Genomic DNA, 183,149 nt, shown 5'->3' with positions numbered 1-183,149 from the left:
CTCAATTGAAATTCATCCATTTTAATTCTCATTCGATTAAAGAACCGAAGTTCTTCAATCTTGTATCTCACTCGTTGTTCAGTTTTCAAAGATCAATTTCTCATTTAGTTAACCACTTCGCCATCGACTCAGTTAGCATTCGGTGTCTCAGCAGCAACTCTTATATATTATCATGTTACCAAGCATTTAAGCAAGTCATAATTTTTACCAGTTTATCTTTTCTTACGAAATTAAACTGTATGAACTACTCTCATGCTCCCGCCAAATTACTTACCAAGCAATCGGCCGGAATAATAATATATCATGGAACCCAAGTGAATTGCAAGTGTTATTTCAAAAAAGAATTTTTCTAAATAAATCCAACCTTTAAATCCCCGGCAATTAAGAACATCATATCCGCCAGACTCCTCATCAATATAACCCGGGCATAATTCCATATGCCCGGGCTGAAAGCTTTTACGATCCTAATGCTGTGTTAATTGCCTTAGCGTAGTCTGCGGGTGAGCCATAGTTCGGATATTTAAGCATATCGTCATAAAGCCACATGAATCCTCCAGTAATTCCGGCGGATGACTTCCAATTCGTCATTCTGCTTTGGACCTGGCTCGGAGTGTTCCCATAGGTCGGGGTCTTACTGTCTAAACCGGGCATTACGGGCATACCTAAGTTTTTACTCCAAGTCGCCGGATCATTCCAAGATCCGCCTGAGTATACCTGAAGGTATACGCGGTCCACCTTACTTCCCAATTGTGTTTTGATACTTTTCCAATAAGTCACATTGGAGTAAGGACACAGGGTAATTTTGTAGCCTAGGCCAGAAAGCATATTTCCAAGTGATACACTTGTGTTAACATCATATAAGTCCTCATCATCGAAGCTGGCTGCATCTGCGCCCAGAGCCGTCTTAAGAGCACTAAAGTTCTTGTACAAGATACTGCTTGTCCCAGTCCCTTGAGATGCGATTAGACTCTTAATGTTGTGAAAGTCATTAACATCTGCTGAACCGATGCTGATTTCAATCCGTTTAACAGATGTCGGGGCCTGTTTCAAGGAGGCAAGCTCGCTCGGCCATGCAGCTCTGCCCACATACTTGCCTTGGGAAACAACCAATTGGTCGTTGTAGACCAGGTCCCCATTGCTGTTCACATGGATGGTCCACAGCATCACTGTTGTGTATCCTGACGATCTCAGACTGTTCATGGTGGCTGTGCCTCCAGAATAGAAAGGTCCCCCGCCGTAGATCACCGATTCACCTGACCCCGCAGCCGATGCCCCTACCGGGAGAACTCCGAGCAGCAGCCCGAAAATCGCCAGCAAACCTAAAAGCCTTTTTTTCATCAATTCAGCCTCCTCTTAAGCTTTTTTTATTTTAATCCACTGCTTCAGACAATTTGTTAGCTCCGCTCTCCGCCTGCAGTTCAAATCACGGAGTCAAAGACTGGGCAGTAGAATAAAACCACCGTTCCTTGTTCAAACATCACCCTCCCGGAATTGAATATAGCGCTTTCATTTTGATGCAGCCCTGCTGTGTGATTAAGATAACATATCCTAAATTTTCAAAAAAGTGGATAAATGCTAGATTTGCATCTAGAAATTAAAGATTGAACCTGATTCTTGGCGGTCTCTTCCTCCCCACTCATCAAAATGTTATGTGGACTTTATTCTTTTCAGTGACTGCCCCTCACATAACCCTCTTCCCCTTGAATATATATGGAGAATAGATCATTAAGCCTTATTACGAGGGAGGTGCCTGGCTATGCCGTCATCCGATAATTCTCTTTTTATCGTGTCCAAGGAAGATTGGTCTTTGCACCGTAAAGGATACCAGGACCAGCAGCGCCATGAGAAGAAAGTGAAGGAGATCATTAAACAGAATCTGCCGGATTTCATAACGGAAGAAAATATCATCATGTCAGACGGAAAACAGATCATTAAGGTGCCTCTGCGCAATCTGGAGGAATACCGGTTCGTGCATAACTACCAGAAGCAGAAGCACGTCGGTCAAGGGGACGGGGACTCCCAGGTGGGCGATGTGCTCGGCCGGGATAACTCCAAACAACCCGGTGCAGGTGAAGGGGCGGGCGATCAGCCCGGGATTGATTTTATGGAAGCCGAGATCAGTATTGAGGACTTGGAGGATATGCTCTTCAGTGAGCTTGAGCTTCCGTTTATGGAAGATAAAGATAATGACCAGATCGAAATTGCCGATATCCGCTTCAACGACATCCGCAAGAAGGGGATCATGTCCAACATTGACAAGAAGCGGACCATTCTCGAGAACCTCCGCCGCAATTCCACAGGCGGCAAGCCTGGCATTCACGGCATATCCCCGGATGATCTCCGCTATAAGACCTGGGAAGAAATCGTAATTCCCCGTTCCAATGCCGTCATTATCGCCATGATGGATACCTCCGGTTCAATGGGCACCTTCGAGAAGTACTGCGCCAGAAGCTTTTTTTTCTGGATGACCCGGTTCCTCCGACGGCAATATGAAAAAGTGGAAATTGTCTTCATTGCCCATCACACCGAAGCCCGGGAGGTCAGTGAAGAGGACTTCTTCACACGAGGGGAAAGCGGCGGAACCATCTGCTCCTCAGCCTACTTAAAGGCGCTTGAAGTGATTGACAAGAGATATCCGCCTTCAAGCTATAATATTTACCCGTTTCATTTCTCCGACGGGGATAATCTTACATCCGACAATGAGCGATGTGTGAAGTTAATCGGCGAGCTGCTGGATAAGAGCAATATGTTCGGATATGGGGAAGTGAACCAATACAACCGGGGAAGCACATTAATGTCCGCCTACAAGCATATTAAGAAGGAACGGTTCCTTCACTATATTATTAAGGAAAAGGGAGCTGTCTATCACGCCCTGAAGAGCTTCTTTCATAAGCAGGAAGGGAGGTTCGCGTAAGTGAGCAGTGAAATGGAGCAACTTGAGAAGGCCATTGCGGAAATCATGGAGATCGCTGACAGCTTCGGTCTGGATTATTATCCGATGAGATATGAAATATGCCCGGCGGATATCATCTATACTTTTGGAGCCTACGGCATGCCTACCCGCTTTTCACACTGGAGCTTCGGCAAAACTTTTAATAAAATGAAGCTCCAATACGATTTTGGCCTCAGTAAAATTTATGAGCTCGTCATTAACTCCAACCCATGTTATGCCTTCCTGCTTGACGGCAATAGTCTGATTCAGAATAAGCTGATCGTAGCTCACGTGCTGGCTCACTGTGATTTCTTCAAAAATAACGCCAGATTCTCGGCCACCAACCGGAATATGGTCGAGAGCATGGCCGCCACCGCAGAAAGAATCAGCCAGTATGAACTAATTCATGGGACAGATACAGTGGAAAAATTCGTGGACGCGGTGCTTTCTATACAGGAGCATGTGGACCCCCAGCTCATCAAGCCAAGGCGTCTGGATAAGAAACGTTATACCGAAGCCAAGATTCGCGAGCTCAAAGAAAGAGTCAACCCTATCAAACCTGTCACCCCATATGATGATCTCTGGTCAATAGACGACAAGCCTGCGGCAGGTCCTGTGGAGCATCCCGTTTTCCCTCCGGAACCGGAGAAAGACATCGTATGGTTCATCCAGGAATATTCCGAAACTCTGGAAGACTGGCAGAGGGATATCATGAGCATGCTTCGGGAAGAAATGCTGTATTTCTGGCCGCAGATGGAGACCAAAATCATGAATGAAGGCTGGGCCTCCTACTGGCATCAGCGCATTATCCGGGAACTGGATCTGACCAGCGAGGAGACGATTGAATTCGCCAAGCTCAACTCCTCTGTAGTGCAGCCTTCAACCCAGAGCTTGAACCCCTACTATCTCGGTCTGAAAATATTTGAGGATATCGAGCGCCGCTGGGATAAGCCAACTCCCGAGGAGCAGGAGCGCTTCGGCAGGAAGCCGGGCAAGGGACGCGAGAAGATCTTCGAGGTTCGTGAGCTGGATTCGGATATCTCATTCATTCGGAGCTATTTGACTAAGAGCCTGGTACAGGATCTGGATCTGTATGTATTTGAGAAGCAAGGGCCCGAGTGGACCATTACCGACAAGTCTTGGGAAAATGTCCGGGACCAGTTGGCCCTGTCCCGGGTCAACGGGGGTGCGCCCTACATCGTTGTCCAGGATGGGGACTATCAGCGGAGCGGTGAGCTTGTGCTCAGACATAAATATGAGGGAATCGAACTCGATCTTAAGTATCTCGAACGTACTCTTCCCCATGTATATCAACTGTGGGGGAAAACCGTTCATTTGGAGACGGTCATTGAGGAGAAAAAGGCCGTGTTTAGCTTTGACGGGCAGAAGCACTACCGGAAGTTTGTAAGCTGATGTTTTACCAGAGAGGTTAAACATAAGGAGGAGTTCTTTACGGGCTCCTCCTCTTCTGCGTTTAATTTCGCGCTGTGGTCATCTTGCCATCTGGTTATCAGAAAGATTAAGTCTCCGCAAAATATCGCAGCTCTCTTGTCCCTAGACTTCGATATCTGATCGCCTGCTAAATAAGGCTGGGGAGAAGCATTTGCATGCAGCAACTTAATATATAGAACCGATATAGAACCGGACAAGCTGTCTTCAGAGCAGAAGGCATAAGACCATCACAAATGGGGATTCTAGGATAGACCCTTTAAGCTAAACTCTACAACACAAAGGAGCAGTGAAACATGGCTATTCTAGGCGGCAACCCTAAGGACGAACCGCTGCATTACGGGGAAATTTTTGGGGTATGGCAATGTTCTACCAAAGGTAAGGGTTCTTTATCCTCCTTCCAGGCTTATCTGAACCATGCTGGGGACAAAGATCTGAAGGACATACTTAAGGACCTGATCGACCAGACTACACGGGAAATAAAAGAAGCCGATGAAATTCTGCTGGCGAACGGAATTCCGCCAGTCCCAGCTTTTCCGGAGAGACCGCCTGCGGATCTTGAAGAAATTCCGGTTGGCGCCCGCTTCTCCGATCCGGAGATCGGTGCGGCTGTAGCAACGGCTGTCTCCATGGGTATTGTGGAAGCAAGCCAGGTTATCGCTATTTCGATCCGGGAAGATATAGGGGCTTTGTTCCTTAAAAACCACGGATTAAAAGCGGCTCTCGGCGCCCGAATTCTCCGCCTATTGAAAGATAAAGGTTGGCTTGTCCCTCCTCCTCTTCAAATCAAAAGACCGGACGGCGAATAAGTCCGCTCCCTAGACAACACAAAACAAAACCTCCTATCCCCACGAATCTGTGGAACTGGAGGTTTTGTCATATTAATCCCCTACCTTAACGATTCAGCAGGCTTCCCACATAACGGAGAAGCTCATTCGCGCAGACAGGGCAGTAGCCGTGATTATCCATTAACCGCCGGCTGACCTCATTAATCCGCTTAAGCTGATTCTCGTCCGGCGTTTTCGTGGAGGTGGTGATTTTGACAATATCTTTGAGATCCACAAACAGCTTCTTCTCAATAGCTTCCCGCAGCCGTTCATGGTCGTTGTATTCGAATTTACGCCCCTTCCGTGAATAAGAGGAAATGCGGATTAGAATCTCTTCGCGGAATGCTTTCTTGGCATTTTCGGAAATCCCAATCTGTTCTTCAATTGAACGCATGAGACGTTCATCCGGATCAAGCTCCTCATCAGTCAGCGGGTCACGGATTTTGGTCCAGTTGCAAAAGGCCTCAATGTTATCGAGGTAGTTCTCAAACAAGGTCCGCGCAGACTCTTCAAATGAGTAGACGAAAGCCTTCTGGACTTCTTTCTTGGCAAGTTCATCGTACTCCTTACGCGCAATCGCGATGAAGTTCAAATACCGCTCGCGTTCCTCTCTCGTAATGGAGGCATGCTGATCCAGCCCATCTTTGATGGCCCGTAAAATATCCAGCGCATTAATGCAGTGAAGATCCTGCTTAATCAGGGCACTGGAGATCCGGTTAATCACGTAGCGGGGGTCAACTCCTGACATCCCTTCATCCAGGAACTCATTTTGGAGTTCCTTCAGATCAGCCGTCTTGTAGCCCTCCACCTCTTCACCGTCATAAAGCCGCATCTTCTTAAGAAGATCAACCCCCTGTTTCTTGGAGTCCTTGAGCCGCGTAAGAATCGTGAAGATCGACGCCGCCCGGAGCGCGTGAGGCGCAATGTGAATATGGCTCATATCACTTTGACCGATCAGCTTCGCGTAGATCTTCTCTTCCTGGGAGACCTTGAGGTTATAAGGAATCGGCATGACAATCATCCGGGATTGGAGAGCCTCATTCTTCTTGTTCGCAATAAACGATTTGTATTCGGATTCATTCGTGTGGGCCACAATGAGTTCATCAGCGCTAATCAGAGCGAATCGGCCCGCCTTGAAATTCCCCTCTTGGGTCAGCGACAGCAAATTCCACAGGAACTTCTCATCACACTTCAGCATCTCCTGGAATTCCATCAGACCACGGTTAGCCTTGTTCAGTTCCCCATCGAACCGGTAAGCCCGGGGGTCCGACTCCGAACCGTACTCTGTAATCGTGGAGAAGTCTATGCTTCCCGTCAAATCCGCAATGTCCTGGGATTTCGGGTCCGAAGGGCTGAAAGTACCGATTCCAACCCGTGCATCCTCGGAAATTTCCAGCCGTGTTACTCTTACATTCTCAATGTTATTGTCATATTCCGTCTTAAGTTTCATCTGGCAGACCGGGCATAGATTCCCTTCAATCCGGATGCCAAGCTCCTTCTCAACATCCGCACGCAGCTCCAGCGGGATCAAATGCAGCGGGTCCTCATGCATGGGGCAGCCCTCAATAGCATACAGTGCACCCTGATCCGTCCGGGAGAACTTCTCCAGCCCCCGCTTAAGCAAGGTGACCAAGGTGGACTTCCCCCCGCTGACGGGTCCCATCAGCAGTAGAATCCTCTTGCGCACATCCAGCCTACGGGCAGCCGAATGGAAGTATTCCTCCACCAGCTTCTCGATGGCACGGTCCAGACCAAAGATCTCCTGCTCAAAAAACTTGTAGCTCTTATGTCCGTTCACTTCTTCAACGCCATAAGAGGTGATCATGTCATACACACGGGCATGAGCCGTCTTGGCCGGAGACGGGTCTTTCTTAAGCAGCTCGATATATTCTTTAAAAGTACCGCTCCATGCCAACCGTTCGCTTTCTGCCCGGTATGCCGCAACGCGTTCAAAAATATCCATGCTTGGTACCTCCTGTGCTTCCGAGTTGAACTACGCATCTATTTCTGTCTTTAGAGCAGTAAGTCACGAGCTAACAACGGTAAATAGAAAAAAAGGATACTACATACTTATGCGAGCTTATACGATTAATTGACGATTTTATCTTAATAACATTTTTCCCATTGGTTAAATAAGAATTGAGATGACTCCTTGCCTCCAACCGCTTGTGGTATACTTCAGTTCAAAGGAATATAGGCATCAGCCAAGGAAGGAGCCGTTCAAATGGCGGTTCAACACGAGACCGAACTGTATAAGCCGCTGAAGCTTTTTTTTGAGGCGCAGGGCTATGAGGTGAAAAGCGAGGTCCGCCACTGCGATCTGGTCGGATTCCGTCCAGGTGAGGAGTTCCCTTTGATTGTGGAGATGAAAAAAACCTTCAATCTGGCTCTGCTCCTGCAAGGCATGCAGCGCCAGAAGCTAAGCAAGGAAGTATATCTGGCGGTGGAGAAGAACCGTCAAAAAAAGGGAGCTCATAACCAGCGCTGGGGTGAGATTACCCAGCTATGCCGCAGGCTTGGACTGGGACTGATCACGGTGACGCACTATAAAACCAAAAAGCCGTTCGTTGAGGTGCTCTGCACTCCGGAAGGCTCGGCAGTCTACGGCCAGAAGCCGATGAAAGCACGATTAAACCGGCTCGCAAATGAATTCCGCGAACGGAGCGGAGATTATAACGTAGGCGGCAGCCGCGGCCAGAAGCTGGTCACGGCTTACCGCGAGAAGGCCCTGCGGGTGGCCGAAGTTATGGCCAGCTGCAGCGAACCTATGTCACCGCGCGAAATCCGTGACCAGAGCGGAGTGGGCCGGGCGGCCGACATCCTCCAGCGCAATTATTACGGCTGGTTCGTCCGGATTGCCCGCGGCCGCTACTCCCTCACGCCTGAAGGCGCCGCAGCGCTGAGGACTTATGAGCAGGTGACGAACAGCCACCGGATGTTCGCGGCAGCCGAAGAGCCGTCTGAGGAGACGATCAAGGAAGAGGCCGCCGCGGCAGCAGCTGGGCTGGTGGATCTGATGGAGCGGATGTAATGTAGTGTCACCGGCTTCGGCCATATCTCTTTATGAGTTCGGCATTCCATAGCGAGCAGCTGTTGATGGATTGGATCTCGCGCTGACATGAGCAGAGCAGAATCTTGACTCCCGTGGCATTGATCTAAAATAGTATCGGTCTTGATGGGCTTGACATTGGGGTTCCTATCAACATGCAAGAAGCAAGTGGATTTCCCAGATGGTCTTTCATGGCTGTCCCCAAGGTAAGAGGGAACGGCCGAATCAGTTGGAGGATTCCGTCAGCGACCCGAAGCGGTGCGGGCTTTTCACAAAAAGGCTCGCGTTCAGCCCTCCCAGCGGGCAGTGAACTCCGCCGCCGCATCCGCAAGGCGCGCAAGCCCCAGCCGCATCCGCTGCCGGCTCTGCGCCGCCAGCGACAGCCGCAGCGTACGCGGGCTGCCCGCTCCCGCGTAACACCACGGCGCGCCCGGCAGGAACGCCGCGCCATGAAGCCGCGCCGCCCGCAGAAGCGCGCCGCTATCCAGCCCTGCCGGCAGCTCGCCCCACAGGAAGCGGCCGCTGCCGGCAGGCTGCTGGAAGGCAGCCCGGAGGATAGGGCTGCCTTCCAGCAGCGCAAGAGCTTCCGCTCGCCGGGAGGCGTACTCGCGGTTCAAGGCGGCGGCATGCTGCGGCCAGCTGAAGCCCGGCCGAACCAGCAGCGCCGCCGGTGCTCCCGGGAGGCCGCTGTGCCCGGCCTGCTCCGGGAGCTTCAGCCTCGCCTCCTGCAAGCGCTGAACCAGCGCACGGTCGGCTCTAACCCAGGCTGCATGGATGCCGTGCCCATCCATGGAATCCAGCTCGGCCGTCCTTGCCCCGGCTCCCCGCTCCAAGGCTTGGGCGTATATAGAGCCTTTAAGGTAGCTTTCCTCCCCTGGAACAGGTGCGCGGCCGCCGCTTCGGTCGGCCACGGTCCAAACCTCATTTTCCAGCGCCACCTCAAGCACCTCAGCCCTTCGCCGGGAACTCCAAGAGATCCCACAAGTATCCGATTCATCCGGCGTGAAGTAAATGAGCCTCGGCTTATGCTTCCGAATCAAAGTTCGGCATTCCCCAGGAAGCATCCCATCCGGATCACAGGGCACCCCGATAATTTCTACTCCATTCCTATGGAATATTCCCCTGGCAGCAGGCGATACCGGTGTCTCCACCAGCACCTTCTCTCCCGGCTTCAACAGCACGTTCGCAAGCAGTACGAGAGCCCTTCCCCTACCAGCCGTGACAAATAGACCCTGCTCATCTTCCAGAGCCGGACTATCTCCGTGTCGGAACCACCCGCTTATTGCCCGGGTTACCTCCGCCTGAAGAACTCCCTCCCCAACCAGACTCAGGAGTTCTTCTTGAACCTCTCCCTTCCAGGCTTCATGTGCGGCTTCCCGCCAGCCGTCCGGGAGGAGTCCTGTCTCGAGACCCTCCTCCGCCAAGGAGATAAGCCCATCTCCAGGTGGTCTCTTCTCTTCATGGCCTAATTTTCTATTCGCCATCCCCCGCTCACCTCCAAATCTCCGCTTGTTTCCTATACCTATGGAAGTCCAAGGTGCCTAATACCCGCGATTCTGACTTTTTCTCCAACAAATCTCTTTGAAAACATTTACATTTTTTGCGGTCAACAGGGCGAAATGATAGAATGATAGAATGTTAAAAAGGTAAAATTTAATAGAAAATGCTTTGAGGTGATTTACATGTCTTTCTCTACGGAGCCTGTTTCCACGCCTCCCGCAACGCGCAGCCAGAGAAGCCGGGGAACGTCCGTAAAAGTATTTCTGGTAATCTGGCTCGTGCTTATTGGGGCGGGGATTGCCGCAACCTACTGGTACAGCAACCATCTTCAGCAGGCCATGCTGAAGAGCCTGGATGCCAAGTGGCAAACCCAGACGAATGCCATTAAGGCGGATTACAACGCCAAGCTGACCTCCCTGTCCAAGGAAGTGGGCGAACTAAGCAGCAAAGTGCAGTCTTTTAATGAGCTGTTGACTTTTACGAAGGACAATGCAAGCAATAAGACCGACAACAGCAACAAGCTGTACACCCAGTTAAATGAAGTCAAAAAACAACTTAATGCTCTTCAGAGCAAGATGGACCTGCTGAAATGAACATTCAGGTCAAACAAGTTAACCGGTTCTTTATGCTTGCAACAGCCCCTTTCTTCGGTCTGTTCATCGCTTTGCTGCTCGGAAGCGTTCACCTGAACTGGGAAGGACAGCAGGTGGACCTGTCTGAGCCGAAGGAGCTTCATCAGCATGTAACCACATTGTCAGAGGGACTGACTAATGCTGAAGAGACAGCTAAATATACGATTTCCACCATTCGCAAAACCTCGCTGCTGTATCAGAAGACGACTAGTGCAATGTCGCAAATTGTCTCATCGGCAAGCTCGGCTTCCCGGCGCCCGGAAATGATCTATGATCACCGGATCACAGCCAAGTTCGGAACAACTCCCTTTGAGACCGTGCAAAGCGACAAGATCCGGATTGAGCTGTATAAGATTAATCCGGGGAATTATAAAGGGTACGCCATGAAAATCAAACTCAAAACCCCTTCAGCCATGAAAATGGCTGTGGCCGGCGACAAGCTCGGCGCCGCAGAGACGACCATGCAGGCAGTCAAGCACAGCGGTGCTGTTGCCGGGATCAATGCCGGCGGATTCGCGGATTCAGGCGGCAAGCGCTACCCGCTCAGCACCACGATCCTGAACGGCAAATATTTGACCGGCTTTGAGCCGAGCTATAAGGATCTATCCTTTGTCGGCCTGAATCAGTCCGGCAAGCTGATCGGAGGAAAATTCTCCAGTCAGGACCAGCTGGACCGGTTGAAGCCTGCCTTCGGGGCCACCTTCGTTCCGGTGCTTCTGCAGAACGGGTCCAAGACCCCCATCCCGGCCAAGTGGATAACCTCCCCTTACCGGGCGCCCCGCACAGTAATTGGCAGCTACCGGGATGATCAGCTCCTTGTACTCGTTGTTGATGGTTATGACGAGAAAGGCGGTTCCGGCGCGTCCCTTCCAGAGCTGCAGGACAAGCTGTACAATTTGGGGGTGCAGAGCGCCTACAACCTGGACGGCGGTGGATCGACCTCGCTCATCCTAAACGGCAGAGTGATTAATAAACCTTCAGACGGATCGCTGCGTCCGGTCCCTACTCATTTTTTATTTTTCAAATAATAGAGCTTTTAATTTTATATCCGGGATGGTTATAATAGGGGAAGAGAGTAATTGCCTGGAGGTGGCCTTGTGTCCTTTTCACTAACGTTCTGGATTATTACCTTGGTATTTGCCCTGTTTGTGGGCGGAATTCTAACTGCAGCTTATAACGATGATAAAACTAAAGGCTTGTAATGAAGAAGAAGCACTTCCACCTGGAAGTGCTTCTTTTCGTCCCTTGTCCGGGCATATAAAAAGCGCCGCTGCTTAGCGGCGCCCCAACCAAGACAAAAGCTTACGCATGTCTTGGTAAGTGGTTCATTTCAACCAGGCATTGTCCACAGATGGACCGTTCTTTGAACTCGCTCACATCTTCCATATTTCCACAGAACACACACTTCGGACGATAACGCTCAAGGATAATATGATCCCCTTGTACGAGAATTTCGACAGGGTCCCCTTCATTCATTTGATATCTCTTCCGAAGCGATTTGGGTAAGACGATTCTCCCCAGTTGATCCACTTTACGGACCACACCAGCAGGTTTCATAACAAGCACACCTCTCCCGAAAAATATAAACAGACCGTGCATGAATAGGGCTCTTCACTGAAGATATAATAAAGCTTCCCCCTTCTTATATCGGCAGAAAAGCAAAAGATGGAAGGTCTTTAAATAAATTTATTTCGGCATTTTTTTCCTGAATCCTGCTTAACGATCTAATTTTTGTGATAATTCACGAAAAAATCGCAACTTCAGACATATTTACACATAAAATCCTTACCTCATACCAGGAAAATCCAACTGCCTCAGCGCTTCATACACAATAATTGCAGCAGAATTGGACAGATTCAGCGAGCGTACCTTGTCGGTCATTGGCATCCGGATTAAGCTGTCTGGATGAGCCTCAAGGATTTCCGGCGATAATCCTTTGGTTTCCTTGCCGAAAACAAAGAAGTCCCCATCCTGATATTGATAGTCACTGTATCTTTTGTCCCCTTTGGTGGTGGCGAAGAAGAATCTGCTGCCTTTATACATCTCCTCAACCTCTGCGAAGGAGTCATGGTATTCGATATGAACAGCGTACCAATAATCAAGGCCGGCGCGTTTCAGCGTGGCGTCATCGGTACGGAAGCCGAGCGGGCGGACAAGATGCAGATGGATTCCCGTAGCCGCGCACGTACGGGCGATGTTCCCGGTATTCGCCGGAATTTCAGGTTCAACGAGTACAATATGTAAAGCCATGATGAGTGAAGCCCCTCTCTTGTGCGAAAGATTACATCCAAATTCATCCTTGTATTATATCACGTTCTTCCCCTATTCAAACAGCCTGCCTTATTCTCTTCGGCGTATCCATACATCCTTATACCGTACTTTGCCCCATGCATTCAGGCTCATCCCTCCAAATGCCCCGTCATAGTTCGCGGTCTGCACACTGTGGTACAGAGGGATGGGATATTACAGCTTCTACGAATAGTTCCGCAGCTTCAAGCAGCTTACTTTACTACTAACAGGCAGCCGGAATAAACCGGCCGCCTATCGTCATCCATCATTACTAACAATTCAGAAGAGCATACACTGTTCTGTTTTATTGATTGTTTTGCTTGGCGTTAATCGTTTCAATAGCCTTCTCCAAATATACATCTCGCCCTTCGCGGACTTCCTTAATCGTTCGCTCCACCGGCACGGTAGGCTGAATGCCGATGAGATGGTGCTGGCTGCCGTCTTGTTTCAAGGTTACTAGACCTGTCCATCCCACGATACAGCCACCCGGCAGTTGAATAAGGTTCACATCTCCGTTCGCCCCCGCAGTCGGTTGTCCGATAATATCCGCCAATCGGTAATGTTCGACGATACCCATAATTGTTTCGGAATAGCTAACTGCGCCTCCATAAGTCAGAAACGCCACTTTGCCCTTTAATTTCGATTGCTCCGGTTCATGTGTATCTTGTATAAGATTAAACTTCACGTTTTCATGATCCGGAAATACAAACAGAGGCATATGGAATTGCGGCGTCTGGAATGGAGAATCCGTTAGATATTTCAATATATTTATCCCAATTGTACCCGGATACGGATAACCTCTTAAATCGAAGATTACGCCTTTTGCATGTTCCAGCTTTGAGAGGTTCTGTTGGAACATGTCTTCGGTCAACCTTGTCGGATTAACGTAATAAATACCGTCCTTTACCTGTTCAACAACGCCTGGCGTGATGAATTCATCTACTGCTCGTTCGCCATAAGGAATGGTAAGGTAAAGCTTGTTCTTGCCTCGCAGCACCGCCAGCTTGAGATGGCCACCTTTTTACCTGTATAAAATTCAAATACACGTCGTATATCGTCGGAGCTTCTGAAGGGTTTCACATGCTGTTTACGTATCATTCCCGGCTGCTCACTCTCGTATAAAACGGCAAAAGGTGATTTCAAGGTTTTAAAACTCAAGCTGAAGGAGACAAAATTGAGTTTTTATGTATTTTCATCATAAGCTGTTTTATCAGGATTATAACCGTTTGGCAAGATCACCTTATTTAAAACCCATGGGTTATAACCAATCCCACTGGTTTAAAACAGGCAGAACGAAAAAAGTCGCTCCCGGAATCCAGGAGCGCCTATATTATACTCAGTTATAGATAATTAGAGCGTTCGTCCGCGATGTTCTCATATTCCCTCAATATTTTGTAAAAAGTATTCTTCTTCAGTTCTCATAATCAAGACTCCTGCTAGTTTATAAAGGTGATATTATCATTGCAAACGTTTATAAAAACAAAATAATACCTTTATAGCGAATATAGCGAAAAAACTTCAGTTTTCCAAGCCTCCCTAAAGGTATATCTCTAGGGAAGCTACAGTTAATCAGATTAGTAGACAAACAGACTGTAATTTTTTTTAATTTTTACACAACTTATCCAATTTTATCGTTGTTATTATATAAAGAAAGAAAATAATCTTAACTATTAGGAGGTAAGTTTAATGAAAAAGAGATTCAAATTAGGTACTTGTTTATCTGCCCTTCTACTTTCTTTAGTCTTAGTTGTGCCAGCAAGTGCATCAAGTAAATCAGGTGACATTTTAAACGCAAATGAAAGTAGTAAGTTGTGTACTGAACAAGGACTGCAAGAATTTGCTAGTCAACAAGGGGTTGAGCTTAAAAGAGAAGTAAGCTCAACAAACACAGATGTAACTAATCTTGTAATTGATGATGCGGAGGCAGCAACTCTATTAATTGAGAAACTTGGTATTCAAGCTCCTGATGGAAAAAAGGCAGTTAAATTCATTTCCCCTGTGCTTAATTCTGACAGCCCTCTTAATCTTAATAATGAAGTAAGTCCAACTGAAATTGGAGGTAACGAGTATTACTTAAAAAATGTTCAAAATGCAGGCTATGCCTGTGGGAGTGAAGCATTAGGAAGATCGGAAGCTCGTGCAGATGGCATTAACCATAATTTAGGACTAAATATTACTAAATCTGTGGCCGCTACTTTTTCTGCAAACGTTGGTATAAGTGCAGAAATAGTCTCAGCAGGCGTAGGTTACAGTGTAACTGATACTTTTTCTGTAAGCGCATCTGACTCTGTTCAGACCAATGGAAAAGCAACTGTTCTTGCTGGTTACGCAAAGTATGAAGTAAAGACTTTCGATATTTGGGAAGATGATCCTATTTGGGATGATTATGTTGGATCAGGTAGAGCATTAAAACCGTGGTCTGTGTGTTTCGCTGTTTTCCAATAAACAGTTCAAAAATTACAATGAGAACCATCCTAAAAGATGGTTCTCATTTAATAATTATGTATATAATAAGTAATGAAAGTAGGTGAAATTATGAGAATTAGAAAGCCTATCCCTAGGTTGTTAGTCCTCATTATCTTGGCCATATTTATTATTGCGGGTTGTGGCCGCAACGATAATTCTGGGTTAAACAATGTTGTTCAAAATGAAAACCAAAATATAGAGAGTTTTTTAGAAGCACATAAAAAATATGTACGAATTCAACCGAATGGTTCAAACCCAGAGCTTAAGGATATTGTGATTGATGATCCTATAATAGCCCAGAAATTTGCTGACACATTTGGCATGAATGAAGGAAGAAAAGTCACCAGGATTATGTTGCCAATGGAATAATAAACTATTTTTATAAGCAAAATTTAAAACCCCCTTGACAAACACCTCTCCCTGCTTCAGAACATGCTTCTGAAGTAGGATTTCGCCATATGCAGAGATCCCATATCCACCCTCGATTGATCCAGGCATAGTGGTTGCGTAAATCCAAGCAATTAGACGATCGGCCTGAACTTCACAGATATCATAAGAAAAGAGGTGGCCCCCTGTATCGGGGATCACCTCTTCTACCTATTTCCTCCGGCGTATCCATACATCCTTATACCGCACTTTGCCCCATGCATTCAGGCTCATCCCTCCAAATGTCCCGTCATAGTTCGCGGTCTGCACACTGTGGTACAAAAATAGAACATTATAGCTGCTTCGAATCAGTTCCTCAGCCTTAATCAGTTCCTTGATTCTTAACTGGGCGTCGCTTTCCGCGGTACATCGCCGGATACAGGCATCCACTTTCACTGCCACATCGCTGCCCAAATGTCCACGAACAAACGAGGTGGCCGAGGTATACAGATTGATTAAGGTTAAGTCCGGCTGCTCACCCAGTACCTCTCCGCCAAGAATCAAATCCGCTTCCTTGATTCTTTCCGGCTCGGACAGCTCTCTTATCGGAAAAGCACGCCATGCCAGCTGTATGCCCAAGCTTCTGCAGCACGCCTGGATCCATGCTGCGTTCTCCTCATTGCTGGGCATAGCATACGTGTACAGCCACAGAGTCTCGCCTTGGTAGCTGGATTCGGACAGCAAACGGCGGGATTCCTCAAGTAGGGCTGGCTGGATGCAGCCGCTGTCTCCCGGGTAAGGGAAAAATCCGGCCGAGGATCGGGCTCTGATTCCGCCCAATTCCCGAACCATTTTGCCGCGGTCTATAGCGCTATGAACGGCCTGGCGGAATTTGGTGTCCTGTAGAACTCCCGGCTTTTTCATATTAAAGGTCAAATAAGTGCTGCCCTGCTCAAGCTGCTGCAGATGGGGCTTGGCTCCACTCAAGATCTGGGCTTCAAAATAAAGGAGCTGAGCCTTCGGGTCCTGGGGCTGCAATGTATGAATCCCCTGATAATTGGGCCATACCCACATCTCGATGCGGTCCAAATGCGGGCGGGTGCCAAAATACTGCTCATGGGCCTGCACAACCAGCATGGACGCGTCATTATGAGTTAACTTGAAAGGTCCTGTTCCAATAGGATTCCGGGCGAAGCTGGCTTCATGCAGATCAGCCGGCACGATACAATACCGCTCTGAAGCCATCACATTCATAAACAATCCCATCGGGCGGTCAAATTGAACTTCAAGCTCATATTTGCCGTGGGTCTGAATCCGCTGTATGGCGGACAGCATCCAGTCTTCCGGCTGGAAGCGGCGCACACGCTCCAAGGTAAACTTCACGTCCTCTGCGGTCATACGTCTGCCGTGATGGAACAGGATTCCCTTCCGCAGGTGAATGCGCCATATCTGGCCGTTGTCCTCACTTTCCCATGCATGTGCCAGTCCAGGAACCAGCCTGCCCTCTTCGGCAGAATATGTGCATAAGGGATCAAATATCTGCTCGATCCAGTGAGCCTCAGTCCTGCGGATTACCCCTGCCGGGTCCAGATCAGGGACCTCCCTGTAGAAAGGAAACCTGAGGATGTCGATGGACTCGCCCCCTGGAACAACGCCGAACTGGGAGGATAACCATGCTGCAAAGATTTCGGCCAAATGCCCGTCCTGGAGTGAATCCACAAGCTCTAATGCCTCATTAAGCCGCCCCTCTTGAACCTTATGGCGAGCCAATTGCAGAACAAGATCTTGATGTGAGGCTAGGAACGTCAACCTGGAGAGGTGTCCGCGCCCACGGCCGGGCTCCCAGACCAGCAATTCCATCTGGCTCATGCGCAGGAGCAGGAGCTGGGCGTTCCTGCGCGTACATCCAAGGGCATCGGTTAGCTCATCCATCTTGACTGGAAAAGCCTGATCCTCCCCTTGCAGGGAGTATCGCTGTCTAAGCCGGAAATAATATTTTTCAATTTCCATCTGGGTCCACTCCGTTTAAAAGGCGAAATGCTTGGATGAAAGCTTCGCTTTTTCTTCCTCTTTTCAACCAGTATACTGATCCCACAATAACACGTAAAGAAAGGTGATCAGATGACTTTATGGTTAAACAAGCAATTTCTGATCCTGCTGATCAGCGGAGGGATTCTGGCCATCGGGAATAAAATCTATGAGCTGGCTCTGCCGCTGATTCTGTATGATCTTACTCATTCCTCTGTTGCTATGTCGGTCATGCGGGGGATTGATTTCCTGCCAAACTTATTACTTGCCGCCTTCATTGGTGTGTGGGTCGACCGTGCACGAAAAAAGCTTTGGTCCATCTTTAGTGTGTTGGTCCAGCTGATTCTGTTGACTATTTTATATTTCTGGACCGCCTACGGAAGCCCCTCCATCTATGTGTTCTATACCACCGGCTTCCTGTTGATGACTCTGGGTTATGCTTATTCTAATGCCCGTGTGGCACTGGTCAAGCTTGTTCTTCCCGGGCAGCATCTTACTCCCGCCAATGCGGCTTTCAGCTTCCTCGGCACAGCTATCGCCATCATGGGCCCGGCATTGACCGGCCTTATTCTGATGTTATCCGACCTTAATGTCGGTCTGCTGCTTACCGCCATAGCTTTTGTACCAGCCTGCCTGCTGATACTCCTGCTCCCTGCAGACCCGGAGCCTTCAACTGTACCTCGCGGCAATTTCCGTCAAGAGCTCAAGGAGGGCTGGAATGAACTGCTGCGCAACCGGATTCTGAGGCAGATTACGGTGCTGGTGATCTTTCTCAATTCCACAACCGGTATGGTGGATGCGACAATTGTGTTCGCAGCCAAGGATGGATTAAGGTTGGACAATGCTGCGCTTGGACTTGTACTGTCTGCAGGAGGCATCGGCGGACTGGCTGGAAGCCTGCTCATCAGCCCGCTCAGACGCCGCTTCAGCATCGGTCATATCCTAGGCGTAACCACACTGCTTAGCGGGCTTGCATATGCTGTCCTATACTTTGCCCACAGCGGTCTTATCCTGGCTACAGGCCTTTTCTTTGACGGGATGTTCGGCACGATCAGCTCCATATGCATTTGGACTTATCGCCAAGAATCTACTCCACAGCATCTGATTGGGCGTGTTAGCGGCATCACCGGCTCGGCTTTTAAGCTGGGCATGCCCTCTGCCATCCTCGCAGCAGGGTGGATATCCCAGCATTACTCTCCCGCTCTGGTCTTTGGAACAGCGGCTCTGCTGAACATCGTAATGTTCATCGCCTGCCGCATGAGCTCTCTATGGAGCCCGCGCTTAACAGAAGAATTACGGATTAGCGTCCATTAAAGCATCTTCCTAGCAAAAAAAAGAGGTGACCCCCTTGCACCGGGGGTCCCTCGCCAACATTTTACATTTAATTAGCCGTTCTTCTTCTGAAATTCACCCATAAAGTCAACAAGCGCTTTGATATGGTCATAGGATACGGCATTATAGATGGAAGCACGCAGGCCGCCGACGCTCCGGTGTCCTTTAAGACCGACAAAGCCTTCCTGCTCGGAAGCTTTGACGAACTGTTTCTCCAACTCTTCCGACTGCAGCCGGAAGGTAACGTTCATAATGGAACGGCTGTCCGGATTGGCAAATCCACGGTAGAATCCGCCGCTATTGTCAATCGTATGATACAGCAGCTTGGCTTTCTCCCGGTTCTTCGCTTCGATGCCTTCCAGTGAGCCCTGCTCTTCGATCCATTTGAGCACCTGGTTCACCATATATATCGAGAAGGATGGAGGAGTATTGTACAGAGAGTTGTTCTTGGTGTGTGTGTCATAACGAAGCACGGTCGGAATGTGCTTAGGTGAGTTCTGAATCAACTCTTCCCGGGCTATCACTACGGTTACTCCTGAAGGCCCCAGATTCTTCTGGGCGCCGGCATAGATCAGCCCGAAGTCTTTAAGGTTGAAGGAACGTGACAAGATGTCACTGGACATATCTACAACTAGAGGAACACTCCCAGTGTCCGCGAAGCTGCTGAACTGCGTGCCCTCGATAGTTTCGTTGGATGTCACATGCAAATAAGCCGTCTTCTCAGGAAGCTGAAGATTCGACAGATCCGGAACCGATTTGTACTGGTCCTCTTCAGAGGAAGCCGCCACAAAGGTGTCTCCAATCAGCTTGGCTTCAGCGATAGCTTTATTCGCCCAGCTGCCGGTCTTGACATAACCAGCAGATTTGCCTTCGGAAAGAAGGTTCATCGGAAGCATAGCAAATTGTGTGGAAGCCCCTCCCTGAAGGAATAACACTTTATATCCTTCTGGATTACCAAACAGACCTAGCAGCCGGCTCTGAGCCTCGTTATGAACCTCCTCATACACCGCTCCGCGGTGGGACATCTCCATAATCGACATTCCCGTACCATGATAATCGACAAATTCAGCCTGGGCGCGCTCCAGCACTTCCAGGGGGACCGCTGCAGGACCCGCATTAAAATTGTAGGCTCTCTTACTCATTGGACTCCCATCCTCTCTTTTCTTAAAGTAAGTTGAAACACGGTGTTTAGTTACGGTTTACTATAACAACAATCGATCCGGGCATCAAGAACATATTGAGGCTGCGTGGACAAGTTTGCAGAATTGACACATTACCGCTTTATCTTGTCAAAGAATAGTTATTTCTGACATGTTCATCTGGTAAGGACAAACCTGATCCTGTCAAAAAAAGAAGCCGTCTTCCCGGGCCGGAACGACCAGGTGGGACGGCTTCTTGGCTACGATATCTTCATGGATAAGTTCGATTACAGATCGAAATACAGTCCGATCTCATGCGGATGAACGCGCATATTAACCGCTTTGGATTCCTTGCGCTTCAGTTCAACAAAGTTATCGATGAATTCTTGGGTGAACACGCCGCCCTCAGTCAAGAACTCGCTGTCTGCCAGAAGAGCATCCAGTGCTTCATCAAGGGAACCTGGAACGCTGCGGATTTCCGCTTTCTCTGCATCTGACAATTCGTAAATGTTCTTGTCGAAAGGCCCGTATCCTTGCTCTTGCGGGTTGATCTTACGTTTGATTCCGTCAAGACCGGCAAGCAGCATCGCGGAGAACGCCAGATATGGATTTGCGGTGGAGTCCGGGGTACGGAACTCGATACGGCAGCCCTTAGGAGTTACGGCAGCTACAGGAATGCGTACTGCTGCAGAACGGTTACCTTTGGAATATACCAGGTTCACTGGGGCTTCATAACCTGGAACAAGGCGTTTGAACGAATTCGTGCTTGGGTTCGTGAAGGCAATAAGCGCAGGCGCATGATGTAGAATCCCACCGATATAGTGGAGCGCCATTTCACTTAGATTAGCATAACCGCCTTTTTCATAGAAAAGAGGGGTGTCGCCGTCAAAGATAGACTGGTGAACGTGCATCCCGCTACCGTTATCGCCAAACAGCGGTTTCGGCATAAAGGTTGCCGTCTTGCCAAATTGCTGTGCGGTATTATGAACGATATATTTGTAAACCATCAGGTTATCAGCGGTTTTGAGAAGTGTGTCAAAACGGAAGTTGATCTCAGCCTGCCCTGCTGTAGCCACCTCATGGTGATGACGCTCAACACGAAGGCCTGCCTCTTCCAGCAAACGGCACATTTCGCTGCGGATGTCCTGCTGTTTATCAGTAGGTGCTACTGGCACGTATCCACCTTTAACAGGAATTTTGAAACCTAGGTTGCCGCCCTCTTCGCTGCGGCTTGTGTTCCAGCTTGCTTCTTCCGAATTCACTTCGTAGTAGGAACGGTTCATACTGCTCTCATAACGGACATCGTCAAAGATGAAGAACTCCGACTCTGGCGCGAAGAATGCTGCTGTCCCCACTCCACTCTTCTTCAGGTACTCTTCGGCACGAACAGCGATGCTGCGCGGATCGCGCTCATAACGGTTGCCGTCCGGTGTAAAGATATCACACAGAATGTTCAAGGTAGGATGTGCGGTGAAAGGATCAACAAAACATGAGCTAGGATCCGGCATCATTACCATGTCAGACTCTTCAATACCACGGAAGCCCGGGATTGAGGAACCGTCAAACGCTACACCATTTACAAAAGTCTCCTCATCCACCTCTTTGGCTGGCAGGCTGATATGGTGTGCACGACCGGACAGGTCTACAAAACGGAAATCCACCCACTCAATTTGTTTCTCCTGAATAGTGTTCAAAACCTGCTGTACAGACATCTTAATCCTCCCAATCACGAACATTAAAGCACTAGATAACACTCAACGTTCATACTTAATATTTAATGTCGTCATTATAATCCTAACAAAAACAATGCGTCAATACTTATGTAAGGTATTTTTGTTTTTCATGTCAGGTATTATAACATTTTATCACTTTACATAAAAAACCTGGCCCCTTGCTAAGGACCAGGCGTTCAATCGTTTATGGTATTTCCCGGGAAAATATTACACACTCACAGTGTTTAAGGCAGATTTCGGGGTATTAAATTGTCTTCCGACAATTGGGGCCAGCTTCTCCAAGTCCTGTAGAAGCGCTGCGAATTGGTCAGGGAACAAGGATTGCACTCCATCTCCGGTCATGGAATTGTCGGGATCTGTGTGCATCTCGATAATCAGACCATCTGCACCAGCCGCAACGGACGCTTTGGCCATCGGCTCTACAAGCTCACGCCGTCCCGTGCCATGGCTTGGGTCTGAGATCACCGGCAGATGGCTGAGCTGCTGCAGGACTGGAATTGCGGACAGATCGAGCGTGTTGCGGGTATAAGTCTCAAACGTGCGGATTCCCCGCTCACAGAGCATCACGTTCGGGTTCCCGCCGGCAAGGATATACTCAGCCGCGTTGAGAAGCTCGTCATAGGTTGCACTGAAGCCCCGTTTAAGCAGGATCGGGCGTCCACAGCTGCCCAGCTTGCGAAGCAGATCAAAATTCTGCATATTTCGGGTACCAATCTGAAGAATATCCGCATATTCCGCACATACGTCAACATATTCCGGTGTCATAACCTCGGTAATTGTAAGCAAACCATGCTTCTTACCTGCTTCAGCCATCATGATCAGACCTTCCACACCGACTCCCTGGAAGCTGTACGGGCCTGTGCGGGGCTTAAATGCGCCGCCGCGCAGCACTTGCCCTCCTGCTGCCTTCACTAAGCGGGCAATCTCATCGATCTGCTCCGGCGTCTCCACCGCACATGGTCCACCCATGACTACTAGCTCGCCGCCTCCGATGGTGACATCACCAAGGGAAATCACGGTATTCTCAGGGTGGAAATCCCTGCTCGCAAGCTTGTAGGATTTCGAGATCTTGATGACGTTCTCTACATCCTTCATTTGACGCAGATGCTCTGCAAGCTTCGGTTCGATCTGACCAATCAGGCCGATCACGGTGCGGTCGCTTCCACGGGATACGTGAGCTTGGAGCCCTTCTTTCTCGATGACAGCAATAATTTCCTGAATGCGCTCTTCAGGAGTCTGATTAGAAGTAATTACGATCATGTTATGACATCCTCTCCGGGGAAAATTTACAGTTGTCTCATTCTATATAAAATCAACTTATGAAAGTTACCCTATTCGGGCGCTGCGATGCCGAGTGTTCTTACGACCGCTGTTGTCTACGAAATGCTTGAACTAGATATTAATGGGCATTTCGGAGACAAAGGCGGATGCTCCGCTTCTTCAGAATCACTCGGGATCGAAGCTGAGATCGGTTCATTCTAAAGTTCATTTTATATTGTTTAAAGTTGAAGTTAATGCAGAAATTCACTTCCGCACTTAAACGCTTGTTCGCTTTTAAGCTTTTAATCGTTAAAGTAACTATACAAGAGTATCTCCCTACCGTCAACCCTTGGTCCCTCTCCGGGTACGGAAATTGATCCTTGGAAAACGCTATAAAGTCGCTCCAGCCAAGGGATATAGAGGCAACAGTATTTTCCCAATAGGCTCACAATACGAGCAGCAGTCCCTGGGAGTCTTCCCACCATAACAGGTTTCCGAAAAATATCCAGGTAGCGGGACAGAGAAATTGCTGAGAACAGCATTAATCGTAAGAAATGAAATTCAAAAAAAGACGCCTGAATTCAGGCGTCTTGGCGTCTTCTGCTTAAGATGCTGGGGTTCCCGACTTCTCGCGAACCGGGGGAAGCAGCTTTTTCATATTGACTGTGCGTACAATCTCCCAAGTCTCTGGGCGTTCAGGATCATACTGTTCAAGGTAAGCTATCACTTCCTTGGTGATCGGAGTCGGCGTAGACGCCCCGGAAGTAACTCCTACTTTATTCACACCTTCGAGCCACTCCCGCTTAAGCTCAGTCACATCCGCAATACGGTAGGCCGTAACACCAGCAATCTCCTCGGAGACCTGGGCAAGACGATTCGAGTTGTTGCTGCGGGGATCGCCGACCACAATGACCAAGTCGGTCTGACCCGCCTGTTCGGCCACGGCTTCCTGTCTGACCTGGGTAGCCAGGCAGATTTCGTTATGCACTTCAGCCCCCGGAAACTTCTCAACCAGCTTCTTCATAATGTGCTTGATGTCCCACTGGCTCATGGTAGTCTGGTTCGTAATAATAATCCGGTCTGAGTTCAGCTCCAGCGTATCAATCTCTTCTTCACGCTCAATCAAGTGCACATGCTCCGGTGCAATACCGATAGCTCCCTCGGGTTCAGGGTGCCCTTTCTTCCCGATATAGATAATCTCATACCCCTCAGCAACCTTCTCTTCAATCAGCACATGAGTCTTCGTCACATCCGGACAGGTTGCATCAACCGTAGTCAGGCCCTTCTCCCGGGCTATCTTCCTGACTTCCGGAGATACTCCGTGAGCCGTGAAGATTACGGTGCCGGATTCCACTTGACTTAAGATATCCAGACGATTCGGACCGTCCAGCGTAATAATCCCCTCATCTTCGAAGGAGGTGGTAACATGACTATTATGAACAATCATGCCCAGTATATATATCGGACGCGGCAGATCGAGATTCTTGGCCGCCTGACGGGCCAAAACCATCGCGTCGACCACACCGTAACAGTAACCACGCGGCGAAATTTTGACGACTTCCATGGAATAATACCCCGCTTTCTTGGTTCTGTCAGCTGGACTCTATAAGCACCAGCTGCGAACCTTACACTCTACTTGTGACAAACACCTTTATTATACCTTATTGAAGCGGGGTCGGGAAGGCGGGCAGCCAGATCACAAACGCTGTCCCTTCCCCCTTGCGGGAGATGACTTCCACCGACCCCCGGTGCTCGTCAATAATCCATTTGGCGATGGACAGCCCAAGCCCTGTCCCTTGAGTGACCCCTCTCGATGGGTCGGCGCGGTAGAACCGCTCGAAGATGTGGGGAATATCCTTCTGATCCATGCCGATGCCAGTATCAGCGATCCGGATTCCAATCTGGCCGCCGACCCGCACGGCATCGATCACGACCTTACCATAAGGCGTATATTTGAACGCATTCTCAATGAAAATGAACAGCATCTGCTGCAAATAGTCACGGTTGCCTTCCACATAGATGCCGTTAATCGCGGACAGGTCGCCCTGTATCCATGCGGCTGAACGCTTAAGGAACTGCGAACGCCGGATGACATCCTGCACAATCGGGGAGATGAGTAGCGGCTCCTTCGTAATAGTCTGCCCCGTATCCGCACGGGCCAGTGACAGCATGTCATTCACGAGCCGGCTCATCCGCTTGGCCTCATCCGCGATATCGCTAATCGCTTCCATGGACATGCTGCGCAGGGTCAGCTCATCCATCTTAAGCCGCCCTTCGGCTTCCTGATCCCAAGCCTTCTTAAGCAAATCCACATTGCCACGTATTGTGGTAAGCGGCGTCCGCAGCTCATGCGAGGCATCCGAAACGAACCGCCGCTGAGTTGCATAAGCCTCCTCCAATTCCTTATAGAATCGGTCAGTCCGTTCAAGCATCTGATTGACCGTACCAATCAACTGGCCGATCTCATCGTTCGGACCGTCATAGTCAATGCGGACACTGAGGTCATTCCCGGTCTGAATCTGGTTGGCGGCCTCAATTACTTTGCCAATCGGCATCATCGATTTCCGGGCTAGAAACAGACCCAACGTTGAAGCACAGACAACGGTAATGAAGAAACCGAAGATCAGAACCGTCTTCATCTGATCCAGCAACCGGTCTTCTGACATGGTGTTTACCGCCAGCGACAGTACTCCGATCGGCTGACTCGCAGTCTGAATCGGCACCTCAAATAAAATGAACGAATACCCGCCCTTATTAAAGACTGAAAATTTACCTCCGTCTACCAAAGTAGACTGTTTCGGAATCGGCAGGGTTAAATTGCGTTCTTGAAGATCCGGCGAAATACTTGTGATTCCGGTGCCATAATAACTGTAAATTTGCCAGTAAATATTATTATCCTTAAGCTTGGTAAGCTGGGGCAGCTCCAAACTTAGATTAAAGCTATCCAAATCCAAAATCCCATTCACATTCCGGATTTGATTGGCCTGCTCAACAATCTTCCTCTTAACCTCGGAATAAATGTTATAACGCACAAGTCCATAAATCGAAGCTCCGAACAGCACCAGAGTTACGGCCAGTATGCAGGTATACCATGCGGTCAGCCGCCATCTTATGGACATACTCAAGAATCTCCTCTCAGAATGTAACCGGCTCCGCGGATCGTCTGAATGACCCGCTTACCGCCCTGCTCCTCCGTCTTTTGTCTAAGCATGGCAATGTAGACCTCCAGCACATTTGATTCCCCGCTGTAGTCATACCCCCAGATTTTGTCCATAATCAAGTCGCGGGTCAAAAGACGCTTCGGATTCTGCATGAACAGATGCAGAAGCTCGAACTCTTTGGCTGTAAGCTCAAGCCTGCGTCCAGCTCTAATCACTTCTCTGGAATCGTAGTCCAGCACGATATCTTCAAAAACAAGGCGCTGGCTGTCGCCTTCCGCAGCACTTTCCTTACGGCGGAGCAGCGCCCTTACCCGGGCAAGCAGCTCCTCAAGTGCAAAAGGCTTCACCAAGTAATCATCCGCTCCAAGATCAAGCCCCTTAACCCGGTTCTCGACCTCATCCTTGGCCGTCAGCATCAGGATGGGCACACTGCTCCCGCCCTCGCGAATCCGCCGGCAGACCTCAAAGCCGTCCACCTGCGGCATCATGACATCCAGCACCACAAGATCAGGATCGGCCGAGAGCATCATTTGGAGCCCCTCGGCGCCATTACTGGCGGAATAGACATCATACCCTTCAAAAGCCAAGCCGCGCCGCAGCATGGAAATAATTTTCTCATCATCATCAATAATCAATATCCCTGATCTCATGGTACATCTCCTTTTTACAATTCGCCGCAACCTGCGGATCGATCCTGACTGTACATGTATTCACTATTTGTATTGTACCAAATTGAATGCCTGTATTTACAACAAGAAGCGGTAGGGATTCCCCTGCCGCTTCTGTATTCCTGCCTGATACATATCCCAGGCCCGTTACTCAAGATTCTGGAAGCTGTTCTTATCCCCAATCGTTACCGTTACATCCATCTTGCTGTCGTTACGGACAACACTCAGCTTCACCTTATCCCCAACCTTACGGGTCTGAATATAGGCGATCAGATCTTCCTTCGTGGCATAATTCTTGCCGTCCGCCCCTGTAATGATGTCATAAGGACGAAGATCTGCGCTGTATGCCGGCGACTTGTACACGATCTCAGACACTACAGAGCCTTCTTTGACATTGGTACCCATCTGTTTGGCCACTTCCTCTGTCAAAGTCATCAGAGATGCCCCGATGAACGGAACCGGCTTCTTAGGGATGGCCTGATTGTTCTTCAGCTTATCCAATACTTCGTTAATGGTGCTTGTTGGAATCGCAAATCCGATACCCTGTGAGTTCTCGCTTACCGCCACATTAATTCCGATAACCTCACCTTTCAGGTTAAGCAGGGGTCCACCGGAGTTCCCCGGATTGATCGAGGCATCGGTCTGGAGCAAGTTCTCATACTTGCGGTCCTTCTCCCCATTCTCGCCGGCAATCGTGATTTGGCGTCCTTTGGAGCTGAGCACACCGGCTGTTACCGAGTGATCGAAGCCCTGCGGGTTACCGATGGCTACCAGCCATTCACCGACTTTGGTGTTGTTGGAGCTGCCCAGCGGGATCGAAGGAAAGTCGCTGCCTTCAATCTTGAGGACGGCAAGATCAAGGTCGTAGCTTGTGCCAAGAACTTTAGCTTCATAAGGCTTATTCGTACCTTGTACGGTGACCTGTACCACATCCGCATTATGAACCACGTGCTCATTCGTTAGAATATATCCGGTTTTGTCGAAGATAAAGCCGGAACCCAAGCCTGTTGGAACGAGCTGATTTCCGGAAGACCCAGAACCAGAACCTGAGCCAGAGCCCGAACCGCCGGAACCATAAGGATCATTGCCCTGGCCGCCGCCAAACAGGCTGTCATCTCCGCCGAAGAAAAATTGATTGAACGGGTCTGTACTGCTTCCACGGCTCTGTTTACTGGATTTCACCAGCGTTTCGATCTTAACCACTGCCGGTCCCGCATGATCCACCACATCACTGACATCTCCGGGGTTGGTCATTGGGAAGATGGCTTGAGTTGTTTTATTGGAAGATGTGCTGCTCTCCGATTGTTCCCCGTTAGAGCCGCTAGAATAAGAGACCGCAGGGGCAGCTGCCTGGTCTGAGGTGAACAGATTCTCCTTATCGGCAAATACCATCGCGCCGGTAAGGATCAGCATTCCGGCCAGGGCACCCGCAATGACGGATTTTATAGAAGACTTCGGCTTGCCGTTATACTGCCAGTTCCCCCCGCCGCCTTTACCACCTGCTCCGGATGCCCCACCGCCGCCTCCGTCATTCGAAGGCCGTATATCATAGGAGGTTAAGAGGGGTCTGACCGGCTGTGGAGGTGTGACTTCAACACGCTCCGGTTCCTGGGACAGCTCTCTTTCCGCCTCCCTCTGATTATCTTGACCGTAAGACTGAAAAGGACCATAGGAATAATATGATGAACCGGAATCTGATGGCTTCTGCTCCCGCTGATCTGCCGCGTCGTCTCCAAAGTTATTTCCGGGTTTATTTCTTTGTTCGTCCATTGTTGTTATCCTCCTTATCCCATGTCCACAAGGGATCTTGTTTACTTGTTCTTATTGTGTACTATAAACCTTAAACGTACCTTAAAAACAATTAAAAAGGAGATAAACCTTTATGGCTCTAAGAAACCCATCCCTGGCGGTGCGCGTAGATGGCAAGCTGTGTGCGGTCTTCCAGCTCACATTTCATTAATAGATTGCTGACATGGGTCTTAACCGTTTTGATGCTGATATGAAGCTCTTCCCCAATGTCCTTGTTTGTCTTTCCCTCCGCAATGAGAAGAAGCACCTCTTTCTCCCGCTCGGTCAAGCCGGATTCGTCATTTTGTACAGTACGCTGCCGCAGTCCCCTGGTCAGAGCCTGGGCCACATCCCCGGTCATCACCGGCATCCCCCGGTAGGCTCCCTGCAGGGCATAGATGAGCTCTTCCGCAGAAACGGTCTTCAGCACATAGCTGACCGCCCCGGCTTCAATCGCCTTGACGACCAGATCATCTTCAAGAAAGCTGGTTAAGATAACAATCTTCAAGTGTGGGAAACGCGCCAGCACAGCCTGGGTTGCCTCAGCTCCGTTCATCACCGGCATCATCAGGTCCATCAAAATAATATCCGGCATGCCATCATCGCCGGCATGGCTTAGGTAATCAACCGCCTGCTGCCCATCGCCCGCCTCCGCAATCACTTGAAACTTGGGCTCCAGCATCAGATACGTTTTCAGCCCCATGCGGACCATATCATGGTCATCCACAATCATGACTTTTATTGTCTCATTGCTCATGCTCATCGCTCTCTTCCCGTTCTTCAAATTTAGGAATATGTACACGTATTGTTGTTCCAGCCCCTGGCTTGCTGATGACTTCCACATGGCCTCCCAGCTTCTCTGCCCGCTCACGCATGGTAGTCAGCCCGTAAGAGCCCTGCTTCTGGTAAGTGGAACTGAAGCCCTGTCCATCGTCGCTGATGCTCAGCATCACCTGCCGCGGACCCTCGCGCAAGGACAAGCTGACCATATTGGCTCCGGCATGTTTGACGATATTGGCCATCGCTTCCTGGATGATCAGGAACAACTGGTGCTCCTTCGCTTCAGACAGCTGGCCCGGGATGTCGAGTTCCTTCATTCCCTTCAGGTTATTCTGCCTGCAATAATCCGGGAACCACTGATCCAGCGCTTCAGCCAAAGTCTTGCCGACCAGCTCCATAGGTCTAAGCTGGGCAATAAGCGCCCTCATCTGTTTCTGGGCGATGTTGGACATCTGGATTAGCTGGTCCATAACTATGGTAGCCTGGTCTTCATTAATTTTCAGAACCTTAGGCAGTGAAGATGCCGCCATATGAATCGCAAAAAGCTGCTGGCTGACCGTATCATGAAGATCCCTTGCCAGTCGCCGCCGCTCTTCGAGCACGGCCTTCTCCGAGGCCTGCTCCTTCTCGATGACCTCCTGCTCGCCAAGCTGCTGCAGCAGCTGCATCTTCTTTTCCACAGCCGCCATCATCGTATTGAACTCCATATACAGGCCAGCGAACGTCTGGTCCACCGTGCCTGGGAGCCTGACATGCAAATTTCCCTTGGCCACCTGGAGCATACCCAAATGCAGCGCATCAATCCGGCGCTGAATTCTCTGCCCCGCCAAATAGCCTATAATAACCGAAAACACCACAATCCCCACCACGTAGTAAATCCACATGCGGGGAGTCGTAATGACGATATATCCGGAAGACTTGCCGACATAGAGAGCTGCAGCTGACAGGCAGCCTGTCAGCAGGAAATAAAACAGCAGCTCCCATTTTGTGCTTCTTAGATTCCGCAGGATCATGATCACCCCACCATATTCACACGGACATCACCGACAAATACGCTGACCACCAGCTTCACCTTGCGGCTGGCCTCCATGTAGTGCGGGGAGCTGGACTGTACGTTGCTCATAAACCCGCCCTGCTTCTCATTAAGCACCTTCATATCGCCAATGCAAGAGCTGGAGCTTACCGTAATGGCCACATCCATTTCATCCGGCATAAATACCTTCACATCCCCGATAAACGCCGACACATTGATTTGAGTCTCGCCGTAAGGAATCTGGGCTTTCGTGAGGTCAATCACGGTATCCCCGATAAAATGCGAAATATTTGTCGGCTTCAGCTCGAAGTAATCCTGCCCGATATGCACGTCTCCGATAAAGCCGGATTTGTTGATTTTCTCCTTATCCCGGAAAGGATCACTATAGTCATAGTGACGAGGTCTTTCCTTATAACCCCACCCTTCCTTCTGTGGACCCGAATGCGAATCCGAACCCGATTGCGGACCCGGCTGCGGCCCGAATTTCTCCCCGAACGCTTCATCCAGGCTTGATTTCATTTCATGATGAAAGCTGCTGTCCATAGGGGGATATGGCGGCTGAGGAGGGAATGGAGGTTCCGGAGGATACGGTGGCTCCTGATATTTTCTTCGTCTGGAATGGTTTCTAGGTTTGAACAGAATATAAACACCTACAAGAATCAATGCCGCCGGAGCGAAGAACCGGAAGAATTCCCCCGGGGACATATCAATTAAATCCAAATTCCTGCCGAGGAAGAAGACTCCGACCACGGTCAGAATTAACCCGCCAAATGCGCTGGACCCATAACGCCTTCCATTAAAGACCTGTGTTAGTCCGCCCAATATCAAGAATACAGGCCAAAACGTTGAAAAGATGTACCCGATACTAATATCGGTATACCCCAGTTGGTTCAGCAGAAACAAACCACCGATCCCAATCAATATCAGCCCGCCGAGGTATCTGCCAAAAGATCCTTTACCCATAATTACGCCTCCAAATTCTGAACAATCTTTAGCTTGACTCCAGTTTACAACATCACAGGATTCGTGCAACAGAGACGCGGGGTTGAAGTTTGTCTCAGTCTCAAGACTGAGGAGGTTGGATTGATTTTCCATTTTGCACATCTATATATAAAAAAGCTGCCCCATCTTAATGATGGGACAGCTCTTCTGCTCTGCATCCACTAGCTGTTGCGGCGGCTGCGGCTTTGACGTGAGGAATTTACTGAGTTATTAGCAAGAGAACCGAGCTTGTTGCTCTCATTCTCCACCGCAAATTCAGCATTAAACTTCTCGTCAGGTGTTTGGAAATTTGTGTGGGTTTGACCTTCAGCGTGAGAAGCTCTAGCCTTCTGGGCTACTTGGTTCGGAGTGTCAGACTCCGCAAATTCCGCATTGTATTTCTCATTCGGCGTAAGGGAACGTCCTTGACCACCCATGTTACCTTGGTTATTTCTTGGCATTCGTGTCACCTCCCTGTGATGAGTGCGGGGTATTTTACTACCCAAAGGTAGTATGGATGTTCAGAAGGGACATTATGCACAATACAAAAAGGCCCCTGCCGGTTCCTCAGCCGGCAGAAGCCCCCATCTAGTTACACCGATTCTTCCCATACATCCGGCGGCACCTGCTTGCTCACCTGCATCGCCCGCCCGAGCTCCTTAAGCATCGCCTCGGTCAGCTTGCCGCGTCCATGCTTAATCACCTGGACCTCCACTTTCTTCTTGCCCCATTCCTTGTAGACCTGCTTGGTGGTGGAGAAGTACAGATCAATCTTCTTCCCTTTGATCGCCGAGCCCTTGTCCGCCACAACTCCATACCCATATCCCGGAATATAGAGGATGGTCCCTAGCGGGAACAATCTTAAATCAGCAGCAATGGTGGAGACTGTAGATTTGTCCCTGCGTACCTTAACACCAGAATACGTAATCCCATATTGCGGATGATTCTTCTTCTTCCCAGTCGATTCATAGCCAGCTGTATATCCCGTGGCCACGACTGACACAGTCCGGAGGACCTTGCCGTCACTCGGAGCCGCCAGAACTGCGGATGAAGGATTCACCCGCTCCTGGGCAGCAGACGATCCCCGGGCTTTGCTGCCTGGAATCTCTTTCTCTCTCATCCGTCCCGGTATTGACGGAAGAGCATCCCAATTCGTCCGCTTCGGCTGCAGCATCCGGTTAGCAGACTTGGTAACGGTTGTTTCCTTCTTGACGGAGCTTGATTTACGACCCTGTTCAGCATGATCCTGCTGTTCCGTATACTCAAGCACCTTGCTGATGAATCGTTCGAACAAAGATAGCGGCTTATTCTCTTGTGCATATATCGTGCTGTCAGGCAGTAATAGACTCCATGTAATCAAAGTAAGCATGAAGGTAAACCCGATCTTTTTCCAAATATAAATATGGCGCATATGAAAACCCTCCCCTTATTCGAGAGGTTCTCCACATGCGCCGTATTTTATACTTCAATTTATGAAATGGAATCTATTTAATTCGTTAGATCACGTGGTTGCGGATCTCTTCCTGCAGCAAAGCTACAGTCTCATCAATCGTCTTCGCTCCGATATCCCCTTCGCCGCGTTTGCGGACCGACACGGATGCGCTGTTCTTCTCATTCTCACCCACAATGAACATATATGGAACTTTCTCAAGCTGGGCTTCGCGAATCTTGTAGCCAAGCTTCTCGTTGCGCAGATCAGCTTCCACACGGATGCCGGCCGCCTGAAGCTTCTCAATAACTTCGCTGGCATAGTCGTCAAATGCACCAGATACCGGAATCACTTTAGCTTGGACTGGGGACAGCCACAGCGGGAGGGAGCCCGCAAAGTTCTCCAGCAGGAATGCGGTCATACGCTCCATGGTACTGATAATTCCGCGGTGGATAACGACCGGACGGTGTTTCTGACCGTCATCGCCCACATATTCAAGCTCGAAACGCTCTGGAAGCAGGAAGTCCAGCTGTACGGTGGACAAAGTCTCTTCCTTGCCAAGCGCCGTCTTGATCTGCACGTCCAGTTTAGGACCATAGAACGCAGCTTCGCCTTCTGCTTCGAAGAACGGAATGTCGAGAGACTCCACAACCTCACGCAGCATCCGCTGGGACATCTCCCACATCTCATCATTCTGAAAGTACTTCTCTGTATCCTGAGGATCACGATAAGACAGGCGGAAACGGTAGTCTCTAATGCCGAAGTCGTCATACACATGCTGGATCAGACGAATCACACGCGCGAACTCGTCTTTGATCTGATCAGGACGGCAGAAAATATGCGCATCATTTAGTGTCATCGCCCGAACCCGGTGCAGCCCCGTTAAAGCGCCCGACATTTCGTAGCGGTGCATCAGGCCAAGCTCAGCGATCCGAACCGGAAGATCGCGGTAGGAGCGCATATCACTCTTATACACCATCATATGGTGAGGACAGTTCATCGGACGAAGCACAAGTTCCTCATTATCCAGCACCATCTTAGGGAACATGTCCTCCTGATAATGCTCCCAGTGGCCGGAGGTTTTGTACAGCTCCACATTTCCCATAACAGGTGTATACACGTGCTGGTAGCCAAGCCGCTCTTCCAGGTCTACGATATACCGCTCAAGCGTACGGCGCAGCTTCGCACCGTTCGGCAGCCAAATCGGAAGGCCTTGTCCGACCAGATTGGAGAAGGTAAAGATCTTAAGCTCCTTACCGAGCTTGCGGTGATCCCGCTTCTTGGCTTCCTCCAGCATATGCAGGTGGTGGTCAAGCTCCGCTTTCTTCACAAATGCGGTACCGTAAATCCTCTGCAGCATCTTGTTCTTGCTGTTCCCGCGCCAATAAGCGCCTGCCACGCTAAGCAGCTTGAATACTTTGATTTTGCCGGTTGAAGGGACATGCGGTCCGCGGCAGAGGTCGAAGAATTCGCCTTGATCGTAAATCGTGATGATGCTGTCCTCTGGAAGATCACGGATCAGCTCCAGCTTGTACGGATCTTCAAGCTCCGTAAAAATATCCAGCGCTTCCTGGCGGCTGACCTCACGGCGGGTAATCGGCAGATTCTCGCCCACGATGCGCTCCATTTCCTTCTCAATCTTCTGCAAATCCTCTGGATTCAGGGGATGTTCCAGGTCCATGTCATAATAGAAGCCGTCTTCGATCACCGGCCCGATGCCCAGCTTCACTTCCTTATTGCCAAAGAGGCGTTTTACCGCCTGGGCCAGCAAGTGGGCTGAGCTGTGGCGCATCATTTCCAGCCCATCTGGGGAATCCAAGGTGATAATCTCGATTTGAGCACCTTCCTCAAGCTTGGTGTTCAAATCGACGACTTGGCCATTCAGCTTACCGCCTACCGCATTCTTGCGGAGACCGCTGCTGATGGAAGCCGCCACATCTTCAAAAGTGCTGCCTTCGGCATACTCCCGGACAGAACCGTCCGGTAATTTAATGGATACTGCCATGATCTTATTCCTCCTCAAATATAGTCCGTCTGTTCAGGAAGCGGACAACAAAAAACACCCGTCCCAACAAAGGGACGAGTGTGTATTTACCCGTGGTTCCACCCTAATTCGACTCATGCTGAATGTTCTGTTACAGCTTAAGTCCTTCATTAGCATTCGGTAACGGAAATGATCCGGCGGTTCTTACTTCTATCTTCACATACATCGGAAGGTTCGGAGCCGCAGCTACAAAGGGGTAGAATAAAGCCCGATCCGGAGGAAATTTCAGCCGAGGTTCCTCTCTCTGCACGTTCGTTCTGCTTCACTCCATGTCTTTGTCATGGCTGTTGTTAACCTAAATTCTTCAAATATTATAGCGTTTGGTATACTTTCGAGTCAAGCTGTTGTGATCGGTTTTAGGTGTTTCATTCACTTGTTCAGAGCAGACTTCCCCCGCTTCCGGCTCCCATCCACAAAAGCTTTGCAGCGCGGACAGTCTTCGCACAGCTGGGTCCGCTCACCAAAGATCTGCCGGATGGTGGAGATGATCTGGACTTCAGGATCACGTGTATGGATGATGATCCTTCCAGGTGACAGCGAAATCAGGGAGCTGACCATCACATCTTCGAGCTCGAGCTCGTGATCGGCGATTCTGGCTATAACCCCTTCCGCTGCCGCTGCTTTCAGAGGCAGCATCTGGCCGTCAAAGATCGCAAAGTCACTGCCGCCGGTATGCATCAGATTGACAACATCGATCTGTGATTCCTGGAAGTGCACAAAATATTTTAACAAGCCAATAAACTCTTCATACTGCTTATCCAGCAGATACTCATCCACTACATAATCCACGGTTTCCCGAAGCTGCTGGGTGTACTCCTGCATCCGGAAAGCTATCAGCCCGTCAATATGAAGCTCTTGGTGTTCTTCAAGGAATTTGCGGATATGCTGCGCAAGCTGACCGATCCGCCGCTCTCTGACCTCCTCTTCGTTAGGATTCAGTAAGCTTAATGCAGACTGCTCAATATGCCGGCGGTCCTCTTCCTCGGGAAAGTCATATTCCCGGATGATCAGCCGCTGCACGATTCCTGGCTCCCGTTCCGATACGATGTATTCCGCGATGGCTTGGGACAGCTTCTCCCGGATGGCAATCGAGCGCTTGGCAAAGCTGTAGGAGGTTGTGTCCCCTTCAAAGACGGCCTGCACCACACTGCCGTCCGTGACAAAACGCAGGCTGTACCCCGATTTATCTCTATGTAAAGCTGTAAATTTACGCCGGATATGACGGTAAAAGCGTTCCGCATCCTTTCTGCTGCCGGCTTCCGCCGAGACCACACAAAACTCCATGCGCTTACCCCCTTCCCTTTCTTCTCCAAAGTATATGGTGAGACCGAAACAGATATACGGGAGGAGCCTATGGAAAAGAATGCGAGGTATTCACGAATTAGGCTTGTACTCCAAAACTCCCATTTGAGGGGATTTTAGCCTTTGATGCTCTTGACCAAGCCACGGAAATCCTGGATTTTTGATCAGAAATTACTATTTTTATCTACTATGTAAATATCTACAATTAGGTTGTAGATATTTAAGTTGCACTATTCATTTACAAAGGCAGGCAGCCGTATGAAATGCTACTCTTGTCTGTTGGTAATTCATAGTTCAACTTATACAACTATTAATTTTCATTAGGAGTGATCGCATGAATTTAGTACGCGGAGCTGTTGGAAAGTGGAAAGTGAAAACTGCTGCCGGGCTCGTTGCCCTAAGTCTATCGCTCCCTTGGAATGCCACTCATACTTATGCAGCTAGTTCAGACGAGCCTTCCATAGCTTGGACGGTCCAGCAGACTACGGAGGGAACACCAAGAGAGGCTGTACATACACAAGATGGCGGTTATGCCATGCTGCAGGTGACTAAGACCGGATACAATCTCACCAAGACAAATGATCAGGGCACCATCCTCTGGTCACGCTCCATAACTCCAGAACTGCCTCCGGTTCAGAACTTTGAAAGGTATCTGTCCAGTGAGGCCTATCTTCAGGAAACACCGGATGGCAGACTTGTTATTTTTGGTGCCAATGACTGGTATAAAATAACGGAATTCTTCACCGTCACAACGAATTCAGACGGAAGCTCCCCAAGCACCAAGATCTTGTCCTCGAACCGGTACGGCAAACTGACAAGTGCAAAGGTTACACCTGACGGAGGTTATATTCTCACAGCAGATGTCGAGAGAAATATGAAACAAGTGATCGCCGTTAAGAAATTCAACTCATACGGCGAATTATTTTGGGAGAAATACATTTTCTATAATCAGCTAGGTAATATTCATCAATTGCAAGTAACGGATGACGGGTACCTGCTGAGTGGTTACAGTAAAGGAGATTTCAATGAGCTCCGCAATTGGACTCTCACCAAGCTGGGCCCAAGCGGGGAAGAACTATGGAACCGGAGCAATCCGGAGTTGTTTCCACCACACAGCCGGACCATTGAAGGTCCCGATCATAACTTGATTAATGTCCGTGTACAAGGTGACACCCTCCAAGCAGCCAAGATTTCTCCAGACCTTCAGGTGGTATGGACGAAGGACATTCTTGATGGAAAAGAAATTACAGTGGAGGATGTCCAGTTCTCTGCCAATGGGCAGCTGCTTATCGGAGGGAATATTCAAACAGATCTCAATGTGAGTGATGAATACGTTGCTCAGCTCGGTGGGGATGGAAGCTTGGGATGGTTCAAATATATTGGCGAAGCTTCCACGGAGGAAAAATTGAAACAGGTGCTGCCTCTGGAAAATGGGGACTTGTCCACGTATGGAGCAAAAAACCAATCTGGATATCTGGTGAAGCTGTCCAGGCAGGGGAATCCCGATCCACAAGATCAGCTTAGTCTCGACTCCAGCGAATACAGTCTGATCCCTGGAGATTCACTGGATGTAAGACTGGCACTATCAATTCCTGGGGGAAATTCAGAAGATGTTACATCAAAGAGCACTTACAAGGTGGAAGATCCTCGAATCGCCACTGTAGATGCTGCCGGCAATATCACCGGTGTTGCACCAGGAAAAACAAAGCTTACCGCCACCTATCAAGGCTTGACCGTAAGCTCTACGGTGGTTGTATATCGTACTGTCGTTCAAGACCTACAGCTGGATTCAAAGGAGTACAGCCTTTTGCCCGGGCAGACACTGGATGTTCATTTGACGGTGAAGGAAAGCGGAACAATCAAGGAGATTACCTCTAAGGGAACCTTCCGTACAGATAACACCAAGGTTGCCGTAGTGGACAGTGAAGGTAATCTTACGGCAGTTGGACACGGGGAGACTGTACTGACTGCGACCTATCAGGGAGCCAAGGTTCAAGCCAAAGTGACCGTATATTAATGATTGGAAAGGGGCCGTCCTGTGGGAACGGCCCCTGATTTGTATCCATATTAAGTGGATAAATAAGATTCACTTATTTATTTATATTAACTGAGGGTACGTAACTTTGAGCCGGCTCTAGCATGATCTCAATGGTCCCCGTATTCTGGTTCCATTTCATACTCCCACCCAGAGATTTGGCTAGTTCTTGAGCAGAGTTGTATCTGCGCCCGCGGAAAATAATCCCACCCTCATCTGCTGTGGTATAATCCACCCTCGAACCGTTGATTGTCAGTAGGGCTTTATTATTCTGGTCGATGTTCTTGTTATGAATCGTACTGAAAATATGGACGACAGTGCCAACCATTACAATGGCCAAGCATGTGCCGATCAACCCAAGCAGCCTTTGGATTAGCCGATTGTTCATGCACACCGTTCCTCCCGAAGCTAGTAATCTCACTTTAGCATTATACCAGTAACCCGATTGAGGATGGTAACAAAATGGAGACATCACCATTCTTCAGATTAAACGAATGACCATAAGGAGTTATTATCTCTTGGCCTTCTTAAAAGTAGCGTGTCTATTAATGGAAGCCCCGTCCGACACTTTGACCTGGTCAAGCGTTCCATTATAGGTTGTTAAGTCAAGCTGGATGTCTGTGAAACCCTCGTACTCTACATTCTTAGCAATTTCTTTAAGACGGTTATTGGTGAACCAATCGTCATAAATGATATAGTCCTTATTCTTGTCATAGCTGATGATCTTGAATTTGAAGCGAGCCATCATAAAGAAGTTCCCTTCTCCCATAGAAGCCGTGGATGGCTCGGCGGTCAATTTGCCTTCGATCCGGATATGATTTTTCTTGACCCAGCTTACATATTTCAGCAGATTCTTACGTACCATGATGTTTTGCTGATTCTGCACCGCGAGCACCTTGTCCGCCCATTTCTGATCAATAGTCCGATAATCCACGTTCAAAATCTGGTTTCCATACTGCTCCACCATATCTCCCCATTTACTCATCGTCTTGGTGGAATAATCGGATTCCTTGGCAAATTGGGCAGGGGTAAGGATTTCCCCGAACTTAAACTTATGCTTGCCTTCATACATGACATTAGGAATATGTTCAAGGATATATGGAAAATCCTTATAGTTCTTCGGAAGATTAGTTGTTCTTATTGCACGACCCCAGGGATCTTTAGAAGCATCATTCTTCTCTTGTTCGATAGCTGGTGTACTTGAAGCCGTGGCGATAAGTGAAGTAGTTTCTATGGATGCAGTTACAAATGACAAAACGGCAAGCGATGTTATAACAAATTTCTTCATCTTCTCTCCTCTTTCCATGCTTAGTTGTAAGGATACCGGGGTTGATAGTCCCATTTCCAGCACCTTAAATAACAGGACCTATTAACTATATTTAGGAAAATATTAGCATAGAAAATTCGAAAAAATTGTCGTAATTTGAGCTTTGAGGAACTTTTATAGATAAAATGTTATAAAGTGAATGAACATCATTTTGGGATCATTGAATGGTTGAATCATTCGTATTATCTTGTATTTACTTTCGCTTATGCTAAAAAACGCTAGTCCCCTAATCTCCAATGGTTTATAACCTTACTCTGACATCCGCATACTAAATATGCACCGCCCATTCCAGCCTCCAAAACATCCTCAGCCGACTGCTATCGGGAGAATATGCTTGGTTACTCGAAAGAGGAGTGCATAATTGTTGTAAACCCATATCTCATATCTATCTGGTATTTCAGAGAGTTACTCGGTGCTAGAGTCCCCCTGTTCCTGCATTCGTCTGAAAATAACATCATAACTATTATTCCCGTGATATAACGAACGTTTGACACGCGAGATGGTTGCCGAGCTTGCACTCGCCTCCTCCTCGATCTCGCAATACGTTTTATGGTTATACAGCATTTTTGCTACCTGGAAACGCTGCATTAATGTTTTGATCTCGTTGACCGTACATAGATCGTCAAAGAAAGCATAACATTCCTCAATTGACTCTAAGGTTAGAATCCCCTGGAAAAAGTCATCCAGCGCATTTCCTTTCAGTTCATTAATTAGCATAGTGATAGCCTCCCCCGATGGTGACTGTTCTTCGTACATTATAAATACAATATTGCTTACTTACTATGACATATTCTTATATAGATAACGATCTATATTTAAGAAAGGCCCGGCACACAAAGGCGGACACCGAAGGACTGCTTTTCCATGCCGGACAGAAAGGCTCAGCTTGGTTGATACACCTTGTGCGGCTTCAGAAATCCGTACAGGATATTGAGGACCGGAGCGGCAATGCAAAAGATTGCAAACGGTAAGTATTCGAGCGTCGAAACTCCCAAGGTTCCGGTGATGAATACTCCGCTGACTCCCCAAGGAATAAGAGCGTTGAAGGCAGCGCCCGCGTTGGCGACAATCCTCGACATATCCTTGCGCGGAAGATGAATCTTATCGAACTGAGGCTTAAACGCTTCTCCCGGTAAAATTATGGACAAATATTGCTCCCCGAGGAGAAGATTAATTCCCATGGAGCTTACGGCTGTCATCAATATGAGTTTACCTTCGGTACTGACAAAATCAGAAATACGGGCGATTAAAGTGCCGATAATTTTCAATTCAACAAGCAATCCGCCGAGTGCCAGTGCAAGCAGAATCAACGATACCGACCACATCATGCTTTGGATGCCGCCGCGGGAAAGCAGCTTGTCCACGCTGTTCACGCCAGTACCCGATACATAACCATCCTGCATCAGCTTGGATAATTCGAGGAAACTGGTGTGAGGATGATAGATAAATAGAACCCCTATAGTACAGGCGATACATAGCAGTAACGTGGGTATAGCGGGAACTTTCCGCCAAGCACAAAGAAATAACACCAGTACCGGAATGAGTGTAACAGGTGAAATGACAAAGGAAGATTTCAAAGTGTTCACCAGCTCATGAATCTGATCGCCTGTGGACAAGACATTTGAATGCCCGGCAACAATAAAGAACAGAAGCGAGATTAGAGCGGCTGGAGCAACAACCCGTAAAATATACCGGATATGCACAAATAAATCAACTTCGGCAATCGCCGATGCCAAGTTGGTGGTGTCGGACAGCGGGGAAATATTGTTCCCGAGAAATGCGCCGGAGATGATAGCACCTGTGGTAATCGCAGAATCATAACCCATGATCTGTCCCATGCCGAAAAAAGCAATGCCTACTGTAGATATCGTGGTAAAAGAACTGCCTACCGTAACCCCTACAAGCGCACAAATGACGAACACAGAAGGCAAGAAAAATTTGGCAGACAATATGCCGAATCCATATACCATAATGGTAGGAATCGTTCCGGCTGCAATCCACACGCTGACCAAAGCCCCAATAAGCATAAAGATCAGGATGGGGATGAGTCCAGGGGTAATCCCATTTTGGAGACCTTTGTGGATACGATCCCAGGAGAACCCTTTGATTTTGGCAAACACAATAATCACGCCAAGGGAAATAAGAATAGGGATTTGCGGGTCCATGCCCATAACAATAATGCAAACCCCGATAATCGCTAACAACACCACTAAGAGAAACAGACTTTCTTTAAGTGTTACCTCTTCTTTTTTCATAAGCCGAACTCCTTATCTGCAATGACACTGCGTCATTCCTAAATCACAATAGCGGGGTCAGATACATGCTGTTACGAGTTCAGTCGCTGCTCAGCCTTATTGTAGGCACCATGCCATACCGGCCCCACAAAAGAATTGAAAGCAAATCCATTCTTAATCCCTTCGGTTACGAATGCCTTCGCTTTGGCAACGGCGTCTATTACCGTCAAACCCTTGGCAAGACCGGCCGCAATAGCAGCGGCAAATGTGCACCCTGCTCCATGGTTATAACTTGTCTCCAGTTTGGTTTCCTTGAATAGAGTAAACTCGGAACCGTCGAACAACAGATCCAGGGCCTGGTCACCTTCAACAAACTTCCCGCCTTTGATCACGACATGCTTTGCGCCAAGCTCATAAATGACCCGGGCAGCTTCTTTCATTTCCTCCAACGTGCTGATGCTGCGCATTCCCGCCAACTGCCCCGCTTCAAATAAATTTGGGGTAACCACGGTTGCCCGGGGAACAAGAAGCTCGCGAATAGCTGCTCCATTCTCAGGCTGAAGGACTTCATTCTCCCCTTTGCACACCATCACGGGGTCGATCACAATGTTGCGAATTTGGTGCTTGTCGATCGTCTCACTCAGCAATTCTATAATTTCTATGGACCCCAGCATGCCAGTCTTCATGGCATCCAGGGAACTTCCGGAAAGTACGGTTTTCAGCTGCTGTTCGACCTGATAGGTATTTACCGGATAGACGGCATGATTCCAGCCCTGATCAGGGTCCATGGTGACAATAGAGGTAATTGCAGTTAAACCGAATGTCCCATATTCCTGAAAAGTCTTCAGATCTGCCTGCAGTCCTGCTCCTCCGCTCGAATCCGAACCCGCAACGGTCAAAACTCTTTTAATCGCTTTGTCTGCCATTTTCGGTGCTCCTTGTGAGTAATTGGAGTACGTAAGGCAGCAGCAACCTGCTGCCTTATGCACCCGCTAATGTTATGAGTTGATTATTCGTTCATCGCGTGAGTCAGATTTTCCTGAATAGCTTCCTCCAGTTCGGCTGCATAGTAATCGAACACCTCTGGATCATGAGCATATGGGGACAATGCACATGCGCGGAGGATCGTTACCTTCTCCACACGCTCCCATTCTTCCTTAGTGAATCCCAGGCTCTGTACGTACTCCAGCGGGCTGTTGCCATAATCCGGGACAGCAAAGTCAGTATGTGACGTAAAGAACTTGTTGCCGTACAGATCGCCCTTCACATAAGAGGAATAATCGAAGAAGTCATGGTTCAGCTTGTTCGTTACCTCAAGGTCTGTATTTCCTTCTACATTGAACACATAGTCAACCATGTTGAAATCCGGCTTGGCCAGTGGATAAGCAGTAATGGTTTTACCGTTCACATTGAACTTCTTGCCCTTCAGGAAGTTGTAGAAGCGGAATGCACCCTCGATGCTGGCCCCCATCAATTTGCCGTATCCGGTCACGTTTAGCGGCAATACTCTGTGAGCAGTCCACACCGCAGCTGCGGTAGCGCCTGCTTTGGAGCCTTCCATGATGTAAGCGCCGAGCAGTGCCGGAATGTCTGCACCCTTCTCGAATACGTAAGTGGCAAAGTAGGAAATCGCATCACGCATGCGGATATCTCTAATGACGATGGCGCCTGCGGCGTAAGGAATGTAACCCATTTTGTGCGGGTCAATCGTAATCGATTCCACTTGGCTCATGGCTTTGAAGGCGTTGTATACATCATCGGTAAGCCATTGTTCCTTCAGCTTCATATCTGTGAACACATGATTTCTTTCGTACACTTCGTCAATTTTGTCATAATCGATGAACTGATCATTTTCGTCCAGGAAAATGGACCGGGCATATCCGCCGTAAGCCGCATCGACGTGAATATAGAAGTAAATGCCTTCTCTTCTCAGCTTCTCGCGCAGAGCTACGATTTTGTGAATATGGTCGATCTGGCCTTCTTCCGTACTTCCGACGACACCCACGACTCCAAGTACCGGGATATGCTGAGCAGCCAGCTCGCGGATTCTAGCTTCCAGCTTGGCAATATCCATGCGATAGCTGCTGTCGACATCCACAGCTTCAACGGCATCCAGGCCTACACCGAGAACATCCCCTGCCTTCAGCCAGGAATAGTGTTTCGTTTGCGGAATGAGCCATTTGCCCAATTTCGGAAGATGATAACCGCCGCGAGCGGATCTCGATTTAATTTCGTCCAGCTTCTCAGGGAGCTGGTCCATGATATCCAGAATCTCTTCCGTTGACATGTTCAGGAGCTCCCACTCGGATTTTCCTTGCACATACTCAGGAGCAATCTCACGAATGGCCAGCGGCAGGGATTTCATGTTGCGGGCGTACCACAGTCCTTCAAAGTTGGCGATTGAACCGTCGGCACAAATATGTCCCCAGCTTTCGCCGGCTTTGTAGCTCATCATTTTGCACAATTGATGTCCGACTTCCTCTTCCATTTGTGAGGTGCCCGGGGACGATTCATAAGCTACGTTATTGCCGTTCCACAGCATTGCAGCCGAATAAGCGATAATCGCAGGCATCAGGGTCTCGGAATTCATATGACCCCAGAAGCGTCCAGCAGTATGCCATGGCATAGATTGTGAGCGCAGCTTGCAGGATAGTTCATTAAATACACTGCGCATATGATTCGAGGTATCCTGGAAGCTTTGCTTGCTTTTATCAAAAGGCGTGATGACCGGCATGTCCTTGGTTTGGTAATTTTGGCGCCAGCCCACGTGCTCGTCCACCATCTTAAGCAGCACTTCTTTGAAGAGATCCACGTTCTCCCCTTTATGTCCTAGGAACAAAGCTTTCAGGTCGATTTCTGGAATTTGATAACTCATGTCAAGTCCTCCTGTTGAACGTGTATGGTGTAAGTAAGATTGAAAGCATAAATCAACGAAACAAAAAACTTTGTGAAATTAGTCACTTTTCTTCCAGCTAGGTTTCTTCTTTTTATGAATAATGAGGGCAATGCCCACCATGACTACAGTAGCAACAATTTGATAGATGATATAACCTGTATATTGGCTTGGCTCCAGCACAGATGGCGGAATCAAGCTGACAACAATTGTGATCGCTACGCTGAGCAGGGACAGGATGGATACAAACCACATCAATCCGTTCCCTTTAAGTCCGAGTCTGAATGGTCTTTCAATGTCTGGCATTTTGTAGCGCAAGCGGATGGCCGAAATCGCAATCAGTGCGTACACGATACAATACAGAATCGTTGTGGTAATCGTAATAATCAGAAATGCGCTGTTCACATCCGGTACAACCAGGTACAGTACAGACACGAGCGAGATTACAATGGCTTGAATCATTACAAACGTAATCGGAATATTTTTGGACGTTCTCTTCTGGAAAAATGGCGGCAGGTTGCCTTCATCTGCTACCTTAATCATCGATTTGCTCGGCCCAAGAACCCATGCACTCAGTTGAACCAGTACCCCAATCAGGATCATTGCGGAAATGATATTAACTAATATGGACGGAATGCCCAAGTTCTCACAGAAGATCAAATAAGGCTGAGTGATATTCGCCAGCTCCATCTTGCCTGAAGGCACCGCGTTGGATACGGTCAAACCGGCAACAAGGTTGAAAATAACGAGCAGAATTACAGACGCAATGACCGCAATCGGATAGTTCCGCTTCGGATTCTCAATGTTGTTGGCGTGAACAGAAGAAATCTCCACACCGGCGAAGATAAAGATGATACCGGACAAGTACGCCAGACTTCCCAGGTCAGACAAGTTAGGAAGCAGATCGCTTGCCTTAAAGTGATCCAGATAGCTTCCTGGCTGAATTCCGTTTTTGACCATGTAAATCACACCAAGAACCACCAGAATAACAAATGGAATATATACACCGATAATAGCTCCCCAGTTACCGGCAATCTTAACCATGTCGAATTTCAGATTCAGCAGGGTTACGCCCCAATAAGAAATCAGAATAACCGCAAAGATAAACACGTTATTTGATGAAAGATCAGGTTTATCAATAACGTAACCGAAGAGCACTCCCACCGTGGAAGCAACCATTACCATCCCGAAAAACATCTGAACCCATAACAGCCAGGAGGTAACGAATCCCCACTTCTCACCTAACGCTTTCTTGACCCATACCTGCGGCCCGCCTTCTTCGGCAAAGCCTGTGGACATCTCGGCGGACATCAGGGCAATCGGCAGAGCGAACAAAATCGCCGCCACCAGCATGTAAAAGATCTGTGTCCACCCTGTCGCAGCCAGCGTCGGCACACTCCGTACCGTACCGAAGAACGCCATCGTGATACCAATCAAGCCAAACAGGGTCAGCTTTTTTGAATTGGCCATAAAATTCTATCCTTCTTTCTATCTCTAGTCATCATGTAGTGCATAAATACTCACCTAAATCATAGTTGACCGACCTTCTAATTCACCACCTTGGAACTCTTTGGAAATTCAATTTTTGTTAATCGATTAACTTGCACGGTCAGTATACGCCTGATCTTTTTGTTATGTCAATCACCTTCAAAACCTTGTCACACATGGGTTTTTAGCTTTTTGATAGAATCTAATTAATAAAGGCATTCATGCTTTTATCACACTATTGTTTCATCCATAAATCGTTTAATGCTTCTTTCAGTAAAAGCATTAAACAGTAAGAATATAGTATATTTATGCAAAAATAATGAATAATTATTTATGTATTTCCGTATATCAACCTACATTCCATTAAGCGTTATCTGTGAAAAACAGAACATAGATCGGCAGCTTCTTTCATGCTTAAAATGAATACTTACTCACATCAAGGTTTTCACTTCCACGTTCAACGATGCTCTGGGCCAATGAGACATTTCCATATTACGGAATCTCTTCATCTTCCTTACTGCCGAAGACACGCTAATACAGCAGCATAATTTAGATAAAAATGACAAAAAAAACCGGATTTCAGTCATGATTCATGACATAAAATCCGGTTTAAAAAAACGAAATATTAGGCCAAAACTGTGATTGTTGTCATATGAAAATCGACGGGCGTTTGATCTATATAAGTTGAACTATCGACCTGCACCCTTTCGTATTCCAGGGTACCAGGCAAGCATGATTTCAAATGCACGGTTTGCGACAAGATCATCCAGGTCATAAGAACCTAAATCCAGTTCATCACCAGACTTAGGAAGATTCAAGTACTGCTTCAGCAATTTTCCGTATCCGATCCATCTCCGTCCACCCGGCCGTTCATCGGCTTTTGACGCCTCACGTTCTTGTCGCGATTGCTGCATTTGCTGCAGCCCCCGTCTCATCGTGTCGATGGAATGGCATTTATCGCTTTTTCCATGGATAGAACTAACTTCGACGGTTACCCGGTTGTCAGCTTCGCGGTCCATCGCTTTACGCCACAAGGATAACCAGGTATCACACTTCAGATAATACCTTCCTTGAAAATAGCTCTTCAGCGTGGACAGCAGAATATGAATTCTTGCCTCCGACAGATCGCCATCCTGTCTGACCTCTAGCATCCGGAAATATCCAAGTGTCACTTGCTTTACACTTTTGTACTTCAGTAAGCGATTGAATGCTACCAGCGCTTGATCGAGCTCCGCCCCCAGTTGAACACTGGGAATCTGTTTAAGGACCAGGTCCAGATGGAGCCAGTTCACTTGCTGATCGCGGTTAATAGCCGAGATGATCCGATGATTGGCACAAGCGTATTGAAGCGTCCTTCTCCACGGTTCAGACACTTAACATTCGCCTCCAAGAGGAATGGGTGGGAATAGCCTAAGCGGCTATTCACCCTAATTTGACCAAGCTGTAGTTCTTTTTCCCTTTACGCACGATAATGAATTTACCTTCGAAAGAATTCTCCGCTGTGATCTGCATTTCCAGATCGGTCACCTTATCCCCGTTGATGGAAATGGCTCCGTTCGTTACATCCTCGCGAGCTTGGCGTTTGGAAGGCTCAATGCCCAGATCGACCAGCCAGTCTACAATATTCTTTGGCTCTGCCTGGGCATGGAATGTAGGCATATCCTTGAAGCCTTGCTCGATTTCATCAGCTGTTAAAGACTTAATATCCCCGCTGAACAATGCCGCCGTAATTTTCTTAGCTTGGATCAGTGCTTCTTCGCTGTGTACGAACTTGGTCATCTCTTCCGCCAGCTTAAGTTGGGCTTCCCGTTTGTGCGGCTCCGTCTGAACCTTTGTTTCCAACTCATCAATCTCTTCCTTGCTAAGGAAGGTAAAGAATTTCAAGTATCTGATTACATCACGGTCATCCGTATTGGCCCAGAACTGGTAGAATTCGAATGGGGTTGTCTTGTTCGGATCGAGCCAGATCGCCCCGCCTGCCGTTTTACCGAATTTGGTACCGTCCGCTTTAAGCATCAACGGAATAGTGAGACCGAAGGCTTTGGCTTCTGGACCTTCTTTCTTACGAATAAGATCAAGTCCGCTTGTAATGTTCCCCCATTGATCCGCGCCGCCGATCTGCAGCTGCACATCCATTTCTCTGAACAGATGATGGAAGTCCATGGATTGAAGGATCTGGTACGAGAATTCGGTGAATGAGATTCCCGAATCAAGACGGCTTGCAACAATATCCTTAGCGAGCATCGTGTTGACGCTGAAGTTCTTCCCGTAGTCACGGAGGAAGTCAAGAATCGTCAGGTTGTGTGTCCAGTCAAAGTTGTTCACCATACGAAGTCCAGTTTCGCCCTCGTTCAGGAACAGCTTCTTCATTTGCGCTGTAAGGGCATCAACATTCTTCTGAACCTGGTCCATCGTCTGAAGTGTCCGCTCTGATGTCCGGCCGCTTGGGTCCCCGATCGTCCCGGTAGCTCCGCCAATCAGAATTACTGGACGATGGCCGGCCATTTGGAATCTTTTCAGCATCATAAAAGGAATCAAGTGGCCGATGTGCATACTGTCTCCGGTCGGGTCAACCCCACAGTATAGCGATATCGATTTCTCCGAGGTCAGCTTGCGAAGTCCCTCTGCATCCGTTTGTTGGTTAATGGCTCCGCGCCATTCCAGTTCATCAATGATATTCAACATTGTGATCAGCTCCTTTGGCGTTTGTTATATTGTTAATTGGGAATGAATCGCTGAAAAACAAAAAATCGTCCCTAGTCTACGTATAGACTATAGGGACGATGTATTAACCGTGTTACCACCCAAATTGCATCAACGGCGCTGCAGCCACCGTTAATACCACTCTCGGCAATGATATCGATTGCCAGTCCGCTTAGCGTTACCTAAGTTACTCCGGAGTGTAATTCGCAATAGTTGTTTGTACCGGGTCGCATCAACCCCCGGCTTTCTGAGAACAGGGACAAAATCGCTACTTCGCTCTTTCATTGTGTTATCCAATATTAGATTAATGTCATATTAGACCTGCAGTTAGGGTTTGTCAACATTTTCTTTTTTATTCTAAGAAATCCCTGGTTCGAATCAAAGAACAGCGCTCATCTCTCCCATCCAAAAGCAGGATCAGGAACAGACAAACGCTGCTCTATATAAAAAAACTTTAAAAATTAACCTTTCTCAGCTTCGATCCCGAGTGATTCTGAAGAAGCGGAGCGTCCGCCTTTGTCACCGAAATGCCCCTACTTGGAGTTCTAGTTCAAGCATTTCGGAGACAACAGCGGCCTTAAAGAACACTCGGCATCGCAGCACCCCACAAGGGTAACCTTCATGAGTTCATTTTATATATAACAAAAATAGGATTGGAATTAGTTCTGCATCACAAAATCATTCTCCACATTCGCGTTCTCATCATTGAACACACGGAGAATATCATAGCGGGTATTGCGCTGTGCCGGGATTTTGCCGGTCTCACGGATCAGCTTCAGAATCGATCCAATGTTCACTTTATGAGTCGCTCCCGCGGAAGAGACCACGTTCTCCTCAATCATCGTGCTGCCGAAGTCATTACAGCCGTATTGAAGAGAGAGCTTGCCTACCTCAGGTCCCATTGTGACCCAGGAGGATTGGAAGTTCTTGATGTTATCCAGCGTGATCCGGCTGATCGCCACAGTCTTCAAGTACTCCTCAGGAGTCTGGCGGTCCAGCTTCAGATTCGTATTGTCCGGCTGGAATGTCCAAGGAATGAAGGCAAGGAAGCCTTCGGAATCATACCCATTACGGATGCACTCATCCTGAGCATCACGCACACGGTGAAGGTGCAGAGCGCGCTCCTCCATGGACTCGCCCAATCCAATAACCATGGTAGCCGTTGTGTTCATGCCCACCTTATGGGCCGTCTTCATCACGTCCATCCAATCTGTCCAGGAACCCTTCAACCGGCTGATCTTGCGGCGTGTCCGGTCATCGAGAATCTCAGCACCGCCGCCCGGCAGTGAGTCCAGTCCCGCTTCGTGAATCTGGCGTACAACCTCTTCCAGAGTCAGTCCATCCGAGACCACAACCATCTTCTGAATCTCTGCCGGAGAGAACGAATGCATCGTAATTTCCGGGAAGCGCTGCTTGATTCCGCGCAGCAGATCCGTATAATAACTGAACGGCAGATTCGGGTTCGTGCCGCCCTGCATCAGAATTTCGGTGCCGCCGACATCAATGGTCTCCTGAATTTTCTGGAAAATCACCTCGTCCGGAAGCACATAACCTTCATCCGAGCCTGGTCTGCGGTAGAAAGCGCAGAAACGGCAGTACACATCACATACGTTCGTATAATTCACATTACGACCGATCACAAAGGTGGTGATAGGGTCCGGGTGCATACGCTCCATCAGGATATTTGCCGTATGTCCCAATTTCTCCACCTCGTTAGATTCAAACAAGGCAATGGTGTCTTCAACTGTAAGGCGTTCGCCCTTTAGGGCTTTATCTAAAATTGCGTCTATCATACAGAACCTCCTAACAAGAGTCTGGTCATATTCATATCATCCATCGTACCATACCCGCCCAAGAAAAACAGCACCCGATAAGAACGGGTGCCTGGATTAAAACGTTAAATATGAACATTTGTTGAACATTAAACATCTTTATAATAAAGCACTTAAAACACTTCTTAGGACCATGATTGTTCCTGGTTTTATAACAACTAAACCAAACCGGGATGCCAATCCAGACACAAAGATGCCTCAAATTTTCTCCGGGAATTCCTAGTAAACAGCCTTTGTTGATTCTTTTTTTCTTAACCGCCTAGACAGGTTGAACTTAAGAATTTCGAATAAGTTGTGAAATCTGGAAGCAACAGCGACCTTAAAGAACACTTCACATGGTTGCCTTTCGTAATAGTGCAACTCATACGATCTTGAAATTTTACTTAGGACTGTTCTCGAGTGCCTGCTCCAGATCCTGGATCAGATCATCAATATCCTCAAGACCTACCGAGAAACGCAGCAGCCCGTCTGTAATTCCCCGCTCCGCACGGACTTCCGCAGGCATGGAGGCATGGGACATCATCGCCGGATACGATAAAATACTCTCCACCGCGCCGAGGCTCACCGCCACCAGCGGCAGCTTCACGCCGCTCAGCACCTGCTTGGCGCGCTCGCCCGAGCCCACGTCGAAGGAGACGACCGCGCCATAGCCGGTCGACTGCTTCTCCTGCACCTCCCGGCCCGGATGCTCCGGCAGGCCGGGATAATACACAGCGCCGATGTCATTCCGGCGGCTGAGCCAACCCGCGAGCTTGCGCGCGCTGATCTCGCTGTGCGCCATGCGCGCACCCAGCGTTTTCATGCCGCGCATCAGCAGCCACGACTCATGGGCACCCAGCACGGTGCCCATGCCATTTTGCAGATACTTGAGCTGCTTCGCAAGCTCTTCGCTGCCTGCAACGGCCAGGCCGGCAAGCACGTCGCTGTGCCCGCCCAGGAATTTGGTCGCACTGTGCAGCACGATATCAACGCCAAGCTCCAGCGGACGCTGGTAATACGGCGTCATGAACGTATTGTCCACAATGCTGATCAGACCCTGCGCCTTTGCCCATCCGGCTACGGCCGCAATATCCGTAATCTTCAGCGTTGGATTCGATGGCGTCTCGATATAGACCGCCTTGGTATTTGGCTGAAGTGCGGATTTCACCGCCTCGAGATCCGTCATGTCCACGAAGGTTGTCTCAATCTTCATCCGGCTGAGGATCGTCGTCAGCAGCCGGTATGTACCACCGTATACATCTTCCGTCACGATAATATGATCGCCCGCCGACAGCAGCATGAAAGTGGTCGAGATGGCGGACATGCCGGTGGAGAAGGCAAATCCGCGAACGCCGCCCTCCAGCACCGCAATATAATCCTCCAGCGCTTGTCGGGTTGGATTCCCCGAGCGGCTGTAATCATGGACAGGGGGATTAAAAATATCGTGATGATGGAACGTGGAAGCCTGGTAAATCGGCACACTGGAAGCCCCGGTCGTCTCATCAATCTCGGAGCCAAAATGAATCAACTTGGTCTCAAATTTCCGTTCTTGTCCGCTCATGACGCCTGTCCTCCTTCAATTTCAACCCGCGCAGCTTCAATAGCCCGGTCCAGATCGGCAATCAGATCGTCCACATGCTCAATCCCCACCGAGAAGCGGAGCAGCCGATCGTCAACCCCTACCGCATCCCGGATTTCAGCCGGAATATCCGCATGCGTCTGGATCGCCGGATAAGTCATCAGCGATTCTACCCCGCCGAGGCTCTCTGCAAAGGCAATCAGATCCAGATGCCGCAGGATCGGCTCAACAAGACGGGCATCCTTCACCTTGAAGGAGAAAATCCCCGTGTTGCCGCTGGCCTGCCGGCTCTGAATTTCATGCCCGGGATGCTCAGGCATACCCGGATGGAACACTTCGGCAATCTGCGGATGAGATTGCAGATGCCGGGCGATCGCCAGCGCGTTGCTTTCATGGCGCTCCATGCGAAGCGCCAGCGTCTTCATGCCGCGCATCAATTGGTAAGAATCCGTTGGACCCAGCACTGCGCCAATGGAATTATGAAGAAAGGCGATTTCTTCAGACAGCTCTTTTCCTTTTGTCACAATAAGGCCCGCCAGCACATCGTTATGACCGCCCAAATATTTGGAAGCACTGTGAATGACAATATCCGCTCCAAGCTCAATCGGACGCTGGAAGAACGGGGTCAGCAGCGTATTGTCCACCACGGTCAGGATTCCATGCCGCTTGGCCCATGTACACGCCGCCCCGATATCTGTAACCATCATTAGAGGATTCGTTGGAGTCTCCACAATTAGCGCTTTCGTATTCGGCCGGCGCACCTGTTCGAGCGCATCCAGATCATTTGTATCCACATACGAAGCCGTAATACCGTACTTGCCCAGAATCCGCTCGATCATCCGGTAGGTTCCCCCATATAGATCCAGGGATACAATCAGATGGTCCCCTTGCGCAAACAATGTAAAAATCGTCTGTAGCGCCGCCATTCCGGAGCTGCAGGCGAATCCTGCATCCCCGGATTCAAGCTTGGCGGCAGCAGCCTCCAGAACTGCGCGGGTTGGGCTTTTGGTCCGTGAATAATCAAATCCGGTGCTCTGTCCGAGGCGCGGGTGACGGAAGGCGGTTGCCTGGTAGATCGGATAATTAATCGCCCCGGTAACCGGCTCCTCGACGGAACCGATCTGCGCCAGTCTGCTCTCAATGTGAAGCTCTTTGTCTGCCATAACGTAGATTAACCCCCTAATTTAGATGTGGTATACATAGTCAGCTTGAGCTTCCATGTCATACGGTGTTTCCTGATACACATAGTAATTAAGCCAATTGGAAAATAATAAGTTCGCATGAGCCCGCCAAGTCGAAGGCGGTGTGCGGGTAGGATCATCCTTCGGGAAATAATTCACCGGAAGGGCAATTTCCATTCCTTTATTCACATCACGGTCATATTCCCACTTCAGGGATAAAGGATCATATTCCGAATGCCCAGTCACAAAAATCTGCTTGCCGTCCTTGGTCGCAACCAAATAAATTCCCGCGTCCTCGGACTCAGCCAGAATCTCAAGCTCTTCACTGCGCTCGATATCCTCTTTCCGCACCGTGGTATGGCGGGAATGAGGCACATAGAACACCTCATCAAAGCCGCGCAGCAGCTTCACATTCGGAATATTGACTGTATGCGGGAAAACACCAAAGCATTTGTCCTCCAGCGGCACCTTTGGCACGCCGAAGTGATGATACAGACCTGCCTGAGAAGCCCAACATATATGAAGAGTTGAAGTGACATGGGTCTTCGTCCATTCAAAAATCTCTTTCAGCTCATCCCAGTAGTTTACCTCTTCGAACTCCATTTGTTCCACCGGAGCTCCCGTAATAATCATTCCATCAAAGCGCTGTTTCTTAATCTCGTCAAATGTTTTATAGAACATTTCCAAGTGACGCGCCGACGTGTTCTTCGAGGTATGGGAACGCGGATGCAGCAGCACGATCTCCACTTGCAGCGGAGTATTCCCCAGCAGGCGCAGAATTTGCGACTCCGTAGTTTCTTTCGTAGGCATCAGGTTCAAGATAGCAATCCGCAGCGGGCGGATGTCCTGGTGATAAGCCCGGCTTTCATCCATCACGAAGATGTTCTCGTTAATAAGAACTTCTTTGGCGGGTAAGGTGTCAGGTACTTTGATTGGCATGTCTCGTTCACTCCTTCATGGGTTTGGGTGCGGTTTCCTATGTCAGAAGCGGGGGCATACAAAAAATGACCTTTCTCTATAGAGAAAGGTCATATCCTTGATATATATGCGCCTCTCTCATCTCTCAGAGACTCAGGGCCTTGCGGCTGCCTGAAGTTCTGCAAGAATTAGCACCGTGCGATTGCTCGCCGGTTGCCGGGTTTCATTGGGCTGGTCCCTCCACCTACTCTTGATAAGAATTCGCGTATGAAATTTTAAAATTCAGGGAAAGTGTAATTTAATTCCTTGCAAATACTTTATAGTATAATCGCACCTTCCGTCAAGAACCCAGATGAGATTTTTCTTGCAAATTTAGACGTCACCTCAAGGACAATTTTCCCATATCTTATCGCATGACAGGTGAGGACATTTTTCTTGAAAATTTTCATGCCCCGGCGTTATACTAGACGAGTGTTACAAGCTGAAATGCAAAGAGGTGAAATTCAGAAATGGAAGGCGACCCGAGTAGTCCGCAGACCTATGCCCCTGCAATACAACTGCATAGAAAACAGATCAGCAGGACAACTGCGGGAGGAAGGGGCTCTTTCGTTTCCCGGTGCCGTTACTGCCTCATGCGGTAATTAGCCGGCTGCTGATTTTTTTCTATGCTCTTTAATAAGAGCATACCCCTTGTGAACCATGGGGTGAAGGAGTGAGAAATCAGATGAAAATTCGCCATGTCAACGCGGGTATCTTTACTGTGGTGGAGGACCTGGAAACAACCCTGACGCCGCCGGCGGAAGGATTTTACTGGATCGATGCGGACGCCGAGGATCTGGCGCTGCTGCAGCCGGCTTTTGGGCTGCATGATCTGGCCGTGGAGGACTCCCTGACCGAAGAAGAACAGCGTCCGAAGATTGAAATTTATGACAACCATTATTTTATTGTTGTGAACAGCATCCGTTTTGATGACGAGGAAATTTTCCTGCGTGCGCTGAGCATGTTCCTGGGACGGCATTATATTATTACAGTAACAAAGCAGAAGATCAATGAACTCCGGGCCATCAAGCCCATTCTATGGGAACAGGAGGTTAACGAACCTGACCGTTTCCTGTACCTGCTCATTGACCTTGTTGTTGATAACTATTTCCTAGTCGGTGACCGGATCGAAGACAAGATTGAGAGGCTTGAGGAGGACATCCTGGTTCATACCAAGCGGTCGCACTTAAGTGAAATTATCGGTCTGAGAAGTGAGATCCTGTGGCTGAAGAAGATGCTCGGTCCGCAGAAGGAAGTTATTAATATCCTGAACAAGAAGGACCTTCGCCTAATCGATGACCAGCTGCAGAAATACTTCAGCGACATTTATGAAAATGCCGTGAAGATTTCCGAGAACTTTGATACCTTCCGGGAACTGATGGGCAACTTACGAGAAGCCTATCAGTCCAGTATCGCCAACCGCGCGAATGAGATCATGCGGGTGTTCACCGCGATCACCACGATCTTCATCCCGCTAACCCTAATTACCGGAATTTACGGAATGAACTTTACTAATATGCCGGAGCTGCACAGCCGTTATGGTTATTTCATTGTGCTCGGCATTATGGCCGCGCTGGGCCTGGGCATGTTCTATATTTTCCGCAAAAAAGACTGGATTTGAGCTGACCGCTCCATCCCACTAACGAACCTAATGCAGGACGAAGCACCCGCTGCCAACAGACGGCGGAGAGCTTCGTCCTTTTTTGATCACTATCCGGCTATCCGGCACTATCCGGCTATCCGGCACTATCCGGCTATCCGGCGCTCTGAACGCTTGAGCAGTGCCTTCTGAACCGGATCCGGATCAGCCTGAGCTGCTCATATTTCTTCTCCACATTGCTCTCCGGCGGCAGATCCGTTCCGTATACCCGCTGCAGCACCGGCTTCAGGAAAGTGTCGCCAAGCTCCTCATATGCCTGCCAGATCGCGGCTTGCTCCGCCTCCGGCAGCTCATGAAGCTCATTCATCAGGAGAGCGTCGAGATCATAGCCATCCTTCTCCAGCTCCTCGAGCAGCTCCACCGTCTCCCTCCGGTCAAGCCCGCTTCTGCGGCTCATCTCCTCAATGCCGTGACCTTCCGCCATCGACTCCAGCAGCACCCGGCGCAGACCGTACCTTTCCATCTCCACCCGGTACTTCACTTCCTTCTGCTTGTACAACCAGGAGCGGAACTCTTCTTCATCCAAAGTTCCTTCGACCCAGCCAAGCGGGAAGCTGTATAGCCGCTCTCCCTGCTGGGTCAGCTCCAGCAATTCCGGCCCATATTCCGCGGATTTGGCTTCGCCCATTCCAGGCAGCTGCATCAGCTCCTCACGCGTTCTTGGCTGGAATACACTGATCAATCGGAGCAGCCGATTGCTGGCGATCAAATACGGTGCTTTGCGCTCGGCCGCAGCCCGTCTGCGCCGCCATGCGCTGAGCTCCAGGAACAAGGCCTCGTTCGGATGAAGCTCGCTGTAGAAGACGAGCTTCTGGGCGAGTGCCGACTTGCCTTTGCCGTCCTCTTTCTCATGGAAAATCCCGTCAATCACCGGTCTGAAGCCTTCTCCAAGCTTCACGGACAGACGGTGACGGTAGACATGCAGCATCTCCGACCAGGATTCTCCTTCATACCAGAGTATCTCCCCAGCCTCATCGGAAGACAGCTCATTCCAGCCCATCCTCCATACCCCCTGCTCTTCTCCGATCCACACCTGAGCGCCCTGGATCAGTTCCCCGCCCTCTCGCTTCTCCATACTGTTCAGAAATACGATTTGCATCCGTTCCTGCACCTCCCTTAAATCAGCACACAAAAAAAGCACCCCTTCGGCCATCGGCCAAAGAGGTGCTTCCTCATTTTCGTATACTGTTAAATCTTACTATACCTTATTTTGGGAAAAAGTCAAATGAAAGCGTTGGCGCGCTTGCGATCTTTTTTCCTGTTATAATGGGGAACAGACACACCATTCTAGGAGGCATTACCGATATGACATTTTCTGAAAAAGACCTGGACTTTCTGTCCGATTCCACGGAGCAGACCTCAACCCGCTTCATTACTTTTATCGGCCATTCCATGAAGAGATTCGATCTGGCCATTACCACAACGAACCGGTTCTACGGGAAGAAACTGGTGACCGATCTTCAGGCTGGACGTACCGCTATTCTTGGATCGGATGACCTGGATGAGGAGGGTTATCTAGAGCGCGTGTACAGCCTGGATGAGGAAGAGGGCGAAGAGCTTCGCGGCTTCCTGTATCAAGTGCTTGGAGAGCCGCATTTCACGGATTAACAGCTTAAAAAAGAGACTGCATCTCCGTCATTTCTAATGACAAAAGGGGCAGTCTCTTTGCTTGAGGGGGTCAATGTTAGTCCTCTAGCCGGACAGTTTTCGGATAAAGACACCGGAAGACTGGAAGCCTGCAGTGTCCATATTAAGCGTCCGGAAGGCTAAAACCATACTTCGTAAATACATGCTGAGCCGTCTTGCTGGTCATGAAATTATAGAACGCCTTGGCTTCCTGAGGGTGCTGTGTCGCTTTTACTATACCCTCCGGGTACACAATTGCCCGGTGGCTGAGCGGATCGATTGTGAACATGACGCCCGCTTTCGTGGATGTCTGGGCATCACTCCGGTACACAAACCCCGCCTCCACATTACCGGTCTCCACATAAGTCAGGACCTGTCTGACATCCTTGGCAAAGACCAGCTTCGGCTTCAGCTTGTCCCAGAGCTTGTAATGCTCAAGCGCTTCCTTTGTATACTGCCCTGCGGGAACCGATTCCGGCTCTCCCACGGCTATGCGGGATACACCATCGTCACCCAGACTCTCCAGCGTAGCGGGCGACTTCGCGCCGGCAGCCGCAATCAAGACCAGATCATTCTTTAGCATCGGCGTGCTCTCCCCCGGATCGACCAGCTTCTTGTCAATCAGAGCGTCCATTTGTTTCTGACCTGCGGACAAGAACACATCGGCTGGCACTCCCTGCTCAATCTGCTTCTGCAGCGCGCCCGAAGCCCCGAAGTTAAACAACAGCCTAACATTCGGATGCTCCTTTTCGAAGGCTGGCTTCAGCTCATTCAGGCTGTCCTTTAGACTTGCCGCGGCGGAAATTACCAATTCAATCTGAGTCTGCTTCTCCTTGCTGCCAACCTGCTCATTCGTTCCTGATGCACCAAGGCTGCCGCAGCCCGCCAGCATCACCAGCAGGAGAATCAAACCAGCCGCTAGCCATCTTTTCATAGACAGCTTTCTATTCACTTTCGCTTCTCTCATCCCTTTACTTCCTCCTACTTATCACATACCATTAAAATAAAAACAACAAGTTAATTATAATATTACTAGTTATACCTATATATATCTAGTTATAATTAAACCTGACTGAACTGGAGGATTTCATGAGTGACATTTCTTACACAACCGAAGAAATAGCGAAGCTTCTGAAAGTATCCAAGCTGACTGTATACGACCTGATTAAAAAAGGGGAACTTCCGGCTTACAGAGTCGGCAAGCAAATGCGGGTGGATGCGGGCGATCTGGAAGCATATAAACGGTCCGCCAGAAGTGGACCGGCCTTGCGCAGTCCGTCCGCCTCTCAAGATGCTTCTGATGATGCTTCCGAAGCGCGGGCCGGGAACCAACAGGAGTCCGGCGAAGCCCGCTCCCTGGTAATCACCGGCCAAGACATCAGTCTGGATCTGCTCGCCAAGCATCTGGAGAGATCCGCCCCCTCCTACCGTCCTCTTCGTTCCCACGCCGGAAGTCTGGACAGCCTGATTTCCATGTATCAAGGGAAAAGCGACATTGTCAGCACCCATCTGCTTGATGCGGACAGCGGACAGTATAACCTTCCGTATATCAACCGGATTCTAACCGGTCATTCTTATATGGTCATCCATCTGCTTCAGCGGACCGCAGGGCTGTATGTTGCCAAGGGGAATCCGAAGAATCTTACCCGGTGGGAAGATCTTCAGAAGCCTGGGGTCCGGCTGATTAACCGGGAGAAAGGTGCCGGAGCCCGGGTACTTCTGGACGAGCAGCTGCGGATTCATGGACTGGACCGGAAATCGATTCAGGGCTACGACCATGAAGAGACCAGCCATATGGGTGTGGCTGGCAAGGTATCTGTAGGTGAGGCCGATGTGGGCGTGGGCACCGAGAAGACTGCTCAAATGATGGGCAGCATTGACTTTGTGCCGATGGTCAAAGAACACTACGATCTGGTTGTCCTGAAGAATTCCCACACCGAGCCCTGGATTCCACGTCTTCTGGAAGTGATGAATTCAGACGCGCTCAAGATAGAGCTTGGCTCTATCCAAGGTTATGATCTCTCCTTGACTGGACAAGTGAAATACGAGATTTAAAACCGTCCTATATTTAACAAGTAACGCCCCTGTTATCCGAGCCACACAAGGCCTAAATAACAGGGGCGCTATTTTATAATTTTCCTATTGATTCCACACACTCGGTCCGGGCTCAGAACCCCCGCACCACGCAAAGCTCCCAGCGCTCGGTGCGCATTGCATGACGGCTGTCAACCAAACCTCAGGCTGTCAACACTGTCACCAACTACACGGCAAGAATCAAAATCCCGCCAGGGGCCCTGAAGAGAGCAGCAGTTCTTCTGAATATATCCAGACCATACCCTCACTGGCAACCTTTAAGAAGGTAAGGCTTAGGTTTATCCACGCTTAAGGAATGTGCGTTTTATTCATTTCTGCCCAGCACAGGATAATAAATAACCCGCTCCGATGAAGCCTCCTCAAATGCCCGGCCCTGCCGAATCAGCTCAATCAAGTGAGCCAGCGTCTCCGACATGGCAAACCGCATCTGGTGAATACCCAGCTGATCTCCGAACAGATAGGTGCAGACCTCGAACGCTGATCTTGGGTTTTCCCTAAGGAACTCCTCAATCTGGTTCAGACGCTGTTCATGGTGAATCAGCAGATCCTCCAGCCGCTTCCTGAAATAATCGAAGGGATGCCTGTGTCCCGGATATGCCAGGTCCACTTCATACGCGGCCAGCTTCAGCATGGCATCGGTATACGACTGCAACGGCTGCGGATCACTTCCCGGCAGGAAGCTGATGTTGGGCGATATCTGGGGAAGAACAGCGTCCCCGCACAGCATCGTCCGGCTCTCCCGGTGATAGAAAGACATATGACCGGGGGCGTGGCCCCCTGTCTCAATTGGCAGCCAGAGCCGGTCCCCCATCTCCAGCATGACTCCTTCATCCAGATAGGAGACAATCGGCTCGGGCAGCACCTGCGGCAGGAAGCCCTCCAAATGGGCGGCCAGCTGGCTGGTCCACTCCGGCGGCATTCCATGACGACGGTACAGAGCCGGCAGCTCTTCATTGATATGACTGCCCGGCCCCCACATGAATTTAGTCTCCGCATGGGCCCGGCGGGACATCCACACACTTGCCCCCGTGTAAGCTTGGATATGACCAGCCAATCCATAATGGTCCGGGTGGTGGTGAGTCAGCACGACAGAAGTAATCTCGTCTTTGTTAAGCCCGAGTTCTCCCCATACCTTCGTCCACTCCGCAATACTGGTCTCTGATTTCGGACCGGGATCAATAATAGTGACTCCCCGGCTGCCACGGAGAATATAGCTGTTGACCCACCTTAGTGGGGGAGACATAGATATCTTCACCTGGATCATACCGTCTTCCCACAATTTCACTTCAGACATGCCTCTTCAACCTCAGCTTCCTGCACATAATCATACGAGGCATCTCATTCGTCTCGTACCGACCCGGTTTTTTTTAGATTCGTCTTGCTTTTCCGCCCCCCTATTGTACCTTCTTTCCAGAACAAACTCAAAGTCTATAGAAGTTGCTCTCATCCGTACAATCATTTGTTCAACTTTTATGAATAGCCAAGCTGAAATCTCACCCCCCGCATATCAAAATGGAAAAAAGGCCGGGTTACAAGAACCCGGCCTTTCATCATCCAACCTTATTATTTAGCTGCCGCCGATGTGTCTGTACCTGTCTTTGTGTTCAGGTTGTTGACAATCTTGGCTTTTGCTTTAGTCTCATCAAGCCAGCTCTGCTGCAGCTGGGCAACCTGTTGGGACTCCAGACCGTCGCGAATTTGGTCCTTGCGCTCCTCGAACGTTGCAGTATGCGCTTCTTTACGGTCCGTCACCTTCAGAATTTTAAAGCCTTCCTGGGTCTTGATCACTCCGCTGAGCTCGTCCTTCTTCAGCTTGAACGCAGCCTCTTCCACTGCGGCTTCCTGCTGTCCCTTGCTGATGAATCCAAGATCCCCACCGCTTGCTTTCGTTGCGGCATCTGTGGATTTCGCTTTGGCCAATGCTGCGAAATCCCCACCTTCCTTAAGCTCTTTAAGCACCTGATCCGCATCAGCCTGCGACGCAACAGTAATGGCTGATACACGAACCTGCTCCGGCGTATTGAAGGACTCTTTATTCTGATCGAAGTACTGCTTCACTTGTTCATCGGTTACTTTGATTTTGGAACCGAGCAGCTTCTTAAGCTCAAGCTGCTTAACCACCATTTTATTCAGATCATTACGGGCCATCCCGTTCTGCTGAAGAGCTTGATCCAGCGCTTCCTTAGAGCCGTACTGCTCTTCCAGATATCCGATTTCCTTATTAATATCAGCGTCTGTAATCTTGATCTTGGCCTTGTCGACTTCCTGCTTCATCAGCTCATCGTTGATCATGCTGTCAAGAGTCTGCTCACCGCCTGCTTTAACCAGCTCGTTATACAGCTTCTCCTTGCTGATCTCCACACCATTAACCGAAGCGACCGGCCCGTTGTCCAAAGCGCCTTTTCCTGTCAGCGGCTTCACCAGTACGATGACAAGCACCACGGCCAGAATCAGTGATACGATCATCCATATCATACTTTGGCGTTTGGCTGCGGTTACAGCTGGGTTGCCTCCCGCAGTCTGCTCGGACAAGAGTGATTTTGTCTCCGGAGAAGAATATACAGCTGGTCCTTCAGACGTTGGCTTGACCGCGGAGGTTCCTGTCTCTTCACCTGCCTGTCCCTCTTTCGGTTCTTGATTCATTTCTTGCTCCAAATCTTTCTGATCTTTACCATCCATTCTATTGTTTGACTCCCCTCTAATGCTTGTTTAATTTCACTTTACCAGAAACGTCTCCACATAACCTTAACATTTCATAAAAAAATGCCGGTTATTTTTAAGGAAGCGCTAATCTATATAAAATGAACTTATGAAGGTAACCTTTTGGTGCGCTGCGATGCCGAGTGTTCTTACGACCACTGTTGTCCCCGAAATGCTTGAACTAAATATCCAAGTAGGGGCATTTCGGAGACAACGGCGGACGCTCCGCTTCTTCAGAATCACTCGCCCTCTCCGCTGAGATTGGTTAATTTTTAAAGTTCATTTTATCTAGCCACAACTGCTTTAACCTAAAGCATTTTTGTTTTGGCCCAAAAAGAGTAAAATAGGGCTATACCATGTTTTAGGAGGATACGCATGACAATCGATTACAAAGCCTACTTCGAGAATTTAAGGGAGCAGCACCTCACTGAATTGAAGGACCTGCTCACCATTCCCAGTATCTCCGCTCTATCCGAACATAAGCCTGATGTGGCCAGAGCCGCCAATTGGATTGCGGACGCCTTGACCCGCGCGGGGCTTGAACATGTTGAGGTTCATGAAACCCAGGGCCATCCCATTATTTATGCCGATCATCTGCATGCTCCCGGTAAACCTACCGTTCTAATTTACGGCCACTATGACGTTCAGCCGGTTGATCCGCTCCACCTGTGGGAGACACCTCCATTCGAGCCTTCCATCCGGGACGGTAAGCTGTACGCCAGAGGCGCTACCGATGACAAAGGCCAGCTATTCCTTCATATTAAAGCGGTGGAAGCCCTGCTCAGTCAGGAATCCGCTCTTCCGGTCAATGTGAAATTCTGTATTGAAGGCGAAGAGGAAGTATCCAGTCCGAACCTTCCTTTGTTCCTGGAAGAGAACAAGGACAAGCTTGCCGCTGATGTGGTGCTGATCTCCGATACCTCGCTGATCGAGAAGGGCAAGCCTGCCATCAGCACAGGGCTCCGCGGGTTATGCTCGCTTGAAGTATCCGTACATACCGCGAATACCGATCTGCATTCAGGCTCATTCGGAGGCGGCGTACCTAACGCCCTGCATGCTATCGTCTCCCTGCTGGCCTCCCTGCACGATGATCAGGGCCGGGTGGCTGTAGAAGGCTTCTACCAAGGCGTCCCGGTTCTATCCGAGGAGATGAAAGCCGAATTCAAAAAGATGAACTTCAATGAAGAAGGCCTACGGCAAGACCTGGGTCTGGACACTCTATACGGAGAGGAAGGCTTCTCCTTCGTCGAAAGAACCGGCGCCCGTCCTACTCTGGAGCTTAACGGAGTGTACGGCGGCTTCCAGGGCGAAGGCTCCAAGACTGTTATTCCTAAGGAAGCTCATGCGAAAATCACCTGCCGGCTGGTTGGCGACCAGGACCCGCAGGATATTCTGGACAAGATCGAGCGCCACCTCAAGGCCCATACTCAGCCGGGCGCCAAGCTCACGGTGAAGCAGATGGAGAAGGCCTTCGCGTTCAACATCGATCCTTCCCACCCCATGCTGCAAAAAGCGGCCGATGCCTACGAGCGGGTCTATGGCACTCGCGCTCTGTTCACCAAGGACGGCGGCTCCATTCCGATCGTTGCCACCCTGTCCCGCGTCCTGTCCGCCCCGGCCGTCATGATGGGATTCGGCCTGCCAGATGAGAATCTGCATGCGCCGAACGAACACTTCAATCTGGAGAACTTTGATAAAGGACTCCTTACCATTGTGGAATACTTGAAGCTGATTTAACCGGATACTTACGGATATTCAGCCATGGCACACAAAAAAGCCTTACCCGAAGCGCTCATAGGAGCATGCCGGGTAAGGCTTTTTTTTCACAACATGGAATTCGGTCATTCAATCACTTCGGTCTTGAACACGTTATCCACTTTCGTACCAAGTCTTTTCTTCAAAGGAACCTTGATGTCTCTTCCCAATTCATTAAAAAATGCGGGTATTTCACATTTCACCTGATCCGCAATCAGCGTGATATACCCATTCGCGGCAATATCGCTGTTCGCCTCTGCCGGAACCGTAACCTGGATGTCGTATTTCTTCATCAAGGTACGGGAATACCTCGCAAATATCTCAAGCAGCTCCTCGTTGTTGAAATTCTCAATTGCAGCTTTACCTTTATTGGTAAAGTTCAAATTCACTTTCATCTGTGCTTCCCCCTTTTCTTTCAAACCATTCTGGTACTAGCCCGAGCCTGATGAACTTATGGTCGCAGTAGAAAAGGCAAGTGTGCATCTGTTGGAAAAACCTAATCTCTTTTAAGGCCTCTTATGTATCATACCTCTTTTTCTTCAAGAATTCATGCTTTCCCGGATATTCCCTCTCGGAAGTGCAGCCAACCTTCACGCGCTTCACAACAAAAAACCTTCCCGAGCCTTGCGGCTGAATCGGGAAGGTTCATGCTCGGGCCCGGTAAGGTGCCCTCAAATTTTTAATTCCCCAAGCTTAATTAGCTCGACAACTGCCTGTGCACGACCTTTGACGTTGAGTTTCTGCATGACATTAGAGATATGGTTTCGAACCGTTTTCTCACTGATAAACAGCTGTCCGGCAATATCACGCGTCGTTTTATCCTGCACGAGCAGTTCAAAAACCTCCCGCTCACGATGAGTTAGTAAAAATTTGCTGTTGCGATCGCTGCCCTTCAAAATGTGTCACCCCTCCTTGCTCGGGTTTGATGGTTTAACAAGTAAGGGATACAGTCAACACATCTTATGAACGGGATAGGGCAAAGGTGCGATACATAAGGAAAAATGGGCATTCTCTATTCAGATACAGTAAACGGCCCATTTCCACAGGGGAAATGGACCGTCCGGGACAGATCCTATTGCTCTAAAGCAGCTTCGGCACCGGCCTCGCCGCCGGGTTTCTTTTTGCCTGCATCCGTCAATTTGATCTTTTTCATAAACACAGCAACAACTACGCCCGCCAGTACGAAGAACAAACCATAAAGGAATACGCTGTGCAGCGATTCAACGAGCGCATTCTTCAATATAGGGTTTACCGTTTCCATCAGCTGGGCAGGGATGGCCTTCTGCATCTCCGGAGACTGTACCGCAGAATAGATCTGCTGAGGATTGTGCGCAATCATCTCATTGAATTTGTCCGCCAGCGGCTTCGCCTGCTCAGGCAGCTGATTAAGCAGCGGCGTCAAATCCTTGGACAGAATGCTGCCTGATCTGTTATTCATAATAGCTCCAAGCAGCGTCATACCGAACGTCCCCCCGATGGAACGGAAGAACTGGGACGAGGACGTTACAACGCCGAGCTGGGATTTCGGGAAGCTCTCCTGAAGCGCCAGAGTCAGGATCGGCATCACAAGCCCCATGCCAAGACCAATGACCACCATATAGGAGGTCGCTAACAACTGACTGGTATCGATGGACAGCGTGGTCAGCAGATAGAAGCCGGCAGACATGATCAGCATGCCTAGGATAATCTGCAGCTTCACACCAAGCGTGTATACAAGCCGGCCGCCAAATACACTGGTCAGAATCATGGCGACCATCATCGGAGTCATAATCGTTCCTGACTGAGTCGCACTGACCCCTACCACCCACTGCATAAAGAGCGGTACGAACATAATCGCACCGAACATTCCAATGGACATGAAGAAGCCGATTCCATTCAGCATGGTAAAGGTGCCATTCTTGAAGAGGGACACCGGCAGAATCGGGTCCTCCGTTCTGGATTCGATGATAACAAAAGCCGTAAGTGAGACCAAGGCCACCACAAACATCGTAATAATCTGCCAGGAGCCCCATTCATACTTCTCTCCACCGAAACTTAATGCAAGCAGAAGGGCAACCACACCGATGACCATGGTAAGTGTACCCGGGATATCGATTTTGACAGGTCCTTTATTGATATGCTTCGGCAGACCCTTGGCGATAAAGATGACTGCCAATATGCCAACGGGCAGATTGATATAGAACACCCAGGTCCAGTTCCAGGCATCGACAATCCAACCGCCAATCTGCGGCCCCAGCACGGATGACAGACCATACAAGGCTCCGAAGATCCCCTGCCACTTGGCACGCTCTTTACCTGTAAATAAATCCCCGATAATGATCATGGCCATCGGCATCATAATACCGCCGCCAAGACCCTGTATCGCACGGAAAATAATCAATTGTGTCATATTGCCAGACATTCCGCAAAGCGCGGACCCAGCCATGAAGATAATAAGTCCAGTCATGTATACTACACGACGGCCAAACAAATCCGCAAGCTTGCCTGCCAGCGGAACGACTGTGGTCGAGGTAAGCAGATATGCCGTGGTTAACCAGGTAATCAGGGACAAGCCGCCCAGATCCTTCACGATGGTTGGCATCGCCGTTCCCACTATAGTTCCATCCAATGCTGCGAACAGCATGGCAATAATTAACCCGGTAATCAGAAGCTTTCTCTTTCCCGCATCTTGATCCGGTGCATGAGCTAAATGTTCACTCACAGTAGTTTCCTCCTCAATAGATCAGACTTCCCTAAGTTGTTGTTTCCGGCTTGGCCGGCTTTTCGATAACCGCAAATTTCTCAAAGATTCCGACAAGAGTATCGAGCTCACGAGCGTCCAAATGCGAGAAATAATATTTGATAATTTCACGCGACTTCTTCTTCGCCTCCTTGAGCACCTCTCCGCCCTCCGGTGTCACCGAGACAAGCACCGCTCTCCGGTCATGCTCGTCATGCCGGCGCTCTACATATCCGCTCTGCACCAAGCGGTCGATCATGACCGTAATGGCACTAGGTTTCACCTCCAGCTTCTCAGCCAGGTAAGAGATATTGCAGGATTTCTCCTTGGAAATCAAGCCGAGCATATGAAACTGGGGCCCTGTCAACCCTAGCTCCCGATGCACCATAATCTCAGACTCCATTTTACGAATGGTGTTCTTCCAGGCCGCCTCAATTCTATCGATATACCGATCGTAATCCAGGGGATTTCACCTCACTTAATCAGATTCTCGCTAAGTATTTAAACAGTTTATTATTTAACTCATGAAAATATACTACCATCCCTGGATTATGTCAATACTTATGCTGGATTTCCTTGAATTTAAGGTGAAAATGGTATATCATCATATCGAAATAATTTTCATTATTTACTTTGTAATAATCAAAATAATTTTCGGCAGGTGAGGCTTATCCAATCTCCCATCCTTCATGCTTTGAAACAGAATTTAAATACACTGCCCCCTCAGGAAAGACGTCTTGGTGAGAAGATTCTGGAATCTCCCTCTTCTGTAATTCACCTGGGTATCACGGAGCTGGCCCGGATGTGCAGCATCAGCCCTTCAACCATCACAAGATTCTGCAAATCGTTTCATTTCAAGGGTTTCCCTGATTTTAAAATGAAGCTTGCGGGTGAGCTGGCACTGAAGCATGCCGATAACGCCTATCAGGACGTCATTGCAGGCAATGCGCTTCACAAAGTGGTCCAGGCGATTGAGGCTAATCATATTGCTTCCATTACAGACACAACCCGGCTGCTCGATATGGAGCTGATTGAACGTGCGGTCGTTGCCCTCTGCAGCGCGGGCCGAATCGACCTGTACGGGGCGGCTACCTCATCTATTGTGGCCCAGGACTTCTATCAGAAGCTGGTCCGTATCGGAAAGAACAGCACAGCATTTGCAGATTCTCATATGCAGATCACATCCGCTTCAAGCTTAGGCCCCGGGGATGTGGCTCTGGCTCTGTCCTACTCGGGAGAAACCTCCGAGACCATCAGCGCGCTGCGCTGCGCCAAGGACAGCGGGGCATTTACCATATCGCTCACCCAGTATGGCAGCAGCACGCTGGCTTCCCTGGCAGATATATCGTTGTTCTCGTCTTCACTTGAAAAAGGGATGCGGCGGGGCGACATGGCTTCACGGATTGCCCAGCTTCATATTGTCGATATTCTCTTCATGGGTATGGTGAGCAGAGAATTCGAGGATTACATTCCGAGGCTGGAAAGCTCCTATCAGAATGTACGGAAATACCGTACCAATTAATTTAAGGGGGATTTATATCTATGCTGAACATTATCAAAGTATCCAATGAGGAACAATTCAATGAGGTTGGAGCAGGTATTATCGCCGGACTCCTTCAAACCAATCCGCGCGCAATCCTTGGCTTAGCAACCGGGAGCACACCCGTAGGCGTATATGCCCACCTGATTGAACTGTACAAAAAAGGCTTGGTCAGCTTCGCTCAGGCGACAAGTTATAACCTGGACGAGTACATCGGCCTGGCTTCAGACCATCCGGAGAGCTATCGCCGCTTTATGAATGAGAAGCTGTTTAACCATGTGGATATCGATCTTCGCAATACTTATGTTCCAGACGGTACTGCCTCCAATCCGGAACAGGCTGCACAGGAATATACCCGTATGCTGGACGCAGCCGGACGTATTGACCTGCAATTTCTTGGGATCGGTCATAACGGTCATATCGGCTTCAACGAACCGGCTGACGAGCTGCATGCCACTACACATGTGGTTGCACTGAAAGAAGACACACGGCAGGCTAATGCCCGCTTCTTCAACTCTATTGACGAAGTCCCTACCCATGCGATGACCATGGGGATTGCCTCGATTCTGAAATCCAAACAAATCCTTCTCATGGCCAAGGGGGAGAGCAAAGCCGAGGTTCTTGCCCGGGCACTGACTGGCCCGCTGACAACCCAGTGTCCTGCTTCTCTGCTGCAGACCCATCCGAATGTTGTTATTGTTGTTGACCAAGCAGCGGGAGGCATGCTGAAATGAGCAGAACCTTTCAACTTATTCACGGTCAAGTCGTAACGCCGAGAGGAATCATCCAAGACGGTGCAGTAACCGTTATTGATGGAGTTATTACCTATGTCGGTTCAACCACGGGAATGCCCTCAGGGACATCAGCTGCTGGTGAAGTAATCGACGCCAAAGGCGCTTACGTTCTCCCTGGCTTTATTGATGTCCATGTGCATGGCGGGATGAAAGAAGACTTCACCGATGCGACCCAGGAGTCACTGGATACCATCACGAAGTTCCACTCCACCCAAGGAACCACCGCGATGCTGGCCACAACCATGACCACGCCGAAGGCTGTTCTTGACCGTGTCCTCGCAGAGGTGAACACTTACATCTCCAAGGACATGCCTTACGCTCAGCTTGAAGGTGTTCATCTGGAAGGACCGTTCATCAGTCCAAAATGGCCTGGCGCGCAGAATCCCGAGCATATTGTACCTCCGAACAAGGACTGGATCGAAGCTTGGGAGAATCAGTATCCAGGACTGATCAAGCAGGTTACTTTCGCACCGGAGCGTGAGGGCTCCCATGATCTGATCCGCTACCTGCGCAGCAAAGGCATTGTAGCGGCGGCAGGCCATACGGATGCGACCTATGATGAAATCATGTCCGCCGTAGAAGTGGGCCTGCACCACTCTGTGCATATGTTCAATGCCATGACTCCGCTTCATCACCGTAAACCGGGTACAGCCGGAGCAATCTTAAGCACGCCAAAAATGAGCGCAGAAATTATTGCCGACGGCATTCACGTGCACCCTGCGGCAATCTCAATTATTGCCCAGCTCAAGCAGGATGAGAATTTCATCCTTATTACCGATGCCATGTCGGCAGCGGGCCTCGGTAACGGGGAGTACATGCTGGGAGATCTTCCTGTGGTGGTTAAAGATAATGTATGTACACTTAAGGAAAGTGAAGGAACCCTGGCAGGCAGTACGCTTACCATGATTCGCGGCTTCCGCTATCTCGTACAGCAGGTCGGGCTCAGCATCGAGTATGTTTCTGCAATGGCCAGCGGCAATCCAGCCAAGCTGCTTCGGATTGAGCACCGCACAGGTACAATTGAGACCGGCAAGCAAGCGGATCTGCTGCTCGTTGAGCAGGATAACCTGGAGCTGCAGAAGGTTTGGATTAAAGGACGTCTAAACGTCTAAGCTTATTAATATAGAGGGACTGAAGCCAGAAGGATCATTTGATCCCGACGCTTCAGTCCCTTTTGTAATATTTATGGGAGTTTTGAGAAATGCTATGAGCCTAGCGGGTAACCCCACCGGAATAACCATTGCTTGTGTTAGTCCGGTTCATCGTTCCGGTTCCAGTTCCGTTGGTATTTCGCGGTGTTGGAGTATATCCGCTCGGCCCGGTCATGGTACCGGTACGTGCCGGGAAGATACGCTGAATCAGCGAGCTGAACTCACTCTCCACTCCGGTAAGAAGCTTTCCACCCTTGGATTGAGTGGCATAACTGCTTACGCGGGACACGAATTCCGGATGACCGGAAATGTGCACATTTTGGATGTGCGGAGCGGAAGCCTTCACCTTAGCGGTAATCTGATCCTTCAGAGATTGAGGGATATTGTCCAAGGCTCCGGTACCATTCGTTCCATAGCTCCCGGCAGTTCCATAAGTTCCGTTGGTTCCGTAGCCATTTGTGGCATTTGTGCTGTTAGTTCCATACGTCCCGTAACCATTCATGCCTGTTCCATATGGAGTATAGGGACCATAAGTACCGTAGCTTCCATATCCGCCGGACAATCCAAAGCTTCCATCTGTGCCCCGCAGGCTGTTGGTGCTGTAGATATGAGCACCGGTATATCCTGGATGGGTTGTGCTCATTCCCGTTCCGTTGCCTGTGCCGTTTGCAGCGCCTGTTCCAGTGCTGCTCATAATATTCCCGTTCATCCCTGTTCCAGCCGTACCGTAATTTCCAATACCTGTCCCGTGACCATAGCCAGTGCCTGCTGAAGATCTTGTTCCCGTACCGCCTCCATAAGAGTAATACGAGTTCCCTGAGATCCCGCCGTTCATACCGCCATAGTAGCCGGTGCCAAGGTTAGTTCCCGCTCCTCTGCCGTCAGCGCCGTAGGTGCCGTACGTGCGTGTCCCACCGGTTCCATTCGTTCCGTAAGTGCCACCACGCGCCGCATCCATTAGGCTTCCGGCCACACCGGATCTACCAATCCCATGTCCAAGACCGTCACCACCCGTACGGGTTCCTGCCGCTCCTGGAGCAACACTCTTCGCACGGTAGCCAGTACCTGAAGTGCCATGAGGTCCATGCAGGGTAACGGCCACGTAGGCATCACGGTCAGTCACTAGAACCTGTGCGGTTCTAATCTGGCTGAGATGGCTAACTTTATTACTCAGCTGCGGGCTGTATTTCAGCCCCATGACCCGGGTGTTCTGTCTTGCGTTTAGATCATATCTGTTCCCGTTATTGGCATTTTGGGTACGGAAATTGTTGGTGTTATTCTTGCCGCACCCTGTTATTCCAACCATACTTGCAAGCAGGGCAGCAGATAACGTTAAGCTGACGACCTTTGCTCCACGCATGAATTCATCCCCCATCATCGTAATAATAAAATGACTAACACGAATTAGAATGCGCCCTGCTGATTCCCTGTATTCAGTTAAGATTTAGCAGGCAGACGGCCCGCTTAAGCGTTATGTGCACCCACACCATCAATCATAGGCTTTCATACCATATTCTAAGATGGTGAATGGCATGTTCTAATGCAAGTTCGTTGTCAAGTTCAGTCAGCCACACCAAACCCAACTACCTCTCGTGGAAGGTGAGACCACCTTGAAAATTTTGTTCACATTTTATGTCCCGAGCGGCGGAGTAGAAACCTTAAATAGGCTGCGCTGCGAGACCCTGCGTAAACATGGTGTTGAAGGGCATATACTCTATACAAGCCCGGGCTCGGGGCTGCAAAATATTACGGATACCCCGACTTACGTCACCAATTATGATGAGGATATTTCTCAAATCCTCGCAGCCAACCAGTTTGACGCTGCTATTGTCACATCCGATTACTTAATGACGGAAAGGCTTCGGCGCCTGCAGTTTCAGGGCCCTGTCATTTTTGAAGCTCAAGGTTTTGGAACTATGGAACAAGCGCATACTTTGGTTCAGGATGCCGTCACTTATCTCAAATCTTATTGTCAGGCCGTTCTCCTTCCTCCCACATCCCACCTGATTGGATTATTCAACCACTTCTGTCCCTGGCTCCGTCAGTTCATCTTTATGAATATGGTTGATACTCAAATTTTCCGGCATCGGGAAGCTGAACTATCGTTGAATCCAATCCTGGGTTGGGTAGGCAGGCTGGAGAAGAATAAAAATTGGGTGGAGTTTCTTAATATTGCAAGCAAGCTAACCCAACTGATTCCCAACCTGCAAATCCGCATGCTGACGGACGAGACACTCGCAGCCCCTCAGGAGAGACAGGATTTCAAAGATCGGGTCAATACCTTGAATCTGGTCAGCCGGCTTCAGACGATCTCCAATGTGCCTCATTCTCAAATGCCATACCAATATTCCATGATTGCCGATTCAGGCGGCTTCCTTCTCTCCACCTCGCTTGTTGAAGGTTTTGGTTATGCGGTAGGGGAAGCCATCGCCTGCGGCTGCCCTGTTGTAAGCACAGATTCAGATGGCGTCAGAGCGTTCATTAAACATAATCAGACCGGCAAATTCTACAGCCAGGGGAATATTGAACAAGCTGTTCAAGAAAGTATGGATATTATGCTTAATTTTCCACTGCGTCAGCAAATCTGTCAGCAGGGAGTGCGTCTGATCCAGGAAGCTTTTTCACCATCGGCTTATGCAAGCTCCTTCATTCAGATGATGAACGCCCTGGATGTGAGTTAACATAGTCTTGAATTAGAGCCAAGGTGCAACTTGGAACAAAGAAAAACAGGGTACCTCTCAGGTATCCTGTTTGATTTAATCGGCTACTTTTTGTAGTTGAAATTCACTTAGCACTCCGATGACCAAGCCCTGCTCATTCTTCAAATAGAGACGGACAACACAATGACCTGGTATGAAACGGTTTGTAATAATTCTCAGCATTAGAGGATCGTGATAAATTCCGATATTCTGAATACATATGCTTCCGTCAGGCAAGTTTGCAGGACCAATGCGGTACAAAAACTTGAATTGTTCACTGTCCGTGCCCCTCCCGTCCACATAAACTTCGTATGGCTGGCCTCCCGAGTTGGCTATCACAATATCCATCAAGTGAATTTCTGCCTGCAGAAAATATCGGTTGATCGTTAACGTGTAGTAAGCCACAAACCCTCCCCCTTTATGACAGTATATGAGGGGAGCGACTCTCAGTTTGTACCCTAGCGGATGAGGGGCTTAAAGCTTAAAGGCATTGTGCCCTTTTTACACGTATTTCCGTACCTCGGTAGAGTCCGTACATAACATATACTATGATACCCATCAAGTGCGAGAGGAGGATTCACTGTGAAAATACTGCTCGTGACCTACTGGTGGCTGACAAGTGTGGGCGGCATCCGCACCTATATGAATCAACTCGCAGAGCGCCTTCGGACACACGGGCATGAAGTGGATTTGATGGGGACGGACCTTGCTACAAATACCGTCTATGTTGCGGGACAAGAGCGCAGGTTCGCCAAGGATACCGTCCTCCCCTTAATCCGGCGCAACCTGGCAGGGGCGCCACTCCCTGCGCTTCAGGCATGCCCGCAGGCCATGGCGATCGAAAGCGACCGGTATGCCTTCGAGATGGGGGCCGCTGTTCTTGGCGTCAACCAGTATGATCTCATCCATGCCCAAGACCCGATTGCCGCTCTCTGCATCCGGAGAATTCTACGGCGTAACATCCCGCTTATTGTGAGCTTCCACGGGTCATTGGCCAGAGAAGGCTATTACGATTCGCGTTCGGTTCACCCGAATCTCACTTGGGCTGAGTTCCGTTCCGGAACCTACGGAAAGCACTACAGCTCACTGGAATATCTGGGTGCAGAAGCAGCGGATCTTGTTCTGGTAAGCTCAGGCTGGATCAAGGGGATCATTATGGAATCGGGAATCCCGGAACACAAGATCCGCCAGGTTCCTTACGGAGTTGATGTGCAAGCATTTCTGTTGCAATCCGCCGTGGAATTCCCGAAGCCGAAGCCGCCGGGTAAGCGGTTAATCATGTATACCGGAAGGGTCGAATATGTCAAAGGGGTTCATATTCTAATTGAAGCACTCGGTCAGCTGCGTCAGGCGCGTTCGGACTGGATATGCTGGATTATTGGTGACGGAACCCTGCTGCCCCAGCTTCAGCATCGGAGCATGGAACTCGGTCTGAACCAGGATGTCGAATTCCTGGGGAGAATCGACAACATCCCCTCCGCACTAAAGAAAGCCGACATCTATGTCCAGCCGAGCCTGCAGGATACGCAGCCCTTCTCCCTTACGGAGGCCCAGCTTGCCGGTGTGGCCTGCATTGCTGCAAACGCGACTGGAATGCCGGAAATGATTCAGGAAGGAGTCACAGGACGGCTCTTTGCACCAGAGAATCCAGGGTCCTTGGCAGACGGTTTGAACCTTCTCCTGAACAGCAGCCATGAACGCCGGCATCTCGGACTTAAGGCCAAACGATGGGTGGCGGCACACCGGACATTGGATCAGATGTATCAAGGAACATGGAAGGTCTATCAAGAGTTGATATAAGGGGGATGGGAAATGGAACTCAAGGTGCCGAGCGACCTGTACAATGCCTGGTTTATATACCCAGGAGGATCCTCTGGAACGATGGTCGATTATTTTATATTAAATACAGTTGCGGAGAACCTGCCTGAAGGCTACTTAATTCCAGATGCCAAAGTTATGAGCTGGATCGAGGGGTAATCCCTATGAGGTGCTGCACCAGAACAGAATCAGGCATTCCAATAGAGAAAAGGCTATCCGACATCCCGGATAGCCTTTTTCCTGACTTCAACGATGGGCTGCCGCCGCTTTTAGCCCCATAACATTTCAAAGACTGCTTTCTCAAAAGCGGAGACACTTCGTTCCCATGTATATTTATAAGACACCCGTTCTCCTTCTGCGGCCAAAGACTGACGGAGAACCGGATCTTCAATTAAGCGGATTATATCTGAAGCCAGCCGATTCTCATACCGGTAAGACATCAGGCAGTTCCGTTCATGAACTCCATACTTCACATTTCCGCCTGAGTAAACAGTGACGAGCGCCGCCCCGCAGCGCATCGCTTCGAGCCCGGGCAGTGAACCGGCATCATAGGTGCCCGAGCTCACAAAAATATCAGTGTGATTATAATGATAGCGCAGCTCCACATCATTTGCCGGAGTAAGAATCCGGTATCTTCCGGTATCCCGCAGTCCCTGCAGATTAGGAGATTCGTGAAATTCCTTGGGCGGACAGATCAGATTCACAATAACCTCCGGATGTCTTTCCTGAACCAGATTAAGCTGGGAGATCAGATAATCCTGCTCCCGGTGCCAAGAGAACTCACTTTCAATCCTTCTCAGGATAGCTGATATATTCAGCGGCTCGGCAATCTCTTCACGGATGTTCAAGTTCTGAAAGTAAGGGCTGACACCGATCGGAACAACATGGCCTTTGATCCCATGCAGAAGCTGGATCAGGTCCTGCTGCCATTCCGAGAGCACCATCAGCTTGTCGGTCACATGATAGGTTGGAAACGATAAGTGGTTATCATAGAGAAAAGCGGGCTCATAACAGAGAGACAGGCGCATATGAACCCCTTTCCCCTGTCTGCTGGCGGCTTCAGCAGGGGCTACTGTGGTGTAGAAATTGGACACAATAACGTCGCCGTACGGGAAATCATCCCCATACAGATCCATATTAGGGGTCTGTATAATTCGTGAGTGGACCTCGTATTCCACAATCCCCTGACGGGGCATCAGAATGGTGACCTCGTGGCCCTTACCAACTAATCCGTTCGTAATCTCAGCCAGCATCCGCTGGGCCCCGCCATGGCACAGCGTTACAATCGGAAACGTGAATCTCATCGGATTCCCCTCTCCTTTGCAATCAAGGTTCGCAGAATATCCCCGTACTTGGCCTGAATCACCAGCATATCCTGCTGAATTTCATCCCAGTGGTTGAGCGTGCCCATCGTCCCATGCACACGGTACTCCAGAAGACACTCATTCAGATAATGAAACTCAAAAAACTGCAGCAGCCTCAGCCATAAATCATAATCATGTGTATACCGCCGGTTCTCATCAAACAGGCCGATGCGCTCAAATACGTACATATGAACCATGACACTGCAGCCATTAATAGGACAGCCGCTCAGCAGGGTCTCATAGAAATGGCTTTTGCCCGCGAATTCGACATGTACCTCTCCTGTCCGTCCGCCTCCCGCATCAATATAATAATAGGCGGTGTGGCTCGCAACGGAACCTGCCCGGTTCATGAAAGCCAGCTGCCGTTCAATTTTCTCCGGCACGTAGCGGTCATCCGCACTCAGCCAGGCGAAGTATTGCCCCGTGGCTTTGGTAATACCATAATTTAAAGCGCTGGCCGTACCCCCGTTAGGCTTATAGTAATAACGAATGGCATCTTTATAAGGCTCAAGCAGATGCTGGTACTCGGTTGATCCATCATCCACAACGATAATCTCTATATTGTCATAAGTTTGGGCTAGTGCGCTGGCAATGGCCTGATCTATATACTCACAGTTGTAAAACGGGATGACGATCGACACTTTAGGCTTATCAGTCATGTCATGCACCACTTCTTTCCGGCATTGATTTGCAGCTCACCCGGCACTGCGAATAAGCTTCCAGGCGAAGATTGCATCTACGGGCGGATGATCAGAGCCAAAGGCCTCGACAAATGAAGGATTCTCTGCATGGTGAAAGTTTTTGAACACCTTAACGTTATAACCAAGCCCCAGAAATTCCTCGCTCTCCCACCCGCTGTAATGGGTCTGATATTGCTCCCCGCTAAGTCCGTAATTATCCACACCCTGCTGGGGGAAGAACCCCCGCGGCGTGAATACGATAACCTGATCTCTCGCAATCGTCTCCGCGTCCTTCAGCAGCTGAAGCCCTTCCTCCTTAGTAAAATGCTCCAGAGAGTCAATCAGCGTTACAGCAGAAAGCGAGCGCGGGATAAACAGCTCCCTGGCACGTCTGGCATCGGCATGGATGGGGATGGCCCGCCTCGGAAGATGCACGAGGTGCTCCAAATACGGGCGGTGCACATCCATACCTATAATAATCTTGCTGTCGTACTGCTCCCAGAGGACCCCGATACCACAGCCGATATCCAGTACGCTGTCGGCAAACTTCAGCCGTTCCCGGAGAGCGGGTATAAAGCTCGATTCTTCAGTCTCTTCATACATAATCATTCCCCTCCAGCCTTGTTCGTCTCTAAGGAATGGTGATCCCTGAAGGCTAAGCAGGCATATGGGCGGCCAGGTTTCTGAGCGGTTCCGAATAACGCGAGCGCACGGCCTCTATCTCACCGGCGATCACTGAGCTGTGCCGGACCGTACCCATTGCCGAGTGCCATCTGTAGGCAGTCAGGTTCTCATTCAGATAAGAAAGGGTGTATCCCCTTAATACCGCCCTCATCCAGTACTCGTAATCATGGGTATACGGCAGGCCCTCATCGAACAGCCCAAGCTGGTCGAATACATCCCGGCGGATCATGACTGTGCATCCGTTAACAGGGTTGCTGTCCAGAAAGCTGCGGCACAAGGCAGCCGGGCTCAGAGGGTCTCCACCCGCCGCATGCCTAGTCACCACGCCGCTTTTGTTAATATAGTTAAAATTCGTATAGGAAATCGGAGCCCCAATCTGCTGCATGAACTGAACTTGATGCTTCACTTTATTCTTGTAAAACAAATCATCAGAGCTAAGCCAGGCCACATATTCCCCTGAAGCATGCCGGATGCCGTGATTTAGCGCTGTGGCTGTCCCGCCATTCGCCTTACCGAGATAATACACCTTCTTCTCATAAGGCTTAATCAACCTGGCATATTTCGTCGATCCGTCATCCACTACGATAATTTCGGTGTTGTCATAGGTTTGCTGAACGGCACTCTTAATGGCCTCTGCAATATAAGGACAGTTATAGAAGGGGATGATAATAGTTACTTTAGGATTCATGACCGGCTTAGCCCCTCTCTGCCCGAAAATATTCAAGTATATCTGCAAGCGACTGCTCCCAGGTATAAGCCGGCTGCCAACCCAGCTGACGGAGGTGCTCAGGCTGAATAACCCTGCCGCCCCCATTTGCCGGAGCATCTCCAACCTCAAGCTGGATATCCCCCTGGGTCAAAGCCATCAGACCCTTAGCTACATCCCCTAACCTGCGTTCCACTCCGGAACATACGGGGGTCACGCTCCCCGTCCTGCCTTTCAGAAGCAGCAGTTCATATGCGGCAACCGCGTCACGGACATCCAGGAAATCTCTCTGCTCTTCGGCTGAGGATAAGCGGAAAACCTCCTGACTCTCCCCTCTCTCCCCCCGGGCAATATATCTGGCTAGCAGCGCACATATGCCTGTTGACGGGCCGGGACCAATCAAGTTGCCCGGCTCAGCAGCAAGCACGTCCTGCCCAAACAGCTTCCCCCATGCCAAAGAGGCTATCTCCTGCACAGACTTGCTCAGGGCATAGGGATGTGTTGGCATCAATTCACCGTGCAGCTCAAACTTAAGCCGGGAGCTGGCGACAAGCACCCGGCTGCCATGGGCAAATTCGCGGAGTGCCTCCAGAAGATAGATGGTGCCCATAATGTTGCTCTCCATGTACAACAGCGGCTGGGCCCATGACTCCGGCACGGAATTCTTACCAGCCAGATGAAGCACATATTTCGGCACAGTCCGTTCGATCAGGGTGCGAATCTGACCTTTGTCGGTCAGATCACAGGTGGCATATTCCACTCCGGGCTCCTGCCTCATCTGAGGCCCCCGCGACACCGCAATGACCCGGTACCCCCTGTCTGCAAAATACCGGCAGGCATGACGGCCGGTGAACCCGGCCGCGCCCGTAATTAACACACTATTTGGACTCATAATGTTTCATCCATTCTGCTAGCTCCCGCAGCATGACCGGATAAGCGGGCAGCTTAAATTTAACGTCAGGGCGTGTGGATACCAGTGTACGATCAAGTACCGGCTCATCATAAGGGACAACCGTCACGTCCGATTTGCCCCAGGCCATCTTGAACATCTGAAGCAGTTCATACTTGCTGACGATATCCGGATGGGCGAGATGGATAAGACCGGAAAGCTCTGAATCTAAGGATTGGTCAATCACCTTGGCCAGTTCCAGGGTAGTGACCCCATTCCAGAAGACACGCTCATAACCCGATACCTCTCCTTCCTGACTGAGAAACCATTCCAGAAGGCCAATCCCGCCGGAGCGGATTTCGGGCCCGATAATGGAAGTCCGGATCGTCAGGTGACCGGCCTCACGGATCTCGCCGAGCGCCTTGGTGATCGCATACATGGAGGTTCCATCGGGCACATCCTCCTCCCGGTATCTTCCCCGGGTGCCAAGGAACACGCAATCCGTGCTGATATGGATCAGTCTGGCACCTATGCCATCTGCGGCGCGGCGAAGTCTGTGCGGCAGAAAGCCGTTAACATGATAAGCCCCGATTTTATCCTCTTCTGCTGACTGGTTTAGCACACCCACTGCATTAATTATGACATCGGGATGCACAATTTCCACTGCCTTCTCGAGGGTGGCAGGGTCATTTACATCAACAACCAGACTCTCCGGGTTACGTGGATCCCGGGTTGTATGGAACACCTGATGAACGCCCTGCTCTTTGAAGTAGCGAACCAGCAGGTGACCGGCCATCCCGTTTCCGCCAAATATGAGCAGTTTCATGACAGGAAGCCTCCCCGGATGAGGATGTCTTTAATCTCCTCTTTGGTCATAAGATTCTTCTCGGAGCTGAAGCTGGAGAAGGAGACAAGCGGGGCGTGCTGATAGAACTCCTTGAGATTCGGGATATTCAGCGTAGGCAGAATAACCAGGTATTCCTCATCATAGACAACCGTAGTCTTGCTTTCGAAATCACTCATCAGAATTTCATGAATTTTCTCACCAGGACGGGTTCCGGTCTCTATAATTTCGACATCCTCCCTGCCTGAAGCCTCAATCAGCACCTCGGCGAGATCCACAATCCGGCATGTTGGCATCGTCATGACAAAGATCTCCCCGCCAATGCTCTCAACCGAAGCTTTGAAGAGGAGCTTAATCGCATCCGGCAGAGTGAGGAAGAAGCGGGTCATGTTAAAGTCTGTAATCCGCACCTGCCCTTTCTGTTCAATCTGGTTCATGAACAAATGAACAACGCTTCCGTTCGTCCCCAGAACGTTGCCGCCCCGGACGCAGACGAACTTCGTGCGTGTTGGAAGAAGATTCGCATATACAATGAGCTTCTCCCCGATCGCCTTTGTCATCCCGTAAAAGTTGGACGGGTTGGCCGCCTTATCTGTTGAAATATAGATGACTTTCTTGACCTCGTTATCAATCGCCGCGTCAATCACATTCTGTGTTCCGATCACATTTGTCTTGAGTGCTTCATAAGGCTGATCCTCACATACTGGAACATGCTTCAGTGCAGCCAAATGAAATACGTAATCCACATTTTTGCAGGCAGCCGTCAGCGCTTCCTTGTCTCTAATGTCTCCGATCCGGAACGTCAGGCGGTCGTCTTCGAATGCGCGGCTCATGGCAACCTGGGTGGACTCGCTGCGGGAGTAAATGATGATCTCTTTGGGCTGCTGCGGGAGCAGCTGTCTGATCAGCTCATACCCCCAGGAGCCGGTGCCTCCGGTTACCAATATCACTTGATTATTGAACATTGCGTTTCCCTCCAAGCAAGAATTTAACTACCTTCTCCGAAACATGATCCGCCAGGTAGCCATCCGGGCATTCCCAACTGCGGTCCATCTCGGTCATCAGCCGGACAGATGCCTCAATACGCTCCGCGTCCAATCCCGAGATAATATTGCTTCCGCAGTCCACCGTCTCCGGCCGTTCCGTTGTCTTCCGCAGCGTGACCGTCGGAACATGCATGATGCAGCATTCCTCCTGTACGGTCCCGCTGTCCGTCAATGCGCAGAGCGTATGGCGCTCCAGATGAACAAAGTCGAAGAAGCCGAACGGCTCATGGAATTCTACAAGCGGGTTCATCTGCAGCGGGAAATCTTGGGCAATGCGGGATTTCGTGCGGGGATGCAGGCTGCAGATCAGCCGCCGGCCGTAAGCTTCGGCCACCCGGTTAAGTCCCTTCATAATTTCCAGCAGATGCTCCGGCCGGTCCACATTCTCAGCCCGGTGTGTCGTCACCAGGAAGTAGCTCTCCGGCTCCAGATCCAGTTTCTTCAATATATCGCTGGAGAGGATCTGCTCCTCGTAATGCTTCATGACTTCGTAAATCGGATTTCCGGTCAGCACAATCCGGTTGCTGGGTACACCCTCCTGGACAAGGTGCCGCTTGCTCTGCTCAGTATATGGCATGTTGATAGAGGAGATCGCATCAATCACCTTACGGTTCTTCTCCTCGGGAACATCCAGATCAAAGCACCGGTTGCCCGCCTCCATATGCACGACCGGAATACCCATGCGTTCCGCCAGGATAGCGCAGAGCGCACTGTTGGTGTCTCCGAGCAGCAGCACCTTATCGGGCTTCTCCTTCTCCAGGATCGCCTCCGCCTGAAGAAACATGGCGGAGAGCTGGCCTCCAAGGGAAGCCTGCCGTTCCTGCAGCACATAATCAGGAGGACGCAGACCGAGCTGGGTGAAGAAGATATCGCTTAGACCGTAAGTGAAGTTCTGACCCGTATGGACCAGTACATGCTTATCCGCATACCGGTCGAGCAGCGGAATAATCAGACTCAGCCTTATGATTTCAGGACGTGTTCCCAAAATCGTCATGATCCTCATGTGCTCAACTCCTTCTTTGTGTATTCTTTCGGGCCTGGCTTATTCAGCCAGGCCCATTGTCTTGCGATTCTCCCTCGGCTGGGGGCGAATTTACACCGCCCTCCTAAGCCTCCCTGTTGGAGCCTTAGCGTGCCTTAGCCCGGCGCCGACGCAGATTGGCCCGGCGGGCACGCCGAACACCAGCCGTCCGGCGGCGCTTTCCGCTTCTCCGCCCGGCCCCGACTCCCCCGCCTTTGCTGGCGCGTCTAAGGTGGCGCCCAAATTTGCGGCGCCGGCCTTTTCGTCTTTTGCCCCTAGCCACACTTTTCTTTAGGGGCTGGGCATCCGCGGACTGGGGGTGAGCTGGCGGGGCTTGGGCAAGTGATACAACAGGCAAGCAGATCAATCCCTCTTCCCCTTCCTGAAGGTGGACCCGCTCCGGCTGCACATTTGACCAGCGGATCAGCCACTGTCTAATCCTCTCCTCATAGGCTGCAGAGCCGAACACCTCATGGACCCGCTGAAGATTAAGCGCAGCTGTCTGAGCAAGCTCGCCGGGGTCATCCAGGAGCATACCAACCTTGGCCGCCAAGTCCGCGAAGTCCCCACATTCCGCCAGATAATGTCCAGAGCCTGCCATCTCCAGAATTTCGCGGAGTCCGCCCGAAGCGTAAGCCGCCACCGGCTTGCCGTACACCATAGCCTCAAGGGCCGTCAGGCCGAAGCCCTCAGGAACAAGACTAGGTACTACCACAATATCCATGGCACTATAAGCGGCCTCCACAGACTCCTCAAATGCGACAAAGGTGAACCGGGTACGGTACTCGGAAGCATTTACCTTGGAAAGACAGAGTGCGTAGTAATCTTTGTTGATGATTCTGCCGATCACCAGAAATCTTGCGTTGCGGTGGGTGGAGCAGATCATGAGTGCCATATCTATAAAATGGTCAAGCCCTTTTTCTTGAGTTAAAAATGAAGAGATGTATCCCACTAGCCGGTCATCCGGGTGAAGCCCCAATTCCATGCGCTTCTCCTCCCGGATCTGAGGCCAGCTATCTTGATGGACGGATTCCGGATTCCAGGAGGGAAACAACAGGCTGATCCTCTCCTCAGCCCCGGTGCCACGGAATGCAGAGATGGAAGCCTCCGAAATCCCGATAATCCACTGGCTGTATCTGCTGATCAATTCGACCGACAGCGGGGTGAACTCGTTAACCACCATCGCTTCCGTGATGCTCCAAATCACCGGGATTCCCAGCGACGAGGCCGCTAAAGCGGGCAGGATATTGACGCAGGTGTTCGTAAGAACGTAATCCGGCGACTCGGTCCGGATCATCTCGGCTAGAGTCTGGCAGGCCAGACTGCTGCGCAGCCGGTCTGCCTCCTTGTGAAGATGGGCTGCCGGCGTGTACATTTCATGCAAAAGCGGGTACGACCGTACAATCACCGCCAGCCCCTGGCTCCTTGCCTGCCTGGTCAATTGGCCCTCCTGCGGAGCGACCAGAGTACAATTGAAGTGCACTGACAACTTACGGCACAGGAACAGGAGCAGCTTCTCAGCTCCGGTAATACTCCGTGTATTGCTGACATGAGAGAACAGCAGCAGCTTTGCTTTACTCCCCATCTCTAGGTCCTCCTCCCAAGTTAATGAAGAGAACATTTCACCTCCGTAGTCCGGCTTGTTTATCCGAAGATTACGGTGAACATTTCATTAATCCGGTGGGCATACGTGTGCTCCGAATAAGTTCTCTCCAGCGCCCGGAGTGCAATGTCCCGCCGTTCCTTCTCATGGGTTAAATAAAAATCCACCTTCTCGAGCAATTCCTGAGGAGACTCATACGTCTCAATCTCAACTCCCGGTGTATAGAACCGGGCCAGATCAGCACGCTGGTCAATTAACTGAAGAGTACCGCTGGCCGCAATTTCGAATGTCCGGGGATTCGGTGAATCCGCATGAAGACGGATGGCATTGTTATTCACCGTATCGTCTTCATGAGAGCGGTGAAGGTTGATCACAATCTTAGAACCGCTGTACACCTCGGCTGTTTCACGCGGCCCCATCCATTTGCCAAGCTCTATACGGTCCGCATACTGCGCATATTCAGGCAGACGGTCCCACCAGATTCCGTTAATTCCAAGTCCACGCTCCATCAGACTTCCGATGATCGGACTCAAGAAATTGACCCGGTTCCAGTATGCCGACCCGATAAAACTGATTTCACGACGGATCGCAGACATGGTTCTTACCGGCTTGTAATGCTCGGTAAATGCGCCAAAAGGAAGATAATGTACGTTCGCGCAGCCAATTTGCTGATAGAACGAGATACAATTCAGCTCTAAAGTGAATACATAATCATAATGGGGTGCCAGATGGACGGTAATATCCGTGTAATAAGGGTCATCCGTCAGCCACACCGCCGTTCTGATTCCCATGGCCCGCACTGCAGCCACTTCCTCTGCCCTGAGCTCCATTCCGTCCAAGGCAAGCACCAGATCGGGACGGTGCTGGTCCGCCAGGGTGGCAACCGGCTGATGCGGATCTGTCAGAATCACTTCGGCGGTTAAAGTACGGAGAGTTGTGATGACCGCTTCATCAATGGGGGAGTAGGGATATCCCTTGCCAGAGGACACATACAGCACCCGGATGTTTCTTAAAGGAAAAGAGGCACGGTGCCGGTTGACGATGACATCCGCCCGACCGCGCAGATAACCTTCATCGTACCCGTCCTGCAGTCCGGCCGCTCTTCCACGGTTTCTTGCGTCCGCGCCAAGATCGGGCGGCACACGGAAAGCTGCGGTTTTTACCCGTTTTCTCAACATGTCTTCACTCCTAAGCTATTAATGTACGGCGGTCAGCCTCAGTTACATTGCCTTTAGGCCTTTGAAACCGCGGCAAGCAGCCTGCTGATCCGGTCTCTATAGGTGTGGTATTTGCGGGTGGTTAAGAGAGAACGCCAGGCCACGGCCACCCGCTCCTGTTCATTCTCCAGATAGTAGGCAATCTTCTCTTGAAGCTCCGCTGTACTCGAGAACGTTTCAATATCGTAGCCAGGCCGGTAATAGTCTGTAAGATCCTCCCGGACATCCGTAATCTGCAAGGTGCCACAGGCGCTGATCTCATAGGTTCGGGGATTGATGGAGCTGCCGGCCAGCCACCTGCTGTTGCGGTTGTCCTGTCCCGGCTCGGTGGGCCTGTGAAGATTGATTACAATTTTGGCGCCGTTGTAATAGCGCGCTGTCTCTTCAGGAGCTATCCACCCGCTGCGGATAAAAGACGAGAGCTTCTGGCCTTCGTGAAGCCGCTCCCAGAAGCCACCCGCAATAAACACCTTTTTGCCCTGTAGGAAGGAAGCCATCTCATCAAACAGAGCTGCGCGGTTCCAAAAGGCGTTGCCGATAAAGCAAATATCATACTGATACTGCTCTCCTACCTGCTGAGGAAGGTACAGTTCCGGCCCGGCGGCCAGCGGAAGATAGTGAACCCGCGTGCATCCAAGCTCCCTGTACAGTTGAACCCCGGTCAGCTCATGCGTAAATACCTCATCATAATGGGGAGCCAGGAGGGCGGTATCATCGGAGAAATACGGATCATCCACAAACCATACCGCCACCTTGATGCCCCTGGCCCGGATCTGGTCCACATGCTGCGTATGCTCCGGCGGAAAGACATGCAGCCCGTTCATGACCAACACCAGGTCCGGCTGCATAGACATGGCTTTCTCCAGCATCCCGCCGGGAAGGGACACCTCCAGCTCCGCTGCGGACTCTTTGAGTGCGGCAATAATGCTCTGATCAATCGCATCGAATCCTTGGGGCACGTACAGTACCCGAAGGTTGAATAGGTCTGGTGGCTGAACCGGAATACGTCCAAGTACAGCCTGACACCCCCCAAAGCGGTAACCTTCCCGGTAACCCGGGAGATAGCCGTCACGCTGCTCCGCTTGCAACAGAGTACTCACGGCATTCATCCTATCTGTCTTGGTTTAATGATCCCTATACATATATGCACCGGGGGTACGTGCATCATGGACGGTTATCCGTACAAGCGAAAATTTGGCGAATAACCAAAAAACTATATAAAATGAACTTATGAAGCTTAACCTTTTGAGGTGCTGCGATGCCGAGTGTTCTTACGACCGCTGTTGTCTCCGAAATCCTTGAAATTTATATCCAGTGGTGCATTTCGGAGACAAAGGCGGGCGCTCCGCTTCTTCAGAATCACTCGGCCTCTCCGCTGAGAGAGGTTAATTCTAAAGTTCCTTTTATATAGAAATAAAAAAAAGACCAAACCAGAGCCCGAGGCTCAAGTTCAGTCCTTATTTCACACCTTTAATAACCAACCAGCCTGTTACCACCCCTTACCGGCGGGGATCACTGTAGGCCAGCTTATGCCCGTCCTCGAATCCTTGGGCAAAGCCCGCATTAAATCCCTCCTGATAAGTCTCGCTGTACCCCTGCTGGTATTCCGCGGCAGGATTTGCGGGGACCGCTTCCTGAACCGGCTCGACCTGAGGAAGCGCGGCAAGCTTGCGCCCGAGCTGCTTCTTGCGCGAAGAGAGCCGGCGTCCAAGGGATTTACGCCGAAGCGGTCCGCGGCCGGTTCTCCGCCCGGCAGATCTCGCCGGACGGGCTAGAGCCCTCCGTCTGCCCAGCTTTCGTGTACGAACCCTGATCTTTCTGGAGACAAGCAGCCTTCTCCTGCGGCGGGCTGCAGGCCGTCTAATTTTGATTGCCATTCGTTCTCCTCCTGTTCTCCCCGGGCTGCAAATGCTGGAAGGTCTAAACTAGGGTTAATCCATGGCATTGTAGGAGTTCCATAATATTGGCGATTCAGCCTGATACCGGTCAGCATCCCGGCCATCGCACTTTGATAATTCGTAAGCACTCTTATATTCTCACACAGCTGTTTGGATGCAGTCTCGGATTGTTCGGTGACATCCGCGATGCTGTCCAGAATCCGGGCAATGGCTGCCTGGCTCTTGGCCAGAGATTGAACAAGCTGGAGCTTGATTTCATGCTCGGATGCGGCACCAATTATCATTTGCCCATCTCTCCGAGATCAAAGCCTCCACCCCCGCCGAACATGCTCCCCATGTCATTCGAACCGCCCGAGTCCCCTTCATCTGTGGTAAGAACAGCCTTTAGATTGCTGCTGAGTCCAGTCTGCAGCTTGGTCAGTCCCTCAAGCACCTCAACGATCTGCTCATGTACCGAAAGCGGATCAGATACCTGCTTCTCATGCTCGTCAAAACTGTGGCCATGCAAGTGGTTCAGCGTCCAATTGCGGATCTTCTCCGCTTCCACCGCTTTGGCCTCCAGCATCATAGCGACGTTCCACTGTATTTTGGACGATGCATCAAGCATATTCAAATAGGCCTGATTTCTACTCATCTTCTCAACCCCGCTTCAGTCATCCTATTCCTCATCCTGGCCATTCATCTCTTTCATCAGTATGCCAAGGCTCTCTGCCATAGCTTCCTGAAGATCGGCTATCGCATTTAAATAAGACACCACGTTCTTGTTTACCCGCCCCGCATTCTCCATCAGCCCATCTATTCCGTCAAAAGACGGCTCGGTATCCGGCAGATCATGGATGATTTGAGCCATCCGGACAGCCACCTGCCTCTCAGCATCTATAACCCGTGCCATCTGTTGATGGGAGTGAGACATATGAAGGATGAGTTCCGTGATTTTCTGCTCCACTCTGCTTCCTCCCTGTCCGGCTGCAGCCGAAGCCGCCCGGCGTCCTTTTCTTATTCCAGCATATGCGGGAGCGAAAAGGACGGTTCCTCCGGGCCCCGCCAGTTCATTTACAAATGTCCGGCAATCAGGCTGACCCGGGGCAGGATAGGAAGCCCTTCCGGCAGTGCAAGCACATGCTCTGGTACAAGGTGCGGAGTTCTGGCCTCAACTCCCCAGCTCTGGGCAGCATACGCAGTGATGAATTCCCTGCGGCTGCCCTGCTGAACCTGCATCCACCGCCCGTCCGCAAGGCGGTACACCGCCCCTTCCACGGCTTCCTCTCCCGAACTTGAACGTGTGCTGATCTCTTCCATTCTACGGCGGACCTCCGCTCCGGCAAGCGGCTCTGCCGTTCCGAGGAGACGAAGATCGACCATGGACAAGAGAACCGGCTCCGGGAGCGGCAGCAATTCAAGCTGAGCATCATCGTCCAGAATCAAGTGCTTCCGGCCTTGTTCCAGCCACCAGCAGCGTCCTCCCGAATCGCGTACCCGGATATGGGCCGGGAAATAATCAGCAGTTTTTAATGTAGAATTAAGCCGTCCCTCAGCCTTAAGCACTTGGAGCCGTTCGAACGAATTCCCCCACTTTTCCGCAAAAAACTGTCTGTTGCCTTCGTTCACTTCCCGGTAGCCTTCAGCGCCAAGCGTTCTCATCGTCATACTTCCCGTATGATGGATAAAGGTATCTCCGGCAATCAGAAGCGACCTCCCCAGATACCTGAGCCTAACCATAAGGTCATCATCTTCAAAGTTTCCAATCCGGTAGCCTTCATCAAAATACCCTGATCTCTCCCAGACTTCCCTCTTCATTAACAGGCAGAAGCCCGCAAGTCGGTCTGTGGTCTGCCAACGGCTCGGATTACTTTGGTTATACGCCGCAGCGAACGGCCACATCTCGGAAACCTCCCGATAAGGCACCTCAATCTGCTGCTCTCCGCCGATATAATTCGTAACCGGGCCAACCGCACCAATCTCCGGACTGCTCTCCAGACAGAGCAGCAGATTGCTCAGCCACCGCTCGGTTACCAGGGTATCATTGTTAAGCAGGACAATCGTCCGACCCTTGGACATCATTAGCCCGGTATTAACCGCCCTGGCGAAGCCTAAATTGGACTCGTGAAGTCCAATCCGGATGCTCCCCGCGCGGCTGCGCAGCGCCTTCACCGTCCCATCTGTAGAGCCATTGTCCACAACAATGATCTCAAAAGGATGTGTTGTATGAGCCTCGATGCTGTCAATACATTTCATCAGCAGCTCCCTGCCGTTATAGGTGGGGATGATGATACTGGTTCCTTCAAAAGCCTTGCCGAAATCCTCAATCCCAGCCTTCACTCCCTGAGTATATCCCGCCTTATACCCCCGGCTGTACCTTTCGCGTCCGTGCCGGCCTGAGGCAGGGCCCGGCAGCCTTGTGTCTGTTCTTCTTCTACGGCCCGTTTTAAACCGGGCCTTCTTCCTGACAACCGGCATAATTGCTACCTCCTTACGGCAGGCCCAGCTGGACCTCCCCGTTCTCAAGCTTATTGGCCAAATGCCCGAAGTCTACAGCTGCCACACCGAGCTCTTGAGCTATGATCGGGCAGAGGATCACCGCGGCAATTCCAGCGGCTACCAGAGCGATATCAAATGAACCCCGCAGCTCCCGGATTCGGTTCATAACGCGGTCGGTGTCCGCAACCCCAGTCACCTCGCCCACACAGCCGCTCACCTGAACCCCGTTTATCGCAAGGACCTGAGCCAGCCCGGCAGCCTTGTTTCCGACAATAAGCACGCGGCGGCCTTGAAGAACTCTCATCAGATATCCCTGCTCGTTCAGGGCGTAGTTGATGGTTGAGGAGGTAAGCCTGAGCGAACGGTAGTCAATCCCATAATGGCGCAGCACTGGAAACAGCAGGCCCTGGTAATTAGGATGACGGGATTCCGGAATCCCGATCAGGTCTGCGGCGTGAAGGGATGCGGCCATACGATCCCTCACCGGGTGATCGGGCAGCTGAACGCCCGCATAAGAGAGGAAGGGACCTCTGGCCCGTGCCTCCTCTACCGTCAGGACGGTATCATGGGCGAGTGTAAGCAGTTCGCCGTCTCCAAGCCGGACCAGAGAGAATGGACGCCGAAGGCTTAGGGCCTCCATAAGCAGCCCGCTAACCGCTGACGGGGACAGCAGCGGCATCAGGCTCAAGGCATGCTGCCGGAAGCCTGCCTCGATTAAATGGTCGGCGGTTAGCTCAGGCAGAACATAATAAGGAGGGATAAGCCGGCTCACCCGGCCCTCCCCACCTTCATACAGCCCCTGCCAATACCCTTCCGTGAAAGCTTCCTGCCGGATTAGCGTTTCCGCTTCCCCCGCCAGCGGATTTACCCAGGCAGGAGCCGGATTGGCATTGCCGGAGGAGGGAATCCGGGGTCCTGGGCTCGCCGGGATGGGGGGCATGCCTCCCATCTCGGCCGTGTGACCGGCCGATGGCGCCCCTCTTCTGCTTCCCGTTCCTGCTGGACCTTTATGCATCGGTGGCGAAGCTCCCCTGCGGATACGGGAGCCCCTCCGTTTCCGGAGTCGTGTCCTCCATCTCCGGGCCTTGCGGAGGCCCCATGCACGCCTAGCCTGCCTACGGGACCTTCCCGGAATTTTGAAGGAACGCGCACGCTTAAGACTTCTTCTTCCTCGTCTCAATTCAGCACCTCCGCTCCCGAAGGATACGTTCCTTCACATTATAAAGAGCTCCTGTACTCTCCGCTCTGAATCCTTCTCAGCCATTCATCCGCCTGAACATACCAGGCGACCGTGCTTCCAAGCCCCTCGGTTAAATGGATTTCCGGCTTCCAGCCGAGAGCCGCCCCGATCTTGGACGGATCAATGGCATACCGCTGGTCATGGCCCAGGCGGTCCGGGACAAATTCGAGCAGACTGTGAGGCTTGTCAAGCAGGTCGAGAATCCGGGCAGCCAGCTTCAGGTTGCTCAGCTCATTGTGGCCGCCAATATTATAGACTTCTCCCGCTTGCCCATGACGCAGCGCCAAATCCACCGCCCGGCAGTGGTCTGTCACATGAAGCCAGTCACGTACATTGCTGCCATCACCATATATTGGAATGGGCTGGTTCTGAAGCGCCCTCGAGATGATGGTGGGAATCAGCTTCTCCGGGAACTGCCGGGGACCATAGTTGTTCGAGCAGCGAGTAATCACAGCCGGGAATCCGTACGTATGGTAATAGGAGCGTACTAACAGATCGGAGCCGGCTTTGCTGGCCGCGTAGGGGCTGTTAGGAGCAAGGGGCGTATCTTCCGTGAAATATCCCTCTTCCCCCAGCGAGCCATATACCTCGTCCGTCGACACATGCACGAATTTCTTCACACCCCTGCGGCGTGATTCCTCCAGCAGGTTCAAGGTTCCGAGCACATTGGTCTGGGCGAAGAGCCCCGGGCTTTGAATGCTCCGGTCCACATGGGACTCTGCCGCAAAGTGAACCACCCCGTCAATTTCATCCTCAAAAGCCTTCCGGATTTCTTCGGGCGATCGTATGTCCCCTCTGACCCAGCGGTAGTGAGGGTGATCCCGGAAAGACAGGGTGTTATCCGGGTTACCGGCATAAGTTGCCGCATCGAGATTCACGATATGAAGAGAGGGGTACCTCTCAAGCATGTACTCAATAAAATGGCTTCCAATAAACCCGAGTCCTCCCGTAACCAGCAGGCGGATCATGGCAGTTCCCCCTTCATCTGCTGATGGGCCTCTTCCAGGGATTCAAACGTCCCGGCATCTCCCCACCACTTTTGCAGAACATTATATTCCAGCCTGCCTTGGGAGGCATATACATTGTTCACGTCCGTGATCTCCAGCTCTCCGCGGCTGGAAGGGGTTATTCCTCCAATAATGTCGAAGACCTCGTCATCATACATATAGATTCCTGTAACACAATATTCGGACTTCGGCTGTTCAGGCTTCTCTTCAATATAGGCGATCAGTGCGTTATTCTTCTCATCAAAAACGGGCACTCCATATCTTCTTGGATCATCTACAGGTTTGAGCAGCACCCTGGCGCTGCCGGAAGGCTGCTTCATGAACTCGCTCACATAAGGACCGAGATCATCAAGGAACAGATTATCGCCAAGCAGAACCACAAACCGTTCCCCGGGAGCAATATAATTCTTTGCCAATTCCAGCGCTTCGGCAATGCCGCCCGCATTTTCCTGTATTTTATAAGTCAGACTGACCCCCAGAGCTTCTCCGCCCCCAAGGTAGTCAGTATATAGGCCCGCCGACTGCTTCCCAATAACGATGAGAATATCGGTGATGCCTGCCTGGCGGAGGCGCTCAATAGCGTAGCTCACCATGGGTTGCTTCCCGACGGGGAGCAGATGCTTGTTGATGAGACGGGTTAATGGATGCAGTCTCGTCCCTGTCCCTCCCGCCAATATCACACCTTTCATGGACTCTCCTCCTTAACCGCTTATCAATTTATTTATAATGAAGCTTCAAAAATAAAATTAAAGAAACGCGTGAGGATCTACCCCCCATTTCTCTATGAATAACTGTCTTCCTCTGCTAACCATAGCGTCCCACCCGTTAGGATGACCAGCCTTAAAGCTGGCGCTGCCTTCATGGTGAATAAATGTATCTTTGCATATCAGCAGCCGGTACCCATAAGCGCGCGCTCTGTAGCAGTAGTCATCATCCTCGAAATGGCCTGGACTAAACCGCTCATCCAAGAACCCTACGTCCTGCAGGACTTTACGTTTAAAGAGGAGGCACAGACCAACAATTCGCCGGGTCTCCTCCCACTTTGACGGGTCTGGTTGATTCCAGGCAGCAGCAAAGCGCTCATATTCCTCACGGCTGCTGTAGCTGGTCTCCACCTGCTGTCTTCCGCTGGCATAATTTGTGACCGGGCCGACCATCCCCACATCCCCGCTGCTGTATAGCGCCGCAAGAAGATTTGTCAGCCATCCCCGGCTAGCGAGACAATCATTGTTAAGCAGCATCAGATGATCACCGTCGGCAATAGACAGCCCTTTGTTGCAGGCGGCCGGAAATCCGGCGTTTGACGGCATCGAGATCAAAATCAGCTTTTCCCGAATACAGTACTCGACTGTGCCGTCAACCGACCCATTGTCAACCACTATGATCTCATAAGGAACCGGGGTATGCTTCCGAATTGACTCCACACATGGAGCAAGCAAATGCAGTCCGTTATACGTAGGTATGATAATACTGGTCATTCCCGTCATCCTGAATTCCTCGCTTTAGCTAATTCGGCTCTCGGCTGGGAGGTTAACCCAAGCCTGACCCCGCTTCGTTTCATGGCCTCGCCCAGCGCTTCAATGTGATCGCCCAGAATAAGTTTGCCAACGGCGTTGCCTTCCCCGGTATTTCCTTTTCGGATGCGGTTGCTCTTGATGACATTTATCTTGGCGACAGTGGATATCTTAAGTCCGGACAGGACCGCCAGAGCCAACGCCTTTGGGGGAACGGCCAGAACAGCAGTTCCTAACCTGGTGATCGACCTCCTGGAGAGAGCATGGGGAATTGCGGTTAACGAATTGCTCTTCAGATCAGGCCTGCCAAGAACAAGATTGAGGAAGGCTTTGCTCCGGGTCACGCTATCCTGCCCTTGAAAAGCTGGCAGCCAAGGGGAAATATCGTTCAGTGCCACGTCTGTTCCCTTATCCACAGCGTAGAGGAAAGCCGCAAGCTGCTCTGCCGGTACAACCAAATCTCCATCCATGAACAGCAAAATGTCCCCTACTGCCGCTGCCGCGCCAATCGCCCGGCCCACATCATGCCCCAGCCGTTCGGGATAATGCAGGAGTATGGTGTTCTTGTGCTTGCGCGCCTCCGCAAAGCTTCCATCTGTACAGCCATTCAAGACAACAATAATCTCCCTGAAGGGGAGTTTCTCCAATTCTGCCAGAACGGCCGATACCGTCTTCTCCTCATCGCATACGGTCACTATCGCTGAAGCGCTTTTGTCCAGAGGAAGTGGAATGACAGAACCGGCTGTGCCGGGTACGGCGGAATAGCCTTTGCTATAGGCATTTGCGCTGGCCCATAATCTGGACAGGGACTGTCCTCCATGCCCAAATTGCCTATGCCAGTCCCGAAAGCTCGTGATCAGATGTTCCCTGGTCCGCTGATCCTGCTGAACCGCGGCAGCCTGTGCCATCCCCGCCTGATAAGCAGTGCGCTCTAGCAGGGAAATGGGGCTTCCGGCTGCAAGCCTCCTCCGTTTGCGTCTAATAGCAGATCTAGACTTGAAACGCATCGCTCTGTGACGGACTCTTCTGCCTCTTGCCTGCCGCAGCCTCCTGCGGCTTGTTCTCCTGGGCGCCCCCTTCATTCTCGTTCTTGTTCTCGTTCTCATGATCTTAACCTCCCGCGCTGCCGGGAAAGATCAGTATAACCGGCCCTCGGACCCAGCTTGTCAATCAGCCAGCGCACCGCCTCAAGATGATCTCCCGTGACCAGGGAGCTCAGAGGGTCCGAGCCGCGGACCTTGCCTCTCCGGGCATTCAGCTGACCAACAGGGACCGAATATACCGGCTTAACGACAAGCCCCAGACTTACCGCCATGGCATGGGCGAGCGGCGGAACCTCCAAAGCAGCGAAGCCGATGATCTCCAGCGCTCGCCTGCTCAGGGCATGGGGAACCGCAGTCATTGATGCCCCCCTCAGGTCCGGCCGTGCCAGAATTGCGTTCAATGTATATTTCGCCAGAACAACGGGATGAGGTTCCTTTCGTTCCACAGGCCCGCTGTAATCATTCAGAGCAATATCCGCCCCACCGGATGCGACCGCTTCGACAAAGGGCTTGAGATGGCGGCTTGCAATCACCATATCCGCATCTATGAACAGCAGTACCTTTCCCTTGGCGGCCTCCGCCCCAATCCGCCTTCCCACATCATGACCCAGAGGATATGGATAGGTGAGCACACGGGCACCCCGCTTCAGGGCGATTTCGGAGGTTCTGTCCACCGAACCATTCACCACCACGATCACTTCGCTGCTCGGATGCACCCGGCCTGCCTCACGCAGTACCCCCTCCATAGTCCGCTGTTCATTCATCGCCGGGATGATGACGGATACCAGGGGATCCGGATCATTGAACAGCTTCCATCTACCGGGGGCTTTGGATGAGGATGAGGCACGCGGCCTGCGGGAAATCCGGTGCCAGGCTCTCTTGCGCCTGATCTCCATGGTCATACACCTCCCTTGTGACCGAAATGTCCCATACAATAGCTTATGTCTCACCGGACACCTTGTAACGGCAAACGTACAATTGCCAAAGATGACATTACGCTGCTTCCCCGGCAGTAGTCTAGCCGGGCTTGTCCAGCTTATATAAGGAATTGCTAAAAAGACTGATTCACCGCGGCTTCCGTGAACGAATCAGCCTTTTGCTTGCACCTTATTAGATTTCCAAACTTTCACTTCGGGAACTTATCTGTTAGACACTCCATCTCTGAACAGTCGGCGGCTGCTCCATGCTCATCAGATTAGTCCAGCGCTCAGCGCAGCGCTGCCATCTGAACGTGCTGCGGGCCAGCTCTCTCCCGGCCAGACCAAGGCTTCTCTGAAGCTGACTGTCTTCCAAGATCCGGAGGACGGCTGCCTCCAGCATTTCGTTCCCGCTGCCTTTAGGAAGCAGCAGTCCTGTCTGCTCATGCCGGATAATTTCGGGAATCCCTCCCACAGCGGAAGCCACAACAGGCACAGCCGATGCCATAGCCTCCAGATTTACCAGTCCAAAAGCTTCGTCCTCCAGAGACGGAACCAGCACCACATCCGCCAAATTATATAAATCCGCCACCTGCGGGTAGGGCACAAACGGGAGAAAGGCCGTATGGTCCTTCATCTGCCCGGCGAGTTTTCTTAAACTTTTGACATAGGCAGTATCCCGGTTTACCCCATAGAAGGCACTCCCCACAATAACCGCCAAGGCATCCTTCTCCCGAGATACAATCCCGGGAAGGGCCTCCAGCAGCCGGTGAACCCCTTTGCCGTGTATGAGCCGGCCTACAAAAAGGATAATTTTCCGATTCCGCCAGCCATAATCGGCAAGTCTCGCCTGCCGGACCGCCTCCCCTGCCGGAGTCCAACGCGGAGTAAAATCCTCCAGGCTCACGCCAAGCGGATTCACGTAAATCGGTGTTCTCAGCTTGGGGAACCTGCGAAGCACATCGTCCCGCAAATAGGCGCTGTTCACAATCAGCCCATCCACACTGCTGAGCATAACCTCAGCTTTAGATTGAGGAAGACAGCAGGGGCTGATAAACGTTGTCGAATGAAGAGTCAGAAAGACCCGGATCTGTGGCAGGTGTCTCTTCAGTCCATAAGCCAGTGCCGGACGGTTATGCACATCCGCCGTGTCAGGCATCCAGTTCTTGAGATGACGGAGGATGCCAGACAAATACGCAGATCCCCCTGGTATGCGGTAGCATGGCACACTGCCAAGAAAATCCTTGGCCGGCAGATGGCCTGCCGATCTGCCAAACACGCGCACATCAAGCCCCTCGGGGACCAGGGACATTGTTTTTTCGATGACGCGTTCCACGGAACTGCTGCGTCCCGAGGGAATGACAAACACGCCCGGCGTAACCACAGCCACCTTTTGCTGAACTGACAATTTGAACTCCCTCCCTTAATCCGGTCTGCACACTCTTAATATATGGGAACTGCCTCAGGTGGTGACAACGTCCCAAAACAGGCCGCTGCCGGGGAACAGTCGTCCACTCCTTTTCTTCCAGCGTTCATAGACTAAACAATAGATGCGGAAGTCTAGGGGAGCCGAGAGGAGGAGAACCGGGGATGAGCTATAACTATGTCGGTATTCTGTTGAATGCTGCGATGTACCGCGGTATACCCAGACTTAAGACCAGAGAGGAGTCGCTTTCAAATTATCAAGTAGCCGCTGCAGAACTAGACTTGATCCCCTGTTTTATAAAGATTGGGGATGTGGATATCCGGACTGGAAGAACGGCTGCATTCATATACCGGAATCATCAATATGAACAGGTGTCCATGCCTATACCGAAGGTTATTCATAACCGGGCTATCTATAGTGAGGCGGGACCGCTGCATAGGATTGGGGGACTTCTCTCCCGTCAGGTCGCCGTGTTTAACATGAACAACCGCTACGGCAAGGATGAAATCCACAAGCTGCTCTGCGCCGATCCTTATTTGAGAAGCTGTCTTCCTGATACAGCTCTGTTCAGCCCAGCAAATTTAAAACAATTCATGGAAAACCACAGCGATCTTATTCTAAAGCCGTGTCGGGGGAGTGTTGGAAAAGGGGTTATGCGTCTGCACCAAGACGGGGCCGGCTGGTCCCTCACCTTTCCATCCCACTCCCGAAAGAATACATGGGTCTCCCAGAAGTTAAGAGGCCGGGAGCTTCCTGGCCCCCTGAAACAGCAGCTTAGAAGGTATCCCTACTTGATCCAGCAGCGTATCCCCCTGGCTGAGGTTCAGGGACGCCCTTTCGATCTGCGTGTCACCGTACAGCGGGGACTGACCGGAGAGTGGGGCATTACTGGCATGTTTGCCAAAAAATCCGCAGCCGGCGCCTTTATTTCCAATCTCGCCGGAGGAGGCAGTGCCTATCCCGTTCCTTCCGTGTTGGCTGAGATTATGTCACCGCATGAATCAGCCGTGGTCATTGCCCAAGTTGAGCATCTGGCTTTGACAACCGTCCGGTATTTGTCCCGCCACCTGCCGCTGCTCGCTGATCTGGGGCTCGACATTGGCGTTACAGCCGACGGAAGAGTTTACTTTATTGAATGCAACGGCAGGGATCAGCGTTACGGATTTAAGAAAGCCGGAATGATGGAAACCTGGAAAGCGTCTTACCGCGAGCCGATGGCCTTTGCCCGGTATCTGTATAATCACACAAGATAACGAGTAGAGTCGAAGCAGCCCTTGATCTTTCCAGTAGGAGAGTCTGTATAATTAGTAAACTGACCTGATTTGACGACACTTTGTATAAGATTGACGTTTGACAAATCACTTGCTAATATATTAGACATCTAACATATTAGTAGGTGATTTTTTGTCCTTATATGAACAGGTTAAGCGCATTAATGAAGCAGAATACACGATAAACCGTTTGATTTATAAACATTATAAGCAATATCTAAATAGCGGCATTACAACACAACAAGCCGTTGTATTAGATATTGTGTATTTAGCAGGTCGTATTACGGTGGGTGAAATTGCAATTGAAATGAATATTAGCTCTAGCGCAGTTAGCCAATTAATAGCTAAGTTGGAAAAGAATAAATATATCAAGCGGGAAATTAATCTACAAAATCGCCGTGAAGTATTTATAACGTTAGCTGAAAATGGATTAGAGTATTTTTCGAAGCAGGATTATGTTGAACAGCAGGTCGCAGATAAAATTTACAGCAAGCTTTCGTCTAACGAGTTAGACGAATTTATACGCATTATTGAAAAATTAAAGGAGATCGCAATGAAGGAATTATAAAATTTCTTCATATCCAATATATTAGATATCTAATTTATTTAGGAGGTTAACAAGTGGAGGGTTTGCTTAAACATATCTCGTTTAATGGTGCAGTTTATTATGAAAACCAAGGACAAATCAAGCAGTATTATCATGGTTATCAAGATATCTCAGAGCAGCATCTTATTACTGAAAGTTCACAATTTAACCTTGCGTCGTTAAGTAAAATGTATACAGCGGTAATGACATCTCAGCTAATTGAGAAGGGGCAGCTGCAATTAGAAGATAAAATTACAAAATGGTTTAACGCCCCTCATTTTGCAAATGTGACAGTTGCACACTTACTTACACACACGTCCGGGATTCCAGAGTATATTGCAGAAGACTTTATAATAAGTATGGAAACATTTCTCGAGACGACACTACCACAACATATACAGAATGAGCATTGGTCTTACAGCAATACGAATTATGTTCTACTTGCAGAAATTATTGAACAAGTCAGCGGCTCATCGTATGAAACATGTTTACAACAATATATTGCAAAACCATTAAATCTCACTAGTACAACAACACAGCCAGCAAAACAATACGAAGCGCAGGGTCATATGTATGATTATGAGGAGCAACGATACAAAAAGGTACATAATGACCCATATTTAAAAAACAAACAGGAGAAATATAACAATGTAGTTGGTGACGGTGGTATTTATGCAACAGTGGCAGAGGTAGCCATGTTTTTAAAAGCATTTTTTCAAGGTCGGTACTTTAGCAAAGAGATTGTGAAATTCATGTTAACACCAACAGAAGTCGCTGAGCATTATAGTTATGGTTTTATCATTCAAGATGATTGGGTTGGTCATACAGGTGGATGGTTCGGTTGTTCAGCGCAAGCTTTTATTAATACATCCACAGAGGATATTGTGGTTTTAGCTACGAATCAAGAAGTATTCCCCCAATATGAACAAGAAATTATGAATTACTTCTTGGGGATACAAGATTCCGTAGAAGCACCAAAACATATAGAAATTTTATCGTCCTCTAGTGAGGATGACATTACAGGTCAATATACGTTAGCAGATGAACTTAGCACAAGCTTTACGATCACAAAAGATAAACAATTTATGATTTCATTTGAACATCAGTTGTCTGTGCCACTTTATAAAATAGATGAATCGTATTATTGGGTCCGCAATACGATGAGTTATGTAGATACTCAGAATCAATTATTTATCGATGAAGGGGTGGAAGTACCTTATCAAAAAGTCAATTGATATAGTCCGAGAAAACAAGCAAAAAAAGTTTATGAAATGACACCAATCCGAATTAAAACGATAGAGCGGCAGGCCAAGGTGAACTCTCTTGGCCTGCCGCTCTGTTTGATTTTGATATGGAAGCTCGTTTAAGCCTATCCGTGGCCGCAGCCGACAAGCAAGCACTTCCTACCTCACCCCCTAAGGGGTGAGCTAAGGGACCAGACGTGCTGCAATCTCCCTGCTCACTCCCAGCGGAGGGCCGGATTCGGCTTTCAGAAGCGTCAGCGGTCGCCTTTGCCACCGGATTTCTACCGCTAACTAGCGGCTTCAATCCGGAAATCCGGGGGCAACAGCGATCAGAAAGCCGAACCGAGCCCGCAGCGAACAGCAAGCACTTCTACCTCACCCCCTAAGGGGTGAGCTAAGGGACCAGACGTGCTGCAATCTCCCTGCTCACTCCCAGCGGAGGGCCGGATTCGGCTTTCAGAAGCGTCAGCGGTCGCCTTTGCCCCCGGATTTCTACCGCTACTAGCGGCTTCAATCCGGAAATCCGGGGGCAACAGCGATCAGAAAGCCGAACCGAGCCCGCAGCGAACAGTGCATGCTCCATGCAGCTCACGCTCACCCTTACTTCAACCCCATTACCTCAAGCTCATAGATCCGCGCCGCCATATCGCCGCCTTGGGTAGGCTTCTCTACAACCAGACGCACATAACGCGCTTCAGTCAATGGGATCGCATGTTTGCTGATTCCCTTGGTGTTGTCCGTTACCTTAACCGCATCCGTCCAGTTCACATTATCGCTGCTCAGCTGGATTTTGAAGGCACGGGTATTGAATGCTGCCGGTTCACCGCCAGCTTCGGCATGCTTGATTACGAATTCGCTAAGCTTGTGGGCTCCCCCAAGATCTACGGTCAGAGTATGCGGTGCATCGCCTACAGCGCACCACTTCTTCTTGTCATCCCCGTCAATCGCAAACTTAGGCGCCTCGTTCTCATTGGTGAAACCCGAAGCAGTTGCCGTCTTGCCCAGAGCCAGATTGTTTACGCCCCCGGCGGCTTCCTTCGTTACCGTGATTAGCTGTTTCTTCACCACATTCTCGCCGACACTGTTCTTGGCGGTCAGGCTAACCTCGAACGTTCCCTCTTGATTATAAGTCACTTTCGGATTTCGCTCGGTGCTGCTTGACGGCTCCCCACCAGAGAAGCTCCATGCCCAGCCCTCAGTTACCTCAGAGGAAAGGTCCGTGAATTGAACCGTGTCTCCCGGTGCAATCAGGGTCTTATCCGCCTCGAAAGCGGCCACCGGCTTCGGATAAGCCGGCCATTCGAAGGTGACTCCTGCCGGTTTGCCCTGCTCATAATGCCGGTTGACCGGAATCACAACCAGCTTGGTCGTTTTCTCCTTATCAATCCGTCTCATCTCAGGCACATAGTAGACGGTGTTGCCTGTCATTCCAGCAAGCTCGTATTTCCCATCCGGCTTCACCCGGTAAACCTGATAATACAAGACATCGTCCGCCTTCTTCGGTGCAGTCCAGGAAAGGCGCGCATCGCCATAGATCCCGTCACGGAAGTCATTTTCGATGACCTTAAGTCCGGTAATCTCCTTGAGCTTATCCGCCTTCTCGCTCAGACGGGTCACTGCGAGTTCACCCACATTCACACGGAAGTCGGCAATCGGCTTCGCGGCTTCGAACTTCAGAGAGATTCCGGTTATCGTACGTCCTTTGTACTGATTCATCCGGATGCTTCCCTGCGTCCAATCCTTGTTCGCGCCCACATTATCCAGCTTCTTAGGCTCCAGGAATACGTACTGATCCGGAGCGTCGGAGAACGCCACGCCAACCTTCACTTGGGCATCCTTGGAATTCGCCTGATAGGTCACTGACAATTCTGTATCCGCTTCCACCTTCATGTTCGCTTTATACAGCTTAATGGTCGTGCCAGCCTTCGGCACAAGGGCACCGGACAGCTTCAGGGAACTTCCGCCATAGAACGCTTTGCCAAAATCAAAGCCTGGACTGAGCGGCTGCGCTCCGCCTTCCGCTTCCGTAATGAACCGCCATGTTGGCAGAATATCCTGCAGACTGCGGTTGCTCCAATTCTTCTCCCGCACCACCTGTCCGTTCACCGCAAACATATGGCCATTTCCGGTGTTGAAATGGGTTATCATTTCCGAACCGGTCAGAACCGTTTTGTCCACAATGTCATTAGCAATGCCTCTCCAGGCATAAGGGCTTGTGCCTGCCGGCTGCGAGGTGTTCTGTGGATTCTTGTTCGCTCCCACCCAGAAAATCTGATCCTTCTCCATGAACTCCTCTTGCGTTTTGGAGCTGTTAAAGGCCCAGTCTGGACGGTAGATTCCAAGCGAGGTCGTCGCAGCCTTGCCGTCCGGGAACAGGACAGGCCAGTTCAGTTCACTGTTATACCCGTTCGCTTCCACATCGATTCCAGCATACAGGTCATATGGGCTGCGTCCGAGCGACTTCATGACAGCCGGGGAGTTCAGATACGGAGTCACGTAATCGTACTTGCCGTTCTTCTCGTCCTTGTACTGCCAGCGGAAGTCCAGGAACATACCATCTGTCACACGCTGGGAGCCATCCTGGACAAACATCTTGTTGTTATCTGTTACCGCGCCCTGCCATTTGACAGGTCCATCCTTGATCATGGAATCATACCAGATGATCTCCATCTTAGGTGACTTGATCTTCTGCAAATACAGCAGGAACTGCTGCATCTTCTTGGCCTCTTCCGCCGTTGCACCCTGGGTCTCCTGGTTGATGAACCAGCCGTCAAAGCCGTAATACTTGGCGGCTTCCACAAGCTTGTCAGCAACCGGGAACGTTCCGTCAGCACGCTGCTTAAGAAGATCGCGCATCCATTCGATCTTGCCGCCGTGCTCGGTCTGCGGCAGGAATACCGTACCGAACACCGGCACGCCGTTCTTGTGCGCGGCATCGATCACATCCGCACTTGGCGGCACAATGAGACCTTCACCGGCAGAACCGCCCCACATAATCAGCTTATCGATGTACTGCCAGTAGCTGAAGGTATATGTGTTGAATTTCTCCGACCCCTGTGAAGGGGCGCCGCTTGTGCTCGGATACATAGAAGCCAGCGCCATCACTTTGGGCTCGGACTTGGCATTTGGATTCACCTTCTGCCCTTGAACACGATTCTCCTGAAGCTTCACCGTGCCACGGTTAAAGACAGCGTCTTTATCCGTGGACGGCGACCACTCCAGCAGGGTGTTCGGATACCAATATGAAGAATGAGGCTGGGCGGCTTCCGCACGCCCCGCAAAACCAATCAATGCTGCTGCCAGTACAGCGGTGCTCATCAGCACGGCCGCTTTGTATTTGCTTCGACTTTTTGCATAGTATGCTGGTCTGACTCTTTTCATATGGTGTCCTCCCTGGGAGCTTATTTTTGTTTCGCTTTCCAATCGTCAAACTGCTTTTGAAGCTCTGCCATCACTTTGTCAAGGCCTGCTTCTTTGTACTTCTGCATCGCTTTCGGCAGGTACTGATCCGGATCTACGGAACCTGTGAACAGTGCAGGCATGAATTCTTTACCTACGTTAGTCAGAGCCGCAACTTCCGTCTTAACCGGAGTTGTGTCAAAGTTGAACCCGAAAGTAGGTGCTACTTTAGCAGACTCATTGAACTTGGTGAAAGCATCCCACTTGTCTTTAGGCTCATCCTTGTGCAGATAAGTCAGCATCAGGTTGCCAAGTGCGAAACCAGGCATTGCATATCTCTCCTGCATTGCTGGCAGGTCTTCGATGTAAGTGTCATCGATTTTCTTGTAGTGCGTGCCTTCGATCCCGAATTGGATCAAGTTGCGCAGATATACATCAGTGTTAAGCAGGTTCAGGAACATCATAGAGCGTTCCGGATTTTTGGAATACGCAGAAATCGCCATCATAGAACCAGCAGCGGAGCCTGTGAAGATCACCGGATCCTGCATAGGTCGGGTTACGATATCATAACCGGCACTTCTGGACCATCCCAGATCCGCGTATGGTTGGGTAATTTCCTTGTCCACAAGCCATTTCCCGGTCTTCATGTTATCGATACCGTCAAGGGTTGCGATATCCTCACGCACGTATCCAGCTTTGTAGTACTTACGCATTGTTTGAAGTGCGGCTTTGAATTCAGGTGTTTCCAGCGTGTTTACATATTTGAAGTCTTTCGTGTCCAAATACATTCCGATTGGAATATCGGTGCCAAGCGCCCAGTCAATCGGCAGGAATGGTGTGAAGCCTTTAGGCACAGCCAGCGGCGTGATGTCAGCAGGCTCTTTCTCTTTGATCGTCTTGAGCAGCGGCTCCAGATCCTCAAGTGTGGTTACTTTGGAAATATCCAATTTGTACTTGTCGACGTACTTCTTGTTGAAGCGCCATACCATCTGTTGAGCAAGCTCTTTGTTGGCAGGGATTCCGTAGTTAACCCCGTTCACTTTCGTACCCTCAAGGAAGCGAGGATCAAGCTCTTCTTTAATGCCTTTACCGTACTTGTCAAGCAGGTCGTTCAAAGGCATGAATGCGCCTTTCGCGGCGTTAGGCAGATAGTCGAATGCCCATGAGCTGGTAAAAGCGATATCATAGTCTTCGCCAGAGCTGGTGATGACCTGCATCCGCTGGCTGTAATCGCCCCAGTCGATCATCGTGATATCAATCGTGGTGTTGATTTTCTTAGTCAAATATTTATTGATCTCATCCTGTACAAGACCAAGGTCTTTCTGGGAAGGCCCGATCAGGTACAGCTTCAGCTTAACCGGATCCAGCTTCGCCGTATCAACGGTTCCATCACTCTTCACGGCTTCCTGTTCCTTGGCTCCCGAACTGCTGCCCCCGCCGCATCCGGCAAGCATAGACAGCATCAGCACAAATACGAGAGTCAGTGCAAATCCTTTTTTCTTAAACATCCTCTTACCCCCTGGCTTCTGATTATATGGATCAGCCGATCCATACCTTTGCTTAGCTTAGATTTATTGAAACCGCCTTCATATCCTGGCAAACAAGAACCGGATCTCTCCGGTTATTGTACTTATGAGATCCATGGCGCGGTAGAAGCCCGGCACCTGCTTGCCTGCAGACATCAAAGCGGGAACAACCTGAATCCATCCGCGGATCAGCCTTTAACAGACCCTACGGTCAAACCTTGGACAAAATAACGCTGGAAGAACGGATAAGCCATTACAATCGGCAGGGTAGCCAGAACAACCATGGCCATCCGGACTGTCTCGGTCGGCAGCGCCCCAACCGCGTTGTAATCCCCTAAATGCTGGGACATCTGACGCAGGAACTCCATATTCTTCTCGATTCGCATCAGCATGAACTGAAGCGGAGGTGTGAGATCCGGCTTGTTGTAATACAGCAGGGCATTGAACCAGTCATTCCAATATCCAAGGGAACTGAACAGACCGATCGTAGCAATCCCCGGCAGAGAGACCGGCAGCACGATACGGGCAAAGGTGAGGAACTCACCTGCACCATCCATCTTGGCCGATTCAATAATCTCATCCGGTACGGTCGTCTGGAAGAACGTCCGCATGACAATGATCGAGAATGCGCTCATGGCCAGAGGCAGTACCAGAGCCCAAATCGTATTCTGCAAATGCAGGAATTGGGTCATCACGATATACCCCGGTACCATACCGCCCGAGAACAGCATGGTGAAGAACGCCAGGAAGCTGAAGAAACCCCGGAATTCAAAGCTCTTTCTGGATACGGCATACGCATAGGTGGTCACCAGGAACAAGGTGATGAAGGTTCCAAGCACCGTAACGAGCAGAGTCAGCCCGAAGGAGCTGAACAACTCGCTTCCTGTGCTGAAGATATAATGATAGGCGTCGGCGCTGAATTTGCTAGGCAAGATGCTGAATCCTTCCAGCGCAAGCGTCTTTTCATCTGTAAATGAGATGATGATGACATAGAGAAACGGGAATACACATGAGAACGAGAACAGGCCAATAATAATGTTAAAAACGATGTTCCAGCCCCGCGGCAGGCTATTGAAGTCTTTTGGCTTCTTCTTCCTTTTTCCACCTGCCTGGACAGGAGTCGTCTGGATGTTAGCTTGGGACAATTTAGGCACCTCCCCTTGATTAGAAGATCGCGTGATCTTTTTCGATTTTTCTGACAATATAGTTGGCTCCCAGAATCAGGACCAGTCCGACAATGGATTGATACAGTCCGGCTGCTGTGCTCATACCGATATCTCCCATATTAACGAGTCCCCGGTATACGAAGGTATCGATAACATTGGTTACCGGATAAAGGGCTCCCGCATCCTTAGGAAGCTGGTAGAAGAGTCCAAAGTCTGATCGGAAGATACCGCCAATAGCCAGAATCGTCAGGATAATCATCAATGGGCGGAGCAGCGGAATCGTAATGTAACGGATCTGCTTCCACTTCGTGGCTCCGTCGATGACCGCCGCCTCGTAATAGGAACGGTCAATACCCGTAATGGCCGCTAAGTAAATAACACTGTTGTATCCAACACTTTTCCAGATTCCGACAAACACGATAATAAACGGCCAATATTTCGGCTCCGAGTACCAGTTGATTGGGGTTCCGCCGAAGTACGTGATGATCTGGTTCAGCGTTCCCTTATCCATGCTCAGAAAGGTGAAGGCAAAATAACTGATGATAACCCAGGACAGGAAATGCGGCAGGAACATCCCGGTCTGGTATACTTTTGCCATTCTCTTGTTCACGAGCTCACTTAGGAGTATCGCAAATCCCACAGCCACGATAAGACCCAGAATGATCATGACCACGTTATAAAGAATGGTGTTTCGTGTGATGATGTAAGCATCATTGGTCGTGAACAAATACTCAAAGTTTTTAAAAGCGACCCACTTGCTGTTAAATACGCTTGCAAAAAATCCGTCCCGGCTGATTCTGAAATCCTTGAATGCGAGGATGGCGCCGAACATGGGCAGGTAAGCAAATATCAGGAACCAGATCGTTCCTGGCAGCACCATGAACAGAAGTGCCCTGTTCCTTACAACTTTCTTCAAAAATGCTGACACGGCTTCTCCTCCTTTGCCGAAAGTACTTCTCTCTTCTCTCTAACCCGGCTGTTACAGATCCCCTATGATCAGGCAACAAAATCCGGCAGCAGCTGAGCTTTTCTTCTCTCACCCGCTCTTTAAGTACCTTCATTTTCGCAAGAAAGCGCTGCCAGCAACAAGTTGAAAAATACTAGATCATGATGTAAAAATTAAAGACCCGTGAAAAAAACAGCGGCAGGCATAGACTGTTAAAAGCCCATGCCTGCCGCTTAAACGAACTTGTCTGCAGCTCTTATTTAACATACATGTTGCGAAGTTCTGTCGGGGATACACCTGCATACTTCTTAAACTGTCTGTAGAAATAGGACGTATCCAAATAACCCACATCAGCCGCAATATCCGCGGTTTTCTGATCCGTATGCAGCAGCAGCTGGGTCGCTTTCTCAATGCGGTAATGATTGACATAATCCGAGAAGCTCACTCCCACTTCCTGCTGAAACAATTGGCCCAGATAGTTCGGATGAAGGTCCAGCTTCTGGCTCAGCGTCTTAAGGGACAGGTCCTCCGCATAGCTCATCTCCACCTTCTTCATCAGGAATGCTACATGCGGACTGAACTCCTCGTGCACGGTTTCAGCCAAGGTCATATTCCGGATGACCACACTTTTCACATGCTCCCGCAGGGCTTTGAGCGTATTGATCCGGGGCAGCGGGGAAATCAGCTCGTGATAGTCTGTGTTCTTGTCCCGGGTCCGCGAAGCCAGCATCAGACGGATCGCCGTATTGACATACGGCTGGCGCGGCAGCAGTTCCTTGCCCCCGCGGTCTGCCATGACAGTCTCAATAAACTCCGCCACCGCCTCTCTGCTGCCTTCAATCCACAGTTTCGCGAACTGCTCATCCCCCCAGACGGGGAAGTCACTCTTCGCTTCCTCCAGCTGCCCGGCCCCGATATGCTCGGCAGCCCGCTCCCCGGAAATAATCAGCCTTCCATAGGCAGATTTGGCTGAATCATAACTGATCTGCACCCCGCTGAAATTGCTGCCCACCGTTCCTTCCGAGCTCCATACCCTCATCTGGGTCCGTTCGTGGATCAGCTTCGAGATTATCTCGGCCCCGGCCCGGATCATCTCCGGATCCAGTGGTTCTGCTGAAGCATAGAGAACCACAATGTCCTCATCCCCATCGGGGAATCCGATAACTTCCTGGCCCAAAGGCAGCGATTCTCTCGCCCTCCGCGCACATTCCTCTGCCAGGCCGTTCATCCGGTAGTACTCCGAGCGGGAGGGCTGTTCCGAGACAAGCCGGAAGATACAGGCCTGATAATACTTGTGATCCGCAGGAATGCCGAGCAGCCTTGCCCGCTGCTTGAACTCCAGCAGTTCGATCTCGCCTGCGGCCCAGCGCTGAAGGACGTTGTTCCTCAGAACAGTCCTGTCTTCCTCAAAATGAAATACCGCAAGCTCTTCCCGCGCCCAATCCGCCCGGATATGGCGGATCGTAGATTCCAACTCCTCGATGTTAATCGGCTTTAGAATGTAGTTCTCAATGCCAAGGGAGATCCCCTTCTTCACATAATCGAACTCTTCATGCCCACTGAGCACGATGAATTTGGTTTCAGGGCTGATCTCCTTCACTTTCTGAATCAGCTCCAGGCCGTTCATTCTAGGCATCATGATATCCGTGATCAACAGGTCCACAGGCTCCTGTCTCAGGATTTCCAAGGCCTGCACCCCGTCGCTTGCCGATCCTGCCAAATGAATTTCGAGTTCCTGCCAATCCGTTATCGACTTTAAACCTTGAGCAATTAGGGGCTCATCATCCACAAAAAATACTTTTCTCATCCCTATACCCCCTTCTTCATAACCGGGAGTTTGATAATAACTTCCGTTCCCCGGTTCTCCTGACTATCAATGGACACGCCATAGTCTTCTCCGTAATTGAGACGCAGGCGTTCATGCACATTCAGAATCCCGATATGCTGCTCGGAGCCCCCGCTGCCGGACTGCGGGGACGCGGCGGTCAACCTTTCCCGGATAGCACTGAGCTTATCCGCAGGAATTCCCCAACCATTATCCGACACCGTAATGGTAATGAAGTCCCCCGCCCCTGCCGCGACAACCGAAATGCGGTTATCCTCCTCATGGGCACGGAAGCCGTGCACAATGTAATTTTCCACAATGGGTTGAATCAGAAGCTTGATAATTTGGCAGCTGCTGATCTCAGGGTCCATGCTTACCTCCGTCTGAAGCCGCCCCTCATACCGGAAACGAAACAAATCCAGGTAGATAGAGATCATCTCCATCTCCTCCTCAATCGTCACAATAGTGCTCTTCTTGACCATATTCCGGAACATCACGGAAAGGCTGTAGATCATCTGACCGACATCACGGGCCCCTTTGTCATAAGCCTTCATGCGGATGGACTCCAGGGTATTGTACAGAAAATGCGGATTAATTTGGGATTGCAGCGCCACAAGCTCGGCATTCTTCTGTTTGATTTCGGACGTATATACCCTGTCGATATGCTGCTCAAGACTTTCACACATGGCATTAAACCTCTGTGAGATTTGCTTCAGCTCATCCTCCCCCGGCATTTGAATCCGGGTGGTCAGATCCCCGTCCCCAATCCGGCTCATGGAGCGGATAATACGCTGAATTTTTTTGGAGTATTTGCGGATAATCGATGTTGTGATCATGACACTGGCGACGATAAATATAAGAGTAACCAGAATAAGTCCTGTCCTTAAGCTGCCCGTGCTCTTCTCGATCGAGGACTTGGATACAATGCCGACCACGGACAAGCCCGCATTTCCGATATTGAGCACATTGATCTTGGACTCTTCCTCAAGCTGAGTCCACTCCCCGTTATTCTCAAGCTTGTCGCGGTAAGGGTAAATTTTGCCGAAATAAGTCTGCTCCGAGTCATAGATTACCCGGCCCTGAGCTGTGATCACAAGCACCCTGCCGTTGCCTACCGGTGCCCTGGAGTTCAGCCAGTTCGTAATCTGATAAGGATCAAATTCCACGGTCAGCATGCCGATCCGCTGCAGGGTCCAAGGATCTTGCAGCTCCCTGGCGTAAGAATACAAGGAAATATCGGGCCGGAGCAGACGGGGAACTTCCCGTTTCATCGGCAGCGTATCCCAGGGGTGCTGTCTTCTCTTGGCAATCCAGTCCTTAAGCGACGGCACGGAAGCGGTTTCATAATCAATCTGCTGATTGTCCCGGCTGATCGAGAGATAGAAATTCATCGGATAGCTGAAGATGGACAAACCCACGGCCCCTTTCTCCTGCTCCAGATAAGACTTGAACGTGGCACTGAAGGAGTTCATCCGCTGCTCTCCCGATTTCGAGAAGTTGTCCAGCCTATAGCTCAAATAGCTCTCATAATTGTGGGTAAGAAAATTCATCAGCTCATCGCTTAGCGATGCGTCCGCATAGACCGTCTGTATGGTGTTCTGCAGATTCTCATACTGCCTGCTTAAATACAGGCTCAGCACGTGGGCTGTCTTCAGATTGGCATCCGTCTCCTCACGGATGATTCTCTGTACCTGATATTGATACACCATCACTGCCGCAGTGGCGAACAGAATAATCATCACCGCCGAGTAGAGGAGAATGATCTTGTTGAACATTTTCCTTTTCAGATGATTCCGGTAAAATCTGCGAATTTTAGACATCCGTTGCTTTGGCCTGCCTTTCGGGTGCTTATTTGGGTTCAGTGTACCACCGCACTCCAGAATCCGGCAAACCTACTTTGTTACATTTTTCCTAAACTTCAGCTGTCGCTTAACCTGCCCATGGCTCGCCAATTAGCCGATTTCCTGATCCCGGAAAAAAAATTTGATTAAACCCTTCCCGCTGACTATAATGAATCATGATCCCCTAGATCACCGTAATTTAAGCTCTGCAGCACTGTGGCACCACAGGTGCCGTTACGCATATATTTCCTCTCACTGCCTGCTGTTCAACATGAAGGAGGCTTTTTTGCCATGTTCTTAACCCAGCACAAAATTGGCAACCGGCTCCACGAGCTGTCCGGTTACCGTTACCGTGATTCCCAATCGATCTCCAGCTTCAAATCTCTGGAAGACACCCGAAAAGAAATAAACCCTTCAGTTCCTGAAGTGAATGCAAATTGGAACACGTTTCCCGTAGGCGGAACCTGGACCGGGCGCGATCTATATCTGTGGCTGTCGGCCGTTGTCGAAGTTCCAGCCTCGTGGTCTGGACGCCGCATTCTCGGCCGCTTTGACTTCGGGGAGACAGGCGGGGGCAACAACTCCGGCTTTGAATCCTTGTTCTACCTGCACGGCAAGCCCTATCAAGGCGTGGATTCCAATCATATGGAAGTGTTCTTTAATGAGGAAATGGCAGGAACCTGCGTGGAACTGAAGTTCCGCTTGTGGTCAGGACTCGAAGGCGGAGGGCAGCCGAAAAACCAGACCCACGGCGTGAAGCTGGCAGAAATATGCTGGTTGGATGAGAAAGTTGACGATTACTACTACACTCTGCTTGCCGTATCCGAAACCGTAAAGGTACTGGATGAGAATATGGCCGAGCGGGCCAAGCTGCTCAAAGCGGCGGACGATTCCCTCCTGCGGATTGACTGGAGCGAACCCGGATCGGAAGAATTCTACGCCTCTGTATATGAGGCCTGCGACTTCCTGTCGGACGCCATTGACCATATGGAGAAAACCTCGCCGGTTCAAATCACCTGTATCGGCCATACCCACATCGACGTAGCTTGGCTGTGGAGACTCAAGCATACCCGGGAGAAATGTGCCCGCTCCTTCTCGACAGTGATGAGATTGATGGAGATGTACCCGGAATATGTGTTCCTGCAGACCCAGCCTCAGCTCTACGAATATGTGAAGGAAGATTACCCTGAGCTGTACGAGAAGATCAAAGAGCGCGTTGCCGAAGGACGGTGGGAGGCCGGCGGCGGCATGTGGCTGGAAGCCGACTGCAATCTGACCTCGGGTGAATCCCTGGTAAGGCAATTGCTGGTAGGCACCCGCTTCTTCAAGCAGGAATTTGATGCAGATTGCGATTACCTCTGGCTGCCGGACGTATTTGGATACAGCTGGTCGCTTCCGCAGATTCTGAAGAAATCCGGCATTCATACCTTCATGACCACCAAGATCAGCTGGAACCAGTACAACCGGATGCCTCACGACACCTTCAAGTGGCGCGGTATTGACGGCACCGAGATTCTCACCCACTTCATCACAACCACAGAACCATGGTCACAGCCAGGCTCATGGTTCTACACGTACAACGGCCAGATCATTCCGAAAACGGTCAAAGGAAGCTGGGATGCGTACCGGGATAAAGAGATGAACCAGGAGCTTCTCCTCTCCTACGGCTATGGCGATGGCGGCGGCGGGGTTAACCGGGAGATGCTGGAGATGCGCCGCAGACTGGATCGCATGCCAGGGCTGCCTAAGCTTGAGACTGGCCGTGCGGACGAATATTTCCGCAAGCTGAACAAGACTGTGGAAGACACCACCAGCTATGTTCATACCTGGGACGGGGAGCTGTATCTGGAGTACCACCGGGGCACCTATACAAGCCAGGCCCACAACAAGCGGATGAACCGCAAGCTGGAACTGCTCTACCGCCAGAGTGAATGGCTCGGCGTGGCACACAGTGTGATGAAGGGAGACTTTGGCTTGTACCGCGGCGGAGAACTGAATGAGGGCTGGAAGATCATCCTCCGCAATCAGTTCCATGATATCATTCCCGGCTCTTCCATTCGTGAAGTGTATGAGGACAGCAGAATTGAATATGAAGAAGCCGAGAGAATCGGATCGGAAGCCTGGAATCAGGCTGAACAGGCTCTGATCCATAACTCCCAGCCGAACGTGTATACCGTTTGGAATTCATCCCCTTGGGCAGAGACCCAGCTGGTACAGATTCCGATAGAAGGCACTTCGGAGAACCGTGTCTGGAGAGATTGTGACGGGCGTTCGCTGGCAGCTCAAGTAGAAGACGGACATTGGATGATCGAAGTAAGGGATGTGCCTGCGATGGGCTGGACTTCGATCCGTCTGGAGGAAGGCGAGGCTGCTGCCGCCGAGGCTGGATCTCCGTTCACGATCAAACCGGATGGGATTACGACCCCTTATTATGAATTGCAGTGGAACGAACAAGGGCAGCTGACCCGAATTTATGATATTGCCGAAGATCGTGAAGTCTTGGCTGCAGGGGCAAAGGGCAATGTATTCCAGCTGTTTGAAGACAAGCCTCTTGCGCACGAGGCATGGGATATCGATATTTTCTACCAGCAGAAATCCAAGGAATTGAACGGTCTTGTTGACTCCAAAGTGGTAGAAACTGGCCCGCTTCGGACTGTCATCCGCTTTGAGTGGAAATACAGCAAGTCCACGCTTAGCCAGAATATGATCGTGTATGCGAACTCCCGCCGGATTGACTTCGTAACCGAAGCCGACTGGCATGAGCGCCAGCAGCTTCTTAAAGTCGCATTCCCGGTCAATATCCGGGCGACTGAAGCTACTTATGACATCCAGTACGGCAACGTGAAGCGTCCAACACACTGGAACACAAGCTGGGATGCCGCAAGATTCGAGACGGTTGGCCATCAGTGGGCAGATCTGTCTGACAAAGGATATGGAGTCAGCCTGATGAATGACTGCAAATATGGATATGACATCAAGAATAATGTCCTGCGGCTATCACTCATTAAATGTGCGATCCACCCGGACACAGAAGCCGATCAAGGCTACCATACGTTCATCTATTCCCTGTTCCCGCATACTGGCGACTGGCTGCAAGGGGATACGGTGCGCAGTGCCTGGGCACTGAACAACCCGCTGCGAGTGGCCGAAGGCGTTCAGACTACTCCGTCCTTGTCCATGTTCAGACTGTCCCGCAGCACAGCCATGATCTCCGCTGTGAAGAAATCCGAAGACCGGAACAGAGTCATCGTTCGGGTTCACGATTTCTCCGGCACCCGCTCATCTCTAACTCTGGAGAGCGACCTTAAGATTGCCTCCTGGACCGAATGCAATCTGATGGAGCAGCCTGAAGGCGAGGTATCCACAGATCCACGTATTACCTTTGTGCTTGAGCCGTACGAGATCAAGACCTTTGAAATTGATTTGAAAATTTAGCTTGGAAGATAAGAATCACAGGATTCACGAATCAAAGAATCAAGAATTAAAAAATCAGGGATCAAAAGTCTAGAACAAACATCAAAAAATCAAAAACAGGCCAACCGGGACCATCCCCCCATTGGCCTGTTTTCTTTATTCATTCAATCTTCCTGAACGCCTGCTGTTCTCTGCAATGAGACGTTTTATTTGGGCGAGGGAATGTTGAATTTCAACGATATCGCACGTCTGTTATCCCGAACACGGCTAAACCCTCTCCCGCCCAATATGCCGCCGCAACCACCGTCCCGAAGAGAAGCACTGTATAAACATCATAACGGGTATATTTTGAAGGGTAATAATAAGTTCTCATCCGGTTCCGGTTAAATTTCTTCGACTCCATGGCTACCGCAACCCGGCTTGCGCGGCGGATGCTCTGGGCCAGCAAGGGTACCCCGTACAGCTTCACCTGCCCTACAACTCCCTTGAGTCCGCCTCTGACTCTGATCCCACGGATCTGAAGAGCCTGCCTGCGGATCTGGAACTCCTCCCAGACCATCGGCAGCAGCCGGATGGAAGCCATGAAGCTGTAGGCAAATTTGGCCGGCAGCTTGAACTTCTGCATCAGCGCATAGAAGAGGTCCACCGATGAAGTCGTCAACACGAACAGAAGCCCCTCCGCGGCAAAAGCAACCGACTTGAACCCGATATGGATTCCCCGGTGAAAGCTCTCTTCCGAAATCCGGACAAGCCCCCATGACCACCAGAGATGGTCGCCCTTCCCGAACAAAATCATAGTTGAAGAAGAGGAAATAAAGATCAGGATGAACGGTAGCACAATAAGGAATACCTTCCACGGCGGGTGCCCGCTTAAGGCAAACAGCATCATCGTAAACAACAGTGCCTGATACAGTATAAAATCCAGGCTATGGGTAAACAACGTGACGAGAAACATCGACATGACCAGTGCGATCTTCACCGCCGGGTTCGCTTTATGCAGCCAAGTGTGCCACCGGGAGTTAAGAAACTGATTCATTGCTTATCCTCCTTAGGCACATCCATGAAGCCGGAAGGCGTCCTAAGATCAGCTCGTTCCCTATTAGGACTGATGTTCCCGCTCTGCCGTCCATCCGGGCTAATGCCCATCAAATCGCCTCTTCTCGTAATCTCCTGACCCGTCAGCCTGCCAGCGCTGATTATCCACCGGCGGGTGGCTATTGCCTCGCTGATCCACTCCTCATGGGTAACCATCAGAATTGCTGTCCCTTGACGGCGCATAGACTCACACAACTCCAGAATCGCAAACGTATTTACCGCATCCTGCCCGAAGGTTGGCTCATCCAGCAGGAGCAGCGGCTTTCTCCACACCATGGCCGTGGCTACGCTCAGTCTGCGCTTCTGGCCCAGCGAGAGATGATAGGGATGCCGTCCCCCCAAGCCCTCGAGCCCAAACTGCCGAAGCACCAAGTCCGCGGAACTCGATTTCCCCTCGTCCTGTACCTGCATCCTTGCGGTTTCATACTTAAGTGAAGCCATAATCTCATCCGCTGCCGTGTCCGCAATAAATTGAAACTCCGGGTTCTGAAACACAAAACCGATACTGCCCGGCACCGACTTCCACCGATCCCTCCTCCGGCCGTTCCACCCCGTAGGCTGTCCAAGCAGGAGATAGGTTCCCGCCGAAGGGATCAAAGACATCAAGCTCAATAAAAGCGAGCTTTTGCCCGCCCCGTTAGGGCCCGTCACTGCAATGAAGTCTCCCGGATACACCGCAGCACCATCCACCTCAATCACAGGCTGGCGTCCCCGCAGTCCGGTAAATGCCCTTAACCGCAGCACTTCACTGTATGAGGGGAGTGAAACAGGGGGTGGGATGACAACCTCCTCATCCCTGCAAAGATCGGCATCCCTGATGGCGCTGGTACTACTGGTGCTACTGGTATTACTGGTATTACTGGTACTGCTGATTCCACGGGTTCTACTAGTACTTGCAGCACTTGCAGCATCCCCGGCATCACGGGCCTCCTCTACTCCACCTACAGGACCGAATACTTCCATTCCCCGTGTGGACGACAAGTAATCCTCCCAGATCCCCGGATACCATACCCCGTAATTCTGCAGCTCCTTGCGGTACTCCGCAAATACCTTCTCCGGCCTTCCTTCCCCCACAATGCTCCCGCCAGGACCGAACAGGATGACCCGGTCCACATAAGCGACAATCTCTTCAATCCGGTGTTCCACAATGACCACCGTTCTTCCCTCACCAGCAGCCCTAACCGAATCCCAGATCTGCTTTCGCCCCTCGGGGTCAAGCAGGGCAGACGGCTCGTCAAGGAAGAGAACATCCGGGCCGAGCAGCAGGACGGATGCCAAGGCCAGGCGCTGCTTCATCCCTTGGGACAATGAATCGATAGGAACATGAATCCCGGTCAGCTGGAGTCCTACCTCCTGAAGCGCTTCCTTGATACGGGGCTCCATCTCCTCCCGGGGAACGCCAAGATTCTCAAGCACAAAGGCAAGCTCTTCATCCACGTAAGGCATGCAGAACTGGGTATCCGGGTCTTGAAACACAAACCCCCAGGCCTCTGGCACAACCTGCTCCTTACATCTCATCGGCACCTCCACAATATCAGGAATGATGCCGCATAACACTTGCATCAAGGTCGATTTGCCGCACCCGCTCGGCCCCAGCAGGAGCACCTTTTCACCTTTATGTATCGTGATGGAGAGGTCTTTAAAAACGAACGGGTCCTCAGCAGAGAACTTCAATCTTAAGTCCGTAACAGCGGCGGCAGGGGCCTCGCCCGCTCCCACAGAAACACCTATTTCCCGGACCACGACGCTAGTCTTCCAAGGCCTGGTAATCTTTGTCCTGGAGCGGACGCAGCTGTCTGGTTACTCCCGTTGCCTCCACTGCCTTCACCAGGCCGTAAGCCAGGTAGCCGGCAATCACAGCGGAGCTGATAGCCCGCAGGACATACTTGAGGATCACCAGCCATGCCGGATAATCCGCGAGGTAGCCATAATAAATATCCGGAATAATGGAGCCCGCAGCGGCACCGATCCCGGCAAGCGCCGCAGCTCCCGGGGTGAATCTTCTATACCGGAATGCCGCAAAGACCAGCTCCGCACCAAGACCCTGTACAATGCTGTAGAACACCAGCTGGATTCCCCATTCACTTCCGAACAAAATTTCCACATGGGAAGCGGCCACCTCAGCGATCAGCGCGATCCCCGGCTTGCGGATCAATAGAAAACACAGTGTGGGGGCGATGAACCACATCCCGTATACAATCTCATTGGATTCTTTAAAAAATGGGGTGAACAGGCTGTAGACAGAACTCCAGAAATGATAGACAACCCCAAGCACCAGCGATACAAAGACGGTAACGAGCAAATCGCTCAGCTTCAGTCCTCTCCCTCTTCCCCGGTTAACAGCTTCTTGCATGTAACTCATCTCCTTCTTTTATACTATTGCATACAAAAAAGCCGTCTGAATAAAGCACAGACGGCGGACGGGTCCTCGGACGTTCGATTCTCTACGCTGGCATTATCCAGTTCAGATTAACGGTCAGCAGAGGAATATATCTGCAATCTCAGCCCATTTCCACGAGCACCCGTATCCTATGCAATTGATCCTAACATACACTATTTCCCATCCATTCATCAAGTTAAAATATGCAGTCCACCATGTTCATGGTTGATTTAAACCTTGTTCTATGTCAATATAAGCTTTGTCTTATCTGTTTTTAAGGAGGAGGCCCAATGGCAAAAAAAGTGATGAGGCTGATGACCGAACTTTCCTCCCGGAAATGGATCTCTAAAATCATGGGACACTTCTCCCATTCCGGATTGAGTCGTCACGTAATCCCCACATTTGCAAAAACTTATAATATTCCGCTGCATGAAGCGGAGAAAGATATTAGCGAATACCGCTCCCTGAATGAATTTTTCTCCCGACGTTTGAAGACCGGGATGCGGCCGATCCCGGAAGTTCCCGACGCCCTGATCAGTCCGGTGGACGGAATGATCACAGGCATGGGCCCCGTCAACGGGGGGCTGATCCCTCAAGTGAAAGGACAGGACTACTCGCTGGATGAACTGCTTGGTCATTCCCCGCACATGGAGACGTACAAGAACGGATACTTCTTCGTTCTGTACCTGAGCCCAACCAACTATCACCGTATCCATGCTCCGGTCACAGGCAGGAAAGTGGAGAGCGAGCACCTTCCAGGACGGGTATATCCAGTCAATGATTTTGGTCTTACCCACATGAAAAGAGTCCTCAGCCGGAACGAAAGGCTGATCACCTATATCTCCCACGAGCTTGGCGAGGTGGCTGTGGTTAAAGTCGGCGCCATGAATGTAAGCAGCATCAAGTATACGGATGCCTCTGTGGATTCCTGGAACCGCGGTGATGATATGGCTTATTTCGAGTTCGGCTCCACCGTCGTCCTTCTGACCGAGAACGGCACTTTCGAACCGCTGCCTGATCTGGCCGTAGGGTCGCCGGTGCAGCTCGGCACCCTGCTGGGACGCTTTTACCGGAAGGATTAGGGTACACTCCCGATTCAACTACCGTAAAGAAGCCGATTTCTGTACGTTCAGGAATCGGCTTTTTTGCAGCTTTTTCGAACAAGCAAATCTATCAATATAAAAGTTACCGTACCAATAACTCCAGTAACCTTTTCTTGAATAACTGATTGTCGATTTTTTTACAAACCGTTGCATTAGGAAGGTTGGCACCGAAACCATTGGAGATGGCTGATTTCCTTCCGTCATTTATGACCACCTGGCCATAAGTGGCTTCTTCTGTAGTACACACATAGCAGTAACATAACTTGTCTTCAAGAACGATATCCTCCCATAATACGACTCCCATAGCGACGGCATCAGGTAAATCCACAAAATACCCTCCACTTGCTTGCAGGTTATACTCTAGAAGAGAGCGATTACACCTGACAGCGAACACCGCTTCTTCCTTTTGGCTTGCCAGTAAAAGTTCCATATCGTCTCTATTCCAAGCGGCTTCACCTAAGCAAACATCAAATCCGATAATTCTAACAGGAATCCCTGAGTTCATCATAATTCTATAGGCTTCCGCATCAACATATACATTGAATTCGGCTACAGGGGTAGTGTTCCCAGGACCAAAACCGGCAGTGCCCATCGAATAAATACGCTTAACCTTCTTCATCGTTTCCGGCGCTTTTAATATGGCAAGAGCTATATTTGTAACTGGACCTATGGTGACAATTTCTATTTCTTCTGGATTTTTTTCTACTAAGTCCAAGATCAGATCTACGGCATGCCCATATTCAGGCTTAAGGGTAGGATGAATTAAATGATCATCTCCCATACCATCTTCACCATGCACATGAACTGCTGTTACGAGATCCCTCATTAGGGGTTTAGCTGCTCCTGCATAAACAGGTGGCTTCTGGGCATTCGTTACTTCTACAGTCATTAAAGCATTTTTAGTTGCAAGTTCCAAAGGCACATTCCCACAAACCGTTGTCACAGCCAGAACATCAACTTCCGTAGACTTCAGCGCCATGATTAACGCAACTGCATCATCACTTCCCGTATCGGTATCGATAATTAACTTTCTCATCCTGTGGCCTCCATTTCTTATTTGGCCTTATTATAAAATTCCTCCTATAATGAAAACAGGTCAAATGACCAAAACAAAAAGAAGGTGAAGAAATGGATTTTGAAAATATAGTGAATCATGCACCATTACATATTAAAAAGGAATTTATTTATAGAACCCATGTGAAAGGTAGTCTGATTCTCCATCCAGATGAACAAAATAATTTTCTTTACATCCTAACCACAGGTAAAGCCGAAGTATATAGACAGAGTTATGCAGGAACGATGTTCTCCTTATATATTTACCAATCCTATAGCTGCTTCGGTGAGATCGAAATTTTTAATGAAAATATTAAAACCCTTGGCGTTATTGCAAAACAAACCTGTGAAACAATCGCTATCCACAAAGATAAAGTCTATGAGTGGATGAAAATTGATTTTAACTTCAATTTTTATATCGTTAAACAACTCGCCTCGAAATTGATTTTAAGTTCGGATATTGCAGCAAAGCTATCCCTGCTAACCGTGAGCGATCGTGTATTACTGAGTATACATAATCATTATAAAATGGGGGATCTGCATAACCTTACAAAGCAAATGTTATCCAGTGAGGTCTGTGCCCCAATTAGAAGCTTAAATCGCTCGATAGCCCAGTGTATAAGCGAAGGGCTTATCGATTATAAAAATAAAAAATTCCACATAAATTCAGTTACAGAACTCGAAAAACATGTTGAAAGCTTTTCGTTAAGCTGAGCCTCGTTAGACTTAGAATAAAAATAATAAAAGGCTGCCCGATAGACGGACAGCCCTCCTGACAGCACTCCGGTGCTGAATATGTGAATAACATGAACTTACTTTAAGTATCAGAATTAATTAGAACCAGTACTCCTGACGTTCCGCCGCTGGCCGAATCCGGCGCAAACGATTCCGAAAAATGCTGCAGCCTTTGGAAAAGCTATCCCGGCTGCGCATCCGCCGTCTGCTCATATAGGCACCTCCTTCCTTACTTAAAAGTAACATAAATACCCATTACCCTGCCAGTCCACAGTTGAAACAGGCCCTCCCGAAAAATTTCTCAACGGATCTCCGAAGGGCTCTTGCCCGTGTACTGCTTGAATTGACGGCTGAAAAAGAAAATGTCCCTGTAGCCGAGGGCATCCGCCACCTCCGTCACATTCATCCCGGCATGCAGCAGCAGATGCTGTGCCCGGTCAATCCGGCACTTGATAATATAAGACTGAACCGACGCGCCGGTCAGCTCTTTGAATTTAATGGAGAAGTATCTCGCTGACAGCCCCGCTCTCGCCGCCAAATCCTCAACCCGGTGAGGCAAGCCCGGATGCTGCATCACATAGTTGGCCACTTCATGTATAACCTCCGTCAGCTGATTGCTGACCTTCTTCTCCACCGGCTTCTCCTTCTCCTCCCGCAGCAGATGAATCATCAGCTGCTTCAGAATGAGACGAGCCTCCTCCTCAGCCGCGTAGGCCCGAATTAGAAACAATCTTACATACCTGGACAGCATATATTCGAAATCCAGTGTATCCTCAAGTACCCGGTAGGCCCCAGGAACTTCCGACACCGGCTCATTAACATCAAAGTGAATATAGGTCAGCACTAAAGGCTTCTGCGGATTGTGCGTGGCGCTCGTATGGTCGCCTGGACGGAACAGGAAGCAGCTTCCCCGTCTTACTTCGATAGGACGGTCATTCAGCACGACCGTGCCCTCTCCGCTCCAAACGTAGAACAGATCATAATTCTCCAGCGGTTTCTCCCGCTTCTGCCATTTCCAGCCGGGTTCACATACGATCTTCGCAAAGGCAGGCTTCAGCACGAAAGAAGACGTTGAAGCATGAAGCATGATATTCCCTCCTGCTACTTAATTGAGCTATATAAAATGAGCTTATGAAGGTTACCCTTTAGAGCGCTGCGATGCCAAGTGTTCTTTAAGGCCGCTGTTGTCTCCGAAATGCTTGAACGAGATATCCTAAAGTTCATTTTATATAATAATGTTCCTGAGCATATCTGGACGATCATTTCCGTCCTGCCCGGTTCATCTCATTATACTATGTATTCCCCATGTCTTGCACAAGCCCCCATGCCTCAAGCAGACGCTGAATTCCCTTGTTAATCTCTTCCAATTGCAAATGGGAAAATGAAAAGCAGGCCGCGGGCTCCCCAGCGGTCAGCCGGTAATAGCCCGCATCGCGGAAATCAACTCCGGCCTCCACCGCCGCAGCGCGGAGCCTGCGGAACTCCTCCGGGGTTCTTCTCCACTCCGCATAGATATGAAGCCCTGCATCTGCAGGCAGCACACGGAAGAGCTGCGCCATCTCACCGGTGGACAGCTGGCCCCGCAGCGCATCATGCCGGCTGTGGTAAAGCCTGCGCATCCGCCGCAGATGGCGGTCATACTCGCCCCGCGCCATAAAGCGGGCCAGGGCCCGCTGCTCCAGCCTGCCGGGCGGCGTCGGTTCGAACAGCGCCTTGGCCCGGCGCACAGGCTGAATCAGCCCGGGCGGCAGCACGGCGTACCCGATCCGCAGCGAGGTGAACATCGTCTTCGTAAACGAGCCGATGTGAATCACCCGCTCCTCGCGGTCGAGCGCCTTGAGCGGCTCCAGCGGCCGCCCGCCCCAGCGGAATTCGCTGTCATAATCATCTTCGATGATGACAGCTTCATGCCGCCGGGCCCAGGCGAGCAGCTCCCGCCGCCGCGGCGAAGACAGCACAGCGCCGGTGGGGAACTGCCGGCCCGGCGTCACGAAGAGCAGCCGTGCCGGCCAATCCTGCGGCACAATACCGCTTCCGTCCAGCATCGCCGGAAGCGCCCTGCCGCCGCAGGCCTGCACCGCCCGGAAGATCCCGTGGTATCCGGGATCTTCCACTACGGCGGGCTCGCCCTCCCCCAGCAGCAGCTGGGTCAGCAGCGCAATGGCCTGCATCGAGCCGCTGAACAGGCAGATCTGCGCAGCGTCCGCCGCGATTCCCCGGCTTCTGCGCAGATAAGCTGCGACCGCGCTCCGCAGCCTCTCATCCCCGAACGGGTCCTCGGGGCTTAGGTTATCGTCCGCGGTCTCCTCCTTCGCGGCATAGGCCAGCGCGCTTTTCCACTCCGCCTGCGGGAAATGCCTCATGTCGGCCCCGCCCTCGCTGAACGAAATGAAGTCCGGTGAGCGAGGGGCTTCATTCCCGCCCTGCCGGGTTGACGCTGAGCTTCCGGCAGGGCGGCCCTGGATTTCGCTTACCCGCTTGCCCCAAGGGGATAGCGGCAGCTTGGCCTTAGCGGCCTGCTCCTTTTCGGGCTTGGCCACCCATGGTGCAACATAAGTTCCCCGCCCGACCTCTGGCAGAAGATAACCTTCTGCCAGGAGCATATCGTAAGCCTGGGCGACACTGCCCCTGGAAATTCCATATAATCCGGCCAGCTCCCGTGAGGAGGGAAGGCGGGTTCCTCCCGGCAACCTGCCCTCATGAATGGAGGTGCGGATGGCATGATAGAGTGCCAAATATTTATAACGATGCTGTCTTAAGCTTGCTTCCCAAGGCAAGGTCAGATCCATCCGGATTCATCCTTTCATATGTACATGCTCTAAGCAGCATAGGAATGTACCAGTCAATAGAGATTGGACTAATAAAATTAATCTAAATTGGTTCTTTTTATATGTCAATTCCCGTTTTATGCTGATAATCACAATTTGCTGTCAGCTTCTATATGCTTTCGGTGGTATATCACGAAGGGGGATTTCTAAGGATGAGACGGAAAGAGTTTGCAGTACATGAACAGCAGGAAATCGAACAATTCCTGCATGAACAAAGTTATGGCTTCCTGGGCACGGTGGGAGAGGATGGCTGGAGCCGGGTTACCCCGCTTAATTTTGTATATGGACATGAAGTGTTCTATTTCCACGGAAGCCTCGCCGGCGAGAAGATGAAACACATGAAATCAGACAACCGGGTCAGCTTCACCGTAGCGGAAGAGTATTCCTTGATTCCTTCTTATTTCTTTGATCCGGATCTGGCCTGCCCGGCTACCGCCTTCTTCAAAAGCGTAATGGTTAAAGGAAGAGCCGAGAAGGTCACAGATCTGACCGAAAAGGCGGCTGCCCTTAATCTATTTATGCAGAAGCTTCAGCCAGAAGGTGGCTACCTTACAATTGATGCCGCGAATCCCGAATACACGGGGAATCTTAAGGCTGTCTCCGTCGTCAAGATCATTCCTGAGCAGATGACGGCTAAATTCAAATTCGGCCAGAATATGAAAGGAGAGCGGCGCGCGGGTGTAATTTCCGGGCTGGAGGACCGCAACCAGGGCAAGGACTCAGAAACTATCCGGCTGATGTCACAGTATTGCCCTTTTCATACCGATTGAGAAGGTTTTTGACCGTGACGGTTCCCTGGGAGAATGTTATAATGTTAGGCAGTAAAAAACGGATACCAAGGGATCCTAAAAGACTGGAAGGATGAACGAGAGATGAACCCACTTGCCGAACAGTTAAATGAGAATATCAAAGCTGGAAATGCCAATGTGTACGAGGTGCTCTCCACGCTTGGAAGAGAGATCTACTTCCCTAAAGAGGGGATTCTGAGCCAATCGGCGGAAGCAACGGCCCACGCGAAGAAGTTCAATGCCACCATTGGAATTGCTACTGAGAATGGGGGACCAATGCACCTGTCCGTATTCCAGGACTCGCTGTCCGCTTTTAACCCGAAGGACTTGTACCCCTATGCTCCGCCTGCGGGCAAGCCTGAGCTCCGGTCAGCATGGCGTGCCAAGATGCTTCAGGAGAATCCGTCTCTTGAAGGGAAGAGCTATGGCAATCCGGTTGTCACTAACGCCCTAACTCATGGCCTTAGCGTTGTGGCAGATCTGTTCGTTAATGAAGGAGACGCGGTCATTTACCCGGATAAGAACTGGGAGAACTACGAACTTACCTTCGGTATCCGCCGTCACGGCAAGATCGTGAACTTCCCGCTCTTCACCGAACAGATGACCTTCAACAGCGCAGGGCTCCGGGAAGCGCTGCTTGCCCAGAAGGATAAAGGCAAAGCCGTGGTCATTCTAAATTTCCCGAACAACCCGACCGGTTACACGCCTGGGGAAGCTGAAGGCAAAGAAATTGTGGCTGCCCTATACGAAGCTGCGGAAGCTGGAATTAACGTTGTGGTTGTAACGGACGATGCCTATTTCGGTCTCTTCTTTGAGGATTCCATGCACGAATCACTGTTCGGTCAATTGGCAGGGCTTCATCCCCGTATCCTCCCTGTTAAAGTCGACGGGGCTACCAAGGAAGAGTATGTCTGGGGCTTCCGCGTGGGCTTTATTACTTTTGCCAGCGAGAATCAGGAGGTTCTGTCCGCTCTTGAGCAAAAGACGCTTGGAATTATTCGTGCCACGATCTCAAGCGGAGCCCATCCTTCCCAGACCTTTGTGCTGGAGGCGCTCAAATCTCCTGATTTCGGCAAGCAAAAGGAAGAAAAGTTTGTAATCATGAAGGGCCGGGCCAACAAAGTGAAATCGCTGCTCGACAGCGGCAAGTACGCGGACGCATGGGATTACTATCCTTTCAACTCCGGATATTTCATGTGTCTTAAGCTTAAAGATGTGCCGGCTGAGGCCCTGCGCCAGCATCTGATTCATCAATATGGCGTAGGAACCATCGCGCTCGGCGATCATGATCTGCGCGTGGCGTTCTCCTGCATCGCGGAAGAGAATCTGGAAGAATTGTACGACCTCATCTATCAGGGCGTTCAGGATTTGAGGGAACAATCTTAAGCGGTCTAGACCTTTACCCAAGCACCGCTCCTATCCCTGTCATACAATACCATGTACCTAATCACAGACGGGAAAGGGGAATATACACATGGGTGAAGTTAGTGACAACAGAGGAGGATACGGCGGCGGTATCGGAGGTGCATTTACAAGCACAGGTGCAATCCTTGTATTGTTCATCCTGCTTGTAATCGTCAGCCGTACCATCCTTTACTAATCTGTTGATTTAAGAAAAAGGCTACCTGAGCAGTCAGTTGCTCAGGTAGCCTTTTAAATTGTGTTCCGTGTTTGGGGCTTGCCCTCAATCAATCCTCGTCCTCATCCTCTTCTTTCTTCCACGTTCGCGCAAACCGGCTCCGAAGCAGGAATACAAGCACAATCCCCACAGCAAGGCTTGCCAGAACAATGGTAAGCTGGGCCATACCCAACACAAGCATCGGGAGCCACATCAGGATAGCCAGTGCCAATCCAATCCCGAACATTAAACGAAGAGCCGCCTCGATAGAGGCACCTGGTGGAATTGGATAGAAGGAAGCTGCCGGAGAATCCCTGTGCATCTTCCGGAGTGTACTGAGCTGCATACAGGACGCAAATAACAGGAACAAGTAAATCGCGGGTCCCCATAAGCTTCCTCCTGTCCACCACACAAGCAGCATGCCTAGCAGAGCCAGGCGAACCATAATCCCAAGCAGTTCACTTCGGACAAAAGATTTGATCAGCAAGTAACGAAAGGCGTCCTTTTGCCCCCAAGGCACACGGTTCCCGGTTCCCGATAGCCACCTGCGGGGGTATACCCGCTGTCCGTCTGCCGGAATATCCACAAACCAGCCCAGAACCAGGCTGACTCTTGAAGCTTGAGTCCTCTCTGTGGCAATCAGCGTCTCCCAAGGGACTTGATGTTTGATAGCCATACGAAGCGACAGCACGTAATTTATTCCCACCAACAAAGTGAATATCATACTTCTCAGCGGCGGCTGCCAGAGCCATGCCGCCAGCATCAGAATCACCAGGGACCAGCGCAAGAGACGGTATCCGCTCCTCGCTTTGACCGAAACCATCCGCAGTTCCTGCCATCCCCCGTAAGAACTGATGATTTTCAGCACGGCCAGCACAATGATCATCAGCCATAGAGGTTTAGGCTCCGGACTGCTGCGGACATAGAGCGGCCAAGCAGCCAACAGCAGAATGAACAAGCCGATCAGCTTGTACGTCACCCCACTCCGGAAGGCCGGAATGAAATACGGCTTCATTCGATATTCCTGCGGCAGCAGAAAGCTCACATCGGCAGGCTGCATATAGGTTCTGAAGCTTGCAGCTATCGTAAGTGGGCTCAGAATGAGAAGCATAATCCAGTGAATCGGAAGCTCTGGCGGGATATGCTTAAGGAACGACGTATACCAGGCCGAGAAAGCAATGAACAATATAAACAGCAGGACCGCAACCCCGCTCTGCATAATATAAGGAAAGTACGGTACGATCTTCCCCCAGAAGGAAGCTTTACGGCGGCTGCGCAGAGTTCCAAGTTCCATGGGATTATACGCCGCCTTTCACAAGCGCATAGAAAATATTTTCGAGCGATTCCCCCGGCAGCCCCGCCTGCTGTGCGATTTCATTCAGTGTCCCCTGGGCAATTACAACTCCGCGGTGAAGGACAATGAACCGGTCACAATAATTCTCAATAGTGGACAGAATGTGGGAGCTCAGCAGAATGGATGCTCCGCCCATTTTCATCTCCATCATGAAATCCAGAAGCGACCGGATTCCGAGAGGATCGAGCCCTAAGAATGGCTCATCAATAATATATAACGGCGGGCGGGCGACAAATGCGCTCATAATCATCACTTTCTGCTTCATTCCTTTGGAGAGATGCATGGACAGACTGTCCGCCCTCTCCTTCATATGGAACAGATCAAGCAGCCGTTCCGAACGTTCGCGGTAAGCCTCCGGTTCAACCCCGTAGGCACGGGCGGTGAACTCCAAATGCTCGCGAACGGTTAACTCCTCGTACAGAAGCGGGGATTCCGGCACAAAGGCAAGTGAGGACTGATAGCTGTGAGGTTCCTCATTCTTGGTCTTCCCGTTTACCACCACGGCCCCTTTATGAGGGGTCATCAGACCCAAGATATGCTTCATTGTTGTGCTTTTTCCGGCTCCGTTCAATCCGATCAGCCCAACCATTTCTCCGGCTCCGACCTCGAAGTTAATATCATGAAGCACCGGCTTGCCGAGGCTGTAGCCTCCGCTTAGCTCTTCAATCTGCAGTACGGGCACTGTTTGCTCCATAACCTTTTCCCCCTTTACCGATTAATGACGTGCTCGTGCTAAATATTAATACTCCCTTTAGGAACGGGGATTTTGTTTATCTTTGAGCCACTTTGGAGCCCCTTTGTTCTTGCGATCCCGGTGCCGGTCAGCCTTACGTTCACCCGATGGCGTCTCGCTGCTTCGGCCCCGTCCTGGACTCTGGCTCTGAGCGCTGCCTCCCCCCGCTCCAACAGCAGGCTTAGTGTTTCCTCTGCTTGGACGGGGAGACCCCTGAGCTGGTCTTCTTGAGCCTTCTCCTGTACGGGCAGGGGCAGAAGGGTCTACGAGCCGGCCTCCATAGAGCGCCTGCTGAAGGAACTTGATGCCAAGCTCTTTTGAGAATTTGCGGATAATAAATTCCTCGCGCGGCGTTATGATGGAGACTGCGGTTCCTCTGCGGCCCATCCGCCCGGTACGTCCTGAACGGTGAACATAATGCTCAGAGTCAATCGGAGGATCGTAATTGATGATTAAAGTTAAATCTTCAATATCGAGGCCCCGTGCGGCCACATCACTGGCGATGAGCAGCTGTATGCTGCCTTCCCGGAACCGGCGCAGCACCAAGCTGCGGGTTGTCTTATCCGCATCCCCATACAGGGCCTGGGCACTCAGGCCGACAAAGTTCATCTTCGCCTCAACCTCACCGATATCCTGGGTGTTATTTACAAAGACAATCACCTTCGGAGCATTGTACGTCCGGACAATCCGGCGCAGCACATCAATCTTGTCCCGCTCCTCCGTTACAAAATAAACATGCTCCAGCGTCTTGGAGGTACGCTGTTCCGGTTCAATCCCGACTTCCACCGGCTCTCTCATCTCCCGGTAGGCAAGCGTCTTAATTTCCGGGCTTACGGTTGCTGACAGAAACAGCAGCTGGCGGTCCCGCAGGGCGGCACGGATAATGTGCTCCACATCACCTGCTCCACCTAGCTGGAAGACCTGATCAACCTCATCGACGACCAAGGTTTTGACTTGGTGCATCTTCAGCTTCTTGATGGCCAGCAATTCCTTGATCCGTCCGGGCGTTCCTACGATAAGCTGAGGGTGGAGCTTTAGTCTCTCAATCTGGCGTCCGATGGCTGCTCCCCCGATTAAAGCCTGGGGGCTGATTCCAAGTGGTTCCCCATAACGCTGGCTCTCCCGCAAGATTTGCATAGCGAGCTCTTGGGTCGGAGCCAGAATTACAGCCTGGACCGACTTAGCGGCAGGGTCAATCCGCTGCAGAATAGGCAGCAGATATGCCAGCGTCTTGCCTGTTCCGGTCTGGGACTGGGCCAGCACATCCTTGCCTTCAAGAACCACAGGGATGGTCTGGGCTTGGACCGGTGAAGGCTCCGAAATCCCGAATTCGGCAAGAATGGATGTCAAAGCTTCCTCGATGCCGATAGAAGCAAATGTATTTATAGTCATGTAGTTTATCATCCTTTATCGTTGATGTCGTGCAAGCAGCCGCACTCACTGAAATGCGCGATATTTCCATTATATGCGAAACCCTTGATACCAACAAATGAAACCCCGCCATCACTCCAAGTATTTAGGCGGTCTCACATTGTTCACCACAATTACTGCGTCATACTGCTCCTTCAGGCGGATATAATAAGGACTTCTTCCCCAATCCAGATTGATGCAATAATTATAGATCCATTCATTCCCTTTATTTTTGATTTGATGTCTGCTGAGATCCAAGAAGGCACAGCGGTGCCCGAGGTTACCTACAATGGATTCTACACTCCCCTCGGGTGCCTCTGTTATTTCATATACCTCTCTTGTATTCGACGCCGCTGTTCCTCCCCGCATGTATTGCCCTATAGTGTACGTCTGCCCACGCAGACGTTCAGGAAGAAGGGATCCCATGGAGATGAAGCCGAACCAGCTCTTCATATTTTTGGAGATATGGCCATTGTGACCCCAAACGATGAATTTATGCTCCGGATATAAAACCTCAGCAAGCCACACCAGATTGTCAGCCATACAGCGGTCTCGTCTGCGTATATATTGCCGGGAGCTGCCCGAAAGCATTTTTATAAAATAAATCCGGTTATACATGCTCCTATGCACAAGATGGTACATTTCATTACCTGCATTCCGGATCAATATTTGTTCATGCGTCTCCAACAAGGCAAGCCCTTGCTGATAGATCTCAATAAACTCGGATTTACGGGCTTTAAAGTCCCGTTTTACAGCTTTGGAGTTAGCCCCACCCAAATGAAGCTGCCGCTGGATTTCACTATAACAGGTCAAGAGGTCTTTCTCCGTATGCTCAAAGCGCTCCACAAAACCCCTATCCAGCTCAGTGAGCACGGAAGAGACAACCTGAGGCAGCAGACCGTGCTCCGAGGAGGGCTGCGGGTCCATTCCGGCCAGAATCAAGGACTTCTGATCACCAGAATGGACAATTTGTTCGAACAGCGGGATTAATTCTTCGCTTCTCCATACTTTGAATATCGATTTCCTCATGATGTCGGCAGGGGAGCCCCCCGGCTCCATTCCTGCAAGTCCGCAATCCGCTAATCCGCTCTCAAACACTACTACATTAAAGCCCATTCTCTCGTGTAAATAGCGGATCAATCTGATCCGAATCTCGTTGTGCTCAGCAATCCCATGCCCATTCTCTCCAAGAAGCACAATCCGCTTATCGCCAACATAGTCCTCTAGAAAATCCAGATCCGTGTCACGATCAGAATGGAGCCCAATTGGCCTGACATTCTTGCTGGCCCATTCCAGCCAGGCAGGCTTTTCTTTTATTTCTAAAGTCTTCAGACTCACGTTATTCCTCCCGGTTTCTAAATAATAAACTCCTTATATGTATATACGGGTTAGGACTAAACATGGTTGTACGAACCGCATCCCTACATGGCTGTGTTTGCCGCTTCCAGTCTGTTTATTTCAAAGCGTTACGCCAGCAATAAAAAAATCTTCCGCCCCTTAATATAGAGAAACGAAAGACCTATTTGCAGCTTATATTTATTTCTTATTCAGCATTCTTGAGCTTAGCTTATCCGCAAGCCTCGGGAACAGCTGATAGAACCTGATTCCAATTCCCGCGGCCCAAGGAAGATCTATTTCAGCTTTCCTTCTCTCGATGACAGAGACAATTGCCGCGGCCACCTTCTCCGGCTTCATCATAAACCAACCGATATTCTTCACATACTCGCCGCCTGGATCAGCAAGCTGGAAGAACGGAGTGTCGATCGGACCGGGATTCACCGCAGACACCGTGATCCCGTACTCCTTCACTTCCGGCCTCAGGGCATTGGTGAACCCGAGCACGGCATGCTTTGTAGCTGTGTAGGCCGTAGACTTCGAGGTCCCGATCTTGCCCGCCATGGAAGCAACATTCACAATCTGACCTGATCCGGCCTTCATCATATGAGGCAGGACCGACTTCGTACAGCGCACGATACCCATGTAGTTCACATTCATCATGTCCGCGAATTCGCCAAGCGGCATATCCTTGCAGTACTCAAATTTGCCGTAACCCGCATTGTTAAGCAGGACATCGATCCGGCCATAGGTTCCGATAATACTGTCCATCACTCTGGTGACATCATCATCCTGGCTGACATCCATGGGGATTACCGCATGCGGCCCTTTCAGCGCTGAACCCACATTCTGAAGCTTGTCCACGGAACGGGCCGTCAGAATGACCACCGCCCCCCGCGCGGACAGCATTTGTGCGGTTAAAGCCCCTATGCCGCTGGAAGCCCCTGTGACTACAACTATCTTATCTTTGAGCAAATCACCCGCATCCTTTCCCCAGTCGGCGGTCTATAGCGCTCATGGAACCCCCTGTTCCATCCGCCGCCGTAGCTGGTTCTATTCTACGAGATCATTACCTGAATATCCAGTTCGCCCACTCCATTAATGGTAAGCGGTATAAATAGTGCCTTGGCTGCTGAGCTGTCTTCTCTATTCTGTGACTTGATCACCCTAGGCGGAGTAATGTCTACCGTAAAGCCTTGGTTAGACAGAATGGTACTAGCATTGCCGCTGATCATGTTACCGAGCTCCGAAATGGCACTTGTCCCCATTTCATCCATCTCAGTGATCACAAATCCGCCCATCATAAGAGAGACGATTCTTAAAGCGACATCCTCTTGCAATCCGAAGACTACATTGCCGCTAAGCTGTCCCGTCATGCCAACCTGAATCCAAATGTGATTATCAACATGAACAACATCCTTGATTCCCAGACTTCCTGCGGAAGGTGAAATTTGAATGACCTGTTCAATAACAAGCTTCGCGGATTCTAAAAAAGGATTGATCACTTCTGCCTTCACGTAAATGCGCCCCTTTGCTCTGGGAAGTCCTGCTTTATTATTATACTTTATTCCTAAAAATAAATCATTAAAAAATCACAATTCCAGGAACTCTGCTCCTTAAGTAACCCTGGTCTCTTACTGGATACCCAGCCTGTATGTGCATTGCCCTGATGAACCGAATCGCCTATAATGATAGGAAAAGTCTGCAATTCTCTGATACGGATAAGCAAGTGCAGTGAGCATTAAGGAGGAGTACGATGAACATAAGTCAATTGGAGACGCTCATCACCATCTCCAAAACAAAAAGTTTCCGGAAAGCGGGGGAACTGCTGAATCTGACCCAGCCGGCTGTATCCGCACAAATAAAAAGCCTTGAAGAAGAATTCAAAACCGTACTGGTCGACCGAAACCAGCCAGTAACCTTGACTGACCGGGGTCAGGTCTTTCTACAGCACTCGGAACGGATTATGGATATCGTGGAAGAGTTGAAGCAAAAGCTGTCCGATATGGAACATACTCCTCAGGGACATATTGTGCTGGGTACAACCACTTCGATTGCCATTCAGATTCTGCCGCGCATCCTCTCTTACTTTCAAGATCAGTTTCCATTGATCAAAACGACGATTCAATCCATGCCATCTTCTCAAATCTATCAGAATGTAGAGAACGGACTCGTGGATGTGGGGATTGGATATCTGATTGAACGCAATCCCCAAATCCATGCCTCTGCTCTGTACTACGATACATTTGAGCTGGTTGTATCCCCTCTTCATCCATTGGCAAAGGCAAGGAACCCTGTCCTTCAGGATCTGCAAGGCGTTCCCCTGATCCTTTTATCACCGGACACTGTCGGAAGAAAGTTTGTGGAAGATGTATTCAAGCAGCATCAGATTGAGCCCAACGTCGTCATGGAGCTTTCCAGCAGTGAAGAGGTGAAGCGTATGGTTGAAATCAATCTGGGCGCTGCCATCATTTCCAAACAATCCATTTCCCGAGAGCTCCGTCTGGGCACCTTGAAGATTGTTCCAATTATTGAGCTTGAGGTGACCCATCCAGTTGGCGTTATTTACAAATCCAGCCGATATATCAACTCGGCCATGCAGCAGTTCCTGAACGATTTGAAAGGAATGCCCGAGACCCATTTCATCAGCTCGGAATAGCCTACATTTCTGCGTACTGAAAGGAGCCTACACGCAATGAAATTCGATCTGCACACCCATCATTTTCGGTGCGGTCACGCTGACGGAAATATTCGGGATTACATTGAAGCCGGCCTCGCCGCAGGCCTTCAGGTCATTGGAATCAGTGACCATACACCTTATTTCGGAAGCCCGGAAGAGCAGCCCTTCCCCCGTATTGCTATGGCTAAGAAGGATTTCGCCGGTTATGTGGACGAAGTATTGCGCCTCAAGGATGAATATGCGGGGAAGATTGACGTTCTCCTGGGTATTGAATCCGACTTTTTTCCTGAACATGCCGAAGTATACCGGGAAGTACTTAATTCCTATCCGTTTGATTATATTATCGGTTCAGTGCACAGCACATTTAATAGCAGCATATTTAACAAGACCCGCTGGAAGGGTCTTACAGACCAACAGCGGATTGAACACAAGGAAGAGTACTACAGCTTGATCCGCCAGTCCGCCCGCAGCGGAATGTTTCAGATTCTCGGCCATATCGATGCCATGAAGGGGAATTATCCGGCTTTCTCCGATATCCCGGCAGAATCCGCAATTGAAGAGACACTCCGGACGATTGCCGAGTGCCGTGTCGCGATTGAGATCAATACCTCAGGGAAAACCAAACTCAGCGGTGGATGGTATCCATCCGACGCAATTCTTGAACGCGCCTTGTTCTATGGCGTTGAAGTCACATTTGGTTCGGACGCTCACAAGCCGTTCCGGGTAGGGGATGAGTGGGATGCCGTAGCCAAACGGCTCAAGGAGATTGGATTCACGGAGTGGGTATATTTTAAAAACAAACAAAAGATTTCTGTTCGGCTGTAACCTCAGCTACCAGAGATCAGTCTTTAGAGCCCTTCTCTTAATTCGAGAGGGGCTCTTCATTTATAAGGGCTATCGGCAGAAAATTCATAAAAGTCAATCCATGTGCAAAAAAAAGAGAACCCTTAGAGTTCCGACTCACCGGGTTCCAAAACCATTTAATATATTCAAAAGGGGGTCATGTTCTTATCTTAACCCGTTACTGTTAGGGTTTAATAACAGCAATATTTCAATTGTGTAACAAAGGATAAACGCTGTGTTAAAGATCAGCCTCAAGCACAAATGTGATCAGGCCCGGAAGCTGACGTGTGTACACCGATTCTGCTGAATCGTGGGGATCCCGGACCAATCCGCACTTAAGCATCACCTTCCGCGAGGCATGGTTGTCTTCCTCACATCTCCCCCGGATCTGTCTCAAACCCAGCTCGTTCAGTCCAAAATCAACCATCGCTTTGACGGCTTCTGTCGCGATGCCTGTATTCCAGCAGGATGGGGATACACAATAACCGATCATGGCCGTCCCCTTCTTCTCGTCCCATCTTTGAAGAGAACAGAGACCCATCACCGTGTCATCCCCTTGCCTGGTTATCACGAAATGCAGTGCGCTTAAAGTACGGTTCGCCTCTTCAAAATGACGGTACAATCTTGAAGGGAACAGCGCAGTCGAGGTATGAATACCTAAATGGGGATAGACAGCTGGGTCTGTAATTAAACTGTACAGGTCCATCTCGTCCTTGGGGAGTATGCCCCGAAGAATAAGGCGCTTGGTTTCAATTACTGGATAGCCCGAACGCAACTGATCTTTACTTAACATAGAGCCTCACTAAGACAGGCATTAAATTTCTTCAATCCCATCGTCATCTTCTTTTCCTCCATCATTTTCTACAGGGTCATGGGTAGGGCCCCCCAGCGGGCTGCCAAGCGGTTCCTCTTTAAAAATTTGCCGGAACACTCCGATCATCGAGAGCGCATAGGCCACGGTTACAAAGCTGAATAACACTTCCATCACCACAACGAGACGGGCTGTGTTATCGATCGGTCTGATATCCCCGTAACCCACCGTCGCAAAAGTGGCTACACTGAAATACAAGAAAGATATCAGCTGCGAGAGAAGGTCCTTACCAATATTATCGCCTAAAAACGAGCTTTCTCCAAATATTTTGAAGATAGAGGTGTACACTACTGTAAAAAATAAGATGCACGTAACCGTGGCCCCGAATATCCGGATGACCGTAGACTTAAGCTGCACTTCCTTGTTCACGGACTGCGCTATTTTAGTAAAGATAAACGTAATATAGAAGATCACCGAGAACAGAACAAACAGCAGGATAATAGCCCGCAGTGCAGCCCTGGATTCCAGGACACTGGTAAAATCGATAAGATCCAATAAATCCTCCAAAGACAGCGCAATATAGATAATCAGCGGGGCGAGCAGAATAACCCTTCCCGTAATCCGCTGATCCATCCGGTAAAATATATACGCCAAAAGCAAAAGCCCAACCACATCGAGCCACAGTATAACTGCTTGCATAAGAAAACCTCCGCATTCAGGATCTCAAACATGAGAATCATTACCCTGAAGCGGAGGTGATTGTATCACGCCCCCTAAACCTTCCAGCTTTTGATGACCAGCGCATTGCTGTCACGGTCATAAACAACCTGCATCCCGAGTACGGACCGCAGGTATTCCGCTTCGACATATACAGTCCCACTCTTGGAAAAGATGCCTGGCTTGCCCAGCCTGAGCTTGCAAGACCAGGTCCCCTTGGATACCGTGACTTCCTGCTCTGCCGGAGTCCACTTCACCCCAGCTCCCCATCCGGTGAAGAGCTGGCGCACCGGAACATAGACAGCAGTACTTGTAACGAACACGCTCGCTCCTCCATCCATTTGGAGATGAGCTCCGTCCATCCATACCTGAACATCAGGGCCGGGCGGTAGAAGATCGAGTTCATCCAGCAGGTCCATATCACTTTGCGCAGGCTGCAGATGAAGCGGATCTGCCTCCAACGCCTTGACCGAGTGGTTCAGTGAATCTGTGATATAGAGTGTCCCGGAGGAAAAGGCTATACCCGTCGGTTCGTTAAAGTTGGCTTCGGGTACAGGCCGGATCGAATCTCCGGGTGTGCCCTTTCCTGCGACTGTAATGACGTGGCCATCCGTTCTGACAGCCCGGATGCGGTGGTTTAAGCTGTCGGCAATGAACAATGTCCCCTTGGCATAAGCCAGCCCTCTTGGCCGGTTGAAGCCCGCCTGCTCCCTATTCCCGTCAGCATACCGGCCCGGCACATAACCGGTCTGGGGATCAATGGTACCTGGCTTCCCGGCATAAGTGGTTACTGTGCCAGAGTGGATGAAGCGGATCAGCTGGTTTCCGCTGTCTGCCACATACAATCCCCCGTTACCGTCAAAGGCGAGTCCCATAGGCTCATTGAAGCGCGCCTTGGAAGTGATCCCGTCGAGATAGCCGCCGGATTCATCATGGAGACCAGCATACGTGCTTACAGTGCCGCCTGGAGTAACCTTCCGGATAACATGATTCAGCGTATCGGCAACATACAGATTGTCTCCGCTGTCAACGGCAAGTCCGGCCGGCGCATTGAACGCTGCCTGCTCATCCTTGCCGTCTTTGTAACCAGCTGTTCCACTTCCGGCAAGGGTATACACCCTGCCCGCCTTGATTTTTCGGATAACATGGTTATCCGTATCACTGATATATACCGTACCTTTGCTGTCCACAGCGGTGTAGGTCGGGCGGTTGAATAGAGCCTTGTCTACGGGACCGTCGTAATAGCCGCTATCTATGTGATTCTCTGTTGATGCCGAAGCCGGAGCCGCATCTGAAGGTCCAGCCAGAACCGTCAGCTTACCTGCAGACCACAGAGTCAAACGGCCTCTGACGGAGTCAGTGATAACAAGGCTTCCATTACTTAATACAGATATTCCTGAAGGAAGAGCTATCCCGCTCATAACCAGTCTTACCGCGGGAACAGAGCCTGGCTTCGCATTTGCTTCTGATCCTGCCGATACGCTATTTGAGGCTTCAGCTGCGTGCACTGGACCAAGAACCAGCGCCGCGCACAATAAAGCGCCTGTTAGAACACTTACAAGTTTCTTTTTCATATCATCCTCCGACATAACAAACTCAGGGCTATGGTGTTGGTTTCTTAAATGTAACTTTAAGTTCATAGCTGCTCAGGCTTCCATCCTCATTCTTGAGTGGAATGGTTAGGAGAAATTGTTGTGCAGTTCTGTTATTAAGCATGGCAGTGAAAATCGCGCTGAATTTAAGGCTTATGAAATTGGGGTTCGTATTGATGATCGTATAATCGTAACCCGGTGACGGCGGCATGGATAAAGATCCATCCAAAGCTTCCAATTTTAGGTCACCCAAATTGAGGCCGTAGTTATACACATCCAGAGTAACCGTCTGATCCTGGGCACCAGCTGCTGGAATCAGAAGGGTATCCGTGTCCACATGCGGCTCCCTGGTAAATCTGACTTGGACCTGCTCATCCTGGTCCTGAATAGTATCCGCCTTGATATGCTTGATGCTGTTGGCTTTTATCATCAGGGTATTGACTTCGCCAAATCCCAATCTGCTGTTCAAATGAACCGTGACTTGATTCCCTGTTATACTTACGCCCTGAACATGCCCACTGAAATCTATGGCCTTAACCTGCTCTACAGGATCTGCCGAGATAAACGCCACCGGCTCAGTATAAGGGATAATAACGGTTTGTCTGTCTGGAATATACTTGTCTGGATTGCTATTGAACTCGGCCATATCCACCTTCGGAACCGGAGCCGCTTCGGCCTTTAGCGACACAGCCAGCACATGCCCATGGTCGAATTTAAGTGACAGATTTAGCGATTTTCCGGCTGACTTGAGATACTCTTTCTTAATTACAACCGTCATCGCTGCACTCGCATTTCCATTCACGTCTTTAATCTCATAGTCTTCACCGGACTTTAACTCTTCATTGCCGCCCGAGGTTCTAAGGATACCCAGCAGCTTGTTCCTCGCCAGATTCACCTTGATCTCGACATCTACAATTCGATCTGGATCCCAATCGTACTTCTTCGGTTGTTCAATAAGGGAAGGCGGCTGAGTAACTGGATCAGGAGGTATAGTACCTCCTCCGCCATTGCCTGGGTTAGGGTTCCCTCCGCTGCCACCGCCGTTATTCGGGTTTCCAGGCGGCTGGCCCGGAATAGATGGGCTGCCAGGATTTCCGGAAGAACCGCCGGACACCTCCCCACTTGAAGAGCCCGCCCCTTCAAAGATAGCCATTTTCTCAGCTTGTGCCGTTGGCTCACCCTTGGATTTGGACCGCGCAAGCTCGATTTGCTTATCTACCTGCTGTATCCATGCCAGGTCCACACTTGGCCCTGACTCCCCGGCTGACAATTCTCGCCTATACTTCTCAAGGGCGAAGAGCGGCAGCTCAGCAAGACTCAGCTTCTCTACCTGTCCCTTACCAGACTGATCGAGCTTTAGCTGTTCCTGCGGGCTTACATAATGAGAAACAATCCGGTCGCCGCCAGCTACCGACACTTTGCCTTCAAGCACGCCGATGTAAGTGTTCTGGTGTTCGTAGCCTACAATGAACTCCGTTCCCATCACACCCATGATTGCAGTCGGAGTCTGAACCTCGAAGCGGGAGTCGCCTTTCAGCTTTTTCTTAATCTTAATCATAATCTGCCCACCGCCCAGGCTAAGACTTGTCTTGCCCTCAGCAGCGTTGACACTTTGGACGAGCTGACTAATCTTCAGCGTTGTTCCGGGACCGATAACGACTTCTTTATCGCTGTCCAAATCCAAATCCACTTGCCCGTCTTTGCCGGTGAGGAGGACATCCCCTTGTGAGACAGCCATGCCCTTAAAGGCCCCAAATTTCTTCTCCCCACCGCTCTTCTTAATCTCTGCTTTACCGCTGACCGCCGTGATCTTCCCAGCTTTGACTGTATCTTTAGCAGATGCGCTGGCAGGCATAATCATAATAGCCACAAGCAGAACTGATAATAACACCTTCATTATTTTCAACGAAGACCCTCCAACTCATAAATCTGAAGTCTTTGCTCCTTGCCCTTCACCTTGATTTCACCGAGGCCAGCAGCGTGAACCCGATCCCGCACAGCTTGATAGGTAGTTTCACTGAGCAGAATTTGTCCCGGCTCTGCCGCTCCTTCAAGCCTGGCAGCTGTATTCACACTGTCCCCTATAGCGGTATAATCCATCCGGGTCTTGGACCCAATATTTCCAAACACCGCAGGCCCGGTATGAACCCCAATCCCGAACTGTATACTGAAACCATACTTGCTGATCAGCTTATCCCGGAGCCCCGCTGCCTTTTCCTTCATCATCCAGGCCGCGCGGACCGCTCTCATCGCATGATCCTCCTGTTCCAGAGGTGCATTAAAAATCGCCATTGCCGCATCACCAATGAACTTATCCAAAGTCCCATCCTGCTCAAAAATACAATTCGCCGTTAAATCAAGATACTCATTCAGCACTTCCACAATGTCTTCCGGCTCCGCCCGTTCGGACAGGGGAGTGAATCCCCGGATATCGACGAACAATACCGTGAGAATACGGCGGCTGCCGCCAAGCTTTAAGCCTTCTTCCCCATTCTGCAGAATCTGCTTCACAACCTGCGGCGCAACATAACGGCCAAAAATATGAGTAACCCGCTTACGCTCAAGCCTCTCCTGAATATATTTAAAGCCTACCGCACATATCAAACTGACAATAAGGTAGACCATCAGATATCCGACTGAGACAATCACCCCCTGGGCATACAGTAACTTGCCGGCATATAGGATAGCTGCCAAGGCAGCTGTCACAGCACCGAGCGAGATGGCCGGATGAGCTCTGCTGAACAAAATACAACTGCACACGGCAAAGATCAGAAGCAGGGCGGCGTCCCATTTCCAATCCAATTCAGTTTTTAGCTTCCCATCCAGAAGGGCCTGAATAATGTTAGCGTGTATCTCCACACCGTACATATGAAGCTTGGGGGCAAGCGGAGTTGCGTAATCATCCTTGAAACCTGCTGCATAAGGACCAATCAATACAATCCGGTCTTTGAAATAGTCAGGAGGAACCTCACCGTGAATTACTGAGGCATAAGGAATTACCTCATAATCACCCGGTCTTCCCGTGTACGGAATATGAAATCTTCCGAATGGATCCAGCGGCAGGATGCCCTCATCTGCTTGCTGTCCTTCATGCCGCATGTACATCCGGTAGATCTCCCACGCGAAACTGCTTTGAACTTTTCCCTGGTAGGTGAATTGATACAGCGACTTGCGGACCACCTGATCATTGTCATAAACCGCATTGATGTGCCCAAGTGCGGCCGCAGCCTGTCCAAGCGAGGGAAAAGGGGCTGACATATTCTGTGCCTCCGGTATGCCCCTCTTGGCAGATGAGGCGAACTGCCCAAACGTGGGCATAACCACGTTGCCAGATTTCCTCACAGATTTCACCAGCTGCTCATCCCCAGAGGGGTCCCTGGCATTCTCTGCAAAGGTCACGTCAAATGCAATAACCGCGGGCTTGCCTTGAGACAACGTATCAATGAGCTGGGCGTGAACACTGCGGTTCCACGGCCACTGCCCCAGCTCATGAAGGCTTTGGTCATCCATACCGATAATAACAATTCGGGTATCGGTGCTTCCACGCTGCTGCATGATCTTGTCCTGAACATAATTATCAACGGGAGCCAGAGCGCCCTGAGCCATCAACAGCAAAACCACCAAAGTCAAGGCGGTCAACAGATGGGCCAGCTTTAACCTCAAGGTATGATCCCCCTATCACAAGCATTTTCTCTCCTGGGAGTACGTATGTATTTCTTACTTCCACCTAAAGGCATACCTTTTATTTATATCGGAATTAACTGGAAAATCTTAAATACCCGGCATGCTGCCCGCACAATAGCAATCTGTCAGCCCTCATCACATAACTAAAGTGTCCGCATCTCCCTAATTGAGCACAAAAATAGCGGCACAGGAGCTTCCCCTGTACCGCTATAATTCTCTTATTCTTATACGCTGAGCCAGCGTTTGAACATGTGTTTGGTTGTCTGTTTGTTCATTTCCGCAATGGAAGTTGTAAGCGGAATGCCCTTCGGACAGGAACGCACACAGTTCTGCGAGTTCCCGCAGCCCTCAATGCCGCCATCCTCCATCAACGCTTCAAGACGCTCTTCCTTGTTCATCTCACCCGTTGGGTGAGCATTGAACAAACGAACCTGCGAGATCGCAGCCGGACCGATAAAGTTCGTCTTCTCATTTACGTTCGGGCAAGCTTCAAGACATACGCCGCAAGTCATACACTTGGACAGCTCGTATGCCCATTGCCGCTTCTTCTCAGGCATCCGCGGCCCTGGTCCGAGATCATAAGTTCCGTCAATCGGAATCCATGCCTTCACACGTTTTAAGGCATTGAACATCCGGCTGCGGTCAATAACCAGGTCGCGAACGACCGGGAAGGTCTTCATAGGTTCAACCCGGATCGGCTGTTCCAGCTTGTCAATCAGCGCCGCACAAGCTTGGCGCGGCTTGCCGTTGATCACCATGGAGCAGGCACCGCACACTTCTTCCAGACAGTTGGATTCCCAACATACCGGGGTCGTCTGCTTCCCGCTGTTGTTCACCGGGTTACGCTGAATTTCCATCAGCGCACTAATTACGTTCATGCCAGGACGGTACGGTAACTCGAACTCCTCGGTGTAGGAAGCCGAGTCCGGCTGATCTTGGCGTGTGATTATAAACTTCACTTTTTTTGCTGCTGTTGTCTGCGCCATCGCCTATTTCCCCTCCTATTAATCCTTAGAATAGTCTCGAACGCGCGGCGGGATTAAGGAGACATCCACGTCTTCATAAGAGATTTGCGGTCCTTCCGGCGTCCATGCAGCTTTCGTAGTCTTCAAGAATTCCTCGTCGTTACGATTAGGGAAATCCGGCTTGTAATGTGCACCGCGGCTCTCGTTGCGCAGGAGCGCTCCAAGTGTCATAGCCTCGGCCAGCTCAAGCATGTTCCACAGCTGACGGGTAAACGCCGCTCCGCTGTTGTTCCAGTTGGAAACATCATTGATGTTAATGTTCTTATAGCGTTCTTTCAGTTCCTTGATCTTATTGATTGTAGCTTCCAGCTTGCTGTTGTAGCGTACAACCGTCATATTATCGGTCATCCACTCGCCAAGCTCTTTATGAATGACATAAGCGTTCTCTGAACCGCTCATGCCAAGTATCTTCTTGTATTTGTCTTCCTGCTGCTTCTTGACGCCGTCGTATACCGAAGGACTTACATCCTCGGCGGACTTCTTCAGCCCGCGGATATATTCAACGGCCTTCGGTCCGGCCTGCATCCCGCCAAAGATCGCGGACACAAGTGAGTTCGCCCCCAGACGGTTGGCCCCGTGGTACTGATACTCACATTCACCAGCTGCGAACAGGCCTGGAATGTTTGTCATTTGGTTGTAATCGACCCACATGCCGCCCATGGAATAGTGGACCGCAGGGAAGATCTTCATCGGAATCTTACGCGGATCATCACCCATGAATTTCTCATAGATTTCAATGATACCGCCGAGCTTAACATCAAGCTCCTTCGGGTCTTTGTGGGAAAGGTCAAGATATACCATGTTCTCGCCGTTAATTCCAAGCTTCTCGTCCACACAGACGTGGAAGATCTCACGGGTCGCGATATCACGCGGAACCAGGTTTCCGTAAGCCGGATATTTTTCCTCAAGGAAATACCAAGGCTTCCCGTCTTTGTAAGTCCAGATACGTCCGCCCTCACCACGTGCGGATTCGGACATCAGGCGAAGCTTGTCATCCCCTGGAATCGCCGTCGGGTGAATCTGAATGAATTCACCGTTCGCATAATACACGCCCTGCTGGTATACAGCACTCGCTGCCGTACCCGTATTGATAACAGAGTTCGTGGTTTTACCAAAGATAATCCCGGGACCACCGGTTGCCAGAATCACCGCATCCGACATAAAGGTCTTAATCTCCATGGAGCGGAGATCCTGTGCGCAAATCCCCCGGCATACGCCTTCATCATCAATGACAGCCGAAAGGAACTCCCAGTTCTCATGCTTCGTTACGAGACCAGCGGCTTCATAACGGCGCACCTGCTCATCGAGGGCGTACAGCAGCTGCTGTCCGGTAGTAGCGCCCGCAAATGCTGTACGGTGGCGCTTCGTTCCCCCGAACCGGCGGAAATCAAGCAGACCTTCCGGTGTCCGGTTGAACATTACACCCATCCGGTCCATCAAGTGGATAATGCCAGGCGCGGCTTCGCACATCGCCTTAACCGGCGGCTGATTCGCCAGAAAGTCACCGCCATACACGGTGTCATCAAAGTGCTCCCAAGGCGAGTCACCCTCCCCTTTGGTATTTACCGCTCCGTTAATTCCACCTTGTGCGCAGACGGAGTGTGACCGTTTGACGGGTACAAGCGAGAACAGAGTTACATGAACGCCTGCTTCCGCCGCTTTAATGGTAGCCATCAAGCCGGCAAGACCGCCGCCGACAATGACAATACTTTGTTTAGCCATAATCTATCGTCACTCCTTATTTATCCGATGAATGTTCTCAGGGTCTGAAGCATAGCTTCGCCGCCCGCCTGGAATTCCGCATTACGGAATGCAAAGAGCGACCATACGAACATAATTGATACGATCACAAACAGACCCATGCAGATCTTGGAAGACACACGCTGGGCACGAGGTCCAACGGTTACCCCCCAGCTGACAAGGAAAGACCACAGGCCGTTGGCAAAGTGGAACGATGCAGACAAAACACCAATTACATACAAAATAAAGAATACCGGGTTAAGCACAATGTCGTGCATAACACTTCCGAGCTGTTCGTGAGTCACATTTCCGACCGCCACCTGAAAGCGGGTCTCGTAAAGATGCCAAATGACAAATACTAGAACAATGACACCCGTCACACGCTGAAGAAGATAACGCAGGTTCCGTTCGTTCCGGAATCTTCCGTTATTTGGCTTCGCTTGAAACGCAATGTAAAGCCCGTAGACCGCATGATACAATAGCGGCAGGAAAATACCAAAAATCTCAAGAATCAACACGAGTGGCAGCCCGTTCAGGAAAGCAACACTATCCTTGAACCCCTGCGCCCCGCCCTCTACAGCGGAGAAATTTGTAAGCATGTGTTCCAGAATGAAGAATCCTAACGGAATGACACCCAGCAGCGAGTGCAGTTTTCTGGAATAAAACCCTTTCATAATTGCGCGTACCCCTTTCCGGTATCCATCGTTGTCCGTTCATGGCGCATGTTCATCATGCCCTCTGGCCGGTTTGTAAATGATACATTCCACACTTGTAAGCGGCAGTACCTATGACTGACCGATTCCATGTGAACAACTTGTGTCAGTTTTTATGTTACTCCTTTTGAACTTATAATGGAATTGCAATATAATTATTAAATGTTATGCAAATAACGCATAAGGAGGAGTTTTGTTGTACGATGATCTGCTTGTCTATATCACTGTGGTGGAACAATCCAGCCTGAATAAAGCTTCAAAGCTGCTGAACCTGTCCCAGCCTGCCTTGTCCCGCAAAATATCCAAGCTGGAGGAAGAGCTTGGGGTCAAGCTCTTCAACCGCAACGGCAAGCGGCTGGAGCTCACCCGCACAGGGCAGCTGGTGTACACCTACGCGCTGGAGCAGCGTCAGAGGCACCTGCAGTTCCTGCAGTCCATCTCCAGATACAAGCAGGCCGAGCGGAGCGTGCTGACGCTGGGCGCCAGCCTGACCACCATTCAGACCACACTGCCGCCTCTTGTTAAAGCGCTCATGAACAAGTACCCGGATACGGAGCTTAAGCTCGTCACAGGCAAAACCCATGAGATTGTCTCCCATGTGCGCGACAAGAAGGTCGACTTCGGTGTCGTCGCCTCTTCTATTGATGAACCCGGTCTGCTGTGCATTCCCTTGTTCGAGGACCACCTGGAGCTTGTGGTTCCAAGCCAGCATGACCTGCTTCAGGTGAAGCGTATTACAATGGAGGATCTGAATCTGCAGCCGATGATTATTTTCTCCAAGGGCACTTGGTATCGGCGGGTTATTGATGATCTGTTCGCAAGATATAACGTCATTCCGGATATCCGGATGGAAATTGACTCGTTCGAAGCGATTGTCCGGCTGCTTCCCACCTGCAAAGCTGCGGCCCTGCTTCCTAAATCGTATCTCCGAACCCCCCTGCTTGACAAGAATGAAGTGGTTACCATTCCGATGAAGGAACTGGAGCAGACACGGAGAAGGACCTGTCTGATCTTTGGTCAGAAGACCGACCTGTCCAGCGAAACCCGGCAGTGGATCGATGAAATGAAAAAAGCTCTCTCCGGTGCGCTGTCCGTGTGACTCATACGAAATCTGCGCACCGGCAGAAGAACCTAGTCCTCGCTGTTAACCGACTGCTCGAATTCCTCAATGTTCTCATTGGAACCGATGATCACCATGATATCCCCCGTGTGGATCTGATCCATGGCTGTCGGCGCAATAATGCAGCCGCTCTCCCTCTGGATCGCCACGACACTGCAGCCGAATCTTGCCCTGGCATTCAGCTCGTTTAAGGTCTTCCCGTCCAGAGTACGGGGCACCTTCAACTCGACAATGCTGTAATCCTTGGACAGCTCAATATAGTCCACAAGATTCGGATTGACAAGCTGATGAGCGATCCGGACCCCCATGTCCCTCTCCGGATAGACCACCTTGTCCACTCCAAGCTTCTCAAGCGCCCGGCCATGCAGGGTGGAGATGGCTTTGGACACGACCGTCTTAATTCCCATTTCCTTCAGGAGAATGGTCGCTAGAATGCTCATCTGAATGTCATCGCCGATCGCAACGATACCACAGTCGAAATTGCGGATGCCTAAGGACCTTAACATCTCCTCATCCGTCGCATCCGCAACAACCGTGTGGGTCAGAACCTCACTCATGTTGTATACCACTTCTTCGTTCCGGTCCACCCCAAGCACCTCATATCCGAGGTCCACCAGTTCCCTTGCCAGGCTTGAGCCGAACCGGCCAAGTCCAATCACTACAAACTGTTGATTTTCCATATGTAGTTCTGCATCTCCTTACCCGATAATCATTTTCCCTTCAGGGTGGCGGTACAGCTCCTTCTCTTTCTTTGGCCCGAGCGCATAAGCCATAGTCAGCAGTCCAAGCCTGCCGGCAAACATCGTCAGAGAAATCAGCACCTTGCCCAGCACCGTCAGCTTACCCGTAATTCCCATGGAAAGTCCTACGGTTCCAAATGCCGAAGTCGTTTCGAACAGGATGCTTAGAAAGCTGGCATCCTCCGTAGCGGTCAGCACCATGGTGACCGCGATAATGAAGAAGAGCGCAAACATCGTCACCGTAATGGCCTTATGAATCCGCTCCTGGGCCAGACGGTAGCGGTACAGCACGACCTCTTCCCTTCCACGGATCATCGACAGCACCGCACCAACAAGAATCGTAAAGGTGGTCGTCTTGATTCCGCCTCCGGTGGAGCCCGGTGAAGCTCCGATAAACATTAATATAATAATAAAGAACTGTGTAGCCTGTCTTAATGAGCCAATATCCAGCGTATTGGCCCCTGCCGTTCTTGGTGTAACGGATTGGAACAGGGAACCCCAAATTTTGCCGCCCCACCCGAGGGGCTCAAGTGTCTTCGAATTCGTAAACTCGAAAATAAATATGACAATCGTTCCAAGCACAATAAGTGCGGCAGTCATGGAGAGAACAACCTTGGAATGAAGGGACAGCTTCCATTTCTTGCGGTTTTTGCGGAAGCCTGCTAAATCTGAAATTACAATGAAACCAATACCCCCGGATACGATAAGAAACATCGTAACCAGGTTAACCACCGGATCATCAACGAACATCGTTAGGCTCCGGTAACCCCCGAACAAGTCAAAACCCGCATTGTTGAACATGGATACCGCATGAAACAGGCCATAATAGACCGCACGGCCCAGCGGCATGTCAAACGCCCAGCGGATGCTGTAAATAACCGCGGCACACAACTCAATAACGATCGAGTAAGTCAGCACCTTGCGGATCAGCCGGACAATCCCCTCCATCGTATTCTGGTTCATCGCCTCTTGGAGCAGAAGGCGGTCTTTCAATGAAATTTTACGTTTGAATACCATGGAGAACAGGGTCGCCATGGTCATAAACCCGAGTCCGCCCACCTGAATAAGAACCATGATGACTACCTGGCCAAAGGTAGTGAAATCAAGCCCCGTGTCTCTTACGACCAGGCCAGTAACACAGGTCGCCGAAGTCGCCGTAAAGAGCGCATTGATAAATTCCAGTGATTTGCCACCCACATTTGAAATAGGCAGCATAAGCAGCAAGGTGCCAAGCATAATAATAGCAGCGAAGCCAAGCACTAGAATTTGGGGAGGGGAGAACTTAGGCAGCCTGTACCTCAATCTTTTCACCTCTTCATTAAGAATTGCAATTATGTTATCTTTACTTGAGTTCAGAATCTCAAAATTATATACATACTAATATAAACCAAAGGAGCATACTTATGAAAGCCGAAGGGCCAGCATTGAAGCTGCCAACCAATAATAAGGCACTATGGATTATGGCGGTGATAGGACTCGCCATCTTCTTGTACATTCAGGTGCTGCCGCTTACGAACTCTCAAAATGGCCAGCAGGAACCTGGCGGCCAGCTGATCAGCAAAGACCAAGCCGCCTTGGCGGCAGAGCAATTTGCTGCCGATGCACTGGGTCTGAGCGGCCTGCAGGAGGCGGGCAAACCTCTGGTCACCTATGAGTCGGACTCCGATTTATACGGGTACTTATCCAAATCAGGCCTGCTGACCAACTATAACACTAAATATGAAAAACAGTTTCCTTATGACGTCTACCGCGTTAGCTTCGAGAATCCAGCTTCCTTTATGAAGCTGCTCAATGTGGATGTTCATATGACGAGCGGTAAGGTTACGGGCTTTGAGGCTGTACAGCTGTATTCCCGGAAAGACCGCAGTGTGCTTCTTGAGCATAATGCCGCAACCGCCGCACAGACGCTTCGTCAGCTTGAAGGCAATCTGTCATTGGCGGACAAGCAGAAGCTGGCCATCCCTTTTCTGGAACAAATGGGCTACCGGGCGCGTGAGCTGGTTCTGATCAGCACTGAAACTGATCCGGGCTTAACCTACAAGATTAAGGATTACAAGATCGGTGAGGCTCAGGCCGAGCTTCGCTTCCAGTATGAATATGGTCAAGTCGCCTCCTTGGAGTCCGCTTTTAGCATACCTGAATCCCATGAAGCTTACGTTAGTGCCCAGAAGCGGCTGGCCAACTGGCTCTATTTTGGCGGTTATGCCCTGCTCTCTTTTGTGCTTGGTATTCTTGCCATCGTGTACAGTGCCCGCACCCGGCCCTTTGCTTCTTTTAAAAGAGGTGCGTTCCTTTCGGTTTTCTACTTTGCGGTTAATGTAATCTCCGTCATTAATCTAATGCCGGTCCTGCAGGCCCAGCACCTGTCCAAAACTGCACTTGCCGTGCTGCTGACCGTTCAATGCTTGTTCACGATCATGGTCTCCGCATCCGTGTACTTCTCACTAGTCGCAGGAGACGGGCTGTGGCGCAAGCTGGGTTATTCCATGTGGGTGCACCCCCGTGAGCCTAAGTACGGCAGCCACGTGCTCAACTCCATGATAGACGGCTACGCCTGGGCGTTCGTGATCCTGGGGGCCCAATCCGTCATCTTCGTGGCACTCGAAAGCAGTATTCATTCTTGGTCCACCACAGATGCCACACAGTCCACTTATAACATGCTGTACCCGTGGCTGTTTCCCCTGGTGGCTTGGACAGCAGGGATCGGTGAGGAAGCTGTGTACCGTCTGTTTGGAATTCCGATGCTGAAAAAGATATTCCGCAGCACCTGGATAGCCGCCTTAATCTCTTCACTGATCTGGGCTTTCGGGCATACCCTGTATCCAATTTACCCGGTTGTTTCCAGGCCCATTGAGCTGGCCTTTATCGGACTCCTATTCAGCTTCATCTTCCTGCGCCGCGGCTTCATCACGGTTATGTTCGCCCACATTATATTTGACAGCATTCTAATGGGGCTCAGCCTGATTATGATGGGGCAAGTCTCCAATATCGCGGTTGGAGTTCTATATATTATCCTGCCAGCTGTGGTCGGATACCTGATTTATGTATTTTACCAAAGACGCGGCGCACCGCGGTCCTTACATCTGTAATTCTTCCAATAATATTAGTGCTCCATCGAGAAAAAGGGGCTGTGCTCCGGTCATAAAGACCTGGCACAGCCCCTTTGGCATTTAACAAGGAATCCCCGTTTGGATGGTGTTCTGCCCCTCTCCGAGGAATGCAACGCAACACCACACCACGCGCTGGGAGCTTCGCGCTCCCCAACACTCGTACCCGGCACTGATGAACCTCTCTTAATCCGGTACATGAATATGACTACTGTTCTTCATCTAAATCCAAGACTAGGGAAGAAGCCGTGGCTCTTCCCTAGGGTGTCATGGTCTCTTCTTCATCCCGCAAAGCGGCAATAATCTGCCTTGCAAGCTTATCACCTATAGATAATGGCCGGAAATCTTCAACGGAAGCTTCCTTAATCTTCTTTAATGAGCCAAAATGCTTGAGCAGCGCCTTACGGCGCTTCTCACCGATTCCCGGAATGGAATCGAGACGGGAAGTCACCATCGACTTGCCCCTCTGCTCCCGGTGGAAGCTGATCGCGAACCGGTGGACCTCGTCTTGAATCCGCTGCAGCAAATAGAATTCCTGGCTGTCTCTTGGAAGCGCGATCGGTTCCGGCGGGTCTCCAATCATCAGCTGGGCAGTCTTATGCTTCGTATCTTTCACAAGGCCGCCTACAGGAATGAATAACCCCAGCTCATTCTCCAAAATATCCACCGCCGCGGAGATCTGCCCCTTACCGCCATCCACAATAACGAGATCCGGAAGCGGAAGATTCTCCTTCAGCACACGTTCGTATCTTCTGCGGATGACCTCGCGCATGGTCTCATAGTCGTCCGGGCCTTGTACCGTCCTAACCTTATACTTCCGGTACTCCTTCTTGTCCGGCTTCCCGTCGGTGAACACCACCATCGCGGATACCGGGTTAGCCCCCTGGATATTGGAGTTGTCAAACGCCTCAATCCGGCGCAGGGAAGATAGTCCGATCCAGCTGCCCAAGCTTTCGGAAGCTTTGGAAGTGCGCTCCTCGTTCCGTTCGATCAACCGGAACTTCTCATCCAGAGCAACCTTCGCATTCTGGATGCCCATATCGACCATCTGCTTCTTCAGGCCGCGCTGGGGAATATGCACCTTAATGCCGAGCCATTCCTGAAGCGAAGCCGCTCCGCTAACCGCGTCCGACATTCCTGAAGCCGCACGCTCAGCGTCTACAGGTTCAAGCTCATCCGCCTGAGTTGGGATAATCTTCTCCTGCTCGCCATTCACGGCACCGCCCGCTTCAGCCTCGGCCGCATCCTCCTGGGCCAGCTTATCGGCGAGCACCTCGGCTGAGATCCAGGTCCGCTGGCCTTCCTGAGGAGCCTCGCTGCTCTCTGCCCCACCGTCATCAGCCTGAGCGGCTTCTAAGCTGCTGCTATCTTCTGCCGAAGCAGTCTTTGTGTCTTCCGTCGAGCCATCAACGCTAGTCTTCTCCTCCTGCATACCCGGTAGCAGAATCTCCTGCGGCAGCGCTGGATTATCACTGTAGTACTGAGTCACGAAAGAGAGAAAATCACTGTACGGCTCCCCGTAGAACGGGAAGATAGACGCGTGCCGCTCGATCATTTTACCCTGACGCATATACAGGATCTGCACACACATCCAGCCCTTGTCTACCGCAAAACCGAACACATCGCGGTCTCTGGAATCGGCCATCGAAATCTTCTGCTTTTCCATCAAGGCGTCAATGTTCGTGATCTGGTCGCGCAGCTCTTTGGCCCGCTCAAAGTACAAATCCTCCGCAGCTTCTTCCATCTTGCGGCGGAGCTCCTTCTTGATCTCCTCATGACCACCGCTGAGAAAACGGGTAATTTCCTGGGTAATCTCATCATAGGAAGATTGCGGAACCTCCTGAACACAAGGCGCCAGACATTGGCCCATATGATAGTACAGGCATACTTCCTTAGGCATTACATTGCATTTGCGCAGCGGATACATCCGGTCCAGCAGCTTCTTGGTCTGCTGAGCCGCATACCCGTTTGGATAAGGACCGAAGTACTTGGCTTTATCCTTGAGAATCCGCCGGGTGACCTCCAGACGCGGATGGGTTTCGTTCGTTATTTTGATATATGGAAAGGTCTTATCGTCCTTGAGCAGGACATTATAACGCGGCATGTGCTTCTTAATCAGGTTGCACTCCAGAATCAGTGCCTCCATGTTGCTTGCCGTTACGATATATTCAAAATCACGTATCTCGGTCACAAGCCGCTGTGTCTTCCCATCATGACTCCCTCTGAAGTAAGAGCGGACACGGTTCTTGAGCACTTTGGCTTTGCCGACATAGATGATTGTACCTTCTTTATTCTTCATTAAATAACAGCCTGGAAGGTCAGGAAGCAGGGCAAGCTTATGATTGATCGCTTCCATCGCCTTCTCCTGCTCATTCCATTCCTGGATGTAGTCGTCCACGCATTTCACTCCTCTCCCGCGTGAATTCTAGTTAGTAGGAAGCAGTAAGTCCGCTATCCCAACGCAGAAAACGCCCCCGGGTGATACCGGAGGCGTCCTGGCTTACAAAAAGATCCGATTACTGGTGTTTTGCAAGCAAGTTTTTGAGTGATTCTTTGGAGTTCAATCCAACCACTTTATCGACCGGCTGGCCGTCTTTGAAGAAGATCAGCGTCGGAATGCTCATTACGCCAAAACGGGAAGCCGACTCAGGATTCTCGTCCACGTTTACTTTTGCAATCTTAACGTCTACTTCAGTTGCCAGCTCATCCAGAATCGGAGCAAGCATTTTGCAAGGACCGCACCAAGGCGCCCAGAAATCAACAAGGACAGTTCCCTGACCTTCCACTTCACTGCTGAAGGATTGATCAGAAACATTAACGATAGCCATGTATATCTCCTCCTTATGTTTACACATAATTATGTTTGAAATGATTGCGATTATATGGGAATTTCAGCCCCATATAGACGACAAATCAAGTATACCACATTTTTTTAGTAAATGGAAAACAGTAAGAGCCCTCTTGTCTTTACAAATGTTTTCGCGTTTGGTTATACTAATAATAACCCAAATCCGTTTTGTCTATGACTAATTTTATGGATTATTTTTGACGAGGAGGCCCCGGCGCCATGGAGACCCCAATTCGCGTGAACGACCCGCGGCAGCATATTAACGAAGAACCCCGCAATGACTTTGGCGATTTGATGTTCGGATTCACGGGTATGTTCGTGCTGATGTTTGTCATTTTCTTCGGCATGGTTATCTGGAAATTCATCGCCAGCTAAGCGGATTGAACCTTTAATTTTATCAACAACAAACACCTTCCATGATTTGTATCCGTTATCATGGAAGGTGTTTGTTGTTGTAGTGCTCAAAACTCCAGTTCCCGCTCATACCGGCTCAGCATTTGCTCCAACTCGGCAAACCTCACGAACCGGGAAGTCCGGGAGATTTCCCTTCCCTTATCCTTGGCCATTCATTTTGAGCATTCTCATGTTATACAGTTGTCCCCCTGGTATCTGTATCCTACATCACAGCCCAAGTTCTCCCGCCATCCTCCGTCTTAAGCAGCCGGGAATGCAAATTGTCAGCAGAGGCTGCCAATATCCAGCCATGCATACTGTCTGTGAACTGTATCGTTCTCAGCTCAGGCATGGAAGCCAGCGTATCTGTAAGTACGGAGTTGACCTTAAGATTCTGCCAACTCTTAGCACCATCCGCCGTGTGAAGCAGCTGCGTCCCATTCCAGAACCAGCCCATCTGTGCGGAGACAAAGACCGGGACTCCAGGTCTTTCCGTGCTTGGAATTCCAGGCTCAAAGGAAACATAGCTCCAGCTCTCTCCGCCATCGGTCGTGCGGAAGCCGCCGATATCTATCTTGTTATCCTTATTTACTTGAACCGGCATCCAGCCAACCTTCCGGTCCTTGCCGAAGAATGAAGGTGCGGACGTAATTTGCGGATTTCCGCCCTCCCAATCCGCGGCCTTGGACAAGTCTACAAGCTTCCAGGTTACGCCCCCGTCACGGGTGCGAGCCAAGTGCGGCACTCCTTCACGGGATTGGAGCGGAACCCAGCCATGCTTCCCATCCCGGAACGACACTCCGTACCCGGTGAAGCCATACTGAGGCAGAAGCCCGCGCTTGGCTTCCTCTTCAGCCCCCAGACTTGTGGAGGCATTGTCCATAACCTTAAGCCAGGTGGCTCCTCCGTCCGTTGTCTTGTAGAACACTTTGCCGGAATGTCCCATGGCGGCATCCGTCTCGGTCAACAGATATCCACGGGTTCCGGAGATAAAAGCCGTCTCACCAGCCATCATTTCCTTAAGATCCGGCCCCTTCTTCCATGTGTTTCCCCCGTCGCTTGAATACATTACTCCGCGGAATCCGTTCTTCTCAGAGGAAGGGAACAGCAGCAGATGCTGCTTATCCGCTGCGGCGAAGATATCTCTGTCATTTCCTTCTGCTGAAATGGAGGGAGAGGGGCTGATATCGGTCCAGTTCTTGCCGCCATCCTCTGACCGATAGATGCGGAGTGACCCCTTGGAGGCAGAACCCCAGGCGAAGAGTGTCTTATTGTCAATCAGCTTGAAACCGGCCAGTCGCGCCTGAATCTGAGCGCGGGTGGACTTGACATTTTTGGCACCGTCCGTTTTGGCTCCGTCCGTCTTTCCCGTATCCGCTGGTAACTGCGTCTCACCAGAAACCTGTCCTCCACCTGTCCCATTGTTCTGTGCCGACGTGCTGGAATTGGGTGCTGCCGTCTGCTGCGGCGCCTGCCCCTTGGAATCTGATGCGGATTGACCCGAGCACCCGGCAACCGAAACCGTTACAGCTAAAGTCAGCATAATACGAATCCAACTATTATTATTCATCATGTATATCCTCCGTAAGTTTAGAACTATACTATACCTTTAAATTACCCTTTAAGCGTACAAGGCATAGCGCCTTTAACCGCTTGATTGACCTCATTATATCGGGTGTCCTTCAAGGAATCGTGTCATTTCTGTAAAATAAGACACCAAAAAAGCCTGCCTCTTCCGGTGAGAAGAGATCAGGCTCCCTGTCAGCAGCCGCTAATACCGGCTACAAAAATATGACAATAATTAAATATAATCTTATTTGCGGCTGCCGCGCTTATTCGTCCCGTTAACCGGCACCACATCCACGAACGGGGCAATCCGGTCCATCAGCCGCTGGCCCTTATGCGCTTCTTCCCCATCCTTGCTGGTGAAGCTTAAATGCTTCTCCAGTGCCTTGAGATCATAATTGGACGTATAAAAGGTCGGCTTGCGGTTCATCCGGTAATTCAAAATCGCCCCCATGACATGGTCCCGTACCCATGGGTTCAAGTTCTCAGCCCCAATATCATCAAAGATCAGCAGATCGGCTTCCTTCATGATCTCCACCGTCTCCTTCAGCTTCTGGCTGTCCTGGAGCATGGATTTGAGATCTTCCACGAATTCCGGCATATATACGATGACCCCGGAATAGCCCGCCTTGGCCAGCTCATGAAGCATGTAAGTCATCAGGAAGGTCTTGCCGGTGCCAAAATGGCCTACCAAATAAAGGCCTTGCACACCAAGCCCGTTCTCCCGGGTCTCGTTAATATACCGGAACACCTGAGCAACAGCCGGTGACCGCATGCTGTCCTTGGACATGATCTCAACCATGTCATAACCATCCTGCAGCGCCCGCTCATCCACATAGAAGCTGCGGATTCGCTTCTTCACCTGAATTTCACGTTCCCGGGCAAGCTGCTTGGGACAAGGAACCTGGCGGTCATACAGCCGTGGACTTCCCGCAACGTTCTCTACGGTTAGGCGGGTGAAGTGACCCTGAAAGTCATTAGGGCACAGGTCAAGCCCCGGACAAGCCTCGCAGTGACGACTGTCCTTCACATATTGATACAGCTTGCTGACATTCAGCGTGAGCTGCCCGTCACTGATTTCAGGATGGCGGGAACGCAGCTCCTGGATAATCGGATCGTTCAACAAATCCTGCAGAATCTGTTCGGACCGCTGCCGAAACTGCGGACTTTTCATTTGCTGAAGCATTTCCCCCAAAGACTCCATGTTCTCACCTTCTTCATTCTATTCCGGGATTAATAACCATTCTTCTTGTTCGCCTGCATTATTTCAGCCATCTTAATCAGCTCGGCGAACTCTTCTTCCGTTACTGCCGCTTCCGCTTCAGGCAGGGTACTCTGAACAATAGGAATTTCCGGTTTCAGCTTGGCATTCCGGCTGTAAGATCTTGGGCGCACGCCTGACGCAGTGGACGCAGACTCGTTCTTCACCTTAACCTTTGCCTGCTCCCGGATATATTGAACTGCCTTCTCATATGTATCCACCTGCTTCATCAACATATTAGAGGCAATAGCATTGACAAAATTACGGTTGATCCGCTGCTCACCACCCGTGGTGAGAAGATTCATAAGATAGTGAATGAGCACATTAATGACTTCGCTTGGCAGTTTGTAATTCAAATCGATATTCTCGAAGATATCAAGCAGATTGTCAGGGACCGAACCCGGGAAGAACGTCTTAAGCAGCCGGGTATAAGGCTCATTTCTCAGCATCATATTGTATTGATGAATGTCACACTTGGCGAGGAACTGCGGAGGTACTTCAACGTAGTACTCCATCTGAACCGCATGTTCAAGCGGAGGCTCTGTCGCTGCGGCAGAATCATGCTGCCTAAGTGAGATCACTTTGCCGCCCTGAAGCTGACGCTCTTCCTTGCGCTTCTTCACCTGGCGGAAGGACAGGCTTGCCGCGTGCTCCAACTGCTCCTGCACGACAGTTCCATCCGGACCGAATACACCGTCTTCATCAAGAAGCCGGCACAGATCCTGAACAGAAAGTTCGTATTTATGGGCAATATAGTTAATGGTACCCAGCTGCTCGACATTATAGCGCAGGGCTTCTACATAAGCCCGGTTAGCTGAATCTCTAGGGAATCGGAGAATAATGTCCGCATAATTGAAGCTGTCTGTTTCGGCCAGCCGGATTCCAGGTTGTCTGGATATAGAGACCTCCGCAATAGCCTGCTCCAGCTCATAGTCAATCGAATGGGCATTTAACTCGAATATTTCATAAAAAGGCACCGAGATGTTCTCTTTGTTCATCGAACGTCCGGCAAGTTCATTGTTTTCGCGGCTCCACAGCTGTTCCTGAAGGGACAGCACGGCAAATTTGCCGATCTTGTCACGAAGCAGCAGGGTCAGATGCTGGGTCTTGAAGAACTCGGCAGGAGACAATGGGGCCTCCAGTTCATACTCATACAGATAGTCATCATTCTCAGGGAGATAAATCCGGCTCGTCTGCAGAAGTCCCACAGCTTCAAGCTTTGAAGCCATTTCGATCAGCAGCTTGCGCCCCTTCTCGCTGGGTTCGAGGCCCAGGGTAAGGAACAAGCGGCGCTGCTGCTCTACAGGGGAATAACCGACTTTCTCAAGCGGCACCTGTTGGCAGAGCAGCTGATAAAGAGAGACCGCCAGCGCGCCCACCATAGGCTGATAGACCTGGCTTAACATCACTCCGTCCACGGTGCCAAGACCGAAGTCGCGATATACGCAGTAGGAGTGATTCTCTGAGAAATGATGCAGGTTCGTAATGCGCACGTACTATCGCTCCTTTCATGGCAAAATGTAGACTTCATCTATTCTATCATAAATCCCTCCGGCCGGAATCGTTAAAAGATTACAAAATTCGCCGAAATTGGCTGCTTAATAAAGCGTGAGAAATTCTTCCTCACTCTATTGGCTTTTATTCGGACTTGTGGAATAAACGGTAGGTTTCCTCTATGAAATTCTTCGAATAATTAAGAGGGAAATTGCGTACCCGTTCATAAGCTCTGGCAGACAGCTTAGCAGCATCAGACATAAGGCCGCGCTTCGCAGAAAGCCGGGCCATGTAAGCATCAGCCGCATACAGGTTGGACCGATCCAGCGGGTGATAGGCTGTCTCAGGCATAACGACCCGGCCAAAGGCGTCCCAGGCTTCCTCATCATGACCGGTATTATAGTAGTAAATCCCAAGCTCCATCCAGTAATTGGCGCTTTTCTTCTGCTGAAGATCGGCAACCTTCTCGATAAGTTCCAAGGCCTGTGCATAACGGCCTTCCCGGTTATGAATCCTTGCTTCACTCATCTCAATGTAAGCTAGCGTTACCTTGTTATCTGTGGCCTCCGCGTAGAGCTTCGCTTTCCTTCTATATTCGTTCGATTTCTCCTTATCGCCGCTCTCATAGTAGTTATTGCCCAGCATTCGCAGGAAGTGCTCCGTCAAATAGTACACTTCCTGCTCTTTGGACAGGGTAAGAGCTGCCAGCATCACGTCCCTGCTCTCCTCGTTCATACCCAGTGCGGACAAAGAGACTGCTTCGGCGTAATACAGCTCAAGCTCGAACAGCGTATCCTTTCCAATCTTCTTCTGTTCATATTCGCGCCGCACTTCCCGGATCAAATCCAGAGAAGAACCATATTTACCGTGGGAGAACAGATGCGCATAGTTCATATATTTTACTTTGGCACTTTCAACAAACAGTCCAAAGCGTTCATAGATGTCCACGGCCTTCCTGATCGCCTCTTCCCCGCCACTATGAACCGTATGAAAACAGGCCTCTGCATAATACTCCATCATGCGGGCCACATCCAAAGTCATAGGCAGTTTGCCTTCAAGAAGGGGCTGCACCTTCCGGACAATCTCGGCGTACTCCTTATGTTTCATATCCGTCTCCAGCTCACGGACAAGCTCCGAGATCCCCTGCCCGTCATCTTCGCCGAGGAAATACCCCGCATCCTGGCCTAGCTGCTCGGCTAAATAGCGGAGCGTCCGCATGGACGGCATCGCCTTGCCGTTCTCAATTTGGCTCAGCATGCTCTTGGTCATATGCTCTCCCGCCAGTTCGGTCTGGGTCATGCCGAGCTGCTTGCGCAGGTGCTTGATACGTTCTCCAATTTTAGTCATGCCGTTCATCCTCATCCTGATTTATAAATCCAAGTATATCTTAACCGGACAGGAAGGAAAAGAGACGAACTCAAAATAAAAGTTAAACTGTACTTAACTCAGCTATTGCAAGCAGGAAATTTATTGCATATAATTAGTTTAATTTAATTTAACTTTCTAGATGAGGTGAATAGTTCATGGATCAGACTTCCAAAGTGCCGCGGGAGGATATTCGCAACATAACTCTCATGTTCTCAGGCAAGCTCTTCTCCCTGCTGGGCGCAAGCATGTACACGTTTATATGTGGATTGTATATTTTGAAGCTAACGGGTTCAGGCAGCCAATTCGCCGTTACCCTAATCTGCGGCATGCTGCCGCGTATTATTCTGGGGCCTGTCGCTGGAGTTCTGGCTGACCGACTTAACCGCCGCAAATTAATTATCGGCTCAGATCTGGCTAGTGTTGCCGTCATGCTGCTGGGATTCTTCGCCGTAGCGGTCAACGGCCCGTCTGTGCCCTGGATTTACGCAACGCTGATCCTGTTGTCCGTATGCTCAAGCTTCTACAGCATTACCATCTCCTCCTCGCTGCTTATGCTGGTGGAAGAACGAAGCATACAGAAGGCCGGCTCCATGAACCAGATGGCCACCTCCATCGGGAATATCCTGGGACCGGTTTGCGGAGGTTTCCTCTTCGCATTTGTCTCCTTGGATACCTTCATGCTGATGAATGCCGCGGGCTTATTCATTTCATCCTGCATGGGCTATGCGCTCAGGTTCCGCTCCGGCTCTCAAGCCAGCGAAGCCTCCGCACAACCAACAGATGACGCAAGACCTTCGGGTTCTCTGGCATCCCAATTGGTTGGAAGTCTGGCTGGAGGCTTCGGCTATGTCAGAAAGCATGGATTCCTATGGTCGCTTCTGCTCATCTGCTTCTGGGTCAACTTCTTTGCCAGTGCAATTGGTGTAACGCTTCCCTACATTATGGTGCATTCCCTCGGTATGGAATCCAGGGAATATGGCGTTGTCGATGCTTCATTTGCGGCAGGCATGCTGGTCATGGCAGCCATCCTGTCCGTCCGCAAGAATACGGTTAATCCACTGTCTCCTCTGCTAAGAGGACTGATCCTGCTGTCGGTGCTCATTGCCGCCATGTCACTGCCCTATCTGCCTTACTTCGGCAAGAGTCTGGCTTATTTCTATTACATTGGTCTCATGATGCTTATCGGTGTAGTCATTATTTATATCAACATCCCTCTTCAGGTGTTGTTCCAGACCACTATTGACCCGGAGTACCGGGGACGTGTATTTGGCATTATTGAGACGATGGCGGGCGCCATTGCTCCGCTCGGAACCATTTTATATGGCGTGCTGCTGGACTGGATTCCCGCATACTACCTTCCGGCAGTCTCAGGAATCTCACTGCTTGCCGTTACCTTGATCGGCAGCCGAAGCTTGCGGCTGGAATACAACACCTCCAAGGGAAAGCTTGTCACGGGTGCACTGAAGCCGGCTGCCGGATCATCCATACAGTCTGGAAGCTCTGTGTAGCAGGGAGCAGAAAAAGAACCTTCCATACTTATAAGCTATATAAGCTTATCGTATGGAAGGTTCTTCTCCTTTTTTATATAAAATGAACTTTAGAATGAACCGATCTCAGCGGAGAGGACGAATGATTCTGAAAAAGCGAAGCGTCCGCCTTTGTCTCCGAAATGCCCCACTGATATCTAGTTCAAGCATTTCGGAGACAACAGCGGCCTTAAAGAACACTCGGCATCGCAGCGACCGAATAGGGTAACTTTCATAAGTTCATTTTATATAGCTACCTTATATTTATTCTTATCTTCTCAGCCTGCCGTTTCATCCTCAAGAAGCTTCTCACTTCCTCTGCTGAAACCCCCGCTTCCTTCGCACTGCGTATTAATCTGACCCATTCCAAATCCATCGCTGTGAATCGAGTCTTCTCCACAATCACCTGGGCGGACTTGTCCAAAAAATCTCCTCCTAAGATTATTCGAGTGTCCCCAGGCAGTCCAGCCATCCTAGTATCCCTACCTTAGATCTGAGACTTTGTGCCCCTGCTTTTCAACAGGTTTACCCTTTACTGGAATTTACCTATACAAGTTTGAAAGGAAACTACAGATCATATACCCACTTCAGTTAAATCCATTATAGCGAACTGCATTTAAAAAAGATGTCGTACTGCGGACCAATTCACCCTATTTTACTAATGGCGGTCTGATTATTTTGTAAATCCCAAGCTGTTTTTGCGAATGTAAATAAATGGTACTGGTACCTAGGATGTGTAGAACCGTTCTTAATAAGAAAAAACAGAGCGGTTTTGACTAAATAGTTTTTAGGTCAATGTACTTGTTCCATTGTTAACCATCATACCATAGTTCCCGATATAGTAAATCTAATTTCGGGGGAGTTGCTTAAATTTTGTTCTTAATAAAGAATGAAATAGTGAGTATTCAGCCGATAAACTTAGAATATAGGACATTTAGCTTAGTTATTGTTCTTTATTGAGGAAATTTAACTCTATTAGCAATTTTCCTTTCTGATAGAGTTGCTGTAATATTCAAATCAGAAAATTGTTCTTAATAAAGAACAAAGAGTGAAAGGAGAATTCCTCTGAGAACCTCTAGATTAAGAGGCGGCAAGCGACGAAGGGTACGGCATGCCCCCAGACAAATTACACGTACCTTGCAGACGGCTGTTGTCATCTCCATTCTGGTCATCACAGCCTCACACCAGGTTGGAACAACTTTTGGTGAATTCCATACGGAACAGGACAATACAGCGGTAATCCAAGCCTGCGGGATTTTCCCTAGTGAAATCAGGCTGATGCTGGAGGACCTGACCGGACATTTAAATATAGCAGTACAGCTTAAGAACACGCTGTCGTCCGGACCATCAACGGATACCGGGGAGATATCCCCCCACTCCTTCACTGGAAGGACACTGGAAGAGCTCAGCTCGGATGAACAGCTTATCCTATCCAGAATATCAGTTCTTCAGGGAACTTCGGTTCAGCTCAGCAGCCGTTTGGCTGACAATGAAGCCGCTTGGCAGAGCATCCGCTCTGAAATCCAGCAATCAGCCGATAAGGTCAACGGGATCATCGGCGAAATCAACCAGCAGCCCTCTAACTGCCTTGTAATCAGAGATCAGGCGTCTCTCCTTCAGCTGTCCGGGCAGTTGACCTCAATACCGGGGCTGTCAGCGGAGTTATCGGGACGGATCAAGGCTGTAATGGACTATCTGAAGCAGCTGCAAACCCTGGATACTACCGATGCCGGGAATGACCAGACAAATCCAAGCGATTTCTCCTCCACTGTTACTGGCGTGCCGGACTACAGCCAGGAGCTTATTCATCCTGTGTCCATCGATACTGGCCAAGACTCCCTGATCAGTGAGGAATGGGCCCAAGAGTATCGGCAGCTTCAATCAGAGCTGCAGGCATCCCTGAACTCTTGTACCACAGAGCTGGGCAGTTTAAGTGCCCAACTGTCTGAAATACAGGCCGCGATTGCGGCAGAACGAAGCCGCTTGGAAGAGCTTGAGAAGGTTAAGCGGGCCGCAGAGATAGCCAAATCTGAGCAAGACAAGAAGGAAGCTCAGGAGAAGAAGGACGTGCAGGACAAGAAGCATGAGGGAACGGCACCAGGGGGAGACAAGGCAAGCTCTTCTGATCCTGCCAAGCAAGGGCCAGGACATTCTGGAGGACAAACCTCTGCCGATAATCAGCCCGGAAATGATCAGAAGTTCCCGCTTAAAGAAGCAGCCCACGATGACCCTAATCCCACTCTTTCCCATCAAGAAGATGTACAGACAGCTCCCACCCCAGGCAGCCCTTCGGACAAGGTTAAGCCGGGTGATGGCACCCTTCCTGATATCATCCCTGGCGATGTTCCTGGTTCTTCTCCAAGCACGGTTCCCGAAAGACCAGGTACATCAGCGGCATCCACGGGCGGGGCCTGATATTGACGGCAAGATACCTAATTAATTGTGAAAGACGGTGATTCCGATGCGTATTAAAAAACTAATCAGCCGGACCTTAACGACTCTGCTTATTCTTCTTTTCATCGTCATGGCCGCTTCCGTTGTGATCTCAAAAGCTGGGGGCGGAGAACCGAATTTCTTCGGTTATCAGATCAAAACTGTGCTCTCCGGCTCTATGGAGCCTTCCATTCAGACAGGCTCTATCGTAGCGCTTCAGCCTGGCGGGGACATGGGCCGGTTCAAGGTCGGAGATATCATTACCTATAGAGAATCAGCAGACAAGCTGGTCACCCACCGGATCATTGAAGTTCTGAAGAACCGTGAGACAGGTCATGTATCCTATCGAACCAAGGGGGACAACAATGATACTCCCGATCTGGAGCCTGTTCCAGCGTCCAATGTTACTGCCGAGTACACCGGTTTTACAATTCCCTATGCCGGTTACGCCATGAATTTCGCAAATTCCAGAGCGGGAAGTGTGGCTCTGCTTGTAATCCCCGGTTTGCTCTTGATTATCTATGCAGGAGCATCCTCCTGGAAAGCTTTGTCCAAAATCGACAAGAAGGAAGCGGATTCCACTTCGGTTGAAGCTCCATAACCACTGCGGTTGTTCTCCCTGCCAGCAGGGATACAATATATAAATTCTCGCGAAGAGATCAAATTTGAGGAGGAATTATTAAGATGGGTATCAAGAAAACGTTAGCTTTGGGAGTAGCTTCAGCAGCACTTGGATTGACTTTGATCGGAGGAGGTACTTTTGCGTACTTCAGCTCCACCTCCCAAGCCACAGGAACATTCGCGGCAGGTACACTGGAGCTGAACGCGAATCCGACCACCATTATCAATGTAAGCAACATCAAGCCGGGCGACAAAGCTGTACGCAACTTCAAGCTTGAGAACAACGGAACACTCGACATCAGCCGAGTGCTGCTCGGAACTTCATATACAGTAACCAATAAAGCTGGCGCACCCGCCAATACCGACGATTTCGGCAAGCATATCCGTGTTAACTTCCTGACCAACTCTGACAAAGGTGACCGCGTCATCTACTCTACCAACCTGTTCGATCTGCAGAAGCTCACTCCGGATGCTGTAGAGAACAAAGTATTTATTCCTTGGTTAGAGGAGCACGGCGGTCTGAAAGCGGGAACCAGCGACAAGCTGACTGTAGAATTTGAATTCGTGGACAACAATCAGGATCAAAATCAGTTCCAAGGTGACTCCCTTACGCTGACCTGGAAATTTGAAGCGAAGCAAGGCGCAGGCGTAGAAAAGTAAAAAAAGTAAGTCCCTATAGGTAAGAGGACCACAGCAGTTAGTGCTCATCGCGCTGCAGGTCCTCTTTTCGTTCTCCTTTTGTCAATTCATATATTCTGATATAATGGCTGTAAAATCGATAAGGTGGGCGACATCAACGTGGCAGATAACTTGGGGAAGCGCATTCAGCAGTACCGCTTGGAGAAAGGCTACTCCCTTTCCGAGCTTGCGGATAAGGCGGATGTCGCTAAATCGTACATAAGCAATGTAGAACGCAATATCCAATCCAATCCTTCCATCCAATTTATCGAGAAGATTGCCGATGCTCTTGGTATATCTATAAATAAGCTATTGTATGATTCGGACCCGGCCGAAGAGGAAGTCCTGGATCAGGAATGGTCAGAATTGGTTCAAGAAGCGATGTCTTCAGGAGTCAGCAAGCAGGAGTTCAAGGAATTCCTGGAATTTCAAAAATGGAAGCTCCAGCAAAAAGATTGACTTCAGGCTGAATCCTGCCAAGCCGATAAGAATACAAAGAAGGAGCCGTCCCAAAAGACGGCCCCTTCTTTTTGTTTGGAGTTCGATTTGTGTTCGAAACTCTTGTAGCATAGAGTTAGAACATTTTGTAACCGCCCAGACGAAGCTTCTGAATGGTCCAACCGCTTAATATAGCTCCAGCAAGCCCCGCTACAGCGGTCAAATAATCAACCAGATGGAATGACTGCAGATAAACGCCCAGACTCTGGGTATGATCCCATAGAGAATACACCACGATAGGCAAAATCACGATGATAAAGATGTAACTTGGAAACCAGGTTGTCTTCATCAGCATATTTAAAATAAATCCGATCCCGAACATCATCACAAAAAACAGAACCATCAGTATAAATACAACAATAAACCCAAGACCCATGACTCTATCTTTGCTCCCCTCTATCAACACTGCTTAATGCCAGTTTACTAAAAAAAGGCGGGGTAGGCAATGAAGTTTATGAACACTTCATGAAGCCATTTGCCCGCCCTGCTTCTCTAGGCTACAATGAACAATAGAGCTTAATTATAGGAGTGATAAAATGAACGAAGCAGCTTTAACATTAGAAGGATGGTATGCGCTTCATGATTTCCGTTCTATAGATTGGACAGCCTGGAAAGCGGCCGACGATGAAGAGCGCGCCGTAGCACTGGATGAGCTGAATGTATTTCTACAGGAGTGGAAAGGAACTGAGGAAGCCGGCACAGGAAGCACAGCCGCATATTCCATTGTTGGACAGAAAGCAGATTTCGTCATTATGTACCTTCGTGAAACGCTCGATGAGCTGGGTCAGATCGAAGCGGCTTTTAATAAGACGGCTTTTGCGGAGTATACCACCAAGGCCTATTCTTATGTCAGTGTGGTGGAGCTTAGCAACTACTTGGCATCCGGTGACGGTGATCCGAAGCAGAAACCGGAAATTATTGCACGGCTTCAACCGGCTCTGCCGAAGTCGAAACATATCTGCTTCTACCCGATGAACAAAAAGCGGGAGCTGTCCGACAACTGGTACATGCTCTCGATGGATGAGCGCCGGGCTATGATGCGCAGCCACGGTCTAATTGGCCGCAGCTACGCGGGCAAGGTTAAACAGATCATTACCGGCTCCGTAGGCTTCGATGACTGGGAATGGGGCGTAACCTTGTTCTCCGACGATCCGCTTCAGTTCAAGAAGCTGGTCTATGAAATGCGTTTTGATGAAGTCAGCGCACGATTCGGTGAATTCGGCAGCTTCTATGTCGGCAACCTTCTGACCGAAGAGCTGTTCGCCGAAATGCTCAAATTATAATTTTATATAAAATGAACTTATGCCAGTTACCCTTATGGGGCGCTGCGATGCCGAGTGTTCTTTAAGGCCGCTGTTGTCTCCGAAATCCTTGAACTCGATATCCAAGTAGAGGCATTCGGAGACAAAGGCGGACGCTCCGCTTCTTCAGACTCACTCGGGATCGAAGCCGAGAGGAGTTAATTTTTAAAGTTCGTTTTATATAGAGCCCAATTTAGAGATGGCGCTTATAGAGACAAGGGTGCCGCCCGGCAGTTACACAGCCGGGCGGCACCCTTGTTTATTTTATAAGAATGAACTGTCAATCCTCGTCTTCCTGCTGCAGCCGTTTGATCGATTCCAAGTACTCCGCTGTTGCCCGGTCACGGTCACGGCTCTTCTCCTTCAGCCGCTCGATTGCCGGAAGAATCAGAATATCAATTTCCTTCTGCACATGATAAGACAAATCATACCGCTGTTGGCTCTCCAGGAACGAGCCCGCTTCAATCAGCCCGTTATAGCGGTCAAGCTCATCCCGGGTAAGCAGCCCGCGTACCTGCACACTGCAGTGCCTCATCTTACAGGAACCGTCCTTTTCTCAGAACTAGCGGAATTCCTCCGATGATGAACAGATATCGCATATCCACCAGCTTTTTCAGCTGGGCTGCGGTCCATCCTTTATATTTCTTGGTGCCTACGGTTGCGATCGCCTCCCCTTTGCCGAGGGACGCCACTGTTCCTTTGTTGCTGAATACAAACTTCTTAGGCTGCTGGTTCCGAATGGAAGCCACAACATTATGGGCGCATACGACGCCCTGCTGCATGGCAATTTGAGCGGTAGGCGGATAGGGTCTACCCTCAGGATTGAACATCAGCGAGTTATCCCCAATGATGAACACATTCTCATGGCCCGGCGCCCGGAGATATTCGTCCACCTTCACCCGTCCGCGCATAGTCTCAAATCCCGCCGCATCGACAAGACGGTTTCCACGGATTCCTCCGGTCCATACCACGGTAGCCGCTTTAATCTCCTCATCCGTAGCTAAAGTGACTCCCTTTGCCGTGCATTCCTTGATAGCCACCCCGATCTTGAAGGTAACTCCCTTCTTCCGCAGGACCTCCATGGCATATTCCACCAGCTCCGGATCAAACCCCGGAAGCACCGTTGGTGCTGCTTCAACATTGTAGATATGCACGAGGGACGGGTCCACATCATACTCCTTGCACAGTCCAGGAATCCGGTCGGCAAGCTCAGCCACAAATTCAATTCCGCTGAAGCCCGCACCACCGACAACGAAGTTAAGCCGGTCTTTGCGGTTCTCATCCATCTTATAACGGGCGAACTGATACTCGATATGCTGGCGGATCAGCCGGACAGAGTTGATGCTGCGAATAGTCAAGGCGTGCTCCGCAAGTCCCGGAATACCGAACGATTCCGGCTCGCCGCCAAGCGCAATAATTAAGTAATCGTACGATAACGTCCCGTCTTCCAGTATGACTTTTTTATCATACAAACGGATTTCCTGTACATTAGACTTAACTAGATCTATCTTAAACTCATCAATCAGCTTGGAAATCTGCACACGGGTATGATCAATGGAATCCGTACCCGCTGCTGGCATGTGCAAATGCGTGGTGAAGTAATGATAATCATGGCGATTAACCAGGGTTACATCGGCCTCGTTGTAATTCAGTTCCTTCTGCAGTTTCTGAGCGGTGAGTATCCCGCCGTATCCAGCACCCAGAACAACAATTTTAGGTATGGAACTCATCTCTATGTTCTCCTTCCAGACTGCTTCGCTCTATATTTGTTCAAATCGCCAAAATTATTTGTGAAATTATACACTTAAATTTTTAGGGTATTGCCGCTCTATAATGAACATCTTAATAATGACCGTGTCAAATTAGGTTGTTCGTCTCAAAAAACCGGCCAAATTTCACCTGATTTTGTCCTGATTTCCTTGATTTAAAGCCTTTTTAAGCTTTTAGCTCTTTTGAATGATAAAGGCTTTAAACTAAAAGATCAAGTCTTAATTTCAAGGTCAAATGGACAAATCAAAGACACATTTCCAGTGTATTTTTCTGATTGATTTCAGAAAGATTTGCAAGAAATGAAAGCAGGCTTATAATTAAATAGGATTGATTTGTGTTTATCATTTTGGAGGTGTTTGTTTCATGTCAGGCCAAAATCAAGGCAGCGAATTCACGGATTTGCTTATTATCGGGGGCGGACCGGCCGGAATGTTTGCTGCTTTTTATGGCGGTATGCGCCAAGCTTCCGTGAAGTTAATTGAAAGTATGCCTCAGCTGGGCGGGCAGCTTGCCGCGCTCTATCCTGAGAAATATATTTATGACGTTGCGGGCTTTCCCAAGGTGACTGCCCAGGAGCTCGTTAACAATCTGAATGAACAAATCCGGCGCTTTAATCCGGATATCCGTCTGGAAGAAAAGGTGCTCGATGTCGAAAAGCAAGATGAGCGCCATTTCATCGTGACCACAGACAAAGGTGTGCATCACGCCCATTCCGTCATCATCACAGCCGGAGTTGGCGCATTTGAGCCCCGCCGTCTGGAGCTTGAGGAAGCCGCACGCTTCGAAGGTCAGAATCTGCACTATTTTGTAAGTGACCTGAGCAAATTTGCGGGCCGGAAAGTTCTGATCAGCGGGGGCGGGGACTCAGCCGTAGACTGGGCTCTTATGCTTGAGCCTATCGCTGAACGGGTGACCCTGATTCACCGCCGGGACAAATTCCGGGCTCATGAGCACAGCGTGGAGAACCTGATGGCTTCCAGCGTCCAGGTCATCACGCCTACAGAAATTACTTCCCTGCATGGTGACGAACAGATTGAACGTGTAGTTCTCACCCATGCTAAAACGGGCGAAACCCAAGAAATCGAAGTTGATGATGTGATCGTCAATTTTGGATTTATTTCTTCCCTGGGCCCGATCTCCGAATGGGGCATCGAGATCGACAACAATTCCATTGTCGTCGACTCCCGAATGGAAACGTCAGTACCAGGAATTTTTGCGGCCGGAGACATCACCACATATCCCGGCAAGCTCAAACTGATTGCGGTTGGCTTCGGCGAGGCTCCTACCGCCGTCAATAATGCCAAGGTATATGTAGACCCATCTGCTAAATTGTCACCGGGACACAGCAGCAACCTTAAGCTGTAAGTAAATACACATGATCTGACACAATGAAGGGTATCTTAACTTCTGGAGACAACTGTCCCTGAAGGAGAGATACCCTTTGTCGTATATATGCGCACTTTGTAACGGCCTGCTTCCCTTAAACCTTGCTTGTCCCGATTGTGGACAACAGCTTGAGGATGAAGGCAGGCTCCAGGATTATGCGGGGCCCTACAGCCCGTATGGCTCAATCGACCAGATCACCTCTGTACAAGATGCTGGCTTAACCTGTGAGCATATTGCAGGCTGTCCAGCCTGCAGAGAACACTTTATATATGAAGTAGAGCTGCAATACTCCTAATGAAGGACGAGCTGAATCTGTGGATTAAGTTCTCTCTTGTGGATCTCGGCCAACAGGAGTGCAATGAATTCCCTGTCCAAACGCAGCTCTTTGGCCATATGATAAGAATCCAGAAGCATTTCGTCTGTTAACGTCGCCATTTTCACCACTCCTTCCTATTTTTTCCTTATCCCTATCATAACAATAATAGATTTAAGGAACAAGCGTTCTGTTATCCACAATTATCTGTGGAAATCCTGTGAATAATTTGTTAGCAAACGCTGAATATGTTGTCATTCAGTTGAGGATATTGTGGATAAAAGTTATTCACAGGAGTTTATACGTTTTAATTTCCAGTAAAATTATTTTGCCGCCATTTCTTCAGAGCTTAAGACAACAGCTTTTCTAATACATTAACCTGACATAAGCAGGAAGAAACCTGTTTTTTACATTTTTAACCGCTTTATCTAGTTATTGAGGCCGGGTATTGACTTCAAAAATCCAAATCCGTCCCTCCCGGTCTATACCGTAATCAAAGCCAAGCTCTCCGATTCCAGGAAACCTGCGTTCCAATATGCTGATGCAGTTTTGAGTCAGACTCTGCATTCTCTTTTTTTGAGATTTCACTGACGATGCGGGCACCGACCTGACAAGGGCCTCTTTGGCTGATAGCTGTGTCCCGCCTTTGCAGAGATTGGTGACAAACAGACCCGGCCGAGCCAGTCTTCCAACCATTGCGCGGTACTCCCAGCCTCTCTCGGTCTTAGCCACCTTGACTCTGTAATCCACAGGCCTGCCGGCAATCCGGGCCAGGTGAATTCCCTGCTGAATCAGATAAGGGCGTTTCACCATGACTCTGGATAAGGCGCCAAACATAGCACTAAAGTTAGAGAATGAGCGCTCTTGTGCCAGGTTGGTGAACGAATACCTGCCTCTTCTGTACGTTACCTTGATTACCCCATACCCGCCGCCTCCGCGAACCGGTTTGATAACCACCATTCCATATCTATGAAGCATCTTCTTCAATTGAGGGGCACTAAACATTCTTGTCTGAGGAATATGCCCCTGAATCCGGGCATCCGAAAGAAGCGCTTCCGTCTTCAACCATTTATTCGCCAGCTGTCTTCCCGCCATTTGAGCCTCCCCTTTTCCTATAGAGATCAGCATGCTAAACATCCATAGACTGTCTTAAGATACATACTCAAGTGTCCATCTATATAGTTATTCATACTCAGGACAAGGCTGTTGTTCTTGGATGTATGTCCACCGCTTACGCCTGATTTAACAAAATTCGGCACATAACCAGAAACGGTCTGAATTTGTGCTTTAACTCTTTTCAAACGGGGGGTTCTGGTATATAGTAAACCCGTACCTATTGTTATATGGGAGGAAACTTCTATTGGAGCAGTTATTCGGACTTCTGTATTGGATTGCCATGATCGCTATGTCCCTTGTGCTTGTAGCAGTTACCATTGCTGTATTTGCTATAGGTATACGCTTTATTAAGGACTCCAGAAGAGGCCTGGGGAGCTCCTGCATCGCATTCTCCGTTCTAGCCGCAGGAATGATCTGCCTTATGCTGAACAAGCAATTCTTCTCCTAAGCCCGTTCATGTTAGTGAACTACCCTAGTAAAGGAGCAGGCAATGAATCATACATTAACCGCAGATATGGATTTCTTCGCAGCGGCCCTGTCCCAGAGAATCATCTCTGCCTGGCAGGAAGATGAGGCTGGGGTCTATTGTGAGCTGAGCCGCGGAATCATTGAGAAATATTCCCCGGATTATGTTCGTATCCGTAATATAGAGACCGGAAAGAAATCCCATTATGCACGTGATATAACGATGTTTAGCGCAGCTAATTAAGCACGAAGAACCCCCCTTCTGTTGGGAAGGGGGGTTCTTCGTATTCTTTATATAATCGGTGATACTACATATTTCGCATCCCATAATTACGCGGATAATGATGCTGATGTTTTTTGAGGTCAGTGTTAATTAAGCATACTGTATTCAATCCATTTATCTATTTCTGCTCTATTGAAATATTTTTGATTACCGATGTCGATGAATGGGATAAACCTATATGTATCGTAAGAATGAAGTTCCGCTCTTTCTCCAACTTGACTCTTAATAAGCAAATTAAAGTCGTTTAATGTAATTCCCATGTATTGTGCTGCCTCGGCAGAAGTCATTAGAGCTTTTGCCGTAGTAGTAGTATTTTGAGCTTGCACGAAATGTTCATTGTTTTTTAGCCCATTAGTTACTATCCAAGCTGATAAAATAAGGCATCCTCCAAGTACAATAATAGAAATTGGCAGCAAGATTTCTTTTTTCACTGTTTTCCCCCTCCGTTACTATATTGGTCTGTTTCTTCAGCAATATTTTTCTTATTCGCCATTGTGCTCTTATATTCCATGTTGTCTTCAAGCGGCTGTGATACCGTTTATGTTTTGGATATGGTTACGTAAATTGCCTCATCATACAACCGCTCTGCTCAGTTTCCTGCTCCTTAACAAAATCATCCGGACGGGAGCAAAAGCTGAGTGATCTTGCGGGATAGTCTGGCTTCTACATAAACCTTGCTAAACCGGGAAATAGAAACACTCCTAAAGATAACAACAAAAACAACACTGCTGTTTTGTAAGAACCTGTACTCATTTCATCACCCCAGACATATCACATTTTTCATGTAAGACTCGCCGGAGATCCAAGAATTCCTACTTATTGTTAATTCACATCCCTTGGAACATCACCACACGTAAACATAATCCCTTTTTTATTTCTCTTTCAATAAAACAAAAACGACCGCTATAACGCGTATTACGTCATAAAGGCCGTTTTGCAATATTATTCCGTCAGCACTGCTCCGGATTCGGCTGTCCCGCATCCTCGCGTGTGCGGAAGCTTGAGCCGCACCCGCAAGTCGCAATCGCGTTCGGATTGTGGATAGAGAACCCGCCGGACATACCGGAAGCTTCATAGTCAATTTCGAGACCATTCAAATACTTCAAGCTGTCCTTGTCTACGACTACCTTAATCCCGCTTACGTCCATGTAGACGTCGGCTTCGGATTCCTCATCGTCAAATCCCATGCCATAGGAGAACCCACTGCATCCTCCCGGCTGTACACCAAGACGAAGGAACATGTCAGGTGTCTCCTGTTGGGAAAGCATTTCTTTTATTTGAGCTGCTGCCGCATCCGTGATATTAATCATTGAGATTCCCTCCTTATCCTTACACTCCTAAGTATACTCCACATTAGAACTCCCCTCAAGAGACGGAAGAACCGCGCCAGGAATCGATTTATACTTATTGCCCGAATAGAATGGGAGGTTTATAATGATATGGGTGCATTGGTTTGTCACAATTCTGACAACTACGAACCAGGTCTTTTCACTGACCAACCTGTTCTAAATTTCACAATGATGGTTTCCCGCTGTGTCTCAGCAAAGCGTCTAAGAAGACGTTATTTCATATCCGATTGCCATAATGATAACTCGTATGACAGTTCGACTTCAGATTGGAGGAATTTCCATGTTACTTACTGCCCCTCATATTGATCAAAGAATGGCAGAAATCGTTGAAAAGGTTCGCCGCGGCGAGCGGCTAAATCTTGAAGATGGGGTATATTTATATCAAAGCGACGATCTGCTTACGATCGGCCAGCTGGCAAATGAAGTTAACCTCAAGAAGAATGGCAAGAAAGTTTATTTTATCGAAAATATGAGCCTATACTTCACGAACGTCTGTGAATCCTACTGCGCGTTCTGCAATTTCCGTAAGGATCAGGGGGAGGAAGGCTCTTACACCCTGTCAGGCCCTGAAATGGTGGAATATGTGGAACAGCACATTCACCCAGGTATCCGTGAATTTCATATTGTAGGCGGGCATAATAACCATGTGCCTTTTCAATATTATGTAGACTCCCTCAAAGCACTGAACGAGCGGTTTCCTGAAGTCACACTCAAAGCGTACACTGCTGCCGAGATTGACTTTTTCACACGCATCAGCGGCCTGAGCATTGCCGAGGTTCTGCAAGAGCTTCAGAAAGCCGGGCTCAAGTCCCTGACCGGAGGAGGAGCGGAGATTCTATCCGACCAATACCGGGAAAAGATGAAAGTCGACAAAGCGAACGTCGACCGCTACCTTGAAGTGCACCGCACAGCCCACCAGCTTGGCATCAGAACAGGAACAACCATGCTGTATGGCTCGATCGAGAGCCATGAGGACCGGATCCGTCACATGATGCAAATTCGTGATCTTCAGGACGAGACTGGCGGATTCATGGTTTTCATTCCCCTCTCCATGCAGCCGAAGAGCAAGAACGCGAGCATCATGCGCCGCAACTCCGCATATGAGGATCTTAAGACCATTGCCATCAGCCGTCTAATGCTGGACAACATTCAGCATATCAAAGCCTATTTTATTAATATTGGTACACAGCTGACCCAGGTATCCCTGAGCTTTGGAGCATCGGATGTTCACGGCACCATTCTTAAGGAGAAAATCAGCCACGCCGCCGGTGCCAACACACCGGAAGGCCTGACCCGCAAGGAGCTGGTCTGGCTGGTTAAGGGAGCTGGACGTATTCCGGTAGAACGGGACACCTTCTACAACGAAATCGAGGTTTATGAGTAGATCGCTAAATCGTATAACAAGCAGGACAGAAAGGAACCGATAAAACATGAAACATTTTGTTATTCTAGGTGGAGGTTACGGCGGAGTCACGATTGCCAATACGCTTCTCAAAGGAAATATGCCAAGCGATATTCGCCTGACGATGATCGACCGCATGCCTTACCAGACAATGAAGACGGAATATTACGCGCTGGCCGCAGGCACGGCCTCTGACGTGGAACTCCGCGTTCCCTTCCCCGTGCATCAGAACCTCAATATGAAGTACGGGGAGGTCACTTCCGTTGACCTTGAGAACAAAAAGGTAATCATGGAGAATGATGATCCGGTTTATTATGACCAGCTTGTTATCGCTTTAGGCTGTACGGACCGTTTCCATGGAATTCCCGGGGCCCAGGAATATGCTTGTACCATCCAAACGATGAGCGCCGTCCGGGAGACCTACCGCCTCCTGAATGATACCAAGCCTTATGGCCGGGTGAACATTGTCGGGGGAGGACTAAGTGGTGTGGAGATAGCTGCTGAGCTTCGGGAGAGCCGTCCAGATCTCAACATTGCTCTGATCGACCGCGGAGCAAGAGTCCTGTCTGCATTTCCTCCTAAGATGTCAGCCTACGTGGAGAAGTGGTTCCACGAGCATGACGTGGAGACGTTATCCCATATCACCATTACTTCTCTAGAGCAAGGCGTGATCCATACAACTGGCGATGACATTTTGTCTGATGCCACGGTATGGACGGCAGGCATACAACCGGTGGAAATCGTGCAAAAGCTTGATGTGCCCAAGGATCACCAAGGCCGTGTGCTGCTGAATGAATATTATCAGATTCCAGAGCACCCTGAGGTATTCGTGTGCGGGGACTGCGCCAGTCTTCCATTCGCCCCAAGCGGTCAAGCTGCTGAAGGACAAGGCGAACAGATCGGCCATATCGCGCTTGCCTTGTGGCGTGGCGAGACCCCACGGCTTAGCCCGATTAAGCTGAAGGGAACTCTCGGATCCCTAGGCAAGAAAGCCGGCTTTGGCCTTATGGGCAAACGCCAGGTTATGGGACGAGTTCCCCGGATTCTCAAGAGTGGTGTGCTGTGGATGTCCAAACATCATTTTGGCTAATTGCATATATCTTTAGATAATCAGGAACGGGAGAAATCCCGTTCTTTTTGATTGTGTATAACTTTTAATTCCCATTGAACTTGTAAATAAATGGTTGATAGATTTATAGATTTCTTATATGATTATCTTGGAATAAAATACCTTTAATGGAAGGTTGATGTTTAATGATGAAGAAGCACTTAGCCATCTTAGCTTTATGTTCCGTTACTATTGCAACCGCTTTATCCGTGAATGCAGGGACAACCGACGCCTCTGCATCATCGAAGCCAGCAGTTCAAGCCAAGGCGGGAACAACATCATTAAGCGCATCTCAGACCCAATGGGTTGCCATTGGCTCACCTATTCCCGAGGGCTGGGTGATAACAAGAACCTCAGGTAATATGAATGAGATTACAAATGTTAAGGGAAGCAGCTATGGGCGTGAAATTTGGGTCATGCTCGGCTCACCAATTCCTGAAGGATGGGTTATCACACGGTCCACAGGCACCATGAATTTAATTACCTACGTGAACGGTGCCAGCTACGGCCGTGAGGTTTGGATCATGCTCGGCTCTCCGATTCCTGAAGGATGGGTTATCACACGGTCCACAGGCACCATGAATTTAATTACCTATGTGAACGGCGCCAGCTACGGCCGTGAGATTTGGGTCATGCTCGGCTCTCCGATTCCAGCTGGATGGGTTGTGGTTAGATCAACAGGCACTATGAATTTACTCCGTTACGTAGGCTGATTAAGCTTAGCGAGCTGAGCAATTTAATTTTCTATACAAAAAGAGACCGCCCCTTTACTTCGGAGCGGTCTTCCTGTATATATTTACAGCAACCCTGCGGTTACCTCTTTTTGCCACTAGTCAAGATCCAACTCGGACCAGGCATCGATTTCTTTAATTTTGTCCATAATACGTTCGTACAGCTGCTCCGCGCTTTCTGCCTCGACGAACTCGCCGTTCACAAGGGCAAACGGGGTGAGATAGCATACGCCACAATGTGTCAGACAGCCGTATTCAAGCACATCGTAGTCTGGACAATCCTCCAGCTTTTTCATGACCTCATCGGTTCCAAAGTGCATATTATTCACGCAAAATTCTATAATCGGTCTCATGCAGTAATCCTCGCTTTGCTAATGCCATTTAAATTTAAATCCGTTTGTAATATAATATATAAGAAAGGAGTTGAGAAATATGAGCCAAAATGCACAAGATACTTTGTATGATGAAGTTCTGGAAGTGCTTGATAAACTTCGCCCTTTCCTGCAGCGCGACGGCGGTGACGTCGAACTCGTTGACGTGGAGGATGGCATCGTCAAACTGAAATTGGTGGGTGCTTGCGGCAGCTGCCCAAGTTCCACAATCACACTCAAAGCAGGGATTGAGCGCGCGCTGTTTGAAGAAGTCGAAGGCGTTCAAGAAGTTGTACAAGTATTTTAATTTATAAATTCAAGTACGATCTTCAAGCTGCCGGCCTTCGTGGCCGGCACTTTCTGTTTTAGAGCCATGAACCAGAACAGGCTGCTGCCGGATAGTCAGGCTATTTATTGCATTATTCTGTCCGGATGGATAGAACTTAGCCAAGGAACTTAGGGGGACGGCTTAATCCATGGACGGATTGGGTCAAGTCCTCCTGAAATATCCATAATATTGCCGGTGATAAAGTCAGACTCAGGCTGACACAAGAAGGCGATAACCCGCGAGATATCTTCCCCGCTGCCAGGCCTGCCCCTTGGTGTCTCCCCATCCTGCTCTCCGCTAACCTCGGCAATGGACTTCTCCTTATTCACACCCCGGATGTCTCCCGGGCAAATCATGTTCACGGTAATCCCATACGGGGCTTCTTCAACAGCAAGCGTCTTCGTAAAAGATACAAGTCCCGTCTTCGCAGCAGCATAAGCCGCCCGATGAGGCCATGCCCGGGATTCCGCAGCATGCCCGAATCCAAAATGGATGATCCTGCCCCATCCTCTGCTGCGCATCCCCTCAAGGACCATATGATCAAGCAGCATGGGGCCTACTAAATTCCCTTCAATTAAGGACAGCACCTCTGCCCTGCTGTACTCCGCAAAGAGCTTGCGTTCCCGGATGAACGGGCCCGCATTATTCACCAGAATATCGATCCCGCCCAGGGTGCGCTCTACCTCAGAGACCAACCGTGTGATATCTTCCACACTTGCGACATCCGCACGCACAGCAATACACCGGACACCTTTATCTTCAATCACAGCCTTCAGCTCCAGAGCCTCAGCTTCACTATGAACATAATTCAGAGCAATATGACAGCCTTCATCCGCTAACGTAAGCGCCGTCTTCTTCCCCAGCCCTTTGGCGCTGCCCGTAATCAATGCAATTTTACCTTTCACCTGCGGATTCCTCCCCACGGCAAGCCGTCAGCCTAATAAATACGTACTCCCTATCAAGTATAAAAGATTTGGCTTATCCCCACAACTTGCATGGAAAGGTCATGACGGCCTTACAAGCAAACATTGAAAAAACCTGAAGAAGCAGAACGGGACTGTCCTGAAAGACGGCTCCTGATTTTGATTAGGAGTTCGGTTTGTGTTCAAAAGGCTCCGAGAACGAACGCTGCTACCACCGCTGTTGGTTTTGGATTTCTTGAATTATTTTCAGAAGATGAAATCCAAAACCAAACAATTAAAAGTAAAGAAGCCGCTCCTTGGTAGAATGGAAGTGTCTAACAACCATGCCAAAGGAGGGCTTCTTCTTGTACATTCCTTGAAATTCGTTCAAGGTCTAATTATTGCGTTTCTTAGAACGCAGGAACAATTGAGCCTTGGCACAATTGTTTCTGTCACTTCCTCAGCAATAATTGAGCTCTGGCACAATTATTGCGTTTCTTAGAACGCAGGAACAATTGAGCCTTGATACTTGTCTTCGATAAATTTCTTAACATCGGCGGAAGTCAGCGCCTTAGCCAGTTTTTGAATCGCTTCGGAATCTTTGTTGTCCGGACGGGCTACGAGGATGTTGGTGTAAGGTGAATCCTTATCTTCGATAAAGAGAGCATCTTTGGTTGGAACCAGCTTCGCTTCAAGCGCATAGTTCGTATTGATCAGAGCCAGGTCCACTTCATCAAGAACACGCGGCAGCATAGCGGCTTCAAGTTCTTTAAATTCAAGGTTCTTCGGATTTGCAGTGATATCCTTCACCGTTGCGGAGATTCCAACTCCGTCTTTCAAGGTGATCAAACCGTTCTTGGCAAGCAGAAGAAGTGCACGCCCGCCATTGGTAGCATCATTCGGGATAGCTACTTTTGCGCCATTCGGAATTTCGTCTTTGGTTTTGTATTTCTTAGAGTAAGCACCGAAGGGTTCCACATGCACGCCCACCACGCTTACAAGGTTAAAGTTGTTCTTTTTGTTCTGATCATCAAGGTATGGCTGGTGCTGGAAGAAGTTGGCATCGAGCTGTTTCTCGAACACCTGCGTATTTGGCAGGACATAATCGGTGAACTCTTTAACTTCCAGATCCACGCCTTCTTCTTTCAGCTTTGGTTTGATGAAATTAAGAATTTCAGCATGGGGTATAGCTGTAGCACCTACAACCAATTTAACCGGTTCTGTTTTAGTTTCCGTAGTGGTTTGTGTTTTGCCAGTATCCGCAGATCCCTGTTGTGATTCCTGTGGTTTGCTACCGCAAGCGGCAAGCACCAAGATAAGTGTAAGTAGCAAAAAAGCTGTTGACCATTTTTTCATTTCCAAACCTCCAATTTGTTATTGAATAAGGATTATTATTACCGTTATATTTGTGTTTCCTTATTTCCTTGTAAAATGAGCAACCAAGCGGTCGCCAAGCATTTGCAGCAGCTGAACGAGAATGACCATAAACACTACGGCTACAATCATCACTTCCATCTCATACCGCTGATAACCGTAGCGGATAGCCAAATCTCCCAGTCCACCACCGCCTACCATACCGGCCATGGCCGTATAAGATACCAGCGTAACCACTGTAATCGTCATACCGGCAATAAGCCCTGGCATCGATTCTGGAAGAAGCACCTTCCGGATAATCTGCAGAGTAGATGCCCCCATAGAAGTTGCCGCTTCGATTACCCCGCGGTCGACCTCACGCAGCGCAGTCTCCACAAGTCTTGCAAAGAACGGCGCAGCGCCGATCACAAGCGGCGGAATCGTGCCTGGAACCCCGATCGATACTCCAAAAATGGACCGGGTAACTGGAATCAGTGCAACAATCAGGATGATGAACGGCACCGATCGCAGAATGTTGACAATGAGTGATAGAATCCGGTAAACAAACCGGAAGAAAGCTGAATTGGAACGCGCGGTTACGAATAAGAGAACACCAAGCGGAAGGCCGATAATAAAGGTTAACAGAGAGGAAGCACCCAGCATTTTCAAGGTGTCTATCGTAGCCTGGCCCATTTCCTCCCAATCCACTGATGAGAAGTCAAGTCCCCACATTAGTACATCACCTCCACATCAAGATTGCGTTCTCTGAGAAGTGTGATGGTCCGGTCAATACTGGCGGCATCCCCTTCGAAGGAGACAAGCAGCTGGCCGTACGGCACTTCCTTAATCGTGGAAATCGTCCCTTGAAGAATCGCAAAGTTCACACCCGTCTCACGCACAATCTGAGACAGCAGCGAGTCATAGGTCTGTGATCCAAGAAAAGTGATTTTGACCTGTCTGGACGATCCAGAGCTGAGCGAGGACAGCGCCAGCTTAAGCGCCTCGGCCCCAGTTGATTCGCGGTTAATAAACTCCCGGGTCACCTGATGCTTCGGCTTTAGGAACACCTCGGTTACCGGCCCCTCCTCCACTATGCCCCCGGCATGGATGACAGCCACCCGGTCACAAACACTTTGGATGACGTGCATCTCATGGGTGATAAGCATAATCGTAAGATTGAACTTGCGGTTAATGTCCAGCAGCAGCTTCAGGATTGAATCTGTTGTCTGGGGATCAAGCGCCGAAGTCGCTTCATCACACAGCAGCACGTCCGGATCATTCGCTAACGCCCGGGCAATGCCCACCCGCTGCTTCTGTCCACCGGACAGCTGGGACGGATACTTGTTCTTATGATCCTCCAGCCCGACAAGAGCCAGCAGTTCATTCACCTTTTTGTCTATGGCGGCTTTAGGCGTGTGAACCAGCGTCAGCGGGAAAGCGATATTGTCATATACGGTCGCAGAAGAGAGCAGATTGAAATGCTGAAAGATCATGCCAATCTTTCTCCGGTGCTGCTGAAGCTCCCCCTTCCCCATAGAGGTAAGGTTGGCACCATTCACCCAGACCTCTCCGGATGTTGGACGCTCCAGCAGGTTGATACACCGGATCAACGTGCTCTTGCCAGCCCCCGAATGACCGATGACACCGAAGATCTCCCCTTTATTTACCGTTAAGTTGAGCTTCGACAAGGCTGTCGTTGCTTTGTTCTTTTTGCCATAAGATTTAGTAAGTTGTTTAAGCTCTATCAAAACCGATCCTCCTCTATATCCAAACGCGAAAAGAGCCCCACGCAGAATTGTAGGGCTCTCAAAATTTGAGACTTTGCCTTCTCATCTGCCAGAAGCGCACCCCATGTACGCTCTGAAGGATTTAGCACCATGTCATTCAACGATGAAAGGTCTAAAGACCTAAACACATATTTGAATCGGTTGCCGGGCTTCATCGGGCCTGTCCCTCCGCCACTCTTGATAAGAAATATGAAATTTTCGAGTTGGTTCATGAAATCTTTTCTGAAACTGTCTCTCAGTATAGAGGCTTTTGCACCGTTTGTCAAAGGCAATTTATTCATTTTATCAAATTAATCCGATTAGAATACTTTTATATTTGAGAGCGTATATTTAAATGATACGTTCAGTGACTCCAGCACCATTTGATAACCGTCCATCAGATCAGTCAAATGCTGATCCATATCCTCAAGCTCAAGCTTTCCATGCGGCGCTTGATGCTTCTGCCAGAGATCATCCTGCATTTCTGAATTCATGTAGTGAATCTCCGTATTCCTCCGGCGGCGCAAGCGGGATAATGCATCCTTATGCTGTTCCTTGATCTCCGTCAGACGCTGCCCAAGCCTAGGATGAGCCCCAAGATAACTGAACTGTCGAAGAACCGTGAAATAAGAATAATGCGGCTTTACTCTAGCCGTGTTGAGTCCGTACAGCTCATTTAGGACCGTACCCAATTTATCCAGGATGGAGAATACGCGGATGAACCCGTCCTTATAGAAATATACATAACGAGCGTAATCCCCTTTTTCCTGAGGTCCCATATCCGCCATATACCTGGTATGAACCTTGTGCCGGAAAAACGCGGAGGCATGCGTACACTGCTCCAACTCATCAAGGGAGGCGGCAAGACCCTCCATCCAGATCTGAAGCTTGGAATAATCAAGCCTAGAACCGCTGCTTCTGTCCGGTCTGGCCTGGAAGTGCTGGATAACCTGCCTCATGGTTTTGAATGTGTCTGACAATAGCCCCTCATCCCTGCGGGGCGGCTCTCCAAGCAGGCTGCGCAGCATACACGGCCCCCTTTCGATTGCTGATTTATGTTAGGCAAAATAACTGGACCAGCGCTGATCCACCAGTTTCACGATATCCTCACGCGGGAACAGCTCATCCGGGTAACCCGGTTTCATTCGTGCATCAATTACGAGAGGTAGGTTATACGATAAATGATGCTGTTGTATCTCCGCATCCGCATAAATATCCGAAGCCGGGTTAAATCGTGTAAATACCGTCCATGTGAATGAGTTCGATGACTTGGCCACTTCCTCAGCATGATCAACCAGGACAACGAGCGGCCACTTCCACTCGGCTCCCTTCTCCTTCAGGCGGGCGAGCAGGCGGGCTGGCAGTTCTGGTTCCTGTTCATATGCGGCACCCGACACCACCAGGCACCCATCATGGAATACCGCGATCTCATGGATTTCGGCGATCTCGCCGCCCGTATATTCCCGGGGAAGTTCACGTACCGGGTCCCCTACGCCAATCAGGATCGCTTTACTGCCGTGGTTAAGCTTCAGCCCGGTATAATCCAGAGTATCATTCGACGTTTTATTAAAAATAAATAAGTCCGTTCGCGGGTTAAACCGCTCTAGTACAGTCTTGAGTGTAATCTTGATATCGGCAAGATCCACCGGCACATTCGTCAGCATCAAGAACTTCGTCAGAGACAGCTGGCCTTCGCCAAGAATCCGGAAGCCCGCAACCAACGCCTCTCTTGAATAGCTCTCACGGACGACAGCGGACGCGAGCGCATGGAATCCACTCTCAGAGTAAGTCCAGAGGGACCGTACACTTGGCATAACTACAGGGAAAGCTGGAGATAACAGCTTTTGAAGGAAATCGCCGATGTAATAGTCCTCCTGCCGGGGCTTGCCGACAATCGTTGCAGGATAAATGGCATCCTTGCGGTGCCACATATGGCTGACCTGAAGGACAGGGAATTCATGCTGAAGCGAATAATAACCAAAGTGATCGCCGAACGGTCCTTCAAGGCGGCGCTCATGAGGGGGTACGAATCCCTGAATGGCAAATTCCGCCTCAGCCGGAATCCGGTGCCCACCCATCGGGTTATCCGCCATCGGCAGCTTTTCCCCAAGAATGAAGGATGTGACCAGCAGTTCGGACAAATGCTCTGGCACCGGAGCGATGGCGCCGGCGATCAGGGCCGGTGGGCCACCAAGGAATACGGATACAGGCAGCGCTTCTCCACGTTTCTCGGCCTCATGGTAATGGAAGCCTCCGCCCTTCTGGATCTGCCAATGAACACCTGTAGTCTGATCGTCATAAATCTGGATGCGGTACATGCCCAAGTTGTTGTCTTTGGCTTGAACCGGATTCTCAGTGTAGACAAGCGGCAGGGTCACGAACGGCCCCCCATCCTCCTGCCAGCTGGTCACCTTCGGAAGGTCCGCGAGCGGACGATCCGTACGGCATACCTGAAGAATGGGAGCCTCCCCCTTAGGTACCGTCTTCATTCCTACCTTTAACACTTCCCGAATCAATCCCCGCTCATTCCAGAGCGCCTTGGGAGTTGGTGGGAGCAGGGTGTTCATCGCGCCGACAAGACGGTTAGCCAGCTGTTCGGGACGCGGTCCAAACGCCATTTCGACGCGCCGCGGCGTCCCGAATAAGTTCGTAACCACCGGGAACGGTGTGCCTTTCACATTCGTGAACAGCAGGGCTGGGCCCTCTTCAGCAATGACCCGCCGGTGAATTTCCGCAAGCTCCAAATAGGGATCAACAGGCGCATCGATCACCACCAGCTGCTTGTCCTTGCGCAGTGCTTCAATCCACTGCCTTAAATTTCTGTAACCCACAGATGATACCTCCTATTGATCTGACTCATCTCAAGTTTCTTACTCCTATGTAAAACTCCGCATTGCTGCGGAGCTTTAGTTCAACCTCGTATTCAATTGGCCCTGCTTAGCCTCCGCCCTGCTCAGCTGCCAGGTTCTCACACTCATATAGCTGAGCACACCGAACATGCAAGCCAGGACGAAGATATGCGACAAGGAGGCAAAAATATACATGTTGGAATTGGTCAGGTTCATAACCAGAAAAGCACCTGTGAAAATTTGAACGATAACAAGCACAGTTGCCGCTAACCCAAGCGACCGGATTTCCTTGTTCCCCTGATGCTTTCTGTAAGCAAAATGTCCGAGCACGGCAATCACAAAGAACAAAGTTATAGCTCCGATCCGGTGAATGAATGCAATGCCCACGCCTCCGGTAAGTTCAGGAATAACCTGTCCGTTACAGAGCGGCCAGCCGCTGCATCCTCCTGCAGAACTCGTATGGCTGACATAGGCTCCCAGGTAGACCACGATATAAGTGTAGAACGTGGCAAACCATACCAGATTCCGGAATCTCCGGGTAACTGGTCCGGTAGGAAGCTTCGGCATGTTGGCTTCTTCACGTTCCTGCTCTCTCATACCAAGAGCAAGCATCAATGAGCTTGCGAAGGCAATCAGCGAGAACCCGAAGTGCAGTGCCATCACAGCCGAGGATTGCGAGAACACCACCGCGAGAGCCCCCATAATCGCCTGCACCACAA

The 183,149-nt window shown here is 50.1% G+C and carries 165 protein-coding genes, 3 riboswitches and 1 other annotated feature (1 of these 169 only partly in view); of the genes, 48 read left to right on the top strand and 117 right to left on the bottom strand.

From position 1 onward, the window contains the following. Positions 1 to 456 precede the first annotated feature (456 nt). Positions 457 to 1,338: a hypothetical protein gene (locus KJS63_RS22305; RefSeq protein WP_213621118.1), complete on the bottom strand. Its 882-nt coding sequence runs from the start codon at positions 1,336 to 1,338 to the stop codon at positions 457 to 459. 418 nt (positions 1,339 to 1,756) lie between these two features. Between KJS63_RS22305 and yhbH the strand changes: the two genes are divergently transcribed. From yhbH to KJS63_RS22290, 3 genes are all read left to right on the top strand, one after another. Continuing rightward, positions 1,757 to 2,914: a sporulation protein YhbH gene (gene yhbH / locus KJS63_RS22300; protein WP_068619959.1), complete on the top strand. Its 1,158-nt coding sequence runs from the start codon at positions 1,757 to 1,759 to the stop codon at positions 2,912 to 2,914. Between the two features lie 12 nt (positions 2,915 to 2,926). Further along, the gene (locus tag KJS63_RS22295; protein WP_213621138.1) at positions 2,927 to 4,345 is read left to right on the top strand and encodes a SpoVR family protein; all 1,419 of its coding nucleotides are present in this window, start codon (positions 2,927 to 2,929) and stop codon (positions 4,343 to 4,345) included. Between the two features lie 332 nt (positions 4,346 to 4,677). Continuing rightward, positions 4,678 to 5,190 carry a DUF3231 family protein gene (locus KJS63_RS22290; protein WP_213621117.1) on the top strand — a complete coding sequence of 171 codons (513 nt, stop codon included), beginning with the start codon at positions 4,678 to 4,680 and terminating at the stop codon, positions 5,188 to 5,190. A gap of 85 nt (positions 5,191 to 5,275) precedes the next feature. Here the strand turns inward: KJS63_RS22290 and KJS63_RS22285 are convergent, their stop codons facing one another. Further along, a complete protein-coding gene (locus tag KJS63_RS22285; RefSeq protein WP_213621116.1) occupies positions 5,276 to 7,171 on the bottom strand; it encodes a PrkA family serine protein kinase in 1,896 nt (631 codons plus the stop codon). A 261-nt stretch (positions 7,172 to 7,432) separates the two neighbouring features. Between KJS63_RS22285 and KJS63_RS22280 the strand changes: the two genes are divergently transcribed. Continuing rightward, positions 7,433 to 8,239 (top strand): DUF2161 domain-containing phosphodiesterase, encoded by an 807-nt coding sequence (locus KJS63_RS22280; RefSeq protein ID WP_213621115.1) that lies wholly within the window; start codon positions 7,433 to 7,435, stop codon positions 8,237 to 8,239. 305 nt (positions 8,240 to 8,544) lie between these two features. On the opposite strand, the gene KJS63_RS22275 is transcribed toward KJS63_RS22280, so the two are convergent. After that, positions 8,545 to 9,741 (bottom strand): aminotransferase class I/II-fold pyridoxal phosphate-dependent enzyme, encoded by a 1,197-nt coding sequence (locus tag KJS63_RS22275; RefSeq protein ID WP_213621114.1) that lies wholly within the window; start codon positions 9,739 to 9,741, stop codon positions 8,545 to 8,547. Positions 9,742 to 9,939: 198 nt separating this feature from the next. Between KJS63_RS22275 and KJS63_RS22270 the strand changes: the two genes are divergently transcribed. Further along, positions 9,940 to 10,350 (top strand): hypothetical protein, encoded by a 411-nt coding sequence (locus KJS63_RS22270; protein ID WP_213621113.1) that lies wholly within the window; start codon positions 9,940 to 9,942, stop codon positions 10,348 to 10,350. Further along, positions 10,347 to 11,417: a phosphodiester glycosidase family protein gene (locus tag KJS63_RS22265; protein WP_213621112.1), complete on the top strand. Its 1,071-nt coding sequence runs from the start codon at positions 10,347 to 10,349 to the stop codon at positions 11,415 to 11,417. The genes KJS63_RS22270 and KJS63_RS22265 overlap by 4 nt, the downstream gene beginning before the upstream one ends. Before the next feature lie 274 nt (positions 11,418 to 11,691). Here the strand turns inward: KJS63_RS22265 and KJS63_RS22260 are convergent, their stop codons facing one another. From KJS63_RS22260 to KJS63_RS22250, 3 genes are all read right to left on the bottom strand, one after another. After that, a complete protein-coding gene (locus tag KJS63_RS22260; RefSeq protein WP_068622459.1) occupies positions 11,692 to 11,946 on the bottom strand; it encodes an AbrB/MazE/SpoVT family DNA-binding domain-containing protein in 255 nt (84 codons plus the stop codon). A gap of 228 nt (positions 11,947 to 12,174) precedes the next feature. After that, positions 12,175 to 12,639, bottom strand: coding sequence for a tRNA (uridine(34)/cytosine(34)/5-carboxymethylaminomethyluridine(34)-2'-O)-methyltransferase TrmL (gene trmL, locus KJS63_RS22255; protein WP_213621111.1), 465 nt, complete (start codon positions 12,637 to 12,639; stop codon positions 12,175 to 12,177). A 343-nt stretch (positions 12,640 to 12,982) separates the two neighbouring features. Next, the gene (locus tag KJS63_RS22250; RefSeq protein ID WP_213621110.1) at positions 12,983 to 13,675 is read right to left on the bottom strand and encodes a S41 family peptidase; all 693 of its coding nucleotides are present in this window, start codon (positions 13,673 to 13,675) and stop codon (positions 12,983 to 12,985) included. A 689-nt stretch (positions 13,676 to 14,364) separates the two neighbouring features. Between KJS63_RS22250 and KJS63_RS22245 the strand changes: the two genes are divergently transcribed. Both KJS63_RS22245 and KJS63_RS22240 read left to right on the top strand, forming a co-directional pair. After that, the gene (locus KJS63_RS22245) at positions 14,365 to 15,123 is read left to right on the top strand and encodes a hypothetical protein (RefSeq protein WP_213621109.1); all 759 of its coding nucleotides are present in this window, start codon (positions 14,365 to 14,367) and stop codon (positions 15,121 to 15,123) included. A gap of 90 nt (positions 15,124 to 15,213) precedes the next feature. Further along, a complete protein-coding gene (locus KJS63_RS22240; protein WP_213621108.1) occupies positions 15,214 to 15,513 on the top strand; it encodes a hypothetical protein in 300 nt (99 codons plus the stop codon). Positions 15,514 to 15,741: 228 nt separating this feature from the next. On the opposite strand, the gene KJS63_RS22235 is transcribed toward KJS63_RS22240, so the two are convergent. Further along, the gene (locus KJS63_RS22235; RefSeq protein ID WP_213621107.1) at positions 15,742 to 17,520 is read right to left on the bottom strand and encodes an ABC transporter substrate-binding protein; all 1,779 of its coding nucleotides are present in this window, start codon (positions 17,518 to 17,520) and stop codon (positions 15,742 to 15,744) included. Between the two features lie 111 nt (positions 17,521 to 17,631). Between KJS63_RS22235 and KJS63_RS22230 the strand changes: the two genes are divergently transcribed. After that, on the top strand, positions 17,632 to 18,852 hold the full coding sequence (locus KJS63_RS22230; protein WP_213621106.1) for an MFS transporter: 1,221 nt from the start codon (positions 17,632 to 17,634) through the stop codon (positions 18,850 to 18,852). 71 nt (positions 18,853 to 18,923) lie between these two features. Here the strand turns inward: KJS63_RS22230 and serC are convergent, their stop codons facing one another. The 3 genes from serC to aroF form a co-directional block, all read right to left on the bottom strand. Beyond that, a complete protein-coding gene (gene serC / locus KJS63_RS22225; protein ID WP_213621105.1) occupies positions 18,924 to 20,012 on the bottom strand; it encodes a 3-phosphoserine/phosphohydroxythreonine transaminase in 1,089 nt (362 codons plus the stop codon). Positions 20,013 to 20,296: 284 nt separating this feature from the next. Then, the gene (gene glnA, locus KJS63_RS22220) at positions 20,297 to 21,721 is read right to left on the bottom strand and encodes a type I glutamate--ammonia ligase (RefSeq protein ID WP_213621104.1); all 1,425 of its coding nucleotides are present in this window, start codon (positions 21,719 to 21,721) and stop codon (positions 20,297 to 20,299) included. A gap of 228 nt (positions 21,722 to 21,949) precedes the next feature. Further along, on the bottom strand, positions 21,950 to 23,002 hold the full coding sequence (aroF, locus tag KJS63_RS22215) for a 3-deoxy-7-phosphoheptulonate synthase (RefSeq protein WP_068619972.1): 1,053 nt from the start codon (positions 23,000 to 23,002) through the stop codon (positions 21,950 to 21,952). An 87-nt stretch (positions 23,003 to 23,089) separates the two neighbouring features. On the opposite strand from aroF, the gene KJS63_RS26480 reads away from it, so the two are divergent. Next, entirely contained in the window at positions 23,090 to 23,224 is a 135-nt protein-coding gene (locus KJS63_RS26480) for a hypothetical protein (protein ID WP_280520844.1), read from the top strand. A gap of 382 nt (positions 23,225 to 23,606) precedes the next feature. Here KJS63_RS26480 and KJS63_RS22210 read toward each other — a convergent pair whose 3' ends face one another. The 11 genes from KJS63_RS22210 to KJS63_RS22160 all read right to left on the bottom strand — a co-directional run bounded on the left by KJS63_RS22210 (position 23,607) and on the right by KJS63_RS22160 (position 36,170). After that, a complete protein-coding gene (locus tag KJS63_RS22210) occupies positions 23,607 to 24,566 on the bottom strand; it encodes a 4-hydroxy-3-methylbut-2-enyl diphosphate reductase (RefSeq protein ID WP_213621103.1) in 960 nt (319 codons plus the stop codon). 97 nt (positions 24,567 to 24,663) lie between these two features. After that, entirely contained in the window at positions 24,664 to 26,121 is a 1,458-nt protein-coding gene (locus KJS63_RS22205; RefSeq protein ID WP_068619974.1) for a sensor histidine kinase, read from the bottom strand. A gap of 2 nt (positions 26,122 to 26,123) precedes the next feature. Further along, positions 26,124 to 26,813: a response regulator transcription factor gene (locus KJS63_RS22200; protein ID WP_068619975.1), complete on the bottom strand. Its 690-nt coding sequence runs from the start codon at positions 26,811 to 26,813 to the stop codon at positions 26,124 to 26,126. Between the two features lie 165 nt (positions 26,814 to 26,978). Beyond that, positions 26,979 to 28,601: a S1C family serine protease gene (locus KJS63_RS22195; RefSeq protein ID WP_213621102.1), complete on the bottom strand. Its 1,623-nt coding sequence runs from the start codon at positions 28,599 to 28,601 to the stop codon at positions 26,979 to 26,981. Positions 28,602 to 28,719: 118 nt separating this feature from the next. Beyond that, on the bottom strand, positions 28,720 to 29,376 hold the full coding sequence (locus tag KJS63_RS22190; protein ID WP_213621101.1) for a response regulator: 657 nt from the start codon (positions 29,374 to 29,376) through the stop codon (positions 28,720 to 28,722). Next, positions 29,366 to 30,412: a HAMP domain-containing sensor histidine kinase gene (locus tag KJS63_RS22185; RefSeq protein ID WP_187386147.1), complete on the bottom strand. Its 1,047-nt coding sequence runs from the start codon at positions 30,410 to 30,412 to the stop codon at positions 29,366 to 29,368. Before KJS63_RS22185 ends, KJS63_RS22190 begins: the two co-directional genes overlap by 11 nt. A 2-nt stretch (positions 30,413 to 30,414) precedes the next feature. Then, positions 30,415 to 31,395: a cell wall-active antibiotics response protein LiaF gene (gene liaF / locus KJS63_RS22180; RefSeq protein ID WP_213621100.1), complete on the bottom strand. Its 981-nt coding sequence runs from the start codon at positions 31,393 to 31,395 to the stop codon at positions 30,415 to 30,417. Positions 31,396 to 31,595: 200 nt separating this feature from the next. Beyond that, positions 31,596 to 31,874: a hypothetical protein gene (locus KJS63_RS22175; protein WP_068619979.1), complete on the bottom strand. Its 279-nt coding sequence runs from the start codon at positions 31,872 to 31,874 to the stop codon at positions 31,596 to 31,598. A 131-nt stretch (positions 31,875 to 32,005) separates the two neighbouring features. Beyond that, complete coding sequence (locus KJS63_RS26615) at positions 32,006 to 32,824, bottom strand: 3D domain-containing protein (protein WP_374706306.1); 819 nt, start codon at positions 32,822 to 32,824, stop codon at positions 32,006 to 32,008. An 85-nt stretch (positions 32,825 to 32,909) separates the two neighbouring features. Further along, a complete protein-coding gene (gene thrS / locus KJS63_RS22165) occupies positions 32,910 to 34,847 on the bottom strand; it encodes a threonine--tRNA ligase (protein ID WP_213621099.1) in 1,938 nt (645 codons plus the stop codon). 408 nt (positions 34,848 to 35,255) lie between these two features. Then, positions 35,256 to 36,170: a putative sporulation protein YtxC gene (locus tag KJS63_RS22160; protein ID WP_213621098.1), complete on the bottom strand. Its 915-nt coding sequence runs from the start codon at positions 36,168 to 36,170 to the stop codon at positions 35,256 to 35,258. Between the two features lie 352 nt (positions 36,171 to 36,522). Here KJS63_RS22160 and KJS63_RS22155 point away from each other — a divergent pair, with 352 nt between their 5' ends. Further along, the gene (locus tag KJS63_RS22155) at positions 36,523 to 38,205 is read left to right on the top strand and encodes an Ig-like domain-containing protein (RefSeq protein ID WP_213621097.1); all 1,683 of its coding nucleotides are present in this window, start codon (positions 36,523 to 36,525) and stop codon (positions 38,203 to 38,205) included. 73 nt (positions 38,206 to 38,278) lie between these two features. Here the strand turns inward: KJS63_RS22155 and KJS63_RS22150 are convergent, their stop codons facing one another. The 13 genes from KJS63_RS22150 to metA all read right to left on the bottom strand — a co-directional run bounded on the left by KJS63_RS22150 (position 38,279) and on the right by metA (position 54,378). Further along, complete coding sequence (locus KJS63_RS22150) at positions 38,279 to 38,611, bottom strand: hypothetical protein (RefSeq protein WP_213621096.1); 333 nt, start codon at positions 38,609 to 38,611, stop codon at positions 38,279 to 38,281. A gap of 123 nt (positions 38,612 to 38,734) precedes the next feature. Continuing rightward, positions 38,735 to 39,511: a hypothetical protein gene (locus tag KJS63_RS22145; RefSeq protein WP_213621095.1), complete on the bottom strand. Its 777-nt coding sequence runs from the start codon at positions 39,509 to 39,511 to the stop codon at positions 38,735 to 38,737. A gap of 444 nt (positions 39,512 to 39,955) precedes the next feature. Continuing rightward, positions 39,956 to 40,267 (bottom strand): YerC/YecD family TrpR-related protein, encoded by a 312-nt coding sequence (locus KJS63_RS22140; protein WP_213621094.1) that lies wholly within the window; start codon positions 40,265 to 40,267, stop codon positions 39,956 to 39,958. 164 nt (positions 40,268 to 40,431) lie between these two features. After that, positions 40,432 to 41,805: a Na+/H+ antiporter NhaC gene (nhaC, locus tag KJS63_RS22135; protein ID WP_213621093.1), complete on the bottom strand. Its 1,374-nt coding sequence runs from the start codon at positions 41,803 to 41,805 to the stop codon at positions 40,432 to 40,434. 71 nt (positions 41,806 to 41,876) lie between these two features. Beyond that, on the bottom strand, positions 41,877 to 42,710 hold the full coding sequence (pdxK, locus tag KJS63_RS22130; protein WP_213621092.1) for a pyridoxine/pyridoxal/pyridoxamine kinase: 834 nt from the start codon (positions 42,708 to 42,710) through the stop codon (positions 41,877 to 41,879). 83 nt (positions 42,711 to 42,793) lie between these two features. Beyond that, positions 42,794 to 44,659, bottom strand: coding sequence for a tyrosine decarboxylase (gene tdc / locus KJS63_RS22125; RefSeq protein ID WP_213621091.1), 1,866 nt, complete (start codon positions 44,657 to 44,659; stop codon positions 42,794 to 42,796). A 78-nt stretch (positions 44,660 to 44,737) separates the two neighbouring features. Further along, entirely contained in the window at positions 44,738 to 46,147 is a 1,410-nt protein-coding gene (tyrP, locus tag KJS63_RS22120) for a tyrosine-tyramine antiporter (RefSeq protein ID WP_213621090.1), read from the bottom strand. Positions 46,148 to 46,854: 707 nt separating this feature from the next. Further along, complete coding sequence (locus tag KJS63_RS22115; protein ID WP_213621089.1) at positions 46,855 to 47,538, bottom strand: protein rep; 684 nt, start codon at positions 47,536 to 47,538, stop codon at positions 46,855 to 46,857. Between the two features lie 49 nt (positions 47,539 to 47,587). Beyond that, the gene (tyrS, locus tag KJS63_RS22110) at positions 47,588 to 48,847 is read right to left on the bottom strand and encodes a tyrosine--tRNA ligase (RefSeq protein WP_213621136.1); all 1,260 of its coding nucleotides are present in this window, start codon (positions 48,845 to 48,847) and stop codon (positions 47,588 to 47,590) included. A 91-nt stretch (positions 48,848 to 48,938) separates the two neighbouring features. Further along, positions 48,939 to 49,162: a binding site (T-box leader), on the bottom strand. Positions 49,163 to 49,527: 365 nt separating this feature from the next. Next, positions 49,528 to 50,661 (bottom strand): cyclic dehypoxanthinyl futalosine synthase, encoded by a 1,134-nt coding sequence (gene mqnC, locus KJS63_RS22105; RefSeq protein ID WP_213621088.1) that lies wholly within the window; start codon positions 50,659 to 50,661, stop codon positions 49,528 to 49,530. A 418-nt stretch (positions 50,662 to 51,079) separates the two neighbouring features. Further along, complete coding sequence (locus KJS63_RS22100) at positions 51,080 to 52,240, bottom strand: trans-sulfuration enzyme family protein (RefSeq protein ID WP_213621087.1); 1,161 nt, start codon at positions 52,238 to 52,240, stop codon at positions 51,080 to 51,082. Beyond that, entirely contained in the window at positions 52,237 to 53,421 is a 1,185-nt protein-coding gene (locus KJS63_RS22095; RefSeq protein WP_213621086.1) for an aminotransferase class I/II-fold pyridoxal phosphate-dependent enzyme, read from the bottom strand. The genes KJS63_RS22100 and KJS63_RS22095 overlap by 4 nt, the downstream gene beginning before the upstream one ends. Before the next feature lie 21 nt (positions 53,422 to 53,442). After that, on the bottom strand, positions 53,443 to 54,378 hold the full coding sequence (gene metA / locus KJS63_RS22090) for a homoserine O-acetyltransferase MetA (RefSeq protein WP_213621085.1): 936 nt from the start codon (positions 54,376 to 54,378) through the stop codon (positions 53,443 to 53,445). A gap of 114 nt (positions 54,379 to 54,492) precedes the next feature. Next, positions 54,493 to 54,617, bottom strand: a riboswitch (SAM riboswitch). 464 nt (positions 54,618 to 55,081) lie between these two features. On the opposite strand from metA, the gene corA reads away from it, so the two are divergent. Beyond that, on the top strand, positions 55,082 to 56,017 hold the full coding sequence (gene corA / locus KJS63_RS22085) for a magnesium/cobalt transporter CorA (RefSeq protein ID WP_068620018.1): 936 nt from the start codon (positions 55,082 to 55,084) through the stop codon (positions 56,015 to 56,017). A gap of 133 nt (positions 56,018 to 56,150) precedes the next feature. Here the strand turns inward: corA and KJS63_RS22080 are convergent, their stop codons facing one another. Continuing rightward, positions 56,151 to 57,155: an HRDC domain-containing protein gene (locus KJS63_RS22080; protein WP_213621084.1), complete on the bottom strand. Its 1,005-nt coding sequence runs from the start codon at positions 57,153 to 57,155 to the stop codon at positions 56,151 to 56,153. Positions 57,156 to 57,361: 206 nt separating this feature from the next. On the opposite strand from KJS63_RS22080, the gene KJS63_RS22075 reads away from it, so the two are divergent. Next, positions 57,362 to 57,664 carry a DUF3055 domain-containing protein gene (locus KJS63_RS22075; RefSeq protein ID WP_068620019.1) on the top strand — a complete coding sequence of 101 codons (303 nt, stop codon included), beginning with the start codon at positions 57,362 to 57,364 and terminating at the stop codon, positions 57,662 to 57,664. A 142-nt stretch (positions 57,665 to 57,806) separates the two neighbouring features. Here the strand turns inward: KJS63_RS22075 and modA are convergent, their stop codons facing one another. After that, a complete protein-coding gene (modA, locus tag KJS63_RS22070) occupies positions 57,807 to 58,649 on the bottom strand; it encodes a molybdate ABC transporter substrate-binding protein (RefSeq protein ID WP_244862727.1) in 843 nt (280 codons plus the stop codon). 122 nt (positions 58,650 to 58,771) lie between these two features. Between modA and KJS63_RS22065 the strand changes: the two genes are divergently transcribed. Continuing rightward, the gene (locus KJS63_RS22065; RefSeq protein WP_213621083.1) at positions 58,772 to 59,737 is read left to right on the top strand and encodes a substrate-binding domain-containing protein; all 966 of its coding nucleotides are present in this window, start codon (positions 58,772 to 58,774) and stop codon (positions 59,735 to 59,737) included. Positions 59,738 to 60,080: 343 nt separating this feature from the next. Here KJS63_RS22065 and KJS63_RS22060 read toward each other — a convergent pair whose 3' ends face one another. Next, entirely contained in the window at positions 60,081 to 61,070 is a 990-nt protein-coding gene (locus KJS63_RS22060) for an MBL fold metallo-hydrolase (protein WP_213621082.1), read from the bottom strand. 269 nt (positions 61,071 to 61,339) lie between these two features. Continuing rightward, complete coding sequence (locus KJS63_RS22055) at positions 61,340 to 62,455, bottom strand: foldase protein PrsA (protein ID WP_213621081.1); 1,116 nt, start codon at positions 62,453 to 62,455, stop codon at positions 61,340 to 61,342. A 402-nt stretch (positions 62,456 to 62,857) separates the two neighbouring features. Here KJS63_RS22055 and KJS63_RS22050 point away from each other — a divergent pair, with 402 nt between their 5' ends. Beyond that, a complete protein-coding gene (locus KJS63_RS22050) occupies positions 62,858 to 64,213 on the top strand; it encodes a dipeptidase (RefSeq protein WP_213621134.1) in 1,356 nt (451 codons plus the stop codon). A 104-nt stretch (positions 64,214 to 64,317) separates the two neighbouring features. On the opposite strand, the gene KJS63_RS22045 is transcribed toward KJS63_RS22050, so the two are convergent. From KJS63_RS22045 to KJS63_RS22030, 4 genes are all read right to left on the bottom strand, one after another. Further along, entirely contained in the window at positions 64,318 to 64,626 is a 309-nt protein-coding gene (locus KJS63_RS22045) for a hypothetical protein (RefSeq protein ID WP_068620024.1), read from the bottom strand. A gap of 276 nt (positions 64,627 to 64,902) precedes the next feature. Continuing rightward, positions 64,903 to 65,127, bottom strand: a complete 225-nt coding sequence (locus KJS63_RS22040) for a helix-turn-helix domain-containing protein (protein ID WP_068620025.1) — start codon at positions 65,125 to 65,127, stop codon at positions 64,903 to 64,905. Positions 65,128 to 65,303: 176 nt separating this feature from the next. Beyond that, on the bottom strand, positions 65,304 to 66,932 hold the full coding sequence (locus tag KJS63_RS22035) for an MDR family MFS transporter (RefSeq protein WP_280520842.1): 1,629 nt from the start codon (positions 66,930 to 66,932) through the stop codon (positions 65,304 to 65,306). A gap of 31 nt (positions 66,933 to 66,963) precedes the next feature. Then, complete coding sequence (locus KJS63_RS22030; protein WP_244862726.1) at positions 66,964 to 67,338, bottom strand: MarR family winged helix-turn-helix transcriptional regulator; 375 nt, start codon at positions 67,336 to 67,338, stop codon at positions 66,964 to 66,966. Between the two features lie 282 nt (positions 67,339 to 67,620). Here KJS63_RS22030 and KJS63_RS22025 point away from each other — a divergent pair, with 282 nt between their 5' ends. From KJS63_RS22025 to nagA, 3 genes are read left to right on the top strand one after another with little or no spacing between them, the layout of a single operon-like run. Then, positions 67,621 to 68,472 carry a MurR/RpiR family transcriptional regulator gene (locus KJS63_RS22025; RefSeq protein WP_244862731.1) on the top strand — a complete coding sequence of 284 codons (852 nt, stop codon included), beginning with the start codon at positions 67,621 to 67,623 and terminating at the stop codon, positions 68,470 to 68,472. Between the two features lie 20 nt (positions 68,473 to 68,492). Further along, positions 68,493 to 69,224: a glucosamine-6-phosphate deaminase gene (nagB, locus tag KJS63_RS22020; protein ID WP_213621078.1), complete on the top strand. Its 732-nt coding sequence runs from the start codon at positions 68,493 to 68,495 to the stop codon at positions 69,222 to 69,224. Further along, positions 69,221 to 70,396, top strand: coding sequence for an N-acetylglucosamine-6-phosphate deacetylase (gene nagA / locus KJS63_RS22015; RefSeq protein WP_213621077.1), 1,176 nt, complete (start codon positions 69,221 to 69,223; stop codon positions 70,394 to 70,396). The genes nagB and nagA overlap by 4 nt, the downstream gene beginning before the upstream one ends. A gap of 100 nt (positions 70,397 to 70,496) precedes the next feature. On the opposite strand, the gene KJS63_RS22010 is transcribed toward nagA, so the two are convergent. Next, positions 70,497 to 71,795: a YhcN/YlaJ family sporulation lipoprotein gene (locus KJS63_RS22010; protein WP_213621076.1), complete on the bottom strand. Its 1,299-nt coding sequence runs from the start codon at positions 71,793 to 71,795 to the stop codon at positions 70,497 to 70,499. 250 nt (positions 71,796 to 72,045) lie between these two features. Here KJS63_RS22010 and KJS63_RS22005 point away from each other — a divergent pair, with 250 nt between their 5' ends. After that, the gene (locus tag KJS63_RS22005; protein ID WP_213621075.1) at positions 72,046 to 73,116 is read left to right on the top strand and encodes a glycosyltransferase family 4 protein; all 1,071 of its coding nucleotides are present in this window, start codon (positions 72,046 to 72,048) and stop codon (positions 73,114 to 73,116) included. A 75-nt stretch (positions 73,117 to 73,191) separates the two neighbouring features. Here the strand turns inward: KJS63_RS22005 and KJS63_RS22000 are convergent, their stop codons facing one another. After that, positions 73,192 to 73,539 (bottom strand): hypothetical protein, encoded by a 348-nt coding sequence (locus KJS63_RS22000; protein WP_213621074.1) that lies wholly within the window; start codon positions 73,537 to 73,539, stop codon positions 73,192 to 73,194. Positions 73,540 to 73,716: 177 nt separating this feature from the next. Here KJS63_RS22000 and KJS63_RS21995 point away from each other — a divergent pair, with 177 nt between their 5' ends. Both KJS63_RS21995 and KJS63_RS21990 read left to right on the top strand, forming a co-directional pair. Continuing rightward, complete coding sequence (locus KJS63_RS21995; RefSeq protein WP_213621073.1) at positions 73,717 to 74,934, top strand: glycosyltransferase family 4 protein; 1,218 nt, start codon at positions 73,717 to 73,719, stop codon at positions 74,932 to 74,934. Between the two features lie 12 nt (positions 74,935 to 74,946). Beyond that, positions 74,947 to 75,111 (top strand): hypothetical protein, encoded by a 165-nt coding sequence (locus tag KJS63_RS21990; protein ID WP_157692489.1) that lies wholly within the window; start codon positions 74,947 to 74,949, stop codon positions 75,109 to 75,111. Positions 75,112 to 75,221: 110 nt separating this feature from the next. Here KJS63_RS21990 and KJS63_RS21985 read toward each other — a convergent pair whose 3' ends face one another. The 23 genes from KJS63_RS21985 to KJS63_RS21875 all read right to left on the bottom strand — a co-directional run bounded on the left by KJS63_RS21985 (position 75,222) and on the right by KJS63_RS21875 (position 96,511). After that, on the bottom strand, positions 75,222 to 76,256 hold the full coding sequence (locus KJS63_RS21985; RefSeq protein ID WP_213621072.1) for a glycosyltransferase family 4 protein: 1,035 nt from the start codon (positions 76,254 to 76,256) through the stop codon (positions 75,222 to 75,224). Then, positions 76,253 to 76,975 carry a glycosyltransferase gene (locus tag KJS63_RS21980; protein WP_213621071.1) on the bottom strand — a complete coding sequence of 241 codons (723 nt, stop codon included), beginning with the start codon at positions 76,973 to 76,975 and terminating at the stop codon, positions 76,253 to 76,255. Before KJS63_RS21980 ends, KJS63_RS21985 begins: the two co-directional genes overlap by 4 nt. 36 nt (positions 76,976 to 77,011) lie before the next feature. Continuing rightward, positions 77,012 to 77,599, bottom strand: a complete 588-nt coding sequence (locus KJS63_RS21975; RefSeq protein WP_213621070.1) for a class I SAM-dependent methyltransferase — start codon at positions 77,597 to 77,599, stop codon at positions 77,012 to 77,014. A gap of 52 nt (positions 77,600 to 77,651) precedes the next feature. Continuing rightward, positions 77,652 to 78,368, bottom strand: a complete 717-nt coding sequence (locus tag KJS63_RS21970) for a glycosyltransferase (protein WP_213621069.1) — start codon at positions 78,366 to 78,368, stop codon at positions 77,652 to 77,654. Between the two features lie 7 nt (positions 78,369 to 78,375). Further along, a complete protein-coding gene (locus KJS63_RS21965) occupies positions 78,376 to 79,278 on the bottom strand; it encodes an NAD-dependent epimerase/dehydratase family protein (protein WP_213621068.1) in 903 nt (300 codons plus the stop codon). Beyond that, positions 79,265 to 80,101, bottom strand: coding sequence for a dTDP-4-dehydrorhamnose reductase family protein (locus KJS63_RS21960; protein WP_068620037.1), 837 nt, complete (start codon positions 80,099 to 80,101; stop codon positions 79,265 to 79,267). Before KJS63_RS21960 ends, KJS63_RS21965 begins: the two co-directional genes overlap by 14 nt. Next, positions 80,098 to 81,084: a polysaccharide biosynthesis protein gene (locus KJS63_RS21955; protein ID WP_068620038.1), complete on the bottom strand. Its 987-nt coding sequence runs from the start codon at positions 81,082 to 81,084 to the stop codon at positions 80,098 to 80,100. The genes KJS63_RS21960 and KJS63_RS21955 overlap by 4 nt, the downstream gene beginning before the upstream one ends. Beyond that, complete coding sequence (gene wecB, locus KJS63_RS21950) at positions 81,074 to 82,168, bottom strand: non-hydrolyzing UDP-N-acetylglucosamine 2-epimerase (protein WP_068620039.1); 1,095 nt, start codon at positions 82,166 to 82,168, stop codon at positions 81,074 to 81,076. Before wecB ends, KJS63_RS21955 begins: the two co-directional genes overlap by 11 nt. Positions 82,169 to 82,292: 124 nt before the next feature. Then, positions 82,293 to 83,771, bottom strand: a complete 1,479-nt coding sequence (locus tag KJS63_RS21945; RefSeq protein WP_213621067.1) for a glycosyltransferase family 4 protein — start codon at positions 83,769 to 83,771, stop codon at positions 82,293 to 82,295. A gap of 59 nt (positions 83,772 to 83,830) precedes the next feature. Beyond that, positions 83,831 to 84,967: a CgeB family protein gene (locus KJS63_RS21940; RefSeq protein WP_213621066.1), complete on the bottom strand. Its 1,137-nt coding sequence runs from the start codon at positions 84,965 to 84,967 to the stop codon at positions 83,831 to 83,833. Between the two features lie 53 nt (positions 84,968 to 85,020). Then, positions 85,021 to 86,115: a CgeB family protein gene (locus tag KJS63_RS21935; protein ID WP_213621065.1), complete on the bottom strand. Its 1,095-nt coding sequence runs from the start codon at positions 86,113 to 86,115 to the stop codon at positions 85,021 to 85,023. 390 nt (positions 86,116 to 86,505) lie between these two features. Then, positions 86,506 to 86,883 carry a FliH/SctL family protein gene (locus KJS63_RS21930; protein WP_082926989.1) on the bottom strand — a complete coding sequence of 126 codons (378 nt, stop codon included), beginning with the start codon at positions 86,881 to 86,883 and terminating at the stop codon, positions 86,506 to 86,508. Then, entirely contained in the window at positions 86,778 to 87,188 is a 411-nt protein-coding gene (locus KJS63_RS21925) for a hypothetical protein (protein WP_213621064.1), read from the bottom strand. Before KJS63_RS21925 ends, KJS63_RS21930 begins: the two co-directional genes overlap by 106 nt. After that, positions 87,185 to 87,538 (bottom strand): alpha-helical endospore appendage domain-containing protein, encoded by a 354-nt coding sequence (locus KJS63_RS21920; protein ID WP_213621063.1) that lies wholly within the window; start codon positions 87,536 to 87,538, stop codon positions 87,185 to 87,187. Before KJS63_RS21920 ends, KJS63_RS21925 begins: the two co-directional genes overlap by 4 nt. Positions 87,539 to 87,562: 24 nt before the next feature. Beyond that, complete coding sequence (locus KJS63_RS21915; protein WP_089153569.1) at positions 87,563 to 87,850, bottom strand: nucleoside-diphosphate sugar epimerase; 288 nt, start codon at positions 87,848 to 87,850, stop codon at positions 87,563 to 87,565. Positions 87,851 to 87,957: 107 nt separating this feature from the next. After that, the gene (locus KJS63_RS21910; RefSeq protein ID WP_213621062.1) at positions 87,958 to 89,361 is read right to left on the bottom strand and encodes a glycosyltransferase family 2 protein; all 1,404 of its coding nucleotides are present in this window, start codon (positions 89,359 to 89,361) and stop codon (positions 87,958 to 87,960) included. A 13-nt stretch (positions 89,362 to 89,374) separates the two neighbouring features. After that, positions 89,375 to 90,397 carry a GT-D fold domain-containing protein gene (locus KJS63_RS21905; protein WP_244862724.1) on the bottom strand — a complete coding sequence of 341 codons (1,023 nt, stop codon included), beginning with the start codon at positions 90,395 to 90,397 and terminating at the stop codon, positions 89,375 to 89,377. Between the two features lie 203 nt (positions 90,398 to 90,600). Beyond that, positions 90,601 to 91,590: a dTDP-glucose 4,6-dehydratase gene (gene rfbB / locus KJS63_RS21900; protein WP_213621061.1), complete on the bottom strand. Its 990-nt coding sequence runs from the start codon at positions 91,588 to 91,590 to the stop codon at positions 90,601 to 90,603. After that, entirely contained in the window at positions 91,587 to 92,318 is a 732-nt protein-coding gene (locus KJS63_RS21895) for a sugar phosphate nucleotidyltransferase (protein ID WP_213621060.1), read from the bottom strand. Before KJS63_RS21895 ends, rfbB begins: the two co-directional genes overlap by 4 nt. 57 nt (positions 92,319 to 92,375) lie before the next feature. Further along, positions 92,376 to 93,116 (bottom strand): glycosyltransferase family 2 protein, encoded by a 741-nt coding sequence (locus tag KJS63_RS21890; RefSeq protein WP_213621059.1) that lies wholly within the window; start codon positions 93,114 to 93,116, stop codon positions 92,376 to 92,378. Then, positions 93,113 to 94,249, bottom strand: coding sequence for a glycosyltransferase family 2 protein (locus KJS63_RS21885; protein WP_244862723.1), 1,137 nt, complete (start codon positions 94,247 to 94,249; stop codon positions 93,113 to 93,115). Before KJS63_RS21885 ends, KJS63_RS21890 begins: the two co-directional genes overlap by 4 nt. Then, complete coding sequence (locus tag KJS63_RS21880; protein WP_213621058.1) at positions 94,246 to 95,082, bottom strand: glycosyltransferase family 2 protein; 837 nt, start codon at positions 95,080 to 95,082, stop codon at positions 94,246 to 94,248. The genes KJS63_RS21885 and KJS63_RS21880 overlap by 4 nt, the downstream gene beginning before the upstream one ends. A gap of 250 nt (positions 95,083 to 95,332) precedes the next feature. Next, positions 95,333 to 96,511: a glycosyltransferase family 4 protein gene (locus KJS63_RS21875; RefSeq protein ID WP_244862722.1), complete on the bottom strand. Its 1,179-nt coding sequence runs from the start codon at positions 96,509 to 96,511 to the stop codon at positions 95,333 to 95,335. Positions 96,512 to 96,693: 182 nt separating this feature from the next. Between KJS63_RS21875 and KJS63_RS21870 the strand changes: the two genes are divergently transcribed. From KJS63_RS21870 to KJS63_RS21860, 3 genes are all read left to right on the top strand, one after another. After that, positions 96,694 to 97,782 carry a YheC/YheD family endospore coat-associated protein gene (locus KJS63_RS21870; protein ID WP_213621057.1) on the top strand — a complete coding sequence of 363 codons (1,089 nt, stop codon included), beginning with the start codon at positions 96,694 to 96,696 and terminating at the stop codon, positions 97,780 to 97,782. 151 nt (positions 97,783 to 97,933) lie between these two features. Then, positions 97,934 to 98,368, top strand: coding sequence for a MarR family winged helix-turn-helix transcriptional regulator (locus tag KJS63_RS21865; RefSeq protein WP_213621056.1), 435 nt, complete (start codon positions 97,934 to 97,936; stop codon positions 98,366 to 98,368). Positions 98,369 to 98,421: 53 nt separating this feature from the next. Next, positions 98,422 to 99,621 (top strand): serine hydrolase domain-containing protein, encoded by a 1,200-nt coding sequence (locus KJS63_RS21860; RefSeq protein WP_213621055.1) that lies wholly within the window; start codon positions 98,422 to 98,424, stop codon positions 99,619 to 99,621. Positions 99,622 to 100,230: 609 nt separating this feature from the next. On the opposite strand, the gene KJS63_RS21855 is transcribed toward KJS63_RS21860, so the two are convergent. From KJS63_RS21855 to KJS63_RS21830, 6 genes are all read right to left on the bottom strand, one after another. After that, positions 100,231 to 103,011 carry an endo-beta-N-acetylglucosaminidase gene (locus KJS63_RS21855; RefSeq protein ID WP_213621054.1) on the bottom strand — a complete coding sequence of 927 codons (2,781 nt, stop codon included), beginning with the start codon at positions 103,009 to 103,011 and terminating at the stop codon, positions 100,231 to 100,233. Positions 103,012 to 103,031: 20 nt separating this feature from the next. Then, entirely contained in the window at positions 103,032 to 104,537 is a 1,506-nt protein-coding gene (locus KJS63_RS21850; RefSeq protein WP_213621053.1) for an ABC transporter substrate-binding protein, read from the bottom strand. Between the two features lie 206 nt (positions 104,538 to 104,743). Continuing rightward, a complete protein-coding gene (locus tag KJS63_RS21845; RefSeq protein ID WP_374706307.1) occupies positions 104,744 to 105,622 on the bottom strand; it encodes a carbohydrate ABC transporter permease in 879 nt (292 codons plus the stop codon). A gap of 97 nt (positions 105,623 to 105,719) precedes the next feature. Next, positions 105,720 to 106,649 (bottom strand): ABC transporter permease, encoded by a 930-nt coding sequence (locus KJS63_RS21840; protein WP_068620057.1) that lies wholly within the window; start codon positions 106,647 to 106,649, stop codon positions 105,720 to 105,722. 274 nt (positions 106,650 to 106,923) lie between these two features. Beyond that, positions 106,924 to 108,474, bottom strand: a complete 1,551-nt coding sequence (locus tag KJS63_RS21835) for a response regulator transcription factor (protein ID WP_213621052.1) — start codon at positions 108,472 to 108,474, stop codon at positions 106,924 to 106,926. Positions 108,475 to 108,476: 2 nt separating this feature from the next. After that, on the bottom strand, positions 108,477 to 110,312 hold the full coding sequence (locus tag KJS63_RS21830) for a sensor histidine kinase (protein ID WP_213621051.1): 1,836 nt from the start codon (positions 110,310 to 110,312) through the stop codon (positions 108,477 to 108,479). Between the two features lie 312 nt (positions 110,313 to 110,624). Between KJS63_RS21830 and KJS63_RS21825 the strand changes: the two genes are divergently transcribed. Then, complete coding sequence (locus tag KJS63_RS21825; RefSeq protein WP_213621050.1) at positions 110,625 to 113,768, top strand: alpha-mannosidase; 3,144 nt, start codon at positions 110,625 to 110,627, stop codon at positions 113,766 to 113,768. Positions 113,769 to 113,979: 211 nt separating this feature from the next. Here the strand turns inward: KJS63_RS21825 and KJS63_RS21820 are convergent, their stop codons facing one another. Genes KJS63_RS21820 through KJS63_RS21810 form a run of 3 tightly spaced genes read right to left on the bottom strand, consistent with a single transcriptional unit; the run spans position 113,980 to position 117,195 of the window. Next, entirely contained in the window at positions 113,980 to 114,783 is an 804-nt protein-coding gene (locus KJS63_RS21820; protein ID WP_213621049.1) for an energy-coupling factor transporter transmembrane component T family protein, read from the bottom strand. After that, a complete protein-coding gene (locus KJS63_RS21815) occupies positions 114,780 to 116,585 on the bottom strand; it encodes an ATP-binding cassette domain-containing protein (protein WP_213621048.1) in 1,806 nt (601 codons plus the stop codon). Before KJS63_RS21815 ends, KJS63_RS21820 begins: the two co-directional genes overlap by 4 nt. Before the next feature lie 4 nt (positions 116,586 to 116,589). Next, on the bottom strand, positions 116,590 to 117,195 hold the full coding sequence (locus tag KJS63_RS21810; RefSeq protein ID WP_068620063.1) for an ECF transporter S component: 606 nt from the start codon (positions 117,193 to 117,195) through the stop codon (positions 116,590 to 116,592). A gap of 317 nt (positions 117,196 to 117,512) precedes the next feature. Between KJS63_RS21810 and asd the strand changes: the two genes are divergently transcribed. After that, positions 117,513 to 118,304: an archaetidylserine decarboxylase gene (asd, locus tag KJS63_RS21805; protein WP_213621047.1), complete on the top strand. Its 792-nt coding sequence runs from the start codon at positions 117,513 to 117,515 to the stop codon at positions 118,302 to 118,304. Positions 118,305 to 118,407: 103 nt separating this feature from the next. Here asd and KJS63_RS21800 read toward each other — a convergent pair whose 3' ends face one another. After that, positions 118,408 to 119,361 carry a nucleoside hydrolase gene (locus tag KJS63_RS21800; protein ID WP_213621046.1) on the bottom strand — a complete coding sequence of 318 codons (954 nt, stop codon included), beginning with the start codon at positions 119,359 to 119,361 and terminating at the stop codon, positions 118,408 to 118,410. Between the two features lie 92 nt (positions 119,362 to 119,453). On the opposite strand from KJS63_RS21800, the gene KJS63_RS21795 reads away from it, so the two are divergent. Next, positions 119,454 to 120,092, top strand: a complete 639-nt coding sequence (locus tag KJS63_RS21795) for a Crp/Fnr family transcriptional regulator (RefSeq protein WP_213621045.1) — start codon at positions 119,454 to 119,456, stop codon at positions 120,090 to 120,092. A 322-nt stretch (positions 120,093 to 120,414) separates the two neighbouring features. Here the strand turns inward: KJS63_RS21795 and KJS63_RS21790 are convergent, their stop codons facing one another. Then, positions 120,415 to 121,200 carry a helix-turn-helix domain-containing protein gene (locus KJS63_RS21790; RefSeq protein WP_068620067.1) on the bottom strand — a complete coding sequence of 262 codons (786 nt, stop codon included), beginning with the start codon at positions 121,198 to 121,200 and terminating at the stop codon, positions 120,415 to 120,417. A gap of 205 nt (positions 121,201 to 121,405) precedes the next feature. Continuing rightward, complete coding sequence (pdxR, locus tag KJS63_RS21785; RefSeq protein WP_213621044.1) at positions 121,406 to 122,902, bottom strand: MocR-like pyridoxine biosynthesis transcription factor PdxR; 1,497 nt, start codon at positions 122,900 to 122,902, stop codon at positions 121,406 to 121,408. Positions 122,903 to 123,093: 191 nt separating this feature from the next. Between pdxR and KJS63_RS21780 the strand changes: the two genes are divergently transcribed. From KJS63_RS21780 to KJS63_RS21770, 3 genes are all read left to right on the top strand, one after another. Continuing rightward, positions 123,094 to 123,711 carry a pyridoxamine 5'-phosphate oxidase family protein gene (locus KJS63_RS21780; protein WP_213621043.1) on the top strand — a complete coding sequence of 206 codons (618 nt, stop codon included), beginning with the start codon at positions 123,094 to 123,096 and terminating at the stop codon, positions 123,709 to 123,711. Between the two features lie 102 nt (positions 123,712 to 123,813). Further along, the gene (locus KJS63_RS21775; protein ID WP_213621042.1) at positions 123,814 to 125,115 is read left to right on the top strand and encodes an aminotransferase class I/II-fold pyridoxal phosphate-dependent enzyme; all 1,302 of its coding nucleotides are present in this window, start codon (positions 123,814 to 123,816) and stop codon (positions 125,113 to 125,115) included. A gap of 88 nt (positions 125,116 to 125,203) precedes the next feature. Further along, positions 125,204 to 125,329 (top strand): YjcZ family sporulation protein, encoded by a 126-nt coding sequence (locus tag KJS63_RS21770; RefSeq protein WP_213621041.1) that lies wholly within the window; start codon positions 125,204 to 125,206, stop codon positions 125,327 to 125,329. An 88-nt stretch (positions 125,330 to 125,417) separates the two neighbouring features. Here KJS63_RS21770 and KJS63_RS21765 read toward each other — a convergent pair whose 3' ends face one another. From KJS63_RS21765 to KJS63_RS21740, 6 genes are all read right to left on the bottom strand, one after another. Continuing rightward, positions 125,418 to 126,641: an ABC transporter permease gene (locus tag KJS63_RS21765; RefSeq protein ID WP_213621040.1), complete on the bottom strand. Its 1,224-nt coding sequence runs from the start codon at positions 126,639 to 126,641 to the stop codon at positions 125,418 to 125,420. 4 nt (positions 126,642 to 126,645) lie between these two features. Beyond that, entirely contained in the window at positions 126,646 to 127,395 is a 750-nt protein-coding gene (locus KJS63_RS21760; protein WP_213621039.1) for an ABC transporter ATP-binding protein, read from the bottom strand. 57 nt (positions 127,396 to 127,452) lie between these two features. Continuing rightward, positions 127,453 to 128,826: a DEAD/DEAH box helicase gene (locus KJS63_RS21755; protein ID WP_213621038.1), complete on the bottom strand. Its 1,374-nt coding sequence runs from the start codon at positions 128,824 to 128,826 to the stop codon at positions 127,453 to 127,455. 111 nt (positions 128,827 to 128,937) lie between these two features. Beyond that, positions 128,938 to 130,182: an erythromycin esterase family protein gene (locus KJS63_RS21750; protein WP_213621037.1), complete on the bottom strand. Its 1,245-nt coding sequence runs from the start codon at positions 130,180 to 130,182 to the stop codon at positions 128,938 to 128,940. Between the two features lie 198 nt (positions 130,183 to 130,380). Further along, positions 130,381 to 131,154, bottom strand: a complete 774-nt coding sequence (locus tag KJS63_RS21745) for an SDR family NAD(P)-dependent oxidoreductase (RefSeq protein WP_213621036.1) — start codon at positions 131,152 to 131,154, stop codon at positions 130,381 to 130,383. An 83-nt stretch (positions 131,155 to 131,237) separates the two neighbouring features. Then, entirely contained in the window at positions 131,238 to 131,696 is a 459-nt protein-coding gene (locus tag KJS63_RS21740; RefSeq protein WP_068620076.1) for a chemotaxis protein CheX, read from the bottom strand. A 239-nt stretch (positions 131,697 to 131,935) separates the two neighbouring features. Here KJS63_RS21740 and KJS63_RS21735 point away from each other — a divergent pair, with 239 nt between their 5' ends. Both KJS63_RS21735 and KJS63_RS21730 read left to right on the top strand, forming a co-directional pair. Next, on the top strand, positions 131,936 to 132,838 hold the full coding sequence (locus KJS63_RS21735; RefSeq protein WP_068620077.1) for a LysR family transcriptional regulator: 903 nt from the start codon (positions 131,936 to 131,938) through the stop codon (positions 132,836 to 132,838). Between the two features lie 36 nt (positions 132,839 to 132,874). After that, positions 132,875 to 133,684 carry a histidinol-phosphatase gene (locus KJS63_RS21730; protein WP_213621035.1) on the top strand — a complete coding sequence of 270 codons (810 nt, stop codon included), beginning with the start codon at positions 132,875 to 132,877 and terminating at the stop codon, positions 133,682 to 133,684. 256 nt (positions 133,685 to 133,940) lie between these two features. On the opposite strand, the gene KJS63_RS21725 is transcribed toward KJS63_RS21730, so the two are convergent. The 8 genes from KJS63_RS21725 to KJS63_RS21690 all read right to left on the bottom strand — a co-directional run bounded on the left by KJS63_RS21725 (position 133,941) and on the right by KJS63_RS21690 (position 143,945). Continuing rightward, positions 133,941 to 134,495 carry a GNAT family N-acetyltransferase gene (locus KJS63_RS21725; RefSeq protein WP_213621034.1) on the bottom strand — a complete coding sequence of 185 codons (555 nt, stop codon included), beginning with the start codon at positions 134,493 to 134,495 and terminating at the stop codon, positions 133,941 to 133,943. Positions 134,496 to 134,516: 21 nt separating this feature from the next. Next, positions 134,517 to 135,212, bottom strand: coding sequence for a potassium channel family protein (locus KJS63_RS21720; RefSeq protein WP_213621033.1), 696 nt, complete (start codon positions 135,210 to 135,212; stop codon positions 134,517 to 134,519). A gap of 74 nt (positions 135,213 to 135,286) precedes the next feature. Further along, positions 135,287 to 136,804, bottom strand: coding sequence for a stalk domain-containing protein (locus KJS63_RS21715; protein ID WP_213621032.1), 1,518 nt, complete (start codon positions 136,802 to 136,804; stop codon positions 135,287 to 135,289). Between the two features lie 28 nt (positions 136,805 to 136,832). Continuing rightward, positions 136,833 to 138,719, bottom strand: a complete 1,887-nt coding sequence (locus KJS63_RS21710; RefSeq protein ID WP_244862729.1) for a FecR domain-containing protein — start codon at positions 138,717 to 138,719, stop codon at positions 136,833 to 136,835. Between the two features lie 5 nt (positions 138,720 to 138,724). Next, a complete protein-coding gene (locus KJS63_RS21705) occupies positions 138,725 to 140,485 on the bottom strand; it encodes a CHASE2 domain-containing protein (protein ID WP_213621030.1) in 1,761 nt (586 codons plus the stop codon). A gap of 245 nt (positions 140,486 to 140,730) precedes the next feature. Next, positions 140,731 to 141,492, bottom strand: a complete 762-nt coding sequence (gene sdhB, locus KJS63_RS21700; protein WP_068620084.1) for a succinate dehydrogenase iron-sulfur subunit — start codon at positions 141,490 to 141,492, stop codon at positions 140,731 to 140,733. 18 nt (positions 141,493 to 141,510) lie between these two features. Beyond that, the gene (sdhA, locus tag KJS63_RS21695; RefSeq protein ID WP_213621029.1) at positions 141,511 to 143,253 is read right to left on the bottom strand and encodes a succinate dehydrogenase flavoprotein subunit; all 1,743 of its coding nucleotides are present in this window, start codon (positions 143,251 to 143,253) and stop codon (positions 141,511 to 141,513) included. A gap of 20 nt (positions 143,254 to 143,273) precedes the next feature. Beyond that, positions 143,274 to 143,945 carry a succinate dehydrogenase cytochrome b558 subunit gene (locus tag KJS63_RS21690; RefSeq protein ID WP_068620086.1) on the bottom strand — a complete coding sequence of 224 codons (672 nt, stop codon included), beginning with the start codon at positions 143,943 to 143,945 and terminating at the stop codon, positions 143,274 to 143,276. Positions 143,946 to 144,180: 235 nt separating this feature from the next. On the opposite strand from KJS63_RS21690, the gene KJS63_RS21685 reads away from it, so the two are divergent. Beyond that, the gene (locus KJS63_RS21685; RefSeq protein WP_068620087.1) at positions 144,181 to 145,083 is read left to right on the top strand and encodes a LysR family transcriptional regulator; all 903 of its coding nucleotides are present in this window, start codon (positions 144,181 to 144,183) and stop codon (positions 145,081 to 145,083) included. A gap of 32 nt (positions 145,084 to 145,115) precedes the next feature. On the opposite strand, the gene KJS63_RS21680 is transcribed toward KJS63_RS21685, so the two are convergent. Continuing rightward, a complete protein-coding gene (locus KJS63_RS21680) occupies positions 145,116 to 145,784 on the bottom strand; it encodes a potassium channel family protein (RefSeq protein WP_213621028.1) in 669 nt (222 codons plus the stop codon). 18 nt (positions 145,785 to 145,802) lie between these two features. Then, the gene (locus KJS63_RS21675; RefSeq protein WP_244862720.1) at positions 145,803 to 147,146 is read right to left on the bottom strand and encodes a TrkH family potassium uptake protein; all 1,344 of its coding nucleotides are present in this window, start codon (positions 147,144 to 147,146) and stop codon (positions 145,803 to 145,805) included. Between the two features lie 101 nt (positions 147,147 to 147,247). On the opposite strand from KJS63_RS21675, the gene KJS63_RS21670 reads away from it, so the two are divergent. Further along, on the top strand, positions 147,248 to 148,933 hold the full coding sequence (locus KJS63_RS21670; RefSeq protein WP_213621027.1) for a CPBP family intramembrane glutamic endopeptidase: 1,686 nt from the start codon (positions 147,248 to 147,250) through the stop codon (positions 148,931 to 148,933). A gap of 277 nt (positions 148,934 to 149,210) precedes the next feature. On the opposite strand, the gene uvrC is transcribed toward KJS63_RS21670, so the two are convergent. After that, a complete protein-coding gene (uvrC, locus tag KJS63_RS21665) occupies positions 149,211 to 151,307 on the bottom strand; it encodes an excinuclease ABC subunit UvrC (protein ID WP_213621127.1) in 2,097 nt (698 codons plus the stop codon). A gap of 160 nt (positions 151,308 to 151,467) precedes the next feature. Continuing rightward, the gene (trxA, locus tag KJS63_RS21660) at positions 151,468 to 151,779 is read right to left on the bottom strand and encodes a thioredoxin (protein WP_068620092.1); all 312 of its coding nucleotides are present in this window, start codon (positions 151,777 to 151,779) and stop codon (positions 151,468 to 151,470) included. Between the two features lie 239 nt (positions 151,780 to 152,018). Between trxA and KJS63_RS21655 the strand changes: the two genes are divergently transcribed. After that, positions 152,019 to 152,174: a YqzM family protein gene (locus KJS63_RS21655; protein ID WP_089153570.1), complete on the top strand. Its 156-nt coding sequence runs from the start codon at positions 152,019 to 152,021 to the stop codon at positions 152,172 to 152,174. Between the two features lie 241 nt (positions 152,175 to 152,415). Here the strand turns inward: KJS63_RS21655 and KJS63_RS21650 are convergent, their stop codons facing one another. The 4 genes from KJS63_RS21650 to KJS63_RS21635 all read right to left on the bottom strand — a co-directional run bounded on the left by KJS63_RS21650 (position 152,416) and on the right by KJS63_RS21635 (position 157,860). Then, entirely contained in the window at positions 152,416 to 153,765 is a 1,350-nt protein-coding gene (locus tag KJS63_RS21650) for a WD40/YVTN/BNR-like repeat-containing protein (protein ID WP_213621026.1), read from the bottom strand. 240 nt (positions 153,766 to 154,005) lie between these two features. Continuing rightward, the gene (gene dnaI, locus KJS63_RS21645) at positions 154,006 to 154,962 is read right to left on the bottom strand and encodes a primosomal protein DnaI (RefSeq protein ID WP_213621025.1); all 957 of its coding nucleotides are present in this window, start codon (positions 154,960 to 154,962) and stop codon (positions 154,006 to 154,008) included. A 29-nt stretch (positions 154,963 to 154,991) separates the two neighbouring features. Further along, positions 154,992 to 156,512 carry a replication initiation and membrane attachment family protein gene (locus tag KJS63_RS21640; protein WP_213621024.1) on the bottom strand — a complete coding sequence of 507 codons (1,521 nt, stop codon included), beginning with the start codon at positions 156,510 to 156,512 and terminating at the stop codon, positions 154,992 to 154,994. Positions 156,513 to 156,657: 145 nt separating this feature from the next. After that, on the bottom strand, positions 156,658 to 157,860 hold the full coding sequence (locus KJS63_RS21635; protein WP_213621023.1) for a helix-turn-helix domain-containing protein: 1,203 nt from the start codon (positions 157,858 to 157,860) through the stop codon (positions 156,658 to 156,660). Between the two features lie 176 nt (positions 157,861 to 158,036). Here KJS63_RS21635 and KJS63_RS21630 point away from each other — a divergent pair, with 176 nt between their 5' ends. Continuing rightward, positions 158,037 to 159,389, top strand: a complete 1,353-nt coding sequence (locus KJS63_RS21630) for an MFS transporter (protein WP_213621022.1) — start codon at positions 158,037 to 158,039, stop codon at positions 159,387 to 159,389. Positions 159,390 to 159,660: 271 nt separating this feature from the next. Here KJS63_RS21630 and KJS63_RS21625 read toward each other — a convergent pair whose 3' ends face one another. Beyond that, entirely contained in the window at positions 159,661 to 159,831 is a 171-nt protein-coding gene (locus KJS63_RS21625; RefSeq protein ID WP_244862719.1) for an anti-repressor SinI family protein, read from the bottom strand. 31 nt (positions 159,832 to 159,862) lie between these two features. After that, a riboswitch (cyclic di-GMP riboswitch) is annotated at positions 159,863 to 159,947 on the bottom strand. 597 nt (positions 159,948 to 160,544) lie between these two features. On the opposite strand from KJS63_RS21625, the gene KJS63_RS21620 reads away from it, so the two are divergent. The 4 genes from KJS63_RS21620 to KJS63_RS21605 all read left to right on the top strand — a co-directional run bounded on the left by KJS63_RS21620 (position 160,545) and on the right by KJS63_RS21605 (position 163,598). Beyond that, positions 160,545 to 161,822, top strand: a complete 1,278-nt coding sequence (locus KJS63_RS21620) for a hypothetical protein (protein ID WP_213621020.1) — start codon at positions 160,545 to 160,547, stop codon at positions 161,820 to 161,822. 46 nt (positions 161,823 to 161,868) lie between these two features. Further along, positions 161,869 to 162,441, top strand: coding sequence for a signal peptidase I SipW (sipW, locus tag KJS63_RS21615; protein ID WP_213621019.1), 573 nt, complete (start codon positions 161,869 to 161,871; stop codon positions 162,439 to 162,441). Between the two features lie 83 nt (positions 162,442 to 162,524). Further along, on the top strand, positions 162,525 to 163,121 hold the full coding sequence (locus tag KJS63_RS21610; RefSeq protein ID WP_213621018.1) for a TasA family protein: 597 nt from the start codon (positions 162,525 to 162,527) through the stop codon (positions 163,119 to 163,121). A gap of 138 nt (positions 163,122 to 163,259) precedes the next feature. Then, on the top strand, positions 163,260 to 163,598 hold the full coding sequence (locus KJS63_RS21605) for a helix-turn-helix domain-containing protein (protein ID WP_213621017.1): 339 nt from the start codon (positions 163,260 to 163,262) through the stop codon (positions 163,596 to 163,598). A gap of 115 nt (positions 163,599 to 163,713) precedes the next feature. Here KJS63_RS21605 and KJS63_RS21600 read toward each other — a convergent pair whose 3' ends face one another. Beyond that, entirely contained in the window at positions 163,714 to 164,013 is a 300-nt protein-coding gene (locus tag KJS63_RS21600) for a YuiB family protein (protein WP_068620098.1), read from the bottom strand. 160 nt (positions 164,014 to 164,173) lie between these two features. On the opposite strand from KJS63_RS21600, the gene hemQ reads away from it, so the two are divergent. After that, positions 164,174 to 164,920, top strand: a complete 747-nt coding sequence (hemQ, locus tag KJS63_RS21595; protein WP_213621016.1) for a hydrogen peroxide-dependent heme synthase — start codon at positions 164,174 to 164,176, stop codon at positions 164,918 to 164,920. 298 nt (positions 164,921 to 165,218) lie between these two features. Here hemQ and KJS63_RS21590 read toward each other — a convergent pair whose 3' ends face one another. Next, positions 165,219 to 165,473, bottom strand: coding sequence for a hypothetical protein (locus tag KJS63_RS21590; RefSeq protein WP_213621015.1), 255 nt, complete (start codon positions 165,471 to 165,473; stop codon positions 165,219 to 165,221). Position 165,474: 1 nt separating this feature from the next. Then, positions 165,475 to 166,668, bottom strand: a complete 1,194-nt coding sequence (locus tag KJS63_RS21585) for an NAD(P)/FAD-dependent oxidoreductase (protein ID WP_213621014.1) — start codon at positions 166,666 to 166,668, stop codon at positions 165,475 to 165,477. A 403-nt stretch (positions 166,669 to 167,071) separates the two neighbouring features. On the opposite strand from KJS63_RS21585, the gene KJS63_RS21580 reads away from it, so the two are divergent. Further along, positions 167,072 to 168,073, top strand: coding sequence for an NAD(P)/FAD-dependent oxidoreductase (locus KJS63_RS21580; RefSeq protein ID WP_213621013.1), 1,002 nt, complete (start codon positions 167,072 to 167,074; stop codon positions 168,071 to 168,073). A gap of 312 nt (positions 168,074 to 168,385) precedes the next feature. Here KJS63_RS21580 and sda read toward each other — a convergent pair whose 3' ends face one another. Further along, entirely contained in the window at positions 168,386 to 168,529 is a 144-nt protein-coding gene (gene sda, locus KJS63_RS21575) for a sporulation histidine kinase inhibitor Sda (protein WP_213621012.1), read from the bottom strand. A 310-nt stretch (positions 168,530 to 168,839) separates the two neighbouring features. Continuing rightward, positions 168,840 to 169,502 (bottom strand): YheC/YheD family protein, encoded by a 663-nt coding sequence (locus tag KJS63_RS21570; protein ID WP_213621011.1) that lies wholly within the window; start codon positions 169,500 to 169,502, stop codon positions 168,840 to 168,842. A 265-nt stretch (positions 169,503 to 169,767) separates the two neighbouring features. On the opposite strand from KJS63_RS21570, the gene KJS63_RS21565 reads away from it, so the two are divergent. Next, complete coding sequence (locus KJS63_RS21565; protein ID WP_068620106.1) at positions 169,768 to 169,971, top strand: hypothetical protein; 204 nt, start codon at positions 169,768 to 169,770, stop codon at positions 169,969 to 169,971. Positions 169,972 to 170,013: 42 nt separating this feature from the next. Then, entirely contained in the window at positions 170,014 to 170,232 is a 219-nt protein-coding gene (locus tag KJS63_RS21560; RefSeq protein ID WP_213621010.1) for a hypothetical protein, read from the top strand. A 125-nt stretch (positions 170,233 to 170,357) separates the two neighbouring features. On the opposite strand, the gene KJS63_RS21555 is transcribed toward KJS63_RS21560, so the two are convergent. Together KJS63_RS21555 and KJS63_RS21550 are read right to left on the bottom strand one after the other, a co-directional pair. Then, on the bottom strand, positions 170,358 to 170,702 hold the full coding sequence (locus tag KJS63_RS21555; RefSeq protein ID WP_213621009.1) for a helix-turn-helix domain-containing protein: 345 nt from the start codon (positions 170,700 to 170,702) through the stop codon (positions 170,358 to 170,360). A 519-nt stretch (positions 170,703 to 171,221) separates the two neighbouring features. After that, the gene (locus tag KJS63_RS21550; RefSeq protein ID WP_068620109.1) at positions 171,222 to 171,581 is read right to left on the bottom strand and encodes a HesB/IscA family protein; all 360 of its coding nucleotides are present in this window, start codon (positions 171,579 to 171,581) and stop codon (positions 171,222 to 171,224) included. A 319-nt stretch (positions 171,582 to 171,900) separates the two neighbouring features. On the opposite strand from KJS63_RS21550, the gene mqnE reads away from it, so the two are divergent. The 3 genes from mqnE to KJS63_RS21535 all read left to right on the top strand — a co-directional run bounded on the left by mqnE (position 171,901) and on the right by KJS63_RS21535 (position 174,843). Next, positions 171,901 to 173,004 carry an aminofutalosine synthase MqnE gene (mqnE, locus tag KJS63_RS21545; RefSeq protein WP_374706305.1) on the top strand — a complete coding sequence of 368 codons (1,104 nt, stop codon included), beginning with the start codon at positions 171,901 to 171,903 and terminating at the stop codon, positions 173,002 to 173,004. A 46-nt stretch (positions 173,005 to 173,050) separates the two neighbouring features. After that, positions 173,051 to 174,112 (top strand): NAD(P)/FAD-dependent oxidoreductase, encoded by a 1,062-nt coding sequence (locus KJS63_RS21540; RefSeq protein WP_068620110.1) that lies wholly within the window; start codon positions 173,051 to 173,053, stop codon positions 174,110 to 174,112. Between the two features lie 164 nt (positions 174,113 to 174,276). Further along, positions 174,277 to 174,843, top strand: coding sequence for a hypothetical protein (locus KJS63_RS21535; protein WP_213621008.1), 567 nt, complete (start codon positions 174,277 to 174,279; stop codon positions 174,841 to 174,843). A gap of 116 nt (positions 174,844 to 174,959) precedes the next feature. Here the strand turns inward: KJS63_RS21535 and KJS63_RS21530 are convergent, their stop codons facing one another. After that, the gene (locus KJS63_RS21530; RefSeq protein WP_068620112.1) at positions 174,960 to 175,214 is read right to left on the bottom strand and encodes a YuzB family protein; all 255 of its coding nucleotides are present in this window, start codon (positions 175,212 to 175,214) and stop codon (positions 174,960 to 174,962) included. A 79-nt stretch (positions 175,215 to 175,293) separates the two neighbouring features. On the opposite strand from KJS63_RS21530, the gene KJS63_RS21525 reads away from it, so the two are divergent. Then, on the top strand, positions 175,294 to 175,539 hold the full coding sequence (locus KJS63_RS21525) for a NifU family protein (protein ID WP_068620113.1): 246 nt from the start codon (positions 175,294 to 175,296) through the stop codon (positions 175,537 to 175,539). Positions 175,540 to 175,688: 149 nt separating this feature from the next. Here the strand turns inward: KJS63_RS21525 and KJS63_RS21520 are convergent, their stop codons facing one another. The 7 genes from KJS63_RS21520 to KJS63_RS21490 form a co-directional block, all read right to left on the bottom strand. Continuing rightward, the gene (locus tag KJS63_RS21520) at positions 175,689 to 176,465 is read right to left on the bottom strand and encodes an SDR family oxidoreductase (RefSeq protein WP_068620114.1); all 777 of its coding nucleotides are present in this window, start codon (positions 176,463 to 176,465) and stop codon (positions 175,689 to 175,691) included. 495 nt (positions 176,466 to 176,960) lie between these two features. Then, positions 176,961 to 177,818, bottom strand: a complete 858-nt coding sequence (locus tag KJS63_RS21515; protein ID WP_213621007.1) for a MetQ/NlpA family ABC transporter substrate-binding protein — start codon at positions 177,816 to 177,818, stop codon at positions 176,961 to 176,963. 60 nt (positions 177,819 to 177,878) lie between these two features. Continuing rightward, the gene (locus tag KJS63_RS21510; RefSeq protein WP_213621006.1) at positions 177,879 to 178,547 is read right to left on the bottom strand and encodes a methionine ABC transporter permease; all 669 of its coding nucleotides are present in this window, start codon (positions 178,545 to 178,547) and stop codon (positions 177,879 to 177,881) included. Beyond that, positions 178,547 to 179,563 (bottom strand): methionine ABC transporter ATP-binding protein, encoded by a 1,017-nt coding sequence (locus tag KJS63_RS21505; RefSeq protein ID WP_213621005.1) that lies wholly within the window; start codon positions 179,561 to 179,563, stop codon positions 178,547 to 178,549. The genes KJS63_RS21510 and KJS63_RS21505 overlap by 1 nt, the downstream gene beginning before the upstream one ends. A gap of 78 nt (positions 179,564 to 179,641) precedes the next feature. Then, positions 179,642 to 179,789: riboswitch (SAM riboswitch) on the bottom strand. Positions 179,790 to 179,901: 112 nt separating this feature from the next. Then, entirely contained in the window at positions 179,902 to 180,609 is a 708-nt protein-coding gene (locus KJS63_RS21500; RefSeq protein ID WP_213621004.1) for a Cthe_2314 family HEPN domain-containing protein, read from the bottom strand. A 30-nt stretch (positions 180,610 to 180,639) separates the two neighbouring features. Further along, positions 180,640 to 182,412, bottom strand: a complete 1,773-nt coding sequence (locus KJS63_RS21495) for a UbiD family decarboxylase (protein ID WP_213621003.1) — start codon at positions 182,410 to 182,412, stop codon at positions 180,640 to 180,642. Between the two features lie 75 nt (positions 182,413 to 182,487). Continuing rightward, on the bottom strand, positions 182,488 to 183,149 hold the 3' portion of the coding sequence (locus KJS63_RS21490) for a COX15/CtaA family protein (RefSeq protein WP_213621002.1). It continues 298 nt past the right edge of the window; only the last 662 of its 960 coding nucleotides appear in the window; its start codon lies beyond the right edge, outside the window; the stop codon is at positions 182,488 to 182,490.

Origin of the sequence: Paenibacillus sp. J22TS3, from assembly GCF_018403205.1 — a bacterium.
GTDB classification, from domain to species: domain Bacteria; phylum Bacillota; class Bacilli; order Paenibacillales; family Paenibacillaceae; genus Fontibacillus; species Fontibacillus tuaregi.
Note: the sequence above shows the minus strand (reverse complement) of the source record. Positions and strands in the feature narration are given on the sequence as shown.

Coding starts and splice junctions, on each gene's coding strand:
- KJS63_RS21790 (WP_068620067.1), bottom strand. CDS start 121,200: ATGCTTCATGCTTCAACGTCTTCTTTCGTGCTGAAGCCTGCCTTTGCG.
- pdxK (WP_213621092.1), bottom strand. CDS start 42,710: ATGGCAGACAAAGCGATTAAAAGAGTTTTGACCGTTGCGGGTTCGGAT.
- KJS63_RS22190 (WP_213621101.1), bottom strand. CDS start 29,376: ATGAGCAATGAGACAATAAAAGTCATGATTGTGGATGACCATGATATG.
- modA (WP_244862727.1), bottom strand. CDS start 58,649: ATGAGAGAAGCGAAAGTGAATAGAAAGCTGTCTATGAAAAGATGGCTA.
- rfbB (WP_213621061.1), bottom strand. CDS start 91,590: ATGATCCGCCTGCTGGTTACGGGAGGACTCGGGTTTATTGGAAGCCAT.
- KJS63_RS21965 (WP_213621068.1), bottom strand. CDS start 79,278: ATGAGTCCAAATAGTGTGTTAATTACGGGCGCGGCCGGGTTCACCGGC.
- thrS (WP_213621099.1), bottom strand. CDS start 34,847: ATGGCAGTATCCATTAAATTACCGGACGGTTCTGTCCGGGAGTATGCC.
- KJS63_RS21570 (WP_213621011.1), bottom strand. CDS start 169,502: ATGGCGGGAAGACAGCTGGCGAATAAATGGTTGAAGACGGAAGCGCTT.
- KJS63_RS21780 (WP_213621043.1), top strand. CDS start 123,094: ATGAGACGGAAAGAGTTTGCAGTACATGAACAGCAGGAAATCGAACAA.
- KJS63_RS21670 (WP_213621027.1), top strand. CDS start 147,248: ATGAAAGCCGAAGGGCCAGCATTGAAGCTGCCAACCAATAATAAGGCA.
- KJS63_RS21730 (WP_213621035.1), top strand. CDS start 132,875: ATGAAATTCGATCTGCACACCCATCATTTTCGGTGCGGTCACGCTGAC.
- KJS63_RS21585 (WP_213621014.1), bottom strand. CDS start 166,668: ATGAGTTCCATACCTAAAATTGTTGTTCTGGGTGCTGGATACGGCGGG.
- KJS63_RS21930 (WP_082926989.1), bottom strand. CDS start 86,883: ATGGCAATCAAAATTAGACGGCCTGCAGCCCGCCGCAGGAGAAGGCTG.
- KJS63_RS22245 (WP_213621109.1), top strand. CDS start 14,365: ATGAAAAAGAGATTCAAATTAGGTACTTGTTTATCTGCCCTTCTACTT.
- KJS63_RS22100 (WP_213621087.1), bottom strand. CDS start 52,240: ATGAGCGGACAAGAACGGAAATTTGAGACCAAGTTGATTCATTTTGGC.
- KJS63_RS22065 (WP_213621083.1), top strand. CDS start 58,772: ATGAGTGACATTTCTTACACAACCGAAGAAATAGCGAAGCTTCTGAAA.
- KJS63_RS21855 (WP_213621054.1), bottom strand. CDS start 103,011: ATGAAAAGAGTCAGACCAGCATACTATGCAAAAAGTCGAAGCAAATAC.
- mqnC (WP_213621088.1), bottom strand. CDS start 50,661: ATGATAGACGCAATTTTAGATAAAGCCCTAAAGGGCGAACGCCTTACA.
- KJS63_RS21960 (WP_068620037.1), bottom strand. CDS start 80,101: ATGAAACTGCTCATATTTGGCGGAAACGGGATGGCCGGTCACCTGCTG.
- sdhB (WP_068620084.1), bottom strand. CDS start 141,492: ATGGCGCAGACAACAGCAGCAAAAAAAGTGAAGTTTATAATCACACGC.
- KJS63_RS21515 (WP_213621007.1), bottom strand. CDS start 177,818: ATGAAAAAATGGTCAACAGCTTTTTTGCTACTTACACTTATCTTGGTG.
- KJS63_RS22240 (WP_213621108.1), top strand. CDS start 15,214: ATGAGAATTAGAAAGCCTATCCCTAGGTTGTTAGTCCTCATTATCTTG.
- KJS63_RS21825 (WP_213621050.1), top strand. CDS start 110,625: ATGTTCTTAACCCAGCACAAAATTGGCAACCGGCTCCACGAGCTGTCC.
- trmL (WP_213621111.1), bottom strand. CDS start 12,639: ATGGCTTTACATATTGTACTCGTTGAACCTGAAATTCCGGCGAATACC.
- KJS63_RS21560 (WP_213621010.1), top strand. CDS start 170,014: ATGAATCATACATTAACCGCAGATATGGATTTCTTCGCAGCGGCCCTG.
- KJS63_RS22305 (WP_213621118.1), bottom strand. CDS start 1,338: ATGAAAAAAAGGCTTTTAGGTTTGCTGGCGATTTTCGGGCTGCTGCTC.
- KJS63_RS21650 (WP_213621026.1), bottom strand. CDS start 153,765: ATGATGAATAATAATAGTTGGATTCGTATTATGCTGACTTTAGCTGTA.
- uvrC (WP_213621127.1), bottom strand. CDS start 151,307: ATGGAAGCGATCAATCATAAGCTTGCCCTGCTTCCTGACCTTCCAGGC.
- nagB (WP_213621078.1), top strand. CDS start 68,493: ATGCTGAACATTATCAAAGTATCCAATGAGGAACAATTCAATGAGGTT.
- KJS63_RS21910 (WP_213621062.1), bottom strand. CDS start 89,361: ATGCCGGTTGTCAGGAAGAAGGCCCGGTTTAAAACGGGCCGTAGAAGA.
- KJS63_RS22285 (WP_213621116.1), bottom strand. CDS start 7,171: ATGGATATTTTTGAACGCGTTGCGGCATACCGGGCAGAAAGCGAACGG.
- KJS63_RS22080 (WP_213621084.1), bottom strand. CDS start 57,155: ATGCAAATCGTATTTCTGAACAGTATGGAGAAGCGAGAGGGCGGGGAA.
- KJS63_RS21735 (WP_068620077.1), top strand. CDS start 131,936: ATGAACATAAGTCAATTGGAGACGCTCATCACCATCTCCAAAACAAAA.
- KJS63_RS22055 (WP_213621081.1), bottom strand. CDS start 62,455: ATGGATGGTAAAGATCAGAAAGATTTGGAGCAAGAAATGAATCAAGAA.
- corA (WP_068620018.1), top strand. CDS start 55,082: ATGAAAATTCGCCATGTCAACGCGGGTATCTTTACTGTGGTGGAGGAC.
- KJS63_RS21890 (WP_213621059.1), bottom strand. CDS start 93,116: ATGACGGGAATGACCAGTATTATCATACCTACGTATAACGGACTGCAT.
- KJS63_RS22295 (WP_213621138.1), top strand. CDS start 2,927: ATGGAGCAACTTGAGAAGGCCATTGCGGAAATCATGGAGATCGCTGAC.
- KJS63_RS21500 (WP_213621004.1), bottom strand. CDS start 180,609: ATGCTGCGCAGCCTGCTTGGAGAGCCGCCCCGCAGGGATGAGGGGCTA.
- KJS63_RS22160 (WP_213621098.1), bottom strand. CDS start 36,170: ATGGAGTTTTGTGTGGTCTCGGCGGAAGCCGGCAGCAGAAAGGATGCG.
- KJS63_RS22140 (WP_213621094.1), bottom strand. CDS start 40,267: ATGCTAATTAATGAACTGAAAGGAAATGCGCTGGATGACTTTTTCCAG.
- KJS63_RS22270 (WP_213621113.1), top strand. CDS start 9,940: ATGTCTTTCTCTACGGAGCCTGTTTCCACGCCTCCCGCAACGCGCAGC.
- KJS63_RS22185 (WP_187386147.1), bottom strand. CDS start 30,412: ATGATCCTGCGGAATCTAAGAAGCACAAAATGGGAGCTGCTGTTTTAT.
- KJS63_RS22195 (WP_213621102.1), bottom strand. CDS start 28,601: ATGGACGAACAAAGAAATAAACCCGGAAATAACTTTGGAGACGACGCG.
- KJS63_RS21885 (WP_244862723.1), bottom strand. CDS start 94,249: ATGAGAACGAGAACAAGAACGAGAATGAAGGGGGCGCCCAGGAGAACA.
- KJS63_RS22275 (WP_213621114.1), bottom strand. CDS start 9,741: ATGGCGAATAGAAAATTAGGCCATGAAGAGAAGAGACCACCTGGAGAT.
- KJS63_RS21590 (WP_213621015.1), bottom strand. CDS start 165,473: ATGAGGCACTGCAGTGTGCAGGTACGCGGGCTGCTTACCCGGGATGAG.
- KJS63_RS21755 (WP_213621038.1), bottom strand. CDS start 128,826: ATGACTATAAATACATTTGCTTCTATCGGCATCGAGGAAGCTTTGACA.
- KJS63_RS26480 (WP_280520844.1), top strand. CDS start 23,090: ATGCCGAGTGTTCTTACGACCGCTGTTGTCTACGAAATGCTTGAACTA.
- KJS63_RS21920 (WP_213621063.1), bottom strand. CDS start 87,538: ATGAGTAGAAATCAGGCCTATTTGAATATGCTTGATGCATCGTCCAAA.
- KJS63_RS21955 (WP_068620038.1), bottom strand. CDS start 81,084: ATGTTCAATAATCAAGTGATATTGGTAACCGGAGGCACCGGCTCCTGG.
- aroF (WP_068619972.1), bottom strand. CDS start 23,002: ATGATCGTAATTACTTCTAATCAGACTCCTGAAGAGCGCATTCAGGAA.
- KJS63_RS21810 (WP_068620063.1), bottom strand. CDS start 117,195: ATGCAAGAAGCTGTTAACCGGGGAAGAGGGAGAGGACTGAAGCTGAGC.
- KJS63_RS22030 (WP_244862726.1), bottom strand. CDS start 67,338: ATGGTGCATCGGGAGCTAGGGTTGACAGGGCCCCAGTTTCATATGCTC.
- KJS63_RS21850 (WP_213621053.1), bottom strand. CDS start 104,537: ATGTTTAAGAAAAAAGGATTTGCACTGACTCTCGTATTTGTGCTGATG.
- KJS63_RS21535 (WP_213621008.1), top strand. CDS start 174,277: ATGATGAAGAAGCACTTAGCCATCTTAGCTTTATGTTCCGTTACTATT.
- KJS63_RS21775 (WP_213621042.1), top strand. CDS start 123,814: ATGAACCCACTTGCCGAACAGTTAAATGAGAATATCAAAGCTGGAAAT.
- KJS63_RS21715 (WP_213621032.1), bottom strand. CDS start 136,804: ATGAAAAAGAAACTTGTAAGTGTTCTAACAGGCGCTTTATTGTGCGCG.
- KJS63_RS21690 (WP_068620086.1), bottom strand. CDS start 143,945: ATGAAAGGGTTTTATTCCAGAAAACTGCACTCGCTGCTGGGTGTCATT.
- KJS63_RS22145 (WP_213621095.1), bottom strand. CDS start 39,511: ATGAAGAAATTTGTTATAACATCGCTTGCCGTTTTGTCATTTGTAACT.
- KJS63_RS21525 (WP_068620113.1), top strand. CDS start 175,294: ATGAGCCAAAATGCACAAGATACTTTGTATGATGAAGTTCTGGAAGTG.
- KJS63_RS22045 (WP_068620024.1), bottom strand. CDS start 64,626: ATGAAAGTGAATTTGAACTTTACCAATAAAGGTAAAGCTGCAATTGAG.
- KJS63_RS21940 (WP_213621066.1), bottom strand. CDS start 84,967: ATGTTGAGAAAACGGGTAAAAACCGCAGCTTTCCGTGTGCCGCCCGAT.
- glnA (WP_213621104.1), bottom strand. CDS start 21,721: ATGTCTGTACAGCAGGTTTTGAACACTATTCAGGAGAAACAAATTGAG.
- KJS63_RS21925 (WP_213621064.1), bottom strand. CDS start 87,188: ATGATAATTGGTGCCGCATCCGAGCATGAAATCAAGCTCCAGCTTGTT.
- wecB (WP_068620039.1), bottom strand. CDS start 82,168: ATGAGGATCATGACGATTTTGGGAACACGTCCTGAAATCATAAGGCTG.
- KJS63_RS21905 (WP_244862724.1), bottom strand. CDS start 90,397: ATGCATAAAGGTCCAGCAGGAACGGGAAGCAGAAGAGGGGCGCCATCG.
- trxA (WP_068620092.1), bottom strand. CDS start 151,779: ATGGCTATCGTTAATGTTTCTGATCAATCCTTCAGCAGTGAAGTGGAA.
- KJS63_RS21540 (WP_068620110.1), top strand. CDS start 173,051: ATGAAACATTTTGTTATTCTAGGTGGAGGTTACGGCGGAGTCACGATT.
- KJS63_RS26615 (WP_374706306.1), bottom strand. CDS start 32,824: ATGCGCCATATTTATATTTGGAAAAAGATCGGGTTTACCTTCATGCTT.
- KJS63_RS22010 (WP_213621076.1), bottom strand. CDS start 71,795: ATGCGTGGAGCAAAGGTCGTCAGCTTAACGTTATCTGCTGCCCTGCTT.
- nhaC (WP_213621093.1), bottom strand. CDS start 41,805: ATGAAAAAAGAAGAGGTAACACTTAAAGAAAGTCTGTTTCTCTTAGTG.
- KJS63_RS21880 (WP_213621058.1), bottom strand. CDS start 95,082: ATGGAGATCAGGCGCAAGAGAGCCTGGCACCGGATTTCCCGCAGGCCG.
- KJS63_RS21990 (WP_157692489.1), top strand. CDS start 74,947: ATGGAACTCAAGGTGCCGAGCGACCTGTACAATGCCTGGTTTATATAC.
- mqnE (WP_374706305.1), top strand. CDS start 171,901: ATGTTACTTACTGCCCCTCATATTGATCAAAGAATGGCAGAAATCGTT.
- KJS63_RS22210 (WP_213621103.1), bottom strand. CDS start 24,566: ATGGAAGTCGTCAAAATTTCGCCGCGTGGTTACTGTTACGGTGTGGTC.
- KJS63_RS22175 (WP_068619979.1), bottom strand. CDS start 31,874: ATGCCAAGAAATAACCAAGGTAACATGGGTGGTCAAGGACGTTCCCTT.
- KJS63_RS21895 (WP_213621060.1), bottom strand. CDS start 92,318: ATGAAAGGTGTGATATTGGCGGGAGGGACAGGGACGAGACTGCATCCA.
- KJS63_RS21580 (WP_213621013.1), top strand. CDS start 167,072: ATGTCAGGCCAAAATCAAGGCAGCGAATTCACGGATTTGCTTATTATC.
- KJS63_RS21975 (WP_213621070.1), bottom strand. CDS start 77,599: ATGTATGAAGAGACTGAAGAATCGAGCTTTATACCCGCTCTCCGGGAA.
- sdhA (WP_213621029.1), bottom strand. CDS start 143,253: ATGGCTAAACAAAGTATTGTCATTGTCGGCGGCGGTCTTGCCGGCTTG.
- KJS63_RS21530 (WP_068620112.1), bottom strand. CDS start 175,214: ATGAGACCGATTATAGAATTTTGCGTGAATAATATGCACTTTGGAACC.
- KJS63_RS21985 (WP_213621072.1), bottom strand. CDS start 76,256: ATGAGATTCACGTTTCCGATTGTAACGCTGTGCCATGGCGGGGCCCAG.
- KJS63_RS22200 (WP_068619975.1), bottom strand. CDS start 26,813: ATGAGATCAGGGATATTGATTATTGATGATGATGAGAAAATTATTTCC.
- KJS63_RS22280 (WP_213621115.1), top strand. CDS start 7,433: ATGGCGGTTCAACACGAGACCGAACTGTATAAGCCGCTGAAGCTTTTT.
- KJS63_RS22155 (WP_213621097.1), top strand. CDS start 36,523: ATGAATTTAGTACGCGGAGCTGTTGGAAAGTGGAAAGTGAAAACTGCT.
- KJS63_RS21600 (WP_068620098.1), bottom strand. CDS start 164,013: ATGGGTCTTGGGTTTATTGTTGTATTTATACTGATGGTTCTGTTTTTT.
- asd (WP_213621047.1), top strand. CDS start 117,513: ATGGCAAAAAAAGTGATGAGGCTGATGACCGAACTTTCCTCCCGGAAA.
- KJS63_RS21725 (WP_213621034.1), bottom strand. CDS start 134,495: ATGTTAAGTAAAGATCAGTTGCGTTCGGGCTATCCAGTAATTGAAACC.
- tdc (WP_213621091.1), bottom strand. CDS start 44,659: ATGAGTTATCAAATTCCAGAAATCGACCTGAAAGCTTTGTTCCTAGGA.
- KJS63_RS21870 (WP_213621057.1), top strand. CDS start 96,694: ATGAGCTATAACTATGTCGGTATTCTGTTGAATGCTGCGATGTACCGC.
- KJS63_RS21720 (WP_213621033.1), bottom strand. CDS start 135,212: ATGCAAGCAGTTATACTGTGGCTCGATGTGGTTGGGCTTTTGCTTTTG.
- KJS63_RS22150 (WP_213621096.1), bottom strand. CDS start 38,611: ATGAACAATCGGCTAATCCAAAGGCTGCTTGGGTTGATCGGCACATGC.
- KJS63_RS22205 (WP_068619974.1), bottom strand. CDS start 26,121: ATGTCCATAAGATGGCGGCTGACCGCATGGTATACCTGCATACTGGCC.
- KJS63_RS21770 (WP_213621041.1), top strand. CDS start 125,204: ATGGGTGAAGTTAGTGACAACAGAGGAGGATACGGCGGCGGTATCGGA.
- liaF (WP_213621100.1), bottom strand. CDS start 31,395: ATGGGTAAAGGATCTTTTGGCAGATACCTCGGCGGGCTGATATTGATT.
- serC (WP_213621105.1), bottom strand. CDS start 20,012: ATGAGTAAGAGAGCCTACAATTTTAATGCGGGTCCTGCAGCGGTCCCC.
- KJS63_RS22290 (WP_213621117.1), top strand. CDS start 4,678: ATGGCTATTCTAGGCGGCAACCCTAAGGACGAACCGCTGCATTACGGG.
- KJS63_RS21970 (WP_213621069.1), bottom strand. CDS start 78,368: ATGAATCCTAAAGTAACTATTATCATCCCCTTCTATAACTGTCCTTAT.
- metA (WP_213621085.1), bottom strand. CDS start 54,378: ATGCCAATCAAAGTACCTGACACCTTACCCGCCAAAGAAGTTCTTATT.
- KJS63_RS21655 (WP_089153570.1), top strand. CDS start 152,019: ATGGAGACCCCAATTCGCGTGAACGACCCGCGGCAGCATATTAACGAA.
- KJS63_RS21710 (WP_244862729.1), bottom strand. CDS start 138,719: ATGAAGGTGTTATTATCAGTTCTGCTTGTGGCTATTATGATTATGCCT.
- KJS63_RS22265 (WP_213621112.1), top strand. CDS start 10,347: ATGAACATTCAGGTCAAACAAGTTAACCGGTTCTTTATGCTTGCAACA.
- KJS63_RS21820 (WP_213621049.1), bottom strand. CDS start 114,783: ATGAATCAGTTTCTTAACTCCCGGTGGCACACTTGGCTGCATAAAGCG.
- KJS63_RS21550 (WP_068620109.1), bottom strand. CDS start 171,581: ATGATTAATATCACGGATGCGGCAGCAGCTCAAATAAAAGAAATGCTT.
- KJS63_RS21835 (WP_213621052.1), bottom strand. CDS start 108,474: ATGAGAAAAGTATTTTTTGTGGATGATGAGCCCCTAATTGCTCAAGGT.
- KJS63_RS22235 (WP_213621107.1), bottom strand. CDS start 17,520: ATGGAAATTGAAAAATATTATTTCCGGCTTAGACAGCGATACTCCCTG.
- nagA (WP_213621077.1), top strand. CDS start 69,221: ATGAGCAGAACCTTTCAACTTATTCACGGTCAAGTCGTAACGCCGAGA.
- yhbH (WP_068619959.1), top strand. CDS start 1,757: ATGCCGTCATCCGATAATTCTCTTTTTATCGTGTCCAAGGAAGATTGG.
- KJS63_RS21765 (WP_213621040.1), bottom strand. CDS start 126,641: ATGGAACTTGGAACTCTGCGCAGCCGCCGTAAAGCTTCCTTCTGGGGG.
- KJS63_RS22075 (WP_068620019.1), top strand. CDS start 57,362: ATGACATTTTCTGAAAAAGACCTGGACTTTCTGTCCGATTCCACGGAG.
- KJS63_RS21635 (WP_213621023.1), bottom strand. CDS start 157,860: ATGACTAAAATTGGAGAACGTATCAAGCACCTGCGCAAGCAGCTCGGC.
- KJS63_RS22260 (WP_068622459.1), bottom strand. CDS start 11,946: ATGAAACCTGCTGGTGTGGTCCGTAAAGTGGATCAACTGGGGAGAATC.
- KJS63_RS21610 (WP_213621018.1), top strand. CDS start 162,525: ATGGGTATCAAGAAAACGTTAGCTTTGGGAGTAGCTTCAGCAGCACTT.
- KJS63_RS21830 (WP_213621051.1), bottom strand. CDS start 110,312: ATGTCTAAAATTCGCAGATTTTACCGGAATCATCTGAAAAGGAAAATG.
- hemQ (WP_213621016.1), top strand. CDS start 164,174: ATGAACGAAGCAGCTTTAACATTAGAAGGATGGTATGCGCTTCATGAT.
- sipW (WP_213621019.1), top strand. CDS start 161,869: ATGCGTATTAAAAAACTAATCAGCCGGACCTTAACGACTCTGCTTATT.
- KJS63_RS21760 (WP_213621039.1), bottom strand. CDS start 127,395: ATGGAGCAAACAGTGCCCGTACTGCAGATTGAAGAGCTAAGCGGAGGC.
- KJS63_RS21795 (WP_213621045.1), top strand. CDS start 119,454: ATGGATTTTGAAAATATAGTGAATCATGCACCATTACATATTAAAAAG.
- KJS63_RS22230 (WP_213621106.1), top strand. CDS start 17,632: ATGACTTTATGGTTAAACAAGCAATTTCTGATCCTGCTGATCAGCGGA.
- KJS63_RS21510 (WP_213621006.1), bottom strand. CDS start 178,547: ATGTGGGGACTTGACTTCTCATCAGTGGATTGGGAGGAAATGGGCCAG.
- KJS63_RS21800 (WP_213621046.1), bottom strand. CDS start 119,361: ATGAGAAAGTTAATTATCGATACCGATACGGGAAGTGATGATGCAGTT.
- pdxR (WP_213621044.1), bottom strand. CDS start 122,902: ATGGATCTGACCTTGCCTTGGGAAGCAAGCTTAAGACAGCATCGTTAT.
- KJS63_RS22060 (WP_213621082.1), bottom strand. CDS start 61,070: ATGTCTGAAGTGAAATTGTGGGAAGACGGTATGATCCAGGTGAAGATA.
- sda (WP_213621012.1), bottom strand. CDS start 168,529: ATGGCGACGTTAACAGACGAAATGCTTCTGGATTCTTATCATATGGCC.
- dnaI (WP_213621025.1), bottom strand. CDS start 154,962: ATGGAGTCTTTGGGGGAAATGCTTCAGCAAATGAAAAGTCCGCAGTTT.
- KJS63_RS21680 (WP_213621028.1), bottom strand. CDS start 145,784: ATGGAAAATCAACAGTTTGTAGTGATTGGACTTGGCCGGTTCGGCTCA.
- tyrP (WP_213621090.1), bottom strand. CDS start 46,147: ATGGCCAATTCAAAAAAGCTGACCCTGTTTGGCTTGATTGGTATCACG.
- KJS63_RS21935 (WP_213621065.1), bottom strand. CDS start 86,115: ATGAATGCCGTGAGTACTCTGTTGCAAGCGGAGCAGCGTGACGGCTAT.
- KJS63_RS22095 (WP_213621086.1), bottom strand. CDS start 53,421: ATGGCAGACAAAGAGCTTCACATTGAGAGCAGACTGGCGCAGATCGGT.
- KJS63_RS21980 (WP_213621071.1), bottom strand. CDS start 76,975: ATGACTGATAAGCCTAAAGTGTCGATCGTCATCCCGTTTTACAACTGT.
- KJS63_RS21630 (WP_213621022.1), top strand. CDS start 158,037: ATGGATCAGACTTCCAAAGTGCCGCGGGAGGATATTCGCAACATAACT.
- KJS63_RS21945 (WP_213621067.1), bottom strand. CDS start 83,771: ATGGGGAGTAAAGCAAAGCTGCTGCTGTTCTCTCATGTCAGCAATACA.